Annotated in this window: 211 protein-coding genes, 1 pseudogene and 1 riboswitch (2 of these 213 running past the window's edge); of the genes and pseudogenes, 113 read left to right on the top strand and 99 right to left on the bottom strand. The window is 73.7% G+C overall.

Translation table 11 applies throughout. The features are described 5' to 3' along the window. The 5 genes from ABIH81_RS28715 to ABIH81_RS28695 all read left to right on the top strand — a co-directional run. On the top strand, positions 1-630 hold the 3' portion of the coding sequence (locus ABIH81_RS28715; protein WP_349877995.1) for an acyltransferase. The gene continues 600 nt to the left of window position 1, outside the view; the window shows 630 of its 1,230 coding nt (coding positions 601-1,230); its start codon lies beyond the left edge, outside the window; the stop codon is at positions 628-630. 80 nt (positions 631-710) lie between these two features. After that, positions 711-1,055 (top strand): hypothetical protein, encoded by a 345-nt coding sequence (locus ABIH81_RS28710; RefSeq protein ID WP_349877994.1) that lies wholly within the window; start codon positions 711-713, stop codon positions 1,053-1,055. Between the two features lie 136 nt (positions 1,056-1,191). After that, positions 1,192-1,956, top strand: coding sequence for a hypothetical protein (locus ABIH81_RS28705; protein WP_349877993.1), 765 nt, complete (start codon positions 1,192-1,194; stop codon positions 1,954-1,956). A gap of 307 nt (positions 1,957-2,263) precedes the next feature. After that, positions 2,264-2,406: riboswitch (cyclic di-AMP (ydaO/yuaA leader) on the top strand. Positions 2,407-2,609: 203 nt separating this feature from the next. Beyond that, positions 2,610-3,458: a C39 family peptidase gene (locus ABIH81_RS28700; RefSeq protein WP_349877992.1), complete on the top strand. Its 849-nt coding sequence runs from the start codon at positions 2,610-2,612 to the stop codon at positions 3,456-3,458. Positions 3,459-3,669: 211 nt separating this feature from the next. After that, entirely contained in the window at positions 3,670-4,416 is a 747-nt protein-coding gene (locus tag ABIH81_RS28695) for an alpha/beta fold hydrolase (RefSeq protein WP_349877991.1), read from the top strand. A 6-nt stretch (positions 4,417-4,422) separates the two neighbouring features. Here ABIH81_RS28695 and ABIH81_RS28690 read toward each other — a convergent pair whose 3' ends face one another. From ABIH81_RS28690 to ABIH81_RS28675, 4 genes are all read right to left on the bottom strand, one after another. Then, positions 4,423-6,099, bottom strand: a complete 1,677-nt coding sequence (locus tag ABIH81_RS28690; protein ID WP_349877990.1) for a CDP-glycerol glycerophosphotransferase family protein — start codon at positions 6,097-6,099, stop codon at positions 4,423-4,425. A gap of 19 nt (positions 6,100-6,118) precedes the next feature. Then, positions 6,119-7,621, bottom strand: coding sequence for a bifunctional cytidylyltransferase/SDR family oxidoreductase (locus ABIH81_RS28685; protein WP_349877989.1), 1,503 nt, complete (start codon positions 7,619-7,621; stop codon positions 6,119-6,121). A 104-nt stretch (positions 7,622-7,725) separates the two neighbouring features. Further along, on the bottom strand, positions 7,726-8,526 hold the full coding sequence (locus ABIH81_RS28680; protein ID WP_349877988.1) for an ABC transporter ATP-binding protein: 801 nt from the start codon (positions 8,524-8,526) through the stop codon (positions 7,726-7,728). After that, the gene (locus tag ABIH81_RS28675) at positions 8,519-9,421 is read right to left on the bottom strand and encodes an ABC transporter permease (protein WP_349877987.1); all 903 of its coding nucleotides are present in this window, start codon (positions 9,419-9,421) and stop codon (positions 8,519-8,521) included. Before ABIH81_RS28675 ends, ABIH81_RS28680 begins: the two co-directional genes overlap by 8 nt. 155 nt (positions 9,422-9,576) lie before the next feature. Here ABIH81_RS28675 and ABIH81_RS28670 point away from each other — a divergent pair, with 155 nt between their 5' ends. From ABIH81_RS28670 to ABIH81_RS28650, 5 genes are all read left to right on the top strand, one after another. Beyond that, complete coding sequence (locus ABIH81_RS28670; RefSeq protein ID WP_349877986.1) at positions 9,577-10,209, top strand: TetR/AcrR family transcriptional regulator; 633 nt, start codon at positions 9,577-9,579, stop codon at positions 10,207-10,209. Between the two features lie 151 nt (positions 10,210-10,360). Continuing rightward, a complete protein-coding gene (locus ABIH81_RS28665; protein WP_349877985.1) occupies positions 10,361-11,470 on the top strand; it encodes a DegT/DnrJ/EryC1/StrS family aminotransferase in 1,110 nt (369 codons plus the stop codon). Next, entirely contained in the window at positions 11,467-12,498 is a 1,032-nt protein-coding gene (locus ABIH81_RS28660) for a Gfo/Idh/MocA family oxidoreductase (protein WP_091423607.1), read from the top strand. The genes ABIH81_RS28665 and ABIH81_RS28660 overlap by 4 nt, the downstream gene beginning before the upstream one ends. Then, positions 12,495-14,174: a glycosyl transferase family 1 gene (locus ABIH81_RS28655; protein WP_349877984.1), complete on the top strand. Its 1,680-nt coding sequence runs from the start codon at positions 12,495-12,497 to the stop codon at positions 14,172-14,174. Before ABIH81_RS28660 ends, ABIH81_RS28655 begins: the two co-directional genes overlap by 4 nt. A 92-nt stretch (positions 14,175-14,266) precedes the next feature. Then, positions 14,267-15,901, top strand: a complete 1,635-nt coding sequence (locus tag ABIH81_RS28650) for a glycosyltransferase family 4 protein (RefSeq protein WP_349877983.1) — start codon at positions 14,267-14,269, stop codon at positions 15,899-15,901. Positions 15,902-15,970: 69 nt separating this feature from the next. Here ABIH81_RS28650 and ABIH81_RS28645 read toward each other — a convergent pair whose 3' ends face one another. The 6 genes from ABIH81_RS28645 to ABIH81_RS28620 form a co-directional block, all read right to left on the bottom strand. Beyond that, a complete protein-coding gene (locus ABIH81_RS28645; protein ID WP_349877982.1) occupies positions 15,971-17,221 on the bottom strand; it encodes a glycosyltransferase family 1 protein in 1,251 nt (416 codons plus the stop codon). 111 nt (positions 17,222-17,332) lie between these two features. Continuing rightward, positions 17,333-18,088, bottom strand: a complete 756-nt coding sequence (locus ABIH81_RS28640) for a hypothetical protein (protein WP_349877981.1) — start codon at positions 18,086-18,088, stop codon at positions 17,333-17,335. Then, a complete protein-coding gene (locus ABIH81_RS28635; RefSeq protein ID WP_349877980.1) occupies positions 18,085-19,503 on the bottom strand; it encodes a glycosyl transferase in 1,419 nt (472 codons plus the stop codon). Before ABIH81_RS28635 ends, ABIH81_RS28640 begins: the two co-directional genes overlap by 4 nt. 34 nt (positions 19,504-19,537) lie before the next feature. Further along, positions 19,538-20,623, bottom strand: a complete 1,086-nt coding sequence (gene wecB / locus ABIH81_RS28630; protein ID WP_349877979.1) for a UDP-N-acetylglucosamine 2-epimerase (non-hydrolyzing) — start codon at positions 20,621-20,623, stop codon at positions 19,538-19,540. Between the two features lie 127 nt (positions 20,624-20,750). Continuing rightward, positions 20,751-22,901, bottom strand: a complete 2,151-nt coding sequence (locus ABIH81_RS28625; RefSeq protein ID WP_349877978.1) for a glycosyltransferase family 1 protein — start codon at positions 22,899-22,901, stop codon at positions 20,751-20,753. Further along, complete coding sequence (locus tag ABIH81_RS28620) at positions 22,898-24,265, bottom strand: glycosyltransferase (protein WP_349877977.1); 1,368 nt, start codon at positions 24,263-24,265, stop codon at positions 22,898-22,900. The genes ABIH81_RS28625 and ABIH81_RS28620 overlap by 4 nt, the downstream gene beginning before the upstream one ends. Before the next feature lie 299 nt (positions 24,266-24,564). Between ABIH81_RS28620 and ABIH81_RS28615 the strand changes: the two genes are divergently transcribed. Beyond that, positions 24,565-26,490, top strand: a complete 1,926-nt coding sequence (locus ABIH81_RS28615) for a hypothetical protein (protein WP_349877976.1) — start codon at positions 24,565-24,567, stop codon at positions 26,488-26,490. A gap of 4 nt (positions 26,491-26,494) precedes the next feature. Here ABIH81_RS28615 and ABIH81_RS28610 read toward each other — a convergent pair whose 3' ends face one another. Further along, positions 26,495-27,685, bottom strand: coding sequence for a hypothetical protein (locus ABIH81_RS28610; RefSeq protein ID WP_349877975.1), 1,191 nt, complete (start codon positions 27,683-27,685; stop codon positions 26,495-26,497). Between the two features lie 281 nt (positions 27,686-27,966). Between ABIH81_RS28610 and ABIH81_RS28605 the strand changes: the two genes are divergently transcribed. The 4 genes from ABIH81_RS28605 (at position 27,967) to ABIH81_RS28590 (ending at position 34,327) form a co-directional block, all read left to right on the top strand. After that, positions 27,967-29,535, top strand: a complete 1,569-nt coding sequence (locus ABIH81_RS28605) for a glycosyltransferase family 4 protein (protein WP_349881233.1) — start codon at positions 27,967-27,969, stop codon at positions 29,533-29,535. Next, positions 29,532-31,100: a glycosyltransferase gene (locus tag ABIH81_RS28600; RefSeq protein WP_349877974.1), complete on the top strand. Its 1,569-nt coding sequence runs from the start codon at positions 29,532-29,534 to the stop codon at positions 31,098-31,100. The genes ABIH81_RS28605 and ABIH81_RS28600 overlap by 4 nt, the downstream gene beginning before the upstream one ends. Positions 31,101-31,103: 3 nt before the next feature. Continuing rightward, positions 31,104-32,387, top strand: a complete 1,284-nt coding sequence (locus ABIH81_RS28595; protein ID WP_349877973.1) for a nucleotide sugar dehydrogenase — start codon at positions 31,104-31,106, stop codon at positions 32,385-32,387. A gap of 191 nt (positions 32,388-32,578) precedes the next feature. Beyond that, positions 32,579-34,327 carry a CDP-glycerol glycerophosphotransferase family protein gene (locus ABIH81_RS28590; RefSeq protein ID WP_349877972.1) on the top strand — a complete coding sequence of 583 codons (1,749 nt, stop codon included), beginning with the start codon at positions 32,579-32,581 and terminating at the stop codon, positions 34,325-34,327. 55 nt (positions 34,328-34,382) lie between these two features. Here ABIH81_RS28590 and ABIH81_RS28585 read toward each other — a convergent pair whose 3' ends face one another. Next, complete coding sequence (locus ABIH81_RS28585; protein ID WP_013285274.1) at positions 34,383-34,925, bottom strand: acyltransferase; 543 nt, start codon at positions 34,923-34,925, stop codon at positions 34,383-34,385. A 65-nt stretch (positions 34,926-34,990) separates the two neighbouring features. Further along, the gene (locus tag ABIH81_RS28580; RefSeq protein ID WP_349877971.1) at positions 34,991-35,329 is read right to left on the bottom strand and encodes a DUF952 domain-containing protein; all 339 of its coding nucleotides are present in this window, start codon (positions 35,327-35,329) and stop codon (positions 34,991-34,993) included. 85 nt (positions 35,330-35,414) lie between these two features. On the opposite strand from ABIH81_RS28580, the gene ABIH81_RS28575 reads away from it, so the two are divergent. Next, on the top strand, positions 35,415-36,071 hold the full coding sequence (locus ABIH81_RS28575; RefSeq protein ID WP_349877970.1) for a response regulator transcription factor: 657 nt from the start codon (positions 35,415-35,417) through the stop codon (positions 36,069-36,071). 10 nt (positions 36,072-36,081) lie between these two features. Continuing rightward, on the top strand, positions 36,082-37,524 hold the full coding sequence (locus tag ABIH81_RS28570) for a HAMP domain-containing sensor histidine kinase (protein ID WP_349877969.1): 1,443 nt from the start codon (positions 36,082-36,084) through the stop codon (positions 37,522-37,524). Here the strand turns inward: ABIH81_RS28570 and ABIH81_RS28565 are convergent. From ABIH81_RS28565 to ABIH81_RS28550, 4 genes are all read right to left on the bottom strand, one after another. Next, positions 37,463-38,404, bottom strand: coding sequence for a TAXI family TRAP transporter solute-binding subunit (locus ABIH81_RS28565; RefSeq protein WP_349877968.1), 942 nt, complete (start codon positions 38,402-38,404; stop codon positions 37,463-37,465). The two genes, ABIH81_RS28570 and ABIH81_RS28565, sit on opposite strands and share 62 nt — an antisense overlap. Before the next feature lie 54 nt (positions 38,405-38,458). Then, the gene (locus ABIH81_RS28560) at positions 38,459-39,106 is read right to left on the bottom strand and encodes a hypothetical protein (RefSeq protein WP_349877967.1); all 648 of its coding nucleotides are present in this window, start codon (positions 39,104-39,106) and stop codon (positions 38,459-38,461) included. 108 nt (positions 39,107-39,214) lie between these two features. Next, complete coding sequence (yaaA, locus tag ABIH81_RS28555; protein ID WP_349881232.1) at positions 39,215-40,018, bottom strand: peroxide stress protein YaaA; 804 nt, start codon at positions 40,016-40,018, stop codon at positions 39,215-39,217. A gap of 16 nt (positions 40,019-40,034) precedes the next feature. Continuing rightward, positions 40,035-41,639 carry a hypothetical protein gene (locus ABIH81_RS28550; RefSeq protein WP_349877966.1) on the bottom strand — a complete coding sequence of 535 codons (1,605 nt, stop codon included), beginning with the start codon at positions 41,637-41,639 and terminating at the stop codon, positions 40,035-40,037. A gap of 119 nt (positions 41,640-41,758) precedes the next feature. Here ABIH81_RS28550 and ABIH81_RS28545 point away from each other — a divergent pair, with 119 nt between their 5' ends. After that, positions 41,759-42,799 (top strand): phosphatase domain-containing protein, encoded by a 1,041-nt coding sequence (locus tag ABIH81_RS28545; RefSeq protein WP_349877965.1) that lies wholly within the window; start codon positions 41,759-41,761, stop codon positions 42,797-42,799. A 71-nt stretch (positions 42,800-42,870) separates the two neighbouring features. On the opposite strand, the gene glgB is transcribed toward ABIH81_RS28545, so the two are convergent. From glgB to glgA, 5 genes are all read right to left on the bottom strand, one after another. Then, positions 42,871-44,973: a 1,4-alpha-glucan branching protein GlgB gene (gene glgB / locus ABIH81_RS28540; RefSeq protein ID WP_349877964.1), complete on the bottom strand. Its 2,103-nt coding sequence runs from the start codon at positions 44,971-44,973 to the stop codon at positions 42,871-42,873. Then, complete coding sequence (locus ABIH81_RS28535) at positions 44,961-47,087, bottom strand: alpha-1,4-glucan--maltose-1-phosphate maltosyltransferase (RefSeq protein ID WP_349877963.1); 2,127 nt, start codon at positions 47,085-47,087, stop codon at positions 44,961-44,963. Before ABIH81_RS28535 ends, glgB begins: the two co-directional genes overlap by 13 nt. A 181-nt stretch (positions 47,088-47,268) precedes the next feature. Beyond that, positions 47,269-47,997, bottom strand: a complete 729-nt coding sequence (locus ABIH81_RS28530) for a class I SAM-dependent methyltransferase (protein WP_349877962.1) — start codon at positions 47,995-47,997, stop codon at positions 47,269-47,271. Positions 47,998-48,040: 43 nt separating this feature from the next. Next, positions 48,041-48,595, bottom strand: coding sequence for a Uma2 family endonuclease (locus tag ABIH81_RS28525; RefSeq protein WP_349877961.1), 555 nt, complete (start codon positions 48,593-48,595; stop codon positions 48,041-48,043). Positions 48,596-48,728: 133 nt separating this feature from the next. After that, positions 48,729-49,940 (bottom strand): glycogen synthase, encoded by a 1,212-nt coding sequence (gene glgA / locus ABIH81_RS28520; RefSeq protein ID WP_349877960.1) that lies wholly within the window; start codon positions 49,938-49,940, stop codon positions 48,729-48,731. Positions 49,941-50,034: 94 nt separating this feature from the next. Here glgA and glgC point away from each other — a divergent pair, with 94 nt between their 5' ends. Both glgC and pgm read left to right on the top strand, forming a co-directional pair. Beyond that, the gene (glgC, locus tag ABIH81_RS28515; protein ID WP_349877959.1) at positions 50,035-51,267 is read left to right on the top strand and encodes a glucose-1-phosphate adenylyltransferase; all 1,233 of its coding nucleotides are present in this window, start codon (positions 50,035-50,037) and stop codon (positions 51,265-51,267) included. 34 nt (positions 51,268-51,301) lie between these two features. Then, complete coding sequence (gene pgm / locus ABIH81_RS28510; RefSeq protein ID WP_349877958.1) at positions 51,302-52,945, top strand: phosphoglucomutase (alpha-D-glucose-1,6-bisphosphate-dependent); 1,644 nt, start codon at positions 51,302-51,304, stop codon at positions 52,943-52,945. Positions 52,946-52,951: 6 nt separating this feature from the next. Here the strand turns inward: pgm and ABIH81_RS28505 are convergent, their stop codons facing one another. Next, positions 52,952-53,881, bottom strand: coding sequence for an NAD(+)/NADH kinase (locus tag ABIH81_RS28505; protein ID WP_349877957.1), 930 nt, complete (start codon positions 53,879-53,881; stop codon positions 52,952-52,954). 149 nt (positions 53,882-54,030) lie between these two features. On the opposite strand from ABIH81_RS28505, the gene ABIH81_RS28500 reads away from it, so the two are divergent. Continuing rightward, on the top strand, positions 54,031-54,849 hold the full coding sequence (locus tag ABIH81_RS28500) for a GNAT family N-acetyltransferase (protein WP_349877956.1): 819 nt from the start codon (positions 54,031-54,033) through the stop codon (positions 54,847-54,849). After that, a complete protein-coding gene (locus ABIH81_RS28495) occupies positions 54,846-55,907 on the top strand; it encodes a DegT/DnrJ/EryC1/StrS family aminotransferase (RefSeq protein WP_349877955.1) in 1,062 nt (353 codons plus the stop codon). Before ABIH81_RS28500 ends, ABIH81_RS28495 begins: the two co-directional genes overlap by 4 nt. A gap of 41 nt (positions 55,908-55,948) precedes the next feature. On the opposite strand, the gene ABIH81_RS28490 is transcribed toward ABIH81_RS28495, so the two are convergent. Continuing rightward, entirely contained in the window at positions 55,949-56,590 is a 642-nt protein-coding gene (locus ABIH81_RS28490; protein WP_349877954.1) for a sugar transferase, read from the bottom strand. After that, the gene (locus ABIH81_RS28485; RefSeq protein WP_349877953.1) at positions 56,587-57,873 is read right to left on the bottom strand and encodes a glycosyltransferase; all 1,287 of its coding nucleotides are present in this window, start codon (positions 57,871-57,873) and stop codon (positions 56,587-56,589) included. The genes ABIH81_RS28490 and ABIH81_RS28485 overlap by 4 nt, the downstream gene beginning before the upstream one ends. 138 nt (positions 57,874-58,011) lie before the next feature. On the opposite strand from ABIH81_RS28485, the gene ABIH81_RS28480 reads away from it, so the two are divergent. Then, the gene (locus ABIH81_RS28480; protein ID WP_349877952.1) at positions 58,012-58,977 is read left to right on the top strand and encodes an NAD-dependent epimerase/dehydratase family protein; all 966 of its coding nucleotides are present in this window, start codon (positions 58,012-58,014) and stop codon (positions 58,975-58,977) included. Positions 58,978-58,998: 21 nt separating this feature from the next. Continuing rightward, complete coding sequence (locus ABIH81_RS28475; protein ID WP_349877951.1) at positions 58,999-59,970, top strand: NAD-dependent epimerase/dehydratase family protein; 972 nt, start codon at positions 58,999-59,001, stop codon at positions 59,968-59,970. Here ABIH81_RS28475 and ABIH81_RS28470 read toward each other — a convergent pair. The 7 genes from ABIH81_RS28470 to ABIH81_RS28440 form a co-directional block, all read right to left on the bottom strand. Then, positions 59,924-61,216: a lipopolysaccharide biosynthesis protein gene (locus ABIH81_RS28470; RefSeq protein WP_349877950.1), complete on the bottom strand. Its 1,293-nt coding sequence runs from the start codon at positions 61,214-61,216 to the stop codon at positions 59,924-59,926. The two genes, ABIH81_RS28475 and ABIH81_RS28470, sit on opposite strands and share 47 nt — an antisense overlap. Next, positions 61,213-62,442 (bottom strand): glycosyltransferase, encoded by a 1,230-nt coding sequence (locus tag ABIH81_RS28465; RefSeq protein WP_349877949.1) that lies wholly within the window; start codon positions 62,440-62,442, stop codon positions 61,213-61,215. Before ABIH81_RS28465 ends, ABIH81_RS28470 begins: the two co-directional genes overlap by 4 nt. Before the next feature lie 29 nt (positions 62,443-62,471). After that, positions 62,472-63,716 (bottom strand): glycosyltransferase family 4 protein, encoded by a 1,245-nt coding sequence (locus tag ABIH81_RS28460; RefSeq protein WP_349877948.1) that lies wholly within the window; start codon positions 63,714-63,716, stop codon positions 62,472-62,474. Between the two features lie 8 nt (positions 63,717-63,724). Beyond that, entirely contained in the window at positions 63,725-64,972 is a 1,248-nt protein-coding gene (gene wzy, locus ABIH81_RS28455; RefSeq protein ID WP_349877947.1) for an O-antigen polysaccharide polymerase Wzy, read from the bottom strand. 226 nt (positions 64,973-65,198) lie between these two features. After that, complete coding sequence (locus ABIH81_RS28450; protein ID WP_349877946.1) at positions 65,199-66,386, bottom strand: aminotransferase class I/II-fold pyridoxal phosphate-dependent enzyme; 1,188 nt, start codon at positions 66,384-66,386, stop codon at positions 65,199-65,201. Positions 66,387-66,562: 176 nt separating this feature from the next. After that, a complete protein-coding gene (locus ABIH81_RS28445) occupies positions 66,563-67,651 on the bottom strand; it encodes a GNAT family N-acetyltransferase (protein ID WP_349877945.1) in 1,089 nt (362 codons plus the stop codon). A gap of 115 nt (positions 67,652-67,766) precedes the next feature. Continuing rightward, a complete protein-coding gene (locus tag ABIH81_RS28440; RefSeq protein WP_349877944.1) occupies positions 67,767-68,198 on the bottom strand; it encodes a hypothetical protein in 432 nt (143 codons plus the stop codon). A gap of 155 nt (positions 68,199-68,353) precedes the next feature. Here ABIH81_RS28440 and ABIH81_RS28435 point away from each other — a divergent pair, with 155 nt between their 5' ends. Beyond that, entirely contained in the window at positions 68,354-69,364 is a 1,011-nt protein-coding gene (locus ABIH81_RS28435; protein ID WP_349877943.1) for a DUF389 domain-containing protein, read from the top strand. 105 nt (positions 69,365-69,469) lie between these two features. On the opposite strand, the gene ABIH81_RS28430 is transcribed toward ABIH81_RS28435, so the two are convergent. Continuing rightward, a complete protein-coding gene (locus ABIH81_RS28430) occupies positions 69,470-72,049 on the bottom strand; it encodes a Tex family protein (protein ID WP_349877942.1) in 2,580 nt (859 codons plus the stop codon). 171 nt (positions 72,050-72,220) lie between these two features. On the opposite strand from ABIH81_RS28430, the gene ABIH81_RS28425 reads away from it, so the two are divergent. Beyond that, positions 72,221-73,483: a nucleotide sugar dehydrogenase gene (locus tag ABIH81_RS28425; RefSeq protein ID WP_349877941.1), complete on the top strand. Its 1,263-nt coding sequence runs from the start codon at positions 72,221-72,223 to the stop codon at positions 73,481-73,483. A gap of 45 nt (positions 73,484-73,528) precedes the next feature. Continuing rightward, positions 73,529-75,040 carry a dGTP triphosphohydrolase gene (dgt, locus tag ABIH81_RS28420; RefSeq protein ID WP_349877940.1) on the top strand — a complete coding sequence of 504 codons (1,512 nt, stop codon included), beginning with the start codon at positions 73,529-73,531 and terminating at the stop codon, positions 75,038-75,040. Positions 75,041-75,073: 33 nt separating this feature from the next. Here dgt and ABIH81_RS28415 read toward each other — a convergent pair whose 3' ends face one another. The 6 genes from ABIH81_RS28415 to ABIH81_RS28390 form a co-directional block, all read right to left on the bottom strand. Next, entirely contained in the window at positions 75,074-76,219 is a 1,146-nt protein-coding gene (locus tag ABIH81_RS28415) for an MBL fold metallo-hydrolase (RefSeq protein WP_349877939.1), read from the bottom strand. Positions 76,220-76,302: 83 nt separating this feature from the next. Next, positions 76,303-77,247 (bottom strand): SDR family NAD(P)-dependent oxidoreductase, encoded by a 945-nt coding sequence (locus ABIH81_RS28410; RefSeq protein ID WP_349877938.1) that lies wholly within the window; start codon positions 77,245-77,247, stop codon positions 76,303-76,305. Continuing rightward, on the bottom strand, positions 77,244-78,428 hold the full coding sequence (locus tag ABIH81_RS28405) for a zinc-dependent alcohol dehydrogenase (protein ID WP_349877937.1): 1,185 nt from the start codon (positions 78,426-78,428) through the stop codon (positions 77,244-77,246). The genes ABIH81_RS28410 and ABIH81_RS28405 overlap by 4 nt, the downstream gene beginning before the upstream one ends. 162 nt (positions 78,429-78,590) lie before the next feature. After that, the gene (locus tag ABIH81_RS28400) at positions 78,591-79,352 is read right to left on the bottom strand and encodes a succinate dehydrogenase/fumarate reductase iron-sulfur subunit (RefSeq protein WP_047890878.1); all 762 of its coding nucleotides are present in this window, start codon (positions 79,350-79,352) and stop codon (positions 78,591-78,593) included. Then, positions 79,349-81,286 carry a fumarate reductase/succinate dehydrogenase flavoprotein subunit gene (locus tag ABIH81_RS28395; RefSeq protein WP_349877936.1) on the bottom strand — a complete coding sequence of 646 codons (1,938 nt, stop codon included), beginning with the start codon at positions 81,284-81,286 and terminating at the stop codon, positions 79,349-79,351. Before ABIH81_RS28395 ends, ABIH81_RS28400 begins: the two co-directional genes overlap by 4 nt. 1 nt (position 81,287) lies before the next feature. After that, on the bottom strand, positions 81,288-81,920 hold the full coding sequence (locus ABIH81_RS28390) for a succinate dehydrogenase cytochrome b subunit (RefSeq protein WP_349881231.1): 633 nt from the start codon (positions 81,918-81,920) through the stop codon (positions 81,288-81,290). Positions 81,921-82,054: 134 nt separating this feature from the next. Between ABIH81_RS28390 and ABIH81_RS28385 the strand changes: the two genes are divergently transcribed. Further along, positions 82,055-82,984, top strand: coding sequence for a LysR family transcriptional regulator (locus ABIH81_RS28385; RefSeq protein ID WP_349877935.1), 930 nt, complete (start codon positions 82,055-82,057; stop codon positions 82,982-82,984). Between the two features lie 104 nt (positions 82,985-83,088). On the opposite strand, the gene hrpA is transcribed toward ABIH81_RS28385, so the two are convergent. Next, on the bottom strand, positions 83,089-87,084 hold the full coding sequence (gene hrpA, locus ABIH81_RS28380) for an ATP-dependent RNA helicase HrpA (RefSeq protein ID WP_349877934.1): 3,996 nt from the start codon (positions 87,082-87,084) through the stop codon (positions 83,089-83,091). Between the two features lie 140 nt (positions 87,085-87,224). On the opposite strand from hrpA, the gene ABIH81_RS28375 reads away from it, so the two are divergent. Beyond that, complete coding sequence (locus ABIH81_RS28375; protein WP_349877933.1) at positions 87,225-87,698, top strand: cytidine deaminase; 474 nt, start codon at positions 87,225-87,227, stop codon at positions 87,696-87,698. Positions 87,699-87,725: 27 nt separating this feature from the next. Here ABIH81_RS28375 and ABIH81_RS28370 read toward each other — a convergent pair whose 3' ends face one another. Further along, positions 87,726-88,085, bottom strand: a complete 360-nt coding sequence (locus ABIH81_RS28370) for a YciI family protein (protein ID WP_013285335.1) — start codon at positions 88,083-88,085, stop codon at positions 87,726-87,728. 4 nt (positions 88,086-88,089) lie between these two features. Next, positions 88,090-89,016 carry a MerR family transcriptional regulator gene (locus tag ABIH81_RS28365; protein ID WP_349877932.1) on the bottom strand — a complete coding sequence of 309 codons (927 nt, stop codon included), beginning with the start codon at positions 89,014-89,016 and terminating at the stop codon, positions 88,090-88,092. Positions 89,017-89,135: 119 nt separating this feature from the next. On the opposite strand from ABIH81_RS28365, the gene ABIH81_RS28360 reads away from it, so the two are divergent. The 4 genes from ABIH81_RS28360 to ABIH81_RS28345 all read left to right on the top strand — a co-directional run bounded on the left by ABIH81_RS28360 (position 89,136) and on the right by ABIH81_RS28345 (position 93,152). Continuing rightward, the gene (locus ABIH81_RS28360) at positions 89,136-90,182 is read left to right on the top strand and encodes an iron ABC transporter permease (RefSeq protein ID WP_349877931.1); all 1,047 of its coding nucleotides are present in this window, start codon (positions 89,136-89,138) and stop codon (positions 90,180-90,182) included. Positions 90,183-90,379: 197 nt separating this feature from the next. Then, positions 90,380-91,321, top strand: coding sequence for an iron ABC transporter permease (locus ABIH81_RS28355; protein WP_349877930.1), 942 nt, complete (start codon positions 90,380-90,382; stop codon positions 91,319-91,321). After that, positions 91,318-92,175, top strand: coding sequence for an ABC transporter ATP-binding protein (locus ABIH81_RS28350; protein WP_349877929.1), 858 nt, complete (start codon positions 91,318-91,320; stop codon positions 92,173-92,175). The genes ABIH81_RS28355 and ABIH81_RS28350 overlap by 4 nt, the downstream gene beginning before the upstream one ends. Before the next feature lie 32 nt (positions 92,176-92,207). Beyond that, positions 92,208-93,152, top strand: a complete 945-nt coding sequence (locus tag ABIH81_RS28345; RefSeq protein WP_121686630.1) for an iron-siderophore ABC transporter substrate-binding protein — start codon at positions 92,208-92,210, stop codon at positions 93,150-93,152. Between the two features lie 55 nt (positions 93,153-93,207). Here the strand turns inward: ABIH81_RS28345 and ABIH81_RS28340 are convergent, their stop codons facing one another. Together ABIH81_RS28340 and ABIH81_RS28335 are read right to left on the bottom strand one after the other, a co-directional pair. Continuing rightward, a complete protein-coding gene (locus ABIH81_RS28340; protein ID WP_349881230.1) occupies positions 93,208-93,459 on the bottom strand; it encodes a divalent metal cation transporter in 252 nt (83 codons plus the stop codon). Next, on the bottom strand, positions 93,456-94,103 hold the full coding sequence (locus ABIH81_RS28335; RefSeq protein WP_194800963.1) for a hypothetical protein: 648 nt from the start codon (positions 94,101-94,103) through the stop codon (positions 93,456-93,458). The genes ABIH81_RS28340 and ABIH81_RS28335 overlap by 4 nt, the downstream gene beginning before the upstream one ends. Before the next feature lie 186 nt (positions 94,104-94,289). Between ABIH81_RS28335 and ABIH81_RS28330 the strand changes: the two genes are divergently transcribed. Next, a complete protein-coding gene (locus ABIH81_RS28330; protein WP_349877928.1) occupies positions 94,290-95,933 on the top strand; it encodes a peptidase in 1,644 nt (547 codons plus the stop codon). A 64-nt stretch (positions 95,934-95,997) separates the two neighbouring features. Here ABIH81_RS28330 and ABIH81_RS28325 read toward each other — a convergent pair whose 3' ends face one another. Next, complete coding sequence (locus ABIH81_RS28325) at positions 95,998-98,502, bottom strand: DUF3516 domain-containing protein (protein ID WP_349877927.1); 2,505 nt, start codon at positions 98,500-98,502, stop codon at positions 95,998-96,000. A gap of 75 nt (positions 98,503-98,577) precedes the next feature. Further along, positions 98,578-99,204 carry a tRNA (guanosine(46)-N7)-methyltransferase TrmB gene (gene trmB, locus ABIH81_RS28320; protein ID WP_349881229.1) on the bottom strand — a complete coding sequence of 209 codons (627 nt, stop codon included), beginning with the start codon at positions 99,202-99,204 and terminating at the stop codon, positions 98,578-98,580. A gap of 139 nt (positions 99,205-99,343) precedes the next feature. On the opposite strand from trmB, the gene ABIH81_RS28315 reads away from it, so the two are divergent. Together ABIH81_RS28315 and ABIH81_RS28310 are read left to right on the top strand one after the other, a co-directional pair. Next, positions 99,344-99,913 (top strand): hypothetical protein, encoded by a 570-nt coding sequence (locus ABIH81_RS28315; protein ID WP_349877926.1) that lies wholly within the window; start codon positions 99,344-99,346, stop codon positions 99,911-99,913. A gap of 245 nt (positions 99,914-100,158) precedes the next feature. Continuing rightward, positions 100,159-100,794: pseudogene (locus tag ABIH81_RS28310) on the top strand (class F sortase); the annotation flags it as partial. Positions 100,795-100,921: 127 nt separating this feature from the next. Here the strand turns inward: ABIH81_RS28310 and ABIH81_RS28305 are convergent. The 3 genes from ABIH81_RS28305 to ABIH81_RS28295 all read right to left on the bottom strand — a co-directional run bounded on the left by ABIH81_RS28305 (position 100,922) and on the right by ABIH81_RS28295 (position 103,086). Continuing rightward, positions 100,922-101,236, bottom strand: a complete 315-nt coding sequence (locus tag ABIH81_RS28305; protein ID WP_349877925.1) for an antibiotic biosynthesis monooxygenase — start codon at positions 101,234-101,236, stop codon at positions 100,922-100,924. Positions 101,237-101,261: 25 nt separating this feature from the next. Then, positions 101,262-102,059, bottom strand: a complete 798-nt coding sequence (locus ABIH81_RS28300) for an exodeoxyribonuclease III (RefSeq protein ID WP_349877924.1) — start codon at positions 102,057-102,059, stop codon at positions 101,262-101,264. A gap of 106 nt (positions 102,060-102,165) precedes the next feature. Further along, positions 102,166-103,086, bottom strand: a complete 921-nt coding sequence (locus tag ABIH81_RS28295; RefSeq protein WP_349877923.1) for a PAC2 family protein — start codon at positions 103,084-103,086, stop codon at positions 102,166-102,168. A gap of 393 nt (positions 103,087-103,479) precedes the next feature. Between ABIH81_RS28295 and ABIH81_RS28290 the strand changes: the two genes are divergently transcribed. From ABIH81_RS28290 to ABIH81_RS28280, 3 genes are all read left to right on the top strand, one after another. After that, positions 103,480-104,331 (top strand): peptidase M23, encoded by an 852-nt coding sequence (locus ABIH81_RS28290; RefSeq protein WP_349877922.1) that lies wholly within the window; start codon positions 103,480-103,482, stop codon positions 104,329-104,331. 94 nt (positions 104,332-104,425) lie between these two features. After that, positions 104,426-104,572: a hypothetical protein gene (locus ABIH81_RS28285; protein ID WP_013285352.1), complete on the top strand. Its 147-nt coding sequence runs from the start codon at positions 104,426-104,428 to the stop codon at positions 104,570-104,572. 39 nt (positions 104,573-104,611) lie between these two features. Next, the gene (locus tag ABIH81_RS28280) at positions 104,612-105,355 is read left to right on the top strand and encodes an EcsC family protein (protein ID WP_216932972.1); all 744 of its coding nucleotides are present in this window, start codon (positions 104,612-104,614) and stop codon (positions 105,353-105,355) included. Here the strand turns inward: ABIH81_RS28280 and ABIH81_RS28275 are convergent. Beyond that, positions 105,332-106,186 (bottom strand): GDSL-type esterase/lipase family protein, encoded by an 855-nt coding sequence (locus ABIH81_RS28275; protein ID WP_349877921.1) that lies wholly within the window; start codon positions 106,184-106,186, stop codon positions 105,332-105,334. The two genes, ABIH81_RS28280 and ABIH81_RS28275, sit on opposite strands and share 24 nt — an antisense overlap. Before the next feature lie 99 nt (positions 106,187-106,285). Continuing rightward, entirely contained in the window at positions 106,286-106,879 is a 594-nt protein-coding gene (locus ABIH81_RS28270; protein WP_349877920.1) for an antibiotic biosynthesis monooxygenase, read from the bottom strand. 163 nt (positions 106,880-107,042) lie between these two features. On the opposite strand from ABIH81_RS28270, the gene ABIH81_RS28265 reads away from it, so the two are divergent. The 5 genes from ABIH81_RS28265 (at position 107,043) to ABIH81_RS28245 (ending at position 111,657) form a co-directional block, all read left to right on the top strand. After that, positions 107,043-107,306 carry a DUF6343 family protein gene (locus tag ABIH81_RS28265; protein WP_349877919.1) on the top strand — a complete coding sequence of 88 codons (264 nt, stop codon included), beginning with the start codon at positions 107,043-107,045 and terminating at the stop codon, positions 107,304-107,306. A 12-nt stretch (positions 107,307-107,318) separates the two neighbouring features. Next, complete coding sequence (locus tag ABIH81_RS28260) at positions 107,319-108,731, top strand: NADP-dependent succinic semialdehyde dehydrogenase (protein WP_349877918.1); 1,413 nt, start codon at positions 107,319-107,321, stop codon at positions 108,729-108,731. Positions 108,732-108,819: 88 nt separating this feature from the next. Continuing rightward, a complete protein-coding gene (locus ABIH81_RS28255; protein ID WP_349877917.1) occupies positions 108,820-109,785 on the top strand; it encodes a TIGR03885 family FMN-dependent LLM class oxidoreductase in 966 nt (321 codons plus the stop codon). Between the two features lie 37 nt (positions 109,786-109,822). Further along, a complete protein-coding gene (locus ABIH81_RS28250) occupies positions 109,823-111,403 on the top strand; it encodes a Na+/H+ antiporter (RefSeq protein WP_349877916.1) in 1,581 nt (526 codons plus the stop codon). Continuing rightward, the gene (locus ABIH81_RS28245) at positions 111,400-111,657 is read left to right on the top strand and encodes a UBP-type zinc finger domain-containing protein (protein ID WP_349877915.1); all 258 of its coding nucleotides are present in this window, start codon (positions 111,400-111,402) and stop codon (positions 111,655-111,657) included. Before ABIH81_RS28250 ends, ABIH81_RS28245 begins: the two co-directional genes overlap by 4 nt. A 1-nt stretch (position 111,658) precedes the next feature. On the opposite strand, the gene ABIH81_RS28240 is transcribed toward ABIH81_RS28245, so the two are convergent. Together ABIH81_RS28240 and ABIH81_RS28235 are read right to left on the bottom strand one after the other, a co-directional pair. Next, positions 111,659-112,192, bottom strand: coding sequence for a GNAT family N-acetyltransferase (locus ABIH81_RS28240; RefSeq protein WP_349877914.1), 534 nt, complete (start codon positions 112,190-112,192; stop codon positions 111,659-111,661). Positions 112,193-112,214: 22 nt separating this feature from the next. Next, positions 112,215-113,480: an MFS transporter gene (locus ABIH81_RS28235; RefSeq protein ID WP_349877913.1), complete on the bottom strand. Its 1,266-nt coding sequence runs from the start codon at positions 113,478-113,480 to the stop codon at positions 112,215-112,217. A 192-nt stretch (positions 113,481-113,672) separates the two neighbouring features. Between ABIH81_RS28235 and ABIH81_RS28230 the strand changes: the two genes are divergently transcribed. Next, positions 113,673-114,200, top strand: coding sequence for a GNAT family N-acetyltransferase (locus tag ABIH81_RS28230; protein WP_349877912.1), 528 nt, complete (start codon positions 113,673-113,675; stop codon positions 114,198-114,200). A 331-nt stretch (positions 114,201-114,531) separates the two neighbouring features. Here the strand turns inward: ABIH81_RS28230 and ABIH81_RS28225 are convergent, their stop codons facing one another. Then, positions 114,532-115,410, bottom strand: a complete 879-nt coding sequence (locus ABIH81_RS28225) for a hypothetical protein (protein ID WP_349877911.1) — start codon at positions 115,408-115,410, stop codon at positions 114,532-114,534. Positions 115,411-115,700: 290 nt separating this feature from the next. On the opposite strand from ABIH81_RS28225, the gene ABIH81_RS28220 reads away from it, so the two are divergent. Continuing rightward, positions 115,701-116,231, top strand: a complete 531-nt coding sequence (locus ABIH81_RS28220; RefSeq protein WP_349877910.1) for a DinB family protein — start codon at positions 115,701-115,703, stop codon at positions 116,229-116,231. A 12-nt stretch (positions 116,232-116,243) separates the two neighbouring features. Here ABIH81_RS28220 and ABIH81_RS28215 read toward each other — a convergent pair whose 3' ends face one another. Together ABIH81_RS28215 and ABIH81_RS28210 are read right to left on the bottom strand one after the other, a co-directional pair. After that, positions 116,244-116,564, bottom strand: coding sequence for a multidrug efflux SMR transporter (locus tag ABIH81_RS28215; protein ID WP_018784936.1), 321 nt, complete (start codon positions 116,562-116,564; stop codon positions 116,244-116,246). A gap of 53 nt (positions 116,565-116,617) precedes the next feature. Further along, the gene (locus ABIH81_RS28210) at positions 116,618-119,224 is read right to left on the bottom strand and encodes a glycoside hydrolase family 9 protein (RefSeq protein ID WP_349877909.1); all 2,607 of its coding nucleotides are present in this window, start codon (positions 119,222-119,224) and stop codon (positions 116,618-116,620) included. A gap of 213 nt (positions 119,225-119,437) precedes the next feature. Here ABIH81_RS28210 and ABIH81_RS28205 point away from each other — a divergent pair, with 213 nt between their 5' ends. Continuing rightward, positions 119,438-120,163: a protein phosphatase 2C domain-containing protein gene (locus ABIH81_RS28205; protein WP_349877908.1), complete on the top strand. Its 726-nt coding sequence runs from the start codon at positions 119,438-119,440 to the stop codon at positions 120,161-120,163. A gap of 3 nt (positions 120,164-120,166) precedes the next feature. Here ABIH81_RS28205 and hrpB read toward each other — a convergent pair whose 3' ends face one another. Together hrpB and ABIH81_RS28195 are read right to left on the bottom strand one after the other, a co-directional pair. Further along, on the bottom strand, positions 120,167-122,776 hold the full coding sequence (gene hrpB / locus ABIH81_RS28200; RefSeq protein ID WP_349877907.1) for an ATP-dependent helicase HrpB: 2,610 nt from the start codon (positions 122,774-122,776) through the stop codon (positions 120,167-120,169). 134 nt (positions 122,777-122,910) lie between these two features. After that, entirely contained in the window at positions 122,911-123,732 is an 822-nt protein-coding gene (locus ABIH81_RS28195; RefSeq protein ID WP_128139135.1) for a SigB/SigF/SigG family RNA polymerase sigma factor, read from the bottom strand. A 334-nt stretch (positions 123,733-124,066) separates the two neighbouring features. On the opposite strand from ABIH81_RS28195, the gene ABIH81_RS28190 reads away from it, so the two are divergent. Further along, positions 124,067-124,804 (top strand): hypothetical protein, encoded by a 738-nt coding sequence (locus ABIH81_RS28190; protein ID WP_349877906.1) that lies wholly within the window; start codon positions 124,067-124,069, stop codon positions 124,802-124,804. Here the strand turns inward: ABIH81_RS28190 and ABIH81_RS28185 are convergent. After that, positions 124,753-126,342, bottom strand: a complete 1,590-nt coding sequence (locus tag ABIH81_RS28185; protein ID WP_349877905.1) for a phospholipase D-like domain-containing protein — start codon at positions 126,340-126,342, stop codon at positions 124,753-124,755. The genes ABIH81_RS28190 and ABIH81_RS28185 overlap by 52 nt on opposite strands. 140 nt (positions 126,343-126,482) lie before the next feature. On the opposite strand from ABIH81_RS28185, the gene ABIH81_RS28180 reads away from it, so the two are divergent. Beyond that, positions 126,483-126,608 (top strand): hypothetical protein, encoded by a 126-nt coding sequence (locus ABIH81_RS28180; RefSeq protein ID WP_349877904.1) that lies wholly within the window; start codon positions 126,483-126,485, stop codon positions 126,606-126,608. 44 nt (positions 126,609-126,652) lie between these two features. Here the strand turns inward: ABIH81_RS28180 and ABIH81_RS28175 are convergent, their stop codons facing one another. Both ABIH81_RS28175 and ABIH81_RS28170 read right to left on the bottom strand, forming a co-directional pair. After that, positions 126,653-127,639: a pirin family protein gene (locus ABIH81_RS28175; protein WP_349877903.1), complete on the bottom strand. Its 987-nt coding sequence runs from the start codon at positions 127,637-127,639 to the stop codon at positions 126,653-126,655. 11 nt (positions 127,640-127,650) lie between these two features. Then, positions 127,651-128,133 carry a MarR family transcriptional regulator gene (locus tag ABIH81_RS28170; RefSeq protein WP_349877902.1) on the bottom strand — a complete coding sequence of 161 codons (483 nt, stop codon included), beginning with the start codon at positions 128,131-128,133 and terminating at the stop codon, positions 127,651-127,653. A 113-nt stretch (positions 128,134-128,246) separates the two neighbouring features. On the opposite strand from ABIH81_RS28170, the gene ABIH81_RS28165 reads away from it, so the two are divergent. Next, positions 128,247-128,831, top strand: coding sequence for a DUF1684 domain-containing protein (locus tag ABIH81_RS28165; RefSeq protein ID WP_349877901.1), 585 nt, complete (start codon positions 128,247-128,249; stop codon positions 128,829-128,831). 46 nt (positions 128,832-128,877) lie between these two features. Here ABIH81_RS28165 and ABIH81_RS28160 read toward each other — a convergent pair whose 3' ends face one another. Further along, positions 128,878-129,465 (bottom strand): general stress protein, encoded by a 588-nt coding sequence (locus ABIH81_RS28160; RefSeq protein ID WP_349877900.1) that lies wholly within the window; start codon positions 129,463-129,465, stop codon positions 128,878-128,880. A 111-nt stretch (positions 129,466-129,576) separates the two neighbouring features. On the opposite strand from ABIH81_RS28160, the gene ABIH81_RS28155 reads away from it, so the two are divergent. Continuing rightward, entirely contained in the window at positions 129,577-131,406 is a 1,830-nt protein-coding gene (locus ABIH81_RS28155) for a glycoside hydrolase family 15 protein (RefSeq protein WP_349877899.1), read from the top strand. Between the two features lie 82 nt (positions 131,407-131,488). Further along, entirely contained in the window at positions 131,489-131,989 is a 501-nt protein-coding gene (locus tag ABIH81_RS28150) for a YfcE family phosphodiesterase (RefSeq protein WP_349877898.1), read from the top strand. Positions 131,990-131,991: 2 nt separating this feature from the next. Here ABIH81_RS28150 and ABIH81_RS28145 read toward each other — a convergent pair whose 3' ends face one another. After that, entirely contained in the window at positions 131,992-132,216 is a 225-nt protein-coding gene (locus ABIH81_RS28145; RefSeq protein WP_349877897.1) for a DUF3072 domain-containing protein, read from the bottom strand. A 101-nt stretch (positions 132,217-132,317) separates the two neighbouring features. Between ABIH81_RS28145 and ABIH81_RS28140 the strand changes: the two genes are divergently transcribed. After that, the gene (locus ABIH81_RS28140) at positions 132,318-133,256 is read left to right on the top strand and encodes an FAD-dependent oxidoreductase (RefSeq protein WP_349881228.1); all 939 of its coding nucleotides are present in this window, start codon (positions 132,318-132,320) and stop codon (positions 133,254-133,256) included. A 22-nt stretch (positions 133,257-133,278) separates the two neighbouring features. On the opposite strand, the gene ABIH81_RS28135 is transcribed toward ABIH81_RS28140, so the two are convergent. The 3 genes from ABIH81_RS28135 to ABIH81_RS28125 all read right to left on the bottom strand — a co-directional run bounded on the left by ABIH81_RS28135 (position 133,279) and on the right by ABIH81_RS28125 (position 137,510). Beyond that, entirely contained in the window at positions 133,279-134,568 is a 1,290-nt protein-coding gene (locus ABIH81_RS28135) for a cation:proton antiporter (RefSeq protein ID WP_349877896.1), read from the bottom strand. Between the two features lie 101 nt (positions 134,569-134,669). Further along, positions 134,670-135,347: an HAD family hydrolase gene (locus ABIH81_RS28130; protein WP_349877895.1), complete on the bottom strand. Its 678-nt coding sequence runs from the start codon at positions 135,345-135,347 to the stop codon at positions 134,670-134,672. A gap of 9 nt (positions 135,348-135,356) precedes the next feature. After that, the gene (locus ABIH81_RS28125; RefSeq protein ID WP_349877894.1) at positions 135,357-137,510 is read right to left on the bottom strand and encodes a SpoIIE family protein phosphatase; all 2,154 of its coding nucleotides are present in this window, start codon (positions 137,508-137,510) and stop codon (positions 135,357-135,359) included. 199 nt (positions 137,511-137,709) lie between these two features. Between ABIH81_RS28125 and ABIH81_RS28120 the strand changes: the two genes are divergently transcribed. Next, a complete protein-coding gene (locus tag ABIH81_RS28120) occupies positions 137,710-138,570 on the top strand; it encodes a hypothetical protein (RefSeq protein WP_349877893.1) in 861 nt (286 codons plus the stop codon). A 60-nt stretch (positions 138,571-138,630) separates the two neighbouring features. Here the strand turns inward: ABIH81_RS28120 and ABIH81_RS28115 are convergent, their stop codons facing one another. Continuing rightward, on the bottom strand, positions 138,631-138,993 hold the full coding sequence (locus tag ABIH81_RS28115) for a DUF6401 family natural product biosynthesis protein (RefSeq protein ID WP_349881227.1): 363 nt from the start codon (positions 138,991-138,993) through the stop codon (positions 138,631-138,633). Between the two features lie 162 nt (positions 138,994-139,155). Here ABIH81_RS28115 and ABIH81_RS28110 point away from each other — a divergent pair, with 162 nt between their 5' ends. Next, entirely contained in the window at positions 139,156-139,602 is a 447-nt protein-coding gene (locus ABIH81_RS28110) for a hypothetical protein (RefSeq protein ID WP_349877892.1), read from the top strand. Position 139,603: 1 nt separating this feature from the next. Here ABIH81_RS28110 and ABIH81_RS28105 read toward each other — a convergent pair whose 3' ends face one another. From ABIH81_RS28105 to ABIH81_RS28085, 5 genes are all read right to left on the bottom strand, one after another. Next, positions 139,604-139,816 (bottom strand): hypothetical protein, encoded by a 213-nt coding sequence (locus tag ABIH81_RS28105; RefSeq protein ID WP_349877891.1) that lies wholly within the window; start codon positions 139,814-139,816, stop codon positions 139,604-139,606. A 163-nt stretch (positions 139,817-139,979) separates the two neighbouring features. Next, positions 139,980-140,243 (bottom strand): hypothetical protein, encoded by a 264-nt coding sequence (locus ABIH81_RS28100; RefSeq protein ID WP_349877890.1) that lies wholly within the window; start codon positions 140,241-140,243, stop codon positions 139,980-139,982. A gap of 99 nt (positions 140,244-140,342) precedes the next feature. After that, positions 140,343-140,804 (bottom strand): SRPBCC family protein, encoded by a 462-nt coding sequence (locus ABIH81_RS28095; RefSeq protein ID WP_349877889.1) that lies wholly within the window; start codon positions 140,802-140,804, stop codon positions 140,343-140,345. Positions 140,805-140,860: 56 nt separating this feature from the next. Further along, positions 140,861-141,277: a DUF2795 domain-containing protein gene (locus ABIH81_RS28090; RefSeq protein WP_349877888.1), complete on the bottom strand. Its 417-nt coding sequence runs from the start codon at positions 141,275-141,277 to the stop codon at positions 140,861-140,863. Between the two features lie 57 nt (positions 141,278-141,334). After that, positions 141,335-142,372, bottom strand: coding sequence for a YihY/virulence factor BrkB family protein (locus ABIH81_RS28085; RefSeq protein WP_349877887.1), 1,038 nt, complete (start codon positions 142,370-142,372; stop codon positions 141,335-141,337). A gap of 138 nt (positions 142,373-142,510) precedes the next feature. Here ABIH81_RS28085 and ABIH81_RS28080 point away from each other — a divergent pair, with 138 nt between their 5' ends. Next, positions 142,511-142,915 carry a ChaB family protein gene (locus ABIH81_RS28080; RefSeq protein WP_349877886.1) on the top strand — a complete coding sequence of 135 codons (405 nt, stop codon included), beginning with the start codon at positions 142,511-142,513 and terminating at the stop codon, positions 142,913-142,915. A 60-nt stretch (positions 142,916-142,975) separates the two neighbouring features. Here the strand turns inward: ABIH81_RS28080 and ABIH81_RS28075 are convergent, their stop codons facing one another. Further along, a complete protein-coding gene (locus ABIH81_RS28075; protein WP_349877885.1) occupies positions 142,976-144,409 on the bottom strand; it encodes an aldehyde dehydrogenase family protein in 1,434 nt (477 codons plus the stop codon). Between the two features lie 72 nt (positions 144,410-144,481). On the opposite strand from ABIH81_RS28075, the gene ABIH81_RS28070 reads away from it, so the two are divergent. After that, positions 144,482-146,074: an NAD(P)/FAD-dependent oxidoreductase gene (locus tag ABIH81_RS28070; protein ID WP_349877884.1), complete on the top strand. Its 1,593-nt coding sequence runs from the start codon at positions 144,482-144,484 to the stop codon at positions 146,072-146,074. 160 nt (positions 146,075-146,234) lie between these two features. Here ABIH81_RS28070 and ABIH81_RS28065 read toward each other — a convergent pair whose 3' ends face one another. Both ABIH81_RS28065 and ABIH81_RS28060 read right to left on the bottom strand, forming a co-directional pair. Continuing rightward, positions 146,235-147,002: a polyprenol monophosphomannose synthase gene (locus ABIH81_RS28065; protein WP_349877883.1), complete on the bottom strand. Its 768-nt coding sequence runs from the start codon at positions 147,000-147,002 to the stop codon at positions 146,235-146,237. Positions 147,003-147,092: 90 nt separating this feature from the next. Next, a complete protein-coding gene (locus ABIH81_RS28060; RefSeq protein WP_349881226.1) occupies positions 147,093-147,539 on the bottom strand; it encodes an SRPBCC family protein in 447 nt (148 codons plus the stop codon). Between the two features lie 257 nt (positions 147,540-147,796). Here ABIH81_RS28060 and ABIH81_RS28055 point away from each other — a divergent pair, with 257 nt between their 5' ends. Genes ABIH81_RS28055 through ABIH81_RS28020 form a run of 8 tightly spaced genes read left to right on the top strand, consistent with a single transcriptional unit; the run spans position 147,797 to position 156,439 of the window. Then, complete coding sequence (locus ABIH81_RS28055) at positions 147,797-149,386, top strand: HAD-IIIA family hydrolase (RefSeq protein ID WP_349881225.1); 1,590 nt, start codon at positions 147,797-147,799, stop codon at positions 149,384-149,386. Beyond that, positions 149,383-150,357: a glycosyltransferase gene (locus tag ABIH81_RS28050; protein WP_349877882.1), complete on the top strand. Its 975-nt coding sequence runs from the start codon at positions 149,383-149,385 to the stop codon at positions 150,355-150,357. The genes ABIH81_RS28055 and ABIH81_RS28050 overlap by 4 nt, the downstream gene beginning before the upstream one ends. After that, the gene (locus tag ABIH81_RS28045) at positions 150,342-151,559 is read left to right on the top strand and encodes a glycosyltransferase (RefSeq protein WP_349877881.1); all 1,218 of its coding nucleotides are present in this window, start codon (positions 150,342-150,344) and stop codon (positions 151,557-151,559) included. The genes ABIH81_RS28050 and ABIH81_RS28045 overlap by 16 nt, the downstream gene beginning before the upstream one ends. Then, positions 151,559-152,266 carry an SIS domain-containing protein gene (locus ABIH81_RS28040; RefSeq protein WP_349877880.1) on the top strand — a complete coding sequence of 236 codons (708 nt, stop codon included), beginning with the start codon at positions 151,559-151,561 and terminating at the stop codon, positions 152,264-152,266. The genes ABIH81_RS28045 and ABIH81_RS28040 overlap by 1 nt, the downstream gene beginning before the upstream one ends. Beyond that, positions 152,263-153,753 carry a PfkB family carbohydrate kinase gene (locus ABIH81_RS28035; protein ID WP_349877879.1) on the top strand — a complete coding sequence of 497 codons (1,491 nt, stop codon included), beginning with the start codon at positions 152,263-152,265 and terminating at the stop codon, positions 153,751-153,753. Before ABIH81_RS28040 ends, ABIH81_RS28035 begins: the two co-directional genes overlap by 4 nt. A gap of 55 nt (positions 153,754-153,808) precedes the next feature. After that, entirely contained in the window at positions 153,809-154,510 is a 702-nt protein-coding gene (locus ABIH81_RS28030) for an SDR family oxidoreductase (protein WP_013285402.1), read from the top strand. After that, complete coding sequence (locus ABIH81_RS28025; RefSeq protein ID WP_349877878.1) at positions 154,507-155,466, top strand: glycosyltransferase family 9 protein; 960 nt, start codon at positions 154,507-154,509, stop codon at positions 155,464-155,466. The genes ABIH81_RS28030 and ABIH81_RS28025 overlap by 4 nt, the downstream gene beginning before the upstream one ends. Continuing rightward, positions 155,450-156,439: a DNA topoisomerase IB gene (locus tag ABIH81_RS28020; RefSeq protein ID WP_349877877.1), complete on the top strand. Its 990-nt coding sequence runs from the start codon at positions 155,450-155,452 to the stop codon at positions 156,437-156,439. The genes ABIH81_RS28025 and ABIH81_RS28020 overlap by 17 nt, the downstream gene beginning before the upstream one ends. A 175-nt stretch (positions 156,440-156,614) precedes the next feature. Here ABIH81_RS28020 and ABIH81_RS28015 read toward each other — a convergent pair whose 3' ends face one another. The 4 genes from ABIH81_RS28015 to ABIH81_RS28000 all read right to left on the bottom strand — a co-directional run bounded on the left by ABIH81_RS28015 (position 156,615) and on the right by ABIH81_RS28000 (position 160,189). Continuing rightward, entirely contained in the window at positions 156,615-157,652 is a 1,038-nt protein-coding gene (locus ABIH81_RS28015) for a helix-turn-helix domain-containing protein (protein ID WP_349877876.1), read from the bottom strand. A 122-nt stretch (positions 157,653-157,774) separates the two neighbouring features. Continuing rightward, the gene (locus ABIH81_RS28010; RefSeq protein ID WP_349877875.1) at positions 157,775-158,278 is read right to left on the bottom strand and encodes a hypothetical protein; all 504 of its coding nucleotides are present in this window, start codon (positions 158,276-158,278) and stop codon (positions 157,775-157,777) included. Positions 158,279-158,340: 62 nt separating this feature from the next. Next, entirely contained in the window at positions 158,341-159,972 is a 1,632-nt protein-coding gene (locus ABIH81_RS28005) for a RecQ family ATP-dependent DNA helicase (RefSeq protein WP_349877874.1), read from the bottom strand. A gap of 94 nt (positions 159,973-160,066) precedes the next feature. Beyond that, positions 160,067-160,189 (bottom strand): hypothetical protein, encoded by a 123-nt coding sequence (locus ABIH81_RS28000; protein WP_349877873.1) that lies wholly within the window; start codon positions 160,187-160,189, stop codon positions 160,067-160,069. Between the two features lie 139 nt (positions 160,190-160,328). Between ABIH81_RS28000 and ABIH81_RS27995 the strand changes: the two genes are divergently transcribed. After that, positions 160,329-161,828: a glycoside hydrolase family 3 protein gene (locus ABIH81_RS27995; protein ID WP_349877872.1), complete on the top strand. Its 1,500-nt coding sequence runs from the start codon at positions 160,329-160,331 to the stop codon at positions 161,826-161,828. Between the two features lie 45 nt (positions 161,829-161,873). Here ABIH81_RS27995 and ABIH81_RS27990 read toward each other — a convergent pair whose 3' ends face one another. Beyond that, a complete protein-coding gene (locus ABIH81_RS27990; RefSeq protein ID WP_349877871.1) occupies positions 161,874-162,161 on the bottom strand; it encodes a GNAT family N-acetyltransferase in 288 nt (95 codons plus the stop codon). After that, a complete protein-coding gene (locus ABIH81_RS27985; protein ID WP_349877870.1) occupies positions 162,158-163,384 on the bottom strand; it encodes a cysteine desulfurase-like protein in 1,227 nt (408 codons plus the stop codon). Before ABIH81_RS27985 ends, ABIH81_RS27990 begins: the two co-directional genes overlap by 4 nt. Before the next feature lie 97 nt (positions 163,385-163,481). Between ABIH81_RS27985 and ABIH81_RS27980 the strand changes: the two genes are divergently transcribed. The 7 genes from ABIH81_RS27980 to ABIH81_RS27950 all read left to right on the top strand — a co-directional run bounded on the left by ABIH81_RS27980 (position 163,482) and on the right by ABIH81_RS27950 (position 167,776). Continuing rightward, complete coding sequence (locus tag ABIH81_RS27980; RefSeq protein WP_349877869.1) at positions 163,482-163,841, top strand: hypothetical protein; 360 nt, start codon at positions 163,482-163,484, stop codon at positions 163,839-163,841. Positions 163,842-163,906: 65 nt separating this feature from the next. Continuing rightward, positions 163,907-164,728: a DUF1206 domain-containing protein gene (locus ABIH81_RS27975; protein ID WP_349877868.1), complete on the top strand. Its 822-nt coding sequence runs from the start codon at positions 163,907-163,909 to the stop codon at positions 164,726-164,728. Positions 164,729-164,805: 77 nt separating this feature from the next. After that, a complete protein-coding gene (locus ABIH81_RS27970; protein WP_349877867.1) occupies positions 164,806-166,002 on the top strand; it encodes a mechanosensitive ion channel domain-containing protein in 1,197 nt (398 codons plus the stop codon). A gap of 240 nt (positions 166,003-166,242) precedes the next feature. Then, positions 166,243-166,677: a phage holin family protein gene (locus tag ABIH81_RS27965; protein ID WP_013285414.1), complete on the top strand. Its 435-nt coding sequence runs from the start codon at positions 166,243-166,245 to the stop codon at positions 166,675-166,677. After that, positions 166,674-167,015 carry a DUF3618 domain-containing protein gene (locus tag ABIH81_RS27960; protein WP_349877866.1) on the top strand — a complete coding sequence of 114 codons (342 nt, stop codon included), beginning with the start codon at positions 166,674-166,676 and terminating at the stop codon, positions 167,013-167,015. The genes ABIH81_RS27965 and ABIH81_RS27960 overlap by 4 nt, the downstream gene beginning before the upstream one ends. After that, the gene (locus tag ABIH81_RS27955) at positions 167,012-167,284 is read left to right on the top strand and encodes a DUF4235 domain-containing protein (RefSeq protein WP_349877865.1); all 273 of its coding nucleotides are present in this window, start codon (positions 167,012-167,014) and stop codon (positions 167,282-167,284) included. Before ABIH81_RS27960 ends, ABIH81_RS27955 begins: the two co-directional genes overlap by 4 nt. A gap of 288 nt (positions 167,285-167,572) precedes the next feature. Next, complete coding sequence (locus ABIH81_RS27950; RefSeq protein WP_091424054.1) at positions 167,573-167,776, top strand: cold-shock protein; 204 nt, start codon at positions 167,573-167,575, stop codon at positions 167,774-167,776. 81 nt (positions 167,777-167,857) lie between these two features. On the opposite strand, the gene ABIH81_RS27945 is transcribed toward ABIH81_RS27950, so the two are convergent. Together ABIH81_RS27945 and ABIH81_RS27940 are read right to left on the bottom strand one after the other, a co-directional pair. Next, positions 167,858-168,049, bottom strand: coding sequence for a hypothetical protein (locus ABIH81_RS27945; protein WP_349877864.1), 192 nt, complete (start codon positions 168,047-168,049; stop codon positions 167,858-167,860). Positions 168,050-168,131: 82 nt separating this feature from the next. Then, positions 168,132-169,115 (bottom strand): aldo/keto reductase, encoded by a 984-nt coding sequence (locus ABIH81_RS27940; RefSeq protein WP_349877863.1) that lies wholly within the window; start codon positions 169,113-169,115, stop codon positions 168,132-168,134. Positions 169,116-169,200: 85 nt separating this feature from the next. Here ABIH81_RS27940 and ABIH81_RS27935 point away from each other — a divergent pair, with 85 nt between their 5' ends. Together ABIH81_RS27935 and ABIH81_RS27930 are read left to right on the top strand one after the other, a co-directional pair. Next, the gene (locus ABIH81_RS27935) at positions 169,201-169,992 is read left to right on the top strand and encodes a trans-aconitate 2-methyltransferase (protein ID WP_349877862.1); all 792 of its coding nucleotides are present in this window, start codon (positions 169,201-169,203) and stop codon (positions 169,990-169,992) included. Continuing rightward, positions 169,989-171,008 (top strand): adenosine deaminase, encoded by a 1,020-nt coding sequence (locus ABIH81_RS27930; RefSeq protein ID WP_349877861.1) that lies wholly within the window; start codon positions 169,989-169,991, stop codon positions 171,006-171,008. The genes ABIH81_RS27935 and ABIH81_RS27930 overlap by 4 nt, the downstream gene beginning before the upstream one ends. Before the next feature lie 24 nt (positions 171,009-171,032). On the opposite strand, the gene ABIH81_RS27925 is transcribed toward ABIH81_RS27930, so the two are convergent. From ABIH81_RS27925 to ABIH81_RS27915, 3 genes are all read right to left on the bottom strand, one after another. Beyond that, positions 171,033-171,305, bottom strand: coding sequence for a hypothetical protein (locus ABIH81_RS27925; RefSeq protein ID WP_349877860.1), 273 nt, complete (start codon positions 171,303-171,305; stop codon positions 171,033-171,035). Between the two features lie 228 nt (positions 171,306-171,533). Then, positions 171,534-172,925 (bottom strand): HAMP domain-containing sensor histidine kinase, encoded by a 1,392-nt coding sequence (locus tag ABIH81_RS27920; RefSeq protein ID WP_349881224.1) that lies wholly within the window; start codon positions 172,923-172,925, stop codon positions 171,534-171,536. 29 nt (positions 172,926-172,954) lie between these two features. Then, the gene (locus ABIH81_RS27915; RefSeq protein WP_013285422.1) at positions 172,955-173,644 is read right to left on the bottom strand and encodes a response regulator transcription factor; all 690 of its coding nucleotides are present in this window, start codon (positions 173,642-173,644) and stop codon (positions 172,955-172,957) included. A 73-nt stretch (positions 173,645-173,717) separates the two neighbouring features. Between ABIH81_RS27915 and ABIH81_RS27910 the strand changes: the two genes are divergently transcribed. After that, positions 173,718-174,647, top strand: coding sequence for an ADP-ribosylglycohydrolase family protein (locus tag ABIH81_RS27910; RefSeq protein WP_349877859.1), 930 nt, complete (start codon positions 173,718-173,720; stop codon positions 174,645-174,647). A 122-nt stretch (positions 174,648-174,769) separates the two neighbouring features. On the opposite strand, the gene ABIH81_RS27905 is transcribed toward ABIH81_RS27910, so the two are convergent. Then, entirely contained in the window at positions 174,770-175,654 is an 885-nt protein-coding gene (locus ABIH81_RS27905) for a YcnI family protein (RefSeq protein ID WP_349877858.1), read from the bottom strand. 203 nt (positions 175,655-175,857) lie between these two features. Here ABIH81_RS27905 and thrS point away from each other — a divergent pair, with 203 nt between their 5' ends. The 4 genes from thrS (at position 175,858) to ABIH81_RS27885 (ending at position 180,349) form a co-directional block, all read left to right on the top strand. Further along, the gene (gene thrS, locus ABIH81_RS27900) at positions 175,858-177,876 is read left to right on the top strand and encodes a threonine--tRNA ligase (RefSeq protein WP_349877857.1); all 2,019 of its coding nucleotides are present in this window, start codon (positions 175,858-175,860) and stop codon (positions 177,874-177,876) included. Positions 177,877-177,993: 117 nt separating this feature from the next. After that, the gene (locus ABIH81_RS27895) at positions 177,994-178,509 is read left to right on the top strand and encodes an HIT domain-containing protein (RefSeq protein WP_349881223.1); all 516 of its coding nucleotides are present in this window, start codon (positions 177,994-177,996) and stop codon (positions 178,507-178,509) included. 32 nt (positions 178,510-178,541) lie between these two features. Next, positions 178,542-179,195 carry a hypothetical protein gene (locus ABIH81_RS27890; RefSeq protein WP_349877856.1) on the top strand — a complete coding sequence of 218 codons (654 nt, stop codon included), beginning with the start codon at positions 178,542-178,544 and terminating at the stop codon, positions 179,193-179,195. A gap of 95 nt (positions 179,196-179,290) precedes the next feature. Next, entirely contained in the window at positions 179,291-180,349 is a 1,059-nt protein-coding gene (locus tag ABIH81_RS27885) for an aldo/keto reductase (protein WP_349877855.1), read from the top strand. A gap of 153 nt (positions 180,350-180,502) precedes the next feature. On the opposite strand, the gene ABIH81_RS27880 is transcribed toward ABIH81_RS27885, so the two are convergent. Beyond that, entirely contained in the window at positions 180,503-182,659 is a 2,157-nt protein-coding gene (locus ABIH81_RS27880; protein ID WP_349877854.1) for an elongation factor G-like protein EF-G2, read from the bottom strand. A 251-nt stretch (positions 182,660-182,910) separates the two neighbouring features. Between ABIH81_RS27880 and pgsA the strand changes: the two genes are divergently transcribed. From pgsA to pdxT, 6 genes are all read left to right on the top strand, one after another. Then, positions 182,911-183,531: a phosphatidylinositol phosphate synthase gene (pgsA, locus tag ABIH81_RS27875; protein ID WP_349877853.1), complete on the top strand. Its 621-nt coding sequence runs from the start codon at positions 182,911-182,913 to the stop codon at positions 183,529-183,531. Further along, entirely contained in the window at positions 183,528-184,460 is a 933-nt protein-coding gene (locus ABIH81_RS27870; RefSeq protein ID WP_349877852.1) for a phosphatidylinositol mannoside acyltransferase, read from the top strand. The genes pgsA and ABIH81_RS27870 overlap by 4 nt, the downstream gene beginning before the upstream one ends. A gap of 9 nt (positions 184,461-184,469) precedes the next feature. Then, positions 184,470-185,630 carry a glycosyltransferase family 4 protein gene (locus tag ABIH81_RS27865; protein ID WP_349877851.1) on the top strand — a complete coding sequence of 387 codons (1,161 nt, stop codon included), beginning with the start codon at positions 184,470-184,472 and terminating at the stop codon, positions 185,628-185,630. Positions 185,631-185,713: 83 nt separating this feature from the next. Further along, positions 185,714-186,217 (top strand): hypothetical protein, encoded by a 504-nt coding sequence (locus ABIH81_RS27860; protein ID WP_349877850.1) that lies wholly within the window; start codon positions 185,714-185,716, stop codon positions 186,215-186,217. Between the two features lie 189 nt (positions 186,218-186,406). After that, positions 186,407-187,255 (top strand): pyridoxal 5'-phosphate synthase lyase subunit PdxS, encoded by an 849-nt coding sequence (pdxS, locus tag ABIH81_RS27855; protein ID WP_349881222.1) that lies wholly within the window; start codon positions 186,407-186,409, stop codon positions 187,253-187,255. A 73-nt stretch (positions 187,256-187,328) separates the two neighbouring features. Beyond that, positions 187,329-187,934 carry a pyridoxal 5'-phosphate synthase glutaminase subunit PdxT gene (gene pdxT / locus ABIH81_RS27850; RefSeq protein WP_349877849.1) on the top strand — a complete coding sequence of 202 codons (606 nt, stop codon included), beginning with the start codon at positions 187,329-187,331 and terminating at the stop codon, positions 187,932-187,934. A 32-nt stretch (positions 187,935-187,966) separates the two neighbouring features. On the opposite strand, the gene ABIH81_RS27845 is transcribed toward pdxT, so the two are convergent. After that, positions 187,967-188,821 (bottom strand): helix-turn-helix transcriptional regulator, encoded by an 855-nt coding sequence (locus tag ABIH81_RS27845; RefSeq protein WP_349877848.1) that lies wholly within the window; start codon positions 188,819-188,821, stop codon positions 187,967-187,969. 102 nt (positions 188,822-188,923) lie between these two features. Between ABIH81_RS27845 and ABIH81_RS27840 the strand changes: the two genes are divergently transcribed. The 4 genes from ABIH81_RS27840 to ABIH81_RS27825 all read left to right on the top strand — a co-directional run bounded on the left by ABIH81_RS27840 (position 188,924) and on the right by ABIH81_RS27825 (position 191,169). Next, on the top strand, positions 188,924-189,610 hold the full coding sequence (locus ABIH81_RS27840; protein WP_349877847.1) for an NAD(P)H-dependent oxidoreductase: 687 nt from the start codon (positions 188,924-188,926) through the stop codon (positions 189,608-189,610). Beyond that, positions 189,607-189,909 (top strand): hypothetical protein, encoded by a 303-nt coding sequence (locus ABIH81_RS27835; RefSeq protein WP_349877846.1) that lies wholly within the window; start codon positions 189,607-189,609, stop codon positions 189,907-189,909. Before ABIH81_RS27840 ends, ABIH81_RS27835 begins: the two co-directional genes overlap by 4 nt. 230 nt (positions 189,910-190,139) lie before the next feature. After that, positions 190,140-190,889, top strand: coding sequence for a YebC/PmpR family DNA-binding transcriptional regulator (locus ABIH81_RS27830; protein ID WP_349877845.1), 750 nt, complete (start codon positions 190,140-190,142; stop codon positions 190,887-190,889). Between the two features lie 124 nt (positions 190,890-191,013). Then, positions 191,014-191,169: a hypothetical protein gene (locus tag ABIH81_RS27825; protein ID WP_349877844.1), complete on the top strand. Its 156-nt coding sequence runs from the start codon at positions 191,014-191,016 to the stop codon at positions 191,167-191,169. A gap of 66 nt (positions 191,170-191,235) precedes the next feature. Here the strand turns inward: ABIH81_RS27825 and ABIH81_RS27820 are convergent, their stop codons facing one another. The 4 genes from ABIH81_RS27820 to ABIH81_RS27805 form a co-directional block, all read right to left on the bottom strand. Further along, positions 191,236-192,297 carry an ABC transporter permease gene (locus tag ABIH81_RS27820; RefSeq protein WP_349877843.1) on the bottom strand — a complete coding sequence of 354 codons (1,062 nt, stop codon included), beginning with the start codon at positions 192,295-192,297 and terminating at the stop codon, positions 191,236-191,238. After that, positions 192,294-193,187, bottom strand: a complete 894-nt coding sequence (locus tag ABIH81_RS27815) for an ATP-binding cassette domain-containing protein (protein ID WP_349877842.1) — start codon at positions 193,185-193,187, stop codon at positions 192,294-192,296. The genes ABIH81_RS27820 and ABIH81_RS27815 overlap by 4 nt, the downstream gene beginning before the upstream one ends. A gap of 81 nt (positions 193,188-193,268) precedes the next feature. After that, the gene (locus ABIH81_RS27810) at positions 193,269-193,946 is read right to left on the bottom strand and encodes a response regulator transcription factor (RefSeq protein ID WP_349877841.1); all 678 of its coding nucleotides are present in this window, start codon (positions 193,944-193,946) and stop codon (positions 193,269-193,271) included. Continuing rightward, the gene (locus tag ABIH81_RS27805) at positions 193,943-195,232 is read right to left on the bottom strand and encodes a sensor histidine kinase (RefSeq protein WP_349877840.1); all 1,290 of its coding nucleotides are present in this window, start codon (positions 195,230-195,232) and stop codon (positions 193,943-193,945) included. Before ABIH81_RS27805 ends, ABIH81_RS27810 begins: the two co-directional genes overlap by 4 nt. Before the next feature lie 87 nt (positions 195,233-195,319). Between ABIH81_RS27805 and ABIH81_RS27800 the strand changes: the two genes are divergently transcribed. Then, on the top strand, positions 195,320-195,880 hold the full coding sequence (locus tag ABIH81_RS27800; RefSeq protein ID WP_349877839.1) for a GNAT family protein: 561 nt from the start codon (positions 195,320-195,322) through the stop codon (positions 195,878-195,880). A 61-nt stretch (positions 195,881-195,941) separates the two neighbouring features. On the opposite strand, the gene ABIH81_RS27795 is transcribed toward ABIH81_RS27800, so the two are convergent. Next, positions 195,942-196,883 carry a permease prefix domain 1-containing protein gene (locus ABIH81_RS27795; RefSeq protein WP_349877838.1) on the bottom strand — a complete coding sequence of 314 codons (942 nt, stop codon included), beginning with the start codon at positions 196,881-196,883 and terminating at the stop codon, positions 195,942-195,944. Then, positions 196,880-197,221 (bottom strand): PadR family transcriptional regulator, encoded by a 342-nt coding sequence (locus tag ABIH81_RS27790; RefSeq protein ID WP_030504548.1) that lies wholly within the window; start codon positions 197,219-197,221, stop codon positions 196,880-196,882. The genes ABIH81_RS27795 and ABIH81_RS27790 overlap by 4 nt, the downstream gene beginning before the upstream one ends. Before the next feature lie 184 nt (positions 197,222-197,405). Between ABIH81_RS27790 and dnaE the strand changes: the two genes are divergently transcribed. Both dnaE and ABIH81_RS27780 read left to right on the top strand, forming a co-directional pair. Further along, positions 197,406-200,939, top strand: coding sequence for a DNA polymerase III subunit alpha (dnaE, locus tag ABIH81_RS27785; RefSeq protein WP_349877837.1), 3,534 nt, complete (start codon positions 197,406-197,408; stop codon positions 200,937-200,939). A gap of 198 nt (positions 200,940-201,137) precedes the next feature. Next, a complete protein-coding gene (locus tag ABIH81_RS27780; RefSeq protein WP_349877836.1) occupies positions 201,138-202,175 on the top strand; it encodes an aminotransferase class V-fold PLP-dependent enzyme in 1,038 nt (345 codons plus the stop codon). Positions 202,176-202,179: 4 nt separating this feature from the next. Here the strand turns inward: ABIH81_RS27780 and ABIH81_RS27775 are convergent, their stop codons facing one another. Further along, the gene (locus ABIH81_RS27775) at positions 202,180-203,352 is read right to left on the bottom strand and encodes an acyl-CoA dehydrogenase family protein (RefSeq protein WP_194802914.1); all 1,173 of its coding nucleotides are present in this window, start codon (positions 203,350-203,352) and stop codon (positions 202,180-202,182) included. 87 nt (positions 203,353-203,439) lie between these two features. Between ABIH81_RS27775 and ABIH81_RS27770 the strand changes: the two genes are divergently transcribed. The 9 genes from ABIH81_RS27770 to ABIH81_RS27730 all read left to right on the top strand — a co-directional run bounded on the left by ABIH81_RS27770 (position 203,440) and on the right by ABIH81_RS27730 (position 212,514). Continuing rightward, entirely contained in the window at positions 203,440-204,093 is a 654-nt protein-coding gene (locus ABIH81_RS27770) for a TetR/AcrR family transcriptional regulator C-terminal domain-containing protein (RefSeq protein ID WP_349877835.1), read from the top strand. A gap of 45 nt (positions 204,094-204,138) precedes the next feature. Next, positions 204,139-205,581 carry an aldehyde dehydrogenase family protein gene (locus ABIH81_RS27765; protein WP_349877834.1) on the top strand — a complete coding sequence of 481 codons (1,443 nt, stop codon included), beginning with the start codon at positions 204,139-204,141 and terminating at the stop codon, positions 205,579-205,581. Further along, positions 205,578-206,654: a zinc-binding dehydrogenase gene (locus ABIH81_RS27760; RefSeq protein ID WP_349877833.1), complete on the top strand. Its 1,077-nt coding sequence runs from the start codon at positions 205,578-205,580 to the stop codon at positions 206,652-206,654. Before ABIH81_RS27765 ends, ABIH81_RS27760 begins: the two co-directional genes overlap by 4 nt. Before the next feature lie 330 nt (positions 206,655-206,984). Further along, positions 206,985-207,746: an ABC transporter ATP-binding protein gene (locus tag ABIH81_RS27755; RefSeq protein WP_047894338.1), complete on the top strand. Its 762-nt coding sequence runs from the start codon at positions 206,985-206,987 to the stop codon at positions 207,744-207,746. Further along, positions 207,733-208,425 carry an ABC transporter ATP-binding protein gene (locus ABIH81_RS27750; RefSeq protein ID WP_047894331.1) on the top strand — a complete coding sequence of 231 codons (693 nt, stop codon included), beginning with the start codon at positions 207,733-207,735 and terminating at the stop codon, positions 208,423-208,425. Before ABIH81_RS27755 ends, ABIH81_RS27750 begins: the two co-directional genes overlap by 14 nt. 42 nt (positions 208,426-208,467) lie before the next feature. Continuing rightward, positions 208,468-209,724, top strand: coding sequence for an ABC transporter substrate-binding protein (locus ABIH81_RS27745; RefSeq protein WP_047894330.1), 1,257 nt, complete (start codon positions 208,468-208,470; stop codon positions 209,722-209,724). A gap of 1 nt (position 209,725) precedes the next feature. Further along, positions 209,726-210,607, top strand: a complete 882-nt coding sequence (locus tag ABIH81_RS27740; protein ID WP_047894329.1) for a branched-chain amino acid ABC transporter permease — start codon at positions 209,726-209,728, stop codon at positions 210,605-210,607. Between the two features lie 53 nt (positions 210,608-210,660). Next, the gene (locus tag ABIH81_RS27735; protein ID WP_047894337.1) at positions 210,661-211,680 is read left to right on the top strand and encodes a branched-chain amino acid ABC transporter permease; all 1,020 of its coding nucleotides are present in this window, start codon (positions 210,661-210,663) and stop codon (positions 211,678-211,680) included. A 192-nt stretch (positions 211,681-211,872) separates the two neighbouring features. Continuing rightward, on the top strand, positions 211,873-212,514 hold the full coding sequence (locus tag ABIH81_RS27730) for a transcriptional regulator (RefSeq protein WP_235437628.1): 642 nt from the start codon (positions 211,873-211,875) through the stop codon (positions 212,512-212,514). Between the two features lie 51 nt (positions 212,515-212,565). On the opposite strand, the gene ABIH81_RS27725 is transcribed toward ABIH81_RS27730, so the two are convergent. After that, entirely contained in the window at positions 212,566-213,123 is a 558-nt protein-coding gene (locus ABIH81_RS27725) for a TetR/AcrR family transcriptional regulator (RefSeq protein WP_047894328.1), read from the bottom strand. A 54-nt stretch (positions 213,124-213,177) separates the two neighbouring features. Between ABIH81_RS27725 and ABIH81_RS27720 the strand changes: the two genes are divergently transcribed. The 3 genes from ABIH81_RS27720 to ABIH81_RS27710 all read left to right on the top strand — a co-directional run bounded on the left by ABIH81_RS27720 (position 213,178) and on the right by ABIH81_RS27710 (position 216,545). Continuing rightward, entirely contained in the window at positions 213,178-214,239 is a 1,062-nt protein-coding gene (locus tag ABIH81_RS27720) for an FAD-dependent monooxygenase (protein ID WP_278090539.1), read from the top strand. 120 nt (positions 214,240-214,359) lie between these two features. Next, positions 214,360-215,925 carry an MFS transporter gene (locus tag ABIH81_RS27715; RefSeq protein WP_349877832.1) on the top strand — a complete coding sequence of 522 codons (1,566 nt, stop codon included), beginning with the start codon at positions 214,360-214,362 and terminating at the stop codon, positions 215,923-215,925. A gap of 11 nt (positions 215,926-215,936) precedes the next feature. Further along, complete coding sequence (locus ABIH81_RS27710) at positions 215,937-216,545, top strand: TetR/AcrR family transcriptional regulator (RefSeq protein WP_349877831.1); 609 nt, start codon at positions 215,937-215,939, stop codon at positions 216,543-216,545. A gap of 30 nt (positions 216,546-216,575) precedes the next feature. Here ABIH81_RS27710 and ABIH81_RS27705 read toward each other — a convergent pair whose 3' ends face one another. Further along, positions 216,576-218,495 carry a helix-turn-helix domain-containing protein gene (locus tag ABIH81_RS27705; RefSeq protein ID WP_349881221.1) on the bottom strand — a complete coding sequence of 640 codons (1,920 nt, stop codon included), beginning with the start codon at positions 218,493-218,495 and terminating at the stop codon, positions 216,576-216,578. 14 nt (positions 218,496-218,509) lie between these two features. Beyond that, positions 218,510-219,292, bottom strand: a complete 783-nt coding sequence (locus ABIH81_RS27700; protein WP_349877830.1) for a 3-hydroxybutyrate dehydrogenase — start codon at positions 219,290-219,292, stop codon at positions 218,510-218,512. 184 nt (positions 219,293-219,476) lie between these two features. Between ABIH81_RS27700 and ruvC the strand changes: the two genes are divergently transcribed. From ruvC to ABIH81_RS27660, 8 genes are all read left to right on the top strand, one after another. Then, positions 219,477-220,004 carry a crossover junction endodeoxyribonuclease RuvC gene (ruvC, locus tag ABIH81_RS27695; protein WP_349877829.1) on the top strand — a complete coding sequence of 176 codons (528 nt, stop codon included), beginning with the start codon at positions 219,477-219,479 and terminating at the stop codon, positions 220,002-220,004. Then, positions 220,001-220,603 (top strand): Holliday junction branch migration protein RuvA, encoded by a 603-nt coding sequence (gene ruvA / locus ABIH81_RS27690; RefSeq protein WP_278090542.1) that lies wholly within the window; start codon positions 220,001-220,003, stop codon positions 220,601-220,603. Before ruvC ends, ruvA begins: the two co-directional genes overlap by 4 nt. Next, positions 220,600-221,664, top strand: coding sequence for a Holliday junction branch migration DNA helicase RuvB (gene ruvB, locus ABIH81_RS27685; RefSeq protein WP_349877828.1), 1,065 nt, complete (start codon positions 220,600-220,602; stop codon positions 221,662-221,664). The genes ruvA and ruvB overlap by 4 nt, the downstream gene beginning before the upstream one ends. Before the next feature lie 140 nt (positions 221,665-221,804). Next, positions 221,805-222,149 carry a preprotein translocase subunit YajC gene (gene yajC, locus ABIH81_RS27680; RefSeq protein WP_181726634.1) on the top strand — a complete coding sequence of 115 codons (345 nt, stop codon included), beginning with the start codon at positions 221,805-221,807 and terminating at the stop codon, positions 222,147-222,149. A 224-nt stretch (positions 222,150-222,373) separates the two neighbouring features. Continuing rightward, positions 222,374-224,275, top strand: coding sequence for a protein translocase subunit SecD (secD, locus tag ABIH81_RS27675; RefSeq protein WP_349877827.1), 1,902 nt, complete (start codon positions 222,374-222,376; stop codon positions 224,273-224,275). Between the two features lies 1 nt (position 224,276). After that, the gene (secF, locus tag ABIH81_RS27670; RefSeq protein ID WP_349877826.1) at positions 224,277-225,464 is read left to right on the top strand and encodes a protein translocase subunit SecF; all 1,188 of its coding nucleotides are present in this window, start codon (positions 224,277-224,279) and stop codon (positions 225,462-225,464) included. Positions 225,465-225,561: 97 nt separating this feature from the next. Beyond that, a complete protein-coding gene (locus tag ABIH81_RS27665) occupies positions 225,562-226,128 on the top strand; it encodes an adenine phosphoribosyltransferase (protein ID WP_278090547.1) in 567 nt (188 codons plus the stop codon). A gap of 250 nt (positions 226,129-226,378) precedes the next feature. After that, positions 226,379-226,796, top strand: partial view of a bifunctional (p)ppGpp synthetase/guanosine-3',5'-bis(diphosphate) 3'-pyrophosphohydrolase gene (locus ABIH81_RS27660; RefSeq protein ID WP_349881220.1) — the 5' portion only. It continues 2,030 nt past the right edge of the window; the window shows 418 of its 2,448 coding nt (coding positions 1-418); the start codon lies at positions 226,379-226,381; its stop codon lies beyond the right edge, outside the window.

Here is a 226,796-nt window from a genome sequence, read left to right as displayed (position 1 = left end):
ATCTTCCCGGTGACCCGGTCGCTGGAGTTCTGGATGGGGGTGGCCGCCGCCGAGCTGATGCGCCGGCACCGCTGGCGGGGACCGAACCTCGGCGTCGCCACCGGGATCTTCGTCACCACCTGGGTGGTCGCCGCGCTGTGGATCCCGGCCGAGTTCTGGGCGGCGCTGCTCGCGGTCGCGTACCTGCTGGTCATCGCCGCCGCGGCGGACGCCGACGTGCGCGGCCGGCCCACCCCCTGGCGGTCCCGCGCGATGGTCTGGCTCGGTGAGGTCTCGTTCGCCTTCTACCTGGTCCACGTGCTGGTCATGGTCACCGTGCTGCGGCTGACCGGGCACTGGGGGACCGGGCTGCCCGGCTGGCGCGGCCCCGTCGCGGTGCTCGGCTTCCTGGTGGTCACGCTCGCGCTGGCCGCCGCGCTGCACCGCTGGGTGGAGGTGCCGATGATGCGCCTGCTCGGCCCGTCCCGCCGGGCCCGCGCGGCGTCGCGCGTACCGGCCGCCGCGTCGGCGGTGCCGGCTCCGCGCCGGCCCGCCGAGGACGCCGCCACCCCGGCCGCCGACGGCGGCGCGACGTCCGTCACCGGCCGGGCCGAGGGCATCGAGTACGCCGGGCGGCGTCACCCGGACTGACACGCGCCGTCGCCTGCCGGTCGGTCCGCGACACGCCGTGCGGCGGTGCGTTCGTGGGGGTTCGGCGGTAATTTGTACCCGTGCTTCCGATCGCGCTCACCTGCCCCGTGTGGTGGGTCGCGCGCTGGACCGCCCGGATGCTCGCCAGTCTCGCCGTGGTCGTCGCCTGCTCGTTCGGCGCCGCCACGCTGCCGGCCGGTGTCGCCGCTGCCGCCCCTGCTCCGGCGGTCGCCGCCTCGGCGTACACGGTCACGGGCACCTCGACCGCCGCGCGGCCGGAGGCCGACCGCGTGGCCGAGCGGCCGGCCTCTCCCGCCGGTGTCCCGGCGCCCGCGCCCCGGGCGACCGTCCCGGCCGTCCCGGAGCCGGTCCCGGCCGGACGGGCCGCCGCGCCGGCCGGCCCGCGGGCCCCGCCCGCCCGCTGATCCGCCCACGGGCCGCGCCCGTTCCTCGCACCCACCGAACGTCATCCCCGCACCCGCCCTCGGCGCCCGTTCCACCGGCCGCCCCGGCGAGGTCGTGCGGGCCCTCCCGCCAGGTCCTTCCCGTGAGGTGCCGACCATGTCGCAGACCGCTCTGTACCACTTCCTCACCGCCGTGCCCGAGGCCGCCGCCATCTGGTCCTTCCTGCTGCTGCTCGCGCTGGGCCTGCTCGCCGCGCTCGTCGCCCGGCCCGAACGCGACGCCACGGAGGAGGCCGCCCCCGAGCCGGCCGACGCCGACGCCGCCCGTCGCGACGACCTGATCCGGTACGCCGAGGAGGTGGCGGTGGCCGCCGCCGGGGCCGCCCAGACGGCCCGTCGCCGCCGGGAGCGGTGGCTGGCCGCGCAGGACGAGGCGGAACGGGCCTGGACCGCGTACGACGAGGCGGACGCCGCCGCCCGCCGCCTGGCCGGCGCCGCCGCGCTGGCCGCCCCGCGCACACCGCGAACCCCGGCCGAGTACGCGGCCCGGGAGCGCTGGCTGCACCACGCCGCCATGACGGCGCACTGGCGGGGTGACCTGACCGCCCGTCAGCTCGCCGACGTGCTGGCGCGCCGCAACGGGTGGGATCCGCGCCGGCACCCGGCCGAGCAGGAGATCGTGCTGGCCCGCACCGTCCGGGACGGGCGCCGGGCCGGATGGGAGAGCGCCGCCGAGCGGGAACGGGCGGCCTGGCGGGACGCGGAACTCGCCGCCGAGGCCGCCCGGACGCTCGCCGCCGAGGCGTACGCGGCCACGGCGGCGCTGCGGCCCGTACCGGCGAACCGCAGCGCGACGACGAGCGGCCTGCCGGTCCCCGCAACCGTGCGGAACGCCCGGTGGCGCCCGGCCCGGGTCGGCTGAGGCGTCGTCTCGACCGAATCGTTACCCGGAATGTGGTGAGCCCGGTCACCCGGGCCGCCGAAACGGGCGCCGGGCGCAGAACAGGTCATCGAGTCGCGCAATTGCCGGGTCGCTGCTCGCCGTCTGTCCGCTTTCCGCCGCCGGGTGCTGTCGAAACGGCTTGTCCCATTGAGGGAAGTCAGTAACCGGGTGTGCCGAAATCCGTTACCGCCGAGCACGTTTGCGCAGGTGAGAGCGCTTGGCATGGAACATACCCACCGGTAGTGTCGGCGCGTCCGATGCGGTAACCGATCGCCGACGGCGACACCGCACCGACCCGCCTAATCGTGTCTCACGAACCGGGGACCCATGAGCAGCATCGGGGTGAATCCGCGGGCCGACGGCCCGCGGTAGGGCGTACTTCCCGCCCGAATCCGTCAGCTAACCCGGTCGGCGGCCACGGAAGGAGTACCCCTCGTGCCCACCCCTCGATCGTCCCCCCGCCTCCACGGCACCGCGGTGCCCGCGCTCGCCTGACGCGCGACCGGCAACCGCCCCCTGGGCGCCCGGCATCACGGGCGTTCCCGATCCCCCGGCCATCCGGCCCCGCGAGCACGTGCGAGTTCCTCCGCGTGCCGGGCCGGCGTGCGCCGTTCACGCCCGTGGAGGATTTCGTGAAGCACCACCTGAAGCGTCAGCTGCGACGGATCGTCACCGAACGCCCGTACCAGATCGTCGCCGGATCGGCCGTCGCGCTCGTGCTGGCCGCCGGCGCCGGCGCCGGCACCGTCGCCACCGCCGGTGACGACGCCCCGGTCCAGGAGAACACCGCAGCGGTCGCCGATCTCGGCGCCGCCCGCCTCGGCGAGCAGGCCGCCGGCCGCAGCGAGGCCCGCATCGCCGTACCGCAGACGTCGCCCAGCGCCTCCGCCGCACCCGGCGCGTCGCCGAGCGCCTCCCCGTCGAAGAAGGCCACGGCCGACCCGGACACCACGGCGAAGGCCAAGCCGAAGCCGCCGTCGAGCAAGACGCTCGACTACGACTACCAGGCGCAGATCAACTACTTCTACTGCGGTCCGGCCGCCGTGCGCAACGCGCTCAGCGCCGCGGGCATCGAGCGCAGCCAGGACGCGCTCGCCGGGCCCCTCGGCACCACCGAGATGGGCACCAACTCGGCCGAGGACACCACCCGGGTGCTCAACCAGCAGGTCAAGGGCAACCCGTACCGGACCCGCATGATTCCCGGCACCGCCACCCCGGCCCAGATGGACCGGCTCCAGGCCGACGTGGTCGAGGCGATCAGCAACGGCCGCGCGGTCGTCGCGAACGTCGCCGGTACCGCCACCGACACCAACGGCGGCTGGCACTCGTTCCCGGGCGGCCACTACGTCGCTGTGGTCGGCTACAAGGACGACGGCCGGACCGTACGCATCGCCGACTCGGCCGACCCGTCGCTGCCGTCGTACTGGGTCACCACGATCGACCTGGCGCACTGGGTCTCCACGCGCGGCTACTCCGCCTGACTCCCGCACGGCCCGAAGGCCGGCACCCCGCTCCCCGGGGTGCCGGCCTTCCCCGTCCCGCCCCGCCCCGCTGATCTTGCACTTGTGGCCCCGTCAAAGCGCGCAAGCCGGGCATCCCGCGGGCCGGAACCGCAAGGTCGACGGGCTGGTGGGCGCCGGCTTGGTGGGTTCGGTCTCGCGTGTCGTGTGCGGGCGGTGGCAGACTGCGCCAATGGGCGATGTGACGGGGAAGCGGCACCTGATTCTCCTGCACGGCATGGGTGCCACCGGCGAGGTGTGGCTGCCCTGGGCGCCGCTGCTGGAACGCCGCTGGCCCGGCCGCTGGCTCGCCCCCGACCTCGCGGGACACGGCTGGTCGCCCTCGCTCGACGGCTACTCGTTCGAGGCCCTGGCCCAGCGCGTGGTGGACGGGCTCGGCCCGGTCCGGCTCAGCCCGGACGACCGGCTGGTGCTGCTCGGGCACTCGCTCGGCGGCGTGGTGGCGCTGGCGCTCGCGGCCCGGCAGCGAGGGCTTCCGGTCGACGCGGTGGTGGGGCTCGGCATCAAGGCGGTCTGGTCCCCGGCCGAACTGGCCAAGTCGGCGGAACTGGCCGCCCGGCCGGTCACCTGGTTCGCCACCCGTGACGAGGCGGCCCGCCGCTACCTGCGGGTCTCCGGGCTCGCCGGGCTGTTCGCACCGGACCATCCGGTGGTGGAGGCGGGGCTGCGCCGGGTGGACGGCCGCTGGCGGCTCGCGATGGACCCGGCCGCGTTCGCGGTCGGGGAGCCCCGGCTGCCGGCCCTGCTGGCCGCCACCGGTGTGCCCGTGCTGCTGGCCCGGGGCGAGCTGGACCCGATGGTGACCGACGCGCAGCTCAAGGAGCTGGGCGCGCCGGTGGCGACGCTGCCCGGGCTGGGCCACAACGCGCACGTCGAGGATCCGGAGGCGGTGCTCGCCCTGCTCGACCCGTACCTCTGAGCGGGCCTACACCCCGGCGCGCGGCGCCGGGACCGCCCAGTTGGGTTCCAGCTCCCGGCGGGCGGCGGTGAGGAACGCCTCGGCGTACCCGTCGGCGGGGAAGTCGCCCAGGTACCGGGTCCGCGCCGCCCAGCGCTGCGCCGCCTTCGGGTCGGCGTCGAGCAGGTCGGTGAGCACCTCGTCCACGTTGGACATGTCACGCCGCAGCACGTAGCCGGACGCCGCGAGCGGGAACCGCTCGACGAAGTGCTCGCCGTCGGCGCCGGTGTCGGTGACCGCGTACGGCTTGCCGGAGTAGAGCCAGTCGGAGATGACCCCGGACACGTCGGAGACCAGCGCGTCGGCGCGGTTGACGCACTCGGTGAGCGTCAGCTCGCGGCTCGCGGCGGCGCCCCACAGGTGCGGCCGGCCGGTCTTCGCCCGGTCGGCGGCGAGCAGTTCGGTGAGCCGGGCGAGCTGACGGGCCGAGGCCGGGTTCTTGCCGGTGTACGGGTGGGCGCGCAGGATCACCGCGGCGCCCCGGTCGATCAGCCGGCGGATCAGCGTCTCGGCCACCGGCAGCGAGCAGTAGTTCGCGTCGGCGTGGTGCCCGGTCCAGGTCGGGGTGTAGAGGACCGTGGGGTGCGCCGGTGCGGTGACCGGCTCCCGGCGTACCTCGATGGCCTCGACCTGGGGCCGGCCGACCACGACGAACTTGTCGGCGGGGATCTCCACGCCGGCGCGGGCGTACCTGTCGATCGCGGCCTGACCGGCCACGAAGATCCTGTCGAAGATGGCCGAGACCGGGTTGGCGCTGGGGGCCTTGTCGCTGTCGCCGTGGTGCAACTGCACGTGGGTGAGCTGGTTGAACCGGATCACGTGGGCGTTCTTCGCGCCGTGGTTGACGTAGAACGCCACCCGCAGGCTCGGCACCAGCGCCTCGTCGAGCGCCTTCAGCGTGGGGCAGAGGACCACCGGGGCGCGGGTGGCGGCGGCCACCGTCGACAGGAACTCCGGCTCGCGCAGCACCACCACGAACGGGCGGCCGATCCGCTCCAGGTACGGCAGCCACATGGTGACCTGGTACTCCGAGCCGGGCGGCGCGGAGAAGTGCAGCAGGAACTCGGGCTGATGGCGGCGCAGCGCCCGGCCGACCGGGCCACCTCCGGCGGGCGGGCGGAACCGGCGCCGGGCGAGATCCAGCGCGACCGCCCCGCACCCGGCGCCGACGAGCAGCGCGGCGGCGAGCGCCGACCAGGCGGGTAGCGCCAGGGCGGCGGCGAGCGCCACCACGGCGAGCAGCACCAGCAGCGCGTCGCCGAGCCGGGCGGCGACGACCGGTGTCCACGTGCGGACCGGGAGGTGCGCCGCCCGGATCTCCAGCGCGCCGGCCTGCCGCAGCGGCCCGACCAGCAGCACCAGCCCGAGCAGGACCAGCGCGGTGGCGGCCAGCGCCGGGTCGAAGCCGCCGTCGAGGCGCCGCGCGTAGCCGACCAGGATGCCGGCGGCGACGAGCACCGTCTCGGCGAGGCCGTCGGCGGACGGCCGGACCCGGCGCTCCCAGGCGGTGGCGGCGAGCGCCGCGACGGCCAGGGCCAGGCCCCAGCCGGTGGCGCCGGTGAGCGCCACGACGAGGAAGGCCAGCACCGCCAGCCCGGTGGTCAGCACTCGGGCGAGCAGCTTGCGGACCAGGTCACCACGCATCTGGTACGTCCCGTCGGGTTCAGGCGTCGGCGGACAGCTCGGACCGGTGCGGGCCCGGCTGGGCCGGTACGGCGGCGACCTGCTCGCCGGGGGACCGGCGTACGTCGACCACCTGGCCGGTCAGTTCGGAGATCAGCACGTCCAGGGACGCCTGCGCGACCGCCTCGGAGGAGAGCAGCGTGTGTTCCGGCTCCTCGCCGAACGCCCGCGTCCGCATCGGGGTGGCGGTGCGTTCCGGGTTGACGCAGTTGACCCGTACGCCGAACTCGGCCCACTCGTCGGCGAGCGCCTGGGTCAGGTTGACCAGCGCGGCCTTGGTGGCCGAGTACAGCGCGTAGCGGGCCCGGCCCCGGGTGTACGAGCTGGACGTGTAGAGCAGCAGCTGGCCCTTGGTCTGCTGGAGGTACGGCAGGGACTGGCGCGCGATGGTGACCGGGCCGACGAAGTTGACGTGCAGGAGACGGTCCATCGTCTCCGAGTCCATCTCGGCGAGCGCGCCCTTCTCCAGGATGCCGGCGGTGACCACCACGTGGTCGATCCGGCCGGTCGCCTCGAACGCGGTCTTCAGCGCGGCGGCCACGTCCTCGGCGCGCTCGACGTGCGTGCCGGTGGTGGAGCGGCTGAACGGGAAGACCTGGGCGCCGTAGCCACGGGCCAGCTCGGCCAGGTCGTGGCCGATGCCGTAGCTGCCGCCGAAGACCACGATGGTCCGGCCGGTCAGCTCCTCGGCGTAGCTGCGGTGGTCGGTCAGGCGGGGCGCCTGGGCGGCGGCGAGCTGGAACAGCTTGTCGGCCAGGTGCACGTCGACCGGGTGGGTGACCTTGATGTTCTCGTCCGAGCCGTCGATCACCTTGATCGGCGTGCCGGGCAGGTAGCGCAGCACCACACCGCAGTCGTCGGTGGCGGCGAAGTCGGGGTCGCCCTCGGCGCGGCGGTACGCCTCCCGGATGGTGCCGGAGCGGAACGCCTGCGGGGTCTGGCCGCGGCGCAGCCGGGAGCGGACCGGGATGTCGGTGATGCAGTCGTCCGCGTCCACCTGGATGATCGTGTCGGCGGACGGGATGGCCACGTCCACCGCCGAGTACGTCCAGAGCGCGTTCACGCACTCGCGCACGATCCGGGCGCTGACCAGCGGGCGGACCGCGTCGTGGAAGAGGATGTTGACGTCGCCCTCGCCGACCGCGTCGAGCGCGATCCGGGTGGTGTCGTTGCGGGTCTCGCCGCCCTCGATCACCTTGGTGACCTTGCGGAAGCCGGCGTCGGCGACGATGCGCCGGGCGTCGTCGACGTGACCGGTGGCCATCAGCACGATGATCTCGTCGATCTCCGGCGCGGCCTCGAAGACGGCGAGGGTGTGCTCGATGATCGGCTTACCGGCGATCTTGAGGAGCTGCTTCGGGATGCCCAGCCCGAGGCGCGTGCCGGTCCCCCCGGCGAGGATCACGGCCACCGTACGCGCGGGGCGCCAGGGTGCCGGGTTCGCCGGCGCGGCGTCCGGTGCGGTGGTGTGGTCCTGCGTCATTGCCGTACCTCACTCTGGGTGAAAGGGGATGGATCCGAAAACATTAACGCGTACGCCGGAGCGCACCGCTCCGGGCGGAACCCGGTGCGGTGCGCTCCAGGGCGCTACTTCTGGTTCTCGTACGCGTCGCAGACCTCCTTGGTGGGGCCGTCCATCTTCAGGACGCCGCTCTCCAGCCAGATGGTCCGCTCGCAGGTGTCCCGGATCGAGCCGATCGAGTGGCTGACCAGGAAGACGGTGCCGGCGCTGTCGCGCAGCTCGCGGACCCGCTGCTCGCTGCGGACGCGGAACTTGCGGTCGCCGGTGGCCAGCGCCTCGTCGATGAGCAGCACGTCGTGCTTCTTCGCCGAGGAGATCGCGAAGCGCAGCCGCGCGCCCATGCCGGAGGAGTAGGTGCGCATCGGCAGCGAGGCGAAGTCGCCGCGCTCGTTGATCCCGGAGAACTCGATGATCTCCGGGGCGATCCGCTTGACCTCCTCCGGCGGCATGCCCATGGCCAGGCAGCCGAGCACCACGTTGCGCTCGCCGGACAGGTCGTTCAGCAGTGCGGCGTTCACGCCGAGCAGCGACGGCTGGCCCTTGGTGTAGACGGCCCCGCGGGCCGGCGGCAGCAGGCCGGCGATGGCGCGCAGCAGTGTGGACTTGCCGGAGCCGTTGCTGCCGATCAGGCCGATCGCCTCACCCTCGTACGCGGTGAAGCTCACGCCCTTGACCGCGTGCACCTCGCGGATGTTGGGCGCCTTGCTGCGGGAGACGATCCGCTTGAGCGCGGAGACCGGGGTGGTGCCGCCGGTCGCGCCCTTGTGGATCCGGTAGATCACGTGCACGTCGTCCACCACGACTGTGGGGACGCGACCCGAGTCGGTCACCGGGCCGGCGTTCAGCGGCAGGGTCTGCTCAGCCACGGCCGTACTCCTTCTCTCCGCGCCAGAAGTAGACGAACCCGCCGATGCCCATCACGACCGCCCAGAACAGGCCGAGCGCCCACAGCTTCAGCGGGGAGCTCACCAGGTTCGCCTGGTGCGAGTCGAGCAGCGCGTAGCGGGCCAGCTCGATGAAGACCAGCGGTGGGTTCCACTCCAGGATGTTGGCCGCCCACGACGGCAGGTGCTCGCGGATGAGCGCCACCGGGTAGAGCACGCCGGAGGCGTACAGCCAGGTGCGCATCACGAACGGCATGATCTGCTTGAGGTCGGTGGCCTTGGAGCCGAGACGGGCCATCACCATGCTGAGCCCGACGTTGAAGATCGTCTGCAGCAGCAGCATCGGGACGATCAGGATCCAGCGGAAGGTGATCGGCTCGCCGGTGACGAGCACGATGCCGGCCAGCACCACCATCGACATGAGCAGCTGCTGGAGCTGCACGAGCGTGACGGTGATCGGCAGCGCGGCCCGGGGGAACTGGAGCGCCCGGATCAGGCCCAGGTTGCCGGTGATCGCGCTGACGCCGTTCGTCGCCGCCGTCTGCGTGAAGATGAAGATGAACACACCGGTGCACAGGTACGCGATGAAGTTCGGCACGTTCCGGTGCTGGCCCAGGATCACGCCGAAGATCAGGAAGTAGACCGCCGCGTTGGTGAGCGGTGTCAGCACCTGCCAGAGCTGACCGAGCTGGGTGTTGCTCAGCGAGGAGGCGACCTTCGCCCGCGAGTACGCGGTCATGAAGTGCCGGTACGCCCACAACCTGCGGGCGTACTCACCCAGAGCCGGTCGTTCCCCGGCCACCCGTAGCCCGTACCGCTGGGCCAGCTGGGCCCGGGTCAGTCCGGATTCGGGGTCGGCCACCGCGGTGTTGGCCATGTTCAGGCGCTCCGATCTTTCGTGCTGATGGGGAGCAGTGCGGTGAATGAGATCCAGCGTGGCCGGGCGGGGAGGAGCCGCCTCGCTGCTGCATGGAAGGTAGTCCACCGAACGTCGGGACGCAACCGTACCGTCGTTGCGCTACATTGTTCCACGTGACGACCGAGAAGAGGCGTGCCCCGGCCGGCGCGGCGGTGCTGCGCGGGGAGATCACCAGTGCCATCCGCGCCGCCGTGATGCAGGAACTGGCCGAGGTGGGCTACGGTCGCCTCTCCATCGAGGCGGTCGCCCGCCGGGCCGGTGTGAGCAAGACCGCCATCTACCGCCGCTGGCGTTCCAAGCTCGACCTGGTGCTGGACATGGTCTCGGCGGTGGCCGGGCGGAACATCCCGCTGCTGGACACCGGCAGCCTCCTCGGTGACCTGGAGATCCTGCTGCACGTGATGGCGCGCGCGCTGCGTCACCGGCTGGCCGCGCAGATCATCCCGGACCTGCTGGCCGAGGCGGCCCGCAACCCGCAGATCGCGGAGAAGTTGCAGGCCGCGCTGGACGACTACCAGCAGGCCGTGGGGCGGATCCTGATCGGCCGGGCGGTCGAGCGCGGTGAGCTGTCCCCGGACACGGACCGGCGCGCCGCCGTCGATCTCATCGTGGGCCCGGTCTACTGGCGGATGGCGATCTCCCGGGCCGCGCTGGAGCCCACCGAGGTGCCCCGGATGGCGGCCGCGATCGTCGCCGCGCTGCGGGTAGCATGCGTGGGGCCTGTACGCGACGAGGTGGAAGTCTGAACCCCGGGCCGCCCCCGGAGGGCCGTCGTCGATCATGAACAGAAGGTCACATCCGGTCGGACAATCAGTGCAACCCGTTGGTTTTCCCGACAGACCGGTACCATCCCCCGAAATGTCCCTCATGAACCACGCGTCGACAGGAGGAAGCCCCATGGTCGGGCCGCATCCAGAGTTCATTCCCCCCGCACGGCCGATCATCGGCGAGGCCGAGATCGAGGCGGCCGTCCGGGTGCTGCGGAGCGGCCGGGTCGTGCAGGGCCCCGAGGTCGCCGCGTTCGAGGAGGAGTTCGGCGACCTGGTCGGCGGCCGGCACTGCGTCGCCGTCAACTCCGGCACCTCCGCGCTCCAGCTGACGCTGATGGCGCTCGGCTTCGGCCCGGGCGACGAGGTCATCGTCCCGTCGTTCTCCTTCGCCGCCAGCGGCAACGCGGTCCGGCTGGTCGGCGCCGAGCCGGTCTTCGTGGACATCGAGCCGGGCAGCTTCTGCGTCGACCCGGAGGCGATCGCCGCCGCGATCACGCCGAAGACCGTCGCGATCATGCCGGTGCACCTCTACGGCCACCCGGCCGCGATGGACCGGATCATGGCGATCGCGCAGCAGCACGGCCTGGCCGTGGTCGAGGACGCCGCCCAGGCGCACGGCGCCGAGCTGAACGGCACCCCGGTCGGCGCGTTCGGCACCGCCGGGTGCTTCAGCTTCTACCCGACCAAGAACATGCACTCCCTCGAGGGCGGCATGATCACCACCGCCGACGCGGACCTCGCCCGCACCCTGCGGCTGCTGCGCAACCAGGGCATGGAGCAGCGGTACGCCAACGAGATCGTCGGCGCCAACATGCGCATGACGGACGTGGCCGCCGCGATCGGCCGGGTGCAGCTCACCCAGCTCGGCGAGTGGACCGAGCAGCGCCGCGCCAACGCCAAGTACCTCGACTCGGCGATCACCGGCATGGTCACCCCGCCGGTCGCCGACGGCGCCAAGCACGTCTACCACCAGTACACCGTGCGGGTGCGGGGCGACCGCGACGCCGCCCAGGCCCGCCTCACCGAGCTGGGCATCGGCAACGCGGTCTACTACCCGACCCCGATCCACCGGCTCAAGCCGTACCTCACCGCCGACGGCAAGCCGGGCCCGTGGGATCTGCCGGAGACCGAGCGGGCCGCCGCCGAGGTGGTCTCGCTGCCGGTGCACCCGTCGCTGAGCCAGGCCGAGCTGGAGCGGATCGCCGAGGGCGCGAACCTGGCCGGGGGTGCCCGATGAGCGACGGCGGACGGAAGCTGCGGGCCGGCCTGATCGGCCTCGGCGCGATGGGCCGCAACCACGCCCGCGTGCTGTCCAACCTGGACGGCGTCGAGCTGGTCGGTGTGGTCGACCCGGCCGGCGACGTGACCGGCACGCTGCGCGCGCCCGTCGTGCCCGAGCTGAGCGACCTGCTCGCCCTCGGCGTCGACTACGCGGTGGTGGCCTGCCCGACGGCGCTGCACGAGCCGATCGGCATGGAGCTGGCCGCCAACGGCGTCTGCGCGCTCATCGAGAAGCCGCTCGCCCAGTCCGTCGACGCCGCCACCCGTCTGGTCGAGGCGTTCGAGAACGCCGGCCTGGTCGCCGGCGTCGGGCACATCGAGCGCTACAACCCGGCGCTGCAGAGCCTGCGTACCCGCCTGGAGGCGGGTGAGCTGGGCGAGGTGTTCCAGGTCGTGACCCGGCGCCAGGGCCCGTTCCCGCACCGGATCGCCGACGTCGGCGTGGTGATGGACCTGGCCACCCACGACATCGACCTGACCGCCTGGGTGACCGGCCAGCAGTACAGCTCGGTCGCCGCCCGCACCGTCTCGCGCAGCGGCCGGCTGCACGAGGACATGGTCGCCGTGGTCGGCCAGCTCGCCGACGGCACGATGGTCAACCACCTGGTGAACTGGCTCAGCCCGCTCAAGGAGCGGTCGACAGTGGTCACCGGTGACAAGGGCTGCTTCGTGGCCGACACGCTCACCGCCGACCTGACGTTCTACGCCAACGCCGCCATCGACACCGAGTGGGAGGCGCTGCGCGCGTTCCGCGGCGTGGCCGAGGGCGACATGGTCCGCTACGCCATCCCGAAGCGGGAGCCGCTGCTGGTCGAGCACGAGCGCTTCCGCGACGCGGTGGAGGGCAAGCAGAGCGACATCGTCACGCTGCGGCAGGGTCTGCGTACCGTGCAGGTCGCGGCCGCCCTGCTGGAGTCGTCCGCCGACGGCAAGGTCGTGTCTGTCGCGGCCAGCGGCAGCGACGCGGAGCCGGCACTGCGATGAGCCCGGCGCCGGTGCGGCGGACGGTCTCGGCGGTGCGGCGGCGAATTCCCCGGCGGTGGCGCATCGCGCTCCGCCGGGCCGCCGCCGGCGCCCGGCCCTTCCAGACCCCTTCGGTACGTGAGCTGTGCGAGCTCCCCGCCGGCACACCCCTGCTGGTGCACGCCGGCGGGGTCACCGGCGACCGGGCGTTGGCCGGCGTTATCCGCGCCCTGGCCCGGCTGCCCGAGTTCCACCTCGCGCTGGTCCGCGACGAGGCGGAGCGGGCGGCCACCCAGGACCTGATCCGCGAGGCCGGCAACGCCCGGCGGCGGATCCACGAGGTGCCGCGCCCGCGTACGGTGACCGCGGCGTTCCTCGCCCCGGCGGACGTGGCGGTGTTCGGGTTCGACCCGGACGCCGGTCTCGACCTGCTGGACACGTTCCTCGCCGCCGGGCTGCGGGTGGTCGCCGCCGACAGCCGGGTGGTGCGCGAACACCTGGCCCGGCACGGCGGCGGTGACCTCTTCGCGCCCGGCTCGCTGCCCTCCTTCACCAGGGCGGTGGAGCGGGCCCGGCAGCGCGGCGACGAGCCGCCCGCGCCGGAGGAGCCCCCGGTCGCGCCGATCGAGGCCGGCACGCCGGGTCCCTGGCGGGCGCTCGGCGCCGGGCCGATCCGGTTGGGGCTGGGCACCGCGAACTACGCCGGGCAGCTCTCCGCCCTGGCGGTGGCCCTCACCGCCGCCCGGGCCGACGTCGGCGTCGAACTGGTGATGGCCAAGCCGCCGGCCACCTACCGCTACCCGGCCGACCGCTACCTGAACTACCCCGGCGAGCACCGCCTCGACGTGCAGGTGGAGCAGGCCCGCCGGGTGCTCGGCTGGTACACGCACCTGATCGTGGACGCGTTCCGCCCGGTGCTCGGCCGGGGCAACGGCGACGACATCTCCGCCGACCTGCCCGCGCTGCGCCGGGCCCGGATCAAGGTCGCGCTGCTGGCGCACGGCAGCGAGATCCGCCATCCGGGCGCGCACCTGGAGCGGCACGCCGAGTCCGCGTTCCGGGACGCGGACGAGGACCTGCGCGAGCGGCTCACCACGGTGGCCGAGCGGAACCGGCGCACCGCCGAGGAGAGCGGCCTGCCCTTCTTCGTGACCACCCCCGACCTGCTGGACGACGTGCCGTTCGCCACCTGGGCGCCGCTGATCGTCGACGTGGACGACTGGGCCTGCGACCGCCCGGTGCTGGAGCGCGCCCGGCCGGTGGTGCTGCACGCGCCGTCGAAGCGGTGGACCAAGGGCACCGACCGGCTCCTGCCGCGGTTACAGGAGTTGGACGAGCGACGGATCATCGAACTGCGCCTGGTGGAAGGTCTGCCGCACCACGAGATGCGCCGCCTGGTGCAGGACTGCGACATCGTGGTCGACCAGTTGGTGATGGGAAGCTACGGCACGTTCTCCTGCGAGGGGATGGCCGCCGGTAAGGTGGTGGTGGCGTATCTCAGCGAGAGCGCGCACCGCGCGGCCTGCATCCAGCCGCCGATCGCCAACGCCACGCCCACCACGCTCGTCAAGACGATCGAGTCGTTGCTCGACGACCGTGCCGGGGCGACAGCCCTCGCCGCGGAGGGTCCCCGTTATGTCCGTGAACACCACGACGGCCGGCGCACCGCGCAGGTCTTCGACTCTTTCCTCCGGTGATCGGCACCGGTCGTCGCGCGGCGACCGGCGACCGGTGCCGGCGGACGCTGATTCGCGCCCGAGCAGGACTTTGAACAAGGAGAAGGCACCCGATGCAAGCTGTCCCGGATACCGACGCCCGGCCGACCCGAGGGCGGGTGGTGATGCTTGTCGACAACGGAGTCCACGGTGACTCCCGCGTGCAGAAGGCCGCCCGGTCGGCCGCCGAGGCCGGCTGGGAGGTGATCCTCGTCGGCATCCTCAAGGGCAGCAACGCCGAGGACACGTGGCGGATCGGTGACGCCGAGGTCCGGCTGATCCGGGTGGCGCGGCGGATTCCACACCCGATCACCCACCGCCGCGCGCTGTTGCGCCGCCCGCTGGCGTACAAGCCGGGACCTACCGCGAAGCGGCACCTGAACGTGCTCAAGGCACGCCGCAACGACCTCACCTTCCGGCTGGCCGAGATCAAGGTCGCCCGTCGTGCGGGCGGGCCGCGCTGGGTGGAGCTGGCCGGCAAGGCCCGCCTGGCCGTGCCGTACTTCCTCAACAAGGCGAAGTTCCGGTGGATCAAGCTTCGGACCCGCGAGTCGCAGCGCCTCCAGGAGCGCCAGCAGGACCCGAACGCCCTGCTGGACCGGACCGCGCTGCGGCTCTGGCAACGCCTGCACGGTGACCGGGCGTGGCGCCGCCTGGACCCGGAGCTGTGGGACTTCGAACTGGCCTTCGGGCCGGTTGTGGACAAGCTGCAGCCCGATCTGATCCACGCGCACGACTTCCGGATGCTCGGCGTGGGCGCGCGCGCGACGATGCGCGCCCGCGCCGCTGGGCGGGACGTCAAGCTGGTCTGGGACGCGCACGAGTTCGTGCCCGGCATCATCGGTCGGCCCACGAACCTTCGCTGGCTGCCGGCTCAGATCGCCTACGTCCGCGAGCACGCCCCGTACGCCGACAGCGTCATGACCGTCTCCTCGACCCTGGCCGATCTGCTTCGGGAGACGCACGACCTGCCCGAGCAGCCGGCGGTTGTGCTGAACGCTCCGCCCGCCGAGCTCACCCCGGAGCAGCGGGCGTCGCCGGTTCCCGACATCCGGGCGCTGTGCGGGATCGACGCGGGTACGCCCCTGTTGGTCTACTGCGGTGGCATCAACCCGTCCCGCGGGGTCGACATCATGATCCGAGGCCTGACCCGGATGCCCGACGCGCACGTCGCGCTCGTGTCGGTGCCCCTCAACGGCAAGCACCCGATCATGTACGAGTTGGAGGAACTCGCCGCCGAGTTGGGGGTGGCCGACCGGGTGCATCTGCTGCCGTACGTGCCGCACTGGCAGGTCTCCGCGTTCGTGGCCCCGGCCGACCTCGGCGTCATCCCGATCCACCACAAGCCCAACCACGAGTTGGCGCTGATCACCAAGTTCTTCGAGTACGCGCACGGCCGGATACCGATGGTTATCAGCGACGTCAAGGCCATGGCCGAGGCGACGCGGGCCATCGGCCAGGGCGAGGTCTTCCGGGCCGAGGATCTGGACGACTACCTGCGTGCTGTGCGGGAGGTGCTGGCCGACCCGCAGCGGTACCGAGCGGCGTACGACCGGCCGGGCGTGCTCGACCAGTGGACCTGGGAGGCCCAGGCGCGGGTGATGGACGAGGTCTACACCCGTCTGCTGCCGGACCGCCCGAAGGCCCCGGCGCAGCGCACGACCACCCCGTCGACCGTGGCGCAGCGCTCCTCACTGCCCGTGAGTTGACCGAAAGGGGGGCTTGGCCAGTCAGCCAAGCCCCCCTTTCGGTACCTGTTGTTCCGCCTCGCCGGCGGCTCAGTCGTCGAGCAGCAGCCGGTCGAAGCCGGACTGGGTGACGCTCCAGTCCCAAATCTTCAGCGCGTGTTCCGCCGCGGCCTGGCCGATCTCCCGCCACTGCTCCTCGGTGGCGGTGGCGGCGAATATCCGTTCCGCCGCCTCAGCCGGGCTCTCGGCCACCCAGTCGGCCGGAAAGAGGGTTCGGGCGCCGTGTGGCTTGCCGGCGAAGAACGGCCAGTCACGCACCACCGGCACCGCCCCGCTCGCGGCGCCCTCCACCAGGCCGCAGTGGAAACTCTCGCGCACCGAGGAACTCACGATGACGCCGACTTCCTGCAGTGCGGCCGGGACGTCGTCGGTCTGCCCGTAGCGCCGCACGGCCCCCAGCGGCTCCAACTCCGCCAGGTCCTGGTTGAGCAGCTTGCCGTAGTCCTTGGCGGGCTTGCTGGTCCGGTCGTTGAAGTTGCTGCCGATCAGCGTCAGCCGGTACCGCTCATCCCGCTCGCGCAGCTTCCGCAGCACCTCGATCGTCCACCGCGGGTCCTTGGCCACCGAGCTGAACCCGACCATGCCGAGGTTGAACCGGGCGTCGGCCGGCTTCGACCGTGGGTAGCGCTGCAGGTCCATCGCATTGTCGATGACCCGGAGGCGGGGCCCATCGGTGAGCTGCGGCAGCACGGCGGTGGCGAGGTCGCGCAGGTGGTCGGAGACGAAGACGACGTCGTCGACCCGGGAGAAGTCCACCAGGTGTGGCCAGAAGCTGAACGCCTCGAAGCTGTGCAGCCGGACGATGATCCGGGTGCTGCCCGGGTCGTGCAGGGTGAAGAGCACCGCGGCGGCTTGGCACCAGTCGACGAAGACGGTGTCCGCCCAGTCGAGGTGCGGCCGGAGCCACTCCTCGATCTTGGCGCCATAGGACGAGTCACCGGCCAGCAGGTGTTCCATGACGGTGCTGCCGCTGAGCGCGAGCGGGCGGGTCACCTCATCCTCGTGGAGGTCCAGGAATCGGACCTCGACGTTCGGCATGGCCCGGTAGCGCTCCAGAATCTCCGACAGGAAGTTGTCGTTGATCAACCTCGTCACGAGCAGGCGCAGTGGGCGGTCGGTCGGCGCCGGGGCGGCCGGGGTGCGTCGGCCGCGCGGTTGGGACAGCTTTCGCGCTGCGGTGCTGGCCCGAAAGGTTGCCACGAAGGCTCCCGGGTCCGTGCTCATCGGTGAGGTGAGTCGATCGAAGTGCAGCACCCGGTTGGACGACAGGCTCCAGGCCATGGAGATGGACGCTGCGGCCCGCTTGGTGTCGCGCGGCAGCAGGTCGTCCGCCAACGCGAGCTGGGCCCGGATCGCGTCGTGCAGGCCGCTCGGTTGGTGGCCGAGCGCCAGCTACGCCTTCGCTGCCTTGGTCAGCACGTCCGCGCGGGTGGCGAGGCTGCTGATCCGCTGTACGGCTGCCGACGCGGCCCGGCCGCCGGCGGCCGGGCGACCGGCCTGGACCGCGCTGTCGTGCAGGCGGACGGCGAGCTTGCTGCGGAGCCGGTCCGGGATGCGGGGCGCCGCCACGGCCCGGGTCCAGAGCCAGGCCCCTGCCGGGTTGCTCATCACCCGCCGACCGGTGGCCTTGTTGAGGGCGGTCCGGATGGTCTGCTCCGCGGCGCTGCGGGCCCCGCGCGCACCGATGCCGGCAGCGGCGGAGACACGGCGCTCCAGCCGCTTCCCGACCGGCTCGCTGCGGTTGGCGGCGAGGGCCTTCTGCGCGGGCACGAGCCCGTGGTAGGCGCCGGCACGGGTGTTGCGCTGCGCCATCTGCCAGACCGTGTGCACCGCGCGGGCGTCGAGAGCGACCAGCAGGTCGGCTCGGCGGTATTGCTGCCGCAGCCAGGTGCTGCGTCGAGCGTGCAGCCAGATCTTCCGGTTGGCCGGTGCCCGCCCGAGGGCCTTGCGGAACCGGACGTCCCACTTCTCGGCCGCTACGACGAACGTGCGGACCTCCGCCAGCGTCGGGTTGATCCCCAACTCCGCGCCGTCGAAGAAGCACGCCACCGTGACGGTGGCACCCTTGCTCCGGAAGCGCTCCAGCGCCTCGACCAGGACGGCCGGCTGCATCGGCGCGGCGGTGGCCACGATGAGCACGGCGGTCACGGTTGGACATCTCCGGTCGAAGCGGTCGCGGCCGGGGTGGGAACGCGAACGCCGGCCGGTGTCGGCCGGACGAGTTCGGTGAGGTGTCGCACGGCCGGAGCGAGCACGGCGGGCCGGGCGAACCGGCGAGCGAGCTGGCGTGCCGCGGCCCGATCCTCGTCAGTGGCCTTCAGGGCCATTCGCGCCGCCTCCGAGAACAGGTCCGCCAGCCGGTGTGGGTCCAGACCCACCGCGCCCGTCCAGAGTGGATGTCCGGCCAGGATGTTCGTCGCGTCGTGGTCGACGTCGTGGGCGGAGAGCACCGGCAGCCCGGTGGCCATGAACTCGTACACCTTGCCGGAGGTGACGAAGCGCCCACCGACCAGCATCAGCACCAGCGCGTCCCAGGAGCCGTACGTCGCTGCCAGGTCCGACTTCGGTACCGGGCCGCCGAAGCTGACATTGTCGACGGCAGCCTCTTTGAGCAGGTCCATGTGCCGGTTGGCCTCGCGTATCGGGCCGGCGCCGATGTGGCCGCGCACCTCGAATCGGGAGCGGGCCAGGATCGGATCGTTGCGCCGGGCGATCCGCCACCCGTCGAGCACCGACTCCAGAAAGGCCGGGGTGAAGTTGACCGAGCCGAGGTAGCCGAAGGTCAGCCCCGCGTTCGGATCCGGTGACCGGCCGCTGACATCGGGGAGGCTGTCCTCGTCGTAGCCGTTGCGCACGACGTGCACCCGGTCGGCCAGCTGCGGGTAACGCTCACGGTAGAAGCCGGCGATGGGGTCGTTCACGCACCAGACCGCGAGGGCGTGCTCGAGGACCTTGGACTCCCAACGCCCGGAGACCGAGTCGCGAGTGAAGGCCTCGCCGCCACCGATCACGTCCAGCGACCAGCCGTCGCGGAAGTCGACAGCGTAGGGAACCCGGTACTCCTCCCACAGCTTCCACGTCGCCGCGAGGTTCACGTACGGGGCGCAGGAGGAGATGAGCAGGTCCGCGGTGTGCTTGCGGTGCTGCTGGACCACCGCCTTCTCCAACTCGTAGCGCCAGCCGCCGAAGTCCCGCTCAGGGAAGATCTTCTGCTCGCGCTTGCGGAGCCGGCTGACCCACCCCACCGGGTCGATCGACCGTTCTTCGGAGAAGGCGCGGATGTCGGTCTCCAGGTCCTTCCGCATCAGCGGCAGCTCGATCACCTTGACCCGGGGATCGACCTTCTCGGAAAGGGTGTGGTCCAGGCCGTACTCGCGTTCCCAGGCTTCCTGGCAGATGGTGATGACGGTGATGTCCCAGCCCATGGCGACGAACTGGTTCGCCGTCTCGCGCAGTCGGTATGCGCTGCTCTTCGCCGCGGGCGGGAACCCGATCGCCAGGTAGATGGCGTGCGGTCGCTGCCCGCCGCCGGACCGGGGAAGGGGTGCAACTCGATTGCTCATCGCTGGTACCCGATCGTGAGGAGGAGATGCGCCATCATGCCAGGTGGCGCCGCAGCGTCTCGGCGACCCGGTGGGCGGCCCGGCCGTCGCCGTACGGGGTTCCCCGCCGGGCTTGCGGGGCCGGGCGGGTCGCGGTGGTCGCCCACTGCGCACCCAGTTCGCGCGGGTCGGGGACCAGCGCGTTCCAGCCGCCTTCGAGGGTCTCCACCCACTCCGTCTCGGTGCGCAGCGTCGTGCAGGGGCGGCCCAGCAGGTAGGCCTCCTTCTGCAGACCGCCCGAGTCGGTGACCACCCCGACGGAGCCGAGCACCGCGGCGACCATGGCGCCGTACGGCAGTGGCCGGCCGGCGTGCAGGGAGCCCCGGGAGAGCTTCAGGCCGTACTCCTCGGCGCGGGCCACCAGCCGCGGGTGGGCGAGCAGCGCCACCGGCACCGGAAGGTCGGCCAGCGCGTCGAGCAGTGCGGCGAGCCGCTGCGGGTCGTTGGTGTTCTCGGCGCGGTGCAGGGTGGCCAGCAGGTACGGCTGCTCCGGGTCGATCCCCTCGGGCAACGGCGGCCGGGGCTGGCTCGCGCGCGTGATGTCGTCCCGGACCCGCAGGCAGACGTCCACCATCACGTCGCCGACCAGGACGGCACGGGACGCCAGGCCCTCCGACGCCAGGTGCCGCATCGCCTCCTCGGTGGGGGCGAGCAGCAGGTCCGCGGCGTGGTCGGTGAGTACCCGGTTGTGTTCCTCGGGCATCCGGCGGTTGAACGAGCGCAGTCCGGCCTCGAGGTGGGCGACCGGTAGGTGCTGCTTGACCGCCGACAGGGTGCCGGCCAGGGTCGAGTTGGTATCGCCGTAGACCAGGACCCAGTCCGGCCGCTCGGCGGCCAGCACCGGGTCGAGCGCGGCCAGCGTCCGGCCCGTCTGCACGCCGTGGCTGCCGGAGCCGATGCCCAGGTGCACGTCCGGGTCGGGGATGCCGAGGCCGGAGAAGAACACGTCGGACAGATCCGCGTCGTAGTGCTGGCCGGTGTGCACGATCACGTGCTCACAGCCCTCCGCCGCGAACGCCGCGGCGATCGGTGCCAGCTTCACCAACTGCGGACGGGCGCCGACGATGCTGACGACCTTCACTACCTGACTCCTCGAGGGTCTGCGACGGTAACGACGAACGGAGGGTGCCACCCGAGGCGCGGGTTGGCGGCGTTCAAACGGCTCCCCGCCGGGGGAGACGGCCGGATCATTCTTGCTGGCCCGCCGGTCAGTCGGCCGTGGCCGGCGGCTCCAGCAGCAGCCGGTCGAAGTCCTTCTGCGTGACCGACCAGTCCCAGGTGCTCAGCACGTGCGCCGAGGCCGCCCGGCCCGCCTCGCGCCAGACCTCCTCGGACGCGGTGAGGGCCAGGATCCGCTCGGCCGCCTCCTGCGGCGTACCGACCACCCAGTCGCTGGGGAAGAGGGTCCGGGCGCTGTGCCGGCGGCCGGCGAAGAACGGCCAGTCGCGTACCACCGGCACGGCGCCGCTGGCCGCGCCCTCGACGAGCGCGCAGTGGAAGCTCTCCCGCAGCGAGGTGCTGAGGATGACCCCGACGTCGGTGAGCGCGCCGGGGACGTCGTCGGTGCGGCCGGTCCGCACGACGGCGCCGGACGACTCCAGCTCGGCCAGTTCGGCGTCGAGTTCCCGGACGTACGCCTTGATCGCCGGGCTGAGCTCCGGGTCGAGGGCGTCGCCGATCAGCTTGAGGCGGTACCGCTCGTCCCGTCGGCGCAGCTCCCGTAGCACCGCCAGGGCCCAGCGCGGGTCCTTGGCCAGCGAACTCAAACCGACCAGCCCGAGAGTGAACCGGCTGTCGGCAGAGACCTTGGGCGTCACGTACCGGTGCAGCTCCATCGCATTGTTGATCATGTGGGTCCGGGGGCCCTGCGGGGCGCCCAGCCGCGGCACCGCGGCCAGCGCCAGGTCGCGGAGATGCTCGGAGACGAAGACCACGTCGTCCACCCGGGACCAGTCGGTCAGGTGCGGCCACCAGCTGAACGCCTCGAAGCTGTGCAGGCGGACGATCACCCGGGTGGTGCCCGGGTCGATCATCGTCAGCATCGCGGCCCCCAGGTTGCACCAGTCCACGAAGACGGTGTCCGCCCACTCGAGGTGGGGCCCCCACGCCTCCTGGACCTCCCCGGCCCGCTTGGACGTGCCGGCGAGCATGTGCAGCGTCACGTTCGTGCGGCCGTTGCTGAGCACCGGGAGGATCGACTCCTCCATCAGGTTGAGCCGGCGGACCTCCACCCCGGGCATCGCCTCGTAGCGTTCGAGGATCGGCCCGAGGAAGTTGTCGTTCAGCCCGGTGAAGAAGAGCATCCGGTGCGGCCGGCCGGCCGGCGGGAACGCCGCCGGGCTCTGCCGGCCGCGCGGAGTCGCCATCGCTCGGCCGGCCTCGCTGTTGTGCAGCGGGGCGAGGAACTTCGCCGGGTCCTCGGCCAGTGGAGAGCTGGTGCCGTCGAACTGCACGATCCGGTGGAACATCAGGTTGAAGGCGCGCAGCACGTGCGGCGTGGCCTTGCCCGGGTTCCGCTTCTTGAGGAAGCCGTCCGCGAGCTTGAGCTGGCCCCGCACCACGGTCATCAGGTGCTCGGGCACCTTGCCCTGGCTCAGCTCCGCGTCGACGATCGGGCCGAGGAGTTGCCCCCTGGTCGTCGGGCTCTTCAGACGGCCCTGGGCCGCCAATGCCAGCCGCTTCGCGCTGGCGTCGTGCCCGGACTTGAGCATGGTGCCGGTGACTCGCCGGGCGATCTTGCCCCGGTGCCGTTCCGGCAGACCGGGCGCCGTGACGGCGCCCTGCCAGAACCAGCGCACCGGGCCCAGCTTCATGGCCCTCTTCCCGGTGCTCATCTCGAACACCCGCTTCGCCAGGTCGACGGTCTGGCTGCGGGTGGCGCTTGCCAGCACGGCCGGGGCGGGGCCGGCGGTGCTGAGCCGGGCACGGCGGTAACGCGCCGGGTCGGCGGACCGCTTTTCCACGGCCCGCAGCGCCGGGGCGATGCCGTAGACGGCGTCAGCCCGTCGGTAGCGGCCGGCGAGCTGCCAGACGGTGTGCAGCGCTTGCGCGTCCAGGGCGACCAGGACGTCGGCCCGCTTGGCGTGCCGGCGGACCCACGGGTCGCGCTGCGCGCGCAGCCATGCGCGCCGGGGCGGGTTCGCCCGCTTGACCATCCGGCCGAATCGCGGACCCAGCTCCGCCGAGGTGGGCAGCAGGTGCACCTCGGCCAATTCGGTGGCCGCCGGGATCTTCTCCACCGGGTCGAAGGTCGTGGCCACCCGAACGGTGACGCCCTTGGCGCGGAACTGCTCGAGCGCGTCGGTCAGGACCGCCACCCGTCCGGGGACGGCGCCCATAACCATCAGGATCTCGATCATGACCTACCTTCTCGGGCCAGGACGCGTGCGCCGGCGGGGGAGGATTGCGGGGCGGTCGGTCCGCCGGTGCCCAGCACCAGCTCGGTGACCTCACGAACGGCGGGGATGAGCTGCTCCTCGCGGGCGTACTGCCGCGCCGCGGCGCGGGCCTTCTCCCGCTCCGCCTCGTCGGCGGCACGGGCCATCGCGGCCGCCCGCCGGAAGGCGCTCGCCAACTCGGCCGGGTCCAGCCCGACCGCGCCGGTCCAGAGCGGGTACGTGGAGAGCATAGTGGAGGCGTCGTGGTCGGCCTCGTGGGCGGAGACCACCGGCAGGCCGGTCGCCATGTACTCGTAGACCTTCCCGGAGGTCATGTAGCGGCCGCCGGTCACCATCAGCACCACCGCGTCCCAGCGGGAGTAGAGGTCGACCACCTCGGCCTTGGGCACCGAGCCGCCGACCAGCACGCCGTCGACGGCGGCGGCCCTGAGCAGTTCGGCGTGCGCGTTGTCACCGCGCGCCCACGCGGTGCCGATGTGGCCGCGCACCTCGAAGCGGGCGTCGGCCAGCGCCGGGTCCTGGGCGCGTGCGGTCCGCCAGCCCTGAAGGACGGCGTCCAGCAGCGGCACAGGCAGGGTCAGCGCGCCGAGATAGCCGAAGGTCAGCGGCCGGTCCGGTGGGGCGGGACGCACCTGGGCCGGGATGCTGGCCGCGTCGTAGCCGTTGCGCACGACTCGCATCTTGTGCGCCAGTTCGGGGTAGCGCTCCCGGTACCAGCGGGAGATCGGCTCGTTCACGTTCCAGATGGCCACGGCGGCGGTGAGCAGCTTGGTCTCCCACTGCCCGGAGACCGACTCCCGGGAGAACGCCTCACCGTTGTTGATCACGTCGACGGACCAGCCGTCGCGGAAGTCCACCACGTACGGCACCCGGTGGGTCTCCCACAGCTTCCAGGTCGCCGCCAGGTTGACGTAGGGGGCGCAGGTGGTCACCAGCAGGTCGACGTGCCGCTGCCGGTGGATCTGGAGCAGGGCCTTCTCCAGCGCGGGACGCCATCCGCCGAAGACCGGCTCGGGGAAGACCTTGAGATCCTGCTTGCGCAGTTCGGCAAGGTATTCCTTGTGAGCCAGGGCACGCTGCTCGGTGAACGAGCGGATGTCGGTCTCCAGGTCGTCCCGGAACAGCGGCAGCTTCACCACCCGGACACTGGGGTCCACCCCCTGGGAGAGGCTGAGGTCGACGCCGTGCTCCCGCTCCCAGGCCTCGTCGGCGATGGTGACCGCGGTCACGTCCCAACCCGCGGCGGCGAACTGGTTCGCCGTCTCCCGCATCCGGTAGGCGCAGCTCTTGGCCGCCGGCGGGAAGCCGATCGCGAGGTAGACCATGTGCGGTCGGGACCCGGCCCGTCGGGGCCGGGGGAGCTTCAACGAGCCCCAGAGAGATCGCCCGTTGTTCATCGATTCCGATCCTGGGAAGGTGGGGAGAGCGGGACGGCCCTCGGACAGCGTGCGGACCCTACAATAACGTCGTCGCGCGCCACCGACGTGCCGCCGCCCGGCGGGCCCGGGCATCGCCGTGCCCCGGGTCACGGTGTCCCAGCTCACGGCCGCTCGGCGCGACACCCGGTGATCCCCGATCGACCGGTCCTCTTCCGCGGGCCACGGCTTCCGTAGACTCCTACGCCATGACCGCGCCCGCGCCCGACACCCGCGACCGTGAGCCCGTTCCCGCCGGGGACGCCGAGGCGACCGACGGCACCACGCCCGACCCCTCGGCCGCCGCCGCCCCGGCACGCGGGACGGGACCGGAGGACCCGGACGGCCGGCCGGCGGCCGGGGAGGTGGCGGAGCCGGGTCCGGAGCCGGCCGTCGAGGGCGGTCGCGCCCGCCGGTGGCGCCGCGCCGACGCGCTGGTCGCGCTGATCTACCTGGCCGGCGCGTTCTGGGTCACCGCCCGGGGCTGGCGGGACTTCGACGGGCGACTGCTCGGCAGCCGCCCCAACGACCAGGGCTTCAACGAGTGGATGCTGGCGTACGCGGCGCACGCGGTCACCCACCTGGAGAACCCGTTCTTCACCACGCTGCAGAACGCCCCGGCCGGGGTGAACCTGATGACCAACGTCGGGATGCAGCTTCCCGGCCTGGTGCTCACCCCGGTCACCCTGATCTTCGGCGCGTCCTTCTCCTACCTGCTGTTCATCACGCTGAACCTGGTCGGCACCGGCTACGCCTGGTACCACGTGTTCTCCCGGCACGTGGTCGACTCCCGGGCGGCGGCCTTCGTCGGCGGCCTGTTCTGTGCCTTCGCTCCCGCGCTGATCTCGCACAGCAACGGCCATCCGCACATCACCGCGCAGTGGCTGGTGCCGTTCATCGTGTGGCGGGTGGTCGCGCTGTCCCGGGGCGGGCGCGTGGTGCGCGACGGCCTGGTGCTGGGCGCTCTGGTGGTGGCCCAGTTCTTCGTCAGCCTGGAGATCCTCTTCCTGACGGCGCTCGGCTGCCTGATGCTCGCCCTGGCCTATCTCGTCTTCCGGCCCCGCGACGCGGTGCGCCGGCTGCGGCCCCTGCTGTCCGGCCTGGCGATCACCGCCGTGCTCGTGTCGGCCGCGGCGGCGTACCCGCTCTGGATGCAGTTCGCCGGGCCGCAGCACCGGGTCGGTCATCCGGGCGCCCCGGACGTCTACGCCCTCAAGCTCGGCTCGTTCGTCGAGTTCGCCACCAAGTCGGTCGCCGGCGGCCCGACCAGCGCGGTCGGATGGGCGCCGAACACCACCGAACAGGCCAGCTTCTACGGCTGGTCCCTGGTGGTGCTCGCGGCCGCAGCGCTCTGGTGGCTGCGCCGGGAGACCACGGTCCGGGTGCTCGGGGCGGTCGGCCTGGTGTCGGCGCTGTTCTCCATCGGCACCACCTGGACCGTCGGCACCCGTCGCACCGACATCCCGGCGCCGTTCGCGCTGGTGCAGAGCCTGCCGGTGTTCGACTCCGTGGTGGTGTCCCGGTTCGCGCTGATCACCACCGTGGCGCTCGGTGTGCTGCTCGCCGTCGCCGGTGATCGGCTCGCCGCCCGCCGGACGGAACCCGCCGGCCGGCTGGCCGCCCGCCTCGGGGCCGTGGCCGTGGCCGCCGCGCTGCTGCCGATCCTGCCGATGCCGCTGGACGCGAGGGGCCGCACCCCGGTGCCGGACTTCGTCACCGCGGGCGCCTGGCGGGACCACGTGGCCCCCGGCCGCACGCTGGTGCCGGTGCCGGTGAACGGCATGACGTCGCTGTACTGGAGTTCCGCCGCGGTGGCCGGCTTCGCCGTCCCCGAGGGCTACTTCCTCGCGCCGGTCTCCGCCACCGACAACACCGGCCGCTGGGGCGTCGACCCGCAGCCCACGGCGAAGCTGCTCACCGCCGTCTCGCTCGGGGAGCGGGACACCACCGTCGGCGAGGCCGACGTCGACCAGGCGCGGGCCGACGTCCGCCACTGGAAGGCCGACGCGGTGGTGCTGCCCGACCGCGGCGCCCGCCGCCACGACGACCTGAAGACCGTGCTGGACGCGCTGTACGGCCCGGGGGAGCGGGTCGAGGACGTCTGGGTGTGGGACGTCCGGCCGTTCACCCGCTGACCGGTTACGGCGACTTCGTCCAGACCAGCAGCAGGTAGCCGCCGAAGTAGGCGGAGAAGGCGACCAGCGTCACCAGCACCGTGACGGCCCGGGCCCATCCGGCCCGGGCCAGGCCCACGGCGGCGGGCAGCAGCAGCGGGAACGCCGGCAGCAGGAACCGGGCCTTGGAGTGGTAGTAGCCGGCTGCGCCGAGCGTGGTGACCAGCAGCAGGCCGCTGTAGAGCAACAGTTGCCACGGCTGCCGGTCGATCACGCTCAACACGAAGAACATGATCGACAGCAGCGCCACGACGGTGACCACCAACAGCGGCAACGCCGCCACCTGGACCAGGGCCTGCTGTCCCCGGCCGACCGTGTAGACCCCGAAGTCGAAGGTGGTGCCCCAGCCCGCGGACTGGATGTGGAACCAGCCGTCCAGCCGCCCGGTCCGGTTGCCCACCCAGGCCAGGTAGCCCAGCCAACCGGCCGGGGCGAGCAGCAGCGCCGCCCAGGGCCGCCAACCGTCCCGCCGGCGGACGACCGCCAGCAGCGCGGCCAGCCCCACCACCGGGATCAGGGACGAGGCGGTGGGCCGGGTCAGCCCGGCGAACAGGCACACCACCCCCGCGGTGACCCAGTGCCGGCGCAGCAGCGCGTACAGCGTCCAGGCGGCCAGGGCGGTGAACAGGCTCTCGCTGTAGCCCATCGACTCCACCACGGCGTGCGGCACCACGGCCCACAGCGCGGCGAGCAGGACGCCGGTGCGCCGGTCGTGCAGGTGCCTGCCGATCGCGAACAGGCCCCAGGCGGCGGCCAGCGCGGCTAGCCACGCCACGACCAGGGCCGACTCGCGCGGGCTGAACGGGGAGAGCCGCTCCACGGCCGCGGTCAGGCCCGGGTAGAGCGGGAAGAACGCCATGTTGCTCTGCGTCTTCTCGTACCCGTCGTAGCCGTGCTGGACGATGCCGAGATACCAGTAGCCGTCGGCCCGGGTGAGCCGCTCGACCGGCGACAGGTCCAGGCTGCGCGCCCACAGGTAGACGACGAGCACGCCGACCAGCCGGATCGCCGCGAACACCGCGAGCGCGGGCGCCGCGTCCCGGGCGGCGTCGCGCAGCCGCCGGACGGGGCCGGGCCGGGCGCGGTCGGCTGTGGCCGGCCCGGTCGGCGGGGCTGGTGCGGGCCGGCTGGGTTCCTCGGTGGTCACCACGTCCATTGTGCGGTCCCGTTCGCGCTGAGCTGCGATTGTCCGGAAGGCCCGCGTGGCGCGGCCGGCGACCCGGCGAACGATCCGGAGCGGGCGCCGGTCGTTGAACAGGATGGAGGGTAGCAACAGTCACACCAGGTCGTGGGGCACCGGCGGCGGCGGGCGTCCGGGCCCGATCCGCTGTCGTAGACTCGCTCGGGTCCGCGGGCGCGGTGCTGGCGACGACGAAACGGGCAGGAATGGGATCTGACGGCACGACCGCAGCGGCGGGCACCCGGGGACGGGTCGTGATGCTGGTGGACAACGGGGTCATCGGGGACTCCCGGGTGCAGAAGGCGGCCCGCTCGGCCGGCGACGCCGGCTGGGACGTCGTGCTGCTCGGCCGGGCCCCGGCCGGCAGCCCGCAGAGCTGGCGCCTCGGCGCCGCCGAGGTACGCCTCGTGCCGATGCCCGAGCCGCTGGGCCGCCGCCGGCACGAGTTCCGCCGGGCCTGGCTGCGGCACCCGCTCGCCTACCCGCCCAGCGGCATCGCGGCGCACCGTACCCAGGCGGTGAAGGCCTGGCGCGCGGACCTGGCGGTACGCCGCGCGGCGCTGACCGTCGCGGCCCGGGAGTCCGGCGCGGGCCGGCCGGGCGGGCTGCCCTGGGCGGCGCTGCGCGCCGAGGAGAAGCTGTCCGGCCTGACCCGCAAGTGGGTCGGGTTCCGCAACCGGCAGCTCACCCGGGCCCGCAAGGGCCGCAAGCTGGACGGCCCCTGGGACCGCGCGTACACGCTGTTCTGGCGCAGGCTGCGCGGCGACGGCGCGTGGCGGCGCCTGGAACCGGGCCTGTGGGACTACGAGCTGGCCTACGGCCCGGTGGTCGACGAGCTGGCGCCGGACCTGATCCACGCCAACGACTTCCGGATGCTCGGCGTCGGCGCCCGCGCGAAGGTCCGCGCCGCCGCGAAGGGGCGGCGGATCGCGCTGCTCTGGGACGCCCACGAGTACCTGCCCGGCGTGCAGCCGTGGCGCGACAACGCCCGCTGGCTGCCCGGCAACGTGGCGCACGAGCGGGAGTACGTGCCCTACGCCGACGCCACCATGACCGTCTCCGGCGGCCTGGCCGACCTGCTGCGCACCGAGCACGGGCTGGCCGAGCGGCCCGCGGTCGTGCTCAACGCCCCGGCGGTGGACGAGCTGCCGGCGGACCCGGCCGAGCCGGCGCCGGACATCCGCGCCCGGTGCGGGCTCGGACCGGACACCCCGCTGCTGGTCTACAGCGGGGTGTCCGCCGCCAAGCGCGGTCTCGGGGTGATGGTCGAGGCGCTGCCCCGGCTGCCCGGCGCGCACGTCGCGTTCGTGGTCAACAAGCCCGACTCGGCGTACGTCCGGGGCCTGGTCACCCGGGCCGGCGAGCTGGGCGTGGCGGACCGGGTGCACGTGCTGCCGTACGTGCCGCACCACCAGGTGGTCCGGTTCCTCAGCGGCGCGCAGGTCGGCGTCATCCCGATCCAGCACTGGCCGAACCACGAGATCGCGCTGATCACCAAGTTCTTCGAGTATTCACACGCCCGTCTGCCGCTGGTCGTCTCCGACGTGCGCACCATGGCCGAGACTGTCCGGGAGACCGGCCAGGGCGAGGTGTTCCGCGCCGAGGACGTGGCCGACTTCGTCCGCGCGGTCACCGCGGTGCTGGCCGACCCGCAGCGGTACCGTGCCGCGTACGACCGGCCGGGCCTGCTGGCCGGCTGGACCTGGGAGGCGCAGGCGCGGGTGCTCGACGAGGTCTACGCCCGGCTGCTGCCCGACGCGCCGCCCCGGCCGGCGCCGGCGGCGCACGCCCCGGTGGAGCCGGCACAGGTGGAGGTGGGCGCGTGAACGGGCCGGACGTGACGGTGGTGGTCGCCGTCTACAACACCATGCCGTACCTGACCGCCTGCCTCGACTCGCTCGTCGGGCAGACCATCGGCCTGGACCGGCTGGAGGTCGTCGCGGTCGACGACGGCTCCACCGACGGCAGTGGCGCGGAACTGGACCGCTACGCCGAGCGTTACCCGGACACGGTCCGGGTGCTGCACCAGGCCAACTCCGGCGGCCCGGCGGCGCCGAGCAACCTGGCGCTGGACCACGCCCGCGGCCGGTACGTCTTCTTCATCGGCTCGGACGACCACCTCGGCCCGGAGGCGCTGGAGCGCCTCGTCGACGCCGCCGACCGGTGGGACTCCGACGTGGTGCTGGGCCGGATGGTCGGCACCAACAAGCGCTACGTGCACCAGGCCGTCTACGCCACCACCCAGGAGCGGCTCGACCTGTTCGACAGCGACCTGCCCTGGTCGTTGTCGAACACCAAGCTGTTCCGCCGGGATCTGATCGAGCGGTACGGGCTGCGGTTCCGCACGGACATGCCGATGGGCAGCGACCAGCCGTTCACGCTGGAGGCGTGCTTCCGGGCGAAGAAGGTGTCGGTCCTCGGCGACTACGAGTACTACTACGCGGTCAAGCGGGACAACGCCCAGAACATCACGTACGCCAGCCGGTTCTCCGAGCGGCTGCGCTGCGCGGAGGAGCTGGTCGGGTTCGTCGCCGGGCTGATCGAGCCCGGCCGGCGGCGGGACGCGGTGCTGGTGCGCCACTTCACCTGGGAGGTGGCGAAGCTGCTCCGCGCGGAGTTCCTCGCCCTCGCCCCGGACGTGCAGCGGCACGTCCACGACCGGGTCCGCAAGCTCGCCGAGGCGTACCTGACCGACGGGGTGACCGCCCGGATGGCGTCCGAGGAGCGGCTTCGGGTGGCGGTGGCGCGCGACGGCGACCTGGACGCGCTGCGCACGCTGATCGGCCAGCAGTCGGACCGGTCGCTGCCCGAGGTGGTCGTCGAGGGTGACCGCTGGTACGCCGACCAGGTCGGCTTCCGCGACCCGGCGTTCGGCTACCCGGACGACTGGTACGACGTCACCGAGCGGGCCGCCGCGATACTGGCCAAGCTGACCGCGACCGGGCTGGCCTGGGGACGCGACGCCGCCGGGGCGCGGGCCCTGGTGGTCACCGCGCGCAGCCGCTGGGCCGAGCTGGCCGAGCTGAGCGCGGAGGCGCTGCGGGTCAGCGTGGGCGATTTGACGGGTGTCACGTCGGTCGAGTCCGCCGGCCCCGGTACCGTCGTACGAACGGACTTCGCGGTGGACCGGCTGCTGGCGGTCGTCGCGGGGACGGGCGAGCGTCGTATCGTACGCGCCGAGGTCTCCGCCCTGGGCGGGACGGGCTCGGCGCCGTTGCGCACCGACCGTCCCGTCGCCGCACCCCGGCTGGTGGCCCGGCGCGGTGTCCGCTGGCACCTCGTCACACCCACCACGAACCACAAGGGCCAGGTGATCGTCGCGATCACGCCGGTGACCCCCGGTCGGTTCCTTGCCCGCCTGCGCCGAATCTGGCCCTCTGGAGGAAAGTAGTTCATGAACATCTGCGTCGTCGCGCTCGGCAAGATCGGTCTGCCGCTGGCCGTGCAGTTCGCGTCCAAGGGGCACCGGGTGATCGGCGCCGACGTCTCCGAGCGGGTCGTCCAGCTGGTCAACGACGGTGCCGTGCCCTTCCCGGGCGAGGCCGACCTGGACGTCAAGCTCAAGGAGACGGTGGCCGCCGGCCTGCTGTCGGCCACCACCGACACCGCCGCCGCGGTCGCCGAGTCGGAGGCGGTCGTCGTGGTCGTGCCGCTGTTCGTGGACGCCGACGGCGTGCCGGACTTCGGCTGGATGGACGACGCCACCCGGGCCATCGCCCGTGGGCTGAAGCCGGGCACGCTGGTCAGCTACGAGACCACGCTGCCGGTCGGCACCACCCGTAACCGGTGGGCGTCGATGCTCGCCGAGGGCTCCGGCCTGACCGCCGGCACCGACTTCCACCTGGTGTTCAGCCCCGAGCGGGTGCTCACCGGCCGGGTCTTCGCCGACCTGCGCCGCTACCCGAAGCTGGTCGGCGGCGTCGACGAGGCGTCGGCCGCGCACGGCGTGCGGTTCTACGAGGCGGTGCTCGACTTCGACGAGCGGCCCGACCTGGACCGCCCCAACGGCGTGTGGGACCTCGGCTCGGCCGAGGCGTCCGAGCTGGCCAAGCTCGCCGAGACGACCTACCGGGACGTGAACATCGGCCTGGCGAACCAGTTCGCCCGCTTCGCCGACACCGTCGGCGTGGACGTCACCAAGGTCATCGAGGCGTGCAACACGCAGCCGTACAGCCACATCCACTCGCCGGGCATCGCGGTCGGCGGCCACTGCATCCCGATCTACCCGCGGATGTACCTGTGGAACGACCCGGCCGCCACCGTGGTCCGTTCGGCCCGCGAGGCGAACGCGGCCATGCCGGAGTACGCGGTCGACCTGCTCGCCGCCGCGTACGGCGACCTGACCGGGGTGGGCGTGCTGGTGCTGGGCGCCGCCTACCGGGGTGGCGTCAAGGAGACCGCGTTCTCCGGCGTCTTCCCGACCGTGGAGGCGCTGCGCCGCCGGGGCGCGGTGCCGTACGTCTCGGACCCGATGTACACCAACGAGGAGCTGGTCGCGCACGGCCTGCCCGGGTACGACGGCGAGCCGGTCGGCGCCGCGGTCATCCAGGCCGACCACGCGGAGTACCGCACCCTCGCCCCGGCCGACCTGCCGGGCGTGACGGTGCTCGTCGACGGCCGCCGCGTCACCGACCCGGCGCGCTGGACCGGCGTGCGCCGGGTGGTCATCGGGGGCTGATCCCACCGGCTCCACGGGCCCCGGCCGTCTCGGACGGCCGGGGCCCGTCGCGTGCCGCGGCCGGGATGACGCCGTGCGGAGTTCACCTGCCGGACACCCCGGCAATACTTGTGTGATGTGGCCCGTTTAGGGTCGCAGCCGTCGGAGATCGACTCGGACCGACATCGGCCGGGCAGACAGGGAGCGTGTCGTTGTTCAGCAGAGTACGCAGCCAGCAGGGTCTCGCCGCGGTCGGCGCGACGCTCCTCGGCTACGCGGTCATGGTCCTCGCCGGAGTGCTCGGCCTGGTGGTCCCGTACGCGGTGGCCGCGGTGGTCGCCTTCGCCGGTGAGCTGGCCCTGGCCGGGCGGCACACCGGGACCGCCACGCTGCTCGACAAGGCCGGTCTCGGCGAGACCTTCCGGCGGCTGGTGCGGGACCTGTCGGTGGCCCTGCTGGTGATCGCCGCGGTGCGCCCGGGGGTGGCCGGCACCGTCGCCGTCCTGCTGCTGCCCGCCGCGCTGTGGACGGTGGCCGTGGCCACCAACGCGGTGACCAAGGTGATCGACGGCCGGGTCGACCCCCCGGCGTACACCCGCAACATCGACCTCGGTGCGCTGCGGCGGGTTCCGGTGCCGCCGGCCTGGGCGCGGCGGCTGGCCGGGCTGCGCATGCCGCTGCTGAACGTGCTGCTGGTGCCGGCGGCCGTGGTGGCCGCCGCGCTCGACCGGGTCGCCCCGGTGGTGGTCACCGGCCTGGTCACGCTCGCCGCCGGCCTGGTCACCGCCGCGGTGCTGGCGCTCACCGCGCTGCGCGGCCGGGGCAAGGCGCCGGGTGTGCTGCCCGCCGTGCACGACTGGATGGCCCGGGAACGGCCCGAGGTGGCGCTCTACTTCGCCGGCCCGGCCAAGGACGTCTACCAGGCCAACATGTGGCTCGCGCCGGTGGAGGCGACCGGCCGCCGCGCGGTCGTGCTGCTGCGCGCCGCGGACGCGTTCGAGCAGCTCGCCGACACCCGGCTGCCGGTGATCTGCGTGCCGGCCGGCGTGGACTTCATGAACCTGGACCTGGGCTCGCTGCGCGTGGCGCTGTACGCGGCGAACGTCGGCGCCAACATCCACCTGCTGCGGGAGCCGGGCGTGAAGCACGTCTTCGTCGGCCACGGCGACAGCGACAAGCAGGCGAGCGTGAACCCGTACAGCAAGGTGTACGACGAGGTCTGGGTGGCCGGGCCGGCCGGGCGGGAACGGTACGCCCGGGCCGACGTCGGCGTGCTGGACCGCGACATCGTGGAGGTCGGCCGGCCGCAGCTGGCCGGGGTGCACACGTTCGGCTCCGGCGCCGCCGACCACCGTTTCACGGTGCTGTACGCGCCGACCTGGGAGGGCTGGCTCGACGACGACCCGTACCACACGTCGCTCGTGCTGATGGGGGAGCGGATCGTGTCCGGCCTGCTGGCCGCCGGGGACGTGCGGGTGATCTACAAGCCGCACCCGCTGACCGGGACGCGCTCGCCCAAGGCCCGCGCCGTGCACGAGCGGATCGTGTCCCGGATCAGGGCCGCCGGCGGCGAGACCGATCCGTCCTCGCTGGACGGCGCCGCGCACCTGGTGGTCACCGGCCGTACGCCGGGACTGTTCGACTGCTTCAACGTCACCGACCTGCTGGTCAGCGACGTGTCCAGCGTGGTCTCCGACTTCGTGCAGAGCGAGCGGCCGTACGTGGTGGCCAACCCGGCCGGCCTGCCCGAGGACGAGTTCCGGCGGCAGTTCCCGACGGCGCGGGCGGCGTACCTGCTCTCGGCGGACTGCGGCGAGCTGACGAAGATCCTCGACGTGACCCGGCCCGGGGACGACCCGATGACCGGGGCGCGGCGGGAGCTGAAGGAGTACCTGCTCGGCCCGGCCGGGTCGAACCCGATGGACCGTTTCCGGGACGAGATCGGCCGGCTCTGCGGGTGAGGCGTACCGGGGCGGGGGCGACGACCGGCGCGGTCGTCGCCCCCGTCCCGTCTGGTCAGCCCTGGTGCGGCGGGTTGTCGACGTCGCGCGAGATGACCTCGCCCTTGGCGTCGACCCAGCCCTTCGGGCGGGCCGGGTTGCCGGCCACCAGCTGGTACGGCTTGACGTCGCGGGTCACCACCGAGCCGGCGGCGATCATCGCGTACTCGCCGACCTCGATGCCGCACACGAGCGTGGCGTTCGCGCCGATCGACGCGCCCCGGCGGACGAGCGTCGGGGTGATCGTCCAGTCCGGATTCTGGGCGCGCGGGCGGAAGTCGTTGGTGAACACCGCGCACGGGCCCACGAACACCTCGTCCTCGATGGTCACGCCCTGGTAGACCGAGACGTTGTTCTGGATCTTCACCAGGTCGCCGACCGTGACGCCCGCGTCGACGTAGACGTTGCGGCCGATCACGCAGCCGGCGCCGACCTGGGCGCTGGACCGGATGTGCGCCAGGTGCCAGACCTTGGTGCCGTCGCCGACCTGGGCGCCGGACTCCACGTCGGCCGTCGGGTGGACGAAGACGGAGGCGGACCGGTCGTTGCTGTCAGTCATCTCAACTCGCATCATGCCAGGGCGCGTCGCGCCGTCGGGCGGGCTCGACGCAGCATAACGAGCGCTCACGCGAGCAGTTCGGCCACCGCGTCGGCGGCGGGCCGGTCGGCCGGCAGCGGGTGCGCGGCGACCACCGCGTCCACCGGCAGCGCGGCGTACAGGTGCGGGAACAGCGCGCCGCCGCGGGACGCCTCCCAGCGCAGCGCGTCGCCGAGCCGGGCCTCGTCCACCGCGAGCAGCGTCAGGCCGGTGACCCCGGCGAAGAAGCGCCGGGCGGTCTCCACGACCTGGTCGGCGGCGGAGAGGTGGACGTAGCCGTCCTGCCGGTCCATCGCGGTGCCGGCGAACCGCCCGTCCGCCCGCGCCTGCGCCCACTCGTCGTCGGAGAGAATCTTGTAGATCACGGCAGCAGCCTAGAGCGGCCTCGCGTCCGCGCGGCGCGTCTGCCACCATTCGCAGGGCAACACGTCGAGCGGAGGGAGGCACGGGGTGCGGATCCTCCTGGTCGAGGACGACCGCCGGGTCGCCGCGGCGTTGTCGTCCGCGCTGACCCGGCGCGGTTACCAGGTGGAACACGCCGCGACTGTGGCCGCCGCGCTCTCCGCCGCCCCCTGCGACCTGGTGCTGCTCGACCTGGGGCTGCCCGACGGCGACGGCACCGACCTGTGCCGCGAGCTGCGGCGGCGCAGCAGCCGGCTCGGCATCATCGCGGTGACCGCGCGCGGCGAGGAACGCGACCGGGTGCTGGGGCTGCGGCTGGGCGCCGACGACTACGTGGTGAAGCCGTTCTCGATGGTGGAGTTGCAGGCGCGGATCGAGGCGGTGCTGCGCCGGGCCGCGCACACCGCGCCGCAGCGCAACCTGATCGAGGCCGGCGCGGTCCGCATCGACGTGGGCGGCCGGACGGTGAGCGTGGCCGGCCGGGACGTCACGCTCACCCGCAAGGAGTTCGACATCCTGCTGTCCCTGGCCCGCCAGCCGGGGGTGGCGGTGCCGCGCGAGCGGATCCTGCTCGACGTGTGGGGCACCACCTGGGCCGACCGGCACACCGTTGAGGTGCACGTCGGCTCGCTGCGCGGCAAGCTCGGCGACCCGACGCTCGTGGAGACCGTGCGCGGGGTCGGCTACCGGCTCCGCGACGCGTGAGGAGGGGCCCGTGCGCCGCCGGCTGGTGATCAGCTACCTGCTGCTGATGGTGCTGGTCCTGCTCGCCCTGGAGACGCCGCTGGCGGCCACGCTCGCGACCCGGGAGACCGACCGGGTACGCGCCGACCGCCTCGCCGACGCCACCCGCTTCGCCTCGCTGGCCGGGCCGGCGTTGCGGGGCGGCAGTCCGGGGCCGCTGGACGGGGAACTGGCCGCCTACGACGCGCTCTACGGCATCGGCGCGGCGGTGGTGGACCGGGACCGCCGTACCGTGGTGGCCTCGTCCGGCTGGGAGCCGGGCGCGGGCACCGGCGCGGCGCTCGACACCGCGCTGTCCGGGCAGCAGTTCAGCGGCCCGGAGTCGGTGTGGCCCTGGGGCAGCGGGCCGGTGGTGACGGCCGTGCCGATCAACGACGGCGGCGAGGTGCTCGGCGCCGTGGTCACGACCAGTCCGGCGGACGGGGTCCGCCGCACCGTCACGGTGTGGTGGCTGCTGCTCGCCGGCATCGGCCTGCTGGCGGTGCTGGCCTGCGTCTCGACCGCGTTCGGGCTGGCCGGCTGGGTGCTGCGCCCGGTGACCGAGCTGGACGCGGTGACCCACGAGATCGCCGAGGGCCGCCGCGCCGCGCGGGTCCGCGCCGGGCTGGGCCCGCCCGAGCTGCGCCGGTTGGCGACCAGCTTCAACGACATGGCCGACGCGGTCTCCGACGTGATGGACCGGCAACGCGCCTTCGTCGCGCACGCCAGCCACCAGCTCCGCAACCCGCTCACCGCGCTGCGGCTGCGGGTGGAGGAACTGGGCCCCAGCCTCACCGACCCGGACTGGCGCGCCGAGCACCGGTTGGCGCTGGAGGAGACCGACCGGCTCGCCACGGTGCTCGACGCGCTGCTCACCCTGGCGCGCGCCGAGCGGGAGGAGAACCAGCGGGTGACGGTGGACGCCACCGCCACCGCCGCGTCCCGGGTGTCGGCCTGGCTGCCGCTGGCCCGGCACCGCGAGGTCACGCTCCGCCTCGACGCGGGGGACGCGCCGGTGTACGCCCGGACCGTGCCGACCGCCATCGACCAGGCACTCGACGCCCTGATCGACAACGCGGTGAAGTTCAGCGGCGCCGGGGGAGAGGTGACGGTGACCGTACGCGCCGCCGACGGCGGGACGGTGCTGACCGTCGGCGACACCGGCCCGGGCATGACGGCGAGTCAGCTCGACCAGGCCACCGAGCGGTTCTGGCGGGCCCCGGACGCGCAGAACGTGGACGGCGTGGGCCTCGGCCTGACCATCGCGGCGGTGCTCGTGGACGCCTCCGACGGCCGGCTCACCATGCGCCAGGGCGAGCCCCGGGGCCTGGTCGCCGAGCTGTGGTTCCCGGCGCCCGCCGGCGTACCGGGCGTCACGGCTTCGCGGCGCGATACCACTGCGCCGCGCCCGGATGCAGCGGCAGCGGGGTGGTGACGATCGCCGACCGGGGACTCATCCGTCCCGCCGCCGGGTGCGCGGCGGCCAGTTCCTCCCGGCGGTCCATCAGCAGCCGGGTCACCTCCCGCACCAGCGCGGCGGGCAGGTCGGCGCGGACGATCAGGTAGTTCGGGTTCGCCACCGTGCTCACCGGATCGGCCCGGTACACCGAGCGCGGCACGTCCCGGGTCACGTAGACCTGCCCGTACGCCCGGCGCAGCGGCTCGGTCCAGTCGCCCAGGTCCACGATCCGCAGCGAGGTCCGCTGGGCCAGGTCGGCGACGCCGCGCACGGGCAGCCCGCCGGAGAAGAAGAACGCGTCGATCCGCCCCTCCCGCAGGGCCGCCACCGAGTCGTCGAGTCCCAGGTGCTCCTGGCGTACCCGGTCGCCGCCGAGCTGGGCCACCGCCAGCAGCCGGGTGGCGGTGATCTCCGTGCCGGAGCCGTCGGCGCCCACCGACACCCGCCGGCCGCGCAGGTCACCGAGCGTGCGGATCGGCCCGCCCGCGCGGGTGACCAGGTGCAGCAGGTCGTCGTAGACCCGGGCCACGGCGAGCACCGACGGATGCTCGGGCTCGCGCGGCGGCAGCACGTCGGCCTGGGTGAAGCCCAGCTCCGCCTCCCCGGCGCCGACCAGCCGGACGTTCTGCGCCGAGGCGGCGGTGACCACCACCTCGGCCCGTACGCCGGGCACCTCCCGGTTGAGCAGCGCGGCCAGCGACTGGCCGAAGGCGTGGTAGACGGCGGTCGGACTGCCGGTGGCGATGCGGATGCGGGTCGGCTCGGACGGCTCGTCCCGGCAGCCGGCCAGCGCGGTGACGAGCAGGAGCACCAGCACGAGCGGGGCGGCGGCGCGCACAGGCCAGTGTCGGCTCACGGGCTGCACTCTGCGCCGTGCACCCGCCGCGGCGCAAGCCCACGCTCGCGCCGGTCAGCTCGCCGGGGCCAGCTCCGCGCTCTCGGTGATCCGCTCCCGGTACTCGCCGTTGGGCACCACCACCAGGAAACAGCCCGAGCCCGGCCGCAGCGCCGCCGGCACGTCCAGCAGCGCCGCGCCGCGTACCAGCACCGCCGCCAGGTCCCGGTCGGCGAGCCGGATGCCGAGGCAGTGCCGGCGTACGTGCCGGCCGCCTGCCAGCAGCGCCGCCCGCCAGGCCGCCGCCGCCAGCCGGGGCCGCCACAGCCGCCGCGGGGCCGAGGCGCCCGGGAACGGCCCGCCGAGCAGCTCCCGGCGGCCCTGCCGCCAGCCCGCGGCCAGCAGATTCGCGTACGCCGCCCGGTGCTGCGGCGGCACGGACAGCCGGTGCAGCTCGTAGCGGCGGCGCAGGCCACCGGTGGTCAGCTCGTGCTCCACCGGCACGTCGAGACGTCCCAGCAGCTGCCGCATCCGCTGCGCCGCGTCCTCGCGGTTGAACTCGGCGATCCCGCCCCGGTGCGGTCCGGAGTCGAGCCGGCGTACGTCGGCGGCCGGGGGCGGCGTGCAGCGCACCATGCAGGCGATCTCGAAGGCGTCGGTCAGGGTCAGCCAGTCCAGCGGCGGCGGTGACGGGCGCGGGCGGTCGAGCAGCGTGGTGAGCATCGGCGCGGCTCCTCGGTCAGAGTCGGGGTACCACTACCGTCGCCTCCGAGCGCCGGGCCGGGAACCGCTGCGCCCGAGCCTTGAGCAAAATTTGCGGAAGGCCGCGTCTCAGAGCTCGGTGACCACCAGGTCGACCTGCCGGGGCCGGCCGGCCGCCCGGGGTGCCTCCTCGACCGTGTACTTCAGCTCTCGCAGCGTCCCCACCAGCGCGTCGGCGGTGCGCGGCCGGGCGTCGGCGAGCAGCAGGTCCCGCACCAGCCGGCCCTTCGTCGCCTTGTTGAAGTGGCTCACCATCGACCGGGCCGGCGTGCCGTCCACGATCCGCTCGTGCAGCACCCGCACCGTCACCGTGCGTTCGGCGAGCGCGCCGCGCGGCGTCCAGGTGGCCGCGTACGCGCCGGAGCGCAGGTCCAGCACCGGGCCGCGCCCGGCGGCGGGTTCCAGCACCGGGCCGAGCGACTCCCGCCAGTACGCCGACAGCGCCCCGATCCCCGGCAGCCGCGCCCCGATCGGGCAGCGGTACGGCGGGATCCGGTCGGCGAGGCGTACCGCGCCCCACAGGCCGGAGCTGATCAGCACCTGGCGGCGGGCCGCCCGCTGCGCGTCGGGGGGCAGCGTGTCCAGGCCGAGCGCCTCGTAGAGCACCCCGGTGTAGAGCCGCCCGGCCGGCGCTGTGGCCGCCTCCCGCAGCCGGGCGTTGCGCCGCAGCTCGCCGCGCTGCCCCTCGGTGAGGCCCAGCGCGATCCGGGCCGCCGTCTCGTCCGGCCCGGCGCACAGGCCGGCGAGCGCGGTCAGGACCGCCTCCCGGGCCGGGTTCAGCTCGGTCAGGGACAGCCGGGACAGGTCCAGCCGGCGGCCGGTGCCGGCCTCGGCCTTCCCCTCCGACGGGGGCAGCAGGATGAGCACCGGCACAGCGTACGGGCCGGGGTCAGCGCCACGGCCGGACGGCACGGTCGGGGTGGTACACGCGACTGCCGCCCACCTCGGCCACCACCGCCGCGTCGGCGCGGTCGCCCAGCAGCCGCCGCAGCGTGCGCTCGGCGGGGGAGCCGACCGCCACCACGTACCCGGGCCGTTCCGCGCGCGCCACCCGCTGCCAGTACGCCGGATAGCGGTTCTGCCCCGGCGTCAGCGCCCCGTCGAGCACACCGCAGGCGACCGTCTCGCCGGTGTTGAAGATGAGCCGGTTGCAGGTCCAGTAGTCCCCGTACACCTCGCGCAGTCCGGCGTCCCGCACCGCGTCGGCCAGGCGGCGGGCGGTCAGCTCCTCGTCCCGTACGCCCGGCACGCCGGCCAGGAACGCCACGGTGCCGGCAATCGTGGCGGCGGTCAGCCCGGCCAGCACCACCGCCGCCGTGGCGCCGCCGAGCCGGGCCGCCCGCCCGGCGGTGCCCCGCAGCGCGTGCGCGGCGGCCAGCCAGAGCGGCCACAGCACGGCCGGCAGCGAGATCTGGAGCACCGACAGGTAGCGGGCGTTGCCGAGCGGATCGGTCGCGGCGAGCGGGCTGCGCACGTACGCCAGAAGCGTCAACGCCGCGCCCGCGACCAGCGCGAGGATCGCCACGGCCCGGACCCGCGCGGCGTGGTCGGCGGCCCGGCGGTACGCGAGCAGCCCGAGCGCGGCGGCGGACACCAGAAGCACCGGGTAGAGCACGCCGAACCACTGCGCCCAGCGCGCGCAGCCGTCCATCGGGCACATGCCGGAGGCCAGCGGCACCCCCTCCAGCAGCCCGCCGCGCAGCCGCTCGGCCAGCGACGGCGCGACCCCCTCCTTGGTGCTGATCTCGCGGAACACCGACAGCGAGTCCTGCCCGGGCGGCGCGACGAGGTTGTCCTTGACCATCGGGGCGATACCGGCCAGGAAGCCCGCCGCCAGCAGCACACCCGGCCAGCCGATCAGATCCCGGGGCACCGCCACGGCCAGCACCACGGCGGCCACCAGCAGGTACGGCGCGATCAGCCAGTCCGACCACAGCGCCAGCCCGGCGAGCAGCCCGAACGCGCCGGTGGCCAGCCAGTGGTGCCGGACCCGCCGGTCGCCGAGGGCCACCGCGATCAGCAGCATCGCCAGCACGGCCGGCTTGACCTCCGGACGGCCGCCGACCACCGTGAGCTGGTCGCGGACCACCCGCTCCGAGCCGAGCGCCAGCAGGCCCACCACGACCACTGCCAGCCAGGGGGAGAACAGGCGGCGGGTCAGCCGGTACGCCAGCCACAGGAAGACCGCGAAGAGCGCGAGCAGCGGCAGCCGCAGCACCGGCCAGCTCGGCCCGGCCCAGCCGACCAGCGGCGCGGCCAGATACGACTCCAGCACGCCCATGTAGCGCTGGCCGTAGAGGAAGATTGGCCGCTCACCACGCTCGGCGATGTGCAGCGCGGCCAGGCCGAACGTTGCCTCGTCGCTGTTCGACGCGGGCACCGTGAGCAGCGTCAGCACCAGCCGGTAGCCGACCCCCGCGACGCCGAGCAGCAACGCCACCAGCGCCGGCGCGTCCGGACGCGGTCGTACCGTGCCCCGCTTCGTCGTCGACACGACCAACGCCCCCGTCGTCGTCCCGACCGCAGTGTGTCACGGCGGCGCCCCGGCGGCGGGGCGGATCGGCGTGGATCACTCGCGTGGCTCTGCCGCTCCGGTTGTGGCACTGTTGCCGTGTGCCGCCCACACCACCGGACCAGTTGGCCGTTCCGCAACTGCACCGCGCCGCGCGCTTCGAGGACGCCGTGCACGGCCTGGTGGAGCGCCGGTTGCGGCGCACCGGGTGGCAGCCCAACATCATCGCGTACGCGGGCTACGGCGCCCCGGGCTGGGCGCGCGTGCTCTGCCGGGTGCTGCTGGGCCGCCCGGACACGCGGCGGCGGGGCCGGCTGGACAAGGTGCGGGGCTGGCGCAGCTTCGCCACGCTGCCCGCCAAGCACGTCAAGGTGACCATCGAGGCCGACGGCGTGCGCCAGGAGGTGACCGCCGACCGCAGCGGCTTCGTCGACACCGTCATCGAGGCCGACTTCACCCCCGGCTGGGGCTGCGTACGCCTCAGCGTCGCCGACGCCGAGCCGGTGGAGGCGCTGGTCCGCGTCCTCGACCCGGCCGTCCGCTTCGGCATCCTCTCCGACATCGACGACACGGTCATGGTGACCGCGCTGCCCCGGCCGCTGCTCGCCGCGTGGAACACGTTCGTGCTGGACGAGCACGCCCGCACCGCCGTGCCGGGCATGGCGGTGCTGTACGAGCGGCTGGCCACCGCCCACCCGGGCGCGCCGGTCTTCTACCTCTCCACCGGCGCCTGGAACGTCGCGCCGACGCTCACCCGGTTCCTGTCCCGGCACCTCTACCCGGCCGGTCCGCTGCTGCTCACCGACTGGGGGCCGACCGCCGACAGGTGGTTCCGCAGCGGCCGGGAACACAAGCGGGCCACGCTGGCCCGGCTGTCCCGGGAGTTCCCCGAGGTGCGGTGGCTGCTGATCGGTGACGACGGGCAGCACGACCCGGAGATCTACCGGGAGTTCGCCGCCGCGCACCCGGACAACGTGGCGGGCGTGGCGATCCGGCGGCTGTCGCCGACCCAGTCGGTGCTCGCCGGCAGTCTCCCCGCCCCCGCCGGATGGTCGTCATCCGGCCCGATCGGCCAGAAGTGGCTGAGCGCCCCCGACGGGGCCGGCCTCTGGAAGCTCCTCCGCGAAGCCGACCTGGTCTGATCCACCCTTCACAGCGTCGATCATGAAGTTGACGGCCTTGTGGATCTCCAGAAGTGCCGCCAACTTCATGATCAACGGGGGGTCAGCCAGAGGACGCCCAGCGGGGGGACGCGCAGGGAGACCGACGCCGGGAGACCGTGCCAGGGGATGTTCTCGGCGTGCACCTCGCCCAGGTTGCCCACGCCGGAACCGCCGTAGTGGTGCGCGTCGGTGTTCAGCGTCTCGGCCCACGTACCGGCCGCCGGCAGGCCGATCCGGTAGTCCTCCAGCGGTAGCGCGGAGAAGTTGGTCACGCAGACCAGGGTCCGGCCGTCCGGGGCGATCCGGATGAACGACACGGTGTTGTTGGCGACGTCGTCCCCGGCGATCCAGCGGAAGCCGGCCGGGTCGGTGTCCTGCGCCCAGAGCGCCGGGCTGGCCCGGTAGACCCGGTTCAGGTCGGCGACCAGCCGTTGCACGCCGGCGCGGGCCGGGTCGTGCGTGAGATACCAGTCGAGGCCGCGTTCCTCGCTCCACTCCCGGTCGTCGGCCAGCTCGCAGCCCATGAAGAGCAACTGCTTGCCCGGGTGCGCCCACATGTACGCCAGCAGCGCCCGCACGGTGGCCAGCCGCTGCCACGTGTCACCGGGCATCTTGCCGACGAGGGAACCCTTGCCGTGCACCACCTCGTCGTGGCTGATCGGCAGCACGTAGTTCTCGCTCCACGCGTACGCCAGCGAGAACGTGAGCTGATGGTGGTGGTGCTGCCGGTAGATCGGATCCTTCGAGGTGTAGAGCAGGGTGTCGTGCATCCAGCCCATGTTCCACTTGAACCCGAACCCGAGCCCGCCCTCGGAGGTCGGCTTCGTGACGCCGGGCCAGGCGGTGGACTCCTCGGCGATCATCAGCACGCCCGGGTGGTGCCGGTAGACGGTGGCGTTGACCTCCTGGAGGAACGAGATCGCCTCCAGGTTCTCCCGGCCGCCGTGCACGTTCGGCGCCCACTGCCCGTCCTGCCGCGAGTAGTCCAGGTAGAGCATCGAGGCGACCGCGTCCACGCGCAGCCCGTCGATGTGGAACTCGGCCAGCCAGTACAGCGCGTTGGCGACCAGGAAGTTGCGCACCTCGTTGCGGCCGAAGTCGAAGACGTACGTGCCCCAGTCGGGGTGCTCGCCGCGACGCGGGTCGGGGTGCTCGTACAGCGGGGTGCCGTCGAAACGGGCCAGGGCCCACTCGTCCTTGGGGAAGTGCGCCGGCACCCAGTCCAGGATCACGCCGATGCCCGCGGCGTGCAGCCGGTCCACCAGGTACCGGAAGTCGTCCGGGTCGCCGAACCGGGCGGTGGGCGCGTAGTAGCCGGTGACCTGGTAGCCCCACGAGCCGCCGAACGGGTGCTCCATCACCGGCAGGAACTCCACGTGGGTGAAGCCCATCTCCAGCACGTACGCGGTGAGCTGCTCGGCCAGCTCCCGGTAGCCGAGGCCGGGCCGCCAGGAGCCCAGGTGCACCTCGTACACGCTCATCGGCTCCTGGTGCGGCGCCTGCCGGGACCGGCGCGCGAGCCAGTCCGCGTCGCCCCACTCGTACCGTGACTCGTGCACCACCGACGCGGTGGCCGGCGGCACCTCGGTGCGCGCGGCCATCGGGTCGGCCTTGTCCCGCCACCGGCCGTCGGCGCCGAGGACGCGGTACTTGTATCGGCTGCCCACCGGCATGCCGGGCACGAAGATCTCCCACACGCCGCTGGACCCGAGCGACCGCATCGGCCACCCGTCGTCCGGCGCCCAGCCGGTCACGTCGCCGACGAGCCGCACGGCGCGGGCGTTGGGCGCCCAGACCGTGAACGCGACGCCCTCGTCGAAGACCCGCGCGCCGAGCGCCGACCAGAGCCGCTCGTGCCGGCCCTCGCCGATCAGGTGCAGGTCGAGTTCACCGAGCGTGGGCGGATAACGGTACGGGTCGTCGTGCGTCGTGCCGTCCACCTCGACCCGGTAGTCCAGCACCTCGCCGGGGAGCACCGCCTCGAAGACACCGGCGTCGTGCACCCGCTTCATCGGGTGCCGTTCGCCGTCGGCGAGCACCGCCACCTCGCCCGCGCCCCGGCGCAGCGTCCGGATCGTGGTGCTCCCGCCGGCCGGATGTGCACCGAGCACGGCGTGCGGGTCGTGTACCTCGCCGGTGATCAGCTGGTCCATCGGGCGTCGTCCTTGTCGGCCGGTACGGTCGGGGCGGTGCCGCCGGAGAGGTCGGCGGGTACGTCTTCCACTGTGAGGCCGGGCGCGGCCGGCTCCGGTGCGGCCGGTTGCGCCGGCTCGGGCGCGGCCGGCTGGGCCGGCTCGGGCGCGGCCGGGCGGCGCACGGTGAGCACGTGCGCCGGTTGCAGGTACGGGTCGAGGCGTACCGCGTTGCGCTGCCCCCAGTCGTACTCGGCGCCGGTCAGCTCGTCGCGCACGGTGAACCGCTCGTGCCAGTCCAGGCCGAGCGCCGGCATGTCGAGCGTGGTGTTGCCCCACTGCACCTCGCGGGAGTCGAACGAGCAGACCACGATCACCGTGTTGCCGGTCTGGAGGTCGTGCTTCGACCAGCAGAGCAGCGCCGGGTTGTCGATGTCGTGGAACCGCAGGTTGCGTAGCTGGTGCAGCGCGGGGTTGTCGCGGCGTACCCGGTTCAGCGTGGTGATGAACGGCGCCAGCGACCGGCCCTGCGCCAGCGCGGCGTCCCAGTCCCGGGGCCGCAGCTCGTACTTCTCGTTGTCCAGGTACTCCTCCGCGCCGGGGCGGGCCACGTGCTCGAACAGCTCGAACCCGGCGTACATGCCCCAGGAGGGGGAGAGCAGCGCGGCCAGCACCGCCCGGATCTTGAACATCGGCGGGCCGCCGTGCTGCAACGACGAGTGCAGGATGTCCGGCGTGTTGGGCCAGAAGTTCGGCCGCATCCAGTCGGCCGAGGCGACCAGCTCCTCGCAGTACTCCCGCATCTCGGCCGCCGTCGTGCGCCAGGTGAAATAGGTGTACGACTGGGTGAAGCCGATCTTGCCGAGCCCGTGCATGATCGCCGGCCGGGTGAACGCCTCGGCCAGGAACAGCACGTCCGGGTCGGCCTCCTTGACCTCGGCGATCAGCCAGTGCCAGAAGTCGAACGGCTTGGTGTGCGGGTTGTCCACCCGGAAGATCCGGATGCCCTCGCCGACCCAGTGCAGCACCACCCGCAGCACCTCGGCCCGGATGCCCTCCGGGTCGTTGTCGAAGTTCAGCGGGTAGATGTCCTGGTATTTCTTGGGCGGGTTCTCCGCGTACGCGATGCTGCCGTCGGCCCGGGTGGTGAACCACTCCGGGTGCTCGGTGACCCACGGGTGATCCGGCGCGCACTGCAGCGCGAGGTCCATCGCCACCTCCAGCCCCTGCTCCGCGGCGGCGGCGACGAAGTCGCGGAAGTCCTCCGGCGTACCCAGGTCGGGGTGGATGGCGTCGTGGCCGCCCTCGGCCGCGCCGATCGCCCACGGCGAGCCCACGTCGTCCGGCCCGGCGGTGAGCGCGTTGTTGCGGCCCTTGCGGTTGACCCGGCCGATCGGGTGGATCGGCGGCAGGTAGAGCACGTCGAAGCCCATCGCCGCGACACCCGGCAGCCGCTCCGTCGCGGTGGCGAACGTGCCGGAACGGGCGGGCGCGTCGACTGTGGCCGGGATCGCGCCCTCGGAGCGGGGGAAGAACTCGTACCAGGCGGAGAAGAGCGCCCGGGGCCGGTCCACCCACAGCGTGCGCTCGTCGCCGGTGGTGACCAGCTCGCGCACCGGGTGCTCCCAGAGCAGGTCGGCCAGATCCAGCGCCGGGCTCACCCGCCGCGGCAGGTCCAGGTCGTCGTCGGTCAGCGCCCGCACGGCTTCGCGTACGCGATCACGGTCGGCCCTCGGCACCAGGTCGAGCGCGGCGGTGAGCACCCGCGCGCCCTCGGCCAGGTCGTTCGCCAGCTCGGCCGCGCCCTGGCCGGCGGCGAGCTTCTTGGTGACCGCGTTCTGCCAGGTGAGGTACGGATCTCCGAACGCCTCAACGGCGAAGCGCCACAGGCCCACCGCGTCCGGGCGGATGGTGGCGTGCCAGCGGTCCTGGCCGGGCTCGCCGGGGCGCATCCGGGTGAACGGGCGCGCCGCGCCGTCCGGGCCGAGCCAGACCACGTTGCACCCGAGCGCGTCGTGGCCCTCGCGGTAGGCCCGCGCCGACACCGGTACGACCTCGCCGACCACCGCCTTGGCCGGGTAGCGACCGCAGGAGACGACGGGGGAGACGTCTTCGATCGGGAACCGTCCAGTCACCCGCTCAACCTACTGCGCGAGATCCTCTCGCGCTCGGCGACTTCACCTCAGCCGCCAACCCGCGCTCACGGGGGCGTCGAGGCCCGCGCCGATGAGGCACCCGTGCCGTTCCACTGAACGGGTGGCGGACTTCCGGCGGGCGGTCCCGGTGCCACGAACGACCCTGGCCCGTCGGCGACGTTCAGGTCGGCCGCTGGGCGACGAACACGAATTCCCGGCCCGGGCGGTCGGGTGCGTCGCGCACGTCGACCACCCGGAATCCGGTGGCGGCCAGGCTCGCCTCCACCTCGTCGCGGTCGCGGAACCGCAGCGTCGAGTCCGAGGTGAGGGTCACGCCGTCGGTGCGGAACCGGTAGGTGAAGCGGAAGGACACCAGCGGCGGGTCGACCGCGATGACCTCGAAGCGTCGCTCCACCGGCCCGACGCCCGGCACGTCCCGGGTCACCGGCGCGGTGTCCGCGGCCCACTCCTCCCACGCGCGCCGCTCGGGGCGGCGGGTCTCGAACACGAGGTGGCCGCCGGGACGCAGCGCGGCGTGCACGCCCCGCAGGGTCCGCGCCCAGTCGGTGTCGGACAGGAAGACCTGTGCCACGTTCCCGGTCATCGTGGCCAGGTCGGCGCGCAGCGGCGGCAGTGTCGCGGCGTCGCCGTGGACCCAGCGGACGCGGCCTTCGCGGTCCTTCGCCCGGGCGACGCCCAGCGACGCCTCGGCCGGGTCGACGCCGACGACCGTGTGGCCGTGCCGCGCGAGCAGGACCGCCAGGGAGCCGGTCCCGCAGCCCACGTCCAGCACCGTGCGTGCGCGCAGTTCACCGGCGATCGCGAGGTACGCGTCCAGGTCGTCCCGGTCACCGTCGAAAGCGTCGTAGACCGCCGCGAGGCGAGGATGAGCGAAGATCGCGTCCGGCATCCCGGGACCGTACCCGCCGCCGCCCGCGACCGGGCGTGTGTGGTCAGCCGAGGTCGTGCTCGACCGGGGTGGTGTTGAGGACCCAGGCGAGCGGCATCGTCGCCCGGACCCGGTAGTCCGCGCCGTCCAGGCGGTGCATCGTGACGGTCTGCGCCGCGTCCTGCTCGACGACCCAATACTGCGGGATGCCCGCCGCTGCGTACTCGCCGCGCTTGGTCACCGTGTCGATGCCCTCGGAGCCGGGCCAGACGATCTCGACCACGAGGAGCACGTCGCCGGGCGGCAGCCACACGGCGTCGGCCTGCGCCTTGCTCCACACCACGAGGTCGGGGATGCGTCCACCGACCCCGCCGTGCCGCCCCGGGATGCGCAGCCCGACCGCCTGGGCGACGTGATCCGCCGGCACGCCGCCCTGTGCGAGCCACACCATGAGCCGGGTCGCGATGATCGCATGGGCGTATCCCGGCGGCGGCATGATCGAGAGAACTCCCTCAGGGCTGATCTCGTATCGATGGTGCTCGTCCGCGGCCATCATCGCGGTCAGGTCGTCGAGCGACACGGTCGACGGCATGGATCTGCCCACCGCCTCCGCGCTCATGACGGAATCGTACCGGCCCGAGCGCGCCCGCGGCCGACACGAACGCGCCGGACGGTGTGCGGCGTGCCGCGGTCCGGGCGGGCTGTCTTCGCGGGCGGGCTGTTAAGAAGGGGCCCTTCCTCTACCGGAGGCGTTAAGAAGGTGCCCTTCCTTGCACCCCCACCGAGCGGTACACCTCGAGCGTCTGCCGGGCGATCGCGTCCCAGGAGAAGTGCTCCACCGCCCGCCGCCGCCCCGCCGCGCCGAACGCCGCGATCCGGTCCGGGTCGGCCAGCAGCTCGTTGATCCGCGCGGCCAGGTCGGCCACGAAACGCTCCGGGTCCAGCGGGGTGCCCGAGCCGTCACCGGCCTGCTCGATCGGCACCAGCAGCCCGGTCTCGCCGTCTGCCACCACCTCCGGGATGCCGCCCGTGGCGGTCGCCACCACGGCGGTCTCGCAGGCCATCGCCTCCAGGTTGACGATGCCCATCGGCTCGTAGACGGACGGGCAGACGAAGACCGTGGCGTGGGTGAGCACCTGGATCACCTCGTGCTTGGGCAGCATCGCCGCCACCCAGATCACCCCGGACCGGGTGGCCCGCAGGTCCGCCACGAGACGCTCCACCTCGGCGGCGATCTCCGGGGTGTCCGGCGCGCCGGCGAGCAGCACGAGCTGGGTGTCGGCGGGGAGTTCCCGGGCCGCGCGCAGCAGGTACGGCAGGCCCTTCTGCCGGGTGATCCGCCCGACGTAGACCACGCTGGGCCGGGCCGGGTCGATGCCGAGCCGGTCGAGCACGTCGGTGTCCGGGTCCGGGGCGTACTGCGCGGTGTCGATGCCGTTGTAGACCACGCGTACCCGGTCGGGGTTCACCGCCGGGTACGCGGTGAGCACGTCGCGCCGCATGCCCTCGCTCACCGCGATGATCGCGTCGGCCGCCTCGAAGGCGGTCCGCTCGCACCAGGAGGAGAGCGCGTACCCGCCGCCGAGCTGCTCGGCCTTCCACGGGCGCAGCGGCTCCAGGCTGTGCGCGGTCACCACGTGCGGCACCCCGTGCAGCAGCTTCGCGGTGTGCCCGGCCAGGTTGGCGTACCAGGTGTGGCTGTGCACCACGTCGGTGCCGGCGGTCCCGGCGGCCATCTCCAGGTCGACGCCCATGACCCGCAGCGCGGCGTTCGCGCCGGCGAGCGGGGCCGGTTCGGCGTACGCGGTGACGCCCGGGGAGTCGCGGGGCGCGCCGAAGCAGTGCACCCGCACGTCGGCGAGCCGGCGCAGCTCGCGGGCGAGGTATTCCACGTGCACCCCGGCGCCGCCGTACACCTCCGGCGGGTACTCGCGGGTGAGCAGGTCGACGCGCATCGGTGCCATGCCCGCACCCTAGTGCAGAGCGCCATCTCGCACCCGGTGCGCAAGTGTGGGCGTCCGAGTGGTGAAGTCGGTTCGAGGTGGTTAGCGTCTGAGCATGGCTGCCAAGGTGCTCGCGATCGTCCTGGCCGGCGGGGAGGGCAAGCGCCTGATGCCCCTGACCACCGACCGGGCGAAGCCCGCCGTCCCCTTCGGCGGGATGTACCGCATGGTCGACTTCGTCCTGTCCAACCTGGCGAACGCCGGCTTCCTCAAGATCGTCGTGCTGACCCAGTACAAGTCCCACTCGCTGGACCGCCACATCACCAAGACCTGGCGGATGTCGACGCTGCTCGGCAACTACGTCACGCCGGTGCCCGCGCAGCAGCGCCGCGGCCCGTGGTGGTTCGCCGGCTCGGCCGACGCGATCTACCAGAGCTTCAACCTGATCAACGACGAACAGCCCGACTACGTGATCGTCTTCGGCGCCGACCACATCTACCGGATGGACCCCCGGCAGATGGTCGACGACCACATCGCCTCCGGCGCCGGTGTGACGGTGGCCGGCATCCGGCAACCGCTGTCGACGGCCGACCAGTTCGGCGTGATCGAGGTCGGCGAGGACGGCAAGCGCATCCGCGCGTTCCGGGAGAAGCCCACCGACGCGGTCGGGCTGCCCGACGCGCCGGACGAGATCTACGCCTCGATGGGCAACTACGTGTTCACCACCAAGGCGCTGTGCGAGGTGGTCGAGCGCGACGCGGCGGACAAGACGAGCAAGCACGACATGGGCGGCAGCATCATCCCGATGCTCGTCGAGCGCGGCGAGGCGAACGTCTACGACTTCAAGGACAACGAGGTGCCCGGCAGCACGGACCGCGACCGCGGCTACTGGCGGGACGTGGGGACGCTCGACTCGTTCTACGACGCGCACATGGACCTGATCAACGTGCACCCGGTGTTCAACCTCTACAACTTCGAGTGGCCGATCTACACCGAGCAGCCGCCGTACCCGCCGGCCAAGTTCGTGCACGCCTGGGGCGAGCGGGTGGGCCGCGCGGTCAGCTCGATGGTCTCGCCCGGATCGGTGATCTCCGGCTCGCTGGTGGAGAACTCGATCGTGGCGCCGAAGGTGAAGGTGCACTCGTGGGCGCACGTCGACGGCGCCGTGCTGATGGAGGGTGTCCAGATCGGCCGCCACGCGGTCGTCCGGCGCGCGATCCTGGACAAGAACGTCCACGTCCCGGAGGGCGCCGAGATCGGCGTCGACCTGGAGAAGGACCGCCAGCGCTACACCGTGTCCGACAACGGCATCGTCGTCATCGGCAAGGGCCAGCGCGTCGAGCCCTGAGCAGTCCCACCGCATCACCGAGGAGGATCCCGCAGTGGCCCACCCCCGTGCCGGAAAGCCCGCCCAGCCCGCCGACCTGGTCGACGTGCCCCGGCTGGTCACCGCCTACTACGCCGAGCACCCGGACCCGGACGACCCGGCGCAGCAGGTCTCCTTCGGCACCTCCGGGCACCGCGGGTCCAGCCTGGGCAACGCCTTCAACTCCGACCACATCCTCGCCGTCACCCAGGCGCTCTGCGACTACCGGCGCGAGCAGGGACTCGACGGCCCGCTGTTCCTCGGCCGGGACACCCACGCGCTGTCCGCGCCCGCCGAGGCCGACGCGCTGGAGGTGCTCGCCGCCAACGACGTCACAGTGCTGCGCGACAGCCGCGACGGCTACACCCCGACCCCCGCCGTCTCGCACGCCATCCTCACCCACAACCGGGGGCGCACCAGCGGCCTCGCCGACGGCATCGTGATCACCCCGTCGCACAACCCGCCGTCCGACGGCGGGTTCAAGTACAACCCCACCCACGGCGGGCCCGCCGACACCGACGCCACGAAGTGGATCCAGGACCGCGCGAACGCCATCCTCGCCGCCGGGCTCAAGGAGGTGAAACGCATCCCGTACGCGCGGGCGCGCGCCGCCGCCACCACCGGGGAGTACGACTTCCTCGCCCGGTACGTCGACGACCTGCCCGCCGCGCTGGACATCGACGCGATCCGCGACGCCGGGGTGCGCATCGGCGCCGACCCGATGGGCGGGGCGAGCGTGGCGTACTGGGGCGAGATCGCCGACCGGCACCGCCTCGACCTGACCGTGATCAACCCGCTCGTGGACCCGACGTGGCGGTTCATGACGCTCGACGGCGACGGCAAGATCCGGATGGACTGCTCCTCGCCGAACGCGATGGCCTCCCTGATCGCCGCCCGGGACGACTACGCGGTCTCCACCGGCAACGACGCCGACGCCGACCGGCACGGCATCGTCACGCCCGACGGCGGACTGATGAACCCCAACCACTACCTGGCTGTGGCGATCGGCCACCTGTTCCGTACCCGGGAGCAGTGGGGCCCGGCCGCGGCGGTGGGCAAGACGCTCGTCTCCTCCTCGATGATCGACCGGGTCGCGGCCGACCTCGGCCGCCCGCTGCTGGAGGTGCCGGTCGGGTTCAAGTGGTTCGTGCCCGGCCTGCTCGACGGCACCGTCGGCTTCGGCGGGGAGGAGAGCGCCGGCGCGTCGTTCCTGCGCCGCGACGGCGGCACCTGGACCACCGACAAGGACGGCATCCTGCTCTGCCTGCTCGCCGCCGAGATCATCGCCACCACCGGGCGTACGCCCAGTGAGCACTGGGCCGAGCTGGCCGACCGCTTCGGCGCGCCCGCGTACGCCCGGATCGACGCCCCGGCCACCCGGGAGCAGAAGGCCGTGCTCGGCAAGCTCTCCCCGGAGCAGGTCACCGCCACCGAGCTGGCCGGTGAGCCGATCACCGCGATCCTCACCACCGCCCCCGGTAACGGCGCACCGATCGGCGGCCTCAAGGTCACCACCGAGTCCGGCTGGTTCGCCGCCCGCCCGTCCGGCACCGAGGACGTATACAAGATCTACGCCGAGTCGTTCCAAGGACCGGAGCATCTGGCCCGGATCCAGGAGGAGGCGAAGGCGCTGGTCGACGGCGTGCTCGCCACCGCCTGACCCGGCTCAGCGGGGCGGGGGCAGCTCCCGGCGGTTGAGCTGCTCCCGCAACCCGTCCGGCAACAGCTCGCGTAACTGGTCCGGCAGCAGCGGCAGGTCCAGCAGGCTCAGCTTGAGCTGGTTGCGCTCCTGGTAGCGGCGCGGGTCGAGGCGGACCACCCGGCCGGCGTCCTTGACGTACCGGATGTGCACCGAACCCTCGGTCGCCGCCTGCCGGATCAGCAGCCCGTCCATCTCCACCGCCACCGGCGCCGAGTCCGCGCGCAGCTCCAGGTGCACCGTCTCGTGCGCGGAGAGCAGCACCGAGCGGGAGATCCCGGCCATCGGCGCGGACGGTGTCACCACCATCGCCTCCGTGGCCGGTGAGATCAGCGGCCCGCCGGCGGCATAGCTGTACGCGGTCGAGCCGGTCGGCGTGCTCACCACGAGCGCGTCGCACCGGTAGTAGCCGTACCGCTGGCCGTCCACCGCCAGGGTGGCCGTGACGAAGCCGGCGCCGGGCTGCCGGACCAGGGCGATGTCGTTGAACGCCACCACGTCGTCGCCGCAGACGTCGCAGGCCAGGCAGGCGTGCGACTCGATGGTGAAGTCGTGCTCCACCAGCCGTTCCAGCGCCCGGGGCAGGTCCCGCGGTTCCACCTCGACCAGGAAGCCGAGCCGGCCCAGGTGCACGCCGAGCACCGGCTTCGGGTCGCGGACGGCCAGCCGCAGCGCGCCCAGCATGGTGCCGTCGCCGCCGATGCTGATCAGCGCGTCGCAACGGTCGGCCAGCTCGTCCGCGGCGACCGCCTCCACCGAGGCCGGTACGCGCGCCCGGTCCTCGGCGCGTACCGCGAGGGTGATCCGGTGCCGGGCGGCCCAGTCCGCGATGATCCGCACCACCTCGGAGACGTCCCGGGTGGGGTGCAGCACCAGCCCCAGCACATCGCCCGCCACCGCTACAGCTCACCACACCGGGACCGGACCGGGCCCGGACCGGGCAGCGATGATCCGAAATCCCCCTTTGGGGTGGTAGCGGCCAGTATGGTGTGAACATGCCGGTCCCGTATGGCGCTCAATCGGTCGTCCCTGTCCCGGGCGTCGCAGTGGCGTCCCGCACGGACGTCGCAGCCGGGGTCCGGGTCCGCCCGGCCGCGGTCGCGGATGCGGACTGGCTGGCGGAGGTCAGCCGGGCGTCGTTCGCGCGGCATCTGCACGACTACCTGACCTCGGCCCAGCCTGGCGTCGGCCGGTTCTGGGAGGTCGTGCTCGCACACCCGGAGTCGTTCCCCGGCCGGTGCTTCCTGGTGGCCGAGGACGAGAACGGCCGGCGGCTGGGCTTCGCCGACCTGACCCGGGTCGAGCCGGGCATGGCGCACCTGTCCTACATCTGCGTGGTGGAGGCCGCCCGCGGCCGGGGCGTCGCCCGGGAGCTGCTGCGCGCGTACGCCCGCGCCCACCCCGGCCTCCGGTCGATGCGGCTGGACGTGTTCGCCGACAACGCACCGGCCCGCGCGCTCTACGACCGGCTCGGGTTCGCGGGCGACGCCACGACCACGTGGTGGGTCGCCGACCTCGCGCTCGGCGGGGTCGTGCCCGCCGCCGACGTCCGGTTCGAAGGGCTGCACACCGCCCGGGCCTGGCTCGACACGTACGGCTTCGGTGAACTCACCGTCGTCGCCGGGGACGCCACCCACGTGCTGGGGCGGCCGAGCGTGCGGGTGCTGCGGTGCTTCGACCCGGCGACGCTGCGACGGCCGGCGGTGGTCGCCGCCGTGGTCCGGGCCTTCCCCGGCATCGACCGCGTCCTGGTCATGACGCCCGGCGAGGACGCGCCGCCCAGCGCGGTCGGCCCCCTCCGGGCCGTCAACCGCTCACTCAGGATGTCCACCTCCGAGATCCGCGCCAGACTGGAGCTTCCGTGACGCAGACGATCCCCAAGACCGCCGCCGACCCGGGCGCCTTCCGGACGCCGAGCCTGTTCTACCGGGCGGCCCGGGAGGGCATGCGCGACCTGCTCGCCCAGCCCGAGGTCTGGCGCGGCGAGCGGCACGAGATCCTGCTGCCCTCGTTCATCGGATGGTCCGCCAACGAGGGCAGCGGCGTCTTCGACCCGGTGACCGAACTCGGGCTCGACCCCGGCTTCTACGACCTGACCGAGGACCTCGCGGTGGACGTGTCCTCGCTGGAGGCGCGGCTCGCGGAGCGCCCCTACGACGTGGTGGTGGTCATCCACTACTTCGGCCGCACCGAGCGGGCGATCGGCCGTATCCGTGAGCTGACCGACCGGTACGGCGCGCTGCTGCTCGAAGACCTCGCGCACGCGTGGTTCACCCACGCGCTCGGCGGGCCGGCCGGCCGCACCGGCGACGTCTCGCTCTATTCCCTGCACAAGATGCTGCCGATGCCCGGCGCGCGCGGCGGGATGATCACCTACCGCGACCCGGGCCGGCTCACCGGTCAGCGGGAGACCGAGCCGGACCTGTCCCGGCACGTGCTCGACCACGACACGCTGGGCATCGCCGCGCGGCGGCAGGAGAACTTCCGCGCGCTCACCGCGCTGCTGCGCGGCCTGCCCGAACTCGGCGTCTCGTTCGAGCTGATGTGGCCCGACCTGGCGCCCGACGACGCCCCGCAGACGCTGCCGGTGCGGATCCCCGGCCCCGGGCGGGAGAACCGCGACCATGTCTACGCCGAGATGAACCGGGAGGGCTTCGGCATGGTCAGCCTCTACCACACGCTCATCGAGCAGTTGCGGGATCACCCGCCGATGGCACGGCTGTCCCGGCAGATCATCAACTTTCCCGTACACCAGGACGTGGCGCCGGCCGACTACCCGGCGCTGGTCGCGAGCTTCCGGCGGGCGTTGGACACGCTCCCCGAGCGCGGCGCGTTCGCGCCGGCCGGGCGTCCGGCGGCGCCGGTCCAGGGCAGCGGCGCCTCGGTGCCGCGGACGTCCGGCGTCCCCACCGGCTCCGCCTGAACGGCGTCGGTGCCCGCCCGGCTCGGGCGGGCACCGACGGCTCAGCGGACGCCGGTGAGGCGCCGTTCCTGGTCGAGGTCGAGCATCTGCGCCGACGGGTCGACCGCCACGCCGGAGGCGCGCAGGACCTTGCCCGCCGTCCGCGCGAGGATGCGCAGGTCGAGCCAGAGGGACCACTCGAGAACGTAGCGGACGTCGAGTTCCAGGCGCTCGGTCCAGGCCAGGTCGTTGCGGCCGTTGACCTGCGCGAGACCGGTGATGCCCGGCCGCACCTCGAAACGCTTGCGCTCCCGGTCGGTGTACCAGGGGTCGTAGCGCAGCAGCAGCGGCCGGGGACCGACCAGGCTGAGGTCGCCGCGGAGCACGTTGACCATCTGCGGCAGCTCGTCGATGCTCAGCCGCCGCAGCGTCCGGCCGACGCCCCGGCAGCGGACCCCGTCGGGCAGCAGCCGGCCCTCCGCGTCACGGTCGTCCGACATCGTCCTGAGCTTGAGGACCCGGATACGGCGCTCGTACCGGCCGGTGCGCTCCTGCCGGAAGAAGACCGGGCTGCCGAACTGGGCCAGCACGAGCAGCGCGGCGACCGCCACCACCGGCGCGGTCACCACGAGCACGACGAACGCCACCGTGATGTCGATCAGTCGCTTGAGCCGCAGCTCGATCGACCGCCGCGCGGGGCTCACCGGGAGTGCGCCTTCCCGGCGGCCGGCGGCGCGTACTCACCGGGTGGTCCGCCGACGCCGGCGGCGTGCTCGATGACCTCGGCCATCCGCACCGCGGAGATCCGGTTGTCGAAGTGCCGGTGCGACCGCTCGCGGGCGCGTACGCCGCGCTCGGCGAGCCGCCCGGACCGGAACTCCGTGTACGCGTGCTCGATGGCCTGCGCCAGGGCGGCCGGGTCGTCCCGGGGGACCACCCACCCGCAGCTCTCGTCCACCGTCTCCGGTAGCCCGCCGGCGTCACTGACGATGCTGGGTACGTCCAGCAGCGCCGCCTCGGGCGGCGCGCCGTGCCCCTCGCTCAGCGACGGGCTGACGCTGAGGTCGGCCGCCCGGTAGTAGGGCCGCACGTCGTCGGCGGTGTCGATCCAGCGGACGGAGTGGTCGTCCGTGACCCCGAACCGGCGGATCAGCTCCTGCCGGTGCTCCTCGCCGGCCTGGTCCGAGCCGCCCCCGACGAGCATCAGCACCGCCTCGGGGTGCCGGGACCGGATCTCCTGCCACGCCGCGAGCAGGACGTCGTGGCCCTTGAACGCGCGGTCCCGGTGCGCGGCGAGCTTCCGCGGGGGATAGACGTACGCCACCATGATCACGACGAACTGGTCCGGGCCCAGCCCGAGATCCGCCCGGCACTTCGCCCGGGCCTCCGCCCGCGTCGCCGCCGTGTCGTCCGGCAGGTCGGCGGTCGCCCAGGCCAGGTTGAGCCCGCTGGTCACGGCCGGCCGGCGCGACGCCGGCACGCCCAACTCGCCGTAGAGGCGGGAGGTGTAGCGGGTGCCGCAGATGATGGTGCGGTCCAGGCGCCAGAGGAGCCGCTCGACGATCCGGACCGCCCGCGACTCCAGGAACGCGGGGCCGGCGACGAACTGCACCCGGGCCAGGGGCAGGCCGACGGTCGCGAGCCGCGCGCCCAGCGTGGCCGCGTACAGGTGGTGGTAGAGCACCTGGGGCCGCAGGCGGCGGACGAGGCGGCGCAGCCGCCACAGCTCGGACAGCGTGGTGAGGCTGGGCCGGAAGCGGAACGAGAACGGTGACGCCACCGTCCGGATCCCGGCCTCGGCCAGGCGGGCGTTCAGCCGCCCGCCGGGCGGGCAGATCACCACCACATCGTGGCCGCGATCCCGCAGGGCGCACGCCTGCGGGATGGTCCAGAGCCCGCCGTAGTTCGTCTTGACGATGACGGCGACGCGCAGTGACCGGCGCCCGGGCGGGTCGCCGGCCGCGCCGGACCGGGGATCGTGCCTCACGTGGTTCGCCTCCAACCGTCGGCGCGACGTCGTTCGCCGCTCCACCCAGGGCAACGAGCTTTGTGGTGTTTAGTAACCAACGCCGGATTCTCTCGTTGGCTCCTGCGGAGAGAGCACCGGCGAGCGGTAGGAGCGCACGTGAGAGTCGTCGTCACGGGAGGCGCCGGTTTCATCGGTTCCAACCTGGTGCGGGCCCTGTCGGAAACGGGCCGGGTCGCCGAGATCGTCGTCGTCGACGACCTCTCCACCGGCTCGGTGGAGAACCTGCGCGGGCTGCCGGTGGAGGTGCTGATCGGCACCGTCCTGGACCCCGCGCTGCTCGACCGCGCGATGAGCGGCGCGTCGAGCGTGGTCCACCTCGGCGCCCTCGGCTCGGTGCCCCGCTCCATCGACGACCCGCTGCGCAGCCACCACGCGAACGCCACCGGCACCCTGACGGTCCTCGACGCCGCCCACCGCAACGGCGTCCCGCAGTGCGTGCTGGCCTCCTCGTCCTCGGTGTACGGCGCCAACCCCGTGCTGCCGCGCCAGGAGGGCCTGCGGCCCATGCCGGTCAGCCCGTACGCGGTGTCGAAGCTGGCCACCGAGGCGTACGGCATCGCGTTCGCCAACTGCTACGGCATGGCGGTCCTGCCGTTCCGCTTCTTCAACGTCTTCGGCCCGAGGCAGGCGGCGAACCACGTGTACGCCGCAGTGGTCCCGCGGTTCGTCACCGCAGCCCTGGAGAACCGGCCGTTGCAGGTGCACGGCGACGGGCGGCAGTCCCGGGACTTCACCTACGTGGGCAGCGTGACCTCGGTGATCGTGGACGCCGTCCTGCGGCAGGTGGCGTCCCCGGACGTGGTGAACCTCGCGTTCGGCGCGCGCATCTCCCTGCTCGAACTCATCGCCGAACTGGAGAACGTGCTGGGCCGGCCGTTGGACGTCGTGCACGTGCCGGCCCGGCCCGGTGACGTCCGCGAGTCCCAGGCCGACCACACCCGGCTGCGCGAGCTGTTCCCGACCGCGTCGCCGACCCCCTTCGCCGAAGGGCTGCGGGCTACGGTCGAGTGGTTCCGGTCGCTTCGGGTCGACGAGCCCGTCGGGTCCGGCACGTCCGGCTGATCCCGACCCGATCGGAGCCTCATGGCCAGGATCCTGCTGTTCGGCGCGTCCGGCTTCCTCGGCCGAGCGGTCGAGGCGGTCCTCGCGGAGCACTTCACTGTCGTCGCGCCCAGCCGCCGGGAGTGCGACCTGGTCGCGATGGACCGGTCGCGGTTGACCGCGTTCCTGCGCCGGGCACGACCCGACGCGGTGGTCAACTGCGCCGGCCGGATCGCCGGGACGAGCGCGCAGTTCGTCGAGTCGCACACTCTGATCACCGCCAAGCTGATCGACTGCGTGGCCGAGGTCTCGCCGGGTGTGCGGCTGGTCCGGATCGGCTCGGCGGCCGAGTACGGGGTCGTTCCGCACGGCGCGGTCGCGGCGGAGGCCGATCCGGCCCGGCCGGTGAGCGATTACGGCATCAGTCAGCTGGCCGCGACCGACCTCGTGCGGCTGGCCGCCGCCAGTGGCCGGGTCGACGCGGTGGTGCTGCGGGTCTTCAACCCCGTCGGGCCCGGCTCGACCAGTGGCAACGTGCTGGGGCGGGCCGCCGAGCTGCTCCAGGTTGCGCTCGCACGGGGGGACCGGCGGATCGAGCTGGGGCTCAACGACTCCTACCGCGACTTCGTCGACGTCCGGGACGTGGCCGAGGCGGTGCTGGCGGTGCTCAACGCCGGACGGCTGCCAGGGTCGATCTACAACGTGGGCAGTGGACAGGCGGTCGCCACCCGAGAGGCGGTCGAGATGCTGGCGCGCCATGCCGGGTTCACCGGACGCTTCGTCGACGGGCTCCGCTCGCCGACCGCGGACCGGTCCGCGGCGGTGCCGTGGATGTGCGCCGACATCAGCCGGATCGCCGACGCCCTCGGCTGGTCCCCGAGATTCCCGCTGGGCGAGTCCCTGGCCGCGCTGTGGGCCGCCTGCTCCCACGTCACGGCCGGCTCCGGGCCCCCCAACGACGTGGCGATCAGCGCGCGTCCGGCACCAGTTCCGCCGTCGGCGCCGGTGCGGTGAGAGGTGCCGCCATGCGGGCCCGCCGGTTGAGCCGTACGCGCAGGACGACCAGGACGACGATGGAGAGCAGCGCATACAGCGCGATCGAGGCGGTCGCCGCGCCCATCGTTCCCCAGCGGGAGATGGCGAGGCCGTAGCAGGCGACCGACGCTACGGCGGCGAGCAGACCGACCCCGGCCGCCTGTTTCGTGCCCCCGGTGCCGAGCAGGGCCCGGCTGGCGATGCCGAACGGCGCCAAGCACAACTCGGCGAGCAGCAGCGGCACGATCAACGGGCGGGCGGACCCGAACTCCGCGCCGAAGACCGGCACCACAAGCAGCCAGCCGCCGGCCGCGATGACGGCGCCGCTGACGAGCGTCGCCAGCAGCGTGTAGCCGATCGCGCGGACCGGCCAGGGATCGCCGTCGCGCTGCGCGGCCTGCCGCTGCGACAACTGTCCGATGGCGGCCGGAAGGAGGCCGACCACACTGCTGAGCGTCGCGGCCAGCGCGTAGATGCCCACCGCGCCGGGACCGACGAGGACACCGAGCAGGTAGCGGTCGGCCCGCTGGAGGAAGCTCGTCCCGAGGGAGAACCCCAGAGACGGCGCGCCCATCCGGATCAGCCCGGTGACGTCCCGCCGCCGAGCCCGGGCGAACCTCGCCAGCCCTTGGCCGCGTACCAGCGTCCACTGCGTCACCGCCACCGCGAGCAGCGCGGTGGCCTGGCACATCAGGAGGAGCCACACCTGAGCCGAGACGGCGACCGCGATGGCGATCCCGATCAGGCCGGCGGTGGTGGCGGCGATGTTCCACACCGCGCCCCGGCGGAAGTCCCCGTCCGCGAACCGGAGATCGGTGAGCTGGTCGAGCGCGATGTTGGCGGCACCGCCGAGCGCGACCGCGGCGAGCAGCCGAACGTCGGTCAGCGCGGGGCCGAGCAGCGGCGCGGATAGACGGACCGCGGCGGCCGCGGCCACTCCGGTGCAGACCGCGGCCACCACTGTCATCCAGCAGTACGCGGAGAGCAGTTCGTCGCGGCGGTGCCGCGAGGCGGCCTGCGGCAGCTGCGCACGCATGGCGGTGCCGCAGCCCAGGCGGCCGACCAGCATCACCACGCCGGCGACCGTGAGGACCAACACCATGACGCCGCGATCGGCCGGCCCCAACGCCAGGGTCGCGAGGACGGCGACGCCGCTGCTGCTCAGCGCGGCGACGCCGTTGGCGCCGGTCAGCAGGACGATCGTGCCCAGATGGCGGTGGCTCATCCGGTGGGCACCGTCGGCCGGTCTGCCCCGCCGTGCCGCGCCACGGTGTTCCGGCCGTAGATGGCCAGATGCTGCTCGACCGACCGTTCCATGGTGAAGACGCTGTCCCGGAAGGCCGCCAGCGCCCGCTGGCCGCCTCTCGGCCGTCCTGGCACGAGGCCCAGGCGGTGTACGGCGTCCGCCCACCGTTCGGCGTCGGCCTCGACCGGGACCAGGGCGACACCGGCGAGCTGGTCGTCGATGAACCGTGCGCCGGGCAGGTCGGACGCGACCACCGGGGTGCCGACGGCCCGGGCCTCCAGGACGGTGCCGGGCAGACCTTCGAGCGCGGAGGGCTGCAGCAGGAGATCGGCCTGGGCCAGGAACTCGCCGACGTCCGCCCGCGGACCCACCAGGTGCATCCGGTCGAGCACGTCGTGCCGGGCGGCGGCCTGCCGGACGGCGTCGTCGTCGCGGTCGTCGTGCGGGCCCACGAAGACGGCCCGGCAGCTGATCCCGCGCTCGCGCAACGCGGCGACGATCGACGGCACCATCGACCGTCGTTTGAGCCGGTGCGGGCGGCCGATCACCACGCAGACGAGATCGTCCGGGGCGGCGCCGATCTCGTCGCGGAGCCGCAGCGTCGACCGGCGGTGCAGGCGGCCCAGGTCGAGACCGTTGGGCAGCACCCGGCACCGCGGGTCGGTCTCCCACGAGGGCCGGTAACACGAGGTCAGAGCGCCGGGGGCGACGCCGAGCACGTCCGTCGCGCAGAGGTGGATCAGCCGCACCATCACGCCCCGCTGCAACCGGCGGCGCAGGCTGTCCGGATGTCCGTCGCGGTCGGACCGGAAGTGCGCGATCCGGATCGGCACCCGCGCCAGCGCGGCGAGGAGCAGCACGAAACCGGAGAACGTCGCGACGTCCGAGTGCACGGCGTGCGGACGGATCTCCCGAAGCAGCCGGTAGAAGCGGACCGGGAACCGGCGGTCCAGCCGGATCGGGTGGATCCGTGAGCCCAGGCGCTCCACCTCCTCGCCGCGCGCTCCCTTGACGCCGCTGAGCGTGACGAAGGACGTACGCACCCCCGACGCCGCGAGCCGGGGCAGCAGTTCGATGGTGCGCTGCTCGGCGCCGCCGATGTCGAACGCGCCGAGAACCCTTACCACCCGGATCTCCGGAGACCGGTGCGCCGGTGCGCCGGGCGCGCTCGTCGTCGCCGGCTCGCTGTGGCTCGCGCTGGACATCGTCTCTCCCGTGTCGGGCCGGCCGGTCCTCATACCGGGCGGTTCTCCTGTCGGACGGACTCCACGGCGGGGGCGGCGGACTGCGGCAGCGGACGGTGCTCCGCCATCAGGTCCCGGGCCGCCCGGTAGAACTCGCTGCGCCGCGGCGTCAGCCGGTCCGCGGCGAACTCGCGGGCGACCGCGAGGTTGCGACGCGAGGCGGCCGCCATGGCGTCGGGGTCCGCGAGGGTACGGCGGATGGCGTTGGCCAGGCCGTCCGGGTCGTCCGGAGCGACCAGCATCTCCGGTGGCAGTAGTTCGGGTATACCGCCGACGCGGGAGCCGATGGCCGGCAGCCCTCGGGCCATCGCCTCGATCAGGGCCCGGGGCAGGCCCTCGGTCCGGGACGGCATGACGAACAGGTCCGCGGCGTCGAGCTGCCGGCGCAGCGCCTCGACATCGGTGATCAGGCCGGCGAACGTGACCCGCTCGCGGACCCGGAGCCGGGCGGCCAGATCCTCCAGCACCGGCTGGCAGCGCCCGGGACCGATGTGCACGTGCCGTACCGACGGGGCCGAGGACCGCAGCAGCGAGATCGCCTCGATGAGCGTGTCGATGCCCTTGTAGAGCTGTTCCAGGGAACCGACCGACACGAGGGTCACCGGCCCGGCCGGCGGCCGGGGTGGGCGGGGCTCCCGCACGAAGGCCGCCGGCGGCAGGTTCACCGAGCTGAGGCCGATGGACAGCGCCCCCGGCCGGGTGGGATACCGCTCCTGAAGCGAGCGCTTCGTCTCGTAGGACACGGCCACGGCGGAACGGCACTGACGCTGGAGGTTGCGGGTGCTCCACACCCGCAGGAACGGGCGCAGCGGATGCTCGATCACCCCGGGGGCGAAGACCGCGTACGGGTCGCCGATGACCTCCATGGCGTAGGCGAGACCGCGTCGGGTGATGTGCCGGTGCATCAGCGTGGCGATCGACGACGGCGCCCGCAGCAGCACCGCCTCCGCGTTCGCGGCGATCCGGCGGACAGCCCGGTCGATTCGGGGCAGGCGTCGCAGGAACTCCTGCGGCCCGAGGTAGTGGGGGAGGGGCGCAACGGTCACCCCGTCGCCGTCGACCCGGACCGCGTTCGGCGGGATCTCCGGTACGTCCCGCGCCCGGGCCACCACCCGTACCTCGTCGAAGGCAGTCAGGTATCGCGCCCAGAGTGCGTAGCCGGTGCCGAAGTCCACCCAGAATCGGTTGTCCGGAGTGCGGACGTACCGGCACTCCTCGGTGATGGTGAGCCTCACGCGATGTCCTATCGGTCTGCGGGAGCCAGGTGGCCTTGCGGGACGCGCACCTGGGGGCGCGCGGTCGGCTGGACGGAGCGGCCCTTCAACGAGCCGAGCCAGATGACGGCGTAGAAGGCGACGCCGTGCAGGAGAGTGGCGAGAACGCTGGCGCTCTCCCCGCGGAACCCGTACATCCAGCTGATCGTGTAGAGGATGCTCGCGTAGGCGTAGACATGGCCCCGGGCGGCGCGGAAGAAGAGCAGCCGGTGCCCGAGGGTCAGCGCGGCGAAGACGACGGGCACGCCGAGGTACCCGAAGTTGACGTACGCCTCCGCGGTCAGCGAGAAGCCGAAACCCGACGACGAGCCCGGCAGCCAGGCGTCGACCAGCCAGGACATGAGCATCGGCCGTTCCGGGACCAGCGCCGACGGCATCGCGGTGAGGAAACCGTTGAGATAGCTCTCGCCGGGCCACAGATGCAGGCCGTCGGCCGCGTGCGTCAGGACGAAGGTGTCCACGAAGAGGGTCGAGCCCTCGTTGAGGATCTTGCTGAGGTTCAGCGCGTCCCCGCTGCGAACGGCGCTGAGATAGGTGGCGGCCAGGACGAACGCGACGCCGGCGATGCCGAACTTCGGCGAGATCCGTCGCCGTTGCAGCAACAGGACGTGCAGCACCACGGCGAAGAGGACGAAGAGGAAGTCCCGCTCGTTGGTGGCCAGGCAGTAGAGCACGTAGAGGCTGAGGTTCACCCAGTAGGCGACCCGGGCCGGGCGCACCGCCCGGGCCAGGAAGTAGATCGAGCAGGCGCACATCTGGACGACCAGATAGCGGGTGTGCAGCGGACCGGCCAGCTCGATCCGTCCGAATTTGTCCGCGGCCAGCATCGCCGGGCCCCGGGTTACCAGGATGGCGAGGGTGTAGGCCGCCAGCGCGTAGAGCACCACCGGAAGCACCGGGTTCTCGCGCGGTATCCGGCCGAGCGCGGTCAGGTCCGGCAGCCGGTCCCGGATGGGCATGAGTAGACCGACGAGCGCCACACCGCCGAGCGCCAGCAGCAGCACGAGGCAGGCGGCCGGGATCTTGTCGGTGACGATGCCGATGTAGATCTCGTTGCCGAGGGCGTAGTTGATCGCCGGTCCCAGGCCGAAGAAGGCGAGATAGGCGAAGACATAGGGCAGGAGATCGGTGCGACCGGACCGGAGGAACAGGGCCAGCAGCATCGCCAGGCTTGCCGCGAGGGTCAGCCATACCGCGGTGGTGGTGCTCAGCTCCACGGAGACTCCAAATCGGTATACGGACCTTCCGGGCGGGGAGCGGCCGGGGGCGAAGGCGCATTTCGCTCCCTATGCGTGCCGGCTACATTCAAATGTCTAGCAGGAAAGGTCTCTCGCAGGCGGCGATTACGTTTATCGCATTGACTCGGGCGGCGCCGTAACCGGCTCGCGCGTCAATCGTTCCACAACGCATTCGAATCACTTTCGGATGCGATTCTCCGGCCGGTCAGCGTGCGGCGAGGAATTCGTCGAGCGCGCCGAAGATCCGGTCCGCGTCCGCCCCGACCAGGGTCGACCCGCTGGGCAGCGAGACGCCGGTGGCGAAGAGACGATCCGCCGCGCCGGTCAGCGCCGCCTCGTGCCCGAGATGGGCGGGCTGCCGGTGCATGGGCTTGAACATCGGACGCGTCTCGATGTCGTGCCGGGCGAGGTACGCGGCCAGCTCGTCGGCCCGCCATCCGGCCCGGGCGGGGTCGACGACGAGCGTGGTGAGCCAGCAGTTCGACCCGGGGTCGCCGTCGCCGAGGATCCGGGTGCCGGGAACCGCGGCGAAGAACTTGGCGTACCGCTCCCGTATCGCCCGGCGACGCTCGATCATGCCGCTCAGCCGCCGTAGCTGCGCCCGCCCGAGCGCGGCGAGCAGATTGCTGAGCCGGTAGTTGTAGCCGACCTGCCGGTGCTCGTAGTGCGCGACCGGCTCCCTGGCCTGCGTCGCCAGGTGACGAGCCCGGTCGATCAGCTCGCCGTCGTCGGAGACGAGCATCCCGCCGCTCGAGGTTGTCATGACCTTGTTGCCGTTGAACGAGAAGACGCCCAGCCGGCCGAACGTGCCCGCGTTGCGGCCGTGCCAGGACGCGCCGAGCGCCTGTGCGGAGTCCTCGACCAGCGGGACGTCGAAGTCCGCGCAGACGGGCAGGATGCGGTCGTAGTCCGCGCAGCCGCCGTTCAGGTCGACCGTCATCACGGCCGCGACGCGGCGGCCCTGCTCTCGCAGTCGGCGCAACAGCGGCGGCAGCAGGTCGGGGTCGAGGTGCCCGGTGGCGGCGTCACAGTCCACGAAGACCGGCTCGGCCCCGGTGTACCTCACTACGTTGGCGGTCGCCACGAACGTCATGGTGGGCACCACCACGACGGAGCCGGGCCCGGCTCCGATCACCTTCAGCGCCAGGTGCAGGGCGGCGGTCCCGGAGCTCACGCCGACGGCGTGGCCGCTGCCCACCCGATCCGCCAGCTCGCGTTCGAACGCGGCCAGGTCGGGCCCGTCCGGCGCGACCCAGCCCGAACGGACCGCCGCCAGGATGGACGCCTCCTCGGCCGGACCGACGTCCGGCGGGGAGAGATAGATCCGTCTGGGGACACTCGTGCCGTCCTGCTGATGGGCGGGTCGAGCCATCAGTGAGTAGTCCTGTGCCACGGTGCTGGTCTCCGATGGAAGTGTGGGTGTCACCCGGCGACGCGCAGGGAAGCGGGACGGACGCGCGGACCTGATCGTCGCGCCGCTGCGACCTGGTCCGTCGAGTCGGGACCGACTGGTTCAACGCGCCGACCGCTGCGGCCGTTACGGTGTGCCGACCGACTGCGGTCGACGCCTCACGGCCCGGCGGGCTCGGGCAGCGGGCACCGGTATTCGGGGAAGTAGTCCGAGGACGCGGACCAGGCCGGATCCCGCCGGGATCCCTCCTGCCGGTGCGCCGCCGACAGCCGCCGGTACGCCGGCTCGTCGAGCACCCGCGTGCCGAGGTGGAACGGGACCAGACCGTTCGGGGCGAAGGCGCGCTTGTACCGGAAGATGCCGTCGTCGGGGGCGTACCCGCCGCCCAGAACGAAGCGGGTCCGTCCCTGGGCGCGTCCCCACCGGCAGATCTCGAACTTGAGCAGATCGTTGGGCCGAAGGTCGAACGCCTCCTCGTCGGTGCCGCCGAGGTACGAGTACAGGCTGAGCGCGGAGACCAGCACCAACTCGGTCGAGACGACGCGCCCCTCGTGCACGGCGTGGAAGAAGGCGAACTGGCCGGGTAGCTCGTCGACGACCCGCTCGAAGAACTCGCGGGGGAAGTAGTAGCCGCTCGCCGCGGCGCGCCGGTCCATCGTGCGTTCGTAGATGCCCAGGAAGTCGTCGAGCCGCCCGCCGTCGAGATCGACCACGACCGTGACGCCGTTGCGGCGGGCCTTGTTGACGTTCTTGCGGACCTTGTGGTCGAACTCGCGCCACATCTCCTCTTCGCCGGTGCGCAGGTCGCGGACCACGTTCACCAGCTTCTGCCGGACCGGTCCCGGCGGGGGCAGCCGGCCCTCGTCGAAGAGCGTGAGCCGGGTGACCTCGGAGACCACGTGACGCGACCCGCACCAGGCGTCGAACGCCTCCCAGAACTCCTTCGCGTCGAGTTCCGTCGCGCCCTCGGCGAAGGCGCCTCCGTAGCCGTACGCGTTGACGACGTCCCGGTACTGCCGCCCGGGCTCGGCGAGGTGCGGCGCGTCGACCGGGCGGAGCAGGAGCGGGTACAGCACGAAGCCGTGCTCGGTCCGGGCGTACGCGGCCAGCGGCTCGTCCCGCGGTCCGGCGAACAGCCGGAGGTAGGCCGGGTGGGCGAAGACCTCCCGCCGGTCCCAGTCCCGGTGCAGAGCGCGCCAGCGCTCGTCGTCGGCCGGTCTGCGGGCGTCCAGGATCTCCAGTCGCATCTGCGCGCTCCCCCGTCGCCTGGAACCGGCCGCCCCGATGGCGGCCGGCCATGCGTCGTCCGTTCTGGGTAACGAGGATCGGCCGGGACGGTGTCGACAGGTGGCCGGGCGGGGGTCAGGGCCAGTCGTCGCCCGCTTCGAGGCGCGCGCTGAGCAGCGCCGACAGCGGAAGGGACTCCCCGTCGCGCCCGCCGCGGCCGATGACGAGTGACGGCGCGGACGGCTCGGGCCGGGCGCCGAGCAGCCGGGCGCGCAGCCCGGCCGGCACGGTCAGCAGGTAGTACCGGCCCTCGGTGTCCACCGCCCGGCTCCGTGCCCGGTCCACGTACCAGCCGACCAACGGGGTCCGGTAGCGGCCCCGTCCGCTGTAGGGCGTGGCCACGAGCCGCTCGGTGCGCAGGCCCCGCCGGGCGGCGTCGGCCGCGAACCGGGCGACCATCTCCGCGGCCTCGGCCTGATCCGCGGCGCGCTGCCGGGCGTCGGCCTCGGCGTGCGCCCGCACCGCGTGGCGTCGCCGCTCCCGCCACCGCTCGTCTTCGGCACCCACGACCGCGAGGGTACGCCCACAGCCGCGCCCGCCCGACCCGACCGCTTCCGGGCCGGGCGGGGGAGGCGTGCCGGGCCGTCGAGCGACCACCTGCCGCCCCGGCGCGGATCGTCTAGAGTGCTGACGTCCGTCGCGCCCATCGAGGAGCCTGGTTCGTGCTGCACATCCGGGTGATCGCACCAGCGGACCGCTCGTCCGACATCGCCGACCTGCTGGCCGCGGACCCCGGCGTGACCCACCTCGTGGTGTTGCCGGGCGCGGCCCGTCAGCCGGCCGGCGACTACATCACCTGCGACGTGGTCCGGGAGAGCGCCGACGGTGTCCTGCGCCGGTTGCGGGAGATGGGCGTCGAGGGGCGCGGGGGGATCGCCGCCGACGACGTCGAGCTGACCCTCTCGGCCGCCGCGGACCGGGCCGCCGAGGCGGCCCCGGGCCACGGTGACGACGCCCTGATCTGGGACGAGGTCGCCGCGAAGACGGGCGAGCAGACGGTGCTCACCGGCATCTTCCTGGCGCTGATCGTCGTCGCCACGATGATCGCCGGCATCGGGGTGCTGCTCGACCAGCCCATCCTCATCGTCGGCGCGATGGTCGTCGGTCCGGAGTTCGGCCCGCTCGCGGCGCTCTGCGTGGCGCTGCTGCGAGGCAAGGGGGGTGTCGCCGTCCGGTCGGTGCAGGCGCTCGTCGTCGGCTTCGTGGCGGCGATGCTCGCCACGGTGGTCAGCACCCGGGCGCTGGACGCGGCCGGTCTGGTGAGCCGGGAGATGCTGCTGGCCGAGCGGCCGTTGACGGACTTCATCTGGCGCCCGGACGCCCTGTCGTGGGTGGTCGGCCTGCTCGCCGGCATCGCCGGCATGCTGTCGCTGACCTCGAAGAAGTCCGGCTCGCTGGTCGGCGTCCTGATCTCGGTGACGACAGTGCCGGCGGCCGCGAACGTGGCGGTCGCCGCCGCGTACGGCGTCTGGCACGAGGCGGCCGGTTCCGCGCTCCAGCTGGTCGTCAACCTGGCCGCCATCGTGCTGGCCGGTCTGCTCACGCTGCTGGTCCAGCGCTCCTGGTGGCGGCGCGTGGCGCGGCGGGCCGGGCGGCCGGTGCCCCGGCAGCGCGCCGAACGTGACCCGGCGTCCGCCCGGAGCGACCGCCGCCCGCGCCGCGACGCCGGGTGAGACGGATCGGCCCGGGGCGCGTGCCGCCCGGGCCGATCCACCGTCCGGCGGCAGCCTGTCGCGCTGACTCGTTCGTGACGTCGGCCCGGCCGGCGGCCGCCGCCGTCAGGCCAGCCCGGCCCGGCGCAGCGCCTCCGCCATGGCGTCGTTGACCGGCGCCGCCGATTCGCCACCGCGTCCCTGCCGCGGCGAGGGACCGCCGCGCGAGCCGCCCCGATCGCCCTGGCCGCCCCGCCCGCCCTGGCCGCCGCGCCGGCCACCGCCGTCACCGCGCTGCCCGCTGCCGTCGCCGCGCTGCCCGCTGCCGTCGCCGCGCTGCCCGCTGCCGTCACCGCGCTGCCCGCTGCCGTCACCGCGCTGCCCGCTGCCGTCACCGCGCTGCCCGCTGCCGTCACCGCGCTGCCCGTCGCCGCGCTGCCCGTCGCCGCGCTGTCCGCCGCCGCGCCGGCCGCCGCGCTGCTCGCCGCCCGGACCGCCGGCCGCGGTACGGCCACCGGCCGGCGCCTCGTCGTCCAGCCGCAGCGTCAGCGAGATCCGCTTGCGGGGTACGTCCACGTCGAGCACCCGGACCTTGACCACGTCGCCGGACTTCACCACGTCGCGCGGATCCTTGACGAAGGTGTGCGACATGGCCGAGACGTGCACCAGCCCGTCCTGGTGCACACCCACGTCGACGAACGCGCCGAACGCGGCCACGTTGGTGACCACGCCCTCCAGCACCATGCCCGGCGTCAGGTCGCTGATCTTCTCCACGCCCTCGACGAACGTCGCGGTGCGGAACTCCGGGCGCGGGTCGCGGCCGGGCTTTTCCAGCTCGGCCAGGATGTCGGTGACTGTGGGCAGGCCGAACGTGTCGTCGACGAAGTCGGTCGCGCGCAGGCCGCGCAGGATGGCGCTCTTGCCGATCAGCGCGCGCAGATCCTGCCCGGTGGAGGAGAGGATGCGGCGCACCACCGGGTACGCCTCCGGGTGCACGCTGGAGGAGTCGAGCGGGTCGTCGCCGCCGGGGATGCGCAGGAAGCCGGCGCACTGCTCGAACGCCTTCGGCCCGAGCCGCGGCACCTTCTTCAACTCCGCCCGGGTGCGGAACGGCCCGTTGGCGTCGCGGTGCAGCACGATGTTCTCGGCCAGCCCGGCGCCGATGCCGGAGACCCGGGTGAGCAGCGGCGCGGAGGCGGTGTTGACGTCCACGCCGACCGCGTTGACGCAGTCCTCGACCACCGCGTCGAGCGAGCGGGACAGCTTCACCTCGGACAGGTCGTGCTGGTACTGCCCGACGCCGATCGACCGCGGATCGATCTTCACCAGCTCCGCGAGGGGGTCCTGGAGACGGCGGGCGATCGACACCGCGCCGCGCAGCGAGACGTCCAGGCCGGGCAGCTCCTGGGAGGCGTACGCGGAGGCGGAGTAGACCGACGCGCCGGCCTCGGAGACCATCACCTTGGTCAGCTTCAGCTCCGGGTGCCGGGCGATCAGATCACCGGCGAGCTTGTCGGTCTCCCGGCTGGCGGTGCCGTTGCCGATCGCGACCAGCTCGACGCCGTGGGCGGCGGCGAGCGTGGCGAGCGTGTGCAGCGAGGCGTCCCACTGCCGGCGCGGCTCGTGCGGGTAGATCGTATCGGTGGCGACCACCTTGCCGGTGGCGTCGACCACCGCCACCTTCACGCCGGTACGCAGACCCGGGTCCAGGCCCATGGTGGGCCGGGTGCCGGCCGGCGCGGCGAGCAGCAAATCACGCAGGTTGGTGGCGAAGACCCGCACGGCCTCCTCCTCGGCCGCCTGCCACAGCCGCATCCGCAGGTCCGCGCCCAGGTGGATCAGGATCCGGGTACGCCAGGCCCAGCGCACCGTGTCGGCCAGCCACCGGTCGGCCGGCCGCCCCTGGTCGCTGACGCCGAAGCGTCCGGCCACGGCGGCCTCGTAGCGGCTCGGTCCGGTGGCCGCGTCGGCGTCGCCCTCGGCCTCCGGGTCCATGGTCAGCTCCAGCACGCCCTCCTTCTCGCCCCGGAACATGGCGAGGATGCGGTGCGAGGGCAGCTTCGGGTACGGCTCGGCGAAGTCGAAGTAGTCGGCGAACTTCGCGCCGGCGGTCTCCTGGCCGTCGCGTACCCGGGAGACCAGCCGGCCCCGCGACCACATCTGCTCGCGCAGCGTGCCGATCAGGTCGGCGTCCTCGGCGAAGCGCTCGATCAGGATGGCCCGCGCGCCGTCGAGCGCGGCGGCGGCGTCGGGCACGCCCTTGTCGGCATCGACGAAGCCGGCCGCCGTCTCGCGAGGGTCCCGGGCCGGGTCGGCGAGCAGCGTGTCGGCGAGGGGCTCGAGCCCGGCCTCGCGGGCGATCTGCGCGCGGGTACGCCGCTTCGGCTTGTAGGGCAGGTAGATGTCCTCCAGGCGGGACTTCGAGTCGGCGGCGAGGATCTGCGCCTCCAGCGCCTCGTCGAGCTTGCCCTGGCTCCGGATCGACTCCAGCACCGCCGCGCGCCGCTCGTCCAGCTCGCGCAGGTAGCGCAGCCGCTCCTCCAGCGTGCGCAGCTGCGCGTCGTCGAGCAGGCCGGTGGCCTCCTTGCGGTAGCGGGCGATGAACGGCACCGTGGCGCCGCCGTCGAGCAGCTCGACGGCCGCCCGTACCTGCCGTTCGGCGACGCCGAGTTCCTCGGCGATCCGCTGGTGCACAGACTGGGTCACGATCTGATCCGCCTTCTCGGGTGGGTTCCGTCGTGCATTCTGCCCGTTGCCGCCGCACGCGCCGCACCGGCCGCGCGGCGGGCCGGACCGATATCCCGAAAACGGACTTCCGGCGTCAGAAACCCCTCTAGCCTCCAATCAGGTGATTTCCTACGGTTGTCTGGAGCCCGGGTGAGCGCTGAGAAAGTGGTCGTCATCGGTCAGGGGTACGTCGGTCTCCCGCTGGCCATGCGGGCCGTCGAGGCCGGCTTCGACGTGGTCGGGCTGGACGTCGACGCCGACCGGGTCAAGCGGCTCGCCTCCGGCGAGTCCTTCGTGGAGGACATCCCCGCCGACCGGCTGGGCCGGGCGCTCGGCAGCGGGCGCTACCTGCCGAGCACCGAGTACGCCGACGCCCGGGGTTTCGACGTCTGCGTGATCACGGTGCCGACCCCGCTGCGCGACGGCACGCCGGATCTGAGCTACGTGGAGCAGGCCGGCCGGGGCGTCGGCCCGTACGTGCGGCCGGGCAGCACCGTGGTGCTGGAGTCGACGACGTACCCGGGCACCACCGAGGAGCTGCTGCGTCCGCTGCTCGAATCGGCCAGCGGACTGCACGCGCCGGGCGACTTCCACCTCGGGTACAGCCCGGAACGCATCGACCCCGGCAACCCGGCCTGGCGGCTGGAGAACACACCGAAGGTCGTCGCCGGCGTGGACGAGCCCTCGCTGGAGCGGGTGGACGGGTTCTACCGCCGGATCGTGGAGCGGACCGTCCCGGTGTCCTCCACCCGGGTCGCGGAGCTGACCAAGCTGATCGAGAACACGTTCCGTCAGGTGAACCTGGGCCTGATCAACGAACTCACGGTGCTCTCCCACCACCTGGGCATCGACGTCTGGCAGGCGATCGACGCCGCGGAGACGAAGCCGTTCGGGTTCATGCCGTTCCGGCCCGGCCCCGGCGTCGGCGGACACTGCCTGCCGATCGACCCCTGCTACCTGTCCTGGCAGGTCAAGCGGCGGCTGGGCCGCCAGTTCCGGTTCATCGAGCTGGCCAACGACGTCAACCACGAGATGCCCGAGCACGTGGCGCAGCGGGTGATGGCCGGCCTGAACCGCACCGGCCGTGCCGTCAACGGCGCACGCCTGCTGATGCTCGGCCTGGCGTACAAGAAGAACACCGGGGACATGCGGGACTCGCCGGCGGTGGACGTCGCCCGGCGGCTGTGCGACCTCGGTGCGGACGTCCGCGCCGCCGAGCCGTACGCCGAGGCGCACCAGATCCCGGGTGGCGTGCTCGTCGTGCCGCTGACCGAACAGGAGGTCGACGCGGCCGACGCGGTGGTCGTCACGACCGACCACGACGTCTTCGACTACGAGATGGTGTCCCGGCGGGCCCGCTACGTGTTCGACGCCCGCAACCGGTGCGCCGGCCCGGTGGTCGAGCGCCTCTAGGCACACCCTGTCCGGCCCGCCTCCGGCTGCGCTAGCGTGGCGATCATGGAGGCACCTGCGGATCCGCGGGCCCGGCGGCTGTTCGGCGGCAGCGCCCGGGCGCTCGGCGACCTGGCGGCCGGCCCGTTCCGGGCCGACCGGGACCGGATCGTCGGGTCGCCGTTCTTCGCCCGGCTGGGCGGCGTGACCCAGGTGATCAGCCCCGGCGGTTCCGGGCTGCTCGTGCACAACCGGCTCACCCACAGCCTGAAGGTGGCCCAGGTGGCCCGGGCGATCGCGGAGCGGCTGACCGCCGACCCGGCCCACCGGGATCTGCTGGAGAAGCTCGGCGGCTGCGACCCGGAGGTGGTGGAGGCCGCCGCGCTCGCGCACGACCTCGGGCACCCGCCGTTCGGGCACCTGGGGGAGCGGGTGCTCGACCGGCTGGCCCGGCAGCGGCTCGGGCTGGCCGACGGATTCGAGGGCAACGCCCAGTCGTACCGGATCGTCACCAGCACCGAGATCCGTGGCGCGGCGACCACCGGGCTGGACCTGACCGCCGCGGTCCGGGCGGCCATGCTGAAGTACCCGTGGACCCGGCTGGACCATCCCGACCCGCACCCGCGTCACCTGGACCCGGCGCCCCGGGGCGCGGCGGCGCCGCCGGAGGATCCGGACAGCGGGTCGGTGAAGTTCGGCGCGTACCGCACCGAGCTGGACGACCTGCGGCAGGCGCGGGAGCCGTTCGCCGGGCGGATCCCGGACTGGCAGCAGACTCCCGAGGCGTCGGTGATGGACACCGCCGACGACATCGCGTACGCGATCCACGACGTGGAGGACTTCTACCGCGTCGGGGTGCTCCAGCAGGGCGCGGTGGCGGCGGAGCTGATGGCCTGGCAGCGCGAGTGCGGTCACCTGCGGTCGATCACCGCGTCGGCGCTGGAGGCGGCGGGCCGGCGGCCCGGCACGGCGATCGAGCGGCTGCGCCGGCAGCTGCACCGCAAGGACGGGTGGATCGCCGACGACGAGGCGTTCGCCGCCGCTGTCGAGCACGTCCGCGAGGAGCTGGTGGAGGGGCTGCTGGCGCTGCCGTTCGACGGCTCGATCGAGGCGGAGCAGTACGTGGCCCGGTTCTCCGCCCGCTGGTCCACCCGCTTCGTGGACGCCATCACGGTGACGCCGGACCCGGGGGTCCGTTCCGGGTACGTGCTGCTGGCGAAGGCGCAGTGGCACGAGGTGCAGGTGCTCAAGTTCGTGCACCACCGGTTCGTGCTGGCCCGCCCGGACCTGGCGCTGCACCAGCGCGGCCAGGCCCGGCTGCTGGGCACGCTGGTGGAGGCGCTCTGGGAGTGGCTGCTGGACCCGGAGGAGGAGTCCCGGCTGCCGCGCCGGCTGCACGACCTGGTGGAGCTGGCCGAGGCGGAGCTGCACCCGCGTACCCCGGACCGGATCGGCCGGGCCCGGGGCCGGGCCATCATCGACTTCGTCGCGCAGCTCACCGACGGTCAGGCGGTGGCGATGCTCGACGCGTTGTCGGGCCGCTCCGGCGCGCTGTGGACGGACGCCTTCGTGCTCTGACCCGCCTCGGAGCACGAAGGCGGCAGCGCCGCGTCAGGCGACCGACTGCCACCACCCGTCCACCGCCGGCGGCTCGTCCACCACCACCCGCTCGCCGGGACGCGGCACGGTCAGCCGGACGTCCCGCGCCTTCGCCTCGGCCCAGAGCCGGTCCACCGGCTCGGACCAGTCGTGCAGGGCCAGGTTGAACGTGCCCCAGTGCACCGGCACCAGCAGTCCGCCGCGTACGTCGAGGTGGGCGGCGACCGCCTCCTCCGGGAACATGTGGATGTGCGGCCACGCCCTGTCGTACGCGCCGATCTGCATGAGCGTCAGGTCGAACGGGCCGTGCTCGGCGCCGATCGCGGCGTACCCGTCGAAGTAGCCGGAGTCGCCGGTGTAGAAGACCTTCCGGTGCGTCCCGGTGATGGTCCAGGAGCTCCAGAGCGTGCCGTCGCGGCGCAGGCCGCGCCCGGAGAAGTGCTGCGCGGCGGTGGCGGTGAGCGTCAGCGCGCCGATCCGGTGGCTCTCCGACCAGTCCAGCTCGACGATGCGGTGCTCGGGTACGCCCCAGCGGGCCAGGTGGGCGCCGACGCCGAGCGGCACCACGAACGGCGCCGACTGGAGATCGGACAGCCGGCGGACGGTCTCCATGTCCAGGTGGTCGTAGTGGTCGTGCGAGATCAGCACCGCGTCCAGCGGGGGCAGCTCGGTCAGGCGGACCGGCGGCTCGTGGATGCGCCGCGGGCCGACCAGCCCGGACGGGGAGCACCTGTCGCTCCACACCGGGTCGAGCAGCACCCGGTGCCCCTCGATCTCGACGAGCGTGGAGGCGTGGCCGTACCAGATCACGTTCAGTTCGCGGGCCGGGTCGCCGGCCAGCGCGGGAGCCGGGCGCAGCAGCGGCACCGGGCTGCCCGGCCGCCGCTTCTGCTTGCCGAAGATCAGCTCCCGGACGAGGTTGCGGCCCGGGTCGGCGACCATCGTGGCGGTGGCGCCGGCCGGGTTGTGGAACGTGCCGTCGCGGAAGCGCGGTGACCGGGCCGCCCGTTCCGCCCGGGCGCCGGTGAGCCGGCCGCCGAGCTGGGCCGGTACGTCCCGCGCCACCCAGGCCAGGCCGGCCACGGCGGCCAGCCCGGCGAGCTTCCAGACCCGCCCGCCGCGCGTCCGGCCCGGTTCCCGCCCCGTCGATTCCCGCATGCTCGTCCCTCCGCCGTGTCCCGTCGTACACGGTAACCACCCTCGTCCCGGTCCGTCCGCGCGACGGCCCGCCCGCGGGACGGTCAGGGCAGCCGGCGCCGTACCGCGGACGCCGCAGTCGCCGCGCGCCCGCCGACGGCACGGACCACCTGGGACACGCCGGGCCGCCATCCGCCCCGGACCGCCTCGCCGGCCGGGTTCGGCCTGAACACGATGCCCTCGTGCGCGGCGACCGGCGACCGGGTCAGCCCGGCCAGGCGCATCAGCGGCCCGACGAGCACGTCGTACACACCGGGCAGGACGGTGAAGCCGAAGCGCATGACCACGTTGAGCCGTCCCACCGAGACCTCCCGGCGTGGCCGGTCGAGGCAGTGCGCGATGGCCCGCGCCACCCGTTCGGGCGACGCGATCGGGGGCGGCGGACGGCCGACCCGGCCCAGGTAGTTGGCCGCCTGCCGGTAGACGGGCGTGTCGACGCTGCCCGGGTTGACCAGGCAGATCGCGACGCCGGGCGTCTCCCGCGCCTCCTGCTGGAGCGTGCGGGCCAGCCCTTGCAGGCCCCACTTGGCTGCCACGTAGCCGCTCATGTAGGGCGCGGTGATGTGTCCGAGCACCGAGCCGGTGAGTACGAGCGTGCCGCCGCCGGCGTCCCGGAACCGGCGCAGCGCCTCCCGGGCCACCGCGGCGGCGGCCAGCAGGTCGGTGCGGACGACCTGCTCGAACACCTCGGCCGGCGTCTCGTCGAAGCGGCCGTAGGCCATCACCGCGGCGGTGTGCACCCAGGCGTCGACGCGGCCGTACTCGGCCCGCGCCGCGTCGGCGAGCGCGGCCACCGCGCCGGGCTCGGTCACGTCCATCGGTACGGCGATCGCCGTCGCGCCTGCCGCCGCGCACTCGTCGCGCACCTCGTCGAGCGTGGCGGGGGAGCGGGCCGCGAGGACCAGCCGGTCCCCGCGGCCCGCCAGTTCCAGGGCGGTCGCCCGGCCGATCCCGCTGGTCGCGCCGGTGACGACCACCGTCCGGGTCACGGCGCGAGCACGACCTTGACGCAGCCGTCCTCCTTCTTCTGGAACATCTCGTACGCCCGCGGCGCGTCGGTCAGCGGCAGCCTGTGGGTCCGCAGGTCCTCCACGCCCAGCGGGTCGTCGTCGCGCTCCAGCAGCGGGATGATCTCGTCGACCCAGCGCCGCACGTGGCACTGCCCCATGCGCAGCTGGATGCCCCTGTCGAACATCTCCATCAGCGGCATCGGGTCCTGCTCGCCGCCGTACACGCCGGAGATCGAGGCGGTGCCGCCGCGCCGGACCGCCTTGAGCGCGGCGTGCAGCACCACGAGCCGGTCCACGCCGGCCTTGTCGGTCATGGCCTGGGCCAGCTTGTCCGGCAGCAGCCCGGCGGCGGTCTGGGCCATCTTGCCCAGCGGCGCGCCGTGCGCCTCCATGCCGACCGCGTCGATCACCGCGTCCGGGCCGCGCCCGTCGACCAGGTCGATGAGCGTGCCGGGCACGTCGTCGAGCTGGCTGACGTCGAGCACCTCGATGCCGTGGCGGCGGGCCATCTCCAGCCGCTCCGGCACCAGGTCCAGGCCGATCACCCGGCCGGCGCCCAGGTGGCGGCCGATGCGGGCGCTGAACTGGCCGACCGGGCCGAGCCCGAACACGGCGAGCGTGCCGCCGGGCGGGGTGTCCGCGTACTTCACCGCCTGCCAGGCGGTCGGCAGGATGTCGGACAGGTAGAGCCAGCGCTCGTCCGGGCCGGTGTCCGGGATGGTGATCGGGCCGAACTGGGCCTGCGGGACGCGCAGGTACTCGGCCTGGCCGCCGGGGATCGAGCCGTACAGCGAGGTGTAGCCGAACAGGGAGGCGCCCTTGCCCTGGCTGGTCACCTGCGTGGTCTCGCACTGGGCGTAGAGCTGCCGCTCGCACATCCAGCACGAGCCGCAGGAGATGTTGAACGGGACGACCACCCGGTCGCCCTTCTTGAGCCGGGTCACGCCGGACCCGACCTCCTCGACGATGCCCATCGGCTCGTGCCCGAGGATGTCGCCGGGCTTCAGGTACGGCCCGAGCACCTCGTACAGGTGCAGGTCGGAACCGCAGATGGCGGTCGAGGTGACCCGGATGATCGCGTCGGTCGGCTCCTCGATCCGGGGGTCCGGGACGTCCTCGACGCGGACGTCCCGCTTGCCGTGCCAGGTCAGTGCCTTCATGCCGGTATGTCCCCTCTCCGGTGCCGTCCATCGGACTGCTACCCGGCAGAGGCGGGTTGAATCGGCGGCGCGCCGGGCACCGGCGGCCTGGTACCCCCGGTCAACGGCGACCGCCGCGCCCCCGGGTGCGGGGCGCGGCGGTCGCGTGGGTTCTTCCGGCGGTCAGGAGCCGGGCGTGCCCGAGCGCTTGGCCGTGGCCTTCAGGTAGTCCCGGTTGAGCCGGCCGATGGTGTTCAGCGGGATGCCCTTCGGGCAGGCCGCGGCGCACTCGCCGATGTTGGTGCAGCCGCCGAAGCCGGCCTCGTCGTGCGCGTCCACCATGCCGATCACCCGGGTGTAGCGCTCCGGCTGGCCCTGCGGCAACAGCGAGAGCTGGGTGATCTTCGCGGCGGTGAACAGCATGCCGGAGCCGTTCGGGCAGGCCGCCACGCAGGCGCCGCAGCCGATGCAGGCCGCCGACTCGAACGCCGCGTCCGCGTCCGCCTTCGGCACCGGCACCGAGTGCGCCTCCGGGGCGCTGCCGGTCGGCGCGGTGACGTAGCCGCCGGCGGCGATGATCTGGTCGAAGGCGTTGCGGTTGACCACCAGATCCTTGACGACCGGGAAGGCGCGGGCCCGCCAGGGCTCGATGTCGATCGTGTCGCCGTCGGAGAACTGCCGCATGTGCAGCTGGCAGGCGGTGGTGCCGCGCTGCGGGCCGTGGGCCTCACCGTTGATCATGAGGCTGCACATGCCGCAGATGCCCTCGCGGCAGTCGTGGTCGAACGCGACCGGCTCCTCGCCGTCGAGGATCAGCCGCTCGTTGAGCACGTCGAGCATCTCCAGGAAGGACATGTCCGGGGACACGTCCTGCACCGGGTAGGTCACCATCCGACCCTTGTCCTCGGGGCCGGTCTGGCGCCAGATGCGCAGGGTCAGGTTCACTTGTAGCTCCGCTGCGTGGGGTGGACGTATTCGAAGGTCAGGTCTTCCTTGTGCAGCACGGGCTCACCGGTGCCGGTGTACTCCCAGGCCGCCACGTAGGCGAACCGGTCGTCGTCGCGCTGCGCCTCGCCGTCGGGCGTCTGGTGCTCGGCCCGGAAGTGGCCGCCGCAGGACTCCTCGCGGTGCAGGGCGTCGATGCACATCAGCTCGGCCAGCTCGAAGAAGTCGGCCACCCGGCCGGCCTTCTCCAGCGACTGGTTGAGCCCCTCGCCGTCGCCCGGGACGCGCACCCGCTGCCAGAACTGCTCGCGCAGCGCGCGGATCTCGTCGATCGCCTTGCGCAGCCCGGCCTCGGAGCGCTCCATGCCGCAGTGCTCCCACATGATCTGGCCCAGTTCGCGGTGGAACGAGTCCACGGTGCGGTCGCCGTTGATCGCCAGCAGCCGCTTGATCCGGTCCTCGACCTCGGTACGCGCCGCGACCGCCTCGGGGTGGCTGGCGTCGACCTTGTCCAGCGGACCGGAGGAGGCCAGGTAGTTGGCGAGCGTGTTCGGCAGCACGAAGTAGCCGTCGGCCAGGCCCTGCATCAGCGCCGAGGCGCCGAGCCGGTTCGCGCCGTGGTCGGAGAAGTTGGCCTCACCGATCACGAACAGGCCGGGGATGCTCGACTGGAGGTCGTAGTCGACCCAGAGGCCGCCCATCGTGTAGTGCACGGCGGGGTAGATCCGCATCGGCACCTCGTACGGGTCCTCGCCGGTGATCCGCTCGTACATCTCGAAGAGGTTGCCGTACTTGGCCTCGATGGCCTTGCGGCCGAGCCGGTTGATCGCGTCGGCGAAGTCCAGGTAGACGCCGAGGCCGGTCGGGCCGACGCCGCGTCCCTCGTCGCAGACGTTCTTCGCGGCGCGGGAGGCGATGTCGCGGGGGACCAGGTTGCCGAAGGACGGGTAGATCCGCTCCAGGTAGTAGTCCCGCTCGTCCTCCGGGATGTCCCGGGGGCTGCGCTGGTCGCCCTTGGTCTTGGGCACCCACACCCGGCCGTCGTTGCGCAGCGACTCGCTCATCAGGGTCAGCTTCGACTGGTGGTCGCCGGAGACCGGGATGCAGGTCGGGTGGATCTGCGTGTAGCAGGGGTTGGCGAAGTACGCGCCCTTGCGGTGCGCCCGCCAGGAGGCGGTGACGTTGCAGCCCTTGGCGTTCGTGGAGAGGTAGAAGACGTTGCCGTAGCCGCCGGAGGCGAGCACGACCGCGTCCGCCATCTCGGTGCTGATCTCGCCGGTGACCATGTCGCGGACCACGATGCCGCGCGCCCGGCCGTCGACGAGGACCAGTTCGAGCATCTCGTGGCGGGCGTTCATCTCCACGTTGCCCAGGCCGATCTGCCGCTCCAGGGCCTGGTACGCGCCGAGCAGCAGCTGCTGGCCCGTCTGGCCCCGGGCGTAGAAGGTGCGCTGCACCTGGGCGCCGCCGAAGGAGCGGGTGTCCAGCAGGCCGCCGTACTCGCGGGCGAACGGCACGCCCTGGGCCACGCACTGGTCGATGATGTTGACCGACACCTCGGCCAGCCGGTGCACGTTGGACTCGCGGGAGCGGAAGTCGCCGCCCTTGACCGTGTCGTAGAACAGGCGGTGCACCGAGTCGCCGTCGTTGCGGTAGTTCTTGGCGGCGTTGATGCCGCCCTGCGCGGCGATCGAGTGGGCCCGGCGCGGGCTGTCCTGGTAGCAGTAGGACTTCACCCGGTAGCCCTGCTCGGCCAGCGTGGCGGCGGCGGAGCCGCCGGCCAGGCCGGTGCCGACCACGATCACCGTCATCTTCCGGCGGTTGGCCGGGTTGACCAGCTTCATCTCGAAGCGGTGGCGCTCCCACCGCGTCTCGATCGGGCCGTCCGGGGCCCGGGTGTCGGCGATCGGGTCGCCCTCGGTGTAGAGATCCATGTCAGGCCACCAATCCGGTGATCACGGCGAACGGGACCAGCAGGTAGCCGCCGACGAGCGCGACGGCGAAGACGAGCGCGGCGATCCGGGCCCGGCGCTCGCCCCTGGGCGTCTGCTGGCCGAGGCTGCGGAACGCGCTGAAGGCGCCGTGGCGCAGGTGGAAGCCGAGGGTCACCAGCGCGAGGGTGTAGAAGAGCGTGACGTACCAGCGCTCCGGCGCGAAGTCGGCGACCACGTTGCCGTACGGGTTCGACGGGTCGCCCTGCGGGTTCAGGTGACCCGTGGTCAGGTCCAGGATGTGGTAGATCACGAAGAGCAGGATGATCACCCCACCCCAGCGCATCGTGCGGGCCGCGTAGTTCACGTGGATCTTGCGGCGGTGCGCGTACTTCACCGGGCGGGCGGCGCGGGACCGCATCGCGAGCACGGTGGCCGCGCCGATGTGCCCCAGGACGGCCAGGGTGAGCACCGTGCGCTGGATCCACAGGAACCAGGTCGTCGGCAGCAGCGGCGTGCCGATGTCCCGCAGCCAGTGCGCGTAGTGGTCGAACGAGGTCTCGCCCGTGAAGATCTTCAGGTTCCCGAGCATGTGCAGGATCAGGAACAGCACAAGGAGGATGCCCGTCACCGCCATGACGGCCTTGAGGCCGACGTTCGAGCGGATGGGCGACCGAGTTTTCGTGATTACCACACGGTCGACGCTAGGAGCACTTCGATCAGGCGTCCAATGCATCGAAATCGCAGTGTTGATAGCCGTAGGCTATGTAGATGCAGCTCCATCAGCTTCGGTACTTCGTGGCGGTCGCCGAAGTACGACATTTCACCCAAGCAGCCGATCTTGTCGGCATAACCCAGCCCTCGTTGAGTAAGCAAATTCACGCCCTGGAGACCGACCTGGGGGCCCCGCTGTTCGAGCGGGTAAGGGGCAACATCACACTCACCGCGGCCGGTGAGGTGCTGCTGCCGCTGGCCAAGCGGATCCTCGCCGACGTGGAGACCGCCACCCGCGAGGTGCAGGAGCTGGTGGGGCTGCGCCGCGGCCGGGTCCGGCTCGGCGCCACGCCCAGCCTGGCCACCTCGCTCGCCCCGCCGGTGCTGCGCCGGTTCCGCGACGCGCACCCCACTGTCGACCTGCGCGTGGAGGAGGGCGGCTCGCAGGACCTCGTCCGGGATCTGCTCCGCGGCGACCTCGACCTGGCCCTGATCATCATGCCGTCGGCCGGCACCGACCCGGGGCTGCGCGCCGACCCGATCCTGCGGGAGAGCCTGGTGGTCGCCTCGGTCGACCCGCTGCCGGGCGCCTCGCCCGCCGGGGAGCTGCGCATCACCGACCTGCGCGACCAGCCGCTCGTCATGTTCCGCGAGGGCTACGACCTGCGCGACGCCACGCTCCAGGCGTGCCGGGCGGCCGGGTTCGAGCCGACCCTGTCCGTCGACGGCGGGGAGATGGACGCGGTACTCAGCTTCGTCGAGGCCGGGCTCGGCGTCGCGCTGGTGCCGGGCATCGTGGTGGCCCGCCGGGCCGGCATCCGGGTCACCCGGCTCGTCCCGCCCGGCGTCCGCCGGACCATCGCGGTGGCCCGCCGCCGCGACGTGGTGCCCACCCACGCCGGGCGCGAGCTGCGCCGCATCCTTTTGGAGTACGTCCACGACGCCACCGCCACCGCCGGACTCCCCCCAGGCGTAGAGCCGCTGTAGCCCCGCCCCGCCGCCTCGTTGATCTTGCACTTTGGGCCCCGGCGAAAGGCGCGAAAGCCCCTCGGTGGGGGCGCCAAGTGCAAGATCGGCGCGCCGGAGGGGGGTCAGCGGCCTTCGGCGTCGTCCATGGCTCGGTAGATGCGCTGCTCGGACACCGGGTAGGGGGTTCCCAGGGCCTGGGCGAAGACGTTCACCCGCAGCTCCTCGATCATCCAGCGGATCTGGCGGACCGCCGCCTCCTGGCGGCGGGCCGGTGGCAGCGCGGCGAGCATGTCCTGGTACTCCTTCTGCACCACGGCGACGCGGTCCTGCTGAGACTTGTCCCGCTGCGGGTTGCCCGGCAACCGTTCCAGCCGCCGCTCGATCGCGGTCAGGTAGCGCAGCAGGTCGGGCAGTCGCGCGTACCCCGTCTCGGTCACGAAACCCTTGTGCACCAGGCCGGTGAGCTGGTTGCGGATGTCGGCCAGCGCGGCCACCACCGCCAGGTTGCGGGTGGCGCCGAGCCGCTGCTCCACCGCGTACGCGGACGCGAGCACCCGCCGCACCCGCTCCATCACCTCGACGACCGTGTCCACCAGGTCGGCGCGGACCTTGTCGCGCAGCGCGGCGAAGCCCTCCGCGTCCCAGGCGGGACCGCCCGCGTCGCCGATCAGCTTGTCGATCGCCGCGCCGGCCGCGTCCTCGATCAGCTCCGGCACGCTGCCGTGCGGGTTGCGGGACAGCGCCAGTTTCGCCTCGTTGCTCAGCCGTCCCTGGAGGAGCTTCGCCGGTGACGGCAGCGTCAGCCGCAGCAGCCGACGGGTGCCCGCCCAGTGCGCGGCCTCCTGCTCGGCGGCGGAGTCGAACACCTTCACCCCGACCGTCGCGCCCTCGTCCACCAGCGCCGGGTACGCGGTCACCGCGAAGCCGGCGCGTACCTGCTCGATGGTGCGCGGCAGCGCGCCGATCGACCACTCGGTCAGGCCGGTACGGGCCACGTCCGGCGCGGCGGCGGCCACCACCTGGCGTACCTCCTGGCGCAGCTCACGTTGCAGCGCCGGCAGGTCCTTGCCCTCGGCGACCGGCTTGTCGTCGTCGCCGAGCACCCGGAACGTGACCCGCAGGTGCGGCGGCAGCCGGCCCAGATCCCACGCGTCCGCCGGTACGGTCACCCCGGTCATCCGGCGCAGCTGCCGGGTCAGCGCGGCCAGCAGCGGCTCCTCGCCCGGGGTGATCGCGGCGAGCGCGGCGCGGGCGTAGTCGGGCACCGGCACGAAGTTGCGCCGTACCGGCTTGGGCAGCGACCGGATCAGCGCGATCACCAGCTCCTCGCGCAGCCCCGGCACCTGCCAGTCGAAGCTCTCCGCCGGCACCTGGTTGAGCAGCGGCAGCGGGATGTCCACTGTCACGCCGTCGGTGGGCGCGGCCGGGTCGAACGTGTACGTCAGCGGCAGCGTCACCCCGTCGGCCCGCCACTCGTCCGGGTAGTCCTCCTCGTCCACCCCGCCGCGGCCGTCGTTGACGAGCAGGTCGCGGGTGAACGTGAGCAGGTCGGGCCGCTCCCGGCGGGTCTTCTTCCACCAGGAGTCGAAGTGCCGGCCGGAGACCACGTCGGCGGGGATGCGCTGGTCGTAGAAGGCGAAGATGGTCTCGTCGTCGACCAGGATGTCGCGGCGCCGGGCCCGGTTCTCCAGCTCCTCGATCTCGGTCAGCAGCTTCTGGTTGTCCCGCCAGAACTGGTGGTGGGTCTGCCAGTCGCCCTCGACCAGGGCGTGCCGGATGAACAGCTCCCGGCTCAGACCTGCGTCGATGCGCCCGAAGTTCACCTTGCGCGAGGTGACGAGCGGGATGCCGTACAGCGTGACCTTCTCGTAGGCCATCACCGCGGCCTGCTTCTTCTCCCAGTGCGGCTCGCTGTAGCTGCGCTTGACCAGGTGCTGGGCCAGCGGCTCGACCCACTCCGGCTCGACCCGCCCGGCCACCCGCCCCCACAGCCGGGACGTCTCCACAAGCTCGGCTGCCATCACCCAGCGCGGCGGCTTCCTGAACAGCGCCGACCCGGGGAAGATGGCGAACTTCGCGCCCCGCGCGCCGAGGTATTCGTGCTTCTGCGCGTCCTTGAGGCCGAGGTGCGACAGCAGGCCGGGCAGCAGCGACTGGTGCACCTTCGGGGTGTCGATCTCCTCGGGCAGGTCCGCGCCGGCGCCGCGCCGGCCCTCACCCTTGTCGGAGGTACGTAGCACCTGGCGCAACTGGCTGACGATGTCCTGCCACTCGCGTACCCGAAGGTAGTTGAGGTATTCGGCCTTGCACATCCGGCGGAACGCGCTGGAAGACAGTTCCCGCTGCTTCTCCCGCAGGTAGCGCCACAGATTGAGGTACGCGACGAAGTCCGACTCGGAGTCGGCGAACCGGGCGTGCGCCTGGTCGGCCTGGGCCTGCTTGTCGGCCGGGCGCTCGCGCGGATCCTGGATGGACAGCGCGGCGGCGATCACCACCACCTCGGTGGCGCAGCCGTTGCGCTCGCCCTCGAGCACCATCCGGGCCAGCCGGGGGTCGACCGGGAGCTGGGCCAGCCGCCGCCCCAGCGCGGTGAGCCGCTTCGCCGGGTCGGTCTCGGCCGGGTCGAGCGCGCCCAGCTCGTGCAGCAGGTTGACGCCGTCGGTGACGTTGCGCCGGTCCGGCGGGTCGATGAACGGGAACGCCCCGACGTCGCCGAGCCCGATCGCTGTCATCTGGAGGATGACCGAGGCCAGGTTGGTCCGCAGGATCTCCGGGTCGGTGAACTCGGGGCGGGAGGCGAAGTCCTGCTCGTCGTAGAGGCGGATGCAGATGCCGTCCGAGGTGCGCCCGCAGCGACCCTTGCGCTGGTTGGCGCTGGCCTGCGAGATCGGCTCGATCGGCAGCCGCTGCACCTTGAGCCGGCTGGAGTAGCGGGAGATCCGGGCGGTGCCCGGGTCCACCACGTACTTGATGCCGGGCACCGTGAGCGAGGTCTCCGCGACGTTCGTGGCCAGCACCACCCGCCGGTTGCTGTGCGCGGCGAAGACCCGGTGCTGCTCGGCGGTGGAGAGCCGGGCGTACAGCGGCAGGATCTCGGTGCCGAGCAGCGACCGCTTCTTCTGCACCAGCTTGCCCAGCGCGTCGGCGGTGTCCCGGATCTCCCGCTCGCCGCTGAGGAAGACCAGGATGTCGCCAGGCCCCTCGGCGGCCAGTTCCTCGACCGCGTCGCCGATGGCCTGGATCTGGTCCCGGACGTTCTCCTCGTCGGCCTCGTCCTCCTCCTCGGCCTCGGTGACCTCGACCAGCGGCCGGTAACGGACCTCCACCGGGTACGTGCGCCCGGACACCTCGACCACGGGCGCCGGGTTGCCCTCGGCGTCGGCGAAGTGCCGGGCGAACCGGTCGGTCTCGATGGTGGCCGAGGTGATGACCACCTTGAGGTCGGGCCGGCGGGGCAGGAGCTGCTTGAGGTACCCGAGGATGAAGTCGATGTTGAGGCTGCGCTCGTGCGCCTCGTCGATGATCAGGGTGTCGTACTGCCGCAGCATCCGGTCGGTCTGCAACTCGGCCAGCAGGATGCCGTCGGTCATCAGCTTGACCAGGCTGTTGTCGCCCACCTGGTCGGTGAAGCGCACCTTGTAGCCGACCACGTCGCCCAGCTCGGTGCCGAGTTCGTCGGCGATCCGGTCGGCGACCGTCCGGGCCGCCAGCCGGCGGGGCTGGGTGTGCCCGATCAGACCGGTGACGCCGCGCCCCAGCTCCAGGCAGATCTTGGGGATCTGGGTGGTCTTCCCGGAGCCGGTCTCGCCGGCCACGATCACCACCTGGTGGTCGCGGATCGCGGCGGCGATGTCGTCCTTGCGCTCGCTCACCGGCAACTGCGGCGGATATGTGATCGCCGGCACGGCCGCGCGGCGCGCCGCCAGCCGCGCCTCGGCGCGGGTCACCTCGGCCGCGATCTCGGCCAGCGCCGCCTCCCGCCGCTGCGGGTCGCGCAGCCGGCGCACACCGTCGAGCCGCCGCTGGAGCCGCCGCTGGTCGCGGAACATCAGGGGGCCGAGGCGGCGGTGCAGGTCGCGGGCGGTCTCAGGGTCGGCGGGTACGGCTGGATTCTGCATGTCGTCGCCAAGGATAGGCAGCCGCGCGGCGGACCGCCCCCGGGTTACCGGCGCTGGGCGTGCCCTCCCTGTCCGGGCCCTCCCCGCCGGATAAAGTTGCCGCCGACGAGGCCGACGGACGAGGCCGACGAGGGGCGGGGATGATCATGCGGGACACCGACCGGGCGCTCGTGCAGGCCGCCACCGCCGTCGCGAAGCTGCGCTGCCGCAGCGACAACCACACCGTCGCCGCCGCCGTGCGCAGCACCGACGGCCGGGTGTTCAGCGGGGTGAACGTCTACCACTTCACCGGCGGCCCGTGCGCCGAGGTGGTGGCACTCGGGGCCGCCGCGACCCAGGGCGCCGGTGAACTGGAGGCCATCGTCGCGGTGGGGGACCGGGGCCGGGGCGTCCTGCCGCCGTGCGGGCGCTGCCGTCAGGTGCTGCTCGACTACTTCCCGTCGATCAAGGTGATCGTCGGGCCGCCCGACGGGCTGCGCGCCATCCCGGTCGCCGACCTGCTGCCCGAGACGTACGTCTGGTCCGACCAGCAGGTCGAGGTGCCGGTGGCCGCCCGCGCCGGGGTGTGGCCGACGCCGGTGGTACCGGGCAGCCGGCAGGCGCCGGAGGACTGACGGTACGGGTGCGGTGAGCCGCGGCACTCAGTCGCCGGCCGCTGCCTCCAGCATCGAGCGGGGGACCGGCACCTGCTCGAAGCGGACCTGGCCCTCCGGCACCATCCAGCTGCTCACCTGCGCGACCAGCCGGCCCGCGCGGACCGCCGGGTCGTTCGCGTACAGCTCACGGGCCATCTGCGGGTCCACCGACAGCACCACGAAACCGCGGACGCGTCCGTCGTCACCGTCCAGGAACGGCCCCGCCGCGAGCACCGCGCCCTGCTCCACCAGCCCGGCCTGGTGCGCCAGGTGGGCGTCCTGGATTCGGTCGAGGGCGTCCTGCGGCAGGTCGGGCGCGTCGTCCGGGCGGACCAGGAGCACCACCGTGTGCCTGTCGAATCGCATGTCCTCAGGCTAGGTGCTGCCGGGCGTGCAGTGCCCGGATCGACCAGTCCAGCACCGGGGCCAGGCTCTCGGGCGGTGGCCAGCCGTTGACCACGGAGAGCAGCTTCAGGTACCGCTCCCGGCGAGGGTCGCGCGCGGCCCGCAACCGGTCCAGCATCCGCCGGCGCAGGCCGGCGTCGTCGGGCCGGCCGCAGAGCCGCGCGTACCGGTCCGCCACCCGGGCCAGGACGGCATCGGCCCCGGGCGAGGCCGGCTCGACACCGGCGGCCAGCGCCGGGGCCACCTCCTCCCGGACCACGGCGACCACGTCCCGGCGTACGCCCTCGGCGCCGGCCCGGTCCGCCGCGTGCTGCTCGGCCAGCCGGCGCAGCCCGGCCCGGAACTCCGGGTCCAGAGCCAGCTCGGCCAGCTCCACCCACGCCTCGATCTGGCAGTCGTCCGGATCGTCCGCCGGCTCCGGCGTCAGTGACCGGCGGATGCCCGCGAACCCCGTCAGGTCGCCGAACGCCGCGTCGAGGAACTCGTCGACCAGTCGCCGTCGTTCCCGTGCGGCCAGGCCGGCCAGCCGGTGCAGCAGGTCGGCCTCGGACGGGCCGGCCCCGCGCCGGGCGATCACCGTGAGCACCGCGCGGCGCGACCGCAGCAGCCGGATCTGCGCGGTCAGCGCGTCCGCGTGCGCCGAGGCGACCTCGGCCAGGGTGACCTCCCGGCTCACCACCCGGCGCACTGTGGGCAGGTCCACGCCCAGCTCGCGCAACGTCCGTACCAGGTCGAGCCGGGCCACCGCGGCCGCGTCGTAGCGGCGGTGGCCGGCCGGTCCCCGGTCGGTGGGCGGCACGATGCCGCGGTCGGACCAGAACCGGATGGTCTTCACCGGCAGCCCGGTCCGCCGGGCCAGGTCACCGATCGAGTAGCGCTCCGCACCGTCCATGCGCCCACCATCGCGCCTCCCCCCGGTGGAGGCGCAACCCCATCGACAGCGCCCGCTTAGGTACGCCTTAGCAGGTCAGCTAAGGTAAGGCGCACCTAACCGGAAGGCCAAGATCCCTCGTGACCACCGTCGCCGTCCGGCCCGCTCGGGCCGGGGCTCCCGTCCGCCGCGGCACCGCCCGCCGCGTCGCGGTCACCGTGGCGGCGGCGCTCCTGCTCCTGCTGGCGCTGCTGGCCAGCCTGGCGCTCGGCAGCCGGCACCTCCCCGTCGACCAGGTGTGGCACGCGCTGGTCTCCCCGGACGGCGGCGACGCCACCACTGTGGTCCGGGATCTGCGGCTGCCGCGTACGGCGCTCGGGCTCGTCGTCGGCCTGGCGCTGGCGCTGGCCGGGGTGCTGTTCCAGGCGGTCACCCGCAACCCGCTGGCCGAGCCGCGCATCCTCGGCATCAGCGCCGGGGCGTCGTTCGGCGTGGTGCTGGCCATCGCCGTGTTCGGGGTGGGCACGCTGGCCGGGTACGTCTGGTTCGGCATCGCGGGCGCGCTGCTCGCCGGGCTGCTCGTGTTCGCCGTCGCCAACCGCGCCCGCGAGGGCGCCAGCCCGGTCACCCTCGCGCTCGTCGGCGCGGCCCTCGACGCCGGTCTCGGCGCCATCGTGTACGCGCTGCTCAGCATCGACGCCCGCACGTTCGAGGAGTACCGCTTCTGGGTGGTCGGCGGGCTGACCGGCCGCGACGTCGGCGTGGCCGGGCAGGTGCTGCCGTTCGTGGTGGCCGGGGTGCTGCTGGCCGCGCTCGCCGCCCGCGGCCTGGACGCGCTCGCCCTCGGCGACGACGTGGCCCGGGGGCTCGGGCACCGGGTCGCGCTGGTCCGGATCGCCGCCGGGGCCGGTGGCGTGCTGCTCACCGGCGCGGCGGTGGCCGCCGCCGGGCCGATCGCCTTCGTCGGGCTGGCGGTGCCGCACCTGGCCCGGGCGCTCGTCGGCGCGGACCAGCGGTGGACGCTCCTGGTCGCCGCGCTGCTCGGCCCAGCGCTGCTGCTCACGGCCGACGTGGCCGGCCGCCTGGTCGCCCCGCCCGGTGAGATTCCGGCCGGCATCATCACGGCCCTGCTCGGCGCTCCACTCCTGGCCTTCCTGGTCCTCCGAGCCAAGACGGTAACCACATGACCCGCCACGCCCCCCACTCCCGCGATCTTGCACTTGCTGCCCCGGCGGAAGGGGCATTCCGGGCACCCGGAGGGCCCGAAGTGCAAGATCAACAACGCGGGGGCGGCGGGCGGCGGCGCGGGCGGGGGGTGCTGCGGGTCGGGGCGGTGGTGGTGCCGTTCCGGTGGCGGCCCCTGGTGGTGGCGTTTGTTCTGTTCGTGCTGCTTGGCATTGCGGTGGTGGTCAGTCTGTCGTTGGGTACGCCGTACGTCGCCCCGGTGGACGTGGTGCGGTCGCTCTCCGGCGCGGGCACCCCGTACGACCTCGTGGTGCGCGACCTGCGACTGCCTCGCGCGGTCCTCGCGGCGGTGGCCGGGGCGGCCTTCGGCGTGGCCGGCACGCTGATCCAGAGCGTCGCCCGCAACCCGCTCGCCAGCCCCGACGTCATCGGCGTCACCCAGGGCGCCGGGCTGGCCGCGACGATCGCGCTGACCAGCGGCGCGGCGGCGGTGCTGGTGGCGCCGGCGGCGCTGCTCGGCGGCCTGGCCGCCGCGGTGGTGGTGTTCGCGCTCGGCGCCCGGCACGGCCTGGCCGCCCAGCGGTTCGTGCTGGCCGGGGTGGCGGTGGCGTTCGCGTTCCGTGCGCTGATCGAGGTGGTCATGCTCACCGCCGACCCGATCGACGGGCTGCGCGCCCAGGTCTGGCTGATCGGCACGCTCGCCGGCAAGGGATGGAGCGAGGCGGCCTGGATCGCCGGCACGCTCGCGGTCCTGCTGCCGGTGCTGCTCTGGGCCGGGTGGGCGCTGCGCAGCAGCACGCTCGACGACGACACCGCGCGCGGGATCGGGCTGCGGCCGGTGGCCCGGCGTATCGGGCTGGCCGGGACGGGTGTGCTGGCCGCCGCCATGGTCACCGCCCAGGTCGGCGCCGTCGACTTCGTGGCGCTGGTGGCCCCGCAGGTGGCCCGCCGGCTGGTCCGCGCCGAGCGTCCGCCGCTGCTGTGCGCCGCGCTGCTGGGGGCGTTGCTGCTGGTCCTCGCCGACCTGGGCGCCCGCCGGCTGCTGGCGCCGACCCAACTGCCGGCCGGCGTGCTGACCGCGGCGATCGGCGGGCCGTATCTGATCTTCGTGCTGCTCCGCACCCGAGGGAGGCGGTCGTGACCGCGCTGCTGTCCACCCGCGACCTGGTCGCCGGCTACGAGGGCCGCACCGTGCTGGACGGGCTGGACCTCGACCTGCCGGCCGACACGTTCACCGTGATCGTCGGCCCGAACGCCTGCGGCAAGTCGACGCTGCTGCGCACGATGGCCCGGCTGCTCACGCCCCGGCGCGGCGCGGTGCTGCTGGACGGCGCGGCGATCCGGGACCTGCCGACCCGGGACGTGGCCCGGCGGCTCGGTGTCCTGCCGCAGAGCCCGCTGGTGCCCGAGGGGATCACCGTGGCCGACCTGGTCGGGCGCGGTCGTCAGCCCTACCAGCGCTGGTGGCGGCAGTGGTCGGCCGAGGACGGGCGGGCGGTCGAGGAGGCCATGCGGCTGGCCGACGTCAGCGCGCTCGCCGACCGCGCGGTGGACACGCTCTCCGGCGGGCAGCGCCAGCGGGTGTGGATCGCCATGACGCTGGCCCAGGACACCGACGTGTTGCTGCTGGACGAGCCGACCACGTTCCTCGACCTGGCCCACCAGGTCGAGGTGCTGGACCTGCTGCACCGGCTGCGCGCCGAGCGGGGCCGGACCGTGGTGGCCGTGCTGCACGACCTCAACCAGGCGGCCCGGTACGCCGGCCACCTGATCGCCATGCGCGACGGCGCGGTGGTGGCCGCCGGCAAGCCGCGCGAGATCCTCACCGCGGACCTGGTCCGCGACGTGTTCGGGCTCGACTGCGTGGTGGTGCCCTGCCCGGTCAGCGGCGCCCCGCTCGTGGTGCCGGCGCTCACCCAGGCCCCCCACACACAGACCTCGGCCGTTCCGGCCGTCACGCCGGCCACGGCCGGCGCCCCCGTCGGCGACGCCTGAGCGCGCCGACCCGCACCACCGAAAGGAACCTGATGCGTCGTCTCGCCGTCGCACTCACCGCCGCCCTCGCTCTCGGCGTCGGCCTCACCGCCTGCGGGGAGAGCGACCCCGTCGCCGGCACCGGCACCGGGGAGACCCGGGAGATCACCCACGCCATGGGCACCACGAAGGTGCCCGTCGAGCCGAAGCGCGTGGTCGTGCTCGACACCGACAAGATCGACACCGCGCTGTCGCTGGGCGTCACCCCGGTCGGCGCGGCGACCGCCGGTGAGGCGAAGAGCTGGCCCACCTACTTCGGCGCGGACAAGCTCGCCGGCATCACCGAGGTCGGCGTGCTCACCGAGCCGGACCTGGAGGCGATCAACGCGCTCAACCCGGACCTGATCCTGGGCAGCAAGTTCCGCCAGGAGAAGTTCTACGACGAGCTGGCCAAGATCGCCCCGACCGTGTTCACCGAGAAGGTCGGCGTCACCTGGAAGGAGAACTTCCTCCTCGACGGCGCGGCGCTGGGCAAGGAGCAGCAGGCCAAGGACCTGCTGGCCGAGTACGAGAAGCGGGCGGAGGACTTCGGCGCGAAGCTCGGCGACGCCTCGTCCCGCAAGGTCTCCATCGTGCGCTTCATGCCGACCGAGATCCGCCTGTACGGCCCGGACTCGTTCTCCGGCATCGTCGTCGGCGACACCGGCCTGGGCCGCCCCGAGCGGCAGATGCTCGCCGGCAAGGAGGACAAGCGGATGGACCGGGTCAGCCCGGAGCGCATCGCCGAGGCCGACGGCGACGTGGTGTTCGTGACCGCGTACGGCGAGAAGGCCGCCGCCGAGCAGGCGAAGGTCACCGGCGGCACGCTGTGGAAGGGCCTCTCCGCGGTCAAGGCCGGCAAGGCGCACGTGGTCTCCGACGAGATCTGGATGACCGGCATCGGTGTCGGCGCCGCCAACAAGATCTTGGACGACCTGGAGAAGTACCTGGCCGCCTGAGCCCCGATCACCCGCGCCCGTCCCGCCGCACAAGGCCGGACGGGCGCGGGTGCGTTCAGGCCGCCCGGATCCGGCGGCGCAGGAAGCCCCGCATGACGATCTCGCCGGCGAACGTGCCGACGCTGGTGGATGCGAGACCGGACCGGAGCAGGGCGACCGCGAAGCCGACCGCCGCGGCCGTGCCGAGCGTGAGGGCGAGCCCGGACTCGACCTCGACGAGGAGGTCACTCCGCTGCGGCGAGCCCGGAACGGCGGACGGCCGTCCCGGGGGAGCGGGACGGCCGTCCGGTCGGGCGGCGGTCGTCAGGCGGCGGTGGACCAGATGGCCCGGAACGCGGCGGCCTCACCGGCCAGCCACTGCTCGATCTGCTCGGGCTTGACGTCGGCGGGCATCCGGTGCGCCTCGCCGCGACGCACGTCGACCAGGACCGGCTCGGCGTGCGGCAGCACCGCGTCCATGTGCCGGGCCATCAAGTGCAGCGTGGCGAGCGTGGCCTCCTCGCTCGGCGGCGCCTCGTCGAAGTGCAGCCGGATCGCCTCGGCCCGGCCGTCGGCGTAGCGCACGCCGAACTGCGGGTTGATCTTCACTGGCAGGTCGCCCAGCATGGCCAGCGCGTCGCGGGTCTGGGCCAGGTCGACGCCGGCCGGCTCGCCGAGCGAGTGCAGCCAGCGGGTCGCGCCCGGCACGAGCGCCTCGTAGAGCGGCCGCCAGCGCGGCTTGACCAGGTCGGCGACCTGCGCGAGGTGGGTGCCGCCGGTGTGGAACGCGACGTCGGCCTTGAGCGCCTTGACGAACTGGCCGTGCGGGTTGAAGCCGTGCCGGCTGGCCCGCTGCCGGCGCAGCCCGCCGACGAAGGTGGCCTTGGTGGGGCCGGTGCGGTCGACGTACCGGGTGAATCCGAGGAGGGTGGCGTAGGGGGTGACAGGGGTCGCGGAGGTGGGCGCAGTCACGAGCATCCTCCCAGGTCAGCAGCTCGATTAGTACATACATTCTAATCGACGGGTCTGACATCGCCCAGGGTGCGAAAGGAGCATTGTGGATCCGTTCGCCGTCGGCCTGCCGACCCGGACGGGACACCACGAGATCGATCCGTCCCCTAGAGTGCGGTTCTTCCATACCTCTCTTCCGGAGTAACCATGCGATCCCTCACGGCCCGATGGCCCCGCCTCGCCGTCGGCGCGGCGCTGCTGGCCACGACCGCGCTCTTCGCCCCGTCGGCCCCGGCGCACGCCGCCGACGAGCTGCCCGACCTGTCCGGCTCCTTCTCCACCGACCCCGTCGCGGAGATCGACAACACGGGCACCACGGTCGGGATGTACGTCTCCAACTACGGCCAGGCCGATGCGACGGCGGTGACCGTCACGCTCGACCTGGGCAAGCTGTCGTCCGACGTGGTCGCCTCGGCGCCGGACTGGAACGACTCCTGCAAGCTGGCGGCCCAGAAGGTCACCTGCACCGTGGGTGGCCTGGCGCCCGGCCAGACCGAGCACATCTACCCGTTGTCGCTGGCCAGCCGCACCGGCGCGACCCCGGGAGACGCCGGTTCGGTGAGCGTGACCATCGCCGGCGCGCAGGACGACGCCAACCCCGGCGACAACACCGTCAGCTTCCCGGTCACGATCCTCACCTCGGGCCCCGATCTGGTCGCCGCCGCCGTGGACCTGAACGACAAGTCCAAGCCGGTCGGCGAGGGCGACCAGGTCCCGCTGTACAGCGGGGTGCTGAACGAGGGCGACAGCCCGGCGACCGACTTCACCGTCCGGGTCGACCTGCCGACCGGCGCCACCTTCGTCGAGCGGTACAGCGACTGCACCTACGTCGGCTACTACCCGAAGAACACCGGCCTGCCCTACGTCTACGGGCCCGGTCAGGTCACCTGCACCGTGCCGCTGACGCTCAAGCCCGGTGAGGGGCTGCTGCTGTTCGACGACGAGACGGGCGAGTCGCTGTTCAACATCACGTTCGGCCGCAACCTGCCCGGACCGGATGAGAACGTGGCGTCGTTCAGCACCGCCCTGGCCGGTGAGGCGGAGACGGCCAAGAAGGCCGCGGCCACCAAGGGCAACGGCCCGTCGTTCGCCGCCGCCGCCGAGAAGCTGCACGCCAAGGCGGTCCAGGCGGGCCTGGCTCGCAAGTCCGTCGTGGAGCGCGAGCTCGACGAGTCGGACAACTACGCCTACTTCCGATACTGGAGCAAGAAGAACACCCTCGACGTCGCCGTCACCGCCCCGCCGGTGAAGGGCGCGATCGGCCAGACCGTCGACCTCACCTACGAGGTCGTCAACAACGGCCCGTCCGACGGGGGCGGCCCCGGTGTCCTCATCACCGCTCCGAGCGGCACCGTCCTGCTGCCCAGCGAGTGGTGCTACACCGACGGCCAGCCGGGCAACACGTTGCCCGAGTCGGCGAAGCTGCGGTGCAACTTCGAGAGCGAGTTCCCGACCGTCGCCTCCGGGTACGGCCGGATCAAGCCCACCGTCAAGCTGAAGATCAAGTCGACGCCGGGTACCGACGGCACGATCGTGGTCAACGGCGCCACCTCCTCGACCGAGTCGAAGCCGGAGAACAACACCGCTCGCATCGTCGTCGCCGTCGGCGACGGCGGCGCGGGCGCCGGTGGCTCCGGAGACGGCACCGGTGGCACCGGCGGCGGCCTGCCGATCACCGGCGCGCCGGCGGCCACGCTCGCCGGTGTCGGCGCCGCCGTGCTCGCGGCCGGCGCGGTCCTGTTCGTCCTGTTCCGTCGTCGTCGCGTGGCGTTCCAGGCCCCGCGCGACTGACCCGACGCGAGCGCGGGGGCGGAACCGGACCGGTTCCGCCCCCGCGCTCGTCAGCCGAACACCGCTACAACTGGCCGACGTCGGTGATCCGGACCACCGCCGCACCGGTCTCGTCGGAGGCGGCGAGGTCGATCTCGGCGCTGATGCCCCAGTCGTGGTCGCCGTCCGGGTCGTCCAGGATCTGCCGTACGGTCCACCTGTCGCGGCCCTGCTCGATCATCAGCAGCGCCGGCCCGCGCGCGTCCGGTCCCACCCCGATGGAGTCGTACGCCTCGAAGTACGGCTCCAGCGCGTCGGCCCAGGCGTCGGCGTTCCAGCCGTCGCCGGCGTCCAGCTCGCCGAGCAGGTCCCAGCGGCGCAGCGCGGCCAGCTCGACGCGGCGGAACATCGCGTTGCGCACCAGCACCCGGAACGCCCGCGCGTTGCGGGTCACCGCCGGCGGCCGGTCGTCCAGCGAGGCGGCCACCTCGGCCACGTCCGACGGGTTGCGCAGCCGCTCCCACTCGTCGATCAGGCTGGAGTCGACCTGGCGGACCAGCTCGCCCAGCCACTCGATGAGGTCGACCAGCTCCTCGGTCTTGGCATCCTCGGGGACGGTCTGCCGCAGCGTCTTGTACGCGTCCGCGAGGTAGCGCAGCACCAGCCCCTCGGACCGGGACAGCCCGTAGAACTGGACGTACTCGGTGAACGTCATGGCCCGCTCGTACATGTCCCGGACCACGGACTTGGGGGAGAGCTGGTGGTCGGCCACCCAGGGGTGTCCCTGCCGGTACATCTCGTACGCGGAGTCCAGCAGCTCCGCCAGCGGCTTGGGCCAGGTCACGTCGTCGAGGAGTTCCAGGCGCGCCTCGTACTCGATGCCCTCGGCCTTCATCGCGGCGACCGCCTCGCCGCGGGCCTTGAACTGCTGCGCGGACAGCACCTGGCGCGGGTCGTCGAGGATCGACTCGATCACGCTGAGCACGTCGAGCGCGTACGACGGGGACTCCCGGTCGAGCAGCTCGACGGTGGCCAGCGCCAGCGGTGACAGCGGCTGGTTGAGCGCGAAGTCGAGCTGGAGGTCGACGGTGAGGCGCACCCGGCGGCCGGTCTCGTCCGGCTCGGGCAGCTCCTCGACCACGCCGCCGGCGCGAAGCGCCCGGTAGATGGCGATGGCCCGGCGGATGTGCCGGCGTTGGGCGGCCGGGTCCTCGTGGTTGTCGGTGAGCAGGTGCCGCATCGAGGCGAACGCGTCGCCGGGGCGGCCGATCACGTTGAGCAGCATCGAGTGGCTGACCTGGAAGCTGGAGGTGAGCGGCTCCGGCTCGGCCTCGACCAGCCGCTGGAACGTCGGCTCGCCCCAGCCGATCGAGCCCTCCGGCGGCTTCTTCTTCACCACCTTGCGGCGCTTCTTCGGGTCGTCACCGGCCTTGGCGAGCGCCTTGGAGTTCTCGATCACGTGCTCGGGGGCCTGCACCACGACCCGGCCGAGCGTGTCGAACCCGGCCCGCCCGGCCCGGCCGGCGATCTGGTGGAACTCACGGGCCTTGAGCAGCCGGGTGCGGGTGCCGTCGTACTTGCTCAAACCGGTGAACAGCACGGTCCGGATCGGCACGTTGATGCCGACGCCGAGCGTGTCCGTACCGCAGATGACCTTGAGCAGACCGGCCTGGGCGAGCGTCTCGACCAGGCGGCGGTACTTCGGGAGCATGCCGGCGTGGTGCACGCCGATGCCGTGCCGGACCAGCCGGGACAGCGTCTTGCCGAAGCCGGAGGTGAACCGGAAGTTGCCGATCGCACTCGCGATCATGTCCTTCTCGGCGCGGGTGCAGACGTTCACGCTCATCAGCGCCTGCGCGCGTTCCAGCGCGGCGGCCTGGGTGAAGTGCACGACGTACACCGGGGCCTGCTTGGTCTCCAGCAGCTCTTCGAGCGTCTCGTGCATCGGCGTGGTCGCGTACGAGAAGAGGAGCGGGACCGGCCGCTCGGCCGAGCGGACGACGGCGGTCGGCCGCCCGGTGCGCCGGGTCAGGTCGTCGACGAACCGGGTGGTGTCGCCGAGCGTGGCGGACATCAGCACGAACTGGGCCTGCGGCAGCTCGATCAGCGGCACCTGCCAGGCCCAGCCCCGGTCCGGCTCGGCGTAGAAGTGGAACTCGTCCATGATCACCTGGCCGACGTCGGCGCGGCGGCCCTCGCGCAGCGCGAGGTTGGCCAGGATCTCCGCGGTGCAGCAGATGATCGGCGCGTCCGCGTTGACGCTGGCGTCGCCGGTGAGCATGCCGACGTTCTCGGCGCCGAAGACCTCGCAGAGCGCGAAGAACTTCTCCGAGACCAGCGCCTTGATCGGCGCGGTGTAGAAGGTCGTCCGGTCGTCGGCCAGCGCCGCGAAGTGCGCCGCGATCGCCACCAGGCTCTTGCCCGAGCCGGTCGGCGTATTCATGATCACGTTCGCGCCGGAGACGATCTCGATGACCGCCTCCTCCTGATGCGGATAGAGGTCGAGGCCGCGCTCGGACGCCCAGGAGGCGAACGCGTCGTAGAGGGTGTCGGGGTCGGCGGTCTTCGGCAGCGCGGCGGTGAGAGTCATGGCGGCTCCCATCGTGCCTGGGCGGCGGGGTGCCGCGCCAACCGGGTTCAGCGCACCGGCTTCAGCGCACCGGGTTCAGCGCCGCTGGTGGATCAGGTCGAAGACCTCCCGGCCGGCGGTCAGCGCGCGCCGCTCGAACTTCGTCACCGGCCGGTGCGCCGGGCGGGGCGCGAAGCCGCCGTACACGTCGGCCAGCTCCGGGTCGGCGGTGAGCGTCTCGCGCATCGACTCGGCGTACTCGGCCCAGTCCGTCGCGCAGTGCAACGTGCCGCCCGGCGCCAGCCGGGACCGCAGCAGCGCCACGTGCGCCGGCTGGATGATCCGCCGCTTGTGGTGGCGCGTCTTCGGCCACGGGTCGGGGAAGTAGACGTGCACCGCGTCCAGGCAGCCCTCCGGCATGGCCCGGACCAGGTCCAGCGCGTCGCCCTCGGCCACCCGGACGTTGTCCAGACCGTGACGTTCGACCAGGTCGAGCAGGTTGGCGATTCCCGGCGTGTGGACCTCGACCGCCAGATAGTGTCGGTCCCGGTCGGCCGCCGCCATCGCGGCGGTGGCGTCGCCCATGCCGGAGCCGATCTCCAGCACCAGCGGCGCCCGTCGTCCGAACAGCGCCGTCGGGTCGCACGGCCCGTCGAGGGCGGCGATCTCGAGGCCGTACGCGGGCCAGAGCCGGGTGAGCGCGTCGCGCTGCCGCTCGCTCATCCGTCCGCGACGCGGATGGAAGGTACGGATGCGGCCGGCGGCGATGTCGGGGAGGGTCACAGCGACCCGAGCCTAGCCCGGATCGGATGTGATGTGCGGCCGGGGGTGAGAGGATTCATCCCGTACGCCGGGAGGGGTCATGGGGTCGTTCAGGGTACGTGAGGCGCTGCTGGTCGCGGTCGCCGCGTGCGCCGCCCCGCTGGTCGGCGCGATGCCCGCCCAGGCCGCGCCGCGCGCCGCCGAACCGGTGCCGGAACAGCCCCCGGGAGACGTGATCTTCGTGGAGGTCACCCCGGGCACCGTCTCGCCCGGCTACCTCGTCGGCATCCGGGCGAGCTGCCGGAACAACTCGGTACCGGCGATCGTGAGCTCGGACGCGTTCGGCAGGATCCAGGTGCAGCCGCAGCGCGGCCTGCTCACCGCCTCGCCGATGGTGTACGAGCGCACCCGGCCCGGCAACTACCGGGTCAATCTGGAGTGCCCGGGCGGGGAGACCGCCTCCACCATGCTCCAGGTGGTCAAGCAGGGGCAGCCCACGCGGCAGCCGAGTCATCTGCCCAGCCGTGGCCCGGCGACCGGTTTCGGCGGCACCGCCGGCCCCGGGCTCGGTGGCCTGCTGGTGCCCGTCGGGCTGGCGGTGACGGTGGTCGGCGCCGGGCTCGGCGTGGCCGCGTCCCGCCGGCACGCCCGCGGCGCCGCCGGACGCTGAGGCCGGCCATGGCCGAGCACTTCGTTCCGCCGTCCGCCGGATCCCGCCGCTCCGGCTGGCCGTTCCTCGCCCTGCCCCCACCCGCCGCACCACCCGCAGACGCCACCCGTCCGTCCAGAGCCGGTTCGGCCGCCGCGCCGCGACCGTGGTATCCGCCGTCGGCCGATCCGTCTGCCCTGCGCCCCCGGCCCGCGGGGCCGCCGCCGGTCGAGCCGCCACCGGCGTCGCCGGGCAGGGGGGACCGGGGCCGGCGCTCCTGGTCGAAGCCGCTGGCGGTGGTGCTGGTGCTGATCGGCGTGTTCGCCACCGGGGCCGGACTCGGCCGGACGGCCGGGCCGTTCGACTTCGCCGGCGCGTCGACCGAGTCGAGCCGGGCGAACGGGTCGGGCGCGGCGGCCCCGGCGAGCGCTGCCGCTCCGGTCCGGAAGCCGGCGAGCCGGCCGGTACGCCTGGCGGTGCCGGCCATCAAGGTCAACGCGCCGGTCACCCCGGTCGGGCAGGCGAAGGACGGCTCGGTGGACGTACCGCCGCTGACCGAGCACGACCAGACCGGCTGGTACGACCGGGGAGCGGTGCCCGGCGACCCGGGCCGGGCGATCATCGTGGGCCACGTCGACACCAAGAGCGGCCCGGCCGTGTTCTACCGGCTGCGCTCGCTCAAGCCGGGCGCCCGGATCCAGGTGACACGCGCTGATCGCAGCGTGGTGACCTTCAAGGTGGACAGCGTCGAGTACTTCGACAAGTCGAACCTGCCGGCCGCCCGGGTCTACGGCGACTCGGGTCCGGCCGAGCTGCGCCTGATCACCTGCGGCGGCGAGTGGGTCGGCGGCCGTACCGGCTACCAGGACAACGTGATCGTCTTCGCGTCCCTGACCCGCTGACCGCCCACCCCGCGGAGGCCCCAGCGTCGTCGATCATGGAGTTGGCGGCGACAAAACGGACCGCGAACGCCGTCAACTTCATGATCGACCCGGCGGGGTGGCGGGGTGGCGGGGGAGGGCAAGGGGGTCAGGGGGTGGCGGGGACCTGCTGGACCACCTCGAACTCCAGCAGGGTGGCGCCGGTGGCGACGGGCTTGCGGGGTTCGCCGCCCTCGGCGTGCGCGGCCCGGGCCGGGCCCTGCGCCCACGCCTGGTAGGCCTCCTCGCTCTCCCAGCGCGTGTACACGAAGTAGCGGGTGTCCCCGGCGACCGGGCGCAGCAGCTCGAAGCCGAGGAAACCGGGGGAGTTCTCCACCGCGCCGGCCCGGGCCGCGAACCGCTTCTCCAGCTCCGCGCCGGCGCCGGGCGGGACGTCGATCGCGTTGATCTTCACGACAGCCATGCGTCCACCCTAACCAGCGCCGCCCTCAGAACGTCTCGACGGCCGGTGCCAGGTCCGCGTCGACCACGATCGGGGCGTGGTCGGAGGGGCCCTTGCCCTTGCGGGCCTCCCGGTCCACGTACGCGGAGCGCACCGCGCGGGCGAACGGCGCGCTGGCGTACACCAGGTCGATCCGCATGCCCTTGTTCTGGTGGAACATCCCGGCCCGGTAGTCCCAGTACGTGAACGGGTGCGGCCCCTTCATCGGCGTCGGCACCACGTCCTCCAGCCCCAGGTCACGCAGCGCGGCCAGGGCGGCCCGTTCGGCCGGGGTGACGTGGGTGGAGGTGACGAACAGCGCCGGATCCCAGACGTCGGCGTCGGTGGGCGCGACGTTGAAGTCGCCGCAGACGGCCACCGGCAGCGCGCCGGCCACCTCCGATTCGAGGGCGTCGCGCAGCGCCGCGAACCAGGCCAGCTTGTACGTGTAGTGCGGGTCGTCCGGCGCGCGGCCGTTCGGCACGTACACCGACCAGACCCGCAGCCCGTCGCAGGTGGCCGAGATGGCGCGGGCCTCGGGCTCGGGGAACCCGGGTTCGCCCGGGAAGCCGACCGCCACGTCGGCCAGCCCGGCCCGGGACAGCACTGCGACGCCGTTCCACCGCCCGTCGCTGTGGCTGGCCACCTCGTAGCCCAGCTCGCCCACCTCGGCGACCGGGAACGCCCCGTCGGGGCACTTGGTCTCCTGCAGGCACACGACGTCGGGCTTCGTGGTGGCCAGCCAGTCGAGCAGCCGGGGCAGGCGGGCCTTCACCGAGTTGACGTTCCAGGTCGCCAGGCGCATGTCCCCAGCCTGCCGTATCCCCGGCCGCCTCGCCCGCCCGGCCCGCCGAGCAGGCCGGGCGTCGCGCGAGCCGGAGCCGGGCGCCGCAGCGCCACGGCGGCAGCGTCTAGCGCTCCGGGGTGTCGCCGGGGCGGGTCTGCTCGGCGAGGAAGCGTTCCAGCTCGGCGCCGAGTTCGTCGGCGGTGGGCAGCGGCCCGGTCTCGCCGGCGAGCAGGCTCTTCTCGCCCCGGCCGCGGGCGAACGCGTCGTACTGCTCCTCCAGCGCCTGGACCAGCGTCGCCGCCTCCTCGGTCTGGGTGACCTGGCGGTCGATCTCCACCCGGACCGCCTCGGCGGCGGTCCGCAGAGCCTCGACCGGCAGCAGCAGGCCGGTGCTGCGGGACACGGCGGACAGCAGCGCCTCGGCGGCGGCCGGGTACTCGGCCTGGGCCACGTAGTGCGGCACGTGCGCGGCGAAGCCGAGGGCGTCGCGCCCCTGCTCGCCGAGGCGGTACTCCAGCAGGTGACCGACGCTGGCCGGCACCTGCACCTTCTGCAACCACGGCTCGTGCCCGGCGATCAGTTCCTTGCGGGTGGCGTGCGCGGTGACGCCGCTGGGCCGGGTGTGCGGCACCGCCATCGGGATCGAGTTGAGCCCGACGGTGAGCCGGACGTCGAGGCGGGCGCAGAGCCCGGCGACGGCGGCCACGAAACGCTCCCACTGCAGGTCCGGCTCGGGGCCGGTGAGCAGCAGGAACGGTGTCTCGTCGTCGTCGTGCAGCAGGTGCAGTTCCAGCGCCGGGGCGTCGTAGGACTCCCAGTGGTCCTCGACGAACGTCATCACCGGCCGGCGGGAGCGGTAGTCGAAGAACTGGTCCACGTCGAAGCGGGCGATCAGCCGGGCGTCGAGCGAGGTGAGCAGCTGTTCCCGGGCCAGCCGGGTGGCGTTGCCGGCGTCGACGAAGCCGGTGAGCGCCTGGATCAGCACCGGCTGGCCGAGCTCGGGCAGCTCGTCGGTGAGTTCGTAGAGCTCGTGTGGATCGAGCACCGGTGGGGTCCTCCCTGTCGACGCGTACGGGGGAGCGCCGTGCGTGCGGTCTCCCCGGTTCGGCCAACGTACCGGGGCGGGTGGTCCATTCCGTTACGGCCACGTCCGATGCCCGGATGATGATCACGATTCGGCTACGCCCCGGTCCGGCGGCCCATATCCGGATCGTCCGAACGGACGAGTTAGTCGATCATCCGGCGGGACCGGGAGGTCTGCGAGGTTCGTGCCCGCGTCGTGGCCGGCCCGGGTGCAAGGGTGATTGGCCCGGTTCCCGAGGTCTGTCGCGCGCTGGGGCGGGCTGCGGCGCAATGCCGGGGTTGCGGCGGCCAAAGTGTGGCGAGGGCCACCCTTTCGGCCTGGGTGATCCCGGTTTGCCCTGCCTAGCCTCGTCGGATGCGTAACGACGGCAACCTCGACGACCCGTTCGGCTCCGGCCGCCCGGCTGACCGTTCGGACGATACTCCCTCCGCCAATCGGTTGACCACACTCCGGGGACTGGCCCGGCGTACCCGCTTCTGGGCACCCACGAACCCCCGGCCCGGCCGGACGAAGCTGGCGGTCGCCACCGGCGCGGCCTGCTGCCTGGGCCTGGTCGGCGTCAGCCAGGCCGGCTTCGGCGCCCTGGACCGCGCCGCCGACCCGGCGCCCTCGGCGGAGGTCGCCGAGCGCGCGGCGGTCGACGCCGCCTCCCGGGCCATGGCCCGGCCGAGCACCGCCCCCGCCACCCCCAGCGCCGGCCCGTCCGCGACGGCGAGCCCGAAGGCGACCGCCAAGCCCAAGCCCAAGCCGAAGAAGACGGTCCGGCAGATCGTCCCGGTCGCCGGCCTGGACCGTACCCAGATGAACAACGCCAAGAAGATCGTGCAGGCCGGCAAGGAGATGGGCATGCCGCGCCGCGCCCTGGTCATCGCGGTGGCGACCGCCATGCAGGAGAGCACCCTGCTCAACTACGCCAGCGGGGTGCTGCCCGAGTCGCAGAACTACCCGCACCAGGCCATCGGCTGGGACCACGACTCGGTCGGGTTGTTCCAGCAGCGTCCGAGCAGCGGCTGGGGCACCGTCGAGCAGCTCATGGACCCCGAGTACGCGACGAAGGCGTTCCTGTCCGCGCTGGCGGAGATCCCCGGCTGGCAGGATCTGCCGCTCTCGGTCGCCGCGCAGGCGGTGCAGATCTCGGCGTTCCCGGACGCGTACGCCCAGCACGAGTGGCGGGCCGGCGAGGTGGTGGCCGAGATCCTGGGCTGACCCGGACGGGTGGTTGCCGAAGGGCCGATTCGGGTATCAAGGACTTGCCGGTCCCAGGTACACATGGAGGGGACCGCGGGACGGGAGGACTCTCATGTCGCTGATGCAACGGATCACCGCCTTCCTGCGGTCGCCGCGGGGCCAGCAGCTGGTCGACCGCGGCCGGCGTGAGATGTCGAAGCCGGAGAACCAGGCCCGGCTGCGGCAGATCGCGAACCGGCTGCAGTCGCGCCGGCGCTGACCCGCGTCACCCCCGCCGACGAGCCCTCCGGAGCCCTTCGTGACCGACCCCGCCCCCGTCGACGGGGAGCCCAACGCCGTCCCCGCCGCCCCCGTCCCGCCGGTGGAGGCGCCCGAGGCGCCACCGGCCAAGCTGTGGGACCGGATGCGGGACGACCCGCAGTACGCCCCGGAGCACCTGGCCCTGGAGGCGGTACGCCGGCTCGGGCCGGAGGCCGCCCAGTGGGCCGCCCGGGAGCGGGCGCTGCGGCCGGACGCGCCGCCGGAGCAGCTGGCGGACCAGGCGGTGCGTAAGTTCGTCAACCACGCCCGGCTCTCCGGTGCGGTGTCCGGCGCGGCCGGGCTGCCCGGCGCGGTGATCGACGTGGGCGTGCTGGCCTGGACCCAGGCCCGGCTGGTGCTGCACGTCGCGGCCGCGTACGGCGCCGACCCGACGCACCCCGACCGGGCGACCGACCTGCTGGTGCTCCAGCGGGTGCACAAGGTCGCCGAGACCGCCCGCCTCGCGCTGGGCGTGGCCGCGGGCCGGGAACGGGCCGGGGCCTTGTTCGGCTCCGCCGGCGACCGGGCGCTGGGCCGGGTGATGCTCCAGCTCGGGGTCAGGCTGGCCCGGATGGCCGGGGTGCGTGCCGCCAAGCGGATGTTCGCCAAGGTCGTGCCGGGCGCCGCGATCGTGCTCGGCACCTGGGCCAACTCGTCGGCCACCAAGGAACTGGCCGACCGTACGCGCGCTCTCTACCGCGCCGCCGGCCCCCGGCAGCTACCCGGCCCGCGCCGGCCCTGACCAGCCGGAGGCGTTCCAGGCCACCTCGGCCAGCCGGCTCTGACCGGCCGCGTTCGGGTGGAACCAGTCGAGCGCGTTGACCTGGTCCAGGTCGAAGCGGTGGCGGTGCACCGCGCCGCCGTCCCAGCGGCAGCGCGACCCGTACGCCCGGCAGGCGGCGCGGAGCTGCGCGTCGTACGCCTCGATCCGGTCCCTGACGCGGGCCCGGCGGGCCGCCGCGGCGGGCGCGGTCGACGTGGCGTCGGCCAGCAGCGCCGGGCAGACGCCCCGCGACCAGGCCCGCACGGCGCGGGGCTCGGTGTGCCCGATCTGCCAGAGCCGGTACAGGTCCGGGATGCTGACCACCAGCACCCGGGCCTTCGGCCGGCCCTCGCGCAGCACGCCCAGCGCCGCGTCGACCTGGTCGCGGAAGGTCGCGACAGGCGTCATGTCGTCGACGTCGCCCCGGCAGGCGTCGTTCGCCCCGATCAGCACGGTGACCAGGTCGGCCTTGTCGCGTACCGCCGACCGGGCCTGGCCGGTCAGCGCGGCCGCGCGGGCCCCGGGCACCGCCCGGTTGTACGCCCGCAGCCCCGGCGCGTCGGCGCGCAGCCGCCGGTAGAGGCTCTCCACCCGCAGGCCGTCCCCGGTGGACCAGGAGTTGCGTTCGCAGCTCACCAGCACCAGGCAGGAGCCGTAGCCGGTGGTGACCGAGTCGCCGAGCGCGGTGATGACCCGGGGCTCGCCGGGGCGGGGCGTGCCGGAGGGCCGGGGCGACGCGTCGCCGGAGCCGTCGCAGGCGAGCGCGACCAGCGCCGCCAGACAGGCCAGTGCGGCGATCCAGCGTCTCATCGGTCCCCCGTCCGGCGGCGGCAACGGGCGCGTCGACCCTATGCCCCGGCGGAGTCCCGGCGGTGGTTCTGTCGGCTATCGGGCATCGACCACCGTCGTTCACATCTGTCGTGTCGGCGCCGGCCGTCCGTGCAGCCACCGGTGCAGCGCCCGGGTGATCCGGGGCAGCACCAGGTAGGTCATCAGCGGGGTGAGCACGAGCGTCATCAGCAGCGTCCGGCCGGCCAGCGGCACGTCGGCGAGGAACCGGGCGGTCAGCAGCGTGGCGGCCAGGCTGAGCGGGAAGAACGCCAGCCAGATCGTGACCGCCTGCTTCCAGCGCGGCGGCGCGGCCGGCTCCGGCTCGCCGAACGTCTCGGCCACGTGGTCCACCGGCGGGTCGAACCAGCCCTCGATGCCGGTGCGCCGCTCCACCCGGGTGTGCTCGACCATGCCCTGCGCCGAGCCGAGCCACCAGCGCCGCTGCGGCGAGTCCTCCCAGCCGCGCAGCGTGTCCGCGTCGGCGAAGCGGTACATCACGTGCCACTCGCCGGAACCGGGGGCGCTGCGGACGAAACCGGCGCCGAGGAAGCCCGGGAAGCTCTCCGCCAGCGTCGTCCCGGCCCGCATCCACGCCACCACCTCGTCGGTACGCGCCGGGTCGGCGCGCCGGGACACGGCGACGGTCACGGGTACGGCCTGCGTCGTGGTCATGCCATCCTCTCCACCGTCCCGCGGGATCTCCGCCGGAACCGGCCCACCGATGTAACGCACCCGCCCCCCGGGCGCATCCGGCGCCTGCCCGCCGGGTGTCGCGGATCACCGGCGTTCCGGCGCCGGCCGGTTATCCCCGCCCGTGCCGGGGTAGGCCCCAGGAATGACCCGATCACAGCCTCGTCGCGCCCGTGGCACGGTCGGCCACGCCAACAGCGCCCTGAACCTGCGGCTCGCGCTCGCCACGTTCGGTCTGGTCGTGATGACCGTCTTCGCGGTGCTCGCGTTCGCCGCGAACATCGTCTGGCTGGGTGTCGTCTGCGCGCTTCTCGCCGTGGTGGCCGTGGTCGATCTGGTCGTGATCCAGCGCCGCCGCGCCGCGCGCCGTCGGGAGGAACCGGGCGTGCGGCACTCACTGTTCGAGTGACAGGAGGACGAGATGCCCATCGCCACCACCAATCCCGCCACCGGACAGGTGCTCAAGACGTACGAGGCGATGCCGGACGAGCAGGTCGACGCCGCCATCGAGCGGGCCGACCTCGCCTTCCGGCAGTTGCGTGACACCACCATCGCGCAGCGGGCCCGGTGGCTCACCGCCGCCGCCGACCTGCTCGACGCCGAGCGCGACGAGACGGCCCGGCTGATGACCACCGAGATGGGCAAGACGTACGCCGCCGCGAAGGCGGAGGTCACCAAGTGCGCCACCGCCTGCCGCTTCTACGCCGAGAACGCGCCCCGGATGCTGGCCGACGAGCCCGCCGACGCCGCCGCGGTCAAGGCGAAGCGGGCGTACGTGCGCTACCAGCCGATCGGCCCGGTGCTGGCCGTGATGCCGTGGAACTTCCCGCTGTGGCAGGTGATGCGGTTCGCCGCCCCGGCCCTGATGGCCGGCAACACCGGCCTGCTCAAGCACGCCTCCAACGTGCCGCAGACCGCGCTCTACCTGGAGGACCTGTTCCGCCGGGCCGGGTTCCCAGAGGGCGCGTTCACCACGCTGCTGGTCGGCTCCGACGCCGTCGACCGGATCCTCAGCGACCCCCGCGTCCGCGCCGCCACGCTCACCGGCAGCGAGACGGCCGGCCGGTCCATCGCCCAGATCGCCGGCCGGGAGATCAAGAAGACAGTGCTGGAACTGGGCGGCAGCGACCCGTTCGTGGTGATGCCCTCGGCCGACCTGGACACCGCCGCCGAGGTCGCCACCACCGCCCGCTGCCAGAACAACGGCCAGTCCTGCATCGCCGCGAAGCGGTTCATCGTGCACACCGACGTCTTCGACGCGTTCGCCGAGAAGTTCGCCGCCCGGATGGCGGCGCTGCGCGTCGGCGACCCGATGGACGACGGCACCGACGTCGGCCCGCTGGCCAGCGAGCGCGGCCGCGACGAGGTGCACGCCCAGGTCACCGACGCGGTGGACCAGGGCGCGACGGTGCTGTGCGGCGGCGAGAAGCCTTCCGGCGGCGGCTGGTACTACCCGCCGACCGTGGTCACCGACCTGCGCCCGGAGATGCGGATGTGGAGCGAGGAGGTGTTCGGGCCGGTCGCCGGGCTCTACCGGGTCGGCTCGTACGACGAGGCGATCGAGGTCGCCAACGGCACCAGCTTCGGCCTCGGCTCCAACGCCTGGACCAACGACCCGGCCGAGCAGGAGCGCTTCGCCGTCGACCTGGACGCCGGCAACGTGTTCATCAACGGGATGACCACGTCCTACCCGGAGCTGCCGTTCGGCGGCGTGAAGAACTCCGGGTACGGCCGCGAGCTGTCCGCCGTCGGCATGCGCGAGTTCTGCAACACCAAGACCGTGTGGGTCGGTGCGGGCGAGGCCGGCGCGGGCGCCGGCGCGCACTCCGAGTGAGGTGTTAAGCGGGGGCCCTTCCTCTACCTGAGGCGTTAAGAAGGGGCCCCTGCTTACATCCGGACCGGGGTGGGTAGGAATCGCGACCATGACGGCGTTCGGCTTCCACGCATCCCACGAGCAGATCCACCCGGCCCGGCTGCTGGAGGCGGTGATCCACGCCGAACGTGCCGGCTTCGACGCGGCAATGTGCTCCGACCACTTCTCGCCGTGGAGCGAGCGGCAGGGCCAGTCCGGGTTCGCCTGGTCCTGGCTCGGCGCCGCGCTCCAGGCCACGAACCTGTCGTTCGGCGTGGTGAACGCGCCCGGCCAGCGGTACCACCCGGCGATCATCGCGCAGGCCATCGGCACGCTCGGCGCCATGTACCCGGGCCGGTTCTGGGCCGCGCTGGGCACCGGCGAGGCGTCGAACGAGCACATCACCGGCGAGGGCTGGCCGCGCAAGGACATCCGTAGCGCCCGGCTGCGCGAGTGCGTGGACGTGATCCGGGCGCTGCTGGCCGGCGAGGAGGTCAGCCACGACGGGCTCGTCACGGTGGACCGGGCGAAGCTGTGGACCCGGCCGGAGGAGCCGCCCGCGCTGGTCGGTGCCGCGGTCAGTATCGCCACCGCGCGCTGGTGCGCCGAGTGGGCGGACGGGCTGATCACCGTCAACGCGCCGGTGGAGCACCTGCGGCGCATGATCGGCGCCTACCGGGACGCGGGCGGACGCGGCCCGCTGCACCTCCAGGTGCACGTGAGCTGGGCGCCCGAGCAGAAGCAGGCCGAAGCGATCGCGTACGAGCAGTGGCGCAGCAACGTGTTCGCGCCGCCGATCTGCTGGGATCTGGAGACCCCCGAGCACTTCGACGTGGCGAGCGCCGACGTGCCGATGTCCAAGGTCGCCGAGACCGTGAACGTCTCCGCCGACCTGGGCCGGCACGTCGGCTGGCTGGAGGAGTACGTGGCGCTGGGTTTCGACCAGATCGCGCTGCACCACGTCGGGCAGGAGCAGCGCGCGTTCATCGACACGTTCGGCGCCGAGGTGCTGCCGAAGCTGCGCTCCGCCGCCTGATCACACATCGGCCCTCCGGGGCTTAGGCTCGTCGTTCGTGGATGCTCTGTTCGAGGTCGTGGTCTTCCTAGCCATCGCGACCTTCGGCGCGGCGCTGGCCCGCCGGCTCGGCCTGCTGGCGCCGATCCTGCTGGTGGTGCTCGGCCTCGCACTGTCCTTCCTGCCGTTCTTCCCGCACGTGCGGCTGGACCCGGACCTGGTGCTGGTGGGCATCCTGCCGCCGCTGCTCTACGTGGCGGCGCTGGAGACGTCGGTGCCGGCGTTCCGGCTCAACCTGCGGCCGATCCTGCTGCTCGCGGTCGGGCTGGTCATCTTCACCGCGTTCGTGGTGGGCACCGTCGTGCACTGGTTCCTGCCCGAGCTGCCGTACGCGATCTGCCTGGCACTCGGCGCGGTGGTGGCGCCGCCGGACGCGGTCGCCGCCACCGCGGTGGCCCGGCGGGTCGGCCTGCCCCGGCGGGTCGTCACCATCCTGGAGGGCGAGAGCCTGGTCAACGACGCCACCGCGCTGGTGCTGCTGCGGGTGGCGATCGTCGCCGCGACCGCCACCACCGGCGGCGTCGGCGTCGGCGCGGTGGCCCGGGAGGTGGTCGTCGCGGCCGGCGGCGGCATCCTGGTCGGCCTGCTGGGCGTGGTGGTCTTCGGCTACCTGCACAAGCGCATCACCGACCCGGTGCTGGACAACGCGCTGTCGCTGATCGTGCCGTTCGCTGTGGTCTTCGCCGCCGAGGAGATCCGCGCCTCCGGCGTGGTCGCCGTGGTGGTGACCGGCCTCGGCATCGGGCACAAGCTGCCCACGTTGCTGTCGGCCGCCTCCCGGCTCCAGGTGACCGCGTTCTGGCGGCTGATCCGGTTCCTCCTCGAAGGACTGGTGTTCCTGCTGGTCGGCCTGCAACTGCCGGAGGTGGTACGCGACCTCGACGAGCCGTTCGGCTCGCTGGCCGCGATCACCGCGGCGGTGCTGGCCGCCGTCTTCCTGGCCCGGTTCGTCTGGGTGTTCCCGGCCACCTACCTGGCCCGGCTCGTGCCCCGGATCCGCCAGCGCGACCCGGCGCCGCCGGTGCAGTTCCCCGTCGTCATCGGCTGGGCCGGCATGCGGGGCGTGGTGACGCTGGCCGCCGCGCTGGGCCTGCCGCTCACGCTCGCCGACGACACGCCCTACCCGCGCGGGCTGCTCATCTGGCTGGCCTTCGCGGTGATCGTCGCGACGCTGGTCGGGCAGGGCGCCACGCTGCCCTGGGTGGCCCGGCGGCTGCGGCTGCCCCCGGACGACCCGGTGCAGGACGCGCTGTCCGCCGCCGGGGTGCAGCAGCAGGCCAGCCGGGCGGCCCGGGACCGGCTCGACGAGCTGGCCGCCGGCGCGCCGGAGGCGGTGGTGGAACGCCTGCGCGGGCTCACCACCTCCCGCGCCAACCTGGCCTGGGAACGGCTCGGCGGCACCGAACGGGAAACCCCCTCCCAGGCGTACGCGCGCCTGCGGCAGGAGATGATCGACGCCGAGCGGGAGGTGTTCCGGGCCGCCCGCGACTCCGGGCAGATCCCGGAGGAGGTGCTCACCCGCGCCTATCGTGATCTGGATCTGGAGGAGTCCATGCTGCGACAGGAGGCCGTCGAATGAGTTGCGAGCACCTGGCCGAGGCGGGCACGGCCGAGCCCGGCACCACGACCGAGTGCCCCGACTGCGTGGCCGTCGGCAACGCGGACTGGGTGCACCTGCGTGCCTGCCTGACCTGCGGGCACGTGGGCTGCTGCGACTCCTCGCCGTACCAGCACGCCACGAAGCACTTCGAGTCCACCGGGCACCCGGTGATGCGGTCGATCCAGCCGGGGGAGTCGTGGCGCTGGTGCTTCGTGGACGAGGAGATCGGCTGACTCAGCCGACCCGGCGCTCCAGCACCTGCCCGGTCCACGTCGGACGGCCCGGCCGCTCCACCGTGAACGGCTCGGCCGCGGTGAACCCGCAGCGCTCGTAGAACCGCACGAGCGCCCGGTCCGGGCTGCGGAAGCAGTCCACCCGCAGCAGGCCGACGCCGCGTTCGCGGGCCAGCTCCGCCGCGTACGCCAGCAACCGCGCCCCGGCCCCGCGTCCCGCGTACGCCCGGTCGGTGACCAGCAGGTTCACGTACAGCTCCGGTTCGGTGGCCGGCGGCACGTACTCGGTCGCCGCGCCCACCACCAGCGCGCCCACCACCGTCGCGTCGATCTCGGCGAGGTACAGGCCGTCCCCGGCCGCCCACGCGTCGGCCTGGGCGATGCGGCGCGGGTCGATCGACGCCGGCTCGGTGCCCCACTGGTCGGTACGCCCGCGTTCGGCCAGCCAGGCGGTGGCGCTGTCGAGCAGCCGCAACAGCGTAGGGGCGTCGCCGGGTCCACCCGGGCGGATGGTGATGCTCTGCCGGTCGGTCATCCCGCCATGCTGCTACACCGGCTCACCCGGGCACCCCGGCGGGCCGTGCCTCCGGCACCGGCCGGTCCGCGACCGCCCGGCGGGCCAGCGCCGGGGCGGCCAGCCCGGCGGCGGCGAAGAACCCGCCGAGGACCAGCCAGCCGGCCGGACCGCCGCCGAGCACCAGCAGCGTGAGCAGACCCCGGCCGAGCGCCTGGGCCAGCCCGGCGAGCAGCCCGTCCGCGCCCTGGTAGGCGCCGATCGCACCCGGTGCGGCCAGGTCGTAGGCGAGGCCCGCGCCGGCCGCGCCGTGCCACAGGTCGCCCACCGTCCACACCGCGGTCGCGACGAGCAGCAGGACGACCGCCGGGAGCACCGGCAGGACGCCGGTCACGGCGTACAGCGGTGTCGCAGCCGCGAGCACCAGCCCGGCCCGGCGCAGCTTCCGGGCGGCCGGCGCGGCACGCTCCGCGCCCCGGCTCAGCCGTACCGCGAGCAGCACGGTGAGGATCGTGTTGACGAGCAGCACCGCCGAGACCACCGGCGGCGGCGCGCCGGCCCGGTCCACCGTCCACAGCGGCACGACGAGCACGAGTACCGTCACGTGCGTGCTCAGCACGGCCGACGCGCCGCTCACCGCGAGGAACCGTCCGTCCCGCAGCGGCCCGCCGCGCCGTAGTCGCCCGCCGCGCCGCAGCGTGCCCGGGGTGCGTCGCGCGCCGTCGGCGGCCGGTTGCGGTGGCAGGCGCAGCAGCAGCGCCGCCGAGAGCAGGTAGGTGGCCGCGTTGCCGACCACGAGCACCTGGTACGCCCGGTGGGTGTCCACTGCGAGCGCGATCCCGGCCAGCGCGGTGCCGACGGTGATTCCCAGGTTGGCGACCGCGCGCAGCGTGGCGAAGGCGTGCACCCGGCCGTCCGGACCGCCCACCGCGGCGACGAGCGCCGCGCGTACCGACAGGTTGCCGGCCGCGAGCAGCGCCTCCGGCACCGCCACCGCCAGGAACGCCGGGAACGAGCCGACCAGCAGGTATGCCAGCGCGGCCACCGCCTGCCCCACCTGCAGAACGGCCCGGAGCGTACGCGGATCCCACCTGTCGGCCAGCCCGCCCAGCGGCACGCTCGCGGTCAGCCCGACCAGCCCGGCGACTGTCAGTCCGGCGCCCACCGAGGTGGCGGAGAGACCCACGTCCCGGGTCAGGTAGAGCGCCCCGCCCGCCAGCCACAGCCCCGCGCCGACGGTGTTGACCAGCGTGGCGTACGCGAGCGTGCGCAGCGGCCCGGGCGGCGGGAGCGGCGAGACGCGTCCCATCAGCGGGGTCCGTCGGGGGCCATGAGGTCGACGCTAGGGCTGTTCCGGCGGGCCCGGAGCCCCGCGCGGGGCGACGCCCGTCACACCGCGAGCCGGCCGGGGCATCGACGCCGCTGGTCACCGCCGGACACCCGGAGCGCGGTACGGGAAATCCGCTCGCCCGCCGGTTCCCGCTCTGCCAGGGTCGGCGCCGTGGAGCGCAGCAGGATCGCCCGGGCCGACGAGCTTACCGAGGTGCAGCGGATCGAGGTGGCCTCCGGCGCCCCGTTCCGGGAGATCGGCATGACCCTGGTGGCCGACATGCCACCGCTGCCGGTGGAGGCGCTGGCCGCCGGGCAGCGCGCCGGCCGGCTGTGGGTCGCGACCGACGTGGCCGACCGTCCGACCGCGTTCGTGCTGGCCGACCTGGTCGACGGCGCGGCGCACGTGCAGCAGCTCAGCGTCGACCCGGCGTACGCCCGGCGTGGCATCGGGCGGCGTCTGCTCGACCGGGTGGCCGGGTGGGCGTCGTCGCAGGGGTTGCCGGCGCTGACGCTGACCACCTTCCGCTCGGTGCCGTGGAACGGGCCCTACTACGTGCGGTGCGGTTTCCGCGAGCTGAGCGGGACGGAGTTGACGGCGGGCCTGGTCGAGTTGCTGGCCGCGGAGGCGGCGCTGGGCCTCGACCCGGCCGAGCGGATCGCGATGCGCCGCCCCGTCCCCGCACGCCTACCCGACTGAGCGGTTGATCCGTCGACCGAGGATCGGGGCAGTGCCACGTTCCGGTTGATCGCCACCCCGTCCGTCGCGTACGAGCCAGTCCCACGTTCTGGGCCAGGTAGAGCGCCCGGCCGGCCGGCCGGCGCCCGGTGCCGACCGTGTTGGCGAAAGTGGCGTACGCCAGCGTGCGCAGCGGACTGGGCGGCGGGAGCGGCGCGATGCGTCCCATCAGCGGGGTCCGGCCGGGGCCATGAGGTCGACGCTAGGCGCGGGTCTGGCTGTCGCGGTGCCCTGGACAAAGCGATGCCGCTCACCCCGCGGATCAATCCCCGCGCTCCGGTGAGCGCGCCGTTCAGCGGCCTCCGTCGGACCAAGGTGTCAAGTCGGCGAGGCGTTCGGTCGCCAGGCAGGAGATCAGGCAGCGCTCCTTGGCGTCGCCGAGCAGTCGGGCGGTCCAGTCGGTGAAGCCGCCGTCACCGACATCCCGCTTGTCGTCGTGCAGCGAGACGCGCAGCGCGGCGCCCCGGTAGTAGCCGCGACCGCGTTTTCGCTCCGGCTCGTCGTGCAGGGGAACAAGGCTGTCGCCGAACGCGGGCCGGACGGTGTCGTGGAGCCGTTCGCCGACGATCGGGTCCAGGGCCGTTACGTGCAACCGCGGTGCGGCCGCCGGAGCCAGCTCGGTCAGCACGGTGCGCCAGAAGGTGAGATGCCGCAGAAGCAGCCGGGCCTCGGTGCGCCCCGAACCGGTGTCCCGTGTGGTGGAGACCAGCGCGCAGAGCCGGAAGTGGGTGGACGCGTCAGGACCGAAGTCCTGTGCCCGCAGCACCCGGTGCATCGCGGCCAGGTGCACCTCGTCGGCCTGGCTGCGGCGCGCCGCTGCCTCCACCGCCAAGGCGTTCGTCGGGTCGCTGATCACCTCCGTGCCGCGCATCGTGGAGACGATCCGGTGCTGGCTGACCGGTGCGACGGCGGCGCAGGTGCCGAGTGGCGCCACCGGCGACAACTCCACCCCTGCCGCATCCGGCGGCAACAGCGCCCAGATCCGACCCTCCAAGCGGGACAGCACACGCGGGTCGGCAGCGGACGGCCGGACGAACCGGTCCTCATTCCAGCGCCGCAGCACCTGCGCCGGACGGACGGCCCCGGCGCGGTCCCGGGCGACGCCGAGAAGCAGTGTTCGCAGGTCCGTCGCTGGGAGCGCGGCGAGCGCCTCGCGGCTACCGGCTGGCATTGCCGCCCACACCCGACGTTCCGCGTCGCCGCCCACGAAGGTCACGGTCGCGCACGTGCGTGTGCGAGTCCACCGGATTCTCGTAAGCGGGGTGACGCGCGGTCGGCAGGCACCGCGGGAAGGATGAGCTCCGGAGCGCTATGCCTCTCAGTCATAAATATGCCTGAGAGGCATAACGCCGAGGGAAACCCTTCTCATCCGGGACGACACGCAGACCCCGGGTAACACGCCGACCCGGCGCGGCGGGTTAACCGGTCGACCGGGGGCGCCTGCCGTGCCACGATCGCGCGGTGTCCGCCTCCGTCAACACCCTGCTGCGCTGGCAGTTCGACCTGACCTGGGCGCTCGCCGAGTACCACCTCGACCGGCTGGAGCCGGCGGACTTCCTCTGGGAGCCGGCCGCGCTCTGCTGGACCATGCGTCCCGGCCCGGACGGCGGGTGGCGCCCCGACTGGGCCGACACCGAGCCGGACCCGGTGCCGGGGCCCACGATCGCCTGGCTGACCTGGCACATCGGCTGGTGGTGGTCGGTCGCCGCCGACCACGTGCGGCAGCGGCCGGCGCGGGAACGCGACGACATCCGGTGGCCCGGTCCGGGTGCGGAGACGGTCACCTGGCTGCGGGAACTGCGGACGGAGTGGACGGACGTGCTGGACGGGCTGACCGGGGCCGACCTGGACCGGCCGGCCGCGTACCCCTGGCCCGCCGACGCCGGGCTCACCATCGCGCACCTGGCCGCGTGGGTGAACGCGGAGCTGATGAAGAACGTGGCCGAGATCGGGCAGCTCCGGTTGCTGCGCGCGGCGGGGCGGCCGGCCTGAGCCGGGCGGTGCTCAGTGCGCGCCGCCGAGGTTGAGCACCACCACCCCGGCGATGACGAGTGCCGCCCCGACCACCTTCGTCACGCTCAGCGGCTCACCGAGGAACGCCGCGCCGATCGCCACGATGGCGGCGGTGCCGAGGCCGGACCAGACCGCGTACGCGACGCCGACCGGGATGTCCTTCACTGCGAGCGAGAGCAGCCCGAACGCGGACAGGTACGCCACGGCGAGGCCGAGCGTGGGCCAGAGCCGGGTGAAGCCGTCGGTGGCCTTGAGCAGGCTGGTGCCGATCACCTCGGCGGTGATCGCGCCGAGCAGGAACAGGTACGCCATCGCAGGACCGTACCCGGTCCTGCGATGGCGCCCGAGTGGAGCCGGAATCCCGGTCAGGAGACCGTGCAGGCCTTTCCGTTCAGCGTGACCAGCCCCGGATCCGGGTTGGGGAACCGGGAGGCGGTCCCGTTGAAGCCGAACGTGGTGGAGGCGCCCGGTGCCAGCTTCGCGTTCCAGGACAGGTTCTTCGCGGTGACGGTGGCGCCGCTCTGGCCGAGCTGCGCCGACCAGGCGTGGCCCACCTTCTGGTCGCCGAGGAACGCCCAGCGCAGGCTCCACCCGTTCACCGCCGTCGTGCCGGTGTTGCGCACCGTCACCTGGGTGGTGAAGCCGGACGGCCAGCTCCCGTGCGTGGTGTACGTGACCGCGCAGGACGGTGCCGGCACCGCGCCGGCGTCACCCTGGTCGGCCAGGAACGACGCGAGCCACGCCAGCGCCGAGTTCCAGTTGATCGCCACCTCGTTCGTCGCGTACGAGTTGATGTCGTCGACGTAGCAGAACATCGGCGCGCATCCGGCGAGCAGGCTCGCCGCGAACGGATCCTGGAGCGCGGCGTTCGGACCACCGGCGAGCGAGCCGGCCGGCGGACGCGGCAGGTCCGGGTTCAGCTGGTGGCCGAAGATCCGGCTGTGCTGGTTGCGGGCGTGCTGCTCGCCCCACCCGGTCACGTACGACATGTTCAGCGCGTTGCGGCCGAACAGGTAGTCGGCGGCCTGCACCGCGCCGTCCCGGTACTTCGCGTCCCGGCTCAGGTCGAACGCGGTGGCCAGCACGATGGCGTTGTTCACCAGGTTGCTGTTGCTGCCCCAGACGTAGGCGTCGGCGCTGCCGGGGAACGGCATCCCGTACGCCTGGCCGGCGATCGTGGCCAGGTAGCGGTCGGCGGCGGCGGTGATGGACTCGCGGATGCGGGTCTTCTCCGCGGCGGGCAGCGTGTTCGGCACGGTGGCCAGGTCCAGGCGGCCCAGCGCGGCGACGCTCTGCCAGCCGAACGCGCCACCGGCGGCGAACACGTCGGCGGTGTGCAGCGGCGAGCCGGTGACGTCGGCCAGGTACGCCTTGTCGCCGGTGGTCAGCCACAGCTCGGCCGCGGCCCAGTAGAACTCGTCGCTGACGTTGGTGTCGTCGTACGCGCCGCCGCCGGTGCTGTCGCTGGCCGGGGCGTAGATCGCCGGGTGCGCCTTGGCCGCCGCGTACGCGGTCTTCGCGGCGGTGCCGCAGCGCGCGGCGAACGCGGCGTCGTACGGGGCGTACAGCCGCTGGCACTGCGCCGCGACGGCGGCCAGGTTCAGCGTGGCGGCGGTGGACGGCGCGTGCAGCTCCCGCGGCTGCGGGTCGTCCTGGGGCTGCAGCGGCAGTCCGGTCCAGTTCCGGTCGTGGATCTTGTGGTGGGCCATCCCGGCCAGCGGCTTGCCCGCCGGCACCTGCATGCGCAGCAGGAACTCCAGTTCCCAGCGGGCCTCGTCGAGCACGTCCGGCACGTCGTTGCCGCGCTCGGGCAGCCGCAGCGTGGAGTCGCCCAGGGCGGCGCCGCCGCCGGCGGTCTCGGCGGTCTTGGTCCGCTCGAAGGTGCTCAGCAGCTGGTAGGCGGCGATGCCGCCGTTGACGACGTACTTGCCGTGGTCACCCGCGTCGTACCAGCCGCCGCGCACGTCCAGCGAGTAGTCGCAGACGCCGGCCTGGCACGGCACGTCGGTGTCGCCCTGGTTCGGCGCGACGCCGAGGTGGCCGGCCGGGCGGGCGTACTCCTCGCCGATCAGGTCACCGTCGATGGCGATGCCGCTGCGCTGGGCGTAGAAGAACTGGAGCGAGTCGGCGCGCAGCCGGTCGTAGAGCGCGCCGGAGATGTCGAACGGGTGGCTGGTCTCGCCGTCCACGGTCAGCGTGTAGCCGGTGCCCGGCGTGCGGTACGCGGAGAAGTCGGCAGTCTGCACGTTCTGCGCCGAGGCGGCGTCGGTGCCACGCGGCGTGGTCTGCCCGCTGGCGACCACCGCGCCGGCCCCCGACTTCAGCTGCCACGGCAGCGCCTCGGTCGCCTCGGTGACCACAGTCGCGTGCTTCGGCCCGCCGGGCAGGTAGCCGACCTGGTTGACCCGGACCCGGGGCCCGGTGTCCGGCTCGTACGGCGGTGCCGGCTCCCCGCCGCGCAGCGACACGTTGTCCAGGCAGAACGTCTGCGCCTGGGCGCTGCCCCCGACCTGGAAGATCAGCTGGGCGGTGGGGTTCTCGGCCGGCGAGGTGAACGTGGTGGTGACGCGCTGCGCGGTGCCGGTGGCTGTCGCGTCGACGCTGGCATACGTGGTGTAGGGGGCGCTGCCGAGCTGGAGCACCGCCTTGACGGCCGCGCCGGGGGTCGCGGAGACGTCGAAGGACAGCTCGTACTCGGCGCCCTGGGTCAGCGGCACCGCGTCCTGGCCGATGCCGGCGTCCCAGGGGTTGGCGGTGCCCGCCGCGACGGAGGTGCAGAGCCGGCCGTCGACGACCGCGAGGTCGCCGGTGCCGTACGAGAACCAGGGTGAGACACCGGCGCTGAAGTCGCCGTTGCGGAGTTGTTCGGGGGCGTCCGGCGGCACCTCGGCGCTCGCCGGGCCGGCGGTGAGGCCGGTGAGCGCCAGCGTGGTGGCCGCGAGTGCGGCGAGCCGACGACGGGATCGGGTCACGGAGGTTCCTTCCGTGCTCGGGGGTGGTGGGGGAGACCGGGAGCTGGGAGCGCTCCCAATATCAGCCCGATGTTTCCATCGCGTTCCGCCGCTGTCAATCGATCCGGTCCGATGAGCGCCGCGCGCCCGCGCGCGGCGGGATTCGGCGCGCCACGTACGATGTCAGTGATCTCCTAGAGACATCCGAGCCCTCGACCTGGCAGGCTGCGACCCATGACCCTGAAGCTTCGTTCCGTCGGAGCGAGCGACCGTGGGCTGATCCGCAGCGGTAACCAGGACGCGCAGCACGCGGGCACCTGGCTGGTCGCGGTCGCCGACGGCATGGGCGGCATGGCGGCCGGCGACCTGGCCAGCCGCATCGCCATCGACGCGATCGCCCCGCTGGACGTGGAGACGCCGGAGCACGCCCTCGTCGCCGCGCTCCAGGGTGGGATCGAGCTGGCCACCGCGCGGATCCGCCAGGCCGTCGAGGAGGACCCGGAACGCCAGGGCATGGGCACCACGCTCACCGCGCTGCTGTTCGCCCGCACCGGCAGCTGCCTCGCGCTGGCGCACGTCGGCGACTCGCGGGCCTACCTGTACCGCGAGGGCGTGCTCAAGCAGGTCACCCGCGACGACACGTTCGTGCAGATGCTGGTCGACCAGGGCGTCATCACCGCCGAGCAGGCCAGCAGCCACCCCCGGCGGGCGGTGGTGACCCAGGCGTTGCAGGGCGACGAGGTCTCCCCGTCGTACGCCACGATGGTGCCCCGGGCCGGTGACCGCTGGCTGCTGTGCAGCGACGGCCTCTCCAACGTGGTCCGCGCGGACACGCTCACCGAGGTGCTCGGCGAGCAGCCGGAACGCGACGCCTGCGCGGCCCGGCTGATCGACCTGGCGCTACGGGCGGGCGGCCCGGACAACATCACCGTCGTGATCGCCGACGTGGTCGAGGAGTAGCCCTCAGCGCCGGCGCGGGCTCGCCCGGCGGGTCGGCTCGGCGGTGGTCGGATCCTCCGGCCAGGGATGGCGCGGGTAGCGTCCACGCAGCTCCGCCCGCACCTGCGGGTATCCGGTGCGCCAGAACGAGGCCAGGTCCGCGGTGACCGCCACCGGCCGCCCGGCGGGGGAGAGCAGGTGCAGCAGCACCGGCACCCGCCCGTCGGCGATCCGTGGCACGTCCCGCCAGCCGAACGTCTCCTGGAGCTTGACGGCCAGCACCGGGGCGGCCGGGTCGGCGTAGTCGACCCGGATCCGTGACCCGCTGGGCACCTCTAGCCGCTCCGGGGCCAGCTCGTCCAGCCGCGCCGCCTGCCGCCAGTCCAGCAGCCGCCGCAGCGCCGCCGCCACGTCCACGCGGCCGAGGTCGGCCCGGCGCCGGGCGCGGGCCAGCTCCGGGCCGAGCCAGACGGGTGCGTGGTCCAGCAGAGCCGCGTCGGAGACGTCCGGCCAGTCGTCGCCGAGCGCCTGGCGGCAGAAGGCCAGCCGGCGGCGCAGCCCGGTCGCCTCCGGCGTCCAGCGCAGCAGCCCCGGCCCCTCCTGCCGCAGACCGTCCAGCAGCGCCGCCGCGACCAGCTCCGGCTCCGGCGCGGTGAGCGGCCGGTCGACCAGCTCGACCGCGCCGAGCCGGACCACCTCCCGGGCCACCACGTCCCCGCCGGACCAGGTCACCTCCCGTCCGGCGCGCAGCAGCGCCGCCCCGGCCTCCCGGGCGGTCGCCTCGTCGATCGGCGCGGCGAGCCGCACCCGGGCGGCCGGCGCGCCGGGAGAGCGGTCGGCCACCGCGACGGCCAGCCACGCCGCTCCGGCCAGCCCCGACCCGGGCGCCAGCTCCGCGGCGGTCCCGCCCGCCATCAGGTACGCGGACCCGCCCGGCCGCCGCGCCCGGGCCAGCCGTTCCGGGTACGCCAGCCCGGCGAGCAGCCCCGCGGCCAGATCGTCGGGCAGACGCGCCCGCTCGTCTCCCGCCGGCCGCCCGGCGTCGCGCCGCTGCGCCGCCCGGCCGGCCGGCGCGCCGGTCTGCCGCCGGTCCGCCGGGCCGGCGGGTGAGCCGGGGCGCTCGTCCGTGCCGTCGGCGGGCAGGGCGGCGCGCAGGCGGCGTACCTCGGTGCGCCAGCGCGCGGTGGCGGCCGGGTCGGCGCCGTCGCGCAGTCGGCGCCAGCGGGCGGGCAGGTCGTCCCCCGTCCCGCCCAGCGTGTCCTCGCCGAGGATCGCCACCACCTGGGCGGCCCGGTCGGCGCCGACCCGGGGCGCGCCGTCGAGAAGCGCCCGCGCCAGCCGGGGATGCGTGCCCGCCGCCGCGACCGCCCGTCCCCGCCCGGTGATCCGGCCGTCGTGGTCCACCGCGCCGAGCGTGGTGAGCGTCTCCCGCGCCACTGTCAGCGCGGCCGGCGGCGGCGGGTCGGGCAGCGCCAGCCCGGCGCCGTCCGGTGTGCCCCAGGCCGCCAGCTCCAGCGCGAACCCGGTCAGGTCGGCGGTGGCGATCTCCGGTTCGGGCTGCGGGGCGAGCCGCGCGTGCGTCGCCTCCGACCAGCAGCGGTAGACCGCGCCGGGCGCCTCCCGCCCGGCCCGGCCGGCGCGCTGGGTGGCCCCCGCCCGCGAGACCGGCACCGTCACCAGCGAACCCAGCCCCCGGGCCAGGTCGGTACGCGGCACCCGGCTCAGTCCGGCGTCCACCACCACCCGTACGCCGGGGACGGTCAGGCTGCTCTCCGCCACCGCGGTGGCCAGCACCACGCGCCGCCCGGCGGCCGGGGTGAGCGCCGCGTCCTGGGCGGGCCCGGGCAGCCGTCCGTGCAGGGGCAGCACCGCGATGTCGCGCAGGTCGGCCAGGCGGCGCGCGACGGCGGCGATCTCACCCGCGCCGGGCAGGAAGACGAGCACGTCGCCGTCGCGTTCGCGCAGCGCCCGGCGCACGGTGGTGGCCACGTGGTCGAGCAGCGCCGGGTCGACCCGGCCGGCGCCGGGTGGCGTCACCGGGCGCGCCGGCGGCGCCCACACCCGCTCGACCGGGTGCAGCGCGGCCTCGGCGCGTACCACGGGGGCGGGGTCGCCGGCGCCGAGCAGCGCGGCGAACCGGTCCGTCCGCGGGGTGGCCGACATCGCCAGCAGCCACAGGTCCGGGCGCAGCGTCGCGCGGGCCTCGACGCTGAACGCCAGCGCCAGGTCGGCGTCGAGGTGCCGCTCGTGGCACTCGTCGAGCAGGACCGCGTCCACGCCCGGCAGCTCCGGGTCGTGGTGCAGGCGGCGGACCAGCAGGCCGGTGGTGACCACCTCGACCCGGGTACGCGGCCCGGCCCGGCGCTCGCCGCGCACCGCGTACCCGATCCGGTCGCCGACCCGCTCGCCGAGCAGGGCGGCCATCCGGTGCGCGGCGGCGCGGGCGGCCACCCGCCGGGGCTGGGCGATCACCACGCGGCCGGTGACCGCGTCGGCGACCGCGAGCGGCGCGGTGGTGGTCTTGCCGGTGCCCGGCGGCGCCACCAGGACGGCGGCGCCACGCTCGCGCAGCGCGCCGACGAGCGCCGGCAGGACCGGGCGGACCGGCAGGTCGAGCGGGATGTCGGCGAGCACCGGCCCACTCTCGCACCGCGCCGCCGGACGGTCCGCGTCGCCCCCGGGACGCGGAACGGCCCGGCCGGCGCACCGCCGACCGGGCCGGGTGGGCCGCCGCGCCGGGTCCGCCGACCCGGCCGCCGCCCCCCTTGCTAGTACGTTCCGTCGAGCTGACCGCGCAGCTTGGTCAGGGCCCGGGCCAGCAGCCGGGACACGTGCATCTGCGAGACGCCGATCTGCTCGGCGATCTGCGACTGGGTGAGGTTGCCGTAGAAGCGCAGCGTGAGGATCTTCTGCTCGCGCTGGTCGAGCGTGGCGAGCGCCGGGCCGAGGGCCACCCGCATCTCGGCCAGCTCGAACTCGCCGTCCTCGCCGCCGAGCAGGTCGCCCAGCTCGGTGGCCCGCTCGCCGTCGCCGGTCGGGGTGGACAGCGACACCGCGTTGTAGGCGCGGGCGCCCTCCAGGCCCTCCAGCACCTCCTCCTCGGTGAGCTTGAGGTGGGCGGCGATGTCGGCGACCGTCGGCGAGCGGCCGAGCGTCTGGAGCAGCGTGCTGTTGGCGTCGGAGATCGCCAGGCGCAGCTCCTGGAGCCGGCGGGGCACCCGGATGTCCCAGGTGCGGTCGCGGAAGTGGCGCTTCAGCTCGCCGATGATGGTCGGGATGGCGTAGCCGGCGAAGTCGACGCCGCGTGACGGGTCGAACTTGTCGATCGCCTTGATCAGACCGATCGCGGCGGTCTGCGCCAGGTCGTCGTTGGGCTCGCCCCGGCCGCTGTAGCGGTGGGCCAGGTGGTTCGCCAGCGGCAGCCACGCCTCGATGGCACGGTCGCGCAGCGCCGGCCGCGACGGGTGGTCGGCGGGCAGCGCGGCCATCGCGGCGAGCAGGTCGGCGGCGCTGTCGGTGAGCGAGCGGGGGTCGAGCTTCGCGGAGGCGGCCGGCGTGGTCGCCGGGGCGCTGATCGTGGGAGCGGTCATGGGTGGTCCTCCCTGCACCTCGTCCACGGAAGAAAAAAGACGTGACGCTTAGGTTTAGGTGTCGGTCGTACGTTCGGAAGCCACCATAGCCCGATGGTGCTGCGGAAATCTAGCCGAAAGTACGATGTACTTAAGGTGTAAGCAGCCATGAAAGGCGTGAGCCGGTCTATATCGCGCTCGGCAGAGGTGGCAGGCGGCGCTGACCGGTCGGCCCCGGTCGTACCCCGACCGGTCAACATGGAATCCGACAGGTGGCCGAAGTGTCGCCTTTCTGTCGTTGTCCCCCCGACGGGACCGCCCGTAGCGTCCGTAGCGACACGTCAACGGAGGCACCGTGCTGGATCCCGCCGCGCCGCAACTCGTCATCAACGCCCGGACGCTGCTGTTCAGCTGGCTCCCGGCGGATCCCGGCGCGGTCGGCACGCTGCTGCCCGCGGGTCTGCGCCCGCACCCGCAGCGGCAGGTGTTCGTCAACCAGTACGTGGTCGACGACGAGACGCAGACCTCCGGCTTCGGGGCGTACTCGCTCACCTACCTGGGCGTCTCACTGGCGGACATGGACCCGCCCGACGGCGAGACGCCGGGTGGCTGGTGGACGCACTACTTCTCCTCCAGCGAGCGGGTCCGGCGCTACGCCGCCGCGCGGGGCGCGCCGGCCGTTCCGGGCGAGACCCGGCTCGACCTGCGGGGCGATCAGCTCACCGCCGAGACCCGGGCCGCCGACGGCACGCTGCTGATCCGGGTCACCGCCCGGGTCGGGCACACCGGCACCGAGGCGCACAACGGCCACCACCGCTACCTCACCCGCAGCGACGGCGAGCTGATCGTCACCGACTACCCGTACGTGGCCGAGCCGGTGTCACCGTTCGAGGTCGAGTCGGTGGAGTTCCCGGCCCGGGAGCACCCGGTCCACGCGCTGCGTCCGGCCAACCCGCTGCACGTGTGCTGGGGGTTCTACTCGCCGCGCGTGTCGTTCGCGTACCCGGCCCGCCCGAACGTGCCGGACGAGGTGGCGGACCTTCACCAGGTGCCGGCCCGCCGGGCGCGCAGCGGCCTGCCGTCCGGGTCGTAGACCAGCCGGTACGCGGGCAGCGCCCAAACCCGCGTACGCCAGGGCAACCGCTCCGGGCGGTGCGGCCGCAACCGGCCCGGCGGACGGGGACCGGCCCGGCCCCCGGCGTGCCAGCGGTCCAGCTCGTCGGCCGCCGCGGTGATCGCCGCGACCGCGTCCGCCGGATCCAGCAGGTCGTCGTCCTGCGCGCCGCCGGGATCGCGGTCCAGGTGCTCGCGCCACAGCCGCAGCCGCAGGTCGCGGGCGAACACGCGGACGCCGTCGCCCAGCCCGGCCGGGTCGGCCGGCGCCCGCTCGTCGCGCGTGTCGTCGAGCACCGCGCAGGACAGCTCGCTGTCGTGCGTCCAGGACCGGCGGTTGAAGTTGTCGCTGCCGACGCTGGCCCAGACGTCGTCCACCACGCAGACCTTGGCGTGCACGTACACCGGCGTGCCGTCGTGGTTCTCCACGTCGAACACGTGCACCCGCTCCGGCGCGGCCCGGTGGCACAGCGACAGCGCCTGCTCCCGGCCGACCATGTTCGGCGGCAGCGCCAGCCGGCCGTCCACGTCGGGGTGCCGGGGGACGACAGCCACCAGGTGCAGGTCCGGGTGCTCGTGCAGCGCCTGCGCGAACAGCTCCGCCACCTCGGTCGACCAGAGGTACTGGTCCTCCAGGTAGATCAGCCGCCGGGCCCGGCGTACCGCCTTGGTGTAGCCGCGGGCCACGGTGCGCTCGCCGTCCGGGGCGAAGGAGTAGCGGGGCCGCACCGCCGGGTAGGTGCGCAGCACCTGCACGTGGTGCGGCCCGCAGGGCGGCGGGTCGGCGGGCTGCTCGGGCAGCGGGTCCGGGCGCAGGTCGGAGCCGCGCAGCCGGTCCCGCAGGTACGCCATCGGGTTCTCCGAGTCAAGTGGCATCGGATCGGTCCACCGCTCCCGGAACGTGGTGTCGAGCGCGCCGACGACCGGCCCGCGTATCGCGAGCTGCACGTCGTGCCACGGCGGCGTGGGGCCGTACCGGGGGGACATGCCGACCGGCTGCGGGTCGCCGGCGTGGGCGGCGTCGTCGCGGCGGCTGTGACACAGGTCGATGCCGCCGGCGAAGGCGATGTCGCGGCGCGGGTCGCCGGGGCGGCGCAGCACCACGAGCTTCTGGTGGTGGGAGCCGCCGCGCCGGACCCGCTGGTCGAGCAGCACCTCGCCGCCGGCCGCGCGGATCGCCTCGCTGAGGTCGCGGTTCTCCTCCTCGCTGTAGGAGAGCGTGTCGAGGTGGGAGCGCCAGATCAGGCCCTTGACGATCACGCCGCGCTGGGCGGCGCGGGCGAACAACTGGGCCACTGTCGGGCCGTCCGGGCGCATCCGCTCGTCCGGGTCACCACGCCAGTCGGTGAAGAACAGGTGGTCGCCCGCCGAGAGCGACTCCACCTCGCTGACCAGGCGGTCGAAGTACGCGGCACCGTGAATCAGCGGCTCGGCGAGGTTTCCATCGGCCCAGACGGGTAATTCAGAGCTCGGGTTGGCGCGTTCCTGTGCGGTGAGGAACCAGTCCCGCAGAGTCACGTTCCACCCCCGAGGTCGACGACGTCCTCACACGGTAGGACCCCCGGCAGGGCACCGCACGTCGAACAGCAGGTCGGCGTCGGTGCCGCGCGTCAGGGGTGCGCCGGACCCCTGGATCGCGAAACCGAGGAGGCACCGACATGCCCGCCGAGACGCAGAACACCGTGACCGACCGCGAGCAGGCGGTGGAGGGGGAGCGGGGTGCGCTGGTGGCGGTCCTGTTGATGGTGATCCTCGGGGTGGCCGGGATCTTCGCCGTCTCCTGAGACCGCGGCCGGGCGCCCCGGCGAACCGGGGCGCCCGTAGCAGGTCAGGGCCGGTCGCCCTGGCCGTCGCTGTGCGGCACCCGCCCGGTCGGGACGACCCCGAGCCGGCCGGCCTGGAAGTCCTCGACCGCCTGGATCAGCTCGGCCCGGGTGTTCATCACGAACGGGCCGTAGTGCGCCACCGGCTCGCGGATCGGCTGGCCGCCCATCAGGTAGAGCTCCAGCGCCGGGGCGTTGGAGTCCTGCGTCCGGTCGGCGGTGATCCGCAGCGCCTCACCGGGCCCGTGCACAGCGAGCTGGCCGAGGTGGATCGGCCGCCGGTCGGTGCCGACCGTGCCGCGGCCGGCCAGCACGTACACCAGCGCGTTGAAGTCCGACCGCCACGGCAGGCTCAGCTCGGCGCCGGGCTGCAACGTGACGTGCGCGATGGTGATCGGCGTGTGCGTGGAGCCCGGACCCCGGTGCCCGGCGACCTCGCCGGCGATGACCCGGATCAGGCCGCCGCCGTCGGGCGTGGTCAGCAGCGCCGACTCCCGGCCGCGGATGTCCTGGTAGCGGGGCGCGCTCATCTTCGCCACCCGGGGCAGGTTGACCCACAGCTGGAGGCCGTGGAACAGCCCGCCGCTCATCACCAGGTGCTCCGGCGGGGCCTCGACGTGCAACAGACCACTGCCTGCCGTCATCCACTGGGTGTCGCCGTCGGTGATGGTGCCACCGCCACCGGTCGAGTCCTGGTGGTCCATGATCCCGTCGATCATGTAGGTCACCGTCTCGAAGCCGCGGTGCGGGTGCCAGGAGGTGCCCTTCGGCTCGCCCGGCGCGTAGTCCACCTCGCCCATCTGGTCGAGGTGGATGAACGGGTCCAGCTCGGTCATCGGCACCCCGGCGAAGGCCCGGCGGACCGGGAAGCCCTCGCCCTCGTACCCGCTGGGAGCGGTGGTGACCCGGCGGACCGGGCGGTATTCGGTCGCCTCGCCGAGCTTCGGCAGCCGGGGCAGGACGAGGACGTCGTCGACGGTGATCGCGGGCATCGCGGGACTCCTTACTTGTCGGCCGGGGTGGACGACACGGTGCGGTCGGCGCGCAGGCGCCGGCCGAGCCGCTCGAAGACCCGGGTGAGGCAGGCGACCTCGGCGTCGTCGAGGTCGTCGATCAGGTGGGCGCGGACGGAGCGCAGGTGGTGCGGCGCGGCCTCACGCAGGGCGAGCAGGCCGGCCGCGGTGAGCACGGCCTCGCTGCCGCGGCGGTCCGCCGGACACGCCTCCTTCGCCACCAGGCCGCGCTTCTGCATCGTGGTGATCTGGTAGGTCAGCCGGCTCGGCGAGAACACCAGCCGGTCGGCCAGCTCACCCATCCGCAGCCGCTGACCGGGCGCCTCGGAGAGCAGCACCAGCACGTGGTAGTCGGCGAAGCTCAGGTCGCTGTCGGTGCGCAGGTCGTCCTCGAGCCGGGTGAACAGCCGCTGGCTCGACTCGATGTACGCGCGCCAGCAGGCCGTCCGCTCGGCGTCCAGGCTCTCCGTCATGGCTCCGAGAGTAGCACTATTTAAAATTTAAACAAGCCCTCTCGGCGTGGGGCGGCGCGCCCGGGAGTAGCCTTTCTTAAAACCTGAAGAGGTGATCCGGCTATGGTCGGGGGATGGACGATCTCGACCTGCTCGACTGGCGGGAGCGGGTGGCCCGGCTCTACCTGTCCGACCTCGATCTGACCGGGTTCCGGGCCGCGCGCGACGAGCTGTTCCGCACCCACCCGAGCAGCCCCGTGCCGCCCGCCGACCGGCCCGGCTTCACCGGGCTGCGCTGGTACCCGCCCGACCCGTCGGCGGTGGTGGAGGCGCCGCTGCGCCCCGCCTCCGGGGAGCTGCGCATCGACACCGGCGGCCCGGACGGGGTGGTCGCGTACCGGCGGGTGGCGGTCGCCGAGACGCCGTGGGGACCGCTGACGCTCTGGTGGATCGAGGCGTACGGGGGCGGGCTGTTCCTGCCGCTGCGCGACGGAACCTGCGGCGACGGCTCGTACGGCGGGGGCCGGTACCTCACCGACACGGTCAAGGGCACGTTCGGGCGCGGCCTGACCGTGCTGCCCGGCGACCGGGTCCGCCTGGACGCCAACTACCTCTACAACCCCAGCTGCGCCTACGACGACAGGTGGGCCTGCCCGCTGGCCCCACCGGAGAACCGGGTGGACGTGCCGCTGCGGGCCGGGGAGCGGGCGTACCACTGACGGAAGGGGAGGGCCGCCCGGCCCTCCCCTCGTCGCGTACCGCCGGTCAGCGGGCGGTGGCGCCGGTCGGTGTCAGGTGCATCCGGCTGAGCATCTGCTGGGCCTGACCGGCCAGCTCGGCGTCCACTGTGACCGCGTACTGGGCGGCCTGCAGCGAACTGGCCGACGTGAAGTCGCGCTGCCCACCGCTCATGGCGTGCGTGACCGCGCCGAACACCGCACCCCAGATCGCGCCGATCACCAGCCCGACCAGGATCACCGCCAGCCAGTTCCCCGCGGTGAAGATGCCGAACAGCAACCCGATGAACAAACCGAACCAGGCGCCGGTGCCGGCGCCCAGCAGGGCCGCCCGGCCCGTGGTGAGCCGTCCCATCACGGTCTCCACGAGCGCGAGGTCCGTACCGACGATCGAGGTACGTTCCACCGGGAACCGGTTGTCGGCCAGGTAGTCCACCACGCGCTGGGCGGACGGATAGTCCGGGTACGAACCGATCGTGACCGTGTGCGCCCCGGCCTGCGGCCCGTGCCCGTCCCCGCTCGGCGGCGTCGGGCGCCCGCCCGGGCCGGACGGGAGGTTGTCGCTGCCCGGCGCACCCGGTTGCCAGGCCGCGGTCGGAGTCGAGGGTCTGGTCATGAGCATCCTCCTTCGTCAACCCGCCGCGTTCCCGCCGCCGGGCAGCAGTAACGTGCCGACCGGGACCGATGTGGCCAGGCATGGCGGCACCCGGGCCGGGTAGCCACGGTCGTGCCGACCCGACGGATCAGCGAGCACGGGTTCCTCGCCGACGGGCGCAGCGCGGCCCTGGTCGACCGGGACGGCGCGGTCAACTGGTGGTGCCCGCCCCGGTTCGACGCGCCGTCGGTGTTCGGGCGCCTCCTCGACGAGGACGCCGGGCACTGGAGCATCCGCCCCGAGTGCGCGGCCACCAGCAGCCGGTCCTACCTGGACGACGCGCTGGTGCTGCGTACCGTCTTCACCACGGCGACCGGCACGGTCGCCGTCACCGACGCGCTGGCGCTGGAGCCCGGCGCGCGCGGTCACGACATCGGGATGCGCTCGCCGCGGGTGCTCGCCCGGCTGGTCGAAGGGCTCACCGGCGAGGTGCCGATGCGCGTGGACTACGCCCCGCGCTTCGAGTACGGCCGGGTCGGCGCCTACCTGACCGAACGCGACGGGGTGGTGGCCGCCACCGCCGGCGCCTGCCGGCTGGAACTGCGCGCCGACGTCCCGCTGACCATCGCCGAGGGGGCCGCCGCCGGACGGTTCACCGCCCGCGCCGGAAGCACCCACCGCTTCACCCTCGGGTACGCCCCGACGTACGCCGGCGCCGGACCGGTGCTGCCCGACGCCGCCGAGGTGGTGGCCGAGACGGTAGCCGGGTGGCGCTCCTGGTCGGCACTGCACGACTACCAGGGCGAGTACCGCGACGAGGTGCGGCGCAGCGCGCTCGCGGTGCAGGGCATGACGTACGCGCCGAGCGGCGCCGTCGTCGCCGCGGCCACCACCTCGGTGCCGGAGCGGCTCGGCGGCGACCGCAACTACGACTACCGCTACGTCTGGTTGCGCGACTTCAGCCTCACCCTCCAGGCGCTGTGGCGGGCGGCCTGCCCGGACGAGGCGGACCGGCAGTTCACCTGGGTGGCCCGGGCGATGGGCCGGATCGGCGACGAGCCGGTGCCGATCATGTACGGCGTCGAGGGGGAGCGGGACCTGACCGAGCACGAACTCGACCACCTGGACGGGTACGAGCACAGCCGGCCGGTGCTCGTCGGCAACGACGCGTGGCGGCAGCGGCAGAACGACGTGCTGGGCGAGGTGCTCGACGCCGCCTGGCTGATGCGGTACTACCTCGACCCCGTGTCACCGGAGGTCCGCGACCTGTTGCGTACCCTCGCCGACCAGGCCGCGCGCGGCTGGCACCGGCCCGACGCGGGGATGTGGGAGGGGCGCGGCCCGGAGCGGCAGTACGTGTCGTCGAAGGTGGAGTGCTGGACCGCGCTGGACCGGGCGGTCCGGTTCGGCTCCCGCATCGGGGAGCCGGCGGACGTGGCACGCTGGGCCGCCGCGCGCGACGAGGTGCGGGCGGCGGTGCTCACCCACGGCTGGAACGAGCGGGTCGGGGCGTACACCGGGGCGTTCGGCTCCGACGACCTGGACGCCTCGGTGCTGGTCATGCCGCTCGTCGGTTTCCTGCCGGCGGACGACGACCGGATGCGCGCCACGATGGACGTGCTGGAGCGGCGGCTGTCCCGCGACGGGCTGCTGCGCCGCTGGGACGGCGACCCGGCCGGGTTCCTGATCTGCTCGTTCTGGCTGGCCGCCTGCCTGGCCGAGGCGGGCGAACTGGACCGGGCGCGGCGGTTGTTCGAACGGCTCGCCGCCCGCACCAACGACCTCGGCCTGTACGCCGAGCAGATCGACCCGGACACCGGCGAGCAGGTCGGCAACTTCCCGCAGGCGTACTCGCACATCGGCCTGATCATCGCCGCCGGCCGCATCACCGATGCCGCCGCCCGAGCCACCGCCCCCCGCCCCGCGACCTCCCCCGCCTCCGCCTCTTCCCGTCGATCATGAGGTTGACGGTGAAGTCGATCTCCCTGAGTGCCGCCAACCTCATGATCGACGGAGAAAGGGGTGGGTGGGGGAGGATGAGGGGGTGGATCTGGTGATTGTGGCTGACACGCATGTGCCGAAGCGGGCGCGGGATCTTCCGGCGCCGTTGTGGGCGGCGGTGGAGGCGGCGGACGTGGTGGTGCACGCCGGTGACTGGGTGGACGTGGCGCTGCTGGACGCGCTGGAGACGCGGTCGCGCCACCTGATCGGGGTGTACGGCAACAACGACGGCCCGGCGCTTCGCGCCCGGCTGCCCGAGGTGGCCCGGGTCGAGCTGGACGGCCTGCGGGTCGCCGTGGTGCACGAGACCGGCCCGAAGACCCGCCGCGAGGAGCGCTGCGCCGCCGCGTACGGCGACTGCGACCTGCTCGTCTTCGGGCACTCGCACATCCCCTGGGACAGCGTCGCCCCGGGCGGCCTGCGCCTGCTCAACCCCGGCTCGCCCACCGACCGGCGGGCGCAGCCGTACGCCACCTACCTGACCGCCCGGGTGGCGGCGGGGCGGCTCGACCGGGTCGAACTGCACCGCCTGCCCCCGCGCTGACCTCAGCGGCCCCGGCCGGTCTCCGCCTGCAGCTCGTCGATCCGCCGGGACGCCTCGGCCTTGGTCAGGCCCTCCGGCACCGGCTCGCCCGCCTCCTGGGCCAGGGTGTGCAGGTACGACTCCTGGGCGGCGGTGGGCGGCTCGTCGCCGGTGACCCAGTCGTCCGGATCCTTGACGGCGGCGTCCGGGTTCACGTTCCTGCCGCTGGTGTCGTTGCGGTCGGCCATGCTGATCACCTCTCCTCGAACGGGTGTACCACTACCCCCGGCCCGGCGGGTTCATGCCGCCCGCCGCCTACGATCACCTGGTGACGGCGGACCGGGCGGGCGTGGTGGTGGTCGGTGCGGGCATCGCCGGGGTGGCGTGCGCGAACGAGCTGGCGCGGGCCGGTGTCCCGGTGCGGGTACGCGAACGGGCCCGGGTCACCGGGGGGCGAATGGCCAGCAAGCGCTTCGACGGCCGCCCGGCCGACCTGGGCGCCGCGTACTTCACAGTGGACGACCCGGACTTCGCCGCCGTGGTGGACCGGTGGCGGGCCGCCGGGCTGGCGCGGGAGTGGACCGACACGCTCGTCGCGTACGGGCCGGGCGGGCGCGAGCAGGTCACCGGCCCGATGCGCTGGGCCGCCCCGCGCGGGTTGCGCTCGCTCGTCGAGCACCTGGCCGGCGACCTGCCGGTGACGCACGACCGGCTGGTGATGACGGTCGAGCCCGGCCCCCGGGTGGACGGCACCGGGGCCGAGGCGGTCGTGCTCGCCATGCCCGGCCCGCAGGCGGCGCTGCTGCTGGACCCGGCGCTGGCCGAGGCCACCCGGGCGGTGGCCGCGCAGCGGTGGTCGTCGGCGCTGAGCGGGGTGCTGCACTTCCCGGCCCGCCGCTGGCCGGACTTCCGTGGCGCGTTCGTCAACGACCACCCCGTGCTCGGCCTGGTCTGCGACGACGGCGACCGGCGCGGCGACGGCGCGCCGGTGCTCGTCGCGCACACCACCGCCGGGTTCGCCGCCGGGCACCTGCTCCAGCCCACCGCCGCCCGCCCGGCGATCGAGCAGGCGGTCCGCGACCTGCTCGGACTGCCCGAGCCGGCCGTGTCGGCCCACGTGCACCGCTGGACGTACGCGACCCCGGCGGCCCACGCCGGAAGCGCCACGTTCCACCTGGACGACGACGGGATCGGCCTGGCCGGTGACGCGTTCGGCCGCCCGCGCGTGCAGACCGCCTGGCGCTCCGGCCGGGATCTGGGCCGCGCACTCGCCGCCCGGCTGGGCTGATCCGGGCCGCCGCCCGCGCCGCTCAGCCGGTGGCGCCCACGGGTTGCGCGGCCGACCCGGCTCGCGTGTCCTCGCCGGTGCGCTCGCCCTCCCGGTCCAGCAACTGCATCACCGGCGTCGCGGCGATGCCGTGCGCCACCACTGACACCACCACCACGAGACCGACGGTGGCCCAGACGAGATCCGCCTGCGGGAAGTCGGTCTTGCTGGTGGCGTACGCCAGGTAGTAGAACGAGCCGACGCCGCGGATGCCGAACAGCGAGATCACCCAGTGCTCGGCCGGTTTGCCGGGCGCACCGCGCAGCGACAGCCACCCGGCCAGCGGCCGGATCACCAGCACCAGGGCCAGCCCGGCCAGCGCCGCCGGCCAGGTCAGCGGCGCGAGCAGCCCGCCGATCACGGCTCCGCCGAACAGCAGCAGCAACAGCACCGTGAGCAGCCGCTCCACCTGTTCGGCGAAGTCGTGCAGCACGGAGTGGAACTCGTGCGTACGCTCGGCGGCCCGGATCGCGCGGGCGGCCACGAACACGGCCAGGAAGCCGTACCCGCCGGCCACCTCGACCAGCCCGTACGCGAGGAACGTCGCGGCCAGCGCGAGGAAGCCCTCGGAGTGCCGGGCCAGCCGCAGCTTGCTCGGGGCGCGGAAGAACAGCTTGCCGAGCAGCCAGCCGACGAGCAGCCCGCCACCCACGCCGGCGGCGAGCTTGTAGAGCACGTCCACGGCGAACCACTCGGCCAGCCAGCCGGACGGGGCGAGCCCGGTGGTGGCGATCGCGATGGCCGCGTACACGAACGGGAAGGCGAGCCCGTCGTTCAGGCCCGCCTCGGAGGTGAGCGCGAAGCGCACCTCGTCCTCCGAGTCCTCCACGTCGGTCGGCTCGCCCACCTGCACGTCGGAGGCGAGCACCGGGTCGGTGGGGGCGAGCGCCGCGCCGAGCAGCAGCGCCGCGGCCGGCACCAGGCCGGCCCACCACCAGCCGAGCAGCGCCACCGCGGCGATGCACAGCGGCATGGCGATCGCCAGCAGCCGCCAGGTGGACGACCAGCGGGCCCAGCTCAACGGACGGTCGATCTTCAGGCCGGCGCCCATCAGCGCGACGATCACCCCGACCTCGGTGAGGTGGGTGGTCAGTTCCGGCCAGCGCAGCGGGTCCGGTGTGGGCAGGCCGGTGGGCAGCACGAACACGAGCATGCCGAGTCCGAGGAACGCGATCGGCATCGACAGCGGCCGTCGCTCCAGCACCCGGGGCAGCACCCCGGCCAGCAGCGCACCGACGCCCAGCAGAGCGAACGCGACATCGACCGGTTCCACGACACCACCCTTCCGTCGCCCGGTGGCCGGGCGGTGGAGTCCAGCAGTGCCCCGAAGCGGGCCCGGCTAAGCCTGCGCGTGCCCGACGGTTGAGCGGCCGGTCAGCCGAGCGTGGCGATGGCGCTGTCCGGCAGGGCGCGCAGCAGCGCCGCCGGGTCGTCGTAGACCGCCACCGCGCCCGCCCCGGCCAGCTCCGCCCGGCCGGTGCCGCCGCAGCTCAGCCCGATGCAGGGGATGTCCAGCTTGCCGGCGGCGGCCACGTCCCAGACCGAGTCGCCGACGAACACCACCCGATCGGCGGTCAGCCCCGACTGGTCCAGCGCGGCGACCAGGATGTCCGGCGCCGGCTTGCTCTCCTGCGCGTCGGCCGACGAGGTGACCGAGTCTATCACGTCGTCCGCGTCCAGCGCGGCCCGCAGCGCGGTGACCTCGTGCTCGGCCGCCGAGGTCGCCAGCACCACCCGCAGCCCGCGCTCCGCGCAGGCGCGCAGCAGCTCCCGCGCACCGGGCAGCGGCGCCAGCCGCTCCCAGTACTCGGCGTAGAGCGCGTCGTGCGCGTCGCGCAGCCGCCCGTCGGCGTCCCGGTCCCGCTCCGCGCCCAGCAGGTGGTCGAGCAGCTTGTCCGAGCCCATGCCGACGGACCTGTGGATCCGCGCCATCGGCACCCGGTGGCCGGCCTGGCGCAGCGCCTCCCACCAGCTCACCGTGTGCAGGTACGTCGTGTCGATCAGGGTGCCGTCCACGTCGAACAGGACACCGCGTCGCTTGTCGTCGGCCATGCCCGGCTCCTACCCGGCCGGGGCGTCGCCGACGCGCGGCCCACCCGCCGGAATGAGGATCTCGAACCAGACCGTCGAGCCGCGTACGGCCGGGTCGGTGCCCCAGGCGTCGCTCAGCTCCTCGATCAGGCCGAGCCCACGGCCCCGGCTGCTGAGCGTGTCGGTCTGCGCCCGGGTGACCTGACCGCGGGTGCCGGAGTCGGCCACCGACACCAGCAACCGCTCGGCGGACAGGTCGACCTCGACCCGGGCGGCGGTACCGGCGTGCAGCAGCGCGTTCGTGGTCAGCTCGCTCGTGCACAGCACCGCCGCGCCGATCACCGCCTCGGGCACGTGCCACTCGCCGAGCTGCGCGGTCATCCAGTGCCGGACCCGGCTCGGCGCGGTCGGCTCGGCCGGCACCTCCATGCTCGCCGACCGGCTGGGGCGCACCGCGTACTCCACCGCGAGCACCGCCACGTCGTCCTCGGTGGCGCCCGGCACCGACGCGGTCGCCACCGCGCACAGCGCGCGCGGATCGCCGCCGGCCGCCCCGGTCACCGCCGCGCCCAGCCCGGCCATCCCGGCGGCCAGATCCTGCCAGCGCCGTTCCACCACGCCGTCGCTGTAGAGCAGTAGCGTGTCGCCCGGGCGGAACGGCACGGTGGCGGTACGCGCCCGCCCGCCCAGGCCCAGCGGAGGCGCGGGCGGCACGTCGACGAACTCGGCCACCGCCGCGCCGGGTCCGGCGCGCCGGATCAGCGGTGCCGGATGACCGGCGCTGGCGAGCGTGATCAGCTCCCGGTCCGCCTCGACCACGCCGAAGACCACGGTCACGAACAGCTCCTGGGTGCCGCCCTCGACGCCGAGGCTGCTGACCAGCCGGTCCAGGCCGTCGAGCACCGCGTCCGGGCGGGAATCGACCAGGGCGAGCGCGCGCAGCGCGGCGCGTACCTGACCCATCCGGGCGGCGGCCTGCACGTCGTGCCCGGCCACGTCGCCCAGCACCACGCCCAGCGCGCCGGTGGGCAGCAGGAACGCGTCGTAGAAGTCGCCGCCGGCCGCGTTGCCGTCCACGCCCGGGTCGTAACGGGCGGCGATCCGCAGCCGGGGCAGGTCGGGCAGCCGTTCCGGCAGCATGCTGCGTTGCAGCATCTGGGCGGTGCCGTGCTGGGTCTCGAAGCGGCGGGCCCGCTCGGCGGCCTGGCCGACCAGTTCCGCGGAGGCGGTCAGCAGCGCCCGTTCGGCCGGGGACCAGGGGCGCGGCGTCCGGTAGCCCACCGTCAGCGAGCCCCGGACCACCGTGGTACGCAGCGGCAGGGCGGCCAGCGCGCGGATCTTCTCGTCGTGCCGGTCCGCCGCGACACCGCGCAGCGGCTGCCCGTCGGCGGTGAACGAGGCCACGCCGCTGCGCGCGGTCACCACGGCCGGCAGCGCCGACTCCGCGGACATCCGGCGCCACAGCGGGGGCAGCCGCTCGTCGGCCTCGTCGAGCAGCTCGCCGCGGATACGGCGGACGAGCCGCCACGCGCTGCCCTCGTCCACCGCGAAGGACACCCGGTCGGCGTCGAAGGAGTGCAGGCAGTAGCGCAGCGTCACCCGCGCCACATCGTCGAGCGTGAGCGTGCCGGCCAGCGCCGCCGCGAAGTCGCTCAGGCTCTTTAACTGCTGGGTCAGCTGGGTGGTCTGCGCCGAGACGGTGAGCACGCCGACGATGCGGCCGGTGGAGTCGCGGACCGGGCAGTGGCCCCGGGTGAACACAGCCGGCTCGGCCGGGCCCTGCCGGTCGGCCGGCAGCACCGCCTCCCGTTGCAGGAACGGCTCGCCGTGCCGGTAGACCCGCTCCAGCGCCTCGCCGGCGCCCGGGTCGCGCCACACCTCGGCGAACGCCTCGGCCGCCGGCCGGCCCAGCGCGTCCGGGTGCCGGTCGCCGATGAGCTCGGCGTACCCGTCGTTGTAGAAGACCACCAGGTCGTCGCCGAGGAGCAGGGCCATCGGCACGGGGGAGGCGAGCACCACGTCCGTCACGGCGCGTACCGCGGGATCCCAGGTGTGCGGCGCGCCCAGCGGCGTGCCGGCCCAGGGGTGCGCGGCCGTGGCCGCCTGCCCGCCGACGACGGGACCGGTGGGTGCTCCCGGTGCGGGGGCGGACGGTGTGGGAACCCGACCGACGGTGCCTGGCATGACCGCAGCCTAACCGGAGCGTGGCCGGCTGGTTCCGATCATGCGTCCGTCGCGGATGCGGGTGCCGGGCGGCGCGGACGTTCGGGCAGGTCAGGGCCGGTTCGGGGGGCATGTCGGGAAAATGCCCCGGTCCGGCCCGGCGTGCTGCCCAGGCCACCGGGTATGCGGGCGGCGCAGTTCACGCGACAGGAGGGACATCATGCTGAAAACCCTCGCGGTCGGACAGGTCGACATCAGTGCGGCCTGGACCGACTTCTGGAGGTCGGTGCTGCTCTTCGTACCGCGGGCGATCGCGTTCATCGCGATCCTCGTCGTGGGTTGGCTCATCGCCCGAGCCGTCCTCAAAATCGTGGACGCGGCACTGGAACGGGTCGGGTTCGACCGCGCCGTCGAACGCGGCGGCGTCAAACGGGCCTTGGAACGCACCAAGTACGACGCCAGCGACATCCTGGCCAAACTGGCCTACTACGCGGTCCTGCTGTTCACCCTGCAGTTCGCCTTCGGGGTGTGGGGGCCCAACGCGATCAGCGACCTGATCCGCGGGGTGGTGTCCTGGCTGCCGCGGGCCTTCGTGGCGATCGTGATCGTGGTGATCGCCGCCGCCATCGCCAACGCCGTCCGGGATCTGGTCTCCGGCGCGCTGGGCGGGCTCTCGTACGGCCGGGTGCTGGCCGACGTGACGGCGATCTTCATCCTGGCGCTCGGCGTGATCGCCGCGCTGAACCAGGTGGGCATCGCCACCACGGTGACCACACCGGTGCTGGTGGCGTTCCTCGCCACGGTGGCCGGCATCCTGATCGTCGGTGTCGGTGGTGGTCTGGTCAAGCCGATGCAGAAGCGCTGGGACGCCTGGCTGGACCGGGCCGCGGAGGAGTCCCGGGCGTTCCGGGAGCAGCGGCAGGCCCAGCAGGCCGGCCGGGGCGACTACGAACGCCGGATGGCCGACCGGGGCGGGCAGCCCACGCCGGCGGCGCCGCAGTCGTCCATGTCGGGCACGGGCACGTACCGCTCCGGCGAGGTGGGCGACGAGACGCAGCAGTTCCGCCGGCCGGGCGGCTGACGGCGACGGGTGACGGGGTGTCCGCGGGGCGATCGCGGACGCCCCGTAGCCGTGTCCGGGTCAGGCCAGGTGACGCGGGTCCAGCCCGCGGGCGAGCAGGCAGACCGCGAGCAGGCGGGTGAGCGTCCAGTCCGGCTCGGACCAGTCGACCGGCTCGGCCGGCGGCGTCCAGCCGTGCTCGGCAGCCGCGTCGCGCAGCCCTTCGGCGTACCCGGCGAGCGCCGCCACTGTGAGCGGGCGGCGGTCGCCGTCGAGGCTGTCGCGTACCCCCGCCGCGTGCTGGTCGACCTCGGCGAGCAACCCGGGGTTCGCGTGGGCCGCGGCGAGGCCGGCGGTGCCGACGGCGGCGGTAAGCGTGGTGAGGGTCGTCCGCGCGGCCATCGCCGCGGAGCGGGTCGCGACCCGGTTGTTCGGCACGCGCATGGTGTCCGAGGCTAACGCCGGTCCGGGCGGGCCGACCTCGGCCGAGTGGCGGATGCCCGGGTCGTCCGGGGGAGCGGCCACCTCCTCCGCCGGGATTGAGTCGCCCGTGCGGGGGCAGAAGTCCGGTCGGCAGACCACACGATCGGGGTCAGGAGGGACAGGATGGGACAGCAGGCCGACGGACCGGACCGGGCGCACCGGCGCCCGGACGGAGTGAGTGACGCCACGGTCGAGGCGCTGGGCAAGCTCAGCGAGGCCCTGGAGTGCGTCGAGCGGGCCCGCGGCCATCTGTACGAGCTGCACCAGCTCATCGGCCACGCCGACCTGATGCTCGACGACGCGGTGGAGATGTTCCGCTCCGCCGGACATCCGGCGCTCGCCGAGCGGATCGACCGGGAACTGCTCGGCCGTAACGTCATCGCCGGGCGGTGGACGTTCCAGATCGTCGAGGACTTCGACGACGGGTACTACGCGCTCTTCCGGGAGCTGGACCGGCAGGCCCGCGACGAGCTGGTCGAGGGCCGGCGGCACCTCTACGAGGCGGAGATGAAGGAGCGCCGCCGCAGCCGGGGGGTGCCGGGGCACGAGGCGGGCCCCGGCACGCGCTGACTCAGTCGGAGGAGCGTGCCTGCGCCGGGCGGCGCCGGGCGCCGTCGTCGGCGATGATCACGGTCGCGACCATCAGCGCCACCACCAGGCTGAACAGCCAGGAGCTGTCCTCGGTGAACCGGGCCGAGACCGGAGCCTGGATCGCGGCGAGCAGGAAGCCCACCCAGGCGAGCTTGCGCTGACGGTTGGAGAGGAAACCGGAGCCCTGTTGCATCCCGAAAGTCTTGCGCGCATCGGGGGGAGTGCCGTCAGCCGTTCGGCCGATTCTGGATGGGCTGTCCGTTTTCCCGGCCGTCCGTACCGCACTTCTTGTCGTTTCGGCCGAGCTTGGATCCGGCGGCTGCGGGCCTCGGCCCGGATGCCCGCAGCCAGCGGAATCACATGCTGTCGGGGCCGGTCCGCCCGGTCGTCGACGGCCGGTAGGCCCGATCCGCGTCGGTCATCTCACGGCGCTCGGCCTCCGGGCCGGCGCCCCGGTCCACCGCCTCCGGGCCGTGGCCGAACGCGGCCTCCTGGCCGGCGTCGTTGGCGGTGACGTCGTCGCCCTGGCCGTCCGTGGCCGACCGGGCGATGGCCTGGTCCAGCTCGTGCAGGGGAGTACGGTCCTCGTCGCGCCACACGTGGCGGTCGTTGTCGGTCATTCCCCTGCGGTACCCGGACCGGATGATCGCAAACGGCCGGGCACGGCGATGGCCGCCGGCATCGCCGACGGCCATCGAGACTCGGGTACGGGGGATGGGTCAGGGGGTCGGCCGGTCGACCGCGCCGCGCCAGGCGCCGGTCTCCTGACCGCGCCGCTCGATGAACTGCTTGAACCGCTCCAGGTCGCCCTTGGCGCGCCGGTCGACCACGCCCAGCTTGTCGCCGGCCTGCTCGACCACGCCGTGCGGCTCGAACTCCATCTGGAGCGTGACCCGGGTGTGCCCCTCGTCGAGGCGGTGGAAGGTCACCACGCCCGCCTGCTGGGTGCCCCCGGTGGAGCGCCAGGCCACCCGCTCGTCCGGCAACTGCTCGGTGATCTCGGCGTCGAACTCGCGCTTCACGCCCGCGATCTCGACGGTCCAGTGGGTCATCGTGTCCGAGAGCTGCCGGACCTCCTGCACACCCTCCATGAAGTGCGGGAACTCCTCGAACTGGGTCCACTGGTCGTACACGGTCCGGATCGGGACGTCCACGTCCACGTGCTCGGTAACGCCGCTCATGTCGGGGTTCCTCCTGTTCCGCTGGGTGTCTGCGTACGGGCCGTGGGCCGGCCCGCTCACCAGCGCGTCGTCTCGTTCCTGTGCCCGAGTGCGGCCCACACCTCGGAGATCGTCTGGTAACGGGTGCCCTCGGGCAGGGTCTCCAGGGCGGCGACGATGTCCGTCGGCGCCTCGTTCTCCCGCGCGTTGGCCAGCAGTGCCTCCCGGTCACCGGGCAGGGCGGTCATCGTGATGAACCGTCCCAGGCGGCTGCGCGCCTCGACGTCCTCGGAGCTCATGCCCTGCGGCGTGCCGCTGCGCAGCTCCCCGGCAGGCGCCGTGGTGGCCTCCGGCTGGTCCTCGCCGGCCGGCTCGGGAACCCGGAACTCCTCGGCCCGCGAACCGCCGGTGCCGGGGCCCTGGACGAGACCGCTGACCTCGCTGCTCATCTGGTCGTCGACCCTGGGCGAGTGCTTGCTGCTGCCACGTTCCATGCCTTGGGAGATGCCCCGGAGGGCCGCCGGTAAACCGGCGCCGGCCGGGGAAGCCGGTCATCCGGGCGGCAACCGGTCGGCGGTCTTCTCCCCGCCTGACTTCTCCCCATCGGCCTTGTCGCCGTCGGCCGTGGCGCGCGGCGGCAGCACCGGGTCGTCCGGCTCCTCGACCCCGGCCTGCATCGCCCGCCCGCGTTGCAGCTCGGCGTTCACCTGTACGCCGAGCATCAGCGCGCAGTTGGACAGGTAGAGCCACACCAGGAACGCGATGACCGCGCCGAGACTGCCGTACGTGACGTCGTACGAGCCGAAGTTGGCCACGTACAGGCCGAAGCCGAAGGAGGCGAGCACCCAGACCACGAGCGCCAGCGCACCGCCCGGGGTGAGCCAGCGGAACCGCGGCTGGCGCACGTTCGGCGCGATCCAGAACAGCAGCGACAGCAGCGTCATGGCGACCACCGCGAGCAGCGGCCACTTCGCCACCGACCACGTCGTACGGGCCACCGCACCGGCGTGCAGGAGGTCGCCCACGGCGTCGGTGACCGGGCCGCTGACGATCAGCCCGGTGGCCACGACTGCGAGCAGCAGGATCGTCACCGCGGCCATGCCGATCTGCAACGGGCGCAGCCGGTAGAACGGGCGGCCCTCCCGCACCCCGTAGATCGCGTTGGAGGCGCGGGTGAACGCGCCGATGAACCCGGACGCGGACCAGAGCGCGCCGAGCAGACCGAAGCTGAGCAGCACCTTCGCCGAGCCCTGCTGCTCGACCACGTTGCGTACCACGCCCACGAACGCGTCGTTGCCGACCACCGAGCCGGCGCCGATCTCCCGGGCCAGGTCGATCACGGTGTCGACGGTGCGCGGGCCGTCGGAGACCAGGCCGACCAGCGCGACCACCACGATCGTGGACGGGAACAGCGCCAGCACGCCGTAGTAGGTGAGCGCGGCCGCCCAGTCCGCGCAGTTGTCCGCGACGAAACCCTTGCCGCTGCGCACCAGCACGCCCCGCCAGGTGCGCCAGTTGAGCTGGCGGATCCGGCGGGGGAGACGGGACCGCGCCGGGCCGCCGACCGTCTGTGGTGTCGTCACGGTCATGTCCGCCTCCTTCAGGCCCCGCCACCGGGCGTGGGCGGGCGGTACCCCCGGGGGGAAATCGACAAACCGGGTGCCGGTTTGCCCGCCCGGCGGGAGGGAACCACACCAGACACCCGATCGAGACTCCAGGAGGACGAGATGCCCGGGCGCGAGGTACTGCCCAGCACGCTGCGGCGCTCCCCGGCGAAGGCGCAGCGGACCTGGGAGAAGACGCACGACTCGGCGGTCGAGACGTACGGCGAGGGGGAGCGGGCGCACCGCACCGCCTTCGCCGCGGTCAAGCACGAGTTCGAGAAGGTGGGCGACCACTGGGAGCCCAAGGGCCGCAAGGGGCCCAGCGACGAGCAGGCCGAAGGCGGTGGCCCGGCACGGCGCGCGGCGACGGCCGGCGGGGTGGACGCCAACGCCACCAAGGACCACCTCATGGAGGTGGCGAAGAAGCTGGACGTGCGCGGCCGGTCCCGGATGACCAAGCCGGAACTGGTCAAGGCCATCGAGAAGGCCAACGACAACGCGACCCGCAAGGCCCGCGGGGGTCGGTGACCCCTGGGGGTACGCGCCGAGCCCGGGACCGCTTCGGTCCCGGGCTCGCTTCGTGCCGTCTCACCAGTGGCCGCCGCCCGGCGCCTCCAGGTGCACCGCCTTCACGGTGCTGAACTCGTCCAGCAGTTCCGGGCCGTACCCGAAGCCCTGACCACTGCCGCGGCGCGGCTGGGCGGCGCCGCCGGGCGCCCCGCCGAACACGGAGTTGATCTTCACGGTGCCGACCGGCAGCTCCCGCCAGGCACGCTGGGCGTGGCTCATCGAGCCGGTCAGCACGGTGGCGGCCAGGCCGTACGGGGAGTCGGCCGCGCAGCGCAGCCCCTCGCTGAACGAGTCGACCACCACCACCGGGGCGACCGGCCCGAACGTCTCCTCGCGGACCAGTGCCATGTCGTGGCGGCAGCCCTCGACCACGGTGGCCGGGTAGAACGCGCCGGGCCCGTCCGGCAGCACGCCGCCGGTGCGTACCCGGGCGCCGTCGGCGAGGGCGGCGGTGACCTGCCCGTGTACGTGGTCCCGGTGCCGCCGGTCGACGAGCGGCGCGAGCTGCGTGCCCGGGTCACGGCCGGGGCCCACAGTGAGCGCCTCGGCGCGCGCCACGAGCGCGTCCAGGAAGCCCTCGGCGACGTCGCGGTGCACGTAGATCCGCTCCACCGCCACGCAGATCTGACCGGCGTTGGCGAAGCAGCCGAGCGCCGCCTGCTCGGCCGCCCAGATCGGGTCGACGTCCGCGTCGACCACGAGCGGATCGCTGCCGCCGTTCTCCAGCAGCACCTTCGCCCCGGTACGCGCGCCCGCGACGGCGATCGACCGGCCGGTGGCCGTGGAACCGACGTGGGCGATCACGTCCAGTTCCTGCCCGGCCAGCGCGGCGCCCACCTCGCCGCCGCCGGTGAGCAGCGACAACACTCCGGCGGGCAGCGCCGAGTCCAGCAGGCGGGCCAGCAGCCAGCCGGTCCCCGGGGTCCGCTCGCTGGGCTTGTAGACCACCACGTTGCCGGTGACCAGCGCCGCACCGAGCAGGCCGCAGGAGACCGCCACCGGATCGTTCCACGGGGTGATCACGCCGGCCACGCCGCGCGGCTCGGGGGCCATGAAGTCCAGCGCGTCGTGCGCGCCGTGCAGCGTCCGGCCGCCCCGCACCGGGGCCAGTTCGGCGTACTGTCGCAGTGTGCCGACGCCCGCCGCCACCCCGCCCCGCGCGTCGTCGAGCGGCTTGCCCATCTCCGCTGTGGTCGCCTCGGCCAGCTCCCCGGCCGCCGCCTCGACCGCGTCCGCCGCCCGGTGCAGCGCCGCGGCCCGTTCCGCGGGCGCGGTCGCCGCCCACTCCGCCGCCGCGCCCCGGGCCGCCTCGACCGCCTTGGCCACCTCGTCGGCGGTGGCCACCGGCGCCCGCGTCACCGGCGACCCGTCCGACGGATCGTGGACGACCAGCTCGCCGCCCTCGCCGCCGGCGCCCCACACTCCACCAATGAGCTGCGCAACCGTGTACATGCGGCCGTGCTTGCCCCGGCGTGGGCGGGGCAAACGCGTTTCGCCCGGTGACCGGCCGGGTAGGCGGATCGGGTGACCTCCACCGCGGACGCCGTCGTCATCGGGGCCGGGCACAACGGGCTGGTGGCCGCGAACCTGCTGGTGGACGCCGGCTGGGACGTCGAGGTGCTGGAGGCCACCGAGGTGCCCGGCGGGGCCGTCCGGTCCGCGTACGTGACCGCGCCCGGCTACCTCAGCGACCTCTACAGCTCCTTCTACCCGCTCGGCTACGCCTCCCCGGTGCTCGACGGGCTGGGCCTGGAGCGGCACGGCCTGTCCTGGACGCACGCGCCGGACGTGCTGGCGCACCTCCTCCCGGACGGCCGTGCCGCCGTGGTCAACCGCGACCTGGACGTCACCGCCGCCTCGCTGGAGGCGTTCGCGCCCGGCGACGGGGAGCGCTGGCGGCACGCGTACGCCGACTGGCGCCGGGTCGCCGAGCCGATGCTGCAGATCATCACCACCCCGTTCCCGCCGGTACGCGGCGGGCTGGGCCTGCTACGGCAGCTGCGGGCGGGCGGCGCGCTCCGGCTCGCCCGCCGCCTCGTGCTCCCGGTCCGCAAGCTCGGGGCCGAGCTGTTCGAGGGCGAGGGCGGCACGGTGCTGCTGGCCGGCTGCGCCCTGCACACCGACCTGTCGCCGGAGGAGGCCGGCTCCGGGGTCTACGGCTGGCTGCTCGCCATGCTCGGCCAGCAGGTGGGCTGGCCGGTGCCGGTGGGCGGCGCCCAGCGGATCACCGACGCGCTCGTGGCCCGGCTGGTCGATCGGGGCGGGCGGATCGCGTACGGCGCCCGGGTCGAGCGGGTGCTCACCACCCGGGGCCGGGCGATGGGCGTACGCACCGCGGGCGGCACCGACTGGCGGGCCCGGCGCGCGGTGCTCGCCGACGTGCCCGCCCCGGCGCTCTTCCTCGACCTGGTCGGCGCGGCGGCGCTGCCGCCCCGGATGGTCGAGGACCTGGCGCACTTCAAGTGGGACGGCTCCACCCTCAAGGTCGACTGGGCGCTGTCCGCGCCGGTGCCGTGGAAGAACCGCGAGCTGGCCGGCGCCGGCACCGTGCACCTGGGCGCCGACCTCGACGGGCTCACCACGTACGCGGCCGAGCTGGCCCGCGGTGAGCTGCCGCGGGATCCGTTCCTGCTGGTGGGGCAGATGTCCGTGGCCGACCCGAGCCACTCACCGCCCGGCACCGAGTCGCTCTGGTCCTACACCCACCTGCCGTTCCGCCGGAACTGGCGGGCCGAGGACGTGGCGGGGCACGTGGAGCGGATGGAGGAGGTGCTGGAGGCGGCGGCGCCGGGTTTCCGGGCGTCGATCGTCGGGCGGCACGTGGCCGGCCCGGCCGACCTGGAGGCCGCCGAGCCGAGCCTGGTCGGGGGAGCGCTGGGCGGCGGCACTGCCGCGGCGTACCAGCAGTTGTTCCTGCGGCCGATCCCCGGCCTGGGCCGGGCCGACACCCCGGTGGACCGGCTCTACCTGGCCAGCGCCTCCGCCCACCCCGGCGGCGGCGTCCACGGCGCGCCGGGGGCGAATGCGGCGCGCGCCGCGCTGGCCCGCGACCGGGCCGTCACCGGCGCGGTGTACGCCCGGACGATCGCCGCCGCCCACCGCGCCGTCTACCGCTGACCCGACCGCGTCTCCACCACGCCCGCGCCCCGGGAGCGCCGTAGATCTTGGTACGAAAGTGCCCCCAGGAGGGCCGTTTCCTACCAAGATCTACGGGCTGCCCTGGGACGAGACGCTCAGCGGCACGCGGCGTGAGGGCGCGGTGGAGGTGCGGGAGCGGTCAGGAGTCGAGGTTGCGGTGCCGGCTGCGCAGCTTGAACGGCATCAGCGCGCTCTCGATCTTCGTGGCGGTGGTCATCTTCGAGTCGCCGTCGCGGCGCTCCTCGAAGCGGATCGGCACCTCGAGGATCGTGTGACCCAGCTTGGTGGCGAGGTAGTGCATCTCCACCTGGAAGCTGTAGCCGTTGGACTGCACCCGGTCCAGCCCGATCGCGCGCAGCGCGTCGGACCGCCAGATCTTGAAGCCGGCGGTCAGGTCGCGGATGCGTACCCGCAGCAGCGTGTGCACGTACAGGTTCGCCCAGCCGCTGAGCGCGCGCCGGTACAGCGGCCAGTTCTCGTCCAGCTCACCGCCGGGCACGTAGCGCGAGCCGATGACCACCGACGCCTGGGTGGAGAGCAGCGCGCCGAGCATGCCGGGCAGCGCCTCCGGCGGGTGCGACAGGTCGGCGTCCATCTGCGCGACGAAGTCCGCGCCGTCGTCGAGCGCCCGGCCGATACCGTCCACGTACGCCCGGCCGAGACCCTCCTTGCCCGGGCGGTGCAGCACCATCACCCGGTCCGGGTGCTCGATGGCCAGCTTGTCGGCGACCTCGCCGGTACCGTCCGGGGAGTTGTCGTCGGCGACCAGCACCTTCAGCCCCGGCAGCGGCAGCGCGAGGAGGCGCTCGACCAGCACCGGGAGGTTGCCCGCCTCGTTGTAGGTCGGAACGACGACGGTCAGGCGCGCATCCCCCCACGGGGAGGGCAACTGCACGGGTTCGATCATCACGGACATCCTCGGTCAGCCGACAGGTTCACCTGAGAGGGTAGCCAGTCCCTCGAACGGCAGCCGCACAGACGCCCCGCCACCGATCGATCACCCCTCCGGCTTCTGCCTCGTCGCGATGTCGGACAGCCGGGCCAGCGTCTCCCGGTTGCGCAGGTGCAGCACCAGGTCGTTGAGCTTGGTCCGGACCCACCGCAACGGCCCGGCGGCGAAGTCCTCGCCGATCGTCACCCGGGTCCGGCCGTCCTCCAGCGGCTCCAGGGCGAACGCCACGATCGCCTCCCCGGCCGGCCACAGCCCGGCGCGCAGCACCAGCCGGTGCGGCGCCTGGCACTCCAGCACCGTCGACTCGTCCTGGAGCGAGAACGGCCAGGGCCCGGCCCGGTGGTGCAGCCGGCTGCCGACGCGCGGCCACGTGTCGTCCACGTCCCGCACGTGCGCGGTGCCCACCACCCAGTCGCTGTACGTCCACCCGTCCGCGAGCACCTCGAAGACCCGCTCCGGGGGCGCGTCGATCACCTTCTCCACAACCGCCATCATCGAGCGGTACCCCGGCGCGGTCCGTCGCTAACGGCGATCCGGGTTAGCTTCTCCGGGGCGGCGGGTATCGCCGGACCGGGCCGGTCGTGGCAGGCGTGCACCCGGCTGTGTGGCACCGGCGGGGCGGCCAGGCGCCGAAGGTGACGTTTACTCCTCGGGGCGTCGGGAACCCGCCGCCCGTGCGACGGGACCAGGAGCGGGATCAGTGCAGGTCAGCCCGGGTTGACCCGGATGCTGACCGGTTCCCGTCCGGCCTGTACGACGCGGTCCTGCTGGACCGCGACGGCACGCTGGTGGAGGACGTGCCGTACAACGGCGACCCGGAGAAGGTACGGCCGGTGCCGGGCGCCCGGGAGGCGCTGGACCGGTTGCGGGCCGCCGGGTTGCGGCTGGCGGTGGTGACGAACCAGTCCGGCCTGGCCCGGGGCTGCTTCACGGCGCACGACCTGCGCCTGGTCAACGCCCGGGTGGAGGAGTTGCTCGGGCCCTTCGACCACTGGGCGATCTGCCCGCACGCGGAGGCCGACGGCTGTGCCTGCCGCAAGCCCGCGCCGGGCCTCGTACACGAAGCCGCGGCAGCGCTCGGGACCACGCCGACCCGGTGCGTGCTGATCGGGGACATCGGCGCGGACACGGCAGCCGCCGCGGCGGCCGGCGCCGCCGCGATCATGGTGCCCACGCCCGCCACCCGGGCCGCCGAGGTGGCCGCCGCGCCCACCGTCGCCGCCGACCTGCCGGACGCGGCGGGGATCGTGCTGGCCCGGATGCGCCTGACCGCCGCGCCGCGTCCCGCGCGACGGTCGCGCCGGGGCACAGTGCTGGTGGTGCGCAGCGACGCGGCGGGCGACGTGCTGGTGACCGGGCCGGGCATCCGGGCGGTCGCGGCCGGCGCGGCGCGGGTGGTGCTGCTGTGCGGGCCCCGCGGCCGGGCCGCGGCCGAACTGCTGCCAGGCGTGGACGAGATCATCGAGGCGCCGCTGCCGTGGATCGACGCGCCCGCCCCACCCGTCGAGCCCGACGCCGTGCGCGCGCTGACCGACCGGCTTTCGGAGGTACGCGCCGACGAGGCGGTCGTGTTCACCTCCTTCCACCAGTCCGCCCTGCCCCTGGCGCTGCTGCTGCGCCTGGCCGGCGTGCCCCGGATCAGCGCGATCAGCGACGACTACCCCGGCAGCCTGCTGGACGTACGCCACCGCGTCCCGGCCGGTGTACCCGAACCCGAACGCGCCCTGTCCCTCGCCGCCGCCGCCGGTTTCGCGCTGCCCGACCACGACGAACCGGCGCTGCGCATCCGCACCGACCGGCTTCCGCCGCCCGCGGCCGACGCCGGGGCGCCCGGCTACGTGGTCCTGCACCCGGGATCCTCGGTGGAGACCCGCGCGTGCCCGGAGGAACTGGCCACCCGCGTGGTCCGCGTGCTCGGCGCCGCCGGTTACCGGGTCGTGGTCACCGGCGGGCCGGACGAGCGGGAACTGACCGCGCGTGTCGCCGCGGCGGGCGGCGTCGACCTGGGCGGGCGGACCGGGCTGGACGAACTGGCGGCGGTGATCGCCGGAGCCGGCGCGCTGGTGGTCGGCAACACCGGCCCGGCGCACCTGGCCGCGGCACTCGGCGTGCCGGTGGTGAGCCTGTTCGCCCCGACGGTGCCGTTCGGACAGTGGGGACCGTACCGGGTGCCGACCGTACGGCTCGGTGACGCGGGCGCGGAGTGCCGGGACACCCGCGCCACCGTCTGCCCGGTCCCCGGGCACCCGTGCCTGTCGGCGGTCGAGCCGGGACGGGTGCTGGAGGCGTTGCGGCTGCTGCGCGTGCCGGCGCCGGTGGCGGGCGGGGTGGTCGGATGAACCTCCTGCTGTGGCACGTCCACGGGTCGTGGACGACCTCCTTCGTGCACGGCAAGCACCGCTACCTGGTGCCGGTCACGCCGGACCGCGGTCCGTACGGCCTGGGCCGGGCGCGCACCTACCCGTGGCCGGACAGCGCCGTGGAGGTCACCCCCGAGGACCTGCGCGACACCGACGTGGACCTGGTGATCCTGCAACGCCCGGAGGAGATCGACCTGGCGGCGGAGTGGCTCGGCCGCCGGCCCGGCCGCGACGTGCCCGCCATCTACGTCGAGCACAACACCCCGAAAGGCGACGTACCGAACACCCGCCACCCGATGGCCGACCGCGACGACCTGCTGCTCACCCACGTGACCGCGTTCAACGAACTGTTCTGGGACAACGGCGCCACCAGAACCACAGTCGTCGACCACGGCGTCGTACCACCCGCCGTCGAGTGGACCGGGGAACTCGATCGCCTCGCCGTGGTCATCAACGAGCCGGTACGCCGCTGGCGGGTCACCGGCACCGACCTGCTCGCCCGGTTCGCCGCGCTGGCGCCGCTGGACGTCTACGGGATGAAGGTGGACGGTCTCGCCGCCCACCTCGGACTACCGGAGGACCGGCTGACCAGCCACGACGACGTACCCCAGCACGCCATGCACACCGAACTCGCCAAACGGCGCGCGTACCTGCACCTGTGCCGCTGGACCTCACTCGGCCTCAGCCTCATCGAGGCCATGACCATGGGCATGCCCGTGGTGGCACTGGCCACCACCGAGGCGGTGGAGGCGGTGCCGCCGGCCGCGGGCGCGCTGTCCACCCGCGTCGACACGCTCGTCGACGCCGCCCGTGGCCTGCTGGACGACAGGGAGTCCGCCCGCCGGGCGGGCGCCGTGGCCCGGGCCGCCGCCCGGGACCGCTACGGCCTGGAGCGATTCCTCGCCGACTGGGACCGGCTGCTGGAGGAGGAAGTATGCGCATCGCGATGATCTCGGAGCATGCCAGCCCGCTCGCCGTCCTCGGCGGGGAGGACGCCGGTGGCCAGAACACGCATGTCGCGGAGCTCTCCGCCGCGCTCGCGGCCGCCGGTCACGACGTGCGCGTCTACACCCGGCTCGACGCGGTGGACCTGCCGGTGAGCGTCCGCACCCCGGACGGGTACGAGGTGGTGCACGTACCGGCCGGGCCGGCCGAACCGGTGGCCAAGGACGACCTGCTGCCGTACATGCCGGCGTTCGGGCAGTGGCTGGCCGACCGGTGGCGTACCGGCGACTGGCAGCCCGAGGTGGTGCACGCGCACTTCTGGATGAGCGGGCTGGCGGGTCTCGCCGCGGCCCGCCGCGCGGGCGTGCCGGTGGTGCAGACCTACCACGCGCTCGGCACCGTGAAGCGCCGCCACCAGGGCGTGCAGGACACCAGCCCACCGGGCCGGGTCGAGCACGAGCGGAAGCTGGGCCGCTCGGTGGACCGGGTGGTCGCCCAGTGCCAGGACGAGGTCGCCGAACTGGTCCGGATGGGCGTGCCCCGGTCCCGGATGACAGTCGTGCCGTCGGGGGTGAACCTGACGACGTTCTCCCCGCTCGGCCCGGTCGCCGACCGCGTCGGCGCCCGGGCCCGCGTCCTCACCGTCGGCCGGCTGGTCGAGCGCAAGGGGTTCCAGGACGTCATCCGGGCCGTCGCCGAGGTGCCGGACGCGGAGTGCGTGGTGGTCGGCGGGCCGCCGGCCGGGCTGCTGGAGACCGACCCGTACGCGTTGCGCCTGCGCGCGCTGGCCCACTCGCTGGGCGTCGCGGACCGGGTACGGCTGGTCGGCGCGGTCCCCCGGGAGGAGATGGGCCGCTGGTACCGGTCGGCCGACGTGCTCGTCGCCGCCCCCTGGTACGAGCCGTTCGGGCTCACCCCGCTGGAGGCGATGGCCTGCGGCGTACCGGTGGTCGCGACGGCGGTCGGCGGGCTGATCGACACGGTGGTGGCCGGACGCACCGGCGACCTGGTGCCGCCCCGGGAGCCGGCGGCCCTCGGCGCGGCGATCCGGGGTCTGCTCGGCGACCGGATCCGCCGCTTCGCCTACGCCACCGCAGCGCTGGAGCGGGCCCGCACCCGCTACTCCTGGGCCACCACCGCGGACCGCCTCACCGAGCTGTACGGCGAGGTGGCCACCGTGCGCCGCCCGACCCGGGTGGTCGCCTGATGACGGCCGGGACGCCGGCCGCCGGCGCAACGGTGCTGGAGGACCACCTGAGCCTGCTGGCCGCCGCGCTGCTGCCGCTGCGGGAGGCGGAACAGATGCTGGCCCGCTGGGGTGAGGAACTGGCGCAGCGGCTCGCCGCCGGTGGCCGGTTGCTGGTGGCCGGCAACGGTGGCAGCGCCGCCGAAGCCCAGCACCTCACCGCCGAACTCGTCGGCAGACTCCGCCACGACCGCCAGCCCCTGTCCGCCATCGCCCTGCACGCCGAAACCAGCGCCCTCACCGCCATCGCCAACGACTACGGATACGACGAGGCCTTCGCCCGGCAAGTCCGCGCCCACGGCCGGCCCCACGACCATCTCCTGCTCATGTCCACCAGCGGCACCAGCACCAACCTCCTCACCGCCGCCCACGCCGCACACCAGGCCGGCCTGCGCTGCTGGGCCTTCACCGGACCCGCGCCCAACCCCCTCGCCGACCTCTGCCACGAGCACCTGGCGATCGACTCGCCGGACGGGCAGGTGGTGCAGGAACTGCACCTGGTGGCCTCGCACGTGCTCTGCGAGTACGTCGAACTGGCGCTGCCCGCCGCGCTCGCCGCCCGGACGGCGGCCGGGCCGGTACGCGCCGGGGTCGAGGTCGTCGTCGGCGAGCCGGATCTCGCCGAGCCGGACCCGACCGCGCCGGCCGGCCGGGGAGGCCCGGCATGAGGGGACCGGTGGTGGTGCTCGGTGACACGCTGCTGGACCGCGACGTCGAAGGGCTGGTGAACCGGCTCTGCCCGGACTCCCCGGTGCCGGTGCTGGACGAGACCGCATCCGTCGACCGGCCCGGTGGCGCCGGGCTGGCCGCCGTCTTCGCCGCCGCGCAGGGCGCCGAGGTCGCGCTGGTCACCGCCGTCGCCGACGACGCGGGCGGGGCGCGGCTGGGCACGCTGCTCGCCGCCGCCGGGGTCCGGTTGTACGCGCTGCCGCTCGCCGGCGCCACCCCGGAGAAGATCCGGCTGCGGGCGCGCGGCCGGGTGCTGCTGCGCCACGACCGGGGCGGGAGCGCCGGCGCGCCGGGCCAGCCCAGCGACGCCGTGCTGCGGCTGCTCGCCGACGCGTCCGCAGTCCTGGTCAGTGACTACGGCCGGGGCGTGGCGGGGCATCCGGCGCTGCGCGCCGCGCTGGCCGCCACCCGGGCGCCGGTGGTCTGGGATCCGCATCCGCGCGGGCCGGCCGCCGTACCCGGGGTGCACCTGGCCACCCCGAACGAGCCGGAGGCCCGCGAGCTGGCCAAGACGCCGCCGGGCGGCTCCCGCCTGGCCGTCGCGTCGCGCAGCGCGCACGCGTTGCGCCGCCGCTGGCAGGCGCGCGCGGTGGCGGTGACGCTCGGCGGGGACGGCGCGCTGCTCAGCCACGCGGGCTCCACGCCCCTGGTGGTGCCGGCGCCGCCCGCCGAGGGGGACACCTGCGGGGCCGGCGACCGGTTCGCGTCCACCGCGACGCTGGCGCTGGCCCGGGGTGCGCTCGTGTCCGAGGCGGTGCAGGAGGCGGTCGCCGAGGCGTCGGCGTACGTGGCCGGGGGTGGCGTGGCCGCCGCGCTGCCCGCGCCGGTGCGGGCGGTGGCACCGGCGGTGGTCACCGGCGGCGGGGACCGGATCGGCGCCGGGGCGGCCGGCGAGGTGGTGGCCCGGGTACGCGCGGCCGGCGGCACAGTGGTGGCCACCGGCGGCTGCTTCGACCTGCTGCACGCCGGGCACGTGGCGACGCTCCAGGCGGCCCGGCAGCTCGGCGACTGCCTGGTGGTCTGCCTCAACTCCGATGCCAGCGTGGCCGGGCTCAAGGGCCCGGAGCGCCCGGTCGTGCCGCAGGGTGACCGGGGGCGGCTGCTCGCCGCGCTCGGCTGCGTCGACGCGGTGCTGGTCTTCGACGAGCCGACCCCGGAGGCGGCGCTGTCCTGGCTGCGCCCGGACATCTGGGTCAAGGGCGGCGACTACGCCAGCGGCGGCGGCCCGGAGACGCTGCCCGAGACGGAGATCCTGGCCCGCTGGGGTGGCCACACGGTGGTCGTGCCGTACCTCGACGGGCGCTCGACCACCGACATGATCGCGGCGGCGCGGGCCGGGCGGGGCAGCGGCGGCTGGCCGGCCGGGCCGGCCGACCCGGCCGAGGTCGTCGCGCAGGTCCGGTCCACGGCGAAGGGAGCACGATGAACGAGCGACGCATCCGGACCGGCGCGGTCGCGCCCGCCGGCCCGACGGTGGCGGCGTGAGCGCCGGCGCGCCCGGAGCCGGGCCGACCGTCCTGGTCACCGGCGGCTCCAGCGGGCTCGGCGCGGCGGTGGTCGCCGCGGTGGCCCGTGCCGGCGGACGCCCGCTGGTGCTGGACCGGCAGCGTCCCGCCGACGGGGTGCCCTGGGTCGAGTGCGACCTGGCCGACACCCGCGCCGCCGAGGCCGCCACCCGCGATCTCGCGGAACGTTCCGGCGGGCTGGACGCCGTGGTCACCGCCGCCGGGATGGACGTACCCGGGAAGCTGGCCGACATCCCGGCGGAGACCTGGGAGCGGATCGTCACAGTGGACCTGCTCGCCACGGCCGCGGTGATCCGGGCCGCGCTGCCCTGGCTGGAGGCGTCGCGGGGCAGCATCGTCACGGTGGCCTCCACGCTCGGGGTGAAGGCGGTCAGCGACGCGACGGCGTACTGCGCGGCGAAGTTCGGGGTGGTCGGCTTCACCCGGGCGCTCGCCGCCGAGCTGGCCGGCGCGGTCGGCGTGACGCTGCTGATCCCGGGCGGGATGCGGACCGCGTTCTTCGACGAGCGGGACGCGCAGTACCGCCCCGGCCCGGACGCGGTGCTCAACGAGCCGGCCGACACCGCCGCCGCCGTCATGTTCGCGCTGTCCCAGCCGGCCGGTTGCGCGGTACGCGAGATGGTGGTCTGCGCCGCGCAGGAGTCGTCGTACCCGTGATCCTGGTGCTGCGGGCGCTCGGGGTCGGCGACCTGGCCACCGCCGTGCCGGCGCTGCGCGGCCTGCGGGCCGGCCTGCCGGGCCGGGAACTGGTGCTCGCCGCGCCGGCCTGGCTGGCGCCGCTGGCGGAGCTGACCGGGGCGGTGGACCGGGTGCTGCCCACCACCGGGCCGGACCGGGTCGCGTGGACCGGCCCGCCGCCCGAGGTGGCGGTCAACCTGCACGGCCGCGGACCGCAGTCGCACCGGGCGCTGGCCGCCGTCCGTCCCGGCCGGCTGCTCGCCCACCGCAACCCGGGCGCCGGGCACCCGGACGGCCCGGCCTGGGACGACGGCGAGCACGAGGTCCGCCGCTGGTGCCGGCTGCTGCACGCGTACGGGCTGCCGGCCGACCCGGGGAACCTGGCGCTGCGGCGTCCGGCGGTGACCGGCGTACCGGCCGGGGTGACGCTGCTGCACCCGGGCGGCAAGATCCCGGCGAAGCGCTGGCCGGCGGAGCGGTTCGCCGGGCTGGCCCGGGAGCTGGCCGTGCGCGGGCACCGGGTGGCGGTCACCGGCTCGCCGGACGAGCGGGCGCTGGCCGAGCGGGTCGCCCGCGACGCCGGGCTGCCGCCGGAGGCGGTGCTGGCCGGCCGGACCGGACTGGCCGAGCTGGCCGCGCTCGTCGCGGGCGCGCGGCTGGTGGTCAGCGGGGACACCGGCGTGGCCCACCTCGCCACCGGCTACGGCACCGCGTCGGTGGTGCTGTTCGGGCCGGTGCCGGCCGCGCACTGGGGCCCACCGCCGGACCGGCCCCGGCACCGGGCGCTGGGTGCGATCGAGCCCACGCCCGTCGACCGGGATTCGACCGGGTCGGGCGGGGTAGGAGCGCATCCGGCATTGAATGCCATCGGGATCGACGAGGTGGTGGCTGCGGTTGCCGACGTGGAACGGGTCTCCGGTGCGGTTGCGGCGTAGCGATCCGGGCCGGCCGGGGTACGCGCGCCGGCGGCGCGGCAAGGGCTGGCTGTTCCTCGACCCGGCCGGCGAGCCGGTGCGCGACGCCGGGGAGCTGGCTAGGCTGCGCGAGCTGGTGATCCCGCCCGCCTGGCGGGACGTGTGGATCTCGCCGTACCCGAACGGCCACATCCAGGCCACCGGCATCGACGCGGCGGGCCGCAAGCAGTACCTCTACCACCCGGGCTGGCGGCGCAAGCGCGACGAGGCCAAGTTCGACCACGTGCTGGAGGTGGCCCACCGGCTGCCCGCGCTGCGTGACCGGGTCACGCACGACCTGTCGCTGCGCGGACTGCGCCGCGAGCGGGTGCTGGCCACCGTCGCCCGGCTGCTCGACATGGGCGCGTTCCGGGTCGGCAGCGACCAGTACGCCACGGGTGACGACCCCACGTTCGGGGTGTCCACGCTGCGCCCCGAGCACGCCCGTTCCCGGGGCGGGTGCGTGGTGTTCGAGTTCCCGGCCAAGGGCGGCATCGAGCAGGTCCGCCGGATCGAGGACGCCGAGCTGTGCCGGGTGCTGCTCAACCTGCGCCGCCGCCGGCGCGCCCGGGAGCGGCTGTTCGGCTACTGGGACGGCCGGGCCTGGCGCGACGTGCGCAGCGACGAGGTGAACGACTACCTCCGCGACGCCAGCGGCGGCGAGATGACGGCGAAGGACTTCCGCACCTGGCACGCGACGGTGCTGGCCGCCGCCGAACTGGCCACAGTGGGTCCGCAGCGCTCCGCGACCGCCCGCAGGCGGGCCGTGGCGGCGGTGATGCGCTCGGTGGCCGAGCTGCTCGGCAACACCCCGACGGTGGCCCGTACGTCGTACGTGGACCCGCGCGTGGTCGACCTCTACCACGACGGGGTGCTGGCGCCGGTGCAGCCGGAGATGCCGCGCGAGGCGGTGGAGAAGTCGGTGCTGGCGCTGCTGGAGGAGGAGACCGGCTGACCGCCGACCGGCCCCGTCGGTCCTGGGGGAAGCGCGACAGGGCCGGAAACCTCGGCCGCCGGTGCGGAGCCGGGGACGCCACCGGGCGGGGCCGCCCGCGGCCGGGACCGCCGCGGGCGCCGCGCCCGGCCCCCCGATATTCGTGGGCCCACCGCGAACGGCACCGGCCCGGGCTTCAGTATGTACGGGACAGGTTGACGGCGGATGCCGTGCTGTTGACGATCCGTGCCGGTTCCAGGTGACGGGCCCGGTACTCCTGTGGTGTCTCGCCCTGCGCCGCCCGGAAGACCCGGCTGAAGTGCGCCTTGTCCCGGAAGCCCCAGCGGGCGGCGATGACCTGGATCGAGCGGTCGCTCAGCGCCGGGTCGGCGAGGTCGCGGCGGCACCGGGCCAGTCGCTCGTCCCGGATGTACGCGGCCACAGTGGTCTCCTCGTCCTCGAAGAGCCGGTGCAGCGAGCGCACCGAGATGTGGCGCGCGCCGGCGATCGTGCCCGGGGCCAGCGTCGCGTCGCCGAGGTGCTGCCGGACGTACGCCTGCACCTGGGCCAGCAGGGCGCGGCGCCGGACCTCGGTCGGGATCGCCTCCTCGGAGACCAGGTGGCGGCCGAGCAGCGTGGTGACCAGGTCCAGGCCGACGGTGCCCAGCCGCTCGGCGTCGACGGCGTGGTACTGCTCGGGATGGCCGATGATTCGGGAGAGGTAGCCGGCCAGGAGTGCGCCCACGCCCTCGCCACCCGGAATCCGGCTGGAGAACAGCGGCCTGAGACGGCGGTGCGGCAGCGGCAGCGCGTCGTACGGAATGAGGGCGACGAGCGACGCGGCGGCCTGCCCGTCGTCCGCGTGGTGGCTGGCCTCCTGCGGCCGGGCGCAGTCGAAGAAGGTGAAGTCGCCGGGCGGACAGACGCCGCGCTGCCCGTCCTGGTCGGTGATGCCGGTGCCGTTGAGCGTCAGCGCCAGCACGTAGTAGTCCGCGTCGGAGCGTCTGATCAGCTTGCGGGTGCGGATCCCGTCCAGCGACGGGTACCGGTACCGGACGAGCCGCATCGGCCCCAGGTCGAGGAACTCCGCCCGGGCCAGGAAGTTGTCGGCGTGCGCGGTGCGGACCCGCATCGGCGCCGGGGTCTGGGCGACCACCTCCAGCCAGAGCGCCAACCGGTCGGCGGCGGGTGCCTCCGCCGTGTCGAAGATCCGCGCTTGCAACAGCGTGTCCATTAACGACCCCCGTGGCTTGTCATCCCTCCATACACACGACGCCCCACGGGGCCGAAAAACGGCGACCCGTGGGGCGTGACCTCCATCATAGACGAAGATGAAACCGTTTGTTAGGAGTCCGTTCAGTCGTTGAGCACCTGGGACAGCCGGTCCCGGAACCGGCGCTCGGAATCGGTCACCGCGTCGCCGCCCAGACCCAGGAGGCCGCCGGTGGAGGCCGCGCCGACCACCTGCTCGGCGATCTCCACCAGCCAGTGCCGGTACGCCCCGGCCTGCCCCTCGTCCACCCGCGCGGCGAGCAGCGCGGACGCCTGCCCGGCCCGGGCCAGCACGTCCTCGATCATCGTCTTCGGGTCCTGCGGCGTGAGCACCGGCAGCTCCGCGCCGGTCTCCGGGTCGCCCACCCGGTCGACGACCTCACCGGCCACGGCGGCGACCAGCGGGCTGGCCGACTCGCGGCCGGCGGCGATGGTCTCCAGCCCGGCGGCGTTCTCGGCCATGGTGCGGCGGGTGCCGTCGGACTCGGCGGCGGCCGCCGCGGTGAGCACCGACTGCGGCAGCCCCACAAGCAGTCCCCACTCCTCGTCGGAGACGCCGAACCGGGTGTACGCCGGCTGCTCGATCACGATCAGGCCCCTTTCGCCGTGGTCGTCGTTGTCGACGGGCGCCCCGCGGCGCCCGGGTCAGGCTAGTCCAGCTCCAGCAGGCCCTGTTCGGACACCACGCGCACGGACAGCGTCTTGTAGCCCACCTCGTCGAAGAGCACGGTCATCCGGTCCTCCTCGTAGCTGAGCACCAGGCCGGCGCCCCACTCCGGGTGGCGTACCTGGCTGTGCACCGGGAACGGCCCGACCGCGCCGTCCCCCGCGACACTGGTGCCCGCGTGGCAGTTGTCGCAGTGCCCGCAGACCTCGTTCATCTGCTCACCGAAGTACGCCAGCAGGGCCTGGCCCCGGCAGCCGGTGGTCTCGGCGAACGCGCGCATCATGTCGGTACGCGACCGGGTCACCGTCTGCTGCCGTTCCGCCTCGGCCAGCGCGGCGCGGCCGGACTCGGCGGCCGCCGGCGCGTACCGGGGCGCGCCGATACGCTGCTTGGCGCGTGGCTCGGCGGCCCCGACCTGCTCCAGCAGGGACAGGTACTGCCCCAGCTTGCGCGGACCGAGACCGGTCAGCTCGCGCAGCTCCTTGCGGTTGCGGGCCTTGCCGCGCAGCACCGCGGCGAGCTCGGTCAGTTCCTTCTCGTCCGGCAGGCCACCGCTGAAGTAGCGCTGGAGGCCGACGTCCTCGGAGCGCCACAGCAGCAGCACCCGGGCCGGCGAGCCGTCGCGTCCGGCCCGGCCGATCTCCTGGAAGTAGCTGTCCGGCGAGTCGGGCAGCGCCATGTGCACCACCCAGGCGATGTTCGGCTTGTCGATGCCCATGCCGAACGCCGACGTGGCCACCATGATCGGCACCCGGTCGGCCAGGAACGCCTCGTGCAGCTCGTGCCGGGCCGCCGTGGGCATGCCGCCGTGGTAGAACTCGGCCGGGAATCCGGCGCCGGTGAGCCGCTCGGCCAGCTCCTCGGCCGCCCGCCGGGTCGGCACGTAGATGATGCCGGGCCGCTCGTCGTCGCGCAGCAGCGTGATGAGCCGCCGCCACCGGTAGTCGTCGGTCGGGCAGTGGGCCACCTCCAGGAAGAGGTTGGGCCGGTCCAGCCCGGAGACCACCACCTCCGGCTCGCGCAGCCGCAGCCGGGCGATGATGTCGTCGCGTACCGGCGGGGAGGCGGTCGCGGTGAGCGCCACCACCGGCGGACGGCCCAGACCGTCGATCAGGTGACCGAGCGCCAGGTAGTCCGGCCGGAAGTCGTGGCCCCACGCCGAGATGCAGTGCGCCTCGTCGATCGCCACCAGCGCCGGCTTCAGCTCGCGGACCTCGGCGAGCCGGTCCGGGTTGCTCAGCGCCTCCGGCGTGATGAACAGGAACTCCGCGCGCCCGGCGCGGATGTCCTCGATCGCCTCGGCCTGCTGGGCGGCGCTCTCGTCCGAGCTGATCCGCACCGCGCGCAGCTCCGGACGCTGCCGTTCGTTCAGCGCGGCGATCTGGTCCTGCTGCAACGCCAGCAGCGGGGAGATCACCACCGTCGGGCCGGGGATCAGGCTGGCCGGGATCTGGTAGATCGCCGACTTGCCGGCGCCGGTGGGCAGCACCACCAGTGCGTCGCGGCGCTTCATCACGGCGCGCATGGCGGCGAGCTGGTTGGGCCGCAGCGCGGTCCAGCCGAACAGGTTCCGCGCCGCCCGGCGCAGGCTGGAGGAGTGCGTGGTCAGTTTCATCAAGCGCCTCAGCTACCCCCGGTGATCCCGCGCGAAACCGCCACCGCCGATCACCGCAATCGCGGCGGGATCTCGCGCTGGTACCGGCGCGAGATCAGCGGCGGAACATGGCCCGGATCGCGATCAGCAGGAACAGGCCGCCGACCACCAGGCCGAGCAGGCGTACGCCGGGGATGTCGGCGGCGCGGGTGGCGTCGGCGAGCGGCAGAGCGGACATGTGGGAACTCTCCCACGGGTGGTGCCGGGGCGCCAGCGGCTAACAGTAAGGATTGTTGACTATTTCCCTGCGCGGTGTGACCATGTCAGCACCCGTCGACCCCGGCGGGTCCGTGGGGGAGACGGGGGTACGACAGCACATGAGCGAGCGGACCGTGGGATCGACCGGAGACCTGGCGGCGCTCGCCGCCGCCGTCCTGCAACCGGGGTTCGTCGGCACCACACCGCCGCCGTGGGTGTGCCGCTGGCTCGGCGAGGGCCTCGGCTCGGTCGTCCTGTTCGCCCGCAACGTCGTCGACCACGAGCAGGTCGCCACGCTCACCGCGAACCTGCGCGCCGAGCGGCCGGACGTCATCGTGGCGATCGACGAGGAAGCCGGCGACGTCACCCGGATCGAGTCCGCCCGGGGCAGCTCCCGCCCCGGCAACTACGCGCTCGGCGCGGTCGACGACCCGGCGCTGACCGAGGAGGTCGCCCGCGACCTCGGCGCCGAACTGGCAGCCGTCGGCGTGACGCTGGACTACGCCCCGGACGCCGACGTCAACTCCAACCCGGCCAACCCGGTCATCGGGGTGCGCTCCTTCGGCGCCGACCCGGACCTGGTCGCCCGGCACACCGCCGCCTGGGTACGCGGCCTGCAGTCCGGCGGTGTCGCCGCCTGCGCCAAGCACTTCCCCGGGCACGGCGACACCCGGGTCGACTCGCACCACGACCTGCCCCGCATCGGCGGCGACCGGGCCCGCCTCGACGCGGTCGAGCTGGCCCCGTTCCGCGCCGCCGTGGCGGCCGGGGCACAGGCGGTGATGACCGGTCACCTGCTGGTGCCGGCGCTGGACCCGGAGCTGCCCGCCACGCTCAGCCCGCGCGTGCTCGGCGGCGTGCTGCGCGAGGAGATGGGCTTCGGCGGCGTGGTGGTCACCGACGCGGTGGAGATGCGCGCGGTCGCCGACCGGTACGGCTTCACCGGCGCCGCGGTGCGCGCGCTGGTGGCCGGCGCCGACGCGATCTGTGTGGGCGGGGAACGGGCGACCGAGGCGGACGCCTGCGAGCTGCGCGACGCGATCGTCGCCGCGGTGATCAGCGGCCAGCTGCCCGAGGAGCGGCTCGCCGAGGCGGCGAAGCGGGTCGGTCAGCTCGCCGCGTGGAGCGTCGCCGCCCGCGCCCGCCGGGTCGCCGGCCCGCCGTCCGCCGACGGTTCACCGATCGGGCTGGCCGCCGCCCGCCGCGCGGTACGGGTCACCGGCGACGCCGGGCTGCTGCCGCTGACCGGTCCGGCGCACGTGGTGGAGTTCGCGCCCCCGCGCAACATCGCCATCGGCGAGGAGACGCCGTGGGGCATCGCCGCACCGCTGGCCCACCTGGCGCCCGGCACCACCACCGCCCGCTACGCCGCCGACGCCGTACCGGCCGACCCGGGCGCGGCACCCGCCGGCCGGCCACTGGTGCTCGTGGTGCGCGACCTGCACCGCCACGACTGGATGCGGGACGCGGTACGCCGGGCGCTCACCGCCCGCCCGGACGCGGTGGTGGTCGAGCTGGGCGTGCCCGAGCTGGTCACCGGCGCGGTGCACCTGGCCACCCACGGCGCCACCGCCGCGGCGGCGCGAGCCGCCGCCGAGGTGCTGACCGGGGCGCGCTGACTCCCGGCCCGGCCGGGTGGGGAGGTCCCCCGGCCGGGCCGGGCCTCACGGCTTGCCGACCACCAGGTCGGCGTACTCCGGGTGGCGCTCGATGAACGAGGCCACGAACGGGCACTGCGGCACCACCCGGCCGCCCCGGGCGCGGACCTGGTCCAGCGCGCCCCGGACCAGCGCCGCGCCGACGCCCTGACCCCGGAACCGGTCGTCGACCTCGGTGTGCGTGAAGACGAGCGTCTCGCCCCGGGGCGTGTACGCGCTGAACCCGGCCAGCGCGTCGTCCACCAGGATCTCGAAACGGCGCTCGGCGGTGTTCTCCTCGACCAGAAAGCTCACCGGATCATTCTCCCTCCGGACCCGGCCAGCCGGTCCAGTTCGGCCAGCAGCCGGTCCACCTCGTCGACGGTGTTGTAGTGGTAGACGCTCGCCCGCACGGCGCCGCCGCCGCCCCGCAGGCCCATGGCCTCGAAGTACTCGTAGGCGTAGTAGTCGCCGTGCGACAGGCACAGGCCCGCCTCGCCCAGCGCCGCCGCCGTCTGCGCCGGAGCCAGTCCGGCCACCCGGAACGACACCGTCGGGCAGCGCCGGGCCGGTGCGCCGTACAGGGTCACGAACGGACGGCCGGCCAGTCCGGCGAGCAGCCGGTCGAAGACCGCCTCCTCGTGCGCCTGCGCGGCGGCCAGCCCGGCGCGTACCCGTGCCCGCCGGTCGCCGGTCGCGGCCGGATCCAGGCCGGCCAGGTGGTCCACCGCGGCGGTCACGCCGGCCAGCAGCGGGAAGCTCGGCGTGCCGTACTCGAACCGGTCCGGTACCCCGTCGGCGGAGGGGAGCAGCTTCGCCGGGCGCAGCGCCTCCCAGCGCGCCGGGTCGGCGACCATCGCCGCCAGGTGCGGACCGGACCACTTGTACGCGCTCGTCACCAGGAAGTCCGCGCCGAGCGAGGCCAGATCGGTCGGGCCGTGCGGCACCGAGTGCACACCGTCCACGCACACCAGCGCACCGGTGGCGTGCGCGGTCTTGGCGATCGCCGCCACGTCCGGCACGGTGCCGATCGCGTTGCTGCCGGCGGTCACCGCCACCAGCCGGGTGCGCTCGGTGACCAGGTCGGCGTACTGGCCGGCGGGCAGCTCGCCGGTCGCCGGGTCGAACTCGGCCCAGCGCACCGTGGCGCCGGACGCCTGCGCGGCCTGCACCCACGGGCGGACGTTCGCGTCGTGGTCCAGCCGGGAGACCACCACCTCGTCGCCCGGACGCCAGCCGGCGCCGAGCGTCCGGGCCAGCGTGTACGTCAGCGCTGTGGCGCTCGGCCCGAGCACCACGCCCGGCGGCTGCGCGCCCAGCAGGTCGGCGACCGCGGCCCGCGCCCCGGCGACCAGATCCAGCGCCCGGCGGCCGGGCAGGAAGGCGGCACTGCGGTTGCCCGTCGCGGCGCGCATCGCCCCGGCCACCGCCTCGACGACAGCGGCGGCGGTCTGGGTGCCCCCGGCGCCGTCGAAGTGGGCGAATCCCTCGCCCAGGGCAGGGTAGGCGGCCCGGACCCGGGCGACGTCGAAAGCCATTCCGGCACCCTAGCGCGCACGCCGGACACCCCGCCCGGCGTGACCGGCCGCACCGCGTACGCCGGCGCTGTGGAACGGGCCGCCTATCCTTGGACGGGTGACGATCCGACGCGCCACCTCCGCCCCCGCCCGCCGCACCGCCGGTCTGCTCGCCGGCCTCGCCCTCGGCGCCGCACTGCTCTCCGGATGCAGCTCCGAGGGCGCCGAGACCGACTGCGGCCTCGACGCCTGCACGATCACCTTCGACCGCGGCGTGGACGCCAGCGCCCGGGTTTTCGGCGTCGAGGCGAAGCTGGTCGGCGCCGAGGGCGACCAGGTCACGGTCGAGGTCGCCGGCGAACAGCTCTCGCTCACCGTGGGCCAGCAGGCCACCGAGGTGGCCGGCTTCCAGGTCAGCCTGGACAGCGTCACCGAGCAGCAGGTGGTGGTGCGGGTCGACCGCGACCTCAACGCCTGATCCGTTTCGGCCGTCCCGGCGGGCGGCGACGTTTGGAAAATCGTCCGCCGGGAGATTGAGGGCTCATGTCTCTCACCCGGAACGCCGGAGCCACCGCCGCGCAGGCTCGTAACAGCCGGTGGCTCGAACTGTTGACCCGTGCCGGATTCATCGGATACGGGGTGGTACACCTCCTCTTCGCCTGGCTGGCGCTGCAGATCGCCTTCGGTAACTCGGGGGAGGAGGGGAACCAGAACGGCGCGCTGCGCACCCTCGGCGAACAGCCGCTCGGGAAGTTCGTCCTGATCGCGGTGGCGGTCGGCCTGTTCGCCATGGCGATCTGGCAGGCCTTCGAGGCAGCCTTCGGCCACGTGTCCAAGACCGGCAAGGAACGGATCTTCGAGCGGATCGCCTCGGTGGTCCGGGTCGTCGTCTTCGTCTGGCTGGGCTGGACCGCGATCAAGGTGGTCCAGGACGCCAGCGCCAACGCCTCGAACCGGCAGGAGCAGCTCACCGAGAAGCTGATGGCCTCCGACGGCGGCCGCTGGCTCGTCGGACTGGCCGGTCTGGTACTCGCCGCGGTCGGCGTCGGCATGGTGATCTACGGCCTGAAGAAGAAGTTCGAGCGCAACCTCAAGACCGGCGAGATGAGCCCGAAGACCCGGCAGCTCACCCGCCGTCTCGGCATGGCCGGGTACGCCGCCCGGGGCTCCGTGTTCGCCATCACCGGCCTGCTGATCGTGGTCGCCGCGGTGAACTACGACCCGGAGAAGGCGCGTGGCCTCGACGCCGCCCTGCGGACGCTGCGCGACCAGCCGTACGGGCCGTGGCTGCTGGCGGTCATGGCGCTCGGCATCGCCGCGTTCGGCGTCTACTGCTTCTTCCAGTCCCGGTTCCGCAAGGTCTGATCCTGGTCGATACCCGGGCCGCCGGGCACGATTGGGCCTTTGCCCGATTGCCGCCCGGGCGGAGGGAGAGAGAGTTCGTGCAGAGTTACGTCATGACCATCGCCGCCGCGCTCGCCGCGGCGGCGATGGCGTTGGTGCTGGCCCAGGTGGTGCACCGGGTCACCCGCCGCCTCGGCCGCCGGTCGCTGCTGATGACCGAGCTGACCGAGCACGCGCACCGCGCGTTCCAGGTCGCGCTCACCGTGGCCGCGGTACAGTTCGCGGTCCGGTTCAGCACCGGGTACGCGGTCGGCAGCCCGTGGCGGCAGTTCGTCCTCCACACGCTGGTGCTGGCGACGATCGCCGCCACCGCGTGGCTGGTGGCCGCGCTGCTGGTGGTGGCGGAGGACACCGCGCTGGCCCGGTTCCGGGTCGACGTGCCGAACAACAGGCACGCCCGCCGGGTGCGTACCCAGGTGGTGCTGCTGCGCCGGCTCACCATCGCGGTGATCGTGATCCTCACGGTCGGCGTGATGCTGATGACGTTCCCGGCCGTACGCGGCATCGGCGCCGGTGTGCTCACCTCCGCCGGTGTGATCGCCGCGGTCGCCGCGCTGGCCGCGCAGAGCCTGCTCGGCAACGTCTTCGCCGGTCTCCAGCTCGCCTTCAGCGACGCGGTGCGCCTGGACGACGTGGTGGTGGTCGAGGGGGAGTGGGGCCGGATCGAGGAGCTGACGCTCAGCTACGTGGTGGTGCAGATCTGGGACGACCGCCGGCTGATCCTGCCCACCTCGTACTTCACCAGCCGGCCGTTCCAGAACTGGACCCGTACCGAGGCGGCGGTGCTCGGCACCGCCGAGTTCGAGCTGGACTGGGCCGTCCCGGTGCAGGCGATGCGGGAGGAGCTGCGCCGCCTGTGCGAGGGCACCGAGCTGTGGGACGGCCGGGTCTGCGTACTTCAGGTGACCGACGCCACCGGCGGCATGGTCAGGGTCCGCGCGCTGGTCAGCGCCGCCGACGCGGGCAGCCTGTGGGACCTGCGGTGCCTGGTCCGCGAGCACCTGGTGACCTGGGTACGCGACCAGCGCCCGACCGCGCTGCCCCGGCTGCGCGCCGAGGTCGGTGACACCACCGGCCCGCTGCCCTGGCAGGCGGTGCAGCCGCGCCGCCCGGTACGCCGTCCGACCGGCACCGAGGCGCCCGACGACGCGCGTGTCTTCGGCGGCAGCGACGACGGCGAGGCACGCAGCGAGGCGTTCGTGGGCCGGGAGGAGCACGCCGAGGCGCGTCGCTGACCGGCGTACCCCGATCGGAGCCCCTGGCCGCCCACGGCGCCGGGGGTTCCCGCGTCCGGAGGGCTTTCGCGCCGGACGGGTTTGGCCGGGCGGTTGCGGGGGACGTGGTGCGCACGCCCCGGATCCGGTGCCCGGCACCGGGTCGCGGCGGCGCGCGGCCGGGCGGACCGGCCGCGCCGCGCAGGATTGACGGGCGGCGACTCCGGGCATACAGCGCGGTGATGACGAAAGGAGGACAGCATGGCTGACGTCGCGAGTCGCAGCACGTCGCGGACCGGGAGCGAGCCGTCCACCGCCGAACTGGTTCAGCGCGCCACCGAGCAGGTCACCCGCCTGGTGCGGGACGAGCTGGCCCTGGCCCGTGCGGAGCTGACCCAGAAGGGCAAGCACGCCGGGATCGGGATCGGCCTGTTCGGCGGCGGCGGGGTGATGGCGCTCTACGGCGCCGGCGCCCTGGTCGCCACCGTGATCCTGCTGCTGGCGCTTGTCATGCCGGCGTGGCTGGCCGCCCTGATCGTGGCGGTGGCGCTGTTCCTGCTCGCCGGGATCCTGGCGCTCGTGGGCAAGAAGCAGGTCAGCCGTGCCGTCCCGCCGGTGCCCCAGGCGGCGGTCCGCAGCGTTCGGGCGGACGTCGACACGGTCACCGCCGCGGTGAAGGACGGGAGGCGGGCATGACCGGTAACGGGACCGGGGACGTGGCGGCGCTCCGGGAGGAGATCCGCCGGACCCGGGTGGAACTCGGTGAGACGATGGAGCTGCTCGCGGCCAGGGCCGATCCGAAGGCGCTGGTGCGGCACTCCGCCGAGGCGGCGAAGGCGCGGGTGCGTGAGCAGGCGTCGCTGACCGCGGCCCGGGTACGCGGGCGGGCGGCCCAGCGGGCCCGGCTGGTCCGGGCGCAGGCGTACGAGAAGGGTGAGGCGGTCGGGCGCAACCCGTTGCCGTGGGCGGCCGTCGCGGCCGGCGCGCTGGTGACCGCGGTGGTGCTGGTGATCGTCCGAGGGAGGCGCAGGTGAGCGGGAAGATCGGCAAGGCGGCGTACAAGCCGGTGGGGGTGCTGCTCGGCCTGGCCGCCGGTACCGTCGCCGGGGCGATCTTCCGCCAGGTCTGGAAGGTGACGGCGGGCGACGGCGAGGCGCCGAGCGCCACCGACGAGGACCGCCGCTGGGGCGAGGTGCTGGCCGCCGCGGCCCTGCAGGGGGCCATCTTCGCGGTGGTGCGGGCCGCCGTCGACCGGGGCGGAGCGGTCGGCGTACGCCGGCTGACCGGTCGCTGGCCGGACTGACGAAAAGGTCGCAAAGGTCCCTTTCCCGAGCGCGGGGAAGGGGCCTTTCGCATGGCTCCGGCAGGGCCGCGCAGCGCCGTCCGCGCGACCTTCAGGTCACATGTCGGAGAATTTCGTCCGGTAGGCTGTGCGAAGTTTTTGCGTACGTGGTTTGCTGTCTCACGCTGTTGAGAGACGCGTGGGTTGAGAGAAGTCTCCTGCATTGGGGGCCGCCTCAGGCGCCGCTGCTCGAAAACGGCCAATCGGCCGCACGGCGTGCTCGGCCGCCAGTTTTAGAAGGAGATACACATGGCGCAGGGAACCGTGAAGTGGTTCAACGCTGACAAGGGCTTCGGCTTCATCACCGTCGACGGCGGGGGTGCTGACGTGTTCGTCCACTTCTCGGCCATCCAGTCCAGCGGCTACCGCACGTTGGAGGAGAACCAGCGGGTGGAGTTCGAGATCGCCCAGGGTCAGAAGGGTCCGCAGGCCGAGCAGGTCCGCCCCATCTGAGCTGACCGCACCGGCCGCGCCGGCCGGTGCCGGAAGCCCCGCATCCCGCACGGGAGGCGGGGCTTCACCGTGCCCGGCGCCTCAGCGGCGCCGCGCCCGCATGCCCCACCAGAGCCCGGCCAGTCCGAACAGGACGAGCACCGGGCCGACCAGCGCCCAGATCCGCTGGTCGCTCATGGCGCTGCCCTCGACGTACCCGAGGCCCAGCACCGTCCACAGCGCACCGAGCACCACGGCGAGCAGTCCCAGGGTGAGCCGGAACCAACCCCTCATCGTTCCCCCTCCGACGACGACAGTCCCGCTCCAGCATGCCCGCCGCCGCCGACGCCCGGCGACGCCGCGCCAGCCGGCCGGCTCACCACCGGTCGTGCACCTGCGGGCGGATCAGCTCGTCGTAGGTGGCCCGCACCGCGGCCAGCTCCACCTCGGTCAGTGCCGGCTGCCCGGCCGCCTCGGCGTTGCGCCGGGCCTGCTCGGGGGAGCGGGCGCCGGGGATCACCACCGTCACGCCGGGCTGGTCGAGGATCCACCGCAGCGCGAACTGCGCCATCGTACGGTCGTCGCCGACCAGCGGCGCGAGCCGGCGCACCGCGGCCAGGCCGCTGTCGTAGTCGACGCCGGAGAACGTCTCGCCCACGTCGAACGACTCGCCGTGCCGGTTGAACGTGCGGTGGTCGTTAGCCGGGAACGTGGTGTTCTCGTCGTACCGGCCGGAGAGCAGGCCGCTCGCCAGGGGCACCCGGGCGACGATCCCGACCCCGGCGGCAGCGGCGGCGGGCAGCACCCGCTCCAGCGGCTTGTGCCGGACCGCGTTGAGGATGATCTGCACGCTCGCCACACCGGGCCGGGCGATGGCGGTGAGCGCCTGGTCGCAGGTCTCCACGCTGACGCCGTACCCGGCCACGCGTCCCTCGGCGACGAGCGTGTCGAGCGCGTCGAAGACCCGGTCGTCGGCGAAGACGGCGGTGGGCGGGCAGTGCAGTTGCACCAGGTCGAGCGTGTCGACGCCGAGGTTGGCCCGGGACCGGTCGGTCCAGGCCCGGAAGTTGTCCAGGGTGTACGCCTCCGGCGTCTGCTCCACCCGGCGGCCCATCTTGGTGGCCACGGTGAGCCCGTGCCCGGGGCGGGAGCGCAGGAACCGGCCGATCAGGGCCTCGCTGCGGCCGTCGCCGTACACGTCGGCGGTGTCCAGGAAGGTGACGCCGGCGTCGACGGCGGCGGCGAGCACGGCGAGCGCGTCGTCCTCGCTGACCTCGCCCCAGTCCGCGCCGAGCTGCCACGCGCCGAGTCCGATGATGCCGACGTGCCGGCCGAGCCGGTCGAAGCTGCGCTGTTCCACCCGGTCGAGCCTAGTGAGCGGCTTGCCGTGGCGCGCGCCGGGCCGTACGGTCTAGCAAGACGTACGTACGGTTTGGAGGTCTGCCATGTGGGATCCGTGCACCTACCTGCGCTACGGCGACGAACGGTCCCGGCCGTTCTATGACCTGCTGGCCCGCGTCGGCGCCGAGCACCCGCGCGCCGTGGTCGACCTCGGCTGCGGCCCCGGCACCCTCACCGCCACGCTCGCCGACCGCTGGCCCGGCAGCCGGGTCACCGGCCTGGACTCCTCCCCGGAGATGATCGCCCGGGCGGGCGCCGAGGGCGGTCCGGTCACGTACGCGGCCGGGGACGTCCGCGACTGGCGGCCGGAGCCGGACGTGGACGTGCTGGTCGGCAACGCCGTGCTCCAGTGGGTGCCGGAACACCGTGACCTGCTGCGCCGCTGGGCGGCGGCGCTGCCGGCCGGCGCCTGGATGGCGTTCCAGGTGCCCGGCAACTTCGGCGCGCCGTCGCACCGGCTGCTGCGCTCCGTCGCCGCGGGGGACCGGTGGCGCGACGCGCTCGCCGGAGAGCTGCGCGAGGCACCGGTCGACGAGCCGGTCGGCTACGCCACGCTGCTGACCGGCGCGGGCTGCGCGGTGGACGCCTGGGAGACTACGTACGTGCATCTGCTGCCCGCCGCCGGCGCCGACCACCCGGTGCTGGCCTGGATGGAGGGCACCGCGCTGCGCCCGGTCCGCGCCGCGCTGGACGCCGCCGGCTGGGCCGCCTTCCGCGCCGAGCTGGGGGTACGGCTCGCGCAGGCGTACCCGGTGCGGCAGGGTCAGGTGTACTTCCCGTTCCGCCGGATCTTCATGGTGGCCCGTACCGGCGCCCGCGCAGAGGAGAACTCGTGACCGACCTGCCCACCTTCATCGCCGGACTGCCCAAGGTGGAGCTGCACGTGCACCACGTCGGCTCGGCCTCGCCCCGGATCGTCGCCGAGCTGGCCGCCCGGCACGAGGGGCGCAGTCCCGTACCGGCCGACCCGGAGGCGCTCGCCGACTACTTCGCGTTCCGCGACTTCGCCCATTTCATCGAGGTCTACCTCAGCGTGGTGGACCTGATCCGCGACGCCGACGACGTCTGGCTGCTCACCCACGAGGTCGCCCGGGAACTGGCCCGCCAGCAGGTCCGCTACGCCGAGCTGACGGTCACGCCGTACTCGCACGTCAACCGCGGCATCCCGGCGCCGGCGTTCTGCGAGGCGATCGAGGACGCCCGCAAGCGCGCCGAGGCCGACTTCGGCATCGCGCTGCGCTGGTGCTTCGACATCCCCGGCGAGGCCGGCCTGCCCGCCGCCGAGCAGACGCTGCGGATCGCGCTCGACGAACGACCCGACGGGCTGATCAGCTTCGGCCTCGGCGGCCCCGAGATCGGGGTGCCCCGGCCGCAGTTCAAGCCCTGGTTCGACCAGGCCCGGGCGGCCGGGCTGCGCTCGGTGCCGCACGCCGGCGAGACCACCGGCCCGGAGACCATCTGGGACGCGCTGCGCGAGCTGGGCGCCGAGCGGATCGGCCACGGCATCTCCGCCGTGCAGGATCCGGCGCTGCTGACCTATCTCGCCGAGCGGCGGATCCCGCTGGAGATCTCGCCGACGTCCAACGTGCGCACGCGGGCCGTGCCGAGCCTGGACGCGCACCCGCTGCCCCGGCTGGTCGAGGCCGGCGTGCCGGTGAGCATCAACTCCGACGACCCGCCGATGTTCGGCACCACGCTCGACGACGAGTACGCGGTGGCCGCCCGGCTGCTGCGGCTCGGCCCGGACGGGGTGGCCGCGCTGGCCCGCGAGGCGGTGGCGGCGGCGTTCCTGGCGCCGGCCGAGCAGGCCCGGATCACCGCCGAGATCGACGCGTACCTGGCTGCCGGCTGACCGGGCATGCCCTCACGGCCCTCGCTACGCTCGGTGCGTTCGTGCACGCCGTACGGGCGCGCTGAGCGGCCGTACGGGCGCCGGCCGCCGGGACACCCGGGGCGGTCGGCGTCGCGCGGTCAGCAGCATCCCGGACAGCGCCAGCGCGGTGAGCGCGGCAGCGGGACCGGGAGCGACGGGCGCGGGCCGGACGGGACCGTGCGCGAGCACCGGATCCTGCCAGACCGCGAGCGTGAGCGCGATGCCCAGGCCGATGACGGCGGCCCAGCGGAGCAGACGACTGACGGCCGGTGGCATGACGGTCACCTCGCGCCCGGGATCGACGGGAGAGCGCGCGCGACGGGAGCGAGGTGTGGGGGGACCGGACTCCCGCCGCGCGCATGATCCGTCGGCCGGAAGGTCTTACGGGGCGTCCCGGCCGACGGAACTGATGGGTTCTGTCAGCGATCCTGACAGTTCACGCCGGTTTCGCGGCCGTCGTTAAACCACCTTTAAGGAGAACTTGCGCCCGTACACAGCCACGGGTCAGCGCGGGCGCGGCCAGCGCCGCCCGGGACGCGGCTCGCGTGCCTCCCGGGCCATCCGCCCGACCAGCCCGAACCGGTTCACCGGCCGGGGCGCCGCGTCCGGGTCGGCCAGCAGCATCACCACGCTCGCCCCGCCGAGCCGGGCCCGGTCGATGCTCACCGAACCGTTCGCCTGCAACGCGACCCGCTTGGCGATGTCCAGCCCGAGCCCGGTGGAGCCCTTGTCGCTCTCGCCCCGGCGCAACGCCCGGTCCGGGTCGGCGATGCCCGGCCCGGCGTCGTCGATGCGGATCGCCACCCAGCCGTCCCGGCGGCTCACCGCCACCTCGAACGCGGTGCCCTGCGGCGTGTACCGGAACACGTTGCCGATCACCGCGTCCAGCGCGGCGGCCAGCTCGGCGCGGGGCACCGGCGCCGGGATCCGCAACTGCGCCCCGACCACCCGGTGCGGCCGGTTCTGGTCCCCGGCCAGCGCCGACCAGAAGACCATCCGGTCCCGGACCACCTCGCTGACGTCGCACGACGCCGGCGCCGTCTCCTGGGCGACCGCCTTGCGGGTCGTCTTGATGAGCTGGTCGACCTCGCCCTCCAGCGTGACGATCGCCTGCCGGATACGCCGGATGCCGCGCCGGCGGTCCAGCTCCGCCTCGCTGAACGTGCCGATGCTCGTGTCGTCGGACTCCAGCGCCTCGGCGTCCAGCCGCAGCGCGGTCAGCGGCGTACGCAGCCGGTGCGACAGGTCGGCGACCAGTTCGTGCTCGTCGGCGCGCAGCGCCACCAGCCGTTCCGTCATCCGGTTGAACGCGTGCCCGGCCTCGGCCAGCTCACGCGGGCCGGTCGGCTCGACCCGTACCCCCAGCTCGCCGTCGCCCACCGCGAGCGCCGCCTTGACCAGGTCGCCGGTGGCGTCCACGGCCCGGGCCGCCACCCGGTCGACCACTGCGACCGCCGCGCCGACCAGCGCCAGGCCGATCGCGAGCAGCAGCAGCCACCGCCCGCCGCCGCCGGAGTCGAGCACCTCGTCGGGGACGAAGACCTCCACCACGGCGACCCGGTCACCGAGCACCACCGGGTCCAGCCGCAGCACCCCGCCGTCCACCTCGGTCACCACCGAACGCCGCTGCGCGGCGGCGTCGGCGAGCACCCGCGGGTTCGCGCGGCCGGCCGACTCGTCCGCGCCGATGCCGTGCACGACCGGGCGCAGGGCCGGATCGTCGCCGGCCGCGGCGGCCACCGCCCGTTCGATCGTCGCGGTGTCCGTGCTGACCGCCAGCGCGCCGGTCACCAGCGCGGCCCGGCGGGCGGCGTCGGCCAGCTCCGCCTCCCGGGTCCGGTCGGCGAGGGTGAGCCCGAGCGGGACGAGGAAGGCGAGCGCGATCAGGCCGCACAGGCCGGCGGTGAGCCCGGCGAGCGTGAGCCTCAGTCCGGCGCCACCAGCCGGAAGCCGACCCCCCGCACGGTGCGCAGGTAGCGCGGCTTCGCCGCGGACTCGCCCATTTTGCGGCGGAGCCAGTACAGGTGAACGTCGATGGTCTGGTCCTCGCCGACCGATGGCTGCCGCCATACCTCCTCCAAGAGTTCCCGCCGGGACACTACCCGGCCGGGACGCGCGGCGAGATACGCCAGCAGGTCGAATTCCTTGCGGGTCAGGGCCAGCGCCTCCCCGTCCAGCACCGCGCTGCGCTCACCCACGTCCACGCGCAGGCCACCGACCGTGTGCACGGCCGGCGCCACGGTACGGCTGGCCCGGCCGGCCCGGCGCAGCACCGTGGTGATCCGGGCGTCCAGGTGCGCCCCGGTGAACGGCTTGACCATGTAGTCGTCCGCGCCGGCGCGCAGCAGCCGCACCACCGACTGCTCGTCGTCGCGGGCGGTGGCGATGATGATCGGCACGTCGGTGATGCCGCGCAGCATGCGCAGCGCGTCCGAGCCGTCCAGGTCGGGCAGGCCGAGATCGAGCACCACCAGATCCGGTGTCTCCGCGGCGACCCGGCGCAGCGCGTCCAGCGCGGTGCCGACCGCGTGTACCGCGTGCCCCCGGTCGGTCAGCGACCGCAGCATGGCGCCGCGCACGACGTGGTCGTCTTCGACCAGCAGGACGGTTGCCACGTCAGCACCGTACTCGGCGTGGCAAGCCGGTCGCGTTGCGGCGGTCCCGGGAAGCGGGCAAGCTGGGACGGCGATGACGTTCACGCTCTTCCCCGACACCCGCCTCACGCTCGCCCGCGACGCGCTGGCCGGCCTGTCGGTGGGCGACGCCCTCGGCTCCCAGTTCTTCGTCCCCGGGCGGCACCCGGACGACCTCGCCGCCGGCCGGCTGCCCGCGCCGCCGTGGGAGTGGACCGACGACACCGAGATGGCCTGCTCGGTGGTGGCCGAGCTGGCCGCCGCCGGCCGCATCGACCCCGACCGGCTGGCGCTGGCGTTCGCGCAGCGCTGCGAGCCGTACCGGGGGTACGGGCCGGGCGCCGTGACCGTGCTGCGGCTGATCCGCACCGGCACGCCCTGGCCGGTGGCCGCCGCGTCCGCGTTCGACGGGCAGGGCTCCTGCGGCAACGGCGCCGCGATGCGCGTCGCGCCGCTCGGCGCCTGGCACGCCGACTCCACCCGGCGCGCCGCCGAGCAGGCCCGCGCCTCCGCGGAGGTGACCCACGCTCACCCGGAGGGCGCCGCCGGTGCGGTCGCTGTGGCGGTGGCGGCCTCGCTCGCCGCCCGTGCCCGGCTCGACGGCGGCCGGCCCGACCCGGCCCGGCTGCTCACCGCCGTCGCCGGGGCGCTCGACCCGGCCGGTGAGGTGCACCGGGGCGTACGCCGGGCCGCCGCGCTGCTCGGTCACTCCGCCGCCGAGGCGGCCGACGCGCTCGGCAACGGCTCCCGGGTCACCGCGCAGGACACCGTGCCGTTCACGCTCTGGGTCGCCGCCACGCTGCTGCACGACTACCCCGCCGCCATCCGCGTCTGCGTGGAGGCGGGCGGGGACGTGGACACCACAGCCGCCATCGTGGGCGGGATCGTGGCCGCGTACACCGGGGTCGGCGCGCCGGGCGGCGTGCCGGAGGGCTGGCTGACCGCCCGCGAGCCGCTGCCCGGCTGGCTCACCGCCGCAGCCTGACGGGTCCGCCCTGACGGGTCCGCCCTGACCGGCCCGAGATCTTGGTAGCAAAAGGCCCCCAGAGGGGCGCTTTCGTACCAAGATCTTCGGTGGTGTTGGACGGTTGGCTGGCCGGGGGGCGGTCAGGGACGTGCGGGGACGGCGCCGGCGGTGACGGGCTCGTCGGCGTCGGGGGGCGTGCCGCTGTCGGGGGTCGCGCTGGCGTCGGGGGTGGCGTTGCTGTCTTGCGGGAGGGTCATGGTGTCGCGCCGGCGGCGGCTGAGCAGCCAGCCGATCGCCGCGCCGCCGGCCAGCCCGGCCAGCAGGCCGCCGCCGAGCAGCAGGTCCGCGCTCGGCCCGTCGTTCGCCGCGTCGGCTGCCGGTGCCGTGCCGCCCGGCACCCCACCGGCCGCGCCGGGGCCGCCAGGCGCGCCGTGGCCGCCGTGTGCGGCGCCGTTCGTACCGGCGCCGCCGTCGTGCGTCACGGTGCCCGGCAGCGGAGGCAGCAGGGCGACCGTCGGCGCGGGGTGCGCGCCACCCGCCGGGTCCGCCCACCGGACCACGGTGCCGTCGTCGTACGTCTGCACGACCGTGAACGTGAGCCGGTCGGTGGCGGGCATCGGTCCCATGCCCAGCGGCAGCCGGGCCGGCCCGGTGCCGGTGCCGGGCATCCGCAGCCAGCTCACCGAGTGGGTCACCTGGTTCAGTTCGGCCGCGTGCATGCCGGGGACGGGCTGGTCGAGCGTGCGGGTGGTGATGGTCGGCGCCCAGTCCGGCACCGACAGCGGGTACACCTCGCCGATCGGGGCGTCAGCGGGCATGGTCAGCTCGATCCGGGTGGTCCGGGTGCCGGGCTTGTCCGCCGGGACCAGCACCGACAGCTGGATCGCGTCGCCCTGGCGTACCTGGGCGGGCGAGGTCGTGACCGTCACCCCGGCCGCGTTCGCCGCGCCCGGCCAGCCCACCGCCCCGGCGAGTACGGCCGCCAGCAACGCCGCAGCCCACCGGCCCTGACGGGTCATCCTCATGGTCGTCCCCATCCTTCTCGACTGGGGTCGGTACCGGCTCCGGCCCCACCTGGTAGTTCGGGCGGCGGGGCGAAAAGGTTCAACACCGCACGGAACTCGCCGAAGACGGGCACCGGCGTCGGCGGCGGTCCGGGTCCGGCCGACCGATAGCATCGCAGGGGCCGGTCACCGGCCCTTCCGTACCGTCGACGACAGGAGTCACCGTGTCCGCACCCCGTACCCCCGTCGTGGCCGACCCCGTCGTCGTCGCCGCCGGGACCACGGCGGCCGACGCGGTGGCCGCGGCCGGCCTGCCGATGAGCGGGCCGAAGGCGATCGTGGTGGTCCGCGATCCGCAGGGCCAGCTCCGCGACCTGGACTGGCGCCCGGCCGAGGACGTCGCGGTCGAGCCGGTCACCCTGGACAGCCCGGACGGGCTGAACGTGCTGCGTCACTCCACCGCCCACGTGCTGGCCCAGGCGGTGCAGGACGTCTTCCCGGACGCGAAGCTCGGCATCGGCCCGCCGATCGAGAACGGCTTCTACTACGACTTCGGCGTCGACAAGCCGTTCCAGCCGGACGACCTGGCCAAGCTCGAGAAGCGCATGCAGGAGATCGTCAAGTCCGGCCAGCGGTTCCGCCGCCGCCGGTTCGCCGACCTGGACGAGGCCCGGGCCGAGCTGGCCGCCGAGCCGTTCAAGCTGGAGCTGATCGACGTCAAGGGGGAGGGGCTGGACTCCTCCGAGGTGATGGAGGTGGGCGGCGGTGAGCTGACCATCTACGACAACCTCGCCGCGAACGAGGACAAGGTCTGCTGGTCGGACCTGTGCCGCGGCCCGCACCTGCCGCACACCCGGCTGATCGGCGCGTTCAAGCTGATGCGCTCGGCCGCCGCGTACTGGCGCGGGTCGGAGAAGAACCCGCAGCTCCAGCGCGTCTACGGCACCGCGTGGCCGACCCGGGACGAGCTGAAGGCGTACCTGAAGCTGCTCGAGGAGGCCGCCCGCCGCGACCACCGCAAGCTCGGCGCGGACCTCGACCTGTTCAGCTTCCCCGACGAGATCGGGTCCGGCCTGCCCGTCTTCCACCCCAAGGGCGGCGTGCTCAAGCGGGTGATGGAGGACTACGTCCGGGCGCGCCACATCGAGGAGGGCTTCGACTACGTCGGTACGCCGCACATCTCCAAGGAAGGTCTCTTCCACACCTCGGGACACCTGCCCTACTACAAGGACACGATGTTCCCGCCGATGGAGATGGAGGGCAGCGACTACTACCTCAAGGCCATGAACTGCCCGATGCACAACCTGATCTACCGGTCGCGCGGGCGGTCCTACCGGCAGCTGCCGCTGCGGCTGTTCGAGTTCGGGTCGGTCTACCGGTACGAGAAGTCGGGCGTGATCCACGGGCTGACCCGCGTGCGCGGCTTCACCCAGGACGACTCGCACTCCTACTGCACGAAGGAGCAGGCGCCGGCCGAGATCAAGCACCTGCTCGGCTTCGTGCTCAGCCTGCTGCGCGACTTCGGCATCGACGACTTCTACCTGGAGCTGTCGACCCGCGACGACTCCCGGCCGGACAAGTTCGTCGGCTCCGACTCCGACTGGGCGACCGCCACCGCCGTGCTGGAGCAGTGCGCGCTGGAGACCGGCCTGGAGCTGGTGCCGGACCCGGGCGGCGCGGCGTTCTACGGCCCGAAGATCTCCGTGCAGGCCAAGGACGCGATCGGCCGGACCTGGCAGATGTCGACCATCCAGTACGACTTCAACCAGCCCAAGGGCTTCGGGCTGGAGTACCAGGCGGCCGACGGCACCCGGCAGCAGCCGGTGATGATCCACTGTGCCAAGTTCGGGTCGATCGAGCGGTTCATCGGCGTGCTCACCGAGCACTACGCGGGCGCGTTCCCGGCCTGGCTGGCGCCGGTGCAGGTGGTCGGCATCCCGATCCGTGACGAGCACGGTGACTACCTGGCCGACTTCGCCGCGACGCTTCGCCGGCACGGCATCCGGGCCGAGGTGGACCTGGGCGACGACCGGATGCAGAAGAAGATCCGCAACGCGCAGCAGCAGAAGATCCCGTTCATGGTGATCGCCGGTGACGACGACGTGGCCGCCGGCACCGTCTCGTTCCGCTACCGGGACGGCTCGCAGCGCAACGGCGTACCGGTCGACGAGGCGGTGGCGCACGTCCGCGAGGTGGTGGAGTCGCGCACCAACGCCGGCCCCACCGCCACCGCCGCCGAGTAGGTGGTCCGCCGAACCGCGCCGCCCGGCGGCGCGGTTCGGCGGCGGTCCGGCCCGGATCGTAGGATCGCCTGTGTGACAGGGGCGGAGCGGGACACCGGGTACGGCGGCGACGACGGTCTGGCGGACGGGCTGGACCGGCTCTGGACGCCGCACCGGATGACCTACATCTCCGGCGAGGACCGGCCCGAGGGCGGGTACGAGAAGCCGGCCGGCTGCCCGTTCTGCCTGGCTCCCGGTCTGCCGCCGGAGGAGAGCCTGGTGGTCGCCCGGGGTGAGCACGTCTTCGCGGTGCTCAACCTCTACCCGTACAACCCCGGGCACCTGCTGGTCTGCCCCTACCGGCACGTGCCCGACTACACCGAGCTGGACGACCCGGAGACGGTCGAGCTGGCCGCGTTCACCAAGGCCGCCATGCGGGTGGTCCGGCACGTCTCCAGCGCGCACGGCTTCAACCTGGGCATGAACCAGGGCGGCGTGGCGGGCGCGGGCATCGCCGCGCACCTGCACCAGCACGTGGTGCCGCGCTGGGGCGGCGACGCCAACTTCATGCCGGTGATCGGCCGGACGAAGGTGCTGCCGCAACTGCTCGCCGACACCCGGGATCTGCTCGCCAAGGCGTGGGCGGCGGCCTGACGGCTACCCGCCCCGGCAGTACGATCTTGCGCATGGCTCTCCTGCACCGCGCGGAACTGCGCCCCTCGAAACTGGAGCTGCTCGTACCCTGGCTGCCCGGCCGGTCCTGGTTCGCCGGCGAGGCGGGCGCTCCGGTCAGCCGTGTCGCGGCGTACCGGTTCGACGACCCGGCCGGCGAGGTCGGCGTCGAGACGCTGCTCGTGCGCGCCGGTGACGGCCCGGTGCTCCAGGTACCGCTGACCTATCGGGGCGCGCCGCTGGCCGGAGCGGACGACTTCTTCGTGGGCCTCGTCGAGCACTCGGTGCTCGGCCCCCGCTGGGTGTACGACGCCTGCGGCGACCCGGTGTACCCGCCGCTGCTGGCCGCCGCCGTGCTCGCCGACGCCGGGCAGGCCGAGGAGTACTTCGAGGTCGACGGGAAGCGCGAGGTGCGTCCGGCGAGCATGACGCTGACTGGCAGCCGTACCGGCCGCCCGGTCCCGGCCGGTCCGGTGTCGGCCGCTCCGGCTTCGGCCGCTCCGGCTTCGGCTGGTCCGGTTGACGGCGGCGTGACGGTGGTCCGGGCGGGGGACGTCGAGCTGGCGGTGGTCCGCCGGCCCGTCCCGGCCGACGTGCCGGCGGCGGGCGGTCTCGCCGGCACCTGGCCCGGCCAGGACGAGCCGGTGCTGCTGGCGTACGCGCGCTGAGGGCTCGCCGCCCCGGCGTCACGTGGCGTGACCGTGGCCGGACTCCTGGGCTACGAACCGGCCCGCGGTCGCCGGGAAGGTGACAGGATGCGGCGGTGGCAGTCGACACGCGACAGTTGGGGCGCAGCGGCATCGAGGTGAGCGCCCTCGGCATGGGGTGCTGGGCGATCGGCGGCCCGTGGGCCGAGGGCGCCCGGCCGCTGGGCTGGGGCCGGGTCGACGACGACGAGTCGGTACGGGCGATCCGCCGCGCGCTCGACCTCGGCGTCACGCTTTTCGACACCGCCGACACGTACGGCGCCGGGCACGGCGAGCGGGTGCTCGGGCGGGCGCTCGCCGGCCGGCGCGACGAAGCCGTGATCGCCACGAAGTTCGGCTACACGTTCGACGAGCGCGCCCGGCAGGCCACCGGGGAGAACGCCTCGCCGCACTACCTGCGCCGGGCGCTCGCCGACTCGCTGCGCCGGCTGGGCACCGACCGCATCGACCTCTACCAACTGCACCTCGGCGACCTGCCGCTGCCCCGGGCCGAGGCGCTGATCGGCACGCTCGACGACCTGGTCGACGCCGGGCTGATCCGGGCGTACGGGTGGAGCACCGACCGGGCCGACCGCGCCGCCGCCTTCGCCCAGGTCGCCCGCGGCGCCGCCGCCGTACAGCACGCACTGTCGGTGCTCCGGGACGCCCCGGCCATGCTCGACGCCTGCGACAAGCACGACCTGGCCGGCCTGGCCCGGGGGCCGCTCGGGATGGGTCTGCTCACCGGCAAGTACACGCCGGAGTCCACACTGCCCCGCGACGACGTACGCGGACTCGGGCCGACCTGGCTGGAGTGGTTCCGCAGCGGCCGGCCCGCCCCGGAGTGGCTGCGCCGGGTCGCCGCCGTGCGCCACGCGCTGACCGCCGACGGCCGTACCCTCGCGCAGGGGGCGATCGGGTGGATCTGGGCGCGCAGCGACCGGGCCGTGCCGATCCCGGGCGCCCGGACGGTGGCCCAGGTCGAGGAGAACGCGGCCGCGCTGGCCCGGGGCCCGCTCGCCCCGGACCACTTCGCCGAGGTGGAGCGGCAGCTGGCGGCGGTACGCTCGGCCGCTCTCCGCGACGCCGACCGCCCCCACTGGCCGATGCCCCCCGTCCCCGCCGTCCGCCCCTGACCCCCGGGGCGCCCGCCCCGGCCCCGCCCGACCTCCCCCAGCCCCTCCCTCTCGGCGTCGATCTTGCGGTTGTGGTCCTTGAGATGACCGGAATGCGCACCTTGTGAGGGCCGCAAGTGCAAGATCGCGGGAGCGGGGAGGAGGGAGCGGGGGTCAGCGAGTTGTGGACTCCTTGCGGGCCTGGTCGGCCAGGTGCGCGGGCATGGGCTCGTAGCGGGCGAACTCGCGGCGGAACGTTCCCGTGCCGGCCGTCATCGAGCGCAGCTCGACCGCGTACCGCAGCAACTCGGTCGCGGGCACCTCGGCGCGGACCAGCGTACGGCCCTCGGCGTCCGGGTCCGGCTCGGTGCCGAGCACCCGGCCGCGCCGCCCGGACAGGTCGCCCATCACCGCGCCGACCGACGAGTCCGGCACCCGTACGGTGATCTCGTCGACCGGTTCCAGCAGCGCCGGCTGGCCCTTCTCGGCGGCGTCACGCAGCGCCAGCGCGCCCGCGGTCTGGAACGCCGCGTCGGAGGAGTCGACGCTGTGCGCCTTGCCGTCGACGAGCGTCACCCGCAGGTCCACCACGGGGTAGCCGGCGACCAGACCGCGTTCCATCTGCGCCCGTACCCCCTTCTCCACCGACGGGATGTAGTTGTGCGGGACCGCGCCGCCGACCACCCGGTCGACGAACTCGAAGCCGGCGCCCCGGGGCAGCGGCTCCACCTCGATGTCGCAGACCGCGTACTGGCCGTGGCCGCCGGACTGCTTGACGTGCCGGCCGTGCCCGCGCGCGGCGGCGGTGAACGTCTCGCGCAGCGGCACCCGGACCGGCTCGGTGTCCAGCTCGACGCCGCCGCCGCGCAGCCGGTCGAGCACCACGTCCGCGTGCGCCTCGCCCATGCACCAGAGCACCAGCTGGTGGGTCTCCGGGTTGCGTTCCAGCCGCAGCGTCGGGTCGCCGGCGACCAGCCGGGACAGGTTGCGGGCCAGCGCGTCCTCGTCGGCCCGGCTGCGCGCCACGATCGCCACCGGCAGCAGCGGCTCCGGCATCTCCCAGGGCGCGATCAGCAGCGGGTCTTCCTTGGCCGAGATGGTGTCGCCGGTCTCCGCGCTTCCCGACTTGGTGATCGCGCACAGGTCACCGGCGACGCAGAAGGGCACCTCTCGCAGCGTCGCGCCCAGCGGGCTGTAGACGTGACCGACCCGCTCGTCGGCGTCGTGGTCCGGGTGGCCGCGCTCGGCCATGCCGTGGCCTGACACGTGGATCACCTGGTCGGGTCGGAGCGTGCCGGAGAAGACGCGTACCAGCGAGACCCGCCCGACATGGCGGTCGACTGTCGTCTTGACCACCTCGGCGACGAGCGGGCCGTCCGGGTCGCAGGTCAGCGGCGGGCGGGGCGAGCCGTCCACGCCGGTCACCGCGGGCAGGTCGTGCTCCAGCGGCGACGGGAACGCCGCGACCAGGCCGTCGAGCAGCACGTCCAGGCCGACGCCGGTCTCCGCGCAGACCGGCACCACGGGGTAGAAGTGGCCGCGGGCGACGGCCGTCTCCAGGTCGGTGATCAGCACCTCGGGGTCGATCTCCTCACCGCCGAGGTAGCGGTCCATCAGGGTCTCGTCCTCGCTCTCCGCGATGATCCCCTCGATCAGCTCGTTACGGGACTCCTGGATGGCCGGCAGGTGCTCCGGGTCCGGCTCGCGCACCGCCGCCGGCAGCCCGTCGGAGTAGTCGTACACCCGGCGGGTGATCAGCCCCATCAGGCCGGCCACCGACTCGCCGTCGTCACCGAGCATCGGCAGGTAGAGCGGGAGCACGTTGTCGCCGAAGACCCGCTGGCACAGCGCCACCGCCTCGTCGAAGTCGGCGCGCGGGTGGTCCAGCCGGGAGACGGCCACCGCCCGGGGCATGTCGACGGCGGCGCACTCCTCCCAGAGCGCGGCGGTGGCGGCGTCCATGCCGTCCACGGCGGAGACCACGAACAGCGCCGCGTCGGCGGCGCGCAGCCCGGCGCGCAGCTCACCCACGAAGTCGCCGTATCCCGGCGTGTCCAGCAGGTTGACCTTGACGTCGCGGTGCATCAGCGGGGCGCAGGCCAGGCTCACCGAGCGCTGCTGGCGTACGGCGGCGGGGTCGTGGTCGCAGACGGTGGTGCCCTCGGTGACCGCGCCGGCCCGGCCGATCGTGCCACTGGCGGCCAGCAGCGCCTCGACGAGCGTCGTCTTGCCGGCCCCGGAGTGCCCGACGAGCACCACGTTGCGAACCCTGCCGGGCTCGGTCACCACCGGCGCGCCGCCGGTGACACCCTTCTCGTTCTTCTGCGCCATCGCGGCGCACCTCCCTCAACCGGTGGTGGTGGCGACCGCCGCGGGCGACGGGGAGCGGACCCGGAACGGGCGCCGCGGCGATATCTTCCGGTGATCTCCTGCTGGACGGGAACGCGGACCGGTGATCCGGTGAACTGGCTCACCTCCTGGCTCGATCTCACACCCGCACGGGTGCCCGCACAAGTGTCGCCGGGCGGGTCGTACGCCCGGCTGTGTCCCCGGCGGTTGCGGGCCGTTATCGTGGGACCGCCATGGCGAAGATCTTCCAAGTGACGGCCCGCGCGGGCATGACCCGCGTCGTGGAGCCGGTCGCCCGCGCGCTGCTGCGTGCGGGCGTGTCCCCCAACGCGGTCACCGTGACCGGCACCGTCGGCGTGCTCGTCGGCGCGCTCGGCTTCGGCGCCCGCGGCCATCTGGTCGCCGGCGCGCTGATCGTCACGGTCTTCGCCCTCACCGACCTGCTCGACGGCACGATGGCGCGGATGAGCGGCGGGTCCACCCGGTTCGGGGCGTTCCTCGACTCGAGCATGGACCGGGTCGCCGACAGCGCGGTGTTCGGCGCGGTCGCGTACTGGCTGGCCACCGAGCACGACTACTCGGGCGTGGCGGCGGCGCTGATCTGCCTGGCCGCGGGCGGTCTGGTCTCCTACGTCAAGGCCCGCGCCGAGGGCCTCGGGATGACCTGCAACGTGGGCATCGCCGAGCGCACCGAGCGGCTGCTCATCGTCGGCGTCGGCGGCCTGCTCACCGGCGTCGGCGTCCGTCCGGCGCTGGAGGTCGCGCTCTGGCTGCTCGCCGCGGTCTCGATCTTCACAGTGGGCCAGCGGATGGCCCACGTGTACCGCCAGGCCCAGCGGGTCGGCGCCGAGTGAACCTCACCGAGGCGGGCTTCGTCGCGGGCTGGCGCCTGGTCCGGGCGCTGCCCCGGCCCGTCGCGGCGGCGGCCTTCCGGGTGGGCGCCGACCGCGCCCACCGCAAGGACGGCGGGGGTACGCGCCGGCTGCGCGCCAACCTGCGCCGGGTGGTCGGCCCCGGCATGCCCGACGCGGAGCTGGACGCGCTGGTGCGCGACGGGCTGCGCTCGTACGCCCGCTACTGGATGGAGGCGTTCCGGCTGCCCGGCCTGAGCCGCACCGAGATCCTCGCCGGGTTCCGCCTCGACGGGCAGGAACTGCTCGCCGCCGACGTGGCGGCCGGGCGGGGCGCCGTGGTGGCGCTGCCGCACGCCGGCAACTGGGATGCCGCGGGCGCCTGGGTGGCGGCCACCGGCTGGCCGATGACCACGGTGGCCGAGCGGCTTCCGGACGGCGTCTACGAGCGGTTCGTCGGGTTCCGGGAAGGGCTGGGCATGGAGATCCTGCCCAATACCGGCGGCCCGCGTCCCGCGTTCGACGTGCTGGTGGACCGGCTGCGCGCCGGTTACGTGGTGCCCCTGCTGGCGGACCGCGACCTCTCCGCGCGGGGCGTGGAGGTGGACTTCTTCGGCGGCCGGACCCGGATGCCGGCCGGTCCCGCGCTGCTGGCCGTCCGTACCGGCGCCCCGCTCTACGTCGCCTCGATGTGGTACGAACCGGACGCGGCGTGCGCCTCGATCGAGGGCCCGCTGCCGCTGCCGGATCCGGACAGCGCGCCACTCGACGAGCGGGTCCGCGCGGTGACGCAGCGGATTGCCGACGGTCTGGCGGCGGGCATCGCCCGGCATCCGCAAGACTGGCACATGTTGCAGCGGATGTGGCTGGACCAGGGCCGGGACGGTACGCCCACGCCGGCGCAGCCACCGGCCACCACCGGCACGGTCTAGGGGGGCGCAGTGCGTATCGGCATCGTGTGCCCGTACTCGTTCGACGTGCCGGGCGGCGTGCAGAACCACGTCATGGACCTGGCCGAGGCGCTGCTCGGGCTCGGCCACGAGGTGAGCGTGCTGGCGCCCGCCGACGAGGACTCGGCGCTGCCGCCGTACGTGGTGTCGGCCGGCCGGGCGGTGCCGCTGCCGTACAACGGGTCGGTCGCCCGGATCGCGTTCGGCCCGGTCTCCACCGCCCGGGTGCGCCGCTGGATCACCCGTGGCGACTTCGACGTGCTGCACGTGCACGAGCCGCTCACGCCGAGCCTGTCGATGCTGGCGGTGCTCTGCGCCCGCGGCCCGGTGGTGGCCACGTTCCACACCGCGATGACCCGCTCCCGGGTGATGTCGGCCGCGCAGGGCGTGCTCCAGATCGTGCTGGAGCGGATCACCGCCCGGATCGCGGTCAGCGCGCTGGCCCGCAAGGTGCAGGTCGAGCACATGGACGGCGGCGCGGTGGAGATCCCGAACGGGGTGGCGGTGGCGAAGTTCGCCGGGGTGCCGCCGCTGCCGGGCTGGCCGGGGGAGTGCGCCCCGGGCACCGGCGGGACGCTGGGGTTCCTGGGCCGGTTCACCGAACCGCGCAAGGGCTTCCCGATCCTGCGGGACGCGTTCGTCGCGCTGGCGCCGCACCGCCCCGGGCTGCGCCTGCTGGTCGCCGGCCCGGGCGACGCCGACGAGCTGTACGGGCGTTTCCCGGCCGGCCTGCGCGACCGGGTCACGTTCCTCGGCCTGGTCTCCGAGGCGGACAAGGCACGCATGCTGCGCAGCGTGCACCTCTACGTCGCACCGAACACCGGAGGGGAGTCCTTCGGGATGATCCTCACCGAGGCGCTCGCCGCCGGCACCACGGTGGTCGCCAGCGACCTGGACGCGTTCCGCCGGGTGCTCGACGGCGGGCGGGCCGGCCGGCTGTTCCCGACCGGCGACGCGGTCGCGCTGGGCGCCGCGCTGTCCGAGCTGCTCGACGACGACGGCCGCCGCGCCGGGCTCACCGCCTGCGGCGACCAGGTGGTGGCGAATTTCGACTGGCCCGTGGTTGCCCGCCGCGTTCTGGAGGTATACGCAGCCGCGATCGAGGCCACCGACGGCCGGGTCATGGACCAGGAGTGGGCGGGTCTGGGCTGACCGCTGTGGCCGCTGCGGCCGCTGTGACGAGCGCGTCGACCGGTGCACCGCGCCGGCCGGCCGGGATGAGGAGCAGCACTACGATGCCGGGCATGTGGTGGGTGGTGGGCGCGGTCGCGGTGCTCGGGGTGCTCTCGGCGTACCTGATCTGGACGTCCGGCCGGGTGCAGCGGCTCCAGGTCCGCGCGGACTCGGCGGCCCGCGCGCTCGACGCGCACCTGCTGCGCCGCGCGGCCGCCGCCGCGGTCCTGGCCGAGCAGCGGTACGGCGTGGAGCTGTACGCAGCCGCCCGGATCGCGCTGGACGCCGCTCCGGAGGAGCGCGAGGCGGCCGAGAACGACCTGACCCGGCAGTTGCGCGCGGTGCGGCTGGACCCGGACGACCCGGCCTGCGCGGCGGTGATCGCGGCCAGCCGGCGGCTGGCGCTGGCCCGGCAGGTACACACCGACCTGGTCCGGGACGCCCGCTCGGCGCGGGGGCGTCCGGTGGTACGGCTGTTCCGGATGGGACGCGGGCGGGAGTGGCCCCGCTACTTCGACATCGACGACCCCACGCTGGCCTCGCACGCGGACGTGACCACCGGCTGATGCACCGGCCGTGACGGGGGCCACACGGCAGGCCACCGGGGGTTCGATTGGCGCTCGGACCGGCGTCGCGCCGGTCGTAGCATTCCTGCGCAGTCACCTCCCGAGCACGCCGAGGAGCGATGTCCCGTGTCTGAATCCGCAGCCCCGACCACCGCCACCGCTGTCGGCACCGCCCGCGTCAAGCGCGGCATGGCCGAGATGCTCAAGGGCGGTGTGATCATGGACGTGGTCACCCCCGAGCAGGCGAAGATCGCCGAGGACGCCGGCGCCGTCGCCGTGATGGCCCTGGAGCGCGTACCGGCCGACATCCGCGCGCAGGGCGGCGTGTCCCGGATGAGCGACCCGGACATGATCGACGGCATCATCCAGGCCGTCTCGATCCCGGTGATGGCCAAGGCCCGCATCGGCCACTTCGTCGAGGCGCAGATCCTCCAGGCGCTCGGCGTCGACTACGTCGACGAGTCCGAGGTGCTGACCCCGGCCGACTACGCCAACCACATCGACAAGTGGGCGTTCACCGTCCCGTTCGTGTGCGGGGCGACGAACCTGGGCGAGGCGCTGCGCCGGATCACCGAGGGCGCCGCGATGATCCGCTCGAAGGGCGAGGCGGGCACCGGAGACGTCTCCAACGCCACCACCCACATGCGCAGGATCCGGCAGGAGATCCGCCGGCTCCAGTCGCTGCCCGACGACGAGCTGTACGTCGCGGCCAAGGAGCTGCAGGCACCGTACGAGCTGGTCAAGGAGGTCGCCGAGCAGGGCAAGCTGCCGGTCGTGCTGTTCACCGCCGGCGGCATCGCGACCCCTGCGGACGCGGCCATGATGATGCAGCTCGGCGCCGAGGGCGTCTTCGTCGGCTCGGGCATCTTCAAGTCCGGCAACCCGGCCCAGCGGGCCGCCGCGATCGTCAAGGCGACCACGTTCCACGACGACCCGGACGTGCTCGCCAAGGTCTCCCGCGGGCTGGGCGAGGCGATGGTCGGCATCAACGTCGACGAGATCCCGCAGCCGCACCGGCTCGCCGAGCGCGGCTGGTGAGGGTAAGGAGGGGCCCTCTGTTAACGCCTCCGGTAGAGGCGGGGCCCCTTGTTAACACCTCGGAAGGAGCATCATGGCCGTACCCGTGATCGGCGTGCTCGCCCTCCAGGGCGACGTTCGCGAGCACGTCGCCGCGCTGGCCGGGGCGGGTGCCGACGCCCGGCCGGTGCGGCGGCCGGGCGAGCTGGACGCGGTCGACGGCCTGGTGGTGCCCGGCGGCGAGTCGACCACGATCAGCAAGCTGGCGGACATCTTCGAGATGCGTGAGCCGATCGACAAGCGGATCGCCGCCGGCATGCCGGTCTACGGCTCCTGCGCCGGCATGATCATGCTGGCCGCCGAGGTGCTGGACGGCCGCCCCGACCAGCGTGGCTTCGCCGGCGTCGACATGACGGTGCGGCGCAACGCGTTCGGCCGGCAGGTCGACTCGTTCGAGGCGCCGGTGGCGCTCACCGGCGTCGACGGCGGCCCGTTCCACGCGGTGTTCATCAGGGCCCCCTGGGTCGAGCGCGTCGGCCCGGACGTCGAGGTGCTCGGCCGGGTGACCGAGGGCCCGGCCGCGGACCGGATCGTCGCGGTGCGGCAGGGCAACCTGCTGGCCACGTCGTTCCACCCCGAGCTGACCGGCGACCTGCGGCTGCACCGCCACTTCGTGGACCTCGTCCGGGCCGCCAGCTGACCGGTCGGCGGCACGTCCGCGCCGGTCAGCCGTCAGCCGGCGACGGCGCGCAGCTGTCCGGGCCGCCGGCCGAGGAGCCGGTCCAGGCCGGCCGCGGAGGCGGCGTCCGCGGGCAGGTGGACGACGATCCGCTGGTGGGCGTCGTCGGCCAGCTCCAGGGTCTCGTACGCCAGTCGCAGCAGGCCGACCTCCGGGTGCCGCAGCCCGCGCACGCCGGTGCGCGGGGCGGCCACCGGACGCCGCCGCCACCGGTCGGTGAACGGCGCTCCCACCGTGCGGGCCAGCCGCTCGGCGAACGCGTCCGTGGCCGGGTCGCCCCGCCGTAGCCGGTGCAGCTCGGCGACCTGCTGGTCCGCCAGCTCCGCCCACTGCGGGAAGTGGTCGCGGGCACGCTCGTCGGCAAACGTGAACCAGAGCAGGTTCGGCCGGCTGCCGTCGAGCAGGCCGAGCGGGCGGGCGAGCCGGTCGAACGCGTCGTTCCAGGCCAGCACCTCGCTGAGCTGGTTGACGACGTACGCCGGGTTGTCGCGCAGCCCGTCGAGCACGGCCCGGACCGTCGGGCGGACGGTGCGGGCGACGGACGCCCGTTCGTGCGGGCACAACTGCCGGCTGTGGCCGACGGTCGAGAGCTGGTGCAGGTGGTCCCGGTCGGCGTCGTCGAGGAGCAGGGCGTCGGCGAGCGCCGCGAGGATCTCCGGCGAGGGCCGGGTGTCGCGCCCCTGCTCCAGCCGGGTCAGGTACTCCACGCTGACCTGGGCCAGCGTCGCCAGCTCCGCCCGGCGCAGACCGGGCGTGCGGCGACGCGGACCCGACGGAAACCCCACGTCGGCCGGGCGCAGCGCCTCCCGGCGGCTGCGCAGGAACGCCCCCAGCTCGCCGTCCATCATCGGCCCAGTCTCGCACCGGCAGCGGGTCGCCGGGTGGCCCCGGCAGGGCCAGCCTCGCGCCGGTCTCCCGGTCCGGCGGCGACCGGACCGACGATTCCCGGCATGAGAGCGACACAGAGGACAGGACCGGTCCGGATCGGTCTGATCGTGGGAAGCACCCGCCCGGGCCGGCGTGGCGCCGCCGTCGCCGGCTGGGCCGCGCAGGTGTGCTCGCGGCACCCGGCGGTGCGCGCCGGGTCGGCCGAGCTCGAGGTGATCGATCTGGCGGAGCAGGCGTTGCCGCTGCTCGACGAGCCGGTGCCGGCGATGTTCGGCGACTACCGGCAGCCGCACACCAGGCGGTGGAGCGCTGTCGTGGCCGCCTGCGACGCGTTCGTATTCGTCACCCCGGAGTACAACCATTCGGTTCCCGCCGCGCTGAAGAACGCCGTCGACTACCTGTACGCGGAGTGGAACGACAAGGTGGCCGGGCTGCTCGGCTACGGCGTGCAGGGTGGCGTCCGGGCCACCGACCACCTGCGGCTCGTCCTGGCCGAGGTGCGCGTGGCGGTAGTGCCCACGCAGGTCTCCGTTCCGATCTTCACCGATTTCGACTTCTCCGGGTCGGATCCCGGCGATCCCACCGCGCCCGGCGTCCTGTCGCCCGGCGAGGAGCGGGAGGAGTCGTTGTCGGCCATGCTGACCGAGGTCCTGGCCTGGTCGGCGGCCCTGCCCGCGCCGTGGCGGGCAGCGGACCGGGGGACGGCGGGCGTGCCGGCCGCCGAGGGCAGCCCGGAGCTGGTGGCGTGAGCGTGGAGATGATCCTGATCCGCTACCGGGTCCGCCCGGAGCGCCTGGCCGAGCATCTGCGCCTGCTACGCGCCGTCCACGACGAGCTGGCCCGGCTGCGCCCGTCCGGTTTCCGGTACGTCTCCTACCGGCTCGACGACGAACGCAGCTTCGTCGAGGTGGCCACGGCGCCGGAGCTGCCCGGGCCGCTGCCGCAGATGGAGTCGTTCCGGCGTTTCCGGGCGGGTCTGGAGGAGCGCTGCGAGGAACGCGAGACGTTCGAGCCGACAGTGGCGCTCTCGTACGGCTTCGAAGAATGAGTGGCCGGTCCGTCCCCGGTTGTGCCGGTTCGGGTGGGCTGGGGCGGGCCGGTGCCGTGCGGCGCGTGACAGTGACCCGCCCGCCGCCGGTAGGATTGCCGAGATTCGGCAGGGCCATCAGCCCGCCGCGGCTCCCAGCGAAGATCACGGCACCTCGACGTGCGCCGGCGGGGGAGCGGGGCGTGTGCGGTGCGGTCGATGCAGACGGCGGGTAGCAACGGAGGTAACAGATGTCCGGCCACTCAAAGTGGGCGACGACCAAGCACAAGAAGGCGGTCATCGACGCCAAGCGCGGCAAGATGTTCGCCAAGCTGATCAAGAACGTCGAGGTGGCGGCCCGTACCGGCGGCGGCGACCCGGCCGGCAACCCGACTCTCTACGACGCCATCCAGAAGGCGAAGAAGAACTCGGTACCGAACGACAACATCGACCGCGCGGTCAAGCGCGGCTCCGGCCTGGAGGCCGGCGGCGCCGACTACCAGACGATCATGTACGAGGGCTACGGCCCGAACGGCGTTGCGCTGCTGATCGAGTGCCTCACCGACAACCGCAACCGTGCCGCCACCGAGGTGCGTACCGCGCTGACCCGCAACGGCGGCTCGTTCGCCGACGCCGGCTCGGTGTCGTACATGTTCTCCCGCAAGGGCGTGGTGATCGTCCCCAAGGCCGGCACCAGCGAGGACGACGTGATGCTCGCCGTGCTCGACGCGGGCGCGGAGGAGGTCAACGACCTCGGTGAGGCGTACGAGGTGGTCTCCGAGCCGGGTGACCTGGTCGCGGTCCGCACCGCGCTGCAGGACGCCGGCATCGAGTACGAGTCGGCCGAGTCCTCCCTCATCCCCAGCGTGAACGTGCCGCTGGACGAGGAGGGCGCGCGCAAGATCTTCAAGCTGATCGACGTGCTGGAGGACTGCGACGACGTGCAGAACGTCTACGCCAACTTCGACGTCAGCGACGAGGTCATGGCCGCCGTCGGCTGACGTCCGGCCGGCGGTTGCCGACCGCGCTGCGGTGCCCGACGGATCGACGCCCGGCGACTAGACTGTGGCGGTGGCCGGAAAGTCTGGACAAGTCGTCAGCAGCATCGGGACATGGAGTGTCGCCGTGGGAGCGATCGGCCTCCTGCTGAGCCTCGCCACCAAGGCGCTCGATCGAGATCTCGTCTTCGCCGCGGCGTTGCTCGTGATCGGTGGTCTGCTGTTGCAGGCTGCGGTCTGGGGGAGCAATGGCAGAGGGCGGCTTCGGAGCGGTGACGGCTGATCCCGCCCCGACGCGCGAAGCGCCGGCCACCCTCGTCGGGTGGCCGGCGCCTGCCGTCTCATGCGGTCAGCCGATCGGCTCCCGCTGCCGCCACGCCGTCCGCACCGAGGTCCGCCCGTTGGTGCGCAGCAGCGAGCCCTCGTAGATCCGCGCCCCGGCGAGCAGGAACCCGGCCGCCGCGAGCAGCAGCAGCGCCAGCGACACGACCGGCTCCCACGGCGCCGCGTCGCCGGTGAACAGCCGTACCGGCATCGCGGTCGGCGAGGAGATCGGCAGGTACGACAGGATCCGCATGGCGGCGGCGTTGTCGTTGAGGAACACCACGGCGAAGAACGGCGCCATCACCGCGAGCTGCACCGGTGTGGACGCCCCCGCGATGTCCTCCTGCCGGTTCACCAGCGCCCCGGCCGCCGCCCACATCGCCGCGAGCAGCAGGAAACCGCACAGGAAGAACGGCACGAACCAGCCGACCGCCGGCGCGATCAGGCTCAGCAGGTCACCGCCGCCGGTCAGGCGCATCCCGATCAGCGCGGCGGCCGCGATCAGGGTGATCTGCCCCAGTGCCAGCGCGCCCGCGGCGAGGATCTTGCCGGCCAGCAGGGCCCGGGCCGGCACGGCGGCCACCAGGATCTCCACGATCCGGGTCTGCTTCTCCTCGGTGACGCTCTGCGCGATCTGCAACCCGAACGTCTGGGACATGAAGAAGAAGACGAACGCGAAGGCGAACGGCACCAGATAGGCCGTCAGCGGGTCCACCGCGTCCGGGTCCAGCAGCCGTACCTGCGGTGCGGCGCTGAGCGCGGAGACCACGTCGTCCGGGGCCCGCTCGTCGGCGACCACGACCGGACCGGCCACCACCGCGGCGTCCGCGTCGCCGTCGCGTACCGCCTGCTCGGCGGCGCCGTCGTCGGCGACCAGGAGGACGTCCAGCCCGGCCGCCCGCAGCGGTTCGGCGCCGGCGGCGGTCACCGCCACGGTGGACGGACCGCTGCTCAGCATCGCCGGCACCACCGTGGCGACCACGGCGAGCAGCAGGAAGATCAGCGTGCTGTAGAGGAACGTCTTGTCGCGGACCTTGACCTTGATCTCGCGGGCCGCGACCAGCCGGGTGGCCTGGAACGTGTTCACTGGTTGACCTCTCGGAAGATCTCGGCGAGGGAGGGGGTGACCGGGCCGAACGCGCGCACCGGGCCGCGGGCCAGCGCCGCGCGCAGCACCGACTGGTCGTCGGCGGGCGGGTCCAGGTCGAACACGGCGCGCGCGCCGTCGAGGTCGACCAGGCGCACGCCGGGCTGGTCCCGCAGCCAGCCGGCGTCGCCGTCGACCACGAGCGAGAACCGGGGCAGCGTGTACGCGGCGCGCAGCTCCTCGCGGGCGCCGGCGGCCCGGATCGTGCCGCCCGCGATGAGCACCAGGTCGTCGCAGAGGCGTTCCACCACGTCGAGCTGGTGGCTGGAGAACAGCACCGGCGCTCCGGCGGCGGCGCGTTCCCGCAGCACCGCGACCACCATGTCGACGGCGAGCGGATCGAGCCCGGAGAACGGCTCGTCCAGGATCAGCACCTCCGGGTCGTGCACCAGCGCGGCGGCGATCTGCGCCCGCTGCTGGTTGCCCAGCGACAGCGTCTCCAGCAGGTCGTCGGCCCGGTCGCCGAGACCGACCCGCTCCAGCAGCGCGTCGGTACGCCGGCGCGCCCCGGCTGCGTCCAGCCCGTACAGGCGGCCGAGGTGGACCACCTGCTCGCGGGGCGTCATCTTCGGGTAGAGGCCGCGTTCCTCCGGCATGTAGCCGAACCGGGCCCGGGCCTCGCGCGCGAGCGGTCGCCCCTGCCACGTCACCTGCCCGGCGTCCGGGGCGAGCACGCCGAGGATGATCCGCATGGTGGTGGTCTTGCCGGCGCCGTTGCCGCCGACGAATCCGGTCATGCGCCCGGCGGTCACGTCGAAGGAGACGTCTTTGAGCACCTGACGGCCGCCGAAGCTGCGGTCGACGCCGTCGAGGCGGAGCACGCTGGTCATGATCCCGACGCTACGGGCGGCCCTCGCCCCCGTCGTCCCACCACGGGGCGATCACGGGGTCCGTCGCGCGGTGGACGGGCGTCATCCGCCGGGCCGCACCACCCCGTGCTCGTACGCGAACACCACCGCCTGCACCCGGTCGCGCAGCCCGAGCTTGGACAGCACCCGGCTCACGTGGGTCTTCACCGTCGCCTCCCCGACGTGCAGGACGTCCGCGATCTCGGCGTTGCTGGCCCCGCGCGCGACGAGTTCCAGCACCTCGCGCTCGCGCGGGGTCAGGTCCGCCGTCGCGGCGTCGTGCCGGGGGTCCGGTGGCGCGGCGCCGGGACGGGCGAACGTGGAGATCACCCGCCGGGTGAGCGCCGGCGCGATCAGCCCCTCGCCGCGCGCCACCACCCGGACCGCCTCGATCAGGTCCTCCGGGGTGCCGTTCTTGAGCAGGAAGCCGCTCGCCCCGGCGCGCAACGCGGCGAACAGGTAGTCGTCGCGGTCGAAGGTGGTGAGGATGAGCACCGCCGGGCCGCCCGGCGTCGCGTCCCCGGTGATCCGGCGGGTGGCCTCCAGCCCGTCGAGCACCGGCATCTCCACGTCCATCAGCACCACGTCCGGCCGCAGCGCGGACGCCATCGACACGGCGCGCTGCCCGTCGGCGGCCTCGCCGACCACCTCGATGTCGTCCTCGACCTCCAGGATCACCCGGAAACCGGTCCGGACCAGGTGCTGGTCGTCGACGAGCAGCACCCGGACCGGCGCGCTCACGCCGCCCGCCCGGCGGCCTCGACCGGCAGCGGCATGCGGGCCCGGACCCGGAACCCGCCGCCGGGGCGAGGCCCGGTCTCCACCTCACCGCCGTGCGCGGCGGTCCGCTCCCGCATGCCGATCAGGCCCAGCCCGGCACCGGCCGCCGGTACGCCGCCGTGTCCGTCGTCGCTCACGTCGATCTCCAGTTCCCTCGCCAGGTAGCGGATCCGCACGTCCAGAGTGGTGGCGTGGGCGTGCTTGACCACGTTCGTCACCGCCTCCTGCACGATCCGGTACGCCGCCTGCGACACCGAGCGGGGCAGCGGCGCCGGTTCCCCGTACACGCCGAGTTCGGCCCGCAGCCCGGTCTCCCGGGCCCGGTCGACGAGCGCGGCGACCTGGTCGATGCCGGCGGTGTCCTCCGGCGCGGTGGCCGTGCCGGCCGCGGCGTCCGGGTCGCGCAGCACGCCGAGCATCCGGCGCAGCTCGTCGACCGAGGTGCGGGCCGTCTCCTCGATCGCGGCCAGGGCGGTACGCGCCTTGTCCCGGTCCCTGTCGAACACGCGCCGGCACGCGGCGGCCTGCACGCCCATCACCGACACGTGGTGGGCGACCACGTCGTGCAGCTCGCGGGCGATGCGGACCCGCTCGCCCATCACCGCGCGCTCGCGCGCCTCGACCTGTGACCGGCGCAGTTGCTCGGCCTGCTCCCGCAGTTCGTGCCGGCGGCGCGCGGCCACCCAGGCGGTCTGCCCGGAGTAGTAGGCGAACCCGAAGAACAGCACGTTGTAGAAGACGCCGTTGACCACGGCGGCGAGCACCGGCGGTACCGGACCGGCGGCGTCGGCGAAGGAGGCCGCCGAGATCTGGTCGGCCCGCAGCGCGAGGGACAGCGCGAGCCAGCCGAACATCGCCACGATGATGCCGGCCCGCAGCCGCCCGGCCAGCCGCCGGTCGGCGCCCCACGCGCCGAGCGTGAACAGGGCGGCGAACAGCGCGCCAGACGGGAGCTGGGCGAGCGGGACGGCCCGCGCCTGCCCGGCGACGAAGGCGATCGAGACGAGCACCGCGACGGTGGCGGGCCACCGCCGCCGTACGGCCAGCGGGGCGGTCACCGCGACGGTCCACCAGACCTGCTCGGCCGCGCTCGGCGGCGGCCCGAGCAGGAACGCCCCGGTGCTGTGCGCCAGGGTCAGCTCGAACAGGGCCAGCACGGTGACCGCGAGCCCGACCCAGAGGTCGGCACGGAACTGCGCGGCCGTGGGCGCCGGCCGGCGCCAGGCGGTGGTGGGTGCGGTGTTCACCGTACGACCATGCCACCGCCGGCGCCGGCGCGGCGACCGGGACGTAATCGGGTGGGCCGGACGACAGTGGCGACGTAGCCTGCCGGGGTGTTCGTGCCCGATCTGCCGTTACGCACCGAGCGCCTGCTGCTGCGCGCCTTCACCGCCGGTGACCTGGCGGTGCTCCGGGACTACCGGGGCCGCCCGGAGGTCACCCGGTTCCTCTACCACGAGCCGTACGACGACGCCGCCGCCCGGGCCGCGATCGACCGGCTGGTCCGGCGGACCGCGCTGCGCGCTCCCGGCGACGTGCTCAACCTCGCCGTGACGCTGGCGGACACCGGCGAGTTCCTCGGCGACGTGCTGCTGAGCTGGACCAGCGGGGAGCACCGGCAGGGCGAGATCGGGTACGTGGCGCACCCCGATCACACCGGCCGGGGGTACGTCACCGAGGCGGCCCGGGAGATGCTGCGGGTCGGATTCGACGGGCTGGGGCTGCACCGGATCGTCGGTCGGCTGGACGCCCGCAACATGGCGTCGGCCCGGGTGCTGGAGCGGCTGGGCATGCGCCGGGAGGCGCACCTGCGGGAGAACGAGTTCGTCAAGGGGGAGTGGACCGACGAGGTGGTCTACGCGCTGCTGGGCCGCGAGTGGCGCGCGGCGGCCTGACTGCCCGCGTACGCCGAAGGCCCGGCACGCCCACGACGGGGCGTGCCGGGCCGTGCGGGGCTCAGGCGGCGCGGCGGGCCTTGACCGCGCTGTCGATCAGGTCCCAGACCGCGACCAGCACGACCACCACGGCGGTCACCCGGGCGACCTGGTCGATGCCGCCCTCGCGCAGCCAGGCGAACCGCTCGACCAGCTCCGGGTTGAGCAGCCGGTCGGTGAACAGCAGCCAGAGCACCGGCGCCGTGAACGCGGCGTTGAGCACCGCGTTGACCGCCACCAGCGGCCAGGTCCACCGGCCCGACCGGTACTTGGCGATCTCCAGGCCGACGGTGGCCAGCAGCACCACGATCAGGGCCGGCAGCCAGAAGCTCCAGAGCGCCGGGTCGAGCACCGGCATCCGGGAGCCGTCGTCGGTGGTCCAGCGCTGGAAGTGCTGACCGACCAGACCACCGACGGTGGCGAGCAGGAACACCACCGAGGCGATGCTGTCGGACTGGCTGATCTGCCGCTCCCGGCTCTCCTCGGGGAGCTGGTCGACGGTCCACTCGGGCAGGCCGAGCGGGGTCCGGGTGCGCTCCAGTACGGCGAACACCAGCGTGACCCAGAACGCGATCTGCACCGCGGTCTGCATCGCGGCCACGACCGCCGTGCCGATGGCCGCGCCCGGCTCGTCGTCGAACAGCGCCTTGGCGAGGCCGGCGAGCACGCCGACGATCGCCGGGATGTACGTGAGCAGCTGCCGCAGCAGCCGCCACCACATCAGGTAGTAGCGCGGGCCGATGAGTTGCAGGGTGCGGTCGCTGTAGCGGGCGGCGAGCTTCTCGGGATGGCCCAGCTCGGTGAGCACCTCGCGCTCGGCGGAGGCGTGGTCCTGCCCGCCCGAGGTCCGGTCGTCGATCATGTCGGCGATGGAGCCGCGCAGTTCCTCGGCGAGTTCCAGGCGGCGTTGCGCGGGCACGGCCCGCATGGTGGCGGCGACGTAACGGTCGGTCAGGGAACTCATCGTTCCGCTCCTTCGATCAGGTCGGTGACGGACGTCCGCACCGCGGTCATGTCGTCGAGCAGGCGGTTCAGGACGGCTTCGCCGTCGTCGCTGGTCCGGTAGAACTTGCGCGGCCGGCTCTCCTCGGTGTTCCACTCGCTGGTCAGCAGGCCCTGGTCCTCCAGGCGGCGCAGCAGCGGGTAGAGCGTGTTGGCGTCGACCGCGAAGCCGTGCGCGGCCAGCCGTTGCAGCAGGGCGTATCCGTAGTCGGGGCGGCGCAGGGCGACCAGGCTGGCCACCACGACAGTGCCGCGTCGTAGCTCCTGGAGGTGGGTCCGGAGGACCTCTTCGCTGACCATGTCCAACACAATAGTGTGTGCCACACACTATTGCAAGAGAGAAGAACATCGCGTGCCGCACACCGGCTGGTCGGAGAGACCCGGACCACCCTCGGCGCGGACGGTGGAGCCCGCACGAGCACCTCGGTAGGGTGGGTCGGTCGACTCCGACGCAGCTTGATCCACAACCCGGGGGGCGCCACGCATGGGCGATTCGTTCGCGCATCTGCACGTACACACCGAGTACTCGATGCTCGACGGGGCGGCCCGGCTCAAGGACCTCTTCGCCGAGGCGGCGCGGCTCGGCATGCCGGCGGTGGCGATCACCGACCACGGCAACATGCACGGCGCGAACGACTTCTACAAGCAGGCCATGGACGCCGGGGTCAAGCCCATCCTCGGCGTCGAGGCGTACGTCGCGCCGGAGTCGCGCTTCCACAAGGCCCGGGTCAAGTGGGGGCGCCCCGAGCAGAAGAGCGACGACGTCTCCGGCAACGGCGCGATCACCCACATGACCATGTGGGCGGCCAACCGCGACGGCCTGCACAACCTGTTCAAGCTCAACTCCCGCGCCTCCATGGAGGGCCACTACGTGAAGTGGCCCCGGATGGACATGGAGCTGATCGCCGAGCACGCCCAGGGCATCATGGCCACCACCGGCTGCCCGTCCGGCGCGGTGCAGACCCGGCTGCGGCTCGGCCAGTTCGACGAGGCGCTCAAGGTCGCCGCCGCGTACCAGGACATCTTCGGCAAGGACAACTACTTCCTGGAGATCATGGACCACGGCCTCGACATCGAGCGCCGGGTCCGCGACGGGCTCACCGAGATCGCCCGCAAGCTCGACATCCCGCCGGTGGTCACGAACGACTCGCACTACACCCACGAGGCGCAGGCCGAGGCGCACGACGTGCTGCTCTGCGTACAGACCGGCAGCAACGTGGCCGACCCGAACCGGTTCCGCTTCGAGGGCGGCGGCTACTTCGTCAAGTCCGCCGACCAGATGCGCGCGGTCGACTCCTCCGAGCTGTGGCAGCAGGGCTGCCGCAACACGCTGCTGGTGGCCGAGAAGGTCGACCCGGCCGGCATGTTCACCTTCCACAACCTGATGCCGCGGTTCCCGATCCCCGAGGGCGAGACCGAGGAGTCCTGGTTCCGCAAGGAGACGTTCGCCGGGCTGGCGCGCCGCTTCCCCAACGGCATCCCGGAGGGCCACGTCGTCCAGGCCGAGTACGAGCTGGGCGTCATCATCCAGATGGGCTTCCCGTCGTACTTCCTCGTGGTCGCCGACTTCATCCAGTGGGCCAAGAGCCAGGGCATCGCGGTCGGCCCCGGGCGTGGCTCGGCGGCCGGCTCGCTCGTGGCGTACGCGCTGGGCATCACCGACCTCGACCCGATCCCGCACGGCCTGATCTTCGAGCGGTTCCTCAACCCCGAGCGCGTCTCCATGCCGGATGTCGACATCGACTTCGACGAGCGCCGGCGCGGTGAGGTCATCAAGTACGTGACCGACAAGTGGGGCGAGGACAAGGTCGCGCAGATCGCCACGTTCGGCACGATCAAGGCGAAGGCCGCGATCAAGGACTCGGCCCGGGTGCTCGGCTACCCGTACGCGGTGGGCGACCGGATCACCAAGGCCATGCCCCCGGCGGTGATGGGCAAGGACATCCCGCTGTCCGGCATCTTCGACCCGAAGCACCCCCGCTACGCCGAGGCGGGCGAGATCCGCGGCCTCTACGAGTCCGACCCGGACGTCAAGAAGGTCATCGAGACCGCCAAGGGCATCGAGGGCCTGATCCGGCAGACCGGTGTGCACGCCGCCGGCGTCATCATGTCCGCCGAGCCGATCATCGAGCACATCCCGCTCATGCGGCGCGACTCCGACGGCGTCATCATCACGCAGTTCGACTACCCGACCTGCGAGTCGCTCGGGCTGCTGAAGATGGACTTCCTCGGCCTGCGCAACCTGACGATCATCGACGACGCGGTGAAGAACATCCAGCTCAACCACGGCCGGGAGCTGGACCTGCTCGGCCTGCCGCTGGACGACAAGCAGGCGTACGAGCTGCTGGCCCGCGGTGACACCCTCGGCGTGTTCCAGCTCGACGGCGGGCCGATGCGCTCGCTGCTGCGGCTGATGAAGCCGGACAACTTCGAGGACATCTCCGCCGTCCTGGCGCTCTACCGGCCCGGCCCGATGGGCGTGGACTCGCACACCAACTACGCGCTGCGCAAGAACGGGCTCCAGGAGATCACCCCGATCCACCCGGAGCTGGAGGAGCCGCTGCGCGAGATCCTCGCGCCCACGTACGGCCTGATCGTCTACCAGGAGCAGGTGCAGCGGGCCGCCCAGATCCTCGCCGGTTACACGCTCGGCCAGGCCGACCTGCTGCGCCGGGCGATGGGCAAGAAGAAGAAGGAGATCCTCGACAAGGAGTTCATCCCGTTCCGGGACGGCTGCCGCGAGCGCGGCTACTCCGACGAGGCCATCCAGGCCGTGTGGGACGTGCTGGTCCCGTTCGCCGGCTACGCGTTCAACAAGGCCCACTCCGCCGCGTACGGCCTGGTCTCCTACTGGACCGCGTACCTCAAGGCGCACTACCCGGCCGAGTACATGGCCGCCCTGCTCACCTCCGTCGGTGACGACAAGGACAAGATGGCCTTGTACCTGTCCGAGTGCCGCCGGATGCGCATCCAGGTGCTCCCGCCGGACGTGAACACCTCGGCCGGGCCGTTCACCCCGGTCGGCAAGGAGATCCGCTTCGGTCTCGGCGCCGTGCGCAACGTCGGCGCGAACGTGGTCGCCTCGATCATGCGGTGCCGCGAGGAGAAGGGCGACTACGCCGACTTCTACGACTTCCTGTCCAAGGTCGACGCCGTGGTCTGCAACAAGAAGACCATCGAATCGCTGATCAAGGCCGGGGCGTTCGACTCGCTCAAGCATCCGCGCAAGGGCCTGCTCGCCGTGCACGCCGACGCCATCGACGCGTACGCCGACGTCAAGCGCAAGGAGGCGGTCGGCCAGTACGACCTGTTCGGCGCCGGCTTCGGCGAGGCGGAGACCGGCGGCACCACCACGGTCATGCCGGTCATCGGCGAGGGGGAGTGGGACAAGCGCGACAAGCTCGCGTTCGAGCGCGAGATGCTCGGCCTGTACGTCTCCGACCACCCGCTGTTCGGCCTGGAACACGTGCTCGGCGCGGCGGCGGACACCACGATCGCCGCGCTGTCCGAGGAGGGCACGGTGCCCGACGGCGCGGTGGTCACCCTGGCCGGCATCCTCTCCGGCGTGCAGCGCCGGGTCACCAAGCAGGGCCGGGCCTGGGCGTCGGCGACGCTCGAAGACCTCGCCGGCGGCGTGGAGACGCTGTTCTTCCCGAACACGTACGAGGTGATCGGGCAGTACATCGCCGAGGACGCGATCGTGGTGGTCAAGGGCCGGGTCGACCGGCGCGACGACACCCCGCGCATCATGGCGATGGACATGTCCATGCCGGACGTCACCAGCAACCCGGCCAACAAGCCGGTCACGCTGACCATCCCGGTGCACCGCTGCACGCCGCCGCTCGTGGAACGGCTCAAGGAGACGCTCGTGCTGCACCCCGGCGACACCGAGGTGCACGTCAAGCTGCTCAACGGCGGCAAGGTCACCACGCTGCGTCTCGGCCCGTTCCGGGTCGCGCCGACCACCGCGCTGATGGGTGACCTGAAGAGCGTCCTCGGCCCGGCCAACGTGAGCTGACCGGGCCGAGCGCGTCCGGCTCCCCGCCGCGCGATCTTGCAGTTTCGGCCCTGTGATTCGGGGCTTTGCCCTATTTGCCGGGGCGGAAAGTGCAAGATCACCGGGGGTCGGGGCCCGGGCGCGGGGGCGGCGCGAGTGGGGGCCACGGGGGTGGGATTGGCGGTGTCGGGGTGGGGGAGGGGTGGTTAGCGTCGGGTCATGGAGCTGGAGCAGGCGCAGAAGCTGTGGCAACCGGAACCCGGCTGGCTGAACACGGCCACCTACGGACTGCCGCCGGAGCCGGTGTGGGACGCCGTGCAGCGGATGCTCGCCGACTGGCGGACCGGGCGGGTGTCGTTCGAGGTGTGGGAGGAGTCGGTGGACCGATGCCGGGCCGCGTTCGCCCGGCTGACCGGTGTGGACGCCGCCGACGTGAGCGTCGGCGCCAGCGCGTCGCAACTCGTCGCGCCGATCGCGGCCGGGCTGCCGGCGGGCGCGACGGTGGTGGTGCCCGAGACCGAGTTCACCTCGATCCTGTTCCCGTGGCTGGTTCAGCAGGAGCGCGGCGTGCGGGTTCGCACCGTGCCGCTGGCCGGCCTGGTCGACGCGATCGACGCCGACACGGACCTGGTGGCGTTCAGCGTGGTGCAGTCCGCCGACGGCTATGTGACCCCGTACGACGAGATCGTCGCGGCGGCCCGGGCGCACGGCGCGTTCGTGGTGGCCGACGCGACGCAGGCGTGCGGGTGGCTGCCGTTCGCGGCGGACCGGTCCGACGCGGTGGTGGTGGGGGCGTACAAGTGGCTGATGTCGCCGCGCGGCTCGGCCTTCGCCTACCTGGCCCCGGCGCTGCGCGAGCGGATGCGCCCGGACGCGGCCGGGTGGTACGCCGGCCGCGAGCCGCACGCCTCCTACTACGGGCTGCCGCTGCGCCTGGCCGACGACGCGCGCCGGTTCGACATCGCGCCGCCGTGGCTCAGCTACGGGGGCACCGCCCCAGCACTGGAACTGCTCGCCGACCTCGACCCGGAGGCGGTGCGCGCGTACGACGTGGGGCTGGCCAACCGGTTCCTGGCCGGGCTGGGCCGGCCGTCCGGCGACAGCGCGATCGTCACCGTGGACGTGCCGGACGCCCAGGAGCGGCTGGCCCGCGCCGGGGTGCGCGCGGCGGTACGGGCCGGCCGGGTCCGTGCCTCGTTCCACCTCTACACGACCGAGGCGGACGTGGACCGGGCGGTCGAGGCGCTGACCGGCTGACCGCTCAGGCCAGGTGGCCGCCGATCTTCGTGTACCCGCGCAGCAGGTCGCGGGAGATGATCAGCCGCTGCATCTCGTCGGTGCCCTCGAAGATCCGGTACAGCCGGACCTGCCGGTACCAGCGCTCGATCGGCAGCTCCCGGGTGTAGCCCATGCCGCCGTGGATCTGGAGCACCCGGTCCACCACGCGGTTGACCATGCCGGCGCCGTAGAGCTTGCCCATCGAGGAGGCGTGCCGGGGGTCGAGGCCCGCATCGACGGTCCAGGCCGAGCGCAGGATCAGCCAGCGGGCCGCCTCCAGCTCGGTCTCCGAGTCGGCGATCATCCACTGGATGGCCTGGTTGGTGGCGATCGGCGCGCCGAACGTCTCGCGCGTGTTGGCGTGGTCGATGGCCATCTGGAGGGCGCGTTCGGCGATGCCGACGGCGTGCGACGGGATGGTGTAACGGCCCTTGCCGATCCACTCCATGCCGAGCGTGAAGCCCTGCCCGATCTCGCCGAGGATGTTGCGGTGCGGCACCCGTACGCCGTCGAAGATCAGCGAGGCGGGCCCGCCCTCGCCCATGGTCTGGATGAACTCGGACCGCCAGCCCATCGCGCGGTCCACCAGGAACGCGGTGGCGCCGCCGCGGCGGGCGCCCTTCTCCGGGTCGGTCACCGCGACCACGATGGCGAAGTCGGCGTCGTTGCCGTTGGTGATGAACGTCTTCTCGCCGTCGAGGACCCAGTCGTCGCCGTCGCGGCGGGCGCGCAGCTTGATGTTCGCCGCGTCGGAGCCCGCCCCGGGCTCGGTGATGGCGAAGCAGGAGATCCGTTCCCCCTCGATGGTGGGGATCAGGAACTCGCGCTTCTGCTCCTCGGTGGCGTGGAACAGGATGTTGTCGGCCTCGCCGCCGAAGCGGAACGGCACGAAGCTGCGGCCCAGCTCGGTCCAGATCAGCGACTGCATGACCGCCGGCAGCGCCATCCCGCCGTACTCCTCCGGCGTGGCCAGCCCCCAGAAGCCGAACTTCTTCGCCTTGAGCTGGAGTTCGCGCAGCTCGGAGCGGTCCAGGCCGGGCTGGTGGGCGCGCTCGCGGCGCAGCACCTCCGCCTCCAGCGGCATCACCTCGCGGGTGACGAACGTGCGAACGGTGTCCCGGATCGCGCGTTCCTCGTCGGACAGTGCGAAGTCCACGGTGCCCCCTCAGGTCGACTGGCTCTAAACTAGCGCTGGAAGTTTTCCCGCGTCCAGACCCGACGTCGAAGGGAGGATGATGACCGGGTGCCCCGACCCCGACAGGCCCTGCTCACCCGCGACCGGATCGTCGAGACCGCGCTGGCGCTGATCGACGCCGACGGGCTGGACGCGCTCTCGACCCGGCGGCTCGCCGCGGCGCTGGGCGTACGCGGCCCCTCGCTCTACAACCACTTCGCCACCAAGGAGGAGATCCTCGACGCGGTGGCCGACGGCGTCGCGGCGACAGTCGACATCGCCGTCTTCGACGAGTACGACTGGCTCGACGCGCTCGCCCGCTGGGCGCGCTCGTACCGGGCCGCGCTGGCCGCGCACCCGAACATCGTGCCGTACCTGGCGCGGGGGCCGGGCCGCCGTCCGGCCGCGCTGGCCATGGCCGACGCGGTCTACGGCGCGCTCGTCCGGGCCGGTTGGCCGCCCGCGCGAGCCACCCACATCGGCGCCGCCATGCGCTACTTCGTGGCCGGGTCCGCGCTCGGCTCGTTCGCCCGCGGTTTCGTCGAGGACCCCTCGCTCTACGCCGCGCACCCGCACCTCAACCAGGCCCACCGCCTCGCCGGCCACCAGCGCAGCGTGGACGAGGGCGCGTTCGCGCTCGGCCTGGACGCGCTGCTGCACGGGCTCGCCGCCGAGTACGCGGCCACCGTCGCCCCGCTGGAACGGGTCGGCGGTCCGGAGTAGCGTCGAAACTCCCACCGCTAGTTTCCGCCGCCCCCGAAGGACGCCATGGATCTCGCCGCCGCCCCTCCCGCCCTGCTGACGCGCCGCCACCTGCACGTCGCCGGTGACTGGGTCGACCCGTCGTCGGGCGACACCATCCCGGTGGAGAACCCGGCCACCGCGAGCGTCGTCGGCGAGGTGCCCGCCGGCACACCGGCCGACGTGGACCGCGCGGTCGCCGCCGCCCGCGCCGCGTTCCCCGGCTGGGCCGCCACCGCCCCCGAGCAGCGGGCCGCGCACCTGGACCGGCTGCACACCGCGCTCGCCGCCCGCGCCGACGAGATCGCCCGCACCGTGGCGACCGAGTTGGGCACCCCGCTCAAGCTCGCGACCCGCGTCCAGGCCGGCCTGCCGCTCACAGTGCTGCGCGGCATGGTCGACCTGGCCGCCCGCCCGGCCGCCGAGCGCACGGTCGGCAACTCGCTCGTGGTCCGGGAGCCGGTCGGCGTGGTCGGCGCGATCACCCCGTGGAACTACCCGCTGCACCAGGTGGTCGCGAAGGTCGCGCCCGCGCTCGCCGCCGGGTGCACCGTCGTGCTCAAGCCCAGCGAGCTGACGCCGCTCACCGCGTACCTGCTGTTCGACGCGATCACCGACGCCGGACTGCCGCCCGGTGTGGTGAACCTGGTGCCCGGCACCGGCCCGGTCGTCGGCGAGGCGCTCGCCGCGCACCCCGGCGTCGACCTGGTCTCGTTCACCGGCTCCACCGCCACCGGCCGGCGCATCGCGCATCTGGCCGCCGAGCGCATCGCCCGGGTGTCGCTGGAACTCGGCGGCAAGTCGGCGAACGTCATCCTGGCCGACGCCGACCTGCCCACCGCGGTCAAGGTCGGCGTCGGCAACGCGCTGCTGAACTCCGGGCAGACCTGCACCGCCTGGACCCGGATGCTCGTCCACCGCGACCGCTACGCCGAGGCGCTGGACCTGGTCGCGGCGGCGGTGGCCGGCTACCGGCTCGGCGACCCGTTCGACCCGGCCACCCGGCTCGGCCCGCTCGCCTCCGCCGCGCAGGCCCAGCGGGTACGCGACCACGTCGACCGGGCGCTCGCCGACGGCGCCCGGCTCGTCGCCGGTGGCCCGGACGCGCCACTGCCGCCGCAGGGGCACTTCGTCGCGCCCACCGTCTTCGCCGACGTGCACCCGGACAGCGCGCTCGCCCAGGAGGAGGTCTTCGGGCCGGTGCTCGCGGTGATCCCGTTCGCCGACACCGACGAGGCGGTCGCCATCGCCAACAACTCCCGGTACGGGCTGGCCGGCGCGGTCTGGTCGGCCGACGAGGACGCGGCGCTGGCAGTGGCCCGGCGGATGCGTACCGGCCAGGTGGACGTCAACGGCGGCGCGTTCAACCCGCTCGCCCCGTTCGGCGGCTACAAGCAGTCCGGCCTCGGCCGCGAGCTGGGCGCGTACGGCGTGGAGGAGTTCACCGAGCTGAAGGCGATCCAGCGGTGAGGGCGCTCGTGGTACGCGGCCGGGGCGCCGCACCGGCGGTCGAGGAGGTACGCCTGCCCGCGCCCGGCCCGGGTGAGCTGCGGGTACGCATCCGCGCCGCCGGCATCTGCCACTCCGACCTGGCCATGGTGGACGGCACGCTGGCGCCCGCGTACCCGCTGGTGCTGGGGCACGAGGCGACGGGCGTGGTGGCCGAGGCTGGGCCCGGCACGACGCTCGCCGTCGGCACACCCGTGGTGCTCAACTGGGCCCCGGCCTGCCGGGACTGCTGGCACTGCCGGCACGGCGAACCGTGGCTCTGCGCCGCCAACCCCAACCCGTCCACGCCCCGGGGCGAGACCGCCGCAGGTGAGCCCCTTCAGGTCACGCTCGGGCTCGGCGCGCTCGCCGAGGAGGTGGTGGTGCCGCAGCGCGCCGCCGTACCGGTGCCGGCCGGACTGCCGCCGGAGCAGGCCGCGGTGCTGGGCTGCGCGGTGCTCACCGGCGTCGGCGCGGTCCGCAACACCGCACGGGTCGCACCCGGCGAGTCGGTGGCGGTGATCGGGCTCGGCGGGGTGGGGCTGGCCGTGCTGACCGCCGCGCGGCGGGCCGGCGCGTCGCCGATCCTCGCCGTGGACGTGGTGGAGGCCAAGCGGGACCTGGCGCTCGCCGCCGGGGCCACCGACTTCCTCCGATCGGACGACCGGCTGGGCAAGGAGATCCGGGTTCGCACCGAGGGACGCGGCGTGGACCACGCGTTCGAGTGCGTCGGCCGGTCCGCCACCATCCGCGCCGCCTGGCGGGCGACGCGGCGCGGGGGAGCGGTCACCGTGGTCGGCATGGGCGGCAAGGACGACCTGCTCAGCCTCTCCGCGCTGGACATCTTCCACTCCGCGCGCACGCTGCGCTCCTCGGTGTACGGCTCGACCGACCCGGACCGGGAGGTGCCGGAGCTGGCCGCCGCCCTCGCCGCCGGTGACCTCGACCTGCGGCCGCTGGTGAGCGGCACGGTGCCGCTGACCGAGGCGCCCGCGGCGCTGGACCGGCTGGCCCGCGGCGAGGGCGCCCGCTGGGTGGTCACGTTCCCGGACTGACGTCCCCCTCGACCCGGGCGGCGGCGCCGGGCAGCCGCCGCCCGGCGTCGAGGACGTCGGTCTTCTCCCACGCGGACGGACCCGACCTGCCGGAGTGCGCCGCCGGCCGGTGACGGTGCCGCGCCACATGTCGACGGCCACCGATCGGACCGGACCCGGTCGGGGGTGACCGGCATCTATGGAGGCTGGGTCCGCACCGGCAGGGGTGAATGTGTGGTGGGCCGACATGGCTCGGCCGCTTCGACTCCTCGTAGGTTTCCAGCACGCGACGACCCTGTGACCCCGGTCACCGACCTGGCCGTCGCGTACGGACCTGCGAAGGGTGAGGCGATGGCCGGGCAAGCGATCCTGTCGGCCCGAGGGCTGACCCGGGACTTCCGGGGCTTCCGGGCCGTCGATCGCGTCGACCTCGACGTGGCGCCGGAGACCGTGCATGCCCTCGTCGGCCCGAACGGCGCCGGCAAGACCACACTGTTCAACCTGCTCACCGGCTTCCTGCCGCCCAGCGAAGGGCGGATCGAGCTGGACGGCCGCGACGTGACCGGGCTGCCACCGGAGCGGGTGGCCCGACTCGGCGTGGCCCGGTCGTTCCAGATCACCAGCCTCTTTCCGCAGCTCGGCGCGCGGGAGCACGTCGAGCTGGCCCTCCAGTCGCGCAGCGGGCTGGGCTGGCGGTTCTGGCGGTCGGCGAAGCTGATGCGCCGCTACCGGGACCGGGCCGACGAGCTGCTGGCCATGGTCGGCCTGGCTGACCTCGCCGAGGCGCCGGCCGAGGCGCTCGCGTACGGGCGCAAGCGGGCCCTGGAGCTGGCCATCGCGCTCGCCCTCGACCCGAAGGTGCTGCTGCTGGACGAGCCGACGGCCGGGATGGGCCTGGAGGACGTCGACCGCACCGTCGACCTGATCGCCACTGTCCGCACCGGACGGACCGTGGTCATGGTGGAGCACAACATGAGCGTGGTGGGCCGGCTCGCCGACACGGTCACCGTCCTGCAGGCCGGCAAGGTGCTGGTCGAGGGGCCGTACGAGCAGGTCCGCGCCGACGAGCGGGTCATCACCGCCTACCTGGGAGCCGCGGATGCTGCGCATTGAGAACCTCTCCGCCTGGTACGGCGAGGCCCAGGTGCTGCGGGAGGTGAGCCTGGAGGTGGCCGCCGGCGAGGTGGTCACCCTGGTCGGGCGCAACGGCGCCGGCAAGTCCACGCTGCTGCGCTCGGTGATGGGGCTGCACCCTGGCCAGCGCGGCGCGATCCACCTCGACGGCCGGGACGTCACCCGGCTGCCGGCGTACAGGCGGGCGCGGGCCGGGCTCGGCTGGGTGCCCGACGACCGGGGCGCGTACGCCACGCTCACGGTCACCGAGAATCTGACCCTACCGCCCCGGGTCGGCCCCGACCCGTGGCCGCTGGAGCGGGTGTACGAGGCCTTCCCGGCCCTGTACGAGCGGCGCGACTCCGCAGCGACCATGCTCTCCGGCGGCGAGCAGCAGATGCTCGCGCTGGCCCGGGTGCTGCGCATGGGAGCCCGGCTGCTGCTCTGCGACGAGCCCACCGAAGGGCTGTCGCCGCTGCTCGTGCAGCAGGTCGGTGACCTGCTTCGGGAGGCCAAGAAGCACAGCGTGACAGTGCTGCTGGTGGAACAGAACCTGCACTTCGCCACCGGCGTCGCCGACCGGCACTACCTGCTGGCCGAGGGACGGATCGCGGAGGCGATGGAGAACGCCGAGGTGCGCTCGCGGGAACGCGAGCTGCTGGCTTATCTCGGCATCTGAATCTGGACGGCTGACCCGCGCGGACCGCGCGGTACGAAGGGGATGCACATGCGTAGGAGCGTGGGTGTGGCCGCCGCCTCGGCGGCGGCGCTGCTGGTGGCCGGCTGCGGCGGCGGTGGTCCGCAGTCCGGCGGCGACTCGAAGCTGACCGGCGACAAGATCGTGCTGGGCGTGCTCAACGACCAGTCGGGCGCCTACTCGGAGCTGTCCGGGCGCAACTCGGTCAAGGCCGTGGAGATGGCCATCGCCGACTTCCAGGCCAAGCACGGCGAGGACGCGGTGACCAGGAACATCACCGTGGAGACCGCGGACCACCAGAACAAGCCGGACGTGGCCAACAGCAAGGCCCAGGAGATGGTCGACCGCAAGGGTGTCGACGCCATCCTGGACGTGCCGACCTCCTCGGCCGCCCTGAAGGTCGCCGACGTGGCCAAGGAGAAGAAGAAGCTGTACTTCAACATCGGCGCGGCGACCACCGACCTGACCGGCAAGAGCTGCAACAAGTACACGTTCCACTACGCGTACGACACCTACATGCTGGCCCACGGCACCGGCACGGTGACCACCGAGCAGGTCGGCAAGAACTGGTACATCCTCTACCCGAACTACGCGTTCGGGCAGGACATGGAGAAGAGCTTCACCGCCGCCATCACCGCGGCCGGCGGGCAGGTCGTCGGCAAGGACGGCGCGCCGTTCCCGAACACCAGCGGCGACTACTCGTCGTTCCTGCTCAAGTCGCCGACGCTGAACCCGAAGCCGCAGGTGCTCGGCACCATGCAGGCCGGCGCGGAGCTGGTCAACGTGGTCAAGCAGTACAACGAGTTCAAGCTGCGGGACAAGGGCGTCGGGCTGGCCGTCGGCCTGATGTTCATCACCGACATCCACTCGCTCACCCCGGCCGCGCTGGCCGGCACCACCTACACCGACGCCTGGTACTGGAACTTCGACCAGCAGAACCGGGAGTGGGCGGACCGGTTCCAGAAGGAGACCGGCACCCGGCCGTCGTTCGCGCACGCCGCGAACTACTCCGCCGCCATGCAGTACCTGGAGGCGGTGCAGGCCGCCGGCACCGACGACGCGGACGCCGTGGTCAAGGAGCTGGAGGGCAAGGAGGTCAACGACCTCTTCCTGCGCAACGGCAAGATCCGCGCGGAGGACCACCGGGTCGTCCACGACGCGTACCTGGCCCAGGTGAAGCCGCAGGCCGAGGTCAAGGAGCCGTGGGACTACGTGAAGATCCTCAAGACCATCCCGGCGGCGGAGGCCTTCCGCACCCCGTCCCCGGACTGCAAGCTCTGACATGTCCGGGTTCCTGCAGAACACGTTCAACGGGTTGGTGGGCGGGGCGTTCTACGCCCTGCTCGCCCTCGGGCTCGCGGTCATCTTCGGCATGCTCCGGGTGGTGAACTTCGCCCACGGCGCGTTCTACATGCTCGGCGCGTTCGGGGCGTACGTGCTGCTCGCCGAGGCTGGCGTGCCGTTCTGGGCCGCATTGGTGATCATGCCGCTGGCGCTGGGCCTGCTCGGCATGGTGCTGGAACGGGCGGTGATCCACCGGCTGACCCGGCTCGACCCGCTCTACAACTTCCTGCTCACCTTCGGCCTGACGCTGATCCTGCAGGACCTGGTCAAGTCCCGGTACGGCGTGCAGTCCAGCCCGTACGCCACCCCCGACGAACTGAGCGGGACCGTCGACTTCGGAATCTTCGACTTCCCGACGTACCGGGTCTTCATCCTCGGCTTCACCGTGCTGCTGTGCGTGGCGGTCTGGTGGGTGCTCGGGCGGACCCGGATCGGCATGGTGGTCCGGGCCGCCACCGAGCGGCCGGAGCTGACCCGGGCGTTCGGCATCGACGTGGGGAAGTGGGTCACCCCGGTGTTCGGCTTCGGCATCGCCCTGGCCGGGCTGGCCGGGGTGCTCGCCGCCCCGATGCGGGCGGTCAACCCGCTGATGGGCGCCGACCTGATCATCGTGGTCTTCGCGGTGGTGGTGATCGGCGGCCTCGGCTCGATCTTCGGCTCGGTCGCCGCCGGCTTCGGCATCGGCCTGATCCAGGCGTGGGGCGAGGCTTACCTGTCCGACTACCCGCTCGTGTCGCAGACCGTCGTGTTCGTGGTGATGGCCGCCGTGCTGCTCTGGCGGCCGGCCGGCCTGTTCGGCCGAGAGGAGGCCCCGGCATGACCGAACGCACCGAGCTACGGGAGGGCCGTGAGGGCATGCCCGGTCAGCACGGCATGACGAGTGCGGTGGACACCCCGGTGGAGAAGCCGGCCCCGCGCTCCGGACTGCTCGCCGTCGCGCGGGCGCCCGGCTGGGTCCGGTACGCGCTGCTCGCCGCCGGCCTGCTCGTCGCGCTGTGGCTGCCGAACGGGCTCTACCCGGCGGTCGCGGTGGACATTCTGTGCTGGGCGCTCTTCGCCGTCTCGGTGGACCTGCTGCTCGGCTTCACCGGGTTGATGTCCTTCGGGCACGCCGCGTTCTGGGGCACCTCGGCGTACCTGACCGGGCTGGTCGCGATCCACGCCGGCCTGCCGTTCCCGGCCGCCGTGCTGGCCGGGGCGCTGGGCGCGGCGCTGCTCGCGCTGCCGATCGGCTACCTGGCGGTGAAGCGCACCGGGATCTACTTCGCCATGGTCACCCTGGCCTTCGCGCAGATGGTCTACTACGTGGCCAACGAGTGGCGTTCGGTCACCCAGGGTGAGAACGGTCTGCAGGGCGTGCCGCGCGCGTTCTTCGGCGTCGATCTCACCGACGACTACTACTTCTACTATGCGATCCTGCCGATCGTGCTACTCGGCCTGCTCGCCGCCTGGCGGATCGTGCACTCGCCGTTCGGCCGGGTGCTGGTCGGCATCCGGGACAACCCGGCCCGGGCCCGCGCGCTCGGCTACCCGGTGCACCGCTACAAGCTGACCGCGTTCGTGCTCTCCGGCTTCCTGGCCGGGCTCGGCGGCGGGCTCTTCGCGGTCGGCCACCGATTCGTCTCGCTGGACGTGCTGCACTGGACCACCTCCGGCAAGGCGGTCATCGTGGTGGTGCTCGGCGGCATCGGCACGCTGTGGGGCGGGGTGCTCGGCGCGGCCCTGGTGGTCCGCCTGGAGGACTGGCTGTCGTTCTCCGGGTTCGAGGCGATCGGCCTGGTCACCGGCGGCATCTTCGTCCTCGTCGTGCTGCTGTTCCGCAGGGGTATCTGGGTCACGGTCGCCCACCTGGCCCGGCGCCGGGCGGCGACCCGCCGGGACCGGTCCGGCTGATCCGGCGTACGACGGCGTCCGCAGTCTGCTGCCGCCGGGACGCCCCACCGGACCCGCGCCGGTGTGAGCCGCCCCACCGGCACGGCCTGGCCGGCGCGTCCCGGCCGGACCGGTCCGCCCCGGGCGCATCCAGGCCGCCCTCTTTCGACGAACCCCCCGGTAGTGACCGTCTACCGAGGGGTGCGTCCGGTGGTGACCGATCCGATCCCGGCCGATGTCGTCGAGTCCGCCCGTAAGCACCTCACGCTCGCGGCCGAGGACCTGGACGGCAACCGGGTCGCCGCGCTGATCGTCGAGGCCGCGGGCCGGTGGGGGGTGGCGCCGTTGTGGGAGGGCGTCTGCGCGCCGATGCTGGCCGCGCTGCCCGGCCGCAGCGCCGCCGAGGTGGCCGTGGAGCACGCCTTCTCGGAGGGCCTGCGGTCCGGACTGGACGTGCTGCTGCGCGGGCCGGGAACGTCACCCCCGGCCGGCGGCATCCTGCTCGCCGGGGCGGAGCAGGAGCTGCACTGCCTCGGCCTGCACGCCCTCGCCGCGGCCCTGCGCGAGGCGGGCCTGGGCAGCCTGCTGCTCGGCGCCGCGCTGCCCTGGCCGGCGCTGGCCAGCGCGGTGCGCCGGACCCGCCCGCACACCGTCGTGGTGTGGTCGCAGACGCCGATGACCGGGCGGGCGTACCGGGTGGTCCGCTTCGCGCGGGAGTTCCCCTCGGTACGGGTGCACGGCGCCGGGCCGGGCTGGATCACGCCGCCGGCCACGCCGGCCGGACACCTGACCTCCCTGTCGGACGCGCTCGCCGTGTGCCGCGAGGCCGCCGGCCACCGGAACGGGGAGCGGTAGGCGGTATCCGTCCGGCCCGGGGGCACCGCGCGGCAGGCGACGCGCGGCCGGTCAGCCGGTCCGGAAGCCGCGCAGCAGGGCGGCGACGGCGGACTCCGGGTCGAAGTGGTCGTCGGGAGCGGCGAGCTGGTTGCCGAAGAGCCCGTCGACGAGTGCCAGCAGCGCCCGGAAGTGGGCCGGCGGATCGGTCGAGCCGAGCGTGGCGAGCAGCGGCTCCCCCCAGCCGGCCAGCCGTGCCCGGGCGGCCTCGATCGCCGGGCGCAGGTCGGGCCGCACGGCCGCCTCGACGAAGAGCGCGTACCGGGCCAGGGTGACCACCCGCTGCTGGTCGGTGAACTCCCGGATCAGCCGGCCGGCCACTGCGGCGAACGCGGCGACGTCGCCCGGCGGCAGGTCCGCGGCGAGCCGTTGCCAGGCCGCCGTCTCCACCTCGACCAGCCGGTCGAAGACGCCGGTGACCAGTGCCTCCCGGGTGCGGAACCGGTTGGACGCCGAGCCTTCGGGCAGGCCCGCCTCCGCGTCCACGGCCCGGTGGGTGAGCTGCCGCGGCCCTCCGGTGCCGAGTACCCGGATGGCGGCGTCGAGCAGGAGCTGCCGGCGATCGATCACCCGGTCAGACTACAGTCGTAGTGCACCCGACTACATCTGTAGTACGGTGACCGCATGGGCGGACGCGCGGTCGTGGTCGGGGGCGGGATCGGCGGGCTCGCGGCGGGCATCGGCCTGCGGGCGGCGGGCTGGGAGGTGACGGTCCTGGAGCGGTCGGCCGCCTTGCCGGACAGCGGCACCGGGCTCGGCATCTGGCCCGCCGCGATGCGCGCACTGGACGTCCTCGGCGTCGGCGACGAGGTGCGACGCCGGGGCAGCCGTCAGGCCGGGGGGTCGATCCGGCGCCCCGACGGCAGCCGGATCGCCACCATCGACGTCGAGCGGCTGGAACGCCGGCACGGCGAGCCGGTGCACCTGGTCACCCGCCCGGTGCTGCTCGCCGTCCTGGCCGGCGCGCTGCCCGGCCCGGCGCTGCGCCTCGGCGTACCGGTGACCGGCCCGGGGCCGCTGCTCGACGCGTACGACCTGGTGGTGGGCGCGGACGGGATCAACAGCGTGGTGCGCGCACAGATGTACGGGCAGCGGTACCCGCTGCGGTACGCGGGCGCGGTGGCCTGGCGCGGCGTGGTCGACCTGGACCTGGCCGAGGGCGGCGAGACCTGGGGGCGGGGGCGCAAGTTCGGCCTCACCCCGGCCGGGCCGGGCCGCACCAACTGGTACGCCGCGGTGCGGTTGCCCGAGGGGCACCCGGCTCCGCCCGACGACCGCGCCGAACTGCGCCGCCTCTTCGGCGACTGGCACCCGCCGGTGCCGCGGGTGCTCGACGCGCTCACCCCGGAGGGGATCCTGCGGCACGAGATCCGCGACCTGACGCCGCTGCCGTCCTACGTGTCCGGCCGGACGGCGCTGCTCGGTGATGCCGCGCACGCCATGACGCCGGACCTCGGGCAGGGCGGCTGTCAGGCGCTGATCGACGCGGTCGCGCTCGCCGACTGCGTACGCGACGCCGGGGACGTGCCGGCCGCGCTGCGCGCGTACGACAGGCGGCGCCGGCGGCCCACGCAGCGGATCGCGGCCGGCGCGCGGTGGGCCGGGCGGCTGTCCGGCGTGCGCCGGCTGCTGCCGGTGCGGGACGCGCTGCTGCGGCTGGCGCTGGCGGCCGGACCGCCCGCGTGACCTGAGACACATCCGATACGAACCCGTTCCGTATCGAAACCGGCTCACCTACGCTCGGCAACGTTACGAGTCTGACCCGTATCGTATTTCGAACGCGGGTGAACCGGGGGGAGAACGGCAGTGGAACCACACGAGAACACCGGACACCCGAGGAGGTGGGCGATCCTCGGCGTGCTGGTGATCAGCCTCCTCGTGGTCGTCCTCGACAACACCATCCTCAACGTCGCGCTGCGCACCCTGGCCGACCCGGTGCACGGCCTCGGCGCCACCCAGGGCGAGCTGGAGTGGGCGATCAACTCCTACACGCTCGTCTTCGCCGGGCTGCTGTTCACCTTCGGCGTCCTCGGTGACCGGCTCGGCCGCCGCCGCTTCCTGATCCTCGGGCTGGCACTGTTCGGCCTGTCCTCGCTGCTGTCCGCGTACGCGCAGGACCCGGGCCAGCTCATCGCGGCCCGCGCGCTGATGGGTGTCGGCGGCGCGGCCATCATGCCGGTGACGCTCTCGATCATCTCCAACGTCTTCGACCCGCGCGAGCGCGCCAAGGCGATCGGCGTCTGGGCCGGCGCGGTCGGCCTCGCGGTGGCGATCGGCCCGGTCCTCGGCGGCGCCCTGCTGGAGCACTTCTGGTGGGGCTCGGTCTTCCTGATCAACGTGCCGGTGGTGGCGCTCGGCGTGGTGCTCGTCGCGGCCCTGGTCCCCGAGTCCCGCGACCCCAGGCCCGGCCGGGTCGACCTGCTCGGCGTGCTGCTGTCGGTGGTCGGCCTCGTCGCCCTCACCTACGGCATCATCGACGGCGGCGAGCACGGCTTCGGCCGCCCGCAGGTGTGGATCGCGGTGCTCGGCGGCCTCGCGGTGCTCGGCTGGTTCGTCGCCCACGAGTTGCGCAGCGACCACCCGTCGCTGGACGTACGGCTGTTCCGGGTGCCCCGCTTCGCCGCCCCGGTGGCCCTGGTCGGGCTGGTCTTCTTCGCCGCCATGGGCGTGATGTTCTTCGGCGCGTTCTATCTCCAGCTCGTCCGCGGCTACAGCCCGCTGGAGAGCGGCCTGCTGTTCCTGCCGTTCGCCGCGGCCCAGCTCATCTTCGCGCCGCGCAGCGCGGCGATGGTCCGCCGCTACGGCGGCCGGGCGGTCGCGGCCGTCGGACTGCTGCTCACCACTGTGGCGCTGGCCGCGTTCGTCTTCATCGACGCGGACACCCCGATCTGGATCTTCTCGGCGCTGGGCTTCCTCCAGGGCGCCGGGATGGCCAACATCATGCCGCCGGCCACCGAGTCGATCATGTCGTCGCTGCCCCGGGAGAAGGCCGGCGTCGGTTCCGCGGTGAGCAACACCGTGCGCCAGGTAGCCGGCGCGCTCGGCGTGGCGGTGCTCGGCTCGGTGCTCTCCGCGGTCTACCGCGACCAGATCGCCCCGGCGGTGGCCGCCCTGCCCGCCCCGGTGCGCGACGCGGCCCGCGAGTCGGTGTCCGGGGCGTACGCGGTCGCCGGCCGGCTCGGCCCCGACGCGCCGCGACTCATCGACGCGGCCAACGACTCGTTCGTCTCGGCCATGCACTGGGCGGCGGGCGCCTCCGCGGTGGTGGCCGCGCTCGGCATCGTGATCGTGCTGCGCTGGATGCCGGGCCGGCCGGTCGTCGCCCCCGACGCGACGCCGGTCACCGACCGGGAGTTGGCCGGTACCGCGTAGGTTCGTGGACAATGTCTGACATGACTTCCACGGCGGATGCTCCGCGGTCGCCCGGGCGACCGCGGAGCACCCGCGCGGACGAGGCGATCGTCGACGCCACCCTCGACCTGCTGGCCGAGGGCAGCACCATAGAGTCGCTGTCCATCGAGGCGATCGCGGCCCGCGCCGGCGTCGGCAAGGCCACCATCTACCGCCGCTGGCCGGGCAAGGACGCGTTGCTGCTGGACGCGTTGCGCACGCTCAAGGGGCCCGCGCCCCGCACCGCCGGGCGCTCCGTCCGCGACGACCTGGTGCTGCTCGTCGGCGCCGTGGGCCAGCACGCCGACCCCCGGGTCCGCAAGATCATGCCCTGCCTGGTGCCGGAGGTGAGCCGCAGCTCCGCCCACCGGCAGGCGTACGAGGCGATCGTCGAGCCCCGGCGCGCGGCGATGCGCGAGGTGCTGCGCCGCGGAATCGACCGGGGCGAGCTGCGCGCCGACCTCGACATCGAGGTGACCATGTCGCTGCTCACCGCGCCGATGCTCACCCAGCGGATGCTGCGCTGGCACCCCGAGCGCGACGAGCGGCTGCTGCCCGAGCGGATCGTGGACACGGTCCTGGACGGCCTGCGCGTCCGCTGACCCGCCCCGGCCGGGCCGCCGCCCGCGCGCTCAGCGGGCGGGCGTGCGCAGCCGGTGCAGGCGCAGCGCGAGCTGCACCTCCAGCGCCCGCTCCGGCCGCTGCCAGTCCGCGCCGAGCAGGTGACCGACCCGCTCCAGCCGCTGGGTGACCGTGTTCACGTGCACGTGCAGCTGCTCGGCGGCCCGGGCCAGGCTGCCGCCCACCCCGAAGTACGCCTCCAGCGTCTTCACCAGCGCGGTGCCCCGCCGGGCGTCGTAGTCCAGCACCGGCCCCACGGTGGTGGCGAGGAACCGGGCCACGTCCCGATCCCCGGCGTCACCGACCGCGCCCAGCAGCAGCCCGACGAACCCCAGCTCGGCGGTGCTCGCCCCCTGCCCGGCCCGGCCCAGCGCGCCGAGCGCGGACAGGCAGCGCTCCGCCTCGGCGAACGTGACGGCCAGCGACGCCGGCCCGGTCGACGGCCCGCTCGCCCCGGCGGTCACCGGCCGGCCCGTCACCCGGGACAGATCCCGGGCCACCGCGCGGGCCGCGCCACCGGCGTCGTGGCCCGGCAGCATCAGCACCACCCGCCCGTCGCGCGCCGCGGCCAGGCCGCCCCGGGTCGAGGCGTACGTGGTGGCCCAGGACAGCACCCGCTGCCGCGCCGAGCCGGTCTCGGCGAACGCGTCGTCGCCGACCGCCACCAGCACGTGCGGCGCGTCCAGGTCCACCCCGATCCGGCGGGCCCGTGCCCGCAGCGCGTCGGCGTCGCGCAGCGGCCGGGCGATCAGGTCGTCCAGCAGCTCACCGCGGACCCGCCCCTCCGCCTCGGCCACGGTCCGGCGGAACAGCAGCAGCAACGCCGTCACCAGCGCGGCGCGCTCCAGGATGCGCTGGTCGGCGTCGACCAGCTCGTCGTCCGGGCGCAGCACCAGCGCGCCCAGGTTCTCCGCGCCGGCCACCACCGCGGCGTACCAGAGCGGGCCCCGGCGCACGCTGCGCCCCTCGGTACGCGACGCGGCCACCGCCTCCACGATGTCGGCCCGGTCCGGCTCCTCGATCTCGCCGACCCGGGCCAGCCGCCGGCCCTCGGCGTCCAGCGCCAGCAGCGCCCCGCCGAGCACCTCGGTGACCGCCGCCGCCACGTCCTCCATCCCGCCGCCGCGCACCACGAGCGCGGTCATCCGGTCGTGTGCCGCGGCGGCGCGCTCCACCGAGCTGCTGTGCGCCCGGATGGTGCTGTTCGCCGCCGACAGCTCCGCCAGCGCCGCCCGGGTCTCGGCGAGCAGCCGCGCGGTGTCGATCGCCACCGCCGCGTGCGCCGCCAGCGACACCAGCAGCGACACCTCCTCGCGGGCGAACGGCCGGGCCGAGCGGTTCGCCGCGTACAGCACGCCGATCACGCTGGACCCGAGCCGCAGCGGCACACCGAGGATGGCCACCAGGCCCTCCTCGCCCACGCCGCCGTCGATCTCCCCGGTGTGCCGGAACCGCTCGTCCTCCTGGTAGTTCGAGGTGACGTACGGGGTGCCGGTCTGCGCGACCAGCCCGCCGAGCCCGTCGCCCAGCTCCAGCCGCAGCCGCTGGAACCGGGCCGAGATCGAGCCGTCGGTGACCCGCATGTACGTGTCGCCGCGCTCGTCGTCGTTCAGCGTCATGTACGCCACGTCGGTGCCGAGCAGGATCCGCGCCCGGTGCACGATCGCGCGCAGCACGTCGTCCAGATCCCGCAGCCCGGCCAGGTCGCTCGCGGTGTCGTACAGGCCGGACAGCTCGGTCTCCCGGCGGCGCCGGCGCGCCAGCAGGGCCCGTACCCGCAGCGCCACCACCTTCGCCTGTTCCAGCTCGGCCAGCCGTTCGGCGGGCAGGCCGGCCGCGCGCGCGGCCACCAGCGGACCCTCGAACTCGACCGCGGCGGCCTCGCGCGCCAGCAGCTCCAGGAACTCGACCGGCGACGACATGACCGACATTGTGCGCGGGGCCACTAGTTCGCCGTCCAGCCCCCGTCGAGGGCGATCGAGGTGCCGGTGAGGAACGCGGCGGGCGGGGAGCACAGGTACGCCACCAGTTCGGCCACCTCGTCCGGCTCGATCAGCCGCTTGATCGCCGCCCGGGCCAGCATGATCTTCTCGACCACCTCGTCCTCGCCGATGCCGTGGGTGGCCGCCTGGTCGGCGATCTGGCTCTCCACCAGCGCGGTGCGCACGTACGCCGGGTTGATGCAGTTGGCCGTGACGCCGTGCGCGGCGCCCTCCAGCGCGACCACCTTCGACAGGCCCTCCAGCGCGTGCTTGGCGGAGACGTACGCCGACTTGAACGGCGAGGCGCGCAGTCCGTGCACCGAGGAGATGTTCACGATCCGGCCCCAGCCGCCCGCGTACATCCGGGGCAGCGCGCGGCGGATCAGCAGGAACGGCGCCTCCACCATCACCCGCTGGATGTACTCGAAGCGCTCGACCGGGAAGTCCTGCACCGGCGCGACGTGTTGCAGCCCGGCGTTGTTGACCACGATGTCGGCGTCGGCGTCGAGCCGGTCCACCGCCACCGGGTCGGCCAGGTCGATCCCCACGGCCCGGCCGCCGGCCTCGGCGGCCACCGCCTCGGCCGCCGCCACGTCGCGATCCAGCACCACCACCTTCGCGCCGGCCGCCGCCAGGCGCAGGGCACAGGCCCGTCCGATGCCGCCGCCGCCACCTGTGACCAGCGCGGTGCGACCGGTCAGGTCGACGTGTACGACGTGGGGGACCGCCACGGGTTCTGCCGTCATGGCGCATGAACGTACGAGCCGGGTGCCCCCTGGCACATGGGGCGGCGACACATACTCCACCGCCCGCGTGTGTGGTGCGCCGCGTCACCGCCCGCGCCCGGCGTGTCCGGCCGTCCCGCTGCCGGCGGGCACCAGTAGGGTGTGTCGAACACACGTACTGCTGGCGGCTCGGGGAGGAGGCGGCGTGCGCGTGCTGGGCGTCGACCCGGGGCTGACCCGGTGCGGGGTCGGCGTGGTCGAGGGCGTGCCGGGCCGCCCCTGCACGCTCGTGGCCTACTACGTGGTCTACACCGACCCCGAGGACGACCTGGCGCTGCGCCTGCTGCACCTGGACCGCTCGCTCACCGGCCTGGTCGCCGAGCACCGGCCGGACGCGGTCGCGGTGGAGCGCGTGTTCAGCCAGCACAACGTCCGCACCGTGATGGGCACCGCGCAGGCCAGCGGCGTCGCGGTGCTCGCCGGGGCCCGCGCCGGGCTGCCGGTGACGACGTACACGCCGAGCGAGGTGAAGGCGGCGGTGACCGGCTCCGGCCAGGCCGACAAGGCGCAGATGACCGCGATGGTCACCCGGCTGCTGCGGCTGCCCGAGCCGCCGAAGCCGGCGGACGCCGCCGACGCGCTGGCGCTGGCCATCTGTCACGTGTGGCGCGGGGGCACCCGGTCGAAGCTGGCCGCGGCCGCGCAACGGGCCCGACGAGGAGGGACGCGATGATCGCCAGCGTACGCGGCACGGTGACCGCCACCGGCCCGGATCACGCGGTGGTGGAGGTGGGCGGCATCGGCCTGGCCGTGCAGTGCGCGCCCGGCACGCTCGCCGACCTGCGCGTGGGCCAGCCGGCCCGGCTCGCCACCAGCCTGGTGGTCCGGGAGGACTCGCTCACCCTCTACGGCTTCGCCGACGACGACGCCAAGCAGCTGTTCGAGCTGCTCCAGACCGCCAGCGGGGTCGGTCCCCGGCTGGCCCAGGCGGTGCTCGCCGTCCACACGCCGGACGCGGTCCGCAAGGCCATCGCCAACGCCGACACCGCCGCGCTGACCCGGGTGCCGGGCATCGGCAAGAAGGGCGCCGAGCGGCTGGTGCTGGAGCTGCGCGACCGGGTCGGCCCGGTGCCGGTGGGCGCCGACGGCGCGGCCGGGGTGACCGCGGGCGCCTGGCCGGAGCAGGTCCGCCAGGCCCTCGTCGGGCTCGGCTGGACGGCGGCCCAGGCCGAGCAGGCGGTGGCCGCGGTGGCGGAGACCGTCGACGGCGAGACCCCGCCGGTGCCGGTGCTGCTCAAGCAGGCCATCCGCCTCCTGGGCCGCAGCCGATGAGCGGGGAGAACCTGGTCTCGGCGTACGTCAGCGACGCCGAGCTGGACGCGGAGGCCAGCGTCCGCCCGAAGCGGCTCGACGAGTTCATCGCCCAGCACCGGGTCCGCGACCAGCTCGACCTGCTGTTGCAGGGCGCGATGCGGCGCGGCTCCCCGCCGGACCACATCCTCCTGTCCGGGCCGCCCGGCCTCGGTAAGACGACCCTGGCCAACATCGTCGCGGCGGAGCTGGGCACCGGGATCCGGGTGACCAGCGGCCCGGCGATCGAGCGCTCCGGCGACCTGGCCGCGATCCTGACCAGCCTCGCCGAGGGCGACGTGCTGTTCATCGACGAGATCCACCGGATCGCCAAGCCGGCCGAGGAACTGCTCTACAGCGCCATGGAGGACTTCCGGGTCGACGTGGTGGTCGGCAAGGGGCCGGGCGCCACCGCGATCCCGCTCGACGTGGAGCCGTTCACGCTCGTCGGCGCGACCACCCGGTCCGGCCTGCTGACCGGCCCGATGCGCGACCGGTTCGGCTTCGTCGCGCATCTCGACTTCTACGCGCCGGCCGACCTGGAGACGCTGCTGCACCGGTCGGCCCGGATCCTCGGGGTGCCGATCACGGCCGACGGCGCGGCGGAGGTCGCCGGCCGGTCCCGGGGCACCCCGCGCATCGCCAACCGGCTGCTGCGCCGGGTCCGCGACTACGCCGAGGTACGCGCCGACGGCGTGGTCACGCTGGAGACGGCGCGGGCCGCGCTGGCCGTCTACGACGTGGACGCGCTGGGCCTGGACCGGCTCGACCGGGCGGTGCTGACCGCGCTCGTCGACTCGTTCCGGGGCGGCCCGGTGGGCCTGTCCACGCTCGCCGTGGCGGTGGGCGAGCAGCCGGACACGGTCGAGGAGGTCTGCGAGCCGTTCCTGGTCCGGGCCGGGCTGCTGGCCCGTACCCCGCGCGGGCGGGTGGCGACCGAGGCGGCCTGGCGCCATCTGGGTCGTACGCCCCCGAATGGTACATTTGGTGCGGATGCCCCTCCGGGGCCCGATCTGTTCTCGGTGCAGACCGACCAGCCGTGATCCGTTCGTGATCTGTGCCGCATTCGGTCTTCTCAGGAGCAGCGACTAGACTTCGCCGCGGTTTGTACAGGACGTGAGAATCCGCTTCCGCTGCGGCGCCCTACGGCGCCGGTGTGGAGGCCAACCGGAAGGTCTACACCGTGCTTTACGCAGCAGCGAGTGGCGGGGGAGCCGGCAGTCTGACGCCGATCCTCATGATCGCTCTGCTTTTCGTCGTCATGTACTTCATGATGATCCGTCCGCAGCAGAAGCGCCGCCGCGAGGCCGAGCAGATGCAGGCCGCCCTCGCCCCGGGCGACGAGGTGGTCACCATCGGCGGCCTGCACGGCACGGTCACCGCGGTCGAGGACGAGACGGTCCTGCTCGAGGTCGCCCCGGGCGTGCAGACCCGGTACGCCCGTCCCGCCGTCGCGCGGGTGATCAAGCGCCCCGAGGCGCCGGCGGCCGAGACGATCTCCGAGGAAGCCGAGCCGGTCAAGGAGTGACCACCCGTCCCGGACGGGGCAGCGGATTCATCCGTACAAGTGGATAGTTGGGGTCGGCGCGCGGCGCCGGCATCCGGCCGGGCCGTGCGGCGCCCCCGCGCCGCGCTCCAGCCGGCGTGCCGTCCTCCGGTGCCGACCCGCCGGAGCAGTCGGGCGGACACCCCCGGCCCGACAGTTGTCGCCGCCGTGGAAGCGGCGCGACCGTACAGGGAGACAGGACAGCCGTGGCACCACCTCAGGGACAGATGCGGCCCGGACGGCAGCTCGCCGTGCTCGGGCTCATCTTCGTCGTCCTCTATCTATTGGTGTTCTTCTCGGGCGGCGCCAGCGGTGGCTGGAAGGACCGGTTGGAGCCGCGGCTCGGCCTGGACCTCGTCGGCGGCACCCGGCTGACGCTCGAGGCCACCAACACGGTGGACGGCAAGCCCCCGACCGCCGACAACCTCGAGGAGGCCCGGCAGATCATCGAGAGCCGGGTCAACGCCTACGGCGTGGCCGAGGCCGAGGTGGTCACCGAGGGCAACCGCAACATCGTCATCTCCCTGCCCGGCCAGAACCGGGACCTGACCGACGTCGGTGAGGCCGCCGAGCTGCGCTTCCGCAAGGTGCTCAAGGCCACCGACGGCAGCGGCGCCGCGGCCGCGCCCGCGCCGACCCCGAGCGCCACCCCGTCCGGTGCGGCCACGCCGTCGGGCAGCGCGTCGCCCAAGACGAGCACGAGCCCCAAGGTGAGCGGGTCGCCGAGCGCCGGCGGGCAGGGCGGCATGGCCCCCACTCCGAGCGCCAGCGCCTCCGCGTCCCCGTCGGCCTCGCCGAGCGCCGCCGCGCCGAGCCCGAGCGCCAGCGCGGAGCCGGTGCCGCAGAGCATCGAGCAGCAGCGCAAGGCCGTCGAGCAGAAGGTCGGCGCGGCCGCCTGGGCCGCCGCCTCGGGCCTGCAGGCCCCGGCGGACCTGACCACCGATCCGTCGCTGGCCGACAAGCTCAAGCCCTTCGGCACGCTCACCCCGCAGGAGGTCGCGGTCCTGCCGGTGGAGATGCAGTTCAACGTCCCGACCATCACCTGCGCCCAGCTCGACAAGCGGCCCGCCGCCTCGATCAAGGACGAGAAGCAGAAGGCGGTCGCCTGCGAGTCCGGCGCGAAGTACCTGCTGGACGTGGCGAAGGTGCTCGGCACCGACGTGAAGAACGCCTCCGCCCAGCTCGACCAGACCAGCTCCTGGGTGGTCAGCCTCAACTTCACCGGCAGCGGCCAGGAGAAGTGGACCGCGCTGACCCGCGAGGCGTTCAACAACGAGGGTCAGGCCTGCGACCAGGCCGCGCTCGGCCCGGACGGCAAGTGCCGCGTCGCCGTGGTGCTGGACAACGAGATCGTCTCGTCCCCGGAGATCCAGGGCGTGCTGACCGGTGACTCGCAGATCACCGGCAGCTTCGACAACAAGGCCGCGAACGCGCTGGCCAGCCAGCTGCGCTACGGCGCGCTGCCGGTGACGTTCGAGCCGCAGGAGCAGCAGAACGTCACCGCGACGCTCGGCGACAGCCACCTCAAGGCGGGTCTGCTGGCGGCCGGCATCGGCATGCTGCTGGTCATCATCTATTCGTTCTTCTACTACCGCCTGCTCGGCTCGGTCATCTTCCTGAGCCTGGTGCTCTCCGCGCTGCTGGTCTTCGGCGCGCTCGTGGTGCTCGGCCGGTCGATCGGCTTCACGCTCACGCTCGCCGGCATCGCCGGCATGATCGTCTCGCTGGGCGTCGCGGCGGACTCGTTCGTCATCTACTTCGAACGATTGAAGGACGAGATCCGGGAGGGCCGCAGTCCACGCAGCGCGGTTCCGCGCGCCTGGATCCGGGCCCGCCGGACGATCATCTCGGCGAACGCCATCACGCTGATGTCGGCAGTGGTGCTCTACATCGTGTCGGTCGGCGCGGTGAAGGGCTTCGCCTTCGCGCTCGGCCTGGCGACCGTGCTGGACCTGGTCGTCGTGTTCCTCTTCCGCCACCCGATCATGACGATGTTCGCCCGGACCCGGGCGTTCCTGTCGCCGCGGGTCAGCGGTCTGGGCCGGGCACTGCCGGCCCGGCCGGCCGAGCCGGGCACCGCCCGCAACCCGCGTGTGAAGGAGGCCTGAGATGGCTAAGAGCGGTCTGGCCGCCCGGCTCTACCGGGGCGAGGCGGATCTCAACATCGTCGGACGGCGCAAGCTGTGGTTCGGCGTGGCCGGCGTGCTCGTGCTGATCGCCGTGCTGAGCTTCGCGATCAGCGGCTTCAAGCTGGGCATCGAGTTCGCCGGCGGTAACTCGTTCCAGGTGCCGGCCAGCGTCGGCACGCTGGACCAGGCCGAGCGGACCGTCGACGAGGTGCTGGCCGACGAGGCGCCGGGCGTCGAGGTGGTCAGCGCGCAGAAGGTCGGCGGCACCAGCGGCGAGTTCTACGAGATGCGGACCGGCCAGCTCTCCGCCGAGCAGGCCAACGCGGCCAAGACCGCGATGGCGCAGGAGTTCGGCATCCCGGCCGACCAGATCAGTGGCAGCCAGGTCTCCGAGGCGTGGGGCAGCCAGGTCACCTCGCGCGCCTTCCTCGGTCTGGTGATCTTCATCGCGGTGGTGTCGATCTACCTGGTGCTGCGCTTCGAGTGGCGGATGGCGGTCGCCGCGATCGTCTCGCTGCTGACCAACCTGGCCCTGACCGCCGGCATCTACTCGCTGGTCGGCTTCGAGGTCACCCCGTCGACGATCATCGGCTTCCTCACGATCCTGGGCTTCGCGCTCTACGACGTGGTGGTGGTCTTCGACAAGGTGCAGGAGAACACGCGCGGCATCACCGCGAACAACAACGTCACCTACGGCGAGGCGTCCAACCTGGCGCTCAACCAGAGCCTCATGCGGTCGCTGAACACCTCGGTGGTGGCGCTGCTGCCGGTCGGCGGCCTGCTCTTCATCGGTGCCGGCCTGCTCGGCGCGGGCACGCTGAAGGACCTCGGCCTGGTGCTGTTCGTCGGTATGGCGGTGGCGTTCCTGACCTCGATCCTGCTGGCCACGCCGCTGCTGGTGCTGCTGAAGAACATGGACCCGCGGATCAGCGCCCACAACAAGCGGGTGCTGTCCCGCCGGGCCGCGCTCGCCCGGGGCGAGATCACGCCGAAGGGCCCGCGTGCCGCCGCGCCGGCCGCCGACGCGCCGATCGACCCGGATGCGGCCGCGCTGGCCGGCGCCGCGCCCAAGGTGGGCGCCCGCCCGGCCGGCAAGCGCCCCAGCGGCGCCCGCGGCGGCCGTCCCGCCGGCGGCGGCGGTAACCGGCCCGGCGGCAAGCGCCGCTGACCGCAGGGCCGGACGGAATCGGTCCGGCGGCGTCCGTCATGCTGATGTCACGGCATGACGGACGCCGTCGTCGTTTCGAGAGGACATGGGACGCACCGTGACGGAGACCCACACCACAGGGGTACGGGGAGACAGCGGCCCGGAGGTCGCCCAGCTCGTCGCCAGCCGGCTGCTGGACGTGCCGGACTTCCCCAAGCCGGGTGTCGTGTTCAAGGATCTGATGCCGCTGTTCGCCGACGGTGAGGCGTTCCGGGCGGTGATCGACGGCATCATCGCCTACCACGGGCGGGACTCGTTCGACACGGTCGCCGGCATCGAGGCGCGCGGGTTCGTGCTGGCGGCAGCGGTCGCGTACGCCACCGGCGTCGGCGTGGTGCCGGTGCGCAAGGCCGGCAAGCTGCCCCGGGCCACCCACTCGGCTTCCTACGCGCTGGAGTACGGCGAGGCGACGCTGGAGGTGCACCAGGACGCCTTCACCGCGGGCCACCGGGTGCTGGTGCTCGACGACGTGCTCGCCACCGGCGGGACCGCCGAGGCCACGCTCGACCTGGTGGAACGGGCCGGCGGGACGGTGGCCGGGTTCACCGTGCTGCTGGAGCTGGGCTTCCTCGAGGGCCGTAAGCGGCTGGCGCAACGCCCGGTCCATGCCCTGTTGACCGTTTGACCGGGGCGGTCCGTCGGGCCGGTCGGCGCCGACCGTCCGGGGGAGCGGTGGCGTACCCTGCGTACGGGTAGCATTGCCCTTTGCCCGACCCGGCCGAGATCTCCGGGGCGGCGAAGGCGCCGGGGCCCGGCCCCGGTGACCGCGCGGAACAACACCGGCCCCCGGGCCGGTTGAACCAGACGTCGGCCGGACGGCCGGCGCATCCCGGCGAGCGGTGAGGAGGCCGGTGTCCCACGATGTCGTCCCTCCGGTGGAGGGCACGGTGCACCCGACAGGCGACGCGGACGGCTCGGTGACCGAGCGCAGCGGCAACCCGCAGGCCCGGGCGACCGGCGCCACCAGCGGCGCGTCCGACGCGACGGCCGACGGCGGGGCGGTTGTGGTGCCGTTCCCGACCGAGGGTTCCACCGAATCCACGCCCGGCGGCGGTTTCGCCCTCTCCAACGCGCCCACCGGCCGGCGGGTACGCGCCCGGCTGGCCCGGTTCAACGCGCCCTGGCAGACCTCGCAGGTCAGCGAGGTGCTGGAGCCGCTGATCGCGACGCACCGGGAGAACCACCCCAAGGCCGACGCGCGGCTGCTCCAGCGCGCCTTCGACACGGCCGCGCGGTGGCACTCGGGGCAGTACCGCAAGTCCGGCGACCCCTACATCACGCACCCCCTCGCGG

Origin of the sequence: Micromonospora sp. HUAS YX12 (genome assembly GCF_040215685.1) — a bacterium.
GTDB classification, from domain to species: Bacteria; Actinomycetota; Actinomycetes; order Mycobacteriales; family Micromonosporaceae; genus Micromonospora; species Micromonospora tulbaghiae.
The sequence above is the reverse complement of the archived record's forward strand: the minus strand, read 5'-3'. Positions and strand labels throughout refer to the sequence as shown.

Bases quoted from the DNA above. Each gene is read 5' to 3' on its own strand.
- ABIH81_RS28705 (WP_349877993.1), top strand. From the start codon at position 1,192: ATGTCGCAGACCGCTCTGTACCACTTCCTCACCGCCGTGCCCGAGGCC.
- ABIH81_RS28695 (WP_349877991.1), top strand. From the start codon at position 3,670: ATGGGCGATGTGACGGGGAAGCGGCACCTGATTCTCCTGCACGGCATG.
- ABIH81_RS28690 (WP_349877990.1), bottom strand. From the start codon at position 6,099: ATGCGTGGTGACCTGGTCCGCAAGCTGCTCGCCCGAGTGCTGACCACC.
- ABIH81_RS28685 (WP_349877989.1), bottom strand. From the start codon at position 7,621: ATGACGCAGGACCACACCACCGCACCGGACGCCGCGCCGGCGAACCCG.
- ABIH81_RS28675 (WP_349877987.1), bottom strand. From the start codon at position 9,421: ATGGCCAACACCGCGGTGGCCGACCCCGAATCCGGACTGACCCGGGCC.
- ABIH81_RS28665 (WP_349877985.1), top strand. From the start codon at position 10,361: ATGGTCGGGCCGCATCCAGAGTTCATTCCCCCCGCACGGCCGATCATC.
- ABIH81_RS28660 (WP_091423607.1), top strand. From the start codon at position 11,467: ATGAGCGACGGCGGACGGAAGCTGCGGGCCGGCCTGATCGGCCTCGGC.
- ABIH81_RS28655 (WP_349877984.1), top strand. From the start codon at position 12,495: ATGAGCCCGGCGCCGGTGCGGCGGACGGTCTCGGCGGTGCGGCGGCGA.
- ABIH81_RS28650 (WP_349877983.1), top strand. From the start codon at position 14,267: ATGCAAGCTGTCCCGGATACCGACGCCCGGCCGACCCGAGGGCGGGTG.
- ABIH81_RS28645 (WP_349877982.1), bottom strand. From the start codon at position 17,221: ATGGCCTGGAGCCTGTCGTCCAACCGGGTGCTGCACTTCGATCGACTC.
- ABIH81_RS28635 (WP_349877980.1), bottom strand. From the start codon at position 19,503: ATGAGCAATCGAGTTGCACCCCTTCCCCGGTCCGGCGGCGGGCAGCGA.
- ABIH81_RS28625 (WP_349877978.1), bottom strand. From the start codon at position 22,901: ATGATCGAGATCCTGATGGTTATGGGCGCCGTCCCCGGACGGGTGGCG.
- ABIH81_RS28620 (WP_349877977.1), bottom strand. From the start codon at position 24,265: ATGGTCTACCTCGCGATCGGCTTCCCGCCGGCGGCCAAGAGCTGCGCC.
- ABIH81_RS28615 (WP_349877976.1), top strand. From the start codon at position 24,565: ATGACCGCGCCCGCGCCCGACACCCGCGACCGTGAGCCCGTTCCCGCC.
- ABIH81_RS28610 (WP_349877975.1), bottom strand. From the start codon at position 27,685: ATGGACGTGGTGACCACCGAGGAACCCAGCCGGCCCGCACCAGCCCCG.
- ABIH81_RS28605 (WP_349881233.1), top strand. From the start codon at position 27,967: ATGCTGGTGGACAACGGGGTCATCGGGGACTCCCGGGTGCAGAAGGCG.
- ABIH81_RS28595 (WP_349877973.1), top strand. From the start codon at position 31,104: ATGAACATCTGCGTCGTCGCGCTCGGCAAGATCGGTCTGCCGCTGGCC.
- ABIH81_RS28585 (WP_013285274.1), bottom strand. From the start codon at position 34,925: ATGACTGACAGCAACGACCGGTCCGCCTCCGTCTTCGTCCACCCGACG.
- ABIH81_RS28560 (WP_349877967.1), bottom strand. From the start codon at position 39,106: ATGCTCACCACGCTGCTCGACCGCCCGCGCCCGTCACCGCCGCCGCTG.
- glgB (WP_349877964.1), bottom strand. From the start codon at position 44,973: ATGGACCAGCTGATCACCGGCGAGGTACACGACCCGCACGCCGTGCTC.
- ABIH81_RS28530 (WP_349877962.1), bottom strand. From the start codon at position 47,997: ATGCCGGACGCGATCTTCGCTCATCCTCGCCTCGCGGCGGTCTACGAC.
- ABIH81_RS28525 (WP_349877961.1), bottom strand. From the start codon at position 48,595: ATGAGCGCGGAGGCGGTGGGCAGATCCATGCCGTCGACCGTGTCGCTC.
- glgA (WP_349877960.1), bottom strand. From the start codon at position 49,940: ATGGCACCGATGCGCGTCGACCTGCTCACCCGCGAGTACCCGCCGGAG.
- glgC (WP_349877959.1), top strand. From the start codon at position 50,035: ATGGCTGCCAAGGTGCTCGCGATCGTCCTGGCCGGCGGGGAGGGCAAG.
- ABIH81_RS28475 (WP_349877951.1), top strand. From the start codon at position 58,999: ATGGCCAGGATCCTGCTGTTCGGCGCGTCCGGCTTCCTCGGCCGAGCG.
- ABIH81_RS28470 (WP_349877950.1), bottom strand. From the start codon at position 61,216: ATGAGCCACCGCCATCTGGGCACGATCGTCCTGCTGACCGGCGCCAAC.
- ABIH81_RS28465 (WP_349877949.1), bottom strand. From the start codon at position 62,442: ATGTCCAGCGCGAGCCACAGCGAGCCGGCGACGACGAGCGCGCCCGGC.
- ABIH81_RS28445 (WP_349877945.1), bottom strand. From the start codon at position 67,651: ATGCGACTGGAGATCCTGGACGCCCGCAGACCGGCCGACGACGAGCGC.
- dgt (WP_349877940.1), top strand. From the start codon at position 73,529: ATGGAGGCACCTGCGGATCCGCGGGCCCGGCGGCTGTTCGGCGGCAGC.
- ABIH81_RS28415 (WP_349877939.1), bottom strand. From the start codon at position 76,219: ATGCGGGAATCGACGGGGCGGGAACCGGGCCGGACGCGCGGCGGGCGG.
- ABIH81_RS28405 (WP_349877937.1), bottom strand. From the start codon at position 78,428: ATGAAGGCACTGACCTGGCACGGCAAGCGGGACGTCCGCGTCGAGGAC.
- ABIH81_RS28395 (WP_349877936.1), bottom strand. From the start codon at position 81,286: ATGGATCTCTACACCGAGGGCGACCCGATCGCCGACACCCGGGCCCCG.
- ABIH81_RS28390 (WP_349881231.1), bottom strand. From the start codon at position 81,920: ATGGCGGTGACGGGCATCCTCCTTGTGCTGTTCCTGATCCTGCACATG.
- ABIH81_RS28385 (WP_349877935.1), top strand. From the start codon at position 82,055: ATGCAGCTCCATCAGCTTCGGTACTTCGTGGCGGTCGCCGAAGTACGA.
- hrpA (WP_349877934.1), bottom strand. From the start codon at position 87,084: ATGCAGAATCCAGCCGTACCCGCCGACCCTGAGACCGCCCGCGACCTG.
- ABIH81_RS28375 (WP_349877933.1), top strand. From the start codon at position 87,225: ATGATCATGCGGGACACCGACCGGGCGCTCGTGCAGGCCGCCACCGCC.
- ABIH81_RS28370 (WP_013285335.1), bottom strand. From the start codon at position 88,085: ATGCGATTCGACAGGCACACGGTGGTGCTCCTGGTCCGCCCGGACGAC.
- ABIH81_RS28365 (WP_349877932.1), bottom strand. From the start codon at position 89,016: ATGGACGGTGCGGAGCGCTACTCGATCGGTGACCTGGCCCGGCGGACC.
- ABIH81_RS28345 (WP_121686630.1), top strand. From the start codon at position 92,208: ATGCGTCGTCTCGCCGTCGCACTCACCGCCGCCCTCGCTCTCGGCGTC.
- ABIH81_RS28330 (WP_349877928.1), top strand. From the start codon at position 94,290: ATGCGATCCCTCACGGCCCGATGGCCCCGCCTCGCCGTCGGCGCGGCG.
- ABIH81_RS28325 (WP_349877927.1), bottom strand. From the start codon at position 98,502: ATGACTCTCACCGCCGCGCTGCCGAAGACCGCCGACCCCGACACCCTC.
- trmB (WP_349881229.1), bottom strand. From the start codon at position 99,204: ATGAGCGAGCGGCAGCGCGACGCGCTCACCCGGCTCTGGCCCGCGTAC.
- ABIH81_RS28315 (WP_349877926.1), top strand. From the start codon at position 99,344: ATGGGGTCGTTCAGGGTACGTGAGGCGCTGCTGGTCGCGGTCGCCGCG.
- ABIH81_RS28305 (WP_349877925.1), bottom strand. From the start codon at position 101,236: ATGGCTGTCGTGAAGATCAACGCGATCGACGTCCCGCCCGGCGCCGGC.
- ABIH81_RS28300 (WP_349877924.1), bottom strand. From the start codon at position 102,059: ATGCGCCTGGCGACCTGGAACGTCAACTCGGTGAAGGCCCGCCTGCCC.
- ABIH81_RS28290 (WP_349877922.1), top strand. From the start codon at position 103,480: ATGCGTAACGACGGCAACCTCGACGACCCGTTCGGCTCCGGCCGCCCG.
- ABIH81_RS28285 (WP_013285352.1), top strand. From the start codon at position 104,426: ATGTCGCTGATGCAACGGATCACCGCCTTCCTGCGGTCGCCGCGGGGC.
- ABIH81_RS28275 (WP_349877921.1), bottom strand. From the start codon at position 106,186: ATGAGACGCTGGATCGCCGCACTGGCCTGTCTGGCGGCGCTGGTCGCG.
- ABIH81_RS28270 (WP_349877920.1), bottom strand. From the start codon at position 106,879: ATGACCACGACGCAGGCCGTACCCGTGACCGTCGCCGTGTCCCGGCGC.
- ABIH81_RS28265 (WP_349877919.1), top strand. From the start codon at position 107,043: ATGACCCGATCACAGCCTCGTCGCGCCCGTGGCACGGTCGGCCACGCC.
- ABIH81_RS28260 (WP_349877918.1), top strand. From the start codon at position 107,319: ATGCCCATCGCCACCACCAATCCCGCCACCGGACAGGTGCTCAAGACG.
- ABIH81_RS28255 (WP_349877917.1), top strand. From the start codon at position 108,820: ATGACGGCGTTCGGCTTCCACGCATCCCACGAGCAGATCCACCCGGCC.
- ABIH81_RS28245 (WP_349877915.1), top strand. From the start codon at position 111,400: ATGAGTTGCGAGCACCTGGCCGAGGCGGGCACGGCCGAGCCCGGCACC.
- ABIH81_RS28240 (WP_349877914.1), bottom strand. From the start codon at position 112,192: ATGACCGACCGGCAGAGCATCACCATCCGCCCGGGTGGACCCGGCGAC.
- ABIH81_RS28235 (WP_349877913.1), bottom strand. From the start codon at position 113,480: ATGGGACGCGTCTCGCCGCTCCCGCCGCCCGGGCCGCTGCGCACGCTC.
- ABIH81_RS28225 (WP_349877911.1), bottom strand. From the start codon at position 115,410: ATGCCAGCCGGTAGCCGCGAGGCGCTCGCCGCGCTCCCAGCGACGGAC.
- ABIH81_RS28215 (WP_018784936.1), bottom strand. From the start codon at position 116,564: ATGGCGTACCTGTTCCTGCTCGGCGCGATCACCGCCGAGGTGATCGGC.
- ABIH81_RS28205 (WP_349877908.1), top strand. From the start codon at position 119,438: ATGACCCTGAAGCTTCGTTCCGTCGGAGCGAGCGACCGTGGGCTGATC.
- ABIH81_RS28195 (WP_128139135.1), bottom strand. From the start codon at position 123,732: ATGACCGCTCCCACGATCAGCGCCCCGGCGACCACGCCGGCCGCCTCC.
- ABIH81_RS28180 (WP_349877904.1), top strand. From the start codon at position 126,483: ATGCCCGCCGAGACGCAGAACACCGTGACCGACCGCGAGCAGGCGGTG.
- ABIH81_RS28175 (WP_349877903.1), bottom strand. From the start codon at position 127,639: ATGCCCGCGATCACCGTCGACGACGTCCTCGTCCTGCCCCGGCTGCCG.
- ABIH81_RS28170 (WP_349877902.1), bottom strand. From the start codon at position 128,133: ATGACGGAGAGCCTGGACGCCGAGCGGACGGCCTGCTGGCGCGCGTAC.
- ABIH81_RS28165 (WP_349877901.1), top strand. From the start codon at position 128,247: ATGGACGATCTCGACCTGCTCGACTGGCGGGAGCGGGTGGCCCGGCTC.
- ABIH81_RS28160 (WP_349877900.1), bottom strand. From the start codon at position 129,465: ATGACCAGACCCTCGACTCCGACCGCGGCCTGGCAACCGGGTGCGCCG.
- ABIH81_RS28145 (WP_349877897.1), bottom strand. From the start codon at position 132,216: ATGGCCGACCGCAACGACACCAGCGGCAGGAACGTGAACCCGGACGCC.
- ABIH81_RS28130 (WP_349877895.1), bottom strand. From the start codon at position 135,347: ATGGCCGACGACAAGCGACGCGGTGTCCTGTTCGACGTGGACGGCACC.
- ABIH81_RS28125 (WP_349877894.1), bottom strand. From the start codon at position 137,510: ATGCCAGGCACCGTCGGTCGGGTTCCCACACCGTCCGCCCCCGCACCG.
- ABIH81_RS28120 (WP_349877893.1), top strand. From the start codon at position 137,710: ATGCTGAAAACCCTCGCGGTCGGACAGGTCGACATCAGTGCGGCCTGG.
- ABIH81_RS28115 (WP_349881227.1), bottom strand. From the start codon at position 138,993: ATGCGCGTGCCGAACAACCGGGTCGCGACCCGCTCCGCGGCGATGGCC.
- ABIH81_RS28110 (WP_349877892.1), top strand. From the start codon at position 139,156: ATGGGACAGCAGGCCGACGGACCGGACCGGGCGCACCGGCGCCCGGAC.
- ABIH81_RS28105 (WP_349877891.1), bottom strand. From the start codon at position 139,816: ATGCAACAGGGCTCCGGTTTCCTCTCCAACCGTCAGCGCAAGCTCGCC.
- ABIH81_RS28100 (WP_349877890.1), bottom strand. From the start codon at position 140,243: ATGACCGACAACGACCGCCACGTGTGGCGCGACGAGGACCGTACTCCC.
- ABIH81_RS28095 (WP_349877889.1), bottom strand. From the start codon at position 140,804: ATGAGCGGCGTTACCGAGCACGTGGACGTGGACGTCCCGATCCGGACC.
- ABIH81_RS28090 (WP_349877888.1), bottom strand. From the start codon at position 141,277: ATGGAACGTGGCAGCAGCAAGCACTCGCCCAGGGTCGACGACCAGATG.
- ABIH81_RS28085 (WP_349877887.1), bottom strand. From the start codon at position 142,372: ATGACCGTGACGACACCACAGACGGTCGGCGGCCCGGCGCGGTCCCGT.
- ABIH81_RS28080 (WP_349877886.1), top strand. From the start codon at position 142,511: ATGCCCGGGCGCGAGGTACTGCCCAGCACGCTGCGGCGCTCCCCGGCG.
- ABIH81_RS28075 (WP_349877885.1), bottom strand. From the start codon at position 144,409: ATGTACACGGTTGCGCAGCTCATTGGTGGAGTGTGGGGCGCCGGCGGC.
- ABIH81_RS28065 (WP_349877883.1), bottom strand. From the start codon at position 147,002: ATGATCGAACCCGTGCAGTTGCCCTCCCCGTGGGGGGATGCGCGCCTG.
- ABIH81_RS28060 (WP_349881226.1), bottom strand. From the start codon at position 147,539: ATGGCGGTTGTGGAGAAGGTGATCGACGCGCCCCCGGAGCGGGTCTTC.
- ABIH81_RS28050 (WP_349877882.1), top strand. From the start codon at position 149,383: ATGAACCTCCTGCTGTGGCACGTCCACGGGTCGTGGACGACCTCCTTC.
- ABIH81_RS28045 (WP_349877881.1), top strand. From the start codon at position 150,342: ATGCGCATCGCGATGATCTCGGAGCATGCCAGCCCGCTCGCCGTCCTC.
- ABIH81_RS28040 (WP_349877880.1), top strand. From the start codon at position 151,559: ATGACGGCCGGGACGCCGGCCGCCGGCGCAACGGTGCTGGAGGACCAC.
- ABIH81_RS28035 (WP_349877879.1), top strand. From the start codon at position 152,263: ATGAGGGGACCGGTGGTGGTGCTCGGTGACACGCTGCTGGACCGCGAC.
- ABIH81_RS28015 (WP_349877876.1), bottom strand. From the start codon at position 157,652: ATGGACACGCTGTTGCAAGCGCGGATCTTCGACACGGCGGAGGCACCC.
- ABIH81_RS28005 (WP_349877874.1), bottom strand. From the start codon at position 159,972: ATGAAACTGACCACGCACTCCTCCAGCCTGCGCCGGGCGGCGCGGAAC.
- ABIH81_RS28000 (WP_349877873.1), bottom strand. From the start codon at position 160,189: ATGTCCGCTCTGCCGCTCGCCGACGCCACCCGCGCCGCCGACATCCCC.
- ABIH81_RS27995 (WP_349877872.1), top strand. From the start codon at position 160,329: ATGAGCGAGCGGACCGTGGGATCGACCGGAGACCTGGCGGCGCTCGCC.
- ABIH81_RS27985 (WP_349877870.1), bottom strand. From the start codon at position 163,384: ATGGCTTTCGACGTCGCCCGGGTCCGGGCCGCCTACCCTGCCCTGGGC.
- ABIH81_RS27975 (WP_349877868.1), top strand. From the start codon at position 163,907: ATGTCTCTCACCCGGAACGCCGGAGCCACCGCCGCGCAGGCTCGTAAC.
- ABIH81_RS27965 (WP_013285414.1), top strand. From the start codon at position 166,243: ATGGCTGACGTCGCGAGTCGCAGCACGTCGCGGACCGGGAGCGAGCCG.
- ABIH81_RS27960 (WP_349877866.1), top strand. From the start codon at position 166,674: ATGACCGGTAACGGGACCGGGGACGTGGCGGCGCTCCGGGAGGAGATC.
- ABIH81_RS27950 (WP_091424054.1), top strand. From the start codon at position 167,573: ATGGCGCAGGGAACCGTGAAGTGGTTCAACGCTGACAAGGGCTTCGGC.
- ABIH81_RS27945 (WP_349877864.1), bottom strand. From the start codon at position 168,049: ATGAGGGGTTGGTTCCGGCTCACCCTGGGACTGCTCGCCGTGGTGCTC.
- ABIH81_RS27935 (WP_349877862.1), top strand. From the start codon at position 169,201: ATGTGGGATCCGTGCACCTACCTGCGCTACGGCGACGAACGGTCCCGG.
- ABIH81_RS27925 (WP_349877860.1), bottom strand. From the start codon at position 171,305: ATGCCACCGGCCGTCAGTCGTCTGCTCCGCTGGGCCGCCGTCATCGGC.
- ABIH81_RS27910 (WP_349877859.1), top strand. From the start codon at position 173,718: ATGACGTTCACGCTCTTCCCCGACACCCGCCTCACGCTCGCCCGCGAC.
- ABIH81_RS27905 (WP_349877858.1), bottom strand. From the start codon at position 175,654: ATGAGGATGACCCGTCAGGGCCGGTGGGCTGCGGCGTTGCTGGCGGCC.
- ABIH81_RS27890 (WP_349877856.1), top strand. From the start codon at position 178,542: ATGGCTCTCCTGCACCGCGCGGAACTGCGCCCCTCGAAACTGGAGCTG.
- ABIH81_RS27880 (WP_349877854.1), bottom strand. From the start codon at position 182,659: ATGGCGCAGAAGAACGAGAAGGGTGTCACCGGCGGCGCGCCGGTGGTG.
- pgsA (WP_349877853.1), top strand. From the start codon at position 182,911: ATGGCGAAGATCTTCCAAGTGACGGCCCGCGCGGGCATGACCCGCGTC.
- ABIH81_RS27860 (WP_349877850.1), top strand. From the start codon at position 185,714: ATGCCGGGCATGTGGTGGGTGGTGGGCGCGGTCGCGGTGCTCGGGGTG.
- pdxS (WP_349881222.1), top strand. From the start codon at position 186,407: ATGGCCGAGATGCTCAAGGGCGGTGTGATCATGGACGTGGTCACCCCC.
- pdxT (WP_349877849.1), top strand. From the start codon at position 187,329: ATGGCCGTACCCGTGATCGGCGTGCTCGCCCTCCAGGGCGACGTTCGC.
- ABIH81_RS27845 (WP_349877848.1), bottom strand. From the start codon at position 188,821: ATGATGGACGGCGAGCTGGGGGCGTTCCTGCGCAGCCGCCGGGAGGCG.
- ABIH81_RS27840 (WP_349877847.1), top strand. From the start codon at position 188,924: ATGAGAGCGACACAGAGGACAGGACCGGTCCGGATCGGTCTGATCGTG.
- ABIH81_RS27830 (WP_349877845.1), top strand. From the start codon at position 190,140: ATGTCCGGCCACTCAAAGTGGGCGACGACCAAGCACAAGAAGGCGGTC.
- ABIH81_RS27815 (WP_349877842.1), bottom strand. From the start codon at position 193,187: ATGACCAGCGTGCTCCGCCTCGACGGCGTCGACCGCAGCTTCGGCGGC.
- ABIH81_RS27795 (WP_349877838.1), bottom strand. From the start codon at position 196,883: ATGAGTTCCCTGACCGACCGTTACGTCGCCGCCACCATGCGGGCCGTG.
- ABIH81_RS27790 (WP_030504548.1), bottom strand. From the start codon at position 197,221: ATGGTCAGCGAAGAGGTCCTCCGGACCCACCTCCAGGAGCTACGACGC.
- dnaE (WP_349877837.1), top strand. From the start codon at position 197,406: ATGGGCGATTCGTTCGCGCATCTGCACGTACACACCGAGTACTCGATG.
- ABIH81_RS27780 (WP_349877836.1), top strand. From the start codon at position 201,138: ATGGAGCTGGAGCAGGCGCAGAAGCTGTGGCAACCGGAACCCGGCTGG.
- ABIH81_RS27765 (WP_349877834.1), top strand. From the start codon at position 204,139: ATGGATCTCGCCGCCGCCCCTCCCGCCCTGCTGACGCGCCGCCACCTG.
- ABIH81_RS27755 (WP_047894338.1), top strand. From the start codon at position 206,985: ATGGCCGGGCAAGCGATCCTGTCGGCCCGAGGGCTGACCCGGGACTTC.
- ABIH81_RS27750 (WP_047894331.1), top strand. From the start codon at position 207,733: ATGCTGCGCATTGAGAACCTCTCCGCCTGGTACGGCGAGGCCCAGGTG.
- ABIH81_RS27745 (WP_047894330.1), top strand. From the start codon at position 208,468: ATGCACATGCGTAGGAGCGTGGGTGTGGCCGCCGCCTCGGCGGCGGCG.
- ABIH81_RS27740 (WP_047894329.1), top strand. From the start codon at position 209,726: ATGTCCGGGTTCCTGCAGAACACGTTCAACGGGTTGGTGGGCGGGGCG.
- ABIH81_RS27735 (WP_047894337.1), top strand. From the start codon at position 210,661: ATGACGAGTGCGGTGGACACCCCGGTGGAGAAGCCGGCCCCGCGCTCC.
- ABIH81_RS27720 (WP_278090539.1), top strand. From the start codon at position 213,178: ATGGGCGGACGCGCGGTCGTGGTCGGGGGCGGGATCGGCGGGCTCGCG.
- ABIH81_RS27710 (WP_349877831.1), top strand. From the start codon at position 215,937: ATGTCTGACATGACTTCCACGGCGGATGCTCCGCGGTCGCCCGGGCGA.
- ABIH81_RS27705 (WP_349881221.1), bottom strand. From the start codon at position 218,495: ATGTCGGTCATGTCGTCGCCGGTCGAGTTCCTGGAGCTGCTGGCGCGC.
- ABIH81_RS27700 (WP_349877830.1), bottom strand. From the start codon at position 219,292: ATGACGGCAGAACCCGTGGCGGTCCCCCACGTCGTACACGTCGACCTG.
- ruvA (WP_278090542.1), top strand. From the start codon at position 220,001: ATGATCGCCAGCGTACGCGGCACGGTGACCGCCACCGGCCCGGATCAC.
- ruvB (WP_349877828.1), top strand. From the start codon at position 220,600: ATGAGCGGGGAGAACCTGGTCTCGGCGTACGTCAGCGACGCCGAGCTG.
- secF (WP_349877826.1), top strand. From the start codon at position 224,277: ATGGCTAAGAGCGGTCTGGCCGCCCGGCTCTACCGGGGCGAGGCGGAT.